This window comes from Silvibacterium bohemicum (assembly GCF_001006305.1).
GTDB lineage: Bacteria > Acidobacteriota > Terriglobia > Terriglobales > Acidobacteriaceae > Silvibacterium > Silvibacterium bohemicum.
The window spans coordinates 725,052-955,737 of the sequence record NZ_LBHJ01000003.1 but is presented as its reverse complement, the minus strand read 5'-3'; the positions used below and the strand labels follow the sequence as shown (position 1 = coordinate 955,737).

Genomic DNA, 230,686 nt, shown 5'->3' with positions numbered 1-230,686 from the left:
TAAGTAAGAACAGCGAGGCCGTTGCGGCAAGAGGCATTAGCCCTGCAACTACAAATGCCGGTCCATAGGAAAAACGATCTACAGTTAGACCTACCGCAAAGGTAAAGGCCGCACCAGCAAGCCCAGCAGCCAATCCGCTGATTCCTGTAACAGTGGCAACGATGTCTTCAGGAAAGAGGTCGGATGGCAAAGTCAGTCCCATCGTAGACCAGCTGGCGTAGCCCCACAGCGCTATGCAGATCATGGCCAGCGCCACATACACATTGTGGACGCGGGCTACTGGGATGCCCAACAAAATGGGCAGGCAGCTCACCGCGCATATCCAAGTGCGGACGCGAATCACAGAAGCTCCGCGCCGGATGCAATAACCAGCGATGAGGCCGCCGGTGAAATTCCCCAGATCCGCGGCAACAAACGGCAGCCACGCGAAGATCGCAATTCGCTTCAGACTGAATCCACGCGCATCGCTTAGATATTGGGGAAGCCAAAAAACGTAGAACCACCAAATGGGATCGGTGAGTGCGCGCCCGAGCACGATGCCCCACACATTTCTGTTCTTCGCCAGATATAGCCATCTGGCGAGTCCTTTGCCTTCGGACGCGGAAGCTATCTCTTGTCCCGCGCGGATGAAAGCGACTTCTTCTTTTTTTACCCGAGGGTGACGGTCCACCGGATGATAGACGCGCAGCCACACCGCCAGCCAGAGGAAGCCGAGCATTCCAGAAAAGACGAACGACCAACGCCAGCCGAATGCCAGTGCGATCCAGGGGATGATGAGAGCAGCTAACGCTCCTCCGACACTTGATCCGCTGTCGAAGATAGCTACGGCGATGCTGCGCTCTTCACCCGGGAACCACTCCGCGACTGCCTTGCTCGCTCCGGGCCAGTTAACTCCTTCTCCGATCCCGAGCATGAAACGAAAGGCCGCAAAGCTGAAGATGGATCCTGCAAACCCGGTGAGAATATTCACCCCCGACCACCACACCACGGCCACTGCAAGGCCGATGCGCGTACCTACGGCGTCGAGGAATATTCCGCCGAGAAGCCATGTAAGCGCATAGGAAATCTGGAATGCGCCAAGAATTTTGGAGAGTGCGGCATGGCTCAAATGAAACTGCTCGGTGAGCATCGGAGCCAGTACCGAGAATGTTTGGCGGCTGATGTAGTTGATGACCGTCGAGAAAAAGAGGGTCCACGCCACCCACCACCGTGTCCGTCCTGACCTCTTACCCTCGCGATATGTGTTGGTCACCGATTGCTCGCCATTCAACGTACCCATCTCATCTAGCCTAGTCTCGCTAATCAGAGTCAGCGTTGCCCTAACCTTGTCGAAGCTTATGTGAACATCTCAGGCGGCGAACGTTTTAAACAAGATCAGTTGAACTCAGCCTTACCTCCCTTCCAGGATTCCATCCAACTCAGACGCCGAGTCAGTATCTAAATAGACCGTCACATCCGGATGAGTGCGGAGGAGCGTTGCGGGGCACGCTGTAGAAATCTGCTCTTCGATGGTTCGCCTGACGATTTTAGCTTTGCGCTTTCCCGGTACAGACGCGATCAGCTTAGGTACGCGAAACAGCGCTGGAATCGTGAGAGTGATGGCTTCTTCCGGAACTTCTTCGACGCTCTTGAACCATCCTTCTGCCATCTGCTGCTGCCGGCATACAGCATCGAGACGGACGACCTTCACATCGAGAGGATCGTTGAAGTCTGCAACCGGCGGGTCGTTGAAGGCCAAATGTCCGTTCTCGCCGATGCCGAGCAGACATAGTTGCGGATCGGCGGAATGGAGCTGTGCGGCATATTCCCGACTTGTCTCTTTGGGATTTGGCGACGATCCGTCGACCTCGAAGAATTCCTTCATCCTCACCTTGCTCGTCAATTTCTCACGCAGGTAGCGGCGGAAAGACGCCGGATGATCCGGAGATATCCCAATGTATTCATCCATATGAAAGCCGCGGACGCGATTCCACGGCAAGTTGTCGATGCTGGTGAGGGATTCAAGCGTATCGAACTGCGATGCTCCAGTGGCAAAGATTACCGCTATGGAATCTCGAGTCTGCTCCAGGTCTTTCATTGCCTTGGCCGCGGCAAGCGCAGCGGCAGCACCAGCCGACGAGCGGTCCGGGTGGATTTCTACTTTCATGTTCCCAACCTGAAGATGTTTTACTTGTGCGGACGCGGTGTTCATCTGACACTCCTTCGGGTAATAAGCAGAATGCTGCGGCGCATGCATCGAACATCACGATCGCTCATGCGCGTGAGAACAGTCGATCAAGAATCAAGCGCAATTTCGGAGTCGAAAGGCGTGAGGGATTTCCGTGGCAACAGAAAGCCTTCGTTGCCACGGATGGCAAGGAACTGAAGATTTCGTTTTGTTATCTTCCTGTTCGGAATAATACAAAAACATAGTTCCAAATCATTCCGCTGTCAAGAAACAAGCGAGGCTCGGCGTTTTGGGATGTAAAGAGAGCGCAAAGAGCTCCGCAGATAGGGCATTTCAGAAGGTCCGGATCTCGACAACGGGTACGAGCAATGACTCGAGCCGCTGGCGGGGGCGGCGAATCAAGGGCCTTGGCCAAAGATGCGGGGATGCAGACGACGGCTAAGTCGTTAGACCAAGGCCACGTCGATATTCTGTGTACGCAGGGCTTCGGCGATTTCGTGCGGCAGATTGCGATCGGTGATGACGTGATGAATCGCGCCAGGCGGCACGATACGAGACAGGCTTCGCCGCCCAAATTTGCTTGAATCGCAAACAGCTATGACTTTTTGGGCGGCCTTTACCATGGCCCGGTTGACACGCGACTCGAGGAAGTTGGGAGTGGTTATGCCTACCTCGAGGTCGAAGCCATCGACGCCGAGGAAGAGGATATCGGCGTGCATTTCTTCGAGATTGTCCTCAGCCAGCGGACCGACCAGCGAAAACGAGTTCTTGCGCAGCGTGCCTCCGACGAGGATCACCTCGAAATCGGTGCCGGCAAGCTCCGCGGCAATGTTCACCGCATTGGTGATAACCGTCAGCCGCGAAAACCGCTTCAGCCCCTGTGCAATCGCGGTCGTCGTCGTTCCGGAGTCCAATATTACGCAGTCGCCTTCTTCCACCATCTTGATGGCAGCGGCCGCGATCCGTTCTTTCTCCACAAAATTATGCTTTTGCTTTTCCTGCAAGGTGGGGTCGACCAGGGCGCTCGAATGAATGCGCAGTGCTCCGCCATGCGAGCGCTGAACGAGCCCTTTCGACTGTAGATAATCGAGATCTTTGCGGATAGTGATCTGGGATATGCTCAGCTCCTGCGAAAGCTCGCCGACCAACACCCTGCCCTGTTTTTGAATGAGCTCGAGGATGTGCTGCCTGCGCTCATCGATCAGCATTTCAGGCCTTTCTTTGGTGTTCGCCGCCCCAACCTTCTTTTTGTTTCGCATTTATCTGCTCGAACCTCGCACGGAAATTCCGTTTCTATGGCGCGCCGTCTTAGCCAGACGCGATCATAAACGAAAGTTCACAGGGATTCCATAGCTTCCGAAATGCTTTAGCTTACGATCGATACCTGCCGGCTACGTCAGCACCGCATTATTGTGAGGCAAAGACGGAGCTTCATAGACGCTCGGCTGTGATCCGCTAGTAAATCTCTATTGGCTGGACGACGCGGCTGATAGCGCCATTCGGGCTTGGAGAGTCAGGCCTCAAAGAGCTGCCCAAGCTGAAGAAGAGACCCAGCACCTGGCCGAAGAGCACATCCACTGCGGGCCGATAGGAGTCCGGAATCTGCCAATGATTCTGCGGCGCCAGCACTTGCGTGCTTTCAAGCTGAGGCAATCCAGACATGCCGCTGCCGATGACCGCCAGGGATGCTCCCACCAATTGCTTGCGTTCGATCTCGCGAAGCAGGTCGATCTCGTATCGCTGCCTTGTGCTTTGCGTGGACAGAAAGCTCACTAAAAGAGTGTCGTGATCGAGGGCCGCCATGGGGCCATGCCTCAAACCGAGCGTGGATTGTGACATGGTCTTTGTCCTTCCCGCTGTGAGCTCCAATAATTTGAGCGCCGACTCCTGAGCGGTTCCAGCCGCCGGCCCGGAGCCAATGAAGCAGGCTCGCCTGTAGCCCTTTGTGGCAAGGTGTTCGGCAAGCTCTGCGGCGAGAGGGAGAAAAGCCTGCGCAGCCTCCGACAAGGATTTGACGATCGGCTCGTACTCCGCCGCGGACCACGCATGCGCGAGCACCTGCCCCGCGATAACCATGTTCGTGAAAGAGCTGGTCATGGCCAGCCCCTGATCGTTGGTTTCTTCGTCGAGCACGATGCCGAAGCAGCCTGCTTTGCCCTTGATGAGCTGGCTCATCTGGCCGGAAGCGTTGCAGGATACGACCAGATGTGAGATCTGCGGATTCTCCGCGAGAGCCCGCTCCAGCACGGCGACACCTTCAGGGCTGTCACCCGAGCGCGAAAAAGAAATCCAGAGATAGGGGCGATCTTCGAGGATGTACTCGGAGAAGTCGATGAGCAGATCTGTGCTTGCGACAGGCACAACTTCGCATTGCCACTTTTGTCGCAGCAAGTGATGCAGGCAGTGTCCTATATAGTCCGATGTTCCGGCTCCAATGAGATAGACGGTCGGCCGATCCTGCGAAGCAGCGGTAAGGCCAACAGCCGACAGAAATGCCTGAATCTCCGGCATCCGCGCTTCGATATGAGCCCAGGTGCTGATCCAGGTTGAGGGTTGCTGCAGGATTTCCGCGGGCGTGTGTGCGATTCCTCGTTCATCTTTTTCCGCCGAAGGTAGGTTAACCAGTGATATGAGAGGGTTCACTCTGTCTAAACTCCTAGTGTCTTGAAGCCGCAATGGGCCGGTTCGCTGCTAATTCTGTATCTCTAAGTAAAATGCTTATCGATGCATTACGGATGCGCCTGATTCGAACGTGCGTACTTCAAAGGGCTTCAGATGGACTGATACCACGCGGTCTGCTTGCCAATCGAGGGCAGGATTTTGAGATGACTCGAAAGGCTGTTCGACTTTGAACGATGTCGGCGCATCTGTGGGCAGCTCGAGCGCGGTCCTCAAATTCAGTTGATAATGCTGCGCAGTGTTCGACGGATTCCGCAGAGTAATGATCCAGCCATTGGGCGACCATGCGGCCCAACCATAAACCTGCAGCTGGCCCGGATCTCCGCCGATCCAATGAGTGTCCTTCAGGATGGATGCCTTCTCGCGCGACCATCGAGCCGCGTCTGCGAGGACGTTCCAATCGGCCGAGGTCAACAGAGACGGAGTGATGTACATCTCCTGCAGTTGGGTACCGCTGCCGAAATACGAATGGACCTCATCGGCAAAGTCATGCCCGGGATCGCTGCCGAGATCCTTCGCCTGCTTGGCGTAGATGATGCCATGCAGCATGAGCGAATTCAGCGGAAAGAGCGGACCGCCGCGAACGATGTTCTTATATGTCTGCTCATCGCGGTAAGTGATCCAGCGCTGCCGTGGTGTTCCGACACCGGCAAAGTCATGGTCTTCGCCTGAACGCCAGATCGAGTCAGCATAAAAAATCCAGAACGGAGACGGATGCGTGCCCGTCGTGAGGTTAATGAAGATGCCCGGCTTTTGTTCTCGAATCTGGTGGATGAGATGGATAGCCGCGTCAAAGTCGCTGTCGAAGGCAGAGCCGGGAAAGACGCGATCCGCGTTGCCTGTGCCGTCGAACTTGAACTGGTTCACGTGGTAGCGAGAGATCATCTCAGAACAAATCTTCGAGAAGCCCTCGAAATACTTGGGGCCGGAGAGCGCAAAGCCGTCGTGAACAATCTCGTAGCCGTGCTCGTGTCCGAATTGAATACGCTCCCGTTTCTGTTCGGCATAACCTCCCCATGGAGAAAGCCATACGCCAATACCCGCATGGATATTGGCTGCGGCTTTATCGGCGGAGCTGAAGCCATCGGGGAAACCTGGGTTGAAGCCCCAGAAGGATTTCGGATTATCCCAGCCGTCATCGAAGAGAAACGAATCGATCTTCACATGCCGCTTCTCGACAAGTTCGGTCCCGAATGCGTGAATGCGATCAAGAACCGCTGCTTCGTCGTAGCGGTTTTCGTAGCCAATGTCGTACCAGGAGTTGTAATGCAGGAACGGTTCGTACGGACGCGGGCGCTCGGCCTCAAGATAAGCGAGAAATGTGCGGCGCATCTGGCCTGGTTGAGCGGTGCCGATGACCGCAGAGTATGTGACCGATTGATTCTTCTGCAAAGGAAGCACCCGGGATATGCCCGCCTGGACATGGCCGGCATCCACCTTGCTCCATGAGAGAGGGTGCTCGAAGCCGAAGAACATTTGCGCATCGACGACCGGGGAGCCCTTTACAGTTCCCTCCACGCGAGCCTGCGGGTCTTGAAAGTCGAGCAGCCTGACCTCGGAGATTCCGAGATCGCGGTCGGTCGCCTGAATGCGTAACCGCTCTCGCAGATAGGCGCCGTCGCGGTGTACCAGCAGGCACCAGTGAAAATTTGCCGCCGTGTGCGGATCGCGCAGATCTGCACATACCTGCTTGTCTCCCGGATGAGCCGGCGCTGTCGACAAAGCCTCCACTGCAAATGGATGAATCCACCGCAGCGTCGACGGATGCAAGATGGAGCCGTCACGAAGAGTGATGGTGAAAAGCTCAGCGATAGCGATTGCGTGCGGAGCGATAAGATCCTGTATCTGAATTTCAGGCTGACCGGGAGATGCGTCGAGATGCACGGCCATCGTCTTGTCCGCGATCGAAATTTGCGCCATCTGCCGTGACGCCGCGCCCTGACTGTGAGCAGGCATTGCAAAGGACAAAAGAGCAGCGGCCACGGAAAGGAATCGCCATTCGACCTTGCGCACGATATTCCTCACCTTGAGCTTGACCCCTGGTTCTCGGTGGTCTCTGCAAGGCCGGCATCCGTTCGGAGAGCTCTACTGTGAATGGCCGGAAAATGATGCCGCCGAAGAAACTCTTCGCGTTCCTCGCGCAGACGAAAAGCTTCTGTGCCGCCCGATCGCTGCGTCGAGAGTGCTCCCGATATATTGGCCGCGCGCGCGCTCTCTTCCAAACTATGCCCCGAGAGCCACGCAGCCAGGAAGCCCGCGTTAAAGCTGTCGCCGGCTCCGATCGTGTCGACCGGCGAAACCGTAATACCGGGAATTTGCACGCGGCTCTTGCCGCTCTGAATGAGTGCTCCCTCGCTGCCGCACTTAACCACAATGGTCGGCACAATCGATGAGAGTTCAGCCAGCGCTTCATCTACGTTGGTGCGACGCGCGATGCGGCAAAGCTCATCTTTGTTCGGCAGCAGAATATCGATGAGCGGCAGTAGCTGGGGAAGCACGCCGTTCCATTTATCTTCGGGATCGTCATTGGTATCAAGCGATAGAGTCAGACCCCTCGACTTCAGCTCGCGGAAGAGTGCGGGCAGATCGGCCTGAAGAGCCCGATGCAGGAAAAGCGAAGAAAGATGGAAATGCCGGGCAGAAGCGAGATAGTCGACGTCCAGGTCAGCCCGCGACATCTCAAACATGGTGCCGGGATAAGTGAGAATGCGGCGCCGGTCCCCATGGTGAAGCAGGATGGTTACACCGGTCTTGGTCGCATCCTGCGCTACCGTAACTTTCGATAGATCCACACCGCTCTCGGCAAGCCGGTGCAGGGCCAGTTGACCGAACTCGTCCTGACCTACGCGAGTGATAAAACCTGTCGAGATCCCCAGCGTCGCGAGATTATGGGCCAGGATGGCGGACGAGCTGCCCAGGGTGACTTCAAACCCCGACGCGAGCAACTCCCGCTCGACAGGGATGTTCTCCGGAAGCCCATAGAGAACGAGATCGAGGTTGAGTTCGCCGGCGATTGTTATGTCAAACGAAACCATATTCCCCCTGCGGCAAAACTCGCCTTTCGCCTTTGATTGTTCATCATCTTGAAAAGCTACAAAATACCGGTGCCGATGTGATCAGGTTGAAGCCTCAAAACAATCATCCTGCGGCTCTTTTCAGGAAACCCGCCACTGCCTTGGAAAATCCAAATAGGTACCAGCTTTGAAATTATGCCTTATGCAGCCATGTTTCGGATAATTATCTTTCATTACCACCAACGATGTAAACCGTAATCTCACGAACCGCGGCCTTCCGATTTGTGTTGTATCATTTCGCCATTTGCGGCGCATGGCCTTCCGCCGTCGCAGGAGAAAATTTGCATAACCTAGACATGAGCGTTTTCAGCTTGGTGGGGCAATCGAGCAGAAGGATTGCGGGGATCCTCCTGGGTGCGCTTGTTTTCTGCTCTTTCGCCTTCGGGGGCGCCTGCTGGGCGCAAGAGGCGACAACGGTGGTCCGGCCTGTGGAGACACAGGAGATTCTCGTGAACCCCGGCATGGGGATTCAGACCTTCCAGCGATACAACGGCGACGCATTGAATTCCGGAGTCAAATGGTCAGAGGAAGGGCCGGTCGACAAACTCCGATCCCCTGCTGAGAGTGTCGATTTCCCGCAATCGTCTGTCGCTTACTGCCGGTGGCACTGGGCGACCCTTGAGCCGGAGCAAGGGAAAATTCGCTGGGAGATCATCGACCTTGCGCTGGCGGAAGCCCGACGTCATGGACAGCGGCTCGCGATTCGCCTGATGCCGTACGATCCCGACCACCCACTTCCCAAGTGGTATCGCGAATCGGGCGCAAGACACGCCAACTCGGCCTCTGCGAAGGATGCGAACATCTGGCAGCCGGACTTCAGTGATCCTCTGTACTTCAAATATTGGAGCGCTCTGGTGACCGAAGCGGGAAGGCGCTACGACGGGCATCCAGACCTGGATAGCGTTGACATCTCGACCGTGGGATATTGGGGCGAAGGATGGAGCGACTATATGCCCGAGTTTCCTGTCCAGAAAAAACTCATCGATGTGTACTTGAAGGCATTTCGCAAGACGCCGTTGCTTATGAACTTCGACCAGCCAGATGCCCTGGTCTATGGCACGTCACACGGTGCAGGCTGGCGTCTCGATTGCCTGGGCGATATGAAGAAGCCCGAGTCGGAGATGCTGGATCAGTATCCCGAAGAGATTGCCGAGACAGGCATTCAAGATGTGTGGAGGACAGCACCGGTTTCTCTTGAAACATGCGGCGTGCCGGAGTCGTGGTTTCGCGCGGGTTGGGGCGTGCGATATATCCTCGGCGAGGCTCTGCGATGGCACGTGAGCACGGTCAACGTGAAATCAAGCGCAATTCCGAAAACATGGAAGACGGAGTTCGACGACTTCCAGCGGAAGATGGGTTATCGCTTTGCACTGAGACGCGCCGAGTGGCAGGATCAGATCCGCGCGGGTGAGGCGCTTCATTTGAAGACATGGTGGGTCAACGAAGGCGTAGCTCCTATTTACAGGCCCTTCGTGCTTGCATTTCGCCTGAGTTCACCGGATCACTTCACAGTGATACGAACAGACGCGGACCTTCGCAAGTGGCTTCCCGGCGACGCTGTCTTCGAAGATCCGGTCTTTGCACCCGGGGATCTTTCGGCTGGAGACTATCAATTGAGCGTCGGAATTCTGGACCCCACCACGCTGCAGCCTGCAGTGAGGCTCGCAATCGAGGGACGTGGCGAAGACGGCTGGTATCCGCTGGGCATGATCCGCGTGAATCAAGGTCCGTGAATATGCGGTTTCGTTCGTGCACGAATGTGTGGGGGGACTAAATATATTCTGGAGTGTGGCGACACGCCTGAGATATCTTGCAATCGTGATCGATTCTCCGATAGCCCTTGATGAGGAATGCGATGAAGACCTTTCTACTGCTGGCATGCATGATGATTGCGAATAGCGTCACCGCAGAAGTCTCGAATCAAGCGATCGCGCGATTTGCGGATCACGAATCCCAGCCCGATACCGATCCAAACTCAGCGTTTTGGCGCGGCGCGCCTGCGGTCACCATGGCAAATGACAACTTTGGAAAGCCGGCGCCAGGTTATGAATCGGAAGTGCGGGCGCAGTGGACCAGCGAGAACCTTTACTTCCTTTTTATCTGCCCTTATCAGGACTTGAATATGAAACCTGATTCCGACACCGTAAACGAAACCTACGGACTTTGGAATTGGGATGTCGCGGAGGTCTTTATAGGCTCGGACTTCAAGGATATTTCGAAATATAAGGAATTCGAGTTATCGCCTCGCGGCGAATGGGTCGATCTCGATATCGACCTCAATACACCTCACCATGAAGACGGCTGGAAATGGAATTCTAACTTCCAGGTGACCGCTCGCATCGATACCACGAAAAAAATCTGGTACGGATTTATGCGCATTCCCTATCGCGCGGTAGATTCGCGAGCTGCAGCGCCGGGCAACGAACTACGAATCAATTTTTTTCGCGGCCAGGGCGCGAATCATCAATTGATCGCGTGGCAGGCGACCCACAAGCCGACCTTCCATGCGCCCGAGGCGTTCGGCAGGTTGAAGCTCGCCGCCGCCGATCCTATCGAGAAAACACACAGCACACCTGTCTCCGGACGTTGAAGCGGGACTCTCACGCTCCCACTCAAACCTGCGTAGCGATTGCGGAGACTTTTCTCTGCTGCCACCGGCCGCTCGTGAAATCGGGAAACTCCATCGGCTCGCTGCCGCGGCTTACCGAAGCGACACTCAGAGGCGCCACCGCAGACCACGCCGCGGCATCGTAAACATCCATGTCGGGTGGAAGTCCTTCCCGCACGCACTGCAGCAAGCGATAGAGCATGATGTAATCCATGCCTCCGTGGCCGCCAACCTTCTTTGCGATCTCCCCTTCGCGCTGCCAGAGAGGATGCGCATACTGCTTCCATGCATCGATCGAGCCCCAGGCTTCATCCTTGTTTTGATTATCGAAGTAGATGCGCGGCGGATAGTCCTGAAAGATTCCCTTCGTGCCGGCGATCAAGTTGATTCGGTCATAGGGATGCGGCGTTGAAACCGTGTGCTTCACCGTGATAGTCAAACCGTTCGCGGTTTTGATCAGCGACGTATTCATATCGCCGGTCACGTAGCGCTCCGATAGTCTCGGATCATTTGGTTGGAGATGCTCTTTGCGATATGCGTCGAGTGATCGCTCCCGGCTGCTCATCGAAACAATGCGGTCAAACCGATCTCCGCGTTGGATGCCCATATAATTCGCTACCGGGCCAAGTCCATGCGATGGATACAAGTTGCCGTCGCGCTGCGTATGCTCCGCGCGCCGCCACAATCCCTCTCCCTCATCCGAGAAGAGAATCGCGCGAAGGTCGTGCAGGTAGGCTCCCTCTCCGTACAACAGGTCGCCGAAGAGGCCAGCATTTGCCATCCGAAGGACGAGCGTCTCGTTGTAGCCATAACAGCAGTTCTCCAGCATCATGCAATGCCTGCGCGTCTCTTCCGAGGTGCGAACGATCTGCCAGCAATCTGCAATCGATGTCACGCCGGGGACCTCGATGGCTACATCCTTGCCATGTTTCATCGCAAAGATCGCCTGTTCGGCGTGCCAGTTCCACGGAGTTGCGACGATCACCAGGTCGATATCGTCGGTCGCCAGCATGTTTTCGAAATCATGGGGTCCATCGGCGTAAAGTCTCGGCTTCTTCTGGCCGGATGCGACCACCATCGCGGAAGCATTCTCCGCCTTACTCTTCACGATGTCGCACACAGCCACCACCTGGCCGTCAGCAGCAAGCAAGTTTCCCAGCAGAGAGGTGCCTCGCCCACCGGTGCCGATCATCGCAATTCGAGGATCTCGTTTTTGGAACGGAACGTCGATCATCGTGTCATGTTCGCTCACGACTTCGGCATGTGCAAGTTGCGAGACACCCGCGCTCATGGCGCCTACCGCTGCTGCCTGAACAAATCTGCGCCGCGTCCATGATCCAGTGGTCGTTCCCTCGAGACTCATTCCTCACCTCTAAATCTGCAAATTCCCTGCTCGGTTTCCGCCTAGCGTAGGGGCGCGGCCTATCAGTGTCAAGATTTTTTCAAAGGAATACAAAACATTTGAATGCCATACGAAGGAAAACGCAGCATCTTCGTGCTACTCTTTCGTTACTTTACGGTGGCTGCCGAAATTCTGGCCGAAACCCGGAAGAGGTTTTCCAAATGCCCCTCACCGCTACTCAAGCCCCATCTATGCGGGGATCGACAATAAACGAGCCTGGCGCAGCGGTAAGCTCGCCGCAAAAGCGCAACATCGCCGTGGACGCCTACCGGGGCTTCGTGATGCTGCTCATGATGGGCGAGGTGCTTCGTTTTTCGGAGATTGCGCAGGCCTATCCCAATAGTTCGTTTTGGCGCATCCTGGCCTACAACCAGTCGCATGTCGAGTGGACCGGCATGAGCCTTCACGACATGATCCAGCCGTCCTTTACGTTTCTGGTCGGCGTCGCGCTGCCCTACTCTGTGCGGAGCCGCCGGCGCAAAGGCGAGAGCATCCGTCATATGGTGGGGCATGCGCTCTGGCGCAGTTTTCTACTCGTGGCGCTGGGTATCTTTCTTCGCTCCACTCATAGCCCGTCGACGGACTTCACCTTTGAAGACACTCTGACGCAGATCGGTCTGGGCTATACCTTCGCGTTTCTGCTAACCCTCTACTCGCCGCGATGGCAGTGGGCCGCATTCGGGTCAGTTCTCTTCGCGTATTGGCTGGCATGGGCGCTCTATCCGGCTCCAGGCTTGAACTTCCCTTATGCTGCGGTCGGCGTTCCGCCCGAGTGGCATCACCACTTACTTACGGGGTTTGCGGCGCATTGGAACAAAAACAGCAATCTCGGGCAGGCCTTCGACCTATGGTTTCTCAACCTCTTCCCGCGGCCTACACCTTTTCTCTTCAATGATGGCGGGTATCTCACGCTGAGCTTTATCCCTACGCTTGGCACAATGCTTCTGGGATTGGCCGCGGGACGATGGCTGCTCGCTTCCGCCCCGAACATTCCGTTTCGTAAGCTTTTGCTTTCAGCGGCCGCATTGATCGGCTGCGGTCTGCTACTTCATTTAAGCGGGCTCTGCCCGATCGTGAAACGCATCTGGACACCCGCATGGACTCTGTTCAGCGGAGGCATGTGCTTCCTGTTCCTGGCTGCGTTTTCCTGGATCATCGATGCTAAGAAGCAAAGCCGCCTGGCGTTTCCACTCGTGGTTGTCGGAATGAACTCCATGGCGGCTTATCTCATCGCGCATCTATTCGAAGACTTTGTCCAAAGCAGTTTTCGCATCAATCTCGGAGCGGCTGCACTGAATATCCTGGGATCTTCCCTGCAACCGCTGCTGCTCGGAACGCTGACTCTCGGTGTTTACTGGCTTATTCTTTTCTGGATGTTCAGGAACAAGGTGTTTCTTCGCATCTAGAAGTCGGACTTGCGAAGCCAGATTTGGATGGCTCGCGCCATGAGTTGATTAAATGCTCGACATCCCGCCGTCGACGAAGAGTTCGACACCCTGGATAAACTTGCTATCCTCCGAAGCCAGGAATGAAGCAGCCTTGGCGACATCCACGGCTTCTCCGATCACCCCTGCCGGGATTTTGGAAACAAGCTCTCCCTTGATCTGCGCGACTACTTCTTTCGGAAGATTAGTTGAGTTCCAGATGGGAGTTTCAATCGGACCGGGGCTGATCACATTGACGCGTATTTTCCGGGGCGCGAGCTCCGCAGTCCAGGTGCGCGCGAAAGAGCGGACTGCAGCCTTGGTGGCGCTATAGACGGTGAAGCCAGGGACACCGGCTTGCGAGGCATTGGAGCCGCAGAGCAGAATGGCACCTCCATTGGACATCAAGGGTAGCGCCTTCTGCACCGTGAACATCAGCCCACGCAAATTGATATTGAAGGTCTGATCGAACTGCTGCTCCGTAACCTGATCGAGGGTTGCCGGGAAGCCAATCCCTGCATTCGCGAAGACGATGTCGACTCGTCCTTTCTCTTTTGCTACCTGCGCATACAGGCGGTCGAGATCGGCGAGATTCGAGACGTCGCCTTGTACGGCGGTCACGTTTTTCCCGATCTTCTTTACAGCTTCGTCTAGTTCCTTCTGACGCCGTCCGGTGATAAAGACGTATGCGCCCTCCGCAACGAAGTCCTCTGCTGTCGCCAATCCAATGCCGCTGTTGCCGCCCGTGATTACGGCGACCTTGTTCGCTAATTTGCCCATGTTCTCCTCGTGTCCTGCCTCTTCAAGAACAACTCGAATGGGAGAATATTCCATCCGATAAGAGGTTGCATGAATCTGAAACGAGGACCTGTTTATACAACCGGATTAGATTCACTTTCCTACAATCGGCGGTGAGAATGCGTCCACTAGAGTGATGATTTTCATATGCGCTTTAAGATCGCTGAGCGTGGCGTTGCTTGTAACGTGAATCATCCTGGGTTCCGCGGGCAGGAGATCGATATAGTTGTCCGAGAAATCGACATCCAGCTGGCCGAACGATAGGTAGGTGCTGCGCGCCAGCACCGGGGAGCTGAGGGTCACATCGAATCCATCGCCAGCCTGTTGAATAGAGGAAGTAATCGAGGCCGCTGGAAGCTGAATCTTCTTCGAGGGCACAAAATAGACGAGGTTCGTCGAGACTTTCTGACCGCCCACAGTTAGATCGGCTTCGCCCACAAGCCTGGACCAATCAGGATTGCCAGCAGATAGCTCCACCATTGGCAATTGTTGATAGATCTTCGAAGCGAGCGGTTCGATTCGGATTGGCTGATTTGTTTCCTTGATGATCTTGCCCGAGAAATCCATGATGCGCAGCCGAAGCGTGCCATCGAGCGGCGCCGTTTTGTCGGAGACGATATAGACCGAGAGCGTGCCTCCATCGAGGTGTGGCGAGACCAGCACTGGCGCGTAGAAACGGCGCGCATAGTATTGAAGAGCCTTCCAGCGGCCGTAATAATCGATGCTCGACCATGAAGCAACGGGCCAGCAATCGTTCAGTTGCCAGAAGAGCGATCCCATCGTCCTTGGGCGGGCACGGCGAAAGGCTTCAGCTCCAACCTTGATGCCTTCTGCCTGCAGAACCTGGCTCGCATAAAGAAAGGAAGCGAAGTTCTTCGGTTCCCCGAAGTACCGGGTCATGTAATCTTCAATGATCTTGTTGCCGCCACCATTCTTCTGGTGAGCCAGCATGACAGGAGTAAAGATGCTGGCGCGATCTTCCGGTGTGGTGAAGGATTCGATTGTCTTCATCTCCGGGAACGATTGGAATCCATACTCCGAGACAAAACGCCACGGCCGCTTTTCGAACTCCTCGAAGTCGGCATTGCCATGCCAGATGCTCCAGTCATGATTGTCGCCGCTCTGATAAGCATCGCTGAGTTCTTCGTAGTCGGCGCTGGGCGTGCTGGGCCAATACGGCGTTTGCGGATCGAGGCGCGCTTCCGTTCTCGCGAGAATGCCGCTGAACTCCGTAAGGTAATCCTCCCAGATTCGTTCGTGAACGGGCGCGGGCAGCTGGCCGTTGCCGTTCCAATCCCGCAACGACTCGGTCTCATTATTGCCATCCCAGAGAACGATGCTGGGATGATTGCGCAGGCGCGTGATCTGGAATTCCGCCTCGCGTTCGATCTCCTGCTTGAACTGGTAGGTGCCCGGCTGCCAGTTATTGCCGAACATCAGATCGTGAAAGACCATCAGTCCCAGTTCGTCGCACAGATCGTAGAACTCCTGCGTCTCGTAGTAACCGCCGCCCCAGAGGCGAACCATGTTCATGTTGGCGTCCCTGGCCGATTGCAGGATGCGCTGATATTTCTCGTTGGTCACGCGGCTGGGAAAGCTGTCGAACGGAATGATGTCTGCACCTTTCGCAAAGATCGGAATTCCATTCACGACAAATTCGAAGGAACGGCCCCACTGATCCAGCTCTCTGCGCAGGACAACCGATCTCAGTCCGGTCTTCACATCTTTCGCATCTACCTCTTGACCATCCTCTTTCACCGATACGTGAAAGCGATAGATGGGCTGCGCTCCGTATCCCGACGGATACCAGAGTTGCGGATGAACGAGCTCAACGGGAATTGAGATGCGATTGGTCCCCGGAGCGAGCGTGATCATGCGTTGCGTGTGCTGATCCTCTTCTTTCAATCCGTAGTCGATACTCACCAGCGCTTTGATTTCTTTCGCGGCAAGGACTTCGGTGTGAATGTCGAGATGCGCTGAGGCCGGCGCGACATCCTCCTGCTGCACAAAGACGTCTTTCACGCGGGCGTCATCCCAGACTTCAAGATAAGCCGGCCGGTACACGCCGCTGGTCGCGAAGCGCGGACCCCAGTCCCATCCGAATTCGTAGACGGCTTTTCGGATATAGCCTTTCGGATCGGTATGCGTTCGAGAGTGCCAGGGATCCTTCTCCGCAACTGCCTCGGCAGCTTTCATCGGCGCCGGGAACACGATGCGCAGCTCATTTGCACCGGCATGAAGCAGAGGCTTTGCATCAATCCTCCATTCGCGGAACATATTGTCTGGTGAGGCGATGCGTTGGCCGTTCAGATAGATGGTGCAGGCCGTATCCAGACCTTCAAAGACGAGATCGATGTGCTCCCGCGACAAGACGTCCTTTGTGGCGTTGATTGAGGATCGATACTCCCATCCTGCTTTTTCTATCCATTGCTGCGTGGCTTCGTTATCTCGATAAAAAGGATCTTGAACCTTGCCGTTTTTCAGCAGGTCCAGGTGAACATCGCCCGGAACTGTTGCCGTCATCCAACCGCCTTCCATGCTGGGAGGATGATCACCCTGGCTTTCGACCATGCCATCACCGGCCAACTGCCGAAAGCTCCAGGACCTTTCGAGCGGTATCCGTTCGCGATGCCGCAGCTCTCCCACTGCACGCGAGCCGGGATGAAGAACGATGAGGGAGAGAAGCAGGGCGCGAACGATCAAAGGCGTGTGCTCATTTCTGGTCTTGGAATTTGATTTGGAGTTATCGAGCGTGCCGGCTAATGCTCAAACTATGCCGCGAAGATCGCTATGACCTTCACGGCGCTGTCGCTTCGAGCGTCAAGGCCGCGTCCTGAAAGTCGCCGCGCATGTCGACATCGATGCCGTGCTGCATCCAGAACGTTCCGCTGGCGACGGCCGGTGTGCCGGCCGAGAGTTTGCCATCGAGTGTCTCGACCTTATACATCGCATCCGGTTTCAATCCGCGCAGAAAGACGCGGGGAAACGGATACAGCATCTCGCTGGAGTGGAGAAAAGCAAATACGACGGCCTTCTGTTGATCCTGAGACACAGATTCGGTGACGGACTGCTCGCTTCCCTTCTGCGGCGAGATCAATCGATACAGCGAACCACGCTGCACGGTCTCGCGAATCTGCTTGTATTGCGCGACCATCTTCTTTGCCGTCGCAAAGTCTTCGGGCTTCCAGTTATTCAGATTGGCGCCGATGCCCAGCGCTCCCTGCATGGAGGAGAGAAAGCGGAATTCGAGAGTAAGCACGCGCTGATTGACCCAGGTCGGCGAGTCGGTGACCCATGCCGTCATCACGCCGGGAGCATAGGCGTACGTGAAACCGTCTTGCATTAGCAGACGATCGAAAGCATCGGTATTGTCAGAGGGCCAGACTTCATCAGTGAAGCGCATGATGCCCAGGTCGACGCGGCTTCCTCCGCCCGAGCAGCTTTCAATCTCGACGTGAGGATGCTTCTCGCGCAATTCGGCAAGGATCGAGTAGAGGTTTCGGGTGTAATCGATGTAGACCTTCTTCTGATCCTCCTGCGCTATCGCAGGCCAACCCGGCTCCGACCAGTTGCGGTTGTAATCCCACTTGAGAAAAGCAATGTCGTTCTCGTTAAGAAGCTTGTCGAGAAACTGGAAGACATAAGCCCGCACATCCGGCCGAGCAAGATTGAGCATAAGCTGGTTGCGCCCTTCCGTACGCGGACGGCCAGTGAAGTTCAACACCCAGTCTGGATGTTTGCGGTAGAGGTCGCTATCCGGGTTGACCATCTCGGGCTCGACCCACAGTCCGAAGTCCATCCCCAGTGAGTGGATCTTGTCGATCAGAGGCTTCAGTCCATGCGGAAACTTAGTTGGATTCACATACCAATCACCGAGGCCGGCGTGATCGGTCGCACGCTGGCCGAACCATCCGTCATCGATGACGAAGCGCTCCACGCCAATGCTTGCCGCCTCCTCGGCAAGCACTTCCTGGCCTGCCTCATCAACGCTGAACGTCGTTGCCTCCCATGAGTTATAGAGAACAGGCCGCAACTTCGGTGTGGGCGCGTGCGGCAGGATGCTTCCGATCTCAAAGCGATGCAGCAGGCGGGACGCGCCTCCGATGCCGTCGTGAGAATATCCAGCGTAGAAGTCGGGCGAGTCGAGATGCTCGCCAGGAGCGAGACGATATCCGAAGTCGAAGCTGTTCGGCCCCGCCGTGACGCGAACCTGCTGGAGCTGATCCTGTTCGATGCTCATCTGCCAGGAGCCGCTCCAGCCGAGGGCTCCGAACCAGACGTCGCCGCTGTCCTGATCGTTTGCGCCGTTACGGTCGATGGCAAACCAGGGATTGTTTTGATCTCCGGTCGATCCCCGGCGGCTCTCGAGGATGGTCTTACCGGGTTGAACCATCTGCTCATGCAGACTCCACTCGCCGGCCCAACGTCCGGTCAGATAACGCAGCCTATAATCGGTGCCGCGCGGCAGATTCCACGTGCCCGATGCGATTTGCTCGATAGTGAAGGGCGCATTGGTCTTGTTGAGCACCTGCGCGGATCTTCTCAGAATGCCGGTCGTGCCATCCGCTTCGTACTGCAGATCAACGTAGACCTCACGCGAGATGTCTTTGAGGCGAAGGGTAAGCCGGTTGCCTTCGATGCTGTGGCTGACGTATTCGAGCACGAGATCACGGTTTCCATCGGGGAACGTGACTTTAAGATCGGGCTCGACGTAGAGGCCGCCACCCCACGCCACAAACTCCTGCTGCGTGGTATTGATCGAAGCGTCGAAGGCTGAGAGGCCGGGATCGGAGTGGGCCGCGGAGAAGGTGTCCGTGGCATTGAGCCGCTTGCCCCAATAGAGCGTTTGTACCTGTTTCTTTTCGTTAATTCCGAGCACGTACGACATATCCGCGGCATCGATGCGGAAGACCTGCGCCTGCTTATCGAAAACAATCGATGCTGCATTTGCCTGCCCCATCGCAGACACAGAAGCCAGGGAGCCCATGAATGCGATGTACAGCAGCATGGCCACACGCTTCGACATTTCAAGCAGAGCTGTGCCGATGTTCTGTCTATGATCGTGTCGCTCCATGTTTGTTTTCGTCTCAAGCATCATTCTTGTCTCCATCTCTGTGCGTGTTGTAGGCATCGTGCGTCTCTCGAGGCACTCCGGCGTTTCGAAACGATCTCGCAGTCAGATGCGCGCTGCGGCCCTCGGCCAGGTGAATCATGATGATGTTCTCTTTGTAGCGAACGCGGCAGCTTCCGCTCTTGTTGCCGATGATCGACGCAGAAACGAGCAGGCCGGAGGACCAGCGCATCTCTATCTGAAAGCCGCCACGGGCGCAGAGTCCGCTCACGCGACCCTCCGGCCATGCCGCAGGCAGAGCGGGCAGGAGATAAACCACATCATCCTGCGACTGCAGCAGCATTTCTGCGATGCCCGCTGCTCCAGCGGTGTTTCCGTCGATTGCAAAGATGTTTTGCTCCGCACCGGCGACCCCACCGCGCGAGTAAGTGAGGAGGTTATCGTCGGTTGCTTTCGCGATGAGCCCGACGACGTGCCGATGCGCTGCCTCACCATCCCATAGGCGCGCATAGTAATTCACAAGGTTGGCGCGGCTCCACTCCGTATCTTCCCAATTAGGCTGCTGAATGCGCCGTTCCAACGTGATGCGCGCCGCCTTGGCCAGAGCAGGAGTCTTCTCTGGAGAGATCTGGTTCTCCGGATAGAGCGCGATGAGGTGCGAGGTATGCCGGTGGTTTGGCTCGGCCTCTTCGAAGTCTTCGAGCCATTCTTGCAGCTGTCCGTATCGGCCGATCTGAAGCGGAGGCAGCTTCTGTTGAGCCAGCCTTATCCTGCTGCCAAAATCGGCATCGATCGAGAGCCGGGTTTGAGACTCCAGGCAGATACGGAAAAGCGCGTAAACGAGCACCCGGTCGCAGGTTGGGCCCATCGATTCGCTGCAGTAATCTCCTGACGGCGTGCGAAAGGCGTTTTCCGGCGAGTCGGATGGGCCGGTGACCAGCCAGCCGTGTTTCGGATGTTCAATCATGTAGGCGAGGAAGAACTCCGCTGCCTCTTTGAAAACCGGATAGGCTCGTTCGCGAAGAAACTGCATATCTCCGGTGAAGCGCACGTGATCCCACATCTGCAGCGCGATCCAGATACCTGAGGTGACGAATAGGCCCCAGCCTAAGCCCCAGCCCGGCGCGGTATAGCCCCAGGGATTCGTGACCACATGACTCACCCAGCCAGGGCAGTTATAGAGCGCTTCTGCGGTGTGCCTGCCGGATCTACTCATTCCTTCGATCAGGCTGAACAGCGGAGTCTGCGACTCCGAGAGATTGCCAACCTCAGCGAGCCAGTAGTTCTGCTCGGTATTGATGTCGAGATGAAAGTCGTCAGTCCAGCCCATGCTCGATGCCAGGCCGTCGTTCCAGATTCCTTGTAACGCGAGCGGAAGCGGCGAGTTGGCCCGCGAGCCTGCGATGGTGAGATACCGGCCATATTGGAAAAAGAGCGCGCATAGAGCAGGGTCATCGGCACCGGCTTCTACTGTTTTGCGCCTTTGGTCGGTCGGCGTCGACGTCTTTGCCTTTGGGTTTCCAAGCTCGATCTGTACTCTTCTGAAGAGAGCCTGATGGTCAGTAACATGCCGATGGCGAAGCTGTGCGTACGTCTTTCCCGACGCGTTCTGTAAAACTTCCCGGCAACGATCTGTGGGTTCGCGTCCGGTATAACTGGTGGCGACAGCGATGAGCAAGGTGATCGAATCGGCATGCGCGACCTGCAGGGAGTCTTGGCCAGCGGATATCTCTCCGCCATCGTTGATGACGCGCGCCAGGCATGCAACTTCTACACCCTGCTTGCCGTCGCTGTGTAGAGATTCGAAGGCGTTCCCTGCAAACGCCAAGATATTCGGAGCGTAGATGAGGGAGCGGCCTGGGATCTTCGGTCCGTCGAACGAGACCTTCATGTTCAACTGTCCCGGCGCTTCCCCCTTGATGTGTACGATCACGACGTCATCCGGGTTCGAGGCGAAGACCTCGCGAGTCAGGCGGCCTGCGTTCGTTAAATACTCCACTTGTGCCACTCCCTCATCGAGGTTCAACGAGCGGCGATACTCCGACGGGTTATCGGAGCGACCGAAGGCCATCACCAGATCGAACAAAGGTAGATTTGTGCCGAAGGACTTGGGATGACTCAGCAGGTGCTGTTCGCAGAGCTTTCTCGCCCCGAGATAGTCGCCGTTGAAGAGCAATTGGCGTATCTGGCTGAGATGCGCCGCTCCTTCCGGGTTGATGTCGGAAGTGCCGGGTGCACCGGACCATGCCGTCGATTCACTCAATGCGAGGCGCTCTCTGGTAACCCCGCCGAAGACCATGGCGCCCAGCCTTCCATTCCCGACGGGAAGAGCCTCCAACCAACGCTTCGCCTCGCTGGGATACCAAAGAATCAGCTCCGAGCTAGCCTCGTTCGTACGATCAGGCCATTCTGTGGACGGCAGCGCGGCAGCGGCAAGACAACTCCCGAAAAATTCGCGTCTGGTATGGATCAAGCGACCTCCGTTGTTGCTCCGCTTCACGCGGAGTCAAGCAGCTATGGGGAAACATTCGGGAGCGTGAACGGAAGCAGGTATCAAAACGTCTAACGGGAGGAGCATTCAGGATTGACTGGCTTAGGTACTCTCGATAGGCTCGGCATACATTGAGTCGATAAAGATGGCTCAGTCTGTAGAGAATCGCCGTAACATGGAATTCGTCGCTGCCAAACCTATGAATAGCACACCAAAAACCGCAGGCATCAAAGAGATCGCCAAGGCGCTCGGCATCTCGATCGGAACTGTGGATCGAGCGTTGCACGACCGCAAAGGAATCAGCCTTAAAACCAAGGCGAAGGTCCAACAGATGGCCGACAAGCTGGGATATCGTCCCAACCTTGCCGCCCAGGCCCTGAAGCTCAATCGCCGAATCGAAATAGCCGTCGTTCTGCCCAAGCAGATCTCTCACTTCTTCGATCCGTTGCGGGAGGGTATTCAATCTGCGGCTTCCTCCTCGGTCGGCCTGAACGTCAAACTTACCTTTCACGAATATCCTCGCCTCGGCTACGGAGATGCGGAGGCGCTTGAAGCGCGCCTGAAGGAGAACAATGATGGCATCGTCTTCACGCCGGGAAACCCGCGCAAGCTCGATTCCATCATTCACCGTTTGACGGAGCGAGGGACGGCGATGTTCTGCGTGGCCAGCGATGCGCCCAGCAGTGCTCGCATCGGCCTGGTATCCACGCATGCGTATTCGAGCGGCGCGCTGGCTGCGGAGCTTCTGGCACTGAAACTCAACCGCAAAGCGCACGTCGCCACCATCACCGGCGAGCTCGCAACGCTCGATCATGCCGAGAAGCTGCGCGGATTCGCGGCCACACTGGCGACTCTTGCCCCTCATCTCAGCCTGCTTCCTGCAATCGAATCTCACGAGCGCCCCAAGGAAGCGTACCGGCAGACGTTGGCCTTGCTTCAGGGAGAGAACAAGCCTCAGGGCCTTTACATCAGCACCGCGAACAGCGTGCCTGTTCTGAAGGCTCTCTCGGAGCAAGGGCTGCTGGGCAAGATTCAAGTGGTGACGACCGACCTCTTTCAGGAGCTGGTGCCGTTGATCGAGAGCGGGCAAATTCTCGCGACTCTTTATCAGCGCCCCTTCACACAAGGAAAGGTCGCCTTTGAAAGCCTCATCACCTATTTGGTTGAAGAGAAGAAGACCCTTCCCATGACGCGCCTCGCACCGCATATTATCTTTCGCAGCAACCTCTCTCTGTTCTCCGACCGCGTTCACGGTCTTGCGGGTTCGGAACCATTCTGAACTTGGGCGGCTAGTCGCCGCCCTGGCTTACAGCCTCGTTCTACCTGCCGTTTTGCGGTACAAAGCGGATCGCACATCCTCCGCCGGCGGCCAGGTGCAAGGTGAGCGTTTCACCCTTGCTCACGCTCTGCTTTCGTATGGTGACATTCTTGGGATGAATGCCGGCGTCCGGTGCATCTTCGTAGATCTCCGCCGTATAGCGGCCGGCGCCAAGGAAGCTGAGCGGCACATGAAGCTCGCGCGGAGTCCAGTTGGTCATGCTGCCCAGATACCATTCGCTCCCGTGACTGCGGGCGATGGTCACGAATTCGCCGGGCTCGCCGTTGAGAACATGCATGCTGTCCCATGACGCGGGAACGTCGCGAATGAACTGGAACGCAGGTTGATTCGCATACGCCTGAGGACTGTCCGACACCATCTGAAACGGAGTCTGGAAGACCACATAGAGGGCGAGCTGCTGCGCCCGCGTACCCATGAGCATCGGGCTCACATCGCGTCCGATGAACTCGTCTTCGGTGACGTTGTTAAAGCCTCCGGGGGTGTAGTCGAGCGGACCAGCCACCATACGCGTGAAGGGAAAGACGGAGCGATCGACCGGGCTATCCCGGCGCGCTACTTTGCTGTTCTCTGCGCCGAGGACGGCTTCGTAGCTAAGCACATTCGGGTAGGTGCGCTCGATGCCCCAAGGCTTGCTCGCGCCATGAAAGTCCACCATCAGATGGTGATCCGCGGCTTCGCGGGCCACATCATAGTAGAACTTGATGCCATCCTGGTCATCACGATTGATGAAGTCGATCTTCACGCCTGCGACGCCCCACTGCTCGAAGACCGGAAAGGCTTCCTTCATCTGCTCCATCACCGGGGTCGAATAGAGCCAGATCCAAACCTTGACATGCTTCGCGGCAGCATAACGGACCAGCTCTGGGACATCGACATTGCCGCGCAGCTTGGTGATGTCGCGACCATCCGCCCACCCGGCATCGAGGAGCATATACGGGAAGCCGGACTCCGCAGCGAAGTCGACGTAATACTCCATGTTCTTGGTGGTGTACGCAGCTTTGCCGTCGGGGCCGACGTCACCTGCCCACCAGTTCCAGGAGGCCTTTCCGGGATGAATCCAGCTCGTGTCCTGAACTCGATTGGCCGGATTCAGATCGGTGATGACCGTAGACTCCATGAGCCTGCCCGGCTCATCGGCCACCAGAAGCACGCGCCACGCGCTGTGATGAGGCAGGGTCGTCTTGAGCGCCAGGTTCTGATCGTCAATTCGCGGAGAGAGCTTCGAAACAAAATAGTGCCCCGCCCAATTTCCGGAGGGGTTCGTCACGTACATCCCAGGATTGCCTTCGAGATCGGCCTCGGTGAGCGTCATCCATGCTGTTCCCGGCGAGTGCATCAGCAGAGGCATACCGATCAGGAAGTTGCTCGACACACCGCCCTGGTTGCTGAACGCAGTAATCGGCAGCTTCACATACTCGCTCTCATAGCTGCTGCGATAGTTGGGAAGAGCCAGTGCCCAGGTGGTTGCGTCGGTGCTGATACGGAACTCCGTATCCTCCTGCTTCAGTCTCACCTCTTTGATCGCGTCCTGCTCGGGCAGAACATAGCGAAAGGCGATGGCGTCGTTGTAGGCGCGGGCTTCGATGATGAGCGTGCGCTTCGGCTCCTTGCTCTCGACAGCGCGCAGCTGCAGGCTGTTGTAGGCATCGCTTACCTTGCTTACCTTTCCGGCGAGCAACGTGTACTCATCGCTTCCCTTTCCCGGCGTGCTCTCGACTATTTGTACGTCCGAACCTAGAGCGGGCTGGCCCTCGAGTTCAAGCGCGAGCGCCGATGGATCGAGCAGCTGCTTGCCGCGAAAGGTCACCGAATAGGTCAGCTTACCTCCTGATCCGGTATTTTCTTTGCCGGCGATGGTTTCGAACTTCACGACGAGGCGTTGATCGGGTGAGCTGAGAGAGACCGGAGCCGATTGGGCGAACGCTCCACTGCAAGCACCGACTGTGAGAGCAACCAAGGTCAGAAATTTGGCCGGAGAACAGCAGGACATAAGAAAACAACCTTTCCTCAGGTAGGCCGTAAACAGCGAATCAAAGAAGAGAATGGAATGACCGATAGATGCCAGATGAGGGTGAGGGCCACGGCATCGCTGCAGCGGCTCTCACCCCAGAAACTACTGGTTGAACTTTGCCATGAACTCGGAGCCCGCGCGGAGCTCAGAGCCCACGGGTTAGAACTCGTACTTCAGCGATAGCTGGAAGAAGCGAGCATCGGGTGTGTTGTTCTGGAAAGTCTTCGGCCCGGTAATCTCTCCACCGTTTGCACTATTGGTGTTCGTGGAGGGATTGGCTAGCGTCGGATGATTCAGAACGTTGAAGGCATCGGCGCGGAACTGGAGGTACTGTTCGCGCCATGTTGCGAAGTTTTTGAAGAGCGACATGTTGATGCCGTAGTAGCCGGGTCCGTAGATCTGGTTCGACTTCCCGCCCAGGTATTGAATCGCAGTCGCGGTATCGGTTACCGGAGTGGTGATCAAGCTGCCGGAGAGAGGATTGGCAAAGGCACAGGGGTTGTACCAGTTCGTCTTGTTCCTCACCTGGGCCGGGCAATCAGTGGCGCTCAATGCAGTGTTCGATGGATCGGGAGTTCCTCCGCTACCGAACGCTGATCCGACGAGGTTGGCTCTTCTGGTGTCGGTCGCGCCTGCCGCGCCGGTGTTATTGGCGTAGACGGTGAAGGGGGTTCCGGTCTGTGCGACCCACGTCAGACTTGACGACCATCCGCCTACTACTTCATCAGCCCAGGCGGAGTGATTCAGATAAGCGCGGCCTCTGCCGAACGGCAGCGCGTAGTTGCCGTTGAGCGTGAAGCGATTGCGAACGTCGTAAGTTGAGTTCGTCAACTCGTCGATGATGGGAATGAGAGCGCGCTGCCGGTCTCCGATGCCGGATGAGAGGCCGCCGGCCGAACCTGTGTCATCGAACGCATGCGCCCAGGTGTAGGTGGTGAGGAAGCTCAACCCATGTGAAGCACGCTTCTCTGCCTTAGCCTGCAGCGAGTTGTATGTGCTCACACCGCCATAGTGGATGGTTCCGATCCCGCCTAGGTCGGGGAAGGGTTGAAATTGCTGCGTGCTCGTTCCAGCAGGATAAAGAGCGCGCACCGCATTGGGATCTATATATGTACCCAGGTGACGCGACTCGTTGCCCACATAGCTGATGGTGGCCGCCAGGTTCGAAGTGATCTGGCGCTGCAGCGACAGGTTGTAGTTCATGGTGTACGGCGTTTTGATCTCGCTGTCGACAGCGTGGAAGCCTGGTGTGTTGACGGCGTTGAGAATTCCGTTGCCGAGATAAGCCGCCAGGCCGCTCTCGAGCGTGACGCCATTCGACGGACAGTTGCCGAGTGAGCATGACTTGGGATTGATGTTGATCTGGCCGCGGAAGGGGAAGTTATCGCCAATGTTGGTGCCGCCGTTGCTTTCCAGTCCTCCGTAGAAGATGCCGTAGCCGGCACGGATCACCGTGAGCGGATCTGCCTGCCAGGCGACACCGATACGCGGAGCAAAGTTGTAGAGCTGACCGCTGGTGAGGCGTTCGTTGCCGACGTACTGGATTCCGATGCCATCCTTCGCCAGAATTCCCGGATATATGCTGCCGAGGTTCAATGTGTTTTCGATTTTCTTCGGGAAGATCACCGTTCCCGTGCCCGTACCGATGCCCAGTGAGCCGGGAAGGAAATTCTCCTGGCTGCCGGAGTTTTCCTTGAAGGGCTCGTAGTAGTCATACCGCACGCCGAGATTAAGAGTGAGCCGGGGTGTGAGCTTCCAGTCATCCTGGAAATAGGCCGCATCGTACCACTGCGCATCGTTGACGTTAGGAGCGCTCGAGATCGCGCCGGTGTTCATCTGATCGGCGAGGAAATCTGCGATGCCCGAGCCAGTTGTCACGCTCACCGCAGGATCGCTGGTGTAGAGGCCGGTGAAGTAGTAATTTCCGAGATTCGAGGGTGCGTACCGGTAAAAGAACCGGATCGCCTGGAAAGAAACTCCGGCTTTCAGCGAATGATTGCCGAGGGTCTTCGATACGTTGTCCAGAATCTGATAGACATTTTGCGATTCGTTGGATGTTCCCTGCGAACCCCAGTTGGCGATGCCATAAACCGCGACCAGAGGGAGGCCGCCCTCGTTGGGTGTGAAGGGAACGCCGCCGAGCCCCAGTGTGGGCGAAAGGTCTGTGTTGGCATTCGGCTGCAAGAAGGAGAACCGGCCAGCGTTGAAGCTGAAGCGGAACTCATTGCTCAGGGTCGGAGTGAAGATATGCGTCTCGCTGCCCACGAAGTTTTGCGCAAGATTGACATCGTTCTCTCCGCCGTAGCCGCTGCCATCCAGGGGATTGCCGAGTGGAAGACCATTCACAGTGATCTGGTGCACATAGCTGTAGCGGGCATAAGCCTGATCTTGTGCGCTGACATTCCAGTCCAGGCGCTGGTCCCATTGGTAGGTATTGTTGTGCGTCGGCGTGTTGACCACGTAGTTGTTGTACGTCTTGCCGTTGTTCGCATTTGCGTTGGGATAAAGCTTCAGGATGTTGAGCGCGATCGGATCGATCTGGTTCTGACAGAAGACGTTGTTCTGGCCGTTGCAGACGAGCTTATTGGCGGCGCCGCCACCCGAATTCGGCTGATAGAGCTGAACGCTCTGGCCGTTGAGGTTCGCATTGAGCAATTCGGAAAAGTTACCCTGCCGCATCAACGCTGTGGGTACGCTGTACGTTCCTGGATTGCTGAAGGCGATACGATTGGCTTCTGTATCTCCGAAGTAGAAGAGCTTGTTCCTGATGATCGGGAAACCAAACGTGGCTCCGAACTGGTTCTCGTGGTACGGCGGAGTGGTAAGCGCATTCCAGTTCCTCGCATCCAGATCGGTGTTGCGAACATATTCCCACACGCTGCCGTGGATCTGGTTGGTGCCGGACTTGATGCTGGCGCTCAACACAGCGCCGGCCGAGTGACCGAATTCCGCGCTGAAGTTGCTCGTCTGCAGGCTGAACTCCGACAACGCATCCGGTGGAGGGCGGAAGATATAGCTGGAACCGTTCAAGAAATCGACCAGGTTCGTATTGTTGTCCACGCCATCCAGGATGAAATTGTTCTGCTCGGCACGCTGTCCGTTGGCAACGAAGTCTCCCGATCCGCTGCCGCGCGTATTGCCGAACGGTGGCGCAACGCCAGCGGTCAGCTGAGCGATGTAAATGAAGTTGCGGCCGTTCAGCGGCGTGTTGTTGATGGTCTCGCTGCTGATGACTTGTGCCACGGAGCTGGTCTGCGACTCGAGCAGCGGCGGAGCGTCGTTCACCGTGACCGTCTCCGACACAGCGCCGGGATTGAGCGATACGACGACGTTTAGTCTCTGCTCGGCATCGAGGTGAAGGTTCTCCTGGACGGTCGTTTCAAATCCCTTCGCCGACGCGCTCAGCTTGTAGTTTCCGATCTTGAGCGGCGAGAAGACGTAGACGCCGCTCCCGTTCGAGATCCCCTGCAGGACCAGTCCGGTATCGATATTTGTCACCGTGACCTGGGCACCCGGTACCACTGCACCGGTACGATCCTGAACGGTGCCGGTAATGGCGCCCTGGTCCACCTGGGCGCCGGCGCGGTTACTGCATAGCGTCAGACTGAACAGGCACAACAGCAACAGCGAATGAAATCCAATTCGAGGAAATAACTTCCGGTACATACTTCTGGTCATCTCGTGCCCTCTCTACCTAACGATCTCTTTTCTTTTTTTCTCACAGTTCTTGGCCTCTCCAGAACAAACATCAACACCACTCGCAACCGGAACCAGCTACCGAAAGCGATAGTGTACGTTACCGGAAGACACCGTATTCCCTCGATAGAAGCACTGTCAATAGGAATTATTTGCGCGTCATTGATGGCGTTTCAAGCAGCATTTATGCGGACCGGCTCGATGTTCATCTTCTTGCGTGTACGTTGCTCTATTTACACGGATCGAGCGTCGAGCATCCTGCCTATTTCCAGATAGTGGGGGCCCCATATGCGGACCGATCATCTGGACGGGGGAAGACGACAGGCCAGCTCACTCCACGGATGCCCATCGCTACGGCCGCGCTTCCGGTCTTATCGTCCTGGGAAAAGCACCCTTGCCTCGATCTCTTCGAGCGTGCGGCCTTTGGTCTCGGGCACATAGGCGTAGACGAAGAGGGCACCGAGCATGCAGATGGCTCCGTAGCCTAGAAACGTACCGGAGCTTCCCAGCGCTTTATCGATCGCCGGGAAGGTATAGGTAAGGATGAATGATGCGACCCATAATGCGCTGACAGACACAGAGACCGCCTGCGAGCGAACCCGGTTGGGGAAGATCTCCGCGATCAAAACCCATGTGACCGGCGCGAGCGTGAGAGCGTAGCAGGCAATCGCTCCCAGGGTCAGAAGCAGGACGGCGCTGCCGTGCCAGTTCGCGCGATAAGCCAGCCCGGACAAGAGATGCGAGACACCTATGCCCAAACATCCGAAGAGCATCATGGGACGGCGGCCCACCCTGTCGACGATCAACATGGCGATGATGGTGAAGATCAGATTGATGGCGCCGGTGATGACGATGTTGAGCAGGATGTCGTTCTCTCCATATCCAGCGCTTCGGTAGACCTCCGCCGCATAGTTGAAGAGGATGTTGATTCCCGTCCATTGCTGGAGCACGGCGAGGGTCACACCGATCAGCAGCACCCGGCGTATTCCCGGCAGCCAGAGATCCTTCCATGATGCCTGGCTCTGCGCCTCGATCAACAAAGTCTTCCTGATATTGGCGACTTCCGCGACTGCATAGAAGTGCCCTCCAACGCGGGTGAGAACCTCGCTCGCCGCATCGTCTTTCCCTTTCGAGAGCAGCCACCGCGGACTCTCAGGGATGAAGAGCGACGAAACCGTGAAGACGATCGCGGGAGCGACAACCGCACAGAACATCCAACGCCAGCCGTATTGCGCGTTCCAGGTATGTAGAAAGTCTAGTGCCGCAATGTGTTCGGGGATGGGCCGCGCGATCTGCCAGTTTGCGATCTGCGCCAGCAGAATGCCGACGACGATTGCGAACTGGTTCAGGCTGACGAGGCGGCCGCGAACCGAAGCCGGACTGATCTCTGCGATGTAAAGCGGGGAGATGTTGGAGCTGAGACCGATGGCAATGCCACCCACGATTCGCCAGAAGACAAATGCGGAGAACGAATATGACCAGCCCGTGAGCCCGGATGAAACGGCGAATAGAACCGCGGAGAGGAACAGGACGCGCCGGCGTCCGAAGCGTTCGCCTGCATATCCAGCCAGGAGTGAGCCGGCGAAGCAGCCAACCAGCGCGCAGCTGTTGGCCCATCCAATCAATTGTGCGGAGGTGAGCTGGAAGTAGGCCTCGTAGAACTGGCGCGCTCCCCCAATGACTACCCAGTCGTAGCCGAACAGCAATCCACCCATCGCCGCGATCAGCGCGATCATCCAGACGTAGGCGGTGTTCTGCGCCTTCGGTGCCGTGCCGTCGCTCGTGGAGGGATAGGAAGTAATGTGCATTCGCCTAGCCTACTGCCGTTTCGATGACTGTCAACAAATCCGCGGCACCGGAATGATTTGCATCGAGATGCCGCACTTCCGTGAGCAAAGCTTCACCCTCCGACGACCGTCCTAGCCCGAGCAGCGCCTGTGCGCGAAGGAACTTCGCGGTGATCTCCTGACGCAAAATGAGATCTTCTTCAAAGAGCAGCATTGTTGGCAGAGACGTTGCGAAGTAATCGATCTTCGGCGTCTCCTGCTCCAGTTCCAGGGAGTAATCGTAGATTTCCTGAAACATCTGCTCTGCTTCTCGAGTTCGTCCAAGCCGGACGAGGGCTTGCGCGCTCCAGTATGTGATGTCCGAGATGGAGCGAACCTGCATCTGCTGAAAGTCGCCGCGATGCTGTGCAGCCCGCTCCCAGTGCCGTGCGGCCTGAACGTCGTCCTGGGCTGCGGCGTACGCAACGCCCAGCCAGTAATCGATCATGCTCAGGTTCATCAGCAGATGCTTCGCCTCACTGATGCTTTCAGGCAGATTCCACGCGGCTCCGAACCTCTGAATCGCGGTCTCAGGTGCTTTTTCCAGCAGCGCCTTTTGGCCGAGCAGCAGGTTCGCTCGCACGTACTGCGAGAGCACCAGCCCCTCCCCGCCCTCCCAGGGTTGAAAGCGGCGCGAAAGCAGAACGGTGATGGCATCCTCGGGTTTTCCGACCTGGTTGTAGAGCGAAGCCAGTTCCACGGAGAGGTCATCGCGCGAAGCCACCAGCTCAAGAACCTGCCTGAGTGCGGCGAGACGATGCTCGGGACTTGCGCCGGTGCGCTTCAATAGCTGGTCGTGCTCGTACACAATGCGGGCATCGTCCGGTGCGAGGGTTCGCGCCTTGGCAAATGCTGCGTGCGCCTTCTTTTCGTCCCGGCGAACGTTGTAATAAGCAAAACCGAGATTGCGCCAGGCTGTAGGCAGATCGGGATCGAGCTCCGTAGCCCTTTCCCACATCGCGATGGCAGCTTCATGGCGGCGTTTGTCGTAGAGCAGGTTGCCGAGATAATACGGTGCGCGAGCATCGGAGGGATTCTGCGCAATCGCGGCTTCAAGAAGAATCAGATCCTCGAGGCGATGGGGAAAGACGTAGGCGGTGTCGGCATCTGCAGCGAGGCGATATGTTTTCGCGCTTTCTGCATCTCGCCCGGATAAGACATAGGCGCGGGCGAGCGCGTACAGCAACATCGCCTTCGATCCATCCTGCTTCTCCGGCACATCCGCTGAGAGAACCGCGATGGCATCGTCCAGAAAATTGCATCGCAGCAGATCGAGTCCAAGATCGAGGCGCTGCTGGCCATCGCGCGGCACCGCGCCATTGGCGAGAAATCTACTCCAGATATCGAGCGGGTCAAGGATGCGGGTCTTCTCGATCGAAGCCGCGGCTTCGGCTTCCCTGCCTGTCCGCGCCAGAATCATCGACTGGAGATTGCGTGCATTCAGATTGTCCGTTTCCGCTCGGAGAGAACGTTCGAGATGATCGAGCGCTTTCGTCCACTGGCGGCGGCTGCAGTCGATCTCGGCCAGACGATGATAGGCTGGTCCGCGCCAGGCGGCGTTCCATGTGGATTTATAGAACGCTTCGTAGGCCTCGGCCGTTCTTCCCTGGTAGTGCAGCGTCAGTCCCCGATTGTAGTGGGGCTCGCCATCGTAGGGATTGGGATTGCGCTCGGTGAGCCTGGCGATGGCAGTCCGAAGGTAGCGTTCGGCTGCGACAAACTCGCCTCTTCTCAGATGCCAGCGTCCCAGCGCATGGTTCGAGCGATAGTCACCAGCATCTCTGCGAACAGCTTCGAGCCAGTACGGCTGCGGATCCCGCGTCGCATGCCGGTATTGCTCCAGATGAAGACCGATGAGGTAGAGCTCATCGCTTGACTGAATCGTCTCGGGCAGCCCGGGTTCGGTGGCAACGTCAGGACTCGGAGCGGCAACTATCTCCGACGGAGCGTAACGGAGGATGACCTCGCCGTCATTCTCTTCGGTGAGCGACAGCTCGAGCTCGTCGCTATCAGCCGGGAACTCTTCATGCAGCGGCGTCTCGGGAGTGAGCGAGCCGCGCCACACTGTTGCTTCCTGACCTTTGAACTTTAGAGTAAGGGCAGCATCAGGAAATTCGCGAGTGACGAGAAGATGCACCGTCACCTTCCCTGCGGATTTCTCAAGACGAACCGCAGCATCGGTGTTTGCAAGATCGGGCACGCCGATCTGCAGGATCGGATACCAGAACTGGCTGAAGGTCTTTGTCTCTCCTGGAGCGAGAAAAGAGAAGTCTGGCTGGTTATCGGTATAGACGCCGGCCATCAGCTCGATGTAAGGCCCATCGGAGTCGGTCAGGCTGCGATCCCATGCGTAGCCAAACTCATGATTTCCCCAGGTCCATTGCTTCTTGCCCGGCGCAATATGATGGTTGGCCACGTGGACCATTCCCGCCTCGGCCGCATGATCGTAGCCGCCTGCGAAATCTTCCTTGGAATTCGCCACCATGTAACTGGTCGGGACAGGTATGTTCGCATACCAACTCAAGTCGTTAGGAGGATACGAGCCATCCGGAACAAAGTGGGTAGGCTTCTCGTCCTCCGGGACGCCATTCAGTGCCCGCTGCCCATAATCGATACCGTAATAAGTTCCCAGGCTGAGAGGAAATTCCGTCACTGCACGCTTGGCATGGTCAGCGACGAAGCGAACATCCTTCGGGAAAAAAGATTGGTAGCGCTCGTGGACGCGCGTCGCAACGTTGGCCCACCAAAGAAAGGTCTGAGTGTCCTGCGTCCGGTTATAGAGGCGGACCTTCAGTTCGAGAGAAGCCTTGCCGGGATGCAGACAGAGACCATGCATTCCCTTCATACGCGCCATCGGGTCGTGGTCACTGCACCAGATCGTCACCGATCCGTCGGGATCCCGTTCGATCGTCGTTTCCACGGGCATGAAGGTCGCCGGGCGATGATGCTGCGGCCAGTTAAACTCGACCCCGCCCGATATCCATGGCCCGGCAAGGCCGACCAGCGCAGGCTTGATCACATTCTGGCGATAGAAGAAGTCGTAGCCATTCCGCTTGTCGTAGCCTACGTGAATCCGTCCGCCGATCTCGGGCAGGATCATTAGCCGGATAAACTCATTTTCGATATGAACAGCCTTCCACTGATGCCGACGGCCTTCTGTATCCACGCGATCGATGACCGGCAGTGGATAGACGCGCCCGCTGCTGCCCTGATAGACCCGCTTTTCCAGAAACATGGGGTTCGGATCCGGGGCCGCCGGCATATAGGTCCGCATCGTCACCGGCTCTTCCCAAGCCTTGACTGAACCGGCCTCCGAATGCGGAGCGGGAGGAAGCTCCAACTTTGGAGTTTCCTCTCCACCGCCGTCGGCGCGGTTGCTGCGATCCGAGTGCTGCTCTGTCATATCCCATTTCCTCGATATCAAGCCGGTGGTTCCGGCACATCGCGATTTTAAACGCGGCGATTAACGTTTACGTTACCGCAAGTGAAACTTTAGGCAGCGAACACGGCATTGTCAAGAATGAATGCATCAGATAGCGAATTGCCATGAAACGGGCACCCGCGCGCGGGTCATTTTGGGCAATTGAGGCAGTGCTTGAATGCGTGGCAATGACAGGACGCAGCGGCTATATCAATCTTCGAAATTGACTTATCGTGTTCGTACACGATGGCCTGAAGCCCTTGGCTATTTCATCGCGTGGGGCTGGGGCTATTTCCCTGCCCCAGCCGCACTCTTAGCCGATGGAACCGACGCTACGATTCTCATGCTCCAAAGAGTTTATTGCTCGCTCCTGCCCGGCCAGAGCGAAAGCTCCGTCTGATGGTTCGCACACGAAACAGTCTGCCTCGATTCCCGTCCTGGTCGCATACTCTCGACGCAATGCCGACACAAATTGCTCTGCGTTCTCGGCTTGAACGATATTGACAGTGCAGCCGCCGAAGCCGCCGCCGGTCATGCGAGCGCCGAAACATTCCGTCTGATCGATTGCGATCTCAACCAACGTATCCACCTCCGGACAACTGGCCGCGAAGTCATCGCGCATGCTGGCGTGCGCCTCGACCATCAGCGAACCGAAGCGGATCATATCCGCCTGTAATAGGGCTTCGCGTGCAGCGATCACGCGGGCATTCTCGGTGAGAATGTGCCGGCAACGGGCAAAGCTCGCGGTCGTCATCTCTTCGCGACATGCTTCGAGGTTCGCCAACGTGGAGTCTCGCAGGAGTTGAATGCCGAGGCGATCACGCAAAACGGCCTGCCCTGCCTCTACCTCGTCTCGACGGTCGCCATACTCTCCAGTCGCCACGGCATGCTTGACCATCGAGTTGCACACCACCACGCGAATGCTTTCCGGCAGCGGCAGCAGATCGAATTGCAGCGATCTGCAATCCAACAGCATTGCCCTGTGCTTGACTGCGCCCGCCACCACAAACGGGTCCATGATGCCGCTCTTGGCGCCGACGTACTCATTCTCCGCGCGCCTGCAGCCCTTAGCCAGTCGCTCCAACGGCAGCGACGCTCCCGCGTGCCCAAGCAACGCCATTGCTGTCGCAACCTCGACTGACGCTGAGGAACTCAGCCCCGCGCCGAGAGGAACATCTCCGGCAAGGCTCATGCTGAAGCCTTCGATAGCCACTCCCTCCAGCAGAAGAGACCACAGCACACCGGCAGGATAATCGCTCCAGTGTCCGCGCGGCTGGCGGCCCAGAGAAGCAATCTCGATCGCGACCTCCTCGTCGAAGTTTGCTGAATAAAAGACTGCACGGCCGTCGGTCCTGGCGCTGATTACACCCGCCGTCTGAAACCCGATGGCCATCGGCATGACGAGTCCGCCCGTGTAGTCGGTATGCTCGCCGATCAGATTGACACGGGCCGGAGCAATGTAGCCCCGGCCCTCCTGTCCAAAACGCTGCGCATGCGAACGCAACGTGTCTTCAAGTACGCGAACCATGCAAACTCCTATTTTTTGGACCAAGCTGTTGTTCTTAACGTGATTGACTGCTCACGACGAGGTTGCCGATATCCGCGCCGTTGTTCGACGAGAAGACCAGTCCCACGTTGAATTTTGCTGCTGCAGAGCATCTCGAAAAATCGATGGGAACCGTAATGTCTCCATGGCCTCCGGGAGCGATATCTCCTGACTTCAGAGGCAGAGCTCCGATCACCTTGGGATGGCATGCGCCGGCTCCCGACGTCTGGGTGAGAGAGAAGGTGTTGATCTTGGGCCGAATTGCGCGCCCTGGTCCGGCATTGCTGAGCGAGATCGTCCAGACACGCAACCCAGCTCCTCCGGATTTGCGGACAATCGCGCCGCTCAGGGCCGCGGACTCGAGGGGAGGAGCGATGGCGATACGATCCAGCGCGGGCGCATAACCGGTATCGTTACCGAACTGAATCGTGTTCGATCCTGCCTGGAGGTTAACGGGGATGACCGTGCTGGTTGGCAAGCTGAAGCTGCTTCCATTCAGGTCAAGCTCGGTGTTGGCGCCGCCATTGACGGACATGAAGAAGGAACGCGGACCACTCGTGAGGTAGTCGACTTCCATCATGTAGGTCCCGGCCGTTGGAACATTGACGTTCGCGAAGGTGACAGTGTTGCCGGCGCCGCCTCCAATGTTCCCTGCCTCTCCAGCGCCTGAACAGTACTCGCAGTAGGGAGGAGTTACCGTTCCCGCCAGCGTCGCGTTCTCCGCTTCATAGGTGGTTGCGTCGGGAAGGCGAGGAGCACCGGAACCGTCGCCGCTGATGACGATGCGATCCATATCCGGCGGATAACTGGTGGGGTTGCCGAATTGAATGCTGTTGATTCCGGCATGCAATGCGACCGGAACGGTTGTGCTCGATGGCAGGAAGAAGCTGCCGCCACCGGTGTTCAGCGTGATCAGCGGACCGCCGTTGACCTTGTAGATCAAAGACCGCGGCCCTTGCGTCATCGAATCGATCTGCATCTGGTACACGCCCGTGCGCTGCACGCTGACGTTGTTAAACGTGACCGTATTATTCGCTCCCAGGGCAAGACCGCCGACCTTCTCTCCTCCCGAGCAGGCGGGGCAGGCCGCGACTACAGCAGTCCCACTCAACGTGGCCGTCTCTGCCTCATAGCTCTGCGACTCCGGAGGGTTGATCGATCCGTTCCCTTCCACCTTCAACAGCTGCACGCCATGGCCGAGGATTGTGGTGCTGAAGCCGCGATCGTAGCTGCCCAGCTCGATGTGGTTCCACAGGTCGCGGACCCGCGGCGCACGAGCAAAGCCCAGGCTGCTCCAGGGAAAAGCGACTCGCGCCGGCAGCGCGTCAAGATTGAAGACCGCGACATAGTAGCTGCCATCGCCAAGATCGGAGACCCAGACCGGAGTGTTGCCTCCCAATGCCTGCTTCGCCGGATGAGCGGATTGATTGACCGCGAGCACCTCGTCGTTGCTTAGAATCTGTTTGCCAAAGGCGTCAAGTGTGGTCAGATCGCCGCCCAGGTACATGGGCGCATTGGCCATCGCCCATAGCGTCGTGATCGATTGGCGCTCCACATCGCTCAGGCCGGAGGTGGTGCTGTTCATTACCTCGAGCGAGTCCAGATCGTTCCATCCCACCGTGAACCCCGCAGCGTTCTGCCATCCCACAAGGTCGTAAAAACGCCACGAGGCCATCGCCCAATCGGTGATGGTGGAGCAGTTGCCTTCACAATCGATGTCGCCGTCGATCCTGCGCGCGTTAGCATACTGTTGCCAGGTGCTGAGGTAGTCCTGATCCAATGCCCAGGAGATGGTGAACCAGATGGGGCGACCGCTTTGTGCGATGGCACTTGCCCACGCGGCAACATCGGCACGGTTGTCGATCGATAGATCGTCGCTGTAGGAGCCCGGCGTTACAGCGTCGAGCTTGATCGCGTCGAATCCCCACGATGCGAACAGGTTCACTACGGAGTTCATGTACTCCTGCGCGCCCGGCTTCGTGAAATCGATCTTGTAGTGATAGGGCGAGGTTCCTGCCGCGCCGAAGGCATTGCCGGCGGTGTATGGAACCTGCAGGATGTCCTGAATGTGGTACGGCGTTCCAAGGATTGGAGAATTGGCAACGACCGCGGGATACTCGACTCCCGGAATCCAGTAGATACCGGCCTTCTGGCCATTGGCGTGGATATGCGCGACGAGCGCGGCGATATCGGGAAAGGTCGTCGTGCTGGGGATGGGCCGTCCATTCGCATCGAAGCTGCCCTGCCAGCCGGAATCGATGTTGATGTAGGTGAAGCCGTGCGGCTGCAGTCCGGATGCGAGCAGCGCATCCGACTGGACGGAGATATTGGCCTGCGTCAGGAAGCTGCTGTCTATGGTCTGCTGGCTGAAGCTCGTCCATCCCAGGTAAGGCGTTTCGGCAATTCCCGGTGTCTGCGCGCTTGCGACGACTGTCGCGAGGCCCAGAAGCGCCATGCCGGAAAGAAGCTTCATGCTGCGGCGCCGATTGGCCCGCGGCTGGGCGAGCGGTGAACACATCTCAGAATCCGGAAGACAAACGACTCTTACTCTCATGACCTCTCCTGGCGACTCGAAACATCGCTGAACGAAATGAACTATTTCCGCTGAAATGTAATTTCGGTGTGTAGGTACACGAAACGACATTCATCAACTTTCGCTGAAAGGAACAGAAGCTCAAATCGTTTACGTTACCGCAAAAGAAGGTTTCACATGAAAATCGAGGTTGTCAAGAACTTTTGCAAAAGCTCAGGAACACTCCGGAATAAGGCTGATAGGCAGATCGACGTTGAGAAAGGTTTGAGGCCAGGTTATTCCAGGGTTCGAAGCGGGATGACGGCACAGGACGCGGAGAAACTCCATTAACGCGGCAAATATCAAATTTTGGCCGATCGAAGCCCTCACGGACCGCTCGCCGGAGATACCGACGGATCCGATTTTTGAATTTTCTCGGACCTTCTATTTTCTTACTTCCGGATGGGCTCTTAGAATGAGCCCCGCGCATGAGTTCAACACGCATTTCTGTTTAATTCATGCACCTTGTACGGGCTCTCGGTCCGCAACCCTCTGCATCATCACTCGCCCCGGCTTCATGGCAAATACCATCAGCGCCGCGACGGCAAAGACGGGCAGCACCAGGATGCTGCCTTCCGGTCCTGCCCCTCCTCCGCTCAGCAGAGGGTTGCCAACAGCATGACTCGACATCAGACCATCCTTGAAGGAAACTCCGCTTCCAATTGTCCCGAACAAAAATATCTGAGTCCAATTCCAGAATGCGTGAAAACCGATTGCCCAGAAGAGTGTGCCGGTGCGATAAAAGCTCCACGACGCTAGCAGCGAGAATACTGCCACCTGGATTAACCCCAGAACGTTCTCACCAGCGTTTGCGCTATGTAATTGGGCAAACCAGAGGGCTGCGATCACGGATGCACCCCAGTAACTGAGTGGCTGGCCTAGCGTGACCACGAGACAACCACGTGTCGTTGTCTCTTCAAAGACGCCTACTAAAAGATTCGCGCACGCCCATAAAGCTCCATAGCGGACAGCTGCTCCGAATCCCAAGAGGAGGCCATCAAAAGAAATGGCATGGAAGGCCTTCAATAGAAGTATCAATGCAGTAAGGCATGCAAAGCCGCAAACAGAACCATAGGCAAGGTTTTTAAGAGCGCGAAATTTGGTCTCTCTCGATCCGGGACCGTAATCAAAACCGTAGGATGTCCATCGGCGCCTTTGCAGCCTCGCGATAAACGCGGTCACCACAAGGGCGCCAACGGCGCGCGGCAGTTCGAGGACAAAGAGGTAATGGGGTGTCAAGCCGCCCATTCCCGACCAGGAATGTATCAGGTGCATGATGGGGGCGAGGTGTACCAAGCCCGAGCAGAGCTTCACCATCCAAGTCACCGCCGCATAGAAGAGGAGCGCTGCCCAGATTCCTCGCAATCCATCTTTGTCGAGAAATAGCTTCTGCAGAGCGTTCCAAGACTTTCCACCCATTCCTGTTTCCTCTATTCTTCGTTTTTGATTTGTTGATACCGAAATATGACGTAGTGATAGGTCCACAATGACCGGCACGCATGAGACAACTGAGCTCGCGCAATATTCCCGCTCAAAAGAAATAATCAGGATATTAAACAGCCGGCGAAGAAAACGTCCGCGACTTGATCGCGTCATGCATCGATTGCTCTGAGATCCAGGCCAGGCAATCGTTCGCCAATGAATTCTACTTATGGATAGCTCTTGGTTTTCGGTAGCCCTGCTCTCAATGCAAAACGGGCGAGATAGTCTTAGACTATGCAGCCGATACCTTTCGATGACTGCGCTTTCTAAGTAGACAGAGAAGCATCGTATCTATCCAACGGCGGTTCCCGCCTAGAACCACTTTTTCATCGCCGGCCAGTTCTCCTCGAGATTGAGCTTTGCATTGCGGCACACGTAGATCGATCCGATCTCGTGCGGCTGTCCCCAGGGGTTGGTTGTGCGCGCAACCTCGGTCACGCTTGTAAATTGCTGTTCGAGCGTTGCTTTGTTTTCGCCGAAGACCACCATCACCGATCCGTCGTGCCCTTGCGGGCCCCAGTACCAGTAATTCTGGTGACCGCTGATCGCCGCGGGAACATCCGGGCGGTAGATATTCACTGCGCTGGCTTCACCATAATTCTCGACGAGAATTCCAGCCTTCGACCGATCTGCCGGTGGAAGCAACAAGTAAGCTTCGGCCAATTTATCGGCCATCTCCCGCCATCCGGTCATGTCCGCCATCAGCTCGGGTAGAGGGGACTTAGCCAGACTGTTGAACTCGCGGGGGCGCAGACCGCTGGGCTCGATATAGCGAACATACTCGGCGGGAGTGAGTACAGGCTGCACGCTCATGATGCCCAAGGCGGCATAGATCAGAAGGAGCGAGGCGTATGCCGGAACGAGGAATCGACGCATGCGCCCGGGTTTCAACCACTGCTCCCACGCGACGCCGCCCGCAGCAAAGAGCATCGGATACACCGGCGCAAGATAGTAGTCATTCGCGTGCATCGCCATCATGCCGAACAGGTATAGGAGATACGCCACGCCGACCCATCGCATCCCGCGGGCACGCTTGCCGGCGAGCAGCCAGACCAGGCCTGCGATCCACAGAAAAGTCGACAGCGGGCCGGTGATGAAGACCTGATTCCATAAGAACAGGCCCGGCCCGTAGACAATATTTTTCCCTTGTGTGGACGCGTTATGCAGCCACACTAGGGTCGGCCAGCCGCGCTGCGCCTGCCACAACAGATTAGGAAGCGCGATGAGCACAATGAGCGCGATGCAGACTCCGAGCCACCGGCCCAGCGTCTTCCTCGCCGGCGTCAGCACCAGAGATATGAGAAGAGCGATGAGAAAGAATACTTCGTTCCACTTGTTTTCGAGGCCAAGACCAGCCATCACTCCGGCGACTGCCCACCATGCTTGCCCCTTCCCATGCACGGCACGCAGTACCGAATATGCGGTCGCCATCCAAAACAGCGGCTCGAGGCTATTCATTGAAAGGAAGCAGTCGATGGCCAGTACGACAGGACAGGCCATGACGCCAATCATGGCGATGATCTGGGCGGCGCGGCGGCCTCCCATTTCGCGTACCAGCAATCCGGTTCCCGCCACCTCCAAGGCTCCGGCCAGAGAGGGCAGAAACCGAAACTGCGCGAGTGAGTGCCATCCGAAGAGGAGTTCCGTGAAGCGGGCCGCTAACGCCACCATGGGAGGCTGATCGACATATCCCCACGCGAGATGCCGTCCGCACATGAGGTAATACAGCTCGTCCCGGAAGAGGCCGTAACCGATATGCTGCGCACGCAAATTTATGACGACGTGCAGCGTGAACGTGAGCAAGCCGAACACGAGCGCCCATTTCGCCGTATCGCCCAGGCTGTCGCTCTCTGGCTTCCATTCGCGCGTTGTCTCGTCAGCGAATTTCGAGACACTCGTTTGTAGGACCACGGTCTAACCCTTCCTTTTTTGCACTGCGCTTTTGGCCTTTCCCAGACGACTCCGGAACTCGGAGCGATCCGGGCGTTGCTTGAGTAGGAGTCGAGAGAAAGCGCGTGCCGCGCACCGCGTTTGCGACGCGGCGCATCTCGATCTCCAGTCGAAACATCTTGTATAAACGCCGGAGCCCGAGCCACATCGCCCCGTTATAGAGAACACCGCGGAGGCGATTTTATTTCGCGGGCAAATACGATGACACAGTCGGCTCGCCGCGTCCCGGCCAGGTTTGCACCGGGGTGGGGGTGATGCTTCAAGGCGGTAAGGGTGCTTCAAGGCGGCGAGGACGATGCTTTCAGGCGAAGCCTCATCCTTTTGTGCCACAATATCGCTATATCTTCCCATGTCGAATTCGAACCTTCCTGAAGTCATTACGCCGTCCCCTGAGATTGAACCCGCATCCGCAACTCCCGTAGCCGACGCCGCACCCTCGTTCATCGCCCCGCAGCCGACGAACGACGACAGCGAGACGGAGAGTTTCGGCTCGGTTTTCGCGCAGTATGAAGCCGAGCATGGTGGCCGGAAGAAGCAAGCGACCGAGGACGGTCCGCGACAGCTTCAAGGCACAGTGGTCGCAGTCACGGCCGAGGCGGCCTATCTGGACATTGGCCTGAAGATCGAAGGCATGCTTCCGTTAACCGGAACGACCGGCGAGCCGCTCAAGGTGGGCGACAAGTTTCCGGTCTCTATCAAGGGCCGCGATCCCGAGACCGGCTACTACACGCTCTCGCGGATGAAGATTGCCCAGCCTACCGACTGGAGTGCTCTCGAGCGCGCCTTCGCCGATCAATCGACAGTGGTGGGCACGGTGACCGGTGTGGTGAAAGGCGGCCTCACCGTCGACATCGGAGTTCGCGCCTTCATGCCGGGCTCACGCAGCGGCGCTCGCGATGCCGCCGAGATGGAGAAGCTGGTCGGCCAGGAGATCGTCTGCCGGATTCTGAAGCTGGATACCGCCGAAGAAGACGTGGTCGTCGACCGCCGCGCGGTCACTGAAGAGGAAGCGCGCGTTGCCAAGGACCGCCGCTATGCGGAAGTTCGTGAGGGGGATGTGGTCAGCGGCGAGGTTCGCAGCCTCACCGATTACGGCGCATTTATCGATCTCGGCGGCGTGGACGGATTGCTTCACGTCAGCGATATCGCCTGGGCTCGTATCACTGCTCCTTCCGACGTGCTCTCCGTGGGCCAGCAGGTTGAAGCCAAAGTCTTAAAAATCGATTCAGAAAAACGCCGCATTTCGCTGGGCATGAAACAGTTGTTGCCTCATCCCTGGGATGGCATCAAGGACAAATACCGCCTCGGCGACAGGGTTCACGGCACGGTCACGCGCACCATGGATTTCGGCGCCTTCGTCGAGCTCGAGCCCGGCATCGAAGGCCTGGTTCACGTCTCGGAGATGTCGTGGATCAAGAAGGTGCGCAAGCCGAGCGACCTGGTCAAGCCCGGAGACACGGTAGAAGTCGTCATCCTGGGCATTCAGGAGGGCGAGAAACGGATGTCGCTGGGCATCAAGCAGGCCCTCGGCGATCCCTGGGCGGACGTGGCACAGCGCTTCCCTGTCGGGTTGCAGATCGAGGGCCCGATCACCAGCATGATGAAGTTCGGCGCCTTTGTGGAGCTGGCCGAGGGTGTGGAAGGCATGATCCACGTCAGCGAGATCGATCCGGACAAGCGCATCAACACGCCGCACGATGTCTTCCGCGTAGGCCAGGTGGTGAAGGCTCAGGTGATCGGCGTTGCCGCCGACAAGCGGCAGATCAAGCTCAGCGTCAAGCAGATGATTCCCACCGGCCTGGACGAATATCTGGCCGAGCACAAGGAAGGCGACCGGGTGACCGGCCGGCTGCTCGATGAGAGCGAGCGGGCACGGGTCGAACTGGGCGAGGGCATCTTCGCGACATGCCGGCTGACCGTAGCACCGGTTACAGAAACCCCGGTTTCGGCTCCGGCGGCAGATCTCTCTTCACTGAGCGCGATGTTGAATGCGCGCTGGAAGACGGGAACGCCGTCCTCCACTCCGAAGACCAAGGCGCCTGCCCCAGCGGCAGTCGAAGCACCGCGGGCCGGACAGATTCGCGGCTTCCGGATCGTTCACCTGGATCCTGCCAAAAAGACGATCGAGCTGGAGCTGGCCTAAACGCCTTCTCTGGGGGTTTGGTTCCCTTCCGCGAAATGCGAATGCCGCCCGGGGGCGGCATTCGCTTGATCCATAAATTCCGCGAGAAGCTACAAGGTGGATTCGATCTCGAAACCCCACGCCTCGAGGAGCGCTTCGGGAATGTACTTGGAATTCCGATTCCGGCGAGCCCACTCGCGCAGGCGGGTGGAACGCACGTACTGATCCGGGGTGAGCTTAAATTCCTTCACCACTTGCTCAAATGAAGTCACAGTAGGAACAACCGGACCGATCGGCTCCGGCTTCCCCCAGTTGGGATTGCCACGACGCTTTGCCATCTGTTTTTATCCTTAGCAATAAGGTGACGTACATAAATCCGGGGATCACCCATACAGGGAATCTCCGGGAAGTCACAAAACTCTACTATTCTAAGGATATTTTATTCGAAAATCAATAGAAAACAGCATCCGACTTGCCGAGATCACTTCCCAGCGTAGCTGATTTCGGCACTCTCTCCAACGCGATTTCAGTCACTGGCCGCGGATTTCCTCGCGCAAGACATTCAGTTTCCAGCGGAAATAAGTCAAAAACAATGGCTTGCTATCAGAGCTTAGCAGTTTTGAGCCGCTCAGCTAAAAGGGACGCTCACTGACGGCTTGCGAGCGATCGCTCCACCTTCGCAGTGGTGGGAGGTCTTCTTCTTTCCATTGCCGGTGCCTTCAGCGGGCACCAGAACTTTCAGGCAACGGCTGCAGAATCTGACCTTGCCGGTTGAAACTAAGTGACTTGCTGGAAGCTGGTTGGGGATGGCATGAGTGGTGGTGATGGAGGGTAGCATGGCATTACTCCTGGGTGAAGTAAACGGCCGGGCTGAAGTTAACAGCCACGGTGCAGCAGACATCCGGTTGGGACTTCGAATGTGGCCAGCAGCCGAGACAGAACACGGAGCTGAGGGAATGGCGAAAGGGGAGGCCCAGTCCATCGAGGAGATCCCCCAATGGTGTTAGCTACTATGACTCCAGAGTTTGATTTCTGTCAACTTCAGCACAACTTTTTTCCCGAAAAGTGAAAACTATTTCGTCTTTAGGTAACGTTGTGTGCCCAGAACGGCCGAATTCAACCTTCAGTTTCCCCAAATTGGTCCGGAGTTCTTAAGTCTCCCCAGGAACACTCCGATAGAGAAGGAGTGCAGTCCCGTCGAGCCGCTTCCTCTCAACCCACGGTCTTGAGCTTCGCGCGGATACTGATCGCTTCGGCCGATGACGCGACGGCGGAGTTTGTCGACCGGAAGCTGCGGGAGTGGGGCTATGCGCCGGACCGGGTAATCGACGGCGCGGAGGCGGTCCGCATCCTGACTGAGGGCGACACGCCTCGAATCGCTTTTCTGGATATGACGTTAACCGGCATCTCCGGCCTCGAGGTAGCTGCGAGGGTTCATCACCGCGAGTTCGAGCGTCCGGTCTGGAAGCTGTTGATGAGTGACGACGTTGACCTCTCGATGATCTCCGACGCCCGCGATGCCGGTGTGGACGATCTGGTCTTGAAGCCGCTGGACCCGGTCGACTTACGCATTCGCTTGACGGTGGCCGAGCGGGTGCAGGCGCTGCTCAATCAGCTCGATTCCGAGGCGCAGGCGGCACGCTTTCATGCCAAGCATGACAAGCTGACCGGGCTGTGGAACCGGGAGTCGCTGCTGCGCATGCTCGCGGCTGAAACCGACCGGGCGCAACGTACAGGGAGTCCGCTGGCCCTGGTGCTGCTGGATCTCGATCACTTCTCCCGCGTAAACCGGGATTACACCTATGAGGTGGGCGACAAGATTCTGCGAGAGTTGGCGCGCCGCCTCCGCCGCTCCCTGCGGAGTTACGATCTCATCGCCCGGTATGGTGAGGACGAATTTCTGATCGCGCTGCCCGGATGCACCTCGGAGCAGGCCTTCGATCTCGTTCGCAGGGTGAAGCGAGCGATCTTCGGCCGGCCCTTCCGGGCGGGTGTCGATCTGCTGACCATGACCGCCAGCACCGGAATCTCGCACAGCACGGGGCGCTCGCGGCTGACGGTGCTGCGGGAGGTGGAAAGCGCGCTGGATGCAGCGAAGCAGGACGGCCGCAACTGCGAGCGGCTGTTCTCGACGACAGAGACGGAGCCGGTGCAGGAGCGCGGCTCTGCTATGCACCTGGTGCAGGACCGGTCTACGAAGGGTTAAAGAATTCTCGTAGAGCACCGGCCCTGATCACGTCGATGCTGACAGATTGCGGATTCGCAAGATTCGTGGCGCTGCGAGCAAACTGCAGGTCCTTCGACTCGCTGCGCTCGCTCAGGATGACAAGTGAATGTTTGGCGATAGTTGGCTTTGTTATCGAAGCCTAATCATCGTCATCGTCCTTATGCGGTGTATGGGGATGCAGAATCATCGCCGGCACCGGCTTCGATCCCATGGCATCTTTCCAGAGGATGACGTTCAGCTTGCGTGGGTCGGCCCGGTCTTCATGGGTGAAGTCCATCTTGCTTGACTCCTTGGCGCCCTCAGCCTTCGCAACGTTCGCGGTGTAAATCAGTTTATTGTCGCGATTGGTGTAGTCGGCGGTGTAGGCGGGCTGATTCCCTTCTCCGGCGAAGAGCGGCGCGATCAGCGGGGCAAAGGCGTCGTTGTTGTTCATCGGAGGAATGCCGAGCAGGTCTTCCATGGTGTGCAGCACGCTGACCGTGGTGTAGAAGTTGTGGTCGACGGTCGGATCGGCGGCCCGTGGAGAATACTTGCTGACCACCAGAGCGATGGAGCGGTGAGCGTCGACGTGGTCCGCGCCGTCCTGGGCGTCGTCTTCAAGGATGAAGAATGCAGTGTCGTCCCAATAGGGGCTGTTCGCGATGGCTTCGACCGCGCGGCCTACGGCGAGGTCGTTGTCCGCGACCGAGGCGCGCGGAGTTGGCGAGCCGGGACGGGTTCCGGCGGTGTGGTCGTTGGGCAAGCGCAGCATGACGAAGGCCGGCATATTGTCGTGCCCCGCTTTGCGTTCCTCGACCCAACTGTTGAAGTGAGTCAGGAATTCGTTGACGCGAAGCTGATCGGGAAAGCTGAGATTGAAGTCTGGATACTGCGGATCGAAGTTGCCTTCGAGCTCAGGCTTGGTCGCGACATTGCGATAGATGAGCGGAATGTTCCAGGGATAAGGGCTCTTACCTCCGCCGTAGTTTGCCGGAACATCCTCGCCCGGCTTGATGTAGGCGGTGGGGCAGAAGTGGGTGGGCTCGGGTGTGCCCTCGAGAGGAGATTTCTCTTTCGGTGCCTCGCCTGAGTCGTCGCAGAACTTGGTGGAGACAAATTCTCCGAAGTGGTAAAGGGTCTTGCCGTTTTTGGCGAGATCGGTCCAGAGATATCCGCTGGCCGGCTCGTTTATATCGGGAATCTTCTCCTGGATCGGGTAGCCGTTCTGCACCACGCCTTCGAAGTCATAAGTGCGCTCGCGGCCGCGGTAGGACTGCTGCCAGTCGCGCTCGGTGTAATCGCTGGTGATGCCGGCGGTCGACCAGACATGCCCGTCGCCGGAGACCTCGCCCGAGTCGTAGAAATTGTCGAGGACGCCGAACTGCAGCGCCAGCTTGTGCAGGTTCGGAGTGACGGCCGCGCCATACATGGTGAGTGAGGAATCGCCGTCGCCGACCTTGTGACTGCCCGCCTCGAGGTCGCCGAAGATCTGATCGTAGGTGCGATTCTCCTTGATGATGTAGATCACATGGTGAATCGGATTACTTCCCGACGGATTGCTGGACGACTCGGCAAAGGGGATGTGCGTCTGCGCCGCCTGCATCAGGTTGCTGGCCATCACCTGCCGGGTCAGCTCGGGTAGATCTTTCTGCGCTTCGTTGCGGTCGATGGTGGCGAGCGATCCATGCAGCAGGGTCGCGATGTAGGTGTGCGGCCGCTGCGTGCGCGCCGGCTGGTTGGCTACGGGATGGGCCGGTTCCGGTTGGGGAGCGACGTTCGGGCCAGTTCCCTGTCCTTTGCCAGTGGCTACATAGAGCTTGTCGCCCTTTACGGTCATCGCCGAGGGATACCACTCGGTGGGGATGAAGCCCACAGCCTGCTCCGGAGCACCAACCTGGCTGGCCGGTTTGGTGCGGAAGACAGCGATGGCGTCCGAACCGGAGTTGGCCGCGTAGAGCGTCTGCCCGTCAGAGGAGACAGCGACTGCGTCCGGCATGGCTCCGAAATAGCGCTGGCCGGGCAGCCGCGAATCATACAAGCGCACCAGCCGCATGTTTTTTCCGCCAAGGCTGACCGCGGCGATGGCATCGCGATTGGCCAGTGCCACGTACAGCGTCTTCTCGTCCGGGCTGAAGGCCATGGCGCAGGGATGCGAGCTGGGCAGGATCTCCGACGACGCAGGCAGCAGCGCCACTTTACCTGTAATCTTCCCTGCGCGCAGATCGAGCTCGGCAACGGCAGACTCATTCCACAGAGCGACAAAGGCGCGGTGTCCGTCTCTGGTTACGGCGATAGCAATGGGGTAGGACGATGGCACGACAGGATGGCTGGCCAGGTCGAAGCGGGTGAGCACCTTGCCGGATGCGGGGTCGACCAGCAGAACATCGTCGGAGAATTCGTCCGCGACCAGCAGCTTCTCCTGCCCGTCATCGCCCTTGAAGACGGCGAGGCCGGTAGGCAGCGGGTTGGCGACCCCGTCGGGTAATGGTTTGCCGACTTCATTCTGGGTGCGGCCTGCAGCGAGATGCTGAAGCGGGACGGGAATCAGACGGCCGGGCTTCAGCGCGCCATCGGTGAGGCTGTAAACGGCAATGGCGTTGCCGGTCTGCGTTGGCGTGCCTCCCTCGGGCGCGGAGAGAGAGTCGAAGCTGACGTAGACGTGCGAGCCGTCGAGCGAAAAGGCTACGCCGGAGTACATGGTCTGCGACGCGCCGACGAGGGTGCGCTGATCGGGAAAGTCCGCCAGCTTGCCGGTGGTCGTGTCGAGGATGGCGATGGACTGCGAGTAGTCGGAGTCCGGTGTTCCGTATCCCGCATTGACCAGCGCCAGATAACGCCCGTCGGGCGACCAGGCTGTGCCCATCGGCAGGCTGTTCAGCCGCGCCGGCGATCCGGGAACCGGCTGCACAATCTGTTTGCTGGTGGGCAGATTGATGGCCTGGCCGGCGTTCTGGGCAGAAAGCGAAAGAGAAAGGACAGCAATTGCGAGGCAAGCGGCCAGGCGCGGCGGCAACAAACGGAGCAAAAGCCGGGCGGGGTGGGAGTGCATACGATTCATGGTCTGCGGAAGAGGTTAACAAACGATGAAGGTGCATCGCACTGGGTGCACTCGATGTTCGCCGGCAGCGCGTGCAACGGCCCTCGCGCCGCCAACATTGTTTTTTCACAGACAGCTGGCCTTTTTAATCTTGCGCTCTCATGACGGACTGCACTAGCGTGTCTTTGCTGAACGTTGGGGGGCGAGCTTGTCCTTCGTCCTTCCCTTACCCCGCCTCACAGAGGAGATCTGCAATGTCCGACAAGGTAAACAAATTCGTCTGGTACGACCTGATGACCAGCGATATCAAGGCGGCGGCGACCTTCTACGGCAAGGTTGCCGGATGGGGCTCGATGGACTCGGGGATGGTCGAGCGTCCCTACCACCTCTTCACCATGGGCGCGACGATGATTGCCGGGCTGATGCCGATTCCTCCCGACGCTGCAGGTGCGTCGCCAGCATGGATGGGCTATCTCGGCGTCGACAATGTGGATGCCTACGCGGCGAAAGTCACGGGAGCGGGCGGGAAGGTTCTTCGCGCTCCGGAAGACATTCCGAATGGAGTGGGGCGGTTTGCCATCGTGGCCGATCCCCACGGGGCCACTTTTGCGCTGTTCGCGGCCAACGCTGGAGACCCTCCGGCAGAAGCGGGAAACGCACCCGGACGTATCGGCTGGCATGAGCTGCATGCCGGCGATCTGGACACCGCCTGGGAGTTTTATTCGGGGCTGTTTGGGTGGGGCAAGACGGAAACGATCGACATGGGGCCGATGGGAAGCTATCAAATCTTTTCGACGGGCGGTAATCCGGTGGGCGGCGTGATGACGAAGATGCCGCAGAGTCCGGCGCCTTTCTGGCTCTACTACTTCAATGTCGACGCCATCGACGCGGCTATCGAGCGCATCAAGGATGCCGGCGGCCAGGTTACGAACGGTCCTCATCAGGTGCCGGGCGGACTCTGGATCGTACAGGCATTGGATCCGCAGGGAGCGTTGTTCGCACTGGTGGCGCCGCAGCGCTGATCGAAGCCGTATCTGCTGGAAACGGTAGCACTTCCGGGTTACATCGACGGCGGAATGCTTTTGATTCCATTGCCATTACAAAAGTCTTACACATGGGGACGGCGCTTCACTGATACGGTCATTTCAGGTATTCACCGTACGGGAGAAGTCTCACCTCATGCCAATCGATTTGCTCGAAGAATCCTCCACAGCCACCACCCCAGCTCCGAAACGGACGGCTGCGGAAACCAAGGCGCAGTTCGCATTGGGGCGGCAGGCGCAAAGTGGACGGATCAGCGTCATCACTACCGTCTTCATGGTGCTCTTTCATATCGGCGCGGTAGCAGCGCTGTTCATGTTCTCGTGGAAGGCCTTGATCTGCACCGTGGTGTTGTGGATCTATGCTTCGAACGTCGGCATCGGCATGTGCTATCACCGGCTGCTGACGCATCGCGGCTACAAGGTTCCCAAGTGGCTGGAGTATTTCATGACCATCGGCGCGACGCTGTCGCTCGAAGGCGGACCGATCTTCTGGGTGGCCACGCATCGCGTCCACCATCAGCTCTCCGATCATGAGGGCGACCCGCACACTCCGAAAGAAGGCGGCTGGTGGGCTCACATGGGCTGGATCATCTGCGGCGTCTCCATGCACGCCGAGACGGCCATGCTCACCCGCTACGCACCGGACCTGGCTCGCGACAAGTTCCACGTTTGGCTGAGCAAGTATCACTGGGTGCCGATGGTGGTTGTCGGCCTGGGCCTGCTGGCGATTGGCGGATGGTCCTGCGTGATGTGGGGCATCTTCCTGCGCGTGACTCTCGGCCTGCACGCCACCTGGCTGGTCAATTCGGCGACGCACATGTGGGGATCGCGCCGCTTCGAGACCAAAGACGACTCGCGCAACAGTTGGTGGGTAGCCATGCTGACCGGCGGCGAGGGATGGCACAACAATCACCACGCGCATCCGGTTTCGGTTCGTCATGGCCTGGCGTGGTACGAGCTCGACCAGAACTATCTCGGCATCCTTCTGCTCAAAAAGCTCGGATTGGCCAAAGATCTGAAGCTGGCGCAATATGACCCGCATGATCCCAAGCCCGCAGGAGTAGCGTAAAAGCAGGGTTTAGGGATCAGGGGGTAGGGTTTAGAAAAAACACCACTCCTAGTGCTGTTTTGCGGCTTCTCATAATTGGATCGCCCGCCCCGGTACACTTTCGGTGCGGGCGTTTTCTTTGCGGCGAACATTTCCCTGCGATAAAAAACGGCGGCTGAAAGCGTCAATGAGAGTCAGCGGACGAAGACGAAACATGGTGCTGTTCATCGTGCTGGGCAGTTGCCTGGTCGGGGTGGCGGTCACCTTAAATGTCGGATGGATCATCCTGAACTGGCGGCGGCTGGTGCCGCTGGTGGTGGGAATTCCCTTCTTCGCGCTGCTCATCGCCGGCGTGGCTTTGAACACTATCTTTCTGGTGCGCGAGGTGCGGCGAAACGAACGGCACGACGCCTTCCTCAACGCCGTCACCCATGAGCTGAAGACGCCAATCGCCTCCATCCAGCTTTATCTCGAGACGCTGGAGCGTCGCGAGCTGCCGCAGGACAAGCGGCTCGAGTTTTACAAGATCATGCGCGAGGACAGTGACCGGCTACTGGCCACCGTCGAGCAGGTTTTGAAGGCCGGCGAAGTTGGACAGAGCTCCCGCAAGCAAGTGCGGATTCCCGTCGACATGCGGCAGCTGGCGGAGCAGTGCGTGGAGATGACCCGTTCCAGAAGTCACCTGGCAGGCGCCGATCAAAAAGCGCCGGGCATCGTCTTCGAATCCATCGAGCCTGAGACGCCGGCTATCGTGCGCGGCAGTCCCGAAGAGCTGCAGACGGTGGTGCTGAACCTGTTGAACAATGCGGTGAAGTACTCACCGAACGAGATGAATATCCGGGTCACGCTGCGCGTCCAGGGCGATGCCTGGGTGATGCTGAGCGTCAGCGATTCCGGCATCGGCATTCCTCCCGCGCATCTGAAAAGGATATTCAAACGCTTCTATCGCGTGCCGACACGCAGCGTACTCAAGACCAAGGGCACGGGGCTGGGACTATTCCTGGTGCGCACGATCGCGCGCCAGCATGGCGGCGATGCCTTCGCAGCCAGTCCCGGCGAGGGTAAGGGCGCGACGTTTAGCGTGCAGCTGCCTCGCCTGCTGACGCCGCGGGACCAGGAGGCATCGTGACCGAAGCGAATCGCATTTTGATCGTCGAAGACGAAGCGCACCTGGCGCAGGGCTTGCTCTTCAACCTGCAGGCGGAGGGCTACGAGGTCGCCATCGATGGCGATGGCGAGGCGGCGCTGGCGAGGCTGGCGCGGGAGACATTCGACGCGGTGTTGCTCGACGTGATGCTGCCCGGGATCAGCGGCTTCGACGTGGTCGCCGAGCTGCGGGCGCGCAAAAGCTTCGTGCCGGTGCTGATGCTGACGGCGCGAGGGCGTCCTGAAGATGTTTTGAAGGGATTCGAGGCGGGCGCGGACGACTATCTGCCCAAGCCCTTCGATCTGTCGATACTTTTGGCTCGATTGAAGGGCCTGCTACGGCGGATGAAGTGGCATCGTCCTCCAGAAGAGAGCCCCGCGCCGCCGGAAGAGCTCTCCAGGTTCACATTCTCGGGGCGCACCATTGATTTCGAAGGTCTGGAACTGACGGCAGGCGGCCGCATGATCCGGCTGACACTGATGGAAGCCGATCTGCTGCGCTACCTGGTACGCAACCAGGGCCGCACTATCTCCCGGAAAGAGCTGCTGGAGCAGGTGTGGCGGCTGCGCGACGACACCGACACGCGCGCCATCGACAACTTCATCGTGCGCCTGCGGCGTTACATCGAAGATGAGCCTTCTCAGCCGCGTTATCTGCAGACGGTGCGCGGGATTGGGTATCGTTTTTTTGCTGACGGAGCCTGAGGGACTGGCCGTCCAGGCAATTGCGCCTTCGGCGCCTGATCCGTAGTTGTAACGGCGAATGTGTATCCACATCTCAGACGCGAGATGTGGAGCACCTGGTGTCTTTGGACGCTGACCGAAGATCTCATATCAATAACAAAGCAATACCTACGCGACATCATTCGAAGCGTAGCGAAGAATATCGACGATGCTGCGACAAACATGGCTGAGATTCTTCCTCCCTTCGGTCGTCAAAATGACATTCGAGCCGGTGGGCACGCCGATGTTTGAGCGGATGGATTCCTGTCCTGTCTCAAATAGCGCGATACACTGAGAACGGACCGACGTTTGTGCGCATTCTTACTCGATACATCCTCAAGGAAGTGCTCTCTCACGCTCTGATTGGCGGGGCGCTTTTTACGTTTGTGCTCTTCATGCGCGACCTGCCCCATCTGCTGGAGCTGGTGGTGCGCAACAGCGCGTCGCTCGGTCTGGTCATCGAGATATTTCTGCTCACCTTGCCGAACATGTTCACGGTCACCATTCCCATGGCCGTGCTGGTCGGCATTCTGCTCGGACTGAGCCGTTTGGCGGCGGACAGCGAGATCACGGCGATGCGCGCCTCGGGCGTGGGCGTGTGGACGTTTGTTGCGGTGGTCGGCCTGGTGTCCATTACCGGATGGGGCGTGGGTTTGGCGAACACCCTTTACTTCGCTCCCAAAGCCTCGGCGACAACCATCAATCTCGAATCCGAGCTGCTGAATGCGCAGGCCTCCTATGAGGTTCAGCCGCGGGTTTTCTACGAGGATTTCAAGAATTACGTACTCTATGTCGAGAATGTGCGTCCGGCCTCGGGTGCAACCAACTGGCGGCAGATCTTTCTAGCCGATCTCTCCGATCCCAATGCGCCCAAGGTCACCACTGGCGCCGTAGCCACGGTCGTCAATCGCAAGGATGAAGGTGCGGTGATGCGCCTGCGCGACGGCACCGAACACCAGATCCAGACCGACGATCCCGACCACTACACCGTCTCCACATTTTCGCAGACCGATCTTCCGCTGCAGCTGACGACGCAGGAGGACACGCACGCTACGCGAAGTGACGCGCCGATTCTGGCCATGTCGAATCGCGAACTGCTTGCCCACTCGCACCTCAAGGGCGGCCAGTGGTATCTGATCGAGCTGCATAAGCGCTTTGCTTATCCGGCGGCGTGCCTGGTGCTCATGCTGGTGGGCGTTCCACTCGGACTTTCCTCGAAGCGGGGAGGCAAGAGCGCAGGATTCGTCCTGACCATTGTCCTGGTCTTCATCTATTACTTTCTCTCCTCGACCGGGACGGCGCTAGCCCGGCAGAACAAGGTATCGGCTGCGGTCGGAGTATGGGCAGCCAATGTGCTCTTCGCGGCCTGCGGCATCTTCCTGCTGCGGCAGATGTCGACGGGCGGAGCGGCTCTCGCGGCATTGACTTCGATCGGAAGCTGGTTCAAGTCATCGGCCAAGAGCGATACCCAGGAAACGGTTCAGCGTCCAGCGGCGATCAAACCCAGGGCGACGCGCGGGCGCTTCCCGCTGATTCTCGACGAATATGTGCTCCGGGAATTTCTGACCACGTTCGCCATGGTACTGGTCACCTTCGTGATGCTGATGCTGGTCTTCACCTTCTTCGAGCTGCTCGGAGACATCATCCGTAACCGCACGGCGCTGGTGACGGTCGGCGAGTACCTGATCAACCTGACGCCTAGCATGATCTACACCATTACGCCGCTGAGTGTGCTGATTGCAGTGCTGGTGGTCTTCGGGTTGTTCAACCGGTCGAGCGAACTGACGGCGATGAAGGCCTCCGGCATTAGTCTTTATCGCATCGTGCTGCCAGTGATGGTGATCGCATGCCTGCTGGCTGTATCGCTCTTCGTCTTCGACGAAGTTTATCTGCCCAAGGCCAACCGGCGGCAGGAGGCCTTGCGCAACGTAATCAAAGGCCGGCCGGCGCAGACCATGGAGCATCCGGGACAGAACTGGATTTTCGGCCAGCAGGAGCCGGGCAAGCCGGGCCGCATCTTCTATTACGAATATTTCGACGCCGACCAGGATTCCTTCGGGAACATCACCATCTTCGAATTCAACCCCGAGACCTTCTCGATCACGCAGCGCATCTACGCTTCGAACGCCCACTGGGAGCCGACGCTGCACAAATGGGCCTTCGAACATGGATGGGTGAGGACCTTCGATGGCGACGAGATCAGCAGCTACAAGCAGTTTGAGCTGAGCACCTTCCCGGAGATCCAGGAGCGGCCGCAATATTTCAAGAAAGAGGTGCGGCTGTCGTCGGAGATGAGCTTCCAGGAGCTCTCCGCGTACATCCGCGACCTGCGCCAGAGCGGTTTCGACACTATGCGGCTGCGCGTGCAGCTGAATCGTAAGCTGGCTTATCCCATCATTACGATGGTGATGGCGGTGCTGGCGGTTCCCTTCGCGTTGTCCATGGGCAAGCGGGGGTCGCTGGCGGGCATCGGCGTTGCGATCGGTGTGGCGATTACGTACTTCGTTGTCGATGGCACATTCGAGGCCATGGGAAATGTGAATCTATTGCCGGCGTTTCTTGCGGCGTGGTCTCCGGACGTGCTGTTTGCGCTGGCCGGTGGCTATTTATTGCTGCGGTCGTCGACGTAGTCCCACATCTCAAACGCGCCCATCGAGTATCCGCGAAGTGTCACAGGCTCGAACGACGGCGTTCTTTAGACGCCCTGGAAGGTTGATTCACGGATGTTTCAGCGACTGAAGCCGCTTCTGCCGTACATGCGACGCTACTCGCGCAGCTACGTGCGGGGCGGCGTGGTTACTGTGCTGTCGAATGCCGTGTGGATTTTCTTTCCCAAGGCGATCGGCAGCGCCATCGACGACCTCAATCATGGCGTGACGCAGCGGAAGATCATGCTTTACGCCGGTCTGCTGTTGGCCATCGCCCTGGCCAAGGGCGTCTTTCTCTTCTTCACGCGCTGGATCTTGATCGGCATCTCCCGCGAGATCGAATTCGACCTGCGCAACGATCTCTTCCTGCAGCTGGAAAAGCAGCCTGCCGTTTATTACCAGCATCGGCGCACCGGCGACATTATGGCGCGCATGACCAACGACCTAAATGCAGTGCGCATGCTGCTGGGGCCGGCGATCATGTACAGCGCCAACACGCTGCTCTTCTCAATGGGCGCGCTTTATTTCCTGCTGCGCATCAGCCCCATGCTGACATTGATCGCTCTGGTTCCGCTGCCGCTGGCCAGCGTCCTGGTTCAGACCATGGGCCGCAAGATCCACGAGCGCTTCGAGCGCATTCAGGCCATGTATTCCGACATCTCGGCGCAGGCGCAGGAGAATTTTTCAGCCGCGCGGCTGGTCCGGGCCTTCGCTCAGGAAGAGGCGCAGAAGGAAGCCTTCGAACAATCGAACCAGGAGTACATCCGGCGCGGGCTGCGCCTTGTTCAGTTGATGGGCATGCTGTGGCCGACGCTCGAATTCATGCTCGGCCTGGCCATGGTCATCGTGCTGCTGGTCGGCGGACATGAAGTTCTCTCGCACCGCATCAGCGTAGGTAACTTCGCCGCATTCGCCACCTACACGCTGATGCTCACCTGGCCCATCATTGCGCTGGGATGGGTGGTGAATCTCTTCGAGCGCGGCACCGCGTCGGTCACCCGCATTCATGAATTGCTGGCTGAAGAGCCGACAATCGACGACCGCGATGCGAATATCGAATTGGCCGGCGACCATGTCATTCGCGGCGAGATCGAGTTTCGTCACCTCACTTTCACTTATGGCGAAGCGTCTTCGCAATCTGTGCTCCGCGATATTTCGCTGACCATTCCCGCCGGATCGAGCCTGGCGCTGGTGGGGCCGACGGGCGCGGGCAAGTCCACGCTGGTGAACCTGATTCCCCGCATCTACGATGCACCGCCCGGCTCCGTTTTCATCGATGGACGCCCGGTGCGTGAGTATCCGCTGGACGTGCTGCGCGAGAGCATCGGATTTGTGCCGCAGGAGACGTTCCTGTTCAGCGAGACCATCCGCGAAAATATCCTGCTGGGCGCGCCGGATGCCTCGCCCGAGCAGATGTTGAGCGCAGCCGAGGCGGCGCATATTCGCAAGGAATTCGAGGAATTCCCGCACGGCTTCGAGACCACGGTCGGCGAACGTGGACTCACCCTCTCCGGCGGCCAGAAGCAGCGGTCGGCATTGGCTCGCGCGCTGGTGCGCGACCCGAAGATTCTGATCCTCGACGATGCCCTGGCCAGCGTGGACACCTACACCGAGGAACGCATCCTCGAAGAGCTTCGCCAGCGGATGCAGGGACGGACGACCATCCTGATTTCGCATCGCGTCTCCACGGTGCGCAACGCCGATCGCATCGCAGTGCTGGCCGGCGGCCGCGTCGCCGAACTGGGAACGCATGAGGAGCTGCTGCTGCGCGGTGGATACTATGCGGGGCTGTATGAGAAACAGCAGCTTGAGGAAGAGCTGGCTGGCGCTCGCTAGCGATTTTCCGCGACGGAGGGAGGGAGGGGCTTCGGCCCATCCACAACGATTAGAAGGTGAGAGGCTTTAGCCTCTGAGGTATAGGCACAGCATACGCAGTCGAGGTCGGTTTCCGCTGCAGAATGTTGGTTTCGGCAAAACGAATCTGCAATGCCGTCTAATCTAGTTGGGCGCAAGCGGATGGCGCTATGGTTTACTTTTAGGTAGCGAGAGCAGTCTGTAGAGAAAAGCAGTTTCGGGAGCAGCGATGAAGCGCATTCTTATTACTCTGGCTCTGGGCCTGGTTACCGCCGCCGGATACGCCCAGTGGTCCAACCCGGTCGACGATGTCCCTGCCTATCATCCGGCTGCGCCCGCCAAAGAAGCCAAGCTGCCTCCGATCCTCGCCGGCGCTGAGCTTACCGGGCCGAACTTCCACTATCCGTGGCAGGTTGAGGTCTATAAAGAAGCGGCGCAGATACCCAAGGTGCTCTATCAGCTTCCCTGCTACTGCCACTGCGACCGCGCGCTCGGCCACACCAGCCTGCACAGCTGCTTCTCCGGGACGCATGGAGCTGAATGCTCCACCTGCGCGAAGGAAGGCGCCTACGCCTACAGGATGACCAAGCTGGGCAAGACGCCAGCGGAGATTCGCGCCGGTATCGAGCACAAGGATTTCGAGCAGATCGATTTGGACGCGTTGGGCTCTAAGAGCAGCGAAAAGGCGGGTAGCTGAAGGGCGGTTGGCTAAAAAACGGGTCGCTGAACCCCGGTTAGCCGAAAACTGGGTGCCCCACATCTCTATTTTGAGATGTGAGATTCCATTGCACTTCGGCAGTTACTTCTCCTCATCACAGGCTATATGCTACGTTAGTCAATTGTGTTCCAGCTCAGACCGGAAAAAGATAAGCTCTATTACGGCGACTGCCACGCTGTCCTACAGCGCTCAGTTCCCGGCAAATCGGACGACCTCGTCTATCTCGATCCCTCCTTGAACTCCCTTCATGACTACGTCGAATTAAAGCGTGCCCTCGAGGAAGTTGGATCGATCTATCTCCATTGCGATTCCACAGAACAAGCGTTTTACGTACATTGCTAGAATTTTGAGAAGAGTTTCGATGCAAGCAAAACAACGCCGAAGCCGCGAAGAGATACTAGAGTCATTCAAGGCCTGTGCCGCTCAGTTTGGCCGAACACCAAGTGAAGAAGCATTTGAAGAACTGACGGGAATCAAGGCTTCAGAAGTTCGTTATTACTGGCCGAAACCCTCCGCTCTAGCTGAAGAAGCTGGCTTACAACCCAACGAATGGCTTGTTGATAAGCTTTCTGACTCAGAAGTTTTTGCAGGCTTCGCGCAAATATGCCTTCATCTCACAAAAATTCCTAGCTCTCCAGAACTTAGAATTGCACAGAGAGAGCTGAAGACCAGAGCAGCATCAGCTTATAAACGATTTCCCGGCGGTAGGGGAGAATTTCGGACACGTTTCCACGCCTGGCTGCAAGACGCGCCGCTGGAACTGCAACCTATACTAAAATTTGATGGCTGGTCTCTGCCAAAACAAAATAGCGGAACTAAACGTAGTGACGCTATAACCGAAATAACTCCACCGCATCCAGGGTTGCGCCCATTCTTACCGGCGGCGCTTCAATACCTGCATGTCCTTGCCCGTGGAGATAGACCTCCCTTCGAGCGGCCAGACGCCGAAATCGCAACCCAATTCGAAAGACGCACTGCCGATGCATTTCGGTGCTTGGGGTTCGAGGTTAAGCCGATGGGACAGGGCACAGGACGAAAGGCGGACTCGTTGGCGGCTGCGCCGCGCGAGCGTTTTGGATTGATCATCGATGCTAAAGTACGTTCGGCCGGCTACGTTTTAGGAACAGAAGATCGGAAATTTCTGGAGTATGCCAATTACCATGGCAGAGAGCTTCAGCGCCAAGGATTGGACAGACTCTATTTCATCGTTGTGGGACCCTCATTTAGGGAAAGCGACCTTAAAAAGCTCACGGAAAATCTCTCGGACTCACCCATCAGAAATATCATTCTCATAACGGCGTCGGCTTTGATGCGCATGGTGGAAGAGAGCATTCAGCACCGGAGCACATTCACACTTCTAGATTTGGAAAAGAAATTCTTCGGAAATAAGATAATTTCCGACTAAAGAATCCTATTGATAGCTACTCTTGCCCATACATCCAGATCCTGACCATCCGACAGATTCTCGATGGAATGCAGCCGGAGTCTCCGCTGCATGAGAATAGAAATGCAAAGGGTGTCATGAGACTGGACACCCGAATCAGGCATGCAGTTCAAAATGACCCGAAACGCGGCGCTCATGAGACTATGGCAACCATGATCCGGCGCACGACCTGCTCTCTTTTCCTGTTTCTCTCCATCGCCTGTTTCTGTTCTGCTCAGAACGCTCCTATCGCTCTCACCGGCACCGTCCTTACTCCTTCCGGAGTCGTCGAAAACGGCACGGTGTTGTTCCAGAACGGCAAGATTGTGGCTGTCGGAGAGAAGATTTCTCTTCCTGCGAATACCCGGACCATCGATACACACGGTATCCTCGTCCCCGGCTTCATCGATCTGCACAATCACCTTACCTGGAACGTCTTTCCGCGCTGGAAGCCCATGGAGGAGTTCGGCAGCCGCTATGACTGGCAGCAGAAATCCATCTACAAGGTATTGATGGATGGGCCGCATCATCAGCTGGTCGCCGAAGGCTACGAGTGCGACATGGAGCGATATGCCGAGGTGAAGGCGGTGAGCGAGGGCGAGACCAGCGTGGTGGGCGGCACGCATCAGGACTGCGGCCCGCGGCTGGCGCGCAACCTGGATTTCGATCCGCGCCTGGGCGGCGCCCCTTCCGCGCCTGTCGTCTACAACGTTTTTCCCTTCCAGATGAGCGAAGAGGAGCTGGCCTCGGCTCGTGGGGCGCTCGATCATGGTGGCGCGCTGCTGATCCACGTTGCCGAGGGCGCGCCGAACGATGCCTCCGCTGCCCGTGAGTTCGCGATGCTCAAGGGGCGCGGGCTGCTGCGCAAGGGTGTGTCTGTGATCCACGGCGTTGCGCTCAAGCCCGATGACCTGCGGGAGATGGCCATTGCAGAAACCGGCCTCATCTGGTCGCCGCGCAGCAATCTCGAGCTTTACGGCGGAACAGCGAATGTAGCGGCTGCGAAGGCTGCTGGTGTCGAAATGGCGATCGCTCCCGACTGGAGCCCAACCGGCAGCGACGGCACGCTGGCCGAGCTGAATTTCGCCGCCACCTGGAACGCCGGACAGACACCGCCCGTCTTCACCGATCGCGAGCTGGTGGAGATGGCGACGCGCAACGCCGCTCGACTTGCCGGCATGGAGCACACTCTCGGCAGCTTGGCTCCGGGATACGCTGCGGACATTCTCGTCCTGCGCCCGCACCAGCAGCCCGCGGGTAAAGATGCTTATTGGAGCGCGGTTCACTCCGACGCGCGCGATGTCGCGCTGGTTACGATCGGCGGCGAGGTGATCTACGGCGATGGGAGCGTGATTTCGGAATTCAAGACGGCGCCGGCGATGGATCACGCCACCGTTTGCGGGACGGTCAAGGAGCTTAGCTTCCGTGCAGGCTCGGAGAAACGCGAGACATTTGAGAGCGTCGAGACCCGGCTCGATCGTGCGCTTAGCGAATGGAGCCGCCATCTGGCTCCGCTTGCCGAGTGCAGCCAGTAGCGGGAACTTGCCCAGCGAGCGGCCATAAATCACGCGAAGCAGCGTAGAATAAGAGAAGTCACAGGTAGAGACCCAGAGCAACGGGACTTCCACGATCAGCACAATGTGGGGGCGTCACGGTTTCGACGGGATCGCTTGCGGCAAAGAGGCATGTCGGGGTCTGAGCACCCGTAATCGCTCGGAAAATCACAAGTGCCGAACCTCAATTCGCACTCGCAGCTTAATTAATTAAGTTGCCGTTCTTCGTGGCTTTGCCTGCGGGCCGCGAAAGGACGTCGCACAGCGGGCTGGCTTTCACGACTGGGTACGGGTCATGAAGGCGAGATCCACGGACTAGCAATGCGCGCATCTTGTCCGTTCTGAGCGCGCAAAGCGAAACTTCCGGAACAGGACTGAGCATGGAGCCTCTCTTTGTTGACAACGATTTCGGACGCGGGTTCGACTCCCGCCGCCTCCACCACACCTAAGTCCTTTATTTCCCATACTTAACAATCTGAACTCAAAATCAGGACCGATTTTGTGACCCTTTTGTGACCGTTTTGTGACCACGACGGCCGTTGGGTAGAAAGACGTCCGAAACTTTGACCGAATTTTCCATCCGGGCAAGACTCCCGCTGCACTTCAAGGAGCCTCCCATGGATTCATTCGTGTTCACCCGCCACGCCTCCGATTGCAAGTACAAACGAGACCGCCTCTATCGCCGTTGCAACTGCCCCAAGTGGGTGGAAGCCCGGTTCAACAGTGAGCGCGTTCGCAAGAGTGCCTCGACCCGTCTCTGGGACGAGGCGGAGCAGTTTCGACAGAAGCTCGAAGAGACTCTGGCCAGCGGACGCCCGCTCTCGAGTCTCGACTCAGACCTCACCCCAACAGCCAGCACCTCTGCTCACATCGAAGCCGAGACATCGCCGGAGATGCTCGGCGCAGCCATCGTCCCTTCCTCTGCTCAGCCAGAGCCAGCCCAATCTCCTCTTGCACTGGATGGGGAGATTATTCCGTCAAGCCGTCAGAGGACCAGAGTCACCATCCAGAAGGCCGTTGAGGTCTACATGGCTGACGCGCGCAGCCGGAACCTTCAGACAGACACCGTCAAGAAGCTCGAGCGACTCTTCGAAAAACAGTTCCTGCCGTGGACCAAGACCGAAGGACTCGTGTATCTCGACGAGCTCGACCACAACGCCCTGCTCACCTACCGCACGACCTGGACCGAGGGTATGGTGGTCAAGGCAAAGAAGCAGGACCGGGTCGTGGGTTTCTTCTGGGAATCTTTCAGGCGCGGCTTCATTACCCAGAACCCGGCGCTCTCGCTCAGCAAGATCCGACCGAAGCATATCCCGACCGACTATTTCCCAAGGGACGAGTTCGACAGGATCATCGATGCCATCGTCCTCTATGGCGATCCTCGTGGCGGGTATCTCAGCGTCGAAGACACTCGGACCCGGCTTCACACTCTGACATTGCTCATGCGCTGGAGTGGGCTTCGCATCCGCGATGCGGTCACGCTCGAGCGACATCGCCTTCAGGGCGACAACCTGCTTCTGTATCAGGCGAAGACCGGACAGAGTGTCTACGTTCCGCTTCCGCCTGAAGTCGTCGAAGCTCTTGTGAATATCCCTGAAGGTCCCGTGCCTAACAAGCGATACTTCTTCTGGAGCGGCAATGGTCTTCCTAAGAGCGCTGTCGCCAACTGGCAACGCAGCTTTCGCCGATTATTCCAGCTGGCCGACATTCGAAAGCTCGACGGCCAGAAAAAGCGCTGCCATCCTCACATGTTTCGCGACACTTTTGCGGTCGAGATGCTCCTCGCGGGTGTGCCGATCGATCAGGTTTCGACGCTCCTTGGGCACTCCTCTGTGAAGGTTACCGAGAGACACTACGCCCCATTCGTAAAGGCAAGGCAGCTGCAGCTTCAGGCCAGTGTGCGCGCCGCATGGAAGGTCGGCGAGACGCCCGGTGAAGGCCCCGACAACAACGCGCCTAGAGCTTCACGTTCTGTGGGCAATGGAAAACGACTGGAGTTGGTTGGCGGAGGCAAACCAACATCCAGGATCGCCTGAGGGCGAACTTCACCCGAGCCGGGGCGATCCCATAGCTACATGGGTCGCTCCGACTAAAAACACCAGAGAGCCCGGATGCGAAAATCATGACATTGGCGGACGCCCGACTCTCCAGTTCCTCCAGTTCAGGAGCTTATGACCAGACTGACTCGTTCGCCCATTCCGAAACTGCTGCTCTTCCTGGCTTTAACCTTCGTGATGGCCGGCGTGTATGAGCTCATCTGGCTAAACCGGCCGGACTACTTCCGACTGCAATCCGGAGTGAATGTCCTGCCTCTTGATCTCGAACGCATCGCACTCGCGTACTCAACGTACTCGGACAAAAAGCCCTTACCCGGATTGACGTTGACCCGGGATCAGCAGGACTCAGCGGAGAAGATTGACAAGGTGTACCAGGAGTTTCAGGCCTTGTCCGTCAAGCTTAAAGGCGACGAGGCCGATCTCTCGAAACGAGAGACATCGCTCAAAACGAACTACACGTCATTTGAACGAGCTCAGTGGCAGCAGTACGAGCTGTTCGTGTCGGATAGGCAGGCCCCAGCGAAGGCAAAGTCTGATGCCATTCGGCAACAAATGAATGCGATCCTGGCAGCCAGCAATGCCAAGACCGAGGATGATCTGCCCTCCGGGCCAGCAGCAGTAGCTCATGCGAATCTGGGCGTCCAACTTGCGAAGTCTGAAGCGGAACGAGCCCGAGCAGAGTACGAAGCTCGTGAGTACGGCTTACAGCACCTCACTGAGTTTCAGAAACAACCCGATCAGCAACATTGGATCGAACAAGAGGCCCAAACAAAGTTACTTCGCGACAAAGTTTACCAGGAGCAACTGGCGACCGATCATGCTCACGCAGAGATCTACGATGCATTCGAAGAGTATCGAACAGCCTTACAAAAACGTCTCGGCTACGGTGATTTTCTTTATTTCAGCGTAGGAGCCGCGACCACGGCGACCTTTGGAGATATCTCGCCCAACTCAACGACTGTTCGTCTGCTCGTATGCCTGCAGGTCTTTTGCAGCATCCTCCTCACGGGTCTGTTGGTGAGTGACCTCGCTCGCGAACCAAAGTGACATCCACTGATTCGCCAGCTTGAAGTTGCGAGCGGGCACCTGTTCCCTTCTCCCGTTACTGTCCGCGTTTGACCGAATCCTGATCCTTCAATAGATATATCCCGCGTGATGTCTCTACGATCGCGGCCGCTTTGCTTTTCCAGCAGAGCCTTGTTCTTTTTTCAACCTCAACTACGCGGGGTCAACGATGAATGTCCAACAAGACCTGCAAGTCAGCACCGAAAGCACCCAGAAATCGGTAGGTTTGCTGGCGCTCGGTTGGCACAAGCTGGCTGGCCAACATGGAGTCCGTCTTCAAGAACTTTGTAACCCAGATTGTTGTAGCGAAGTTGGTTCCAGTAATTGCCGCCTATTTCGTCCTCAAAGCTGCGCTTGATGGAGCCGCTGGTGAAAACCCCCTCGGGTCAATCGTCGCAGCCATCTTTCTGATGACACTGTCAGCGACGATGCAGTTGATGCAAGGCTGGAACTCCGGCGGCGAGTATGCGACGACCGATATGCTCACGTCGCTCTGGAACTACATCGTCGGCCAGATTATGCCTGCGGCGGCCGGGCTCGCCTGCGTCGGGGCCGTCGTCAACTTCATACGACACCGACCATGGACGCGGCTTGTGTTCGCTGCGATCGCGTTCCTAAGCGTGACCGGTCTTCTCAAACTGTTTCAAGCGATGGCTGCGTGAGAGGAATGCGATGAGTCTCGATGGCGCACTTACACACCTCGCGTCGTGGGCGGGAAACACCATGATGCCTACGATGGCTGGCTTGTTCTTCGCCAGCGCGGTCTATCGCTATAGCAAGGGTGGACCCTTTGAGCCGCTACTGTACGGCGGCTTCGCGTCCTTGATGTGTTCAGGCATTCTCCGCGCGCTTGAGGGCTTTGTACAGAACGCAGGGCCGACTAATGCGGATGCGTACTGGACCGCAGTTATGAGCCTCGTCAACTTTGTAGCGAACGTCATTCTCCCTATGTTTGCGCTAACCCAACTAGGAGCGATGGCCATCCACATGGGCGGCGTGGTTTCAGAGATCTACCCAGGCTCGACGTGGATCCGCAAGTTCATCGCAGCAATAGGGGCGTTGATGATCTCCGGGATCGTTCGTCTTGCCGAGTCCATGGTTACAAATGCGCACGGGATCTAAAGGAGGTCATATGAGTCTTGACTTGACGCCAGTACATCGGAACCTTCACACAAAGGTCACCTTCTTAGGGCTCGAATTCGAGGACCTGGTACTTGTTCTTGCCCTCGCAGCGCTGATGAACCTGCTTGCCCATTTTGCGGGGAGTAGCGCGCAAGTATTCGGGATGCCGCTCAACGTTTTCATGGAGTTTGTAGTTCCGTTGCTGGCGGTGCCGTTTTTGATCCTTTTCAAGTATGGCAAACCGAAGGGCTATCTCACGGATCTTGTTCGCTCGATTCTGGCGCCCAAGGCGTGGTGCGCACTTGAGCGAGATTCCCAACTAGTGCAGCCTTACATCGCTGACGAGGAGGAGTGACGAGATGAATGCGTCATTCACGACTCGACACGACGGTTCGGTTGCGATGCATCTTGACACTGAAGCTGCCAAGGCTGTCTTTGCCAGCGTTGTCTTCGCGGCTCAATTCCATGAGGACATTGTCCCTCTGACTGAGATAGCAAGACGTGGTCTCTGTGAGCAGGAATCTCGATTGAACGAAGGAGAAGTGTCATGCCAATGACCTACGCACAACACGACAAAACGTTGAAGGTTCCTGCCATGTGCGAGCTCTTCCCTCTGCGTGACCTCCCGATGGGCGACAACATTATGGTGCGGACGAACGGAGCGTTCGTTGCCGGTTATGAGTTGAAAGGCATCCAGTCCTACTTCGCAACCGACGATGACCGGAATCGTAGCAAGTCTCAACTCGAAGCTCTGTTACGCGGAGTTCCAGATGTCAGCATGCGCATTCAGTTTCGCTATGAAATCTCCGAACATCTCGGCAGCCTGCTTGATAGTTACATCGATCAGGGTCGTGCAGAGCAATCGGAAGTCATGGCTCTTGATGCGCACCGGCTAAATATGTGGCGCGAGAAAGAGGAAGGAGGCTACTACTTCGAGCCGAGGCTCCATGTCTATTACATCTGGGATCCCAGGATCCACGCCAAGCTGTATCACTCGGCGGAGCAGAACCGCAAGCTTGGCGCGTTCACGATGGGACAGAAAAAGGTGATCCAGCGCCTGCGCAAAGAACATGAGACATTTCTGGCCGAGTTTGAATCGTTACTTCGTGGTGTTGAAGGTTCGATGGAGGTGGCGTCTCTTGGTCCGCGCCGACTTTCAACGCAGGAGCTGTTCGAGGCTTTGGAGAGTTCCCAACACCCCACTCGCCGAACCTATCGTAGCTACATCCCGGGCGAAGAGACGTTGGAGTATCGCAGCGCGCGAGAACAGGTGACACAGTCCAGCATCCTTAATGAGACAGAGAGCTACCTCAACATAGACGGATACCTCTATTCAGTCATCAGCCTGAAGGAACTTCCCGACGCCACGTTCCCAGGAATGCTGCAAAAATTCTCCACTCTTGGATTCCCTGTCGTGGTGAGCGGTCAAGTTCTGGTTCCAGATCAAGTGAAAGTTCTGAAGGGATACAAGAAGCGGCTTCAAAAGATGACCGCTGCCCAGAAGGATGCGAACGGAAACTTCAAGATTAATGCGGAGGCTGAAGTAGCGCAGGCCCAGTTGCTGCAGGTACCTGCAACGCAAGGTGTCCGACACAGGCTATCCGCCCAGAGACTGGGTCGGAGAACACATCCTCATCTGGCAAAAGGCCCACGGGCCGGTTCCCAATGGCTTTGCCGTTGCATTCAAGGACGGCAACAAGGCGCACGTTGCCCTCGACAACTTCGAACTCATCTCTCGCCGAGAGCTGATGCGACGCAACACGATTCACAACTACCCGCCGGAGCTGACCGAACTCATCCGACTCGGTGCCTCGCTCAAGCGCCAGATAAGGAAAATCGATGAAGAACAAAATCACAGACCTTCGCAATCATCTCTTTGAGACCATCGAGGCACTCAAGGACCCGGACCACCCAATGGAAGTGCAACGCGCCAAAGCGATCTACGAGACGGCGCAGACGATCATCGAGTCCGGGAAGCTGGAGCTGCAGTTCATCGACCTCGTCGGCAAGGGCGAGAACTCCCCGTTCTTCGAACAGCCGAAGCTGGTGCAGCCCGCTCCGGCACGCAAGGAGATTACGGCCAACGCTTCGAGCTAGCCCAGCAGGATCGAGCGAGCACTCATTCGCAACCACCATCTCTCGCCTAAAGCAGCGGCCAAGTCTGGCCGCTTTGCTTTTTCTGGAATCCTTATGCCAGCCAAACCCTTCGATGCTTCCCAGTTCGTCGCCACTCAATGGAATACTGCCGCAGACAAAGCCACCTTCGGAAATGCAGTTCTCAACTTCATCGAGTCAGAATGGAAGAGAAGCCTTTTCACCAAGAGCTTCTACCAACGCCTCTCCAACTGCTTCGGACACATCGCCCACTACGACATCCACGGTTTCTACGAGACCTGGTTCACGACTGACAGAGACAGGCTCAAATTTCTGAAGCACACACTAGCCTGGCCTTGCTGGGGCGATCCGACATTCACGTACTCCGATGTGGAGCGCGTCATCAAGCAGCAGGTCCGGGCAAGAAACTATCTCGCTCTCTACGAGCTGAGGGCCGCAGAAGAGCTGCGCACCACCGAAATGGCAGTCCTCACGCGGCTTGAGGCCAAGTATCGCGCTCCCGCGAATCCCGGGGCTGACGCCATCGAGGAAGCTGCCTTTGTGACCGAACCTACAGATCCCCAGCCATTGATTGCACCTTTCGAACCCGTTCAAGGGAGCCTTTTCTAAGCATCTCCCTGGAAAGGAAGACCATGCCATACTCCGTCTACTACCGAGGGGAGATCCAGATCACCCCGCCTCTGTCCGAAGAGCACGCCGCAGCCGTTCTCGCCTTTTCAAAGAAGGAGCGCAACGAATTCACTGAGCCCATCTTCGCGAGGGTCGCAGCCAGCGAGGAACCCGATCTGCCAGGATATTCGAACCTGTTTGTCCTCTCCGAGGACAGGTCGACGATCCTGCCTGATGAGGATGAGAGCGACCACGGACTGAGGCTATGGCTCGTCCTGCTCGTCCAGCACTATCTTGAGCCACTCGGTTATGTTCTGAACGGCGAGGTCTCCTGGGACTCATCCGATGTCGATGACCGTGGCTGCATCTTCGTCAAGGACAATGCGGTCGAAGCGGCCGACGACGTCGTTCTCAATCCCGGTCCAAGCTGGTCCAGCGATCACTACGCCGATGAGCGCCTGAAGGAGATCCTTCAAGACCTCGTTGACTCGGCCGATGACACAGGCTGCTCCGCGGACCTGACGGTGGTCTCGCGGAAGTACGTCGGCTACCTCCAGCAAGCCCTTCCCAAGCTCTGACCAGCACAGCAAGCAACTTCTCCAACCATGCATCGCGAATCTGGCGGCAACCGCTCCCTTCGTCGCCCGCAAGGAGACCTATGTCCAGACTCCGCCTCCACCATCACAACGACTGCCCACGCTGCCCGGTCATCGGGGGCGAAGACATGCCCGGCGACGAGTATTTCGAGCTACTCTCGCTGCGCTTTAACATCCGCGTTGCGCACAAGCTCGCCTTGGAGCATGACCTGATCCGTGTCGATCCCCTTGCGCTGGCGCAGTGGCTTGAACACGCCCGCATTCTAGAGAGCCATCTGTGGCACGTGCCGACGAACGCGGGCCACGGCATCATGGTGACGCTACCTGCCGGTTGCGGCAAGCCCCTGATTGATGGGAACCACCGCGCGGCGAGGGCGTTGCGGCTCGGAGAGCCTTTCTTCGTCGCGGAACTCACAGAGAGCGAGACGCTCGATTTGTTGCGCCTCAGTATGAATCCCGCCATCGCCGATCACTTCTGGAATCGCATGCAGGCCTCCAGACCTCATCCAGCCGACCGATAGACCCAAAACGTCAGCCGGATCACACCGCTGCACCCACCCTCAACTCAATCCAAGGAGAAGCCCGTTATGGCTACCGCCCTCAAGACGGAAGTTCTGCTGCGCGAATTCTTTTTCAACGGAGTTCGCATCCCCGATCCCGCGCCCGAGATGAGCGTCGATGAAGTTCGCGACTTCCTCACGCCGAGCTATCCGGAGATCGCAACCGCAACCATGACCGGCCCCGACGCGACCGGCTCCGCCCTCCGTTACACCTTCGACCGCGCCATCGGCACGAAAGGCTGAGGCGTGACGGGGCCAAACGAAGGCACCAACGGAATCACCAGGGAGGAGTTGTTGGCGCTCTTTGCGGCCAAGGCCAATGCTCCTCCCAGTGGCCCGAACGAACTCCTGGTGAGGCATCTGAAATGCAAAGAGTCCCGCAACCTCTCCGAGGCCGTCGCGTCCGCAGCACATCACTACATCAGTCCGGGAGACCCGAGACTGCTGCCACCTTCCGAGTTGCTCCCACCGCTCGCGTAGAGACACTCGCGGGGCAATTCGGCCACGCCCTTCCCACCTTCAATGGTGTTCCGACCTTCTACGCGCACGAAGTCCATTCTGAGCTGCTTTACGATCTGTGTGCCTGCCTTGTGCGCTGCGGAATCGGCCAGCCGTCCCACTGGAGCAACGCGGGAGACAGCGGCAACCGGTTCGTGCAGAACGTCCTACGCGCTGCGATCACCGACGAGCGGATCGATCTGCTCGAACGCAACCTTGAATACCATCTTCAGGTCGGTGATGTTATCGAGCGGTACGGCTATGACCGTGGTCTCGAGTCGCGTGAACTCGCGGTCCTCATCAACTCCGGAAACTGCGGCTATTTCGAGATTGGCGAAGCGATCGAGGCCCTTGAGAAGGAAAAGAGAGGCCTGGGAGCCGCCTTCTACTGGCAGCTCACGAGTGCGCTCTATCGCGTCATGCGCGTCTACAACCACGACGATGCCCTGATGCATGAAGAACAGCTGCACGAATGGGCGGATCAGGAAGATGAGGAAGCCCGAGAGCAATACGAGTTCCCTGAGGTCAAGAAGACTTTGCCGGAGTGCATTCGCAAGACGCTCAAGCATGGAGACCGGAAAATCAAGGACCGCCGCCTCCTTCTCAAGCACATGGATGGGAAGTTCGGAGCATGGATCGCGAGGCTACGCCGGATGCAGACGCTCTCCCGCCTCTACCCGAAGTCGGGCAAGGACCTCTCCGACGGCTACTACGATTCCCTGCCCCTGCCTTCGCTGCTGGTTGTCTTCAAACAACACGATGCCATCGCGGCGTGCTTCGATGAGGAAAGCCAGCACATGCTGGAGACCTCGCCCGAGCCAGCGCTGTCGATCGTGTTCTCACCACACGACGACGCCGAAGTCCGCCAGGCAAAGCGAATCGTAGAACGCTTCATCCTCTTCAACTGCGAGCTATTCCAACTGGTCGAGGACATTCAAAACTGGGGGTCGAACCATGAACGTAGAGACGTCGATCGGGGAGAACTATCACTTCGAGCTGCATGATGCTCTGCTGGTCTACCAGGGACGCGGCACGAGCTTCGTCACCAGGCACGAGGTAACCCTCTCCAAGAGTGCGCCTCCAGTCCTTGGTCCCGCACAGCAGTTGACGGTGAGCTTTATCGATGCCCTTGTCCGGTCCGTGGGCGGCAACGTGAAGGCAGAGATCCTGCCCGACAATGTCCTCGCGAAAGGCGACCGCATGATCGCATGGTGGACGCCCCAGCGCCGCCGGGCGATGTTCTACAAGAACTCCGAAGGCAAGGTAAAGCACCTCAATGGCAAGGTCTTCCCACAACCGCCGCTTGTATGGCATGTCTCGGAGGGGAGCCTGCGAATTCGTGCACTGATCGAGAACAAGCGACCGACTGCCACCTCAAAGCTCGCGGTGGCGCCGTTCTGGAATCTCTCGCATAACGGCTCCGTCTGCACAGGCTCCATGCGCAGGCCGGAGAGCGCATCGGTCGCCGCAATCGCATCGTGGGAACAGGGATTTTATGAATCAAACTTCTCGCACTCGAATGTCGGCCGGCTCACCCGGCACAAGGGCGGTTTCGACGGTCTGTGGAGCGCGCTCGCGAGCAAGCGCGTGACGTTCCCGAAGGACTCGCTCATCGCGCTCCCCGAAACGCTCATTCAATTCATCCAGGGAGGCCGTACATAGGCATGCGCATCGAGCACATCATCCCCGCCGGCTTGCTCGAAAACCGGCGAGTCCGAGTACTGGTCGTTGGTGCCGGGGGCACAGGCAGCGCCATCGCAATGGGGTTGCCCTATCTCGATCAGGCGATGCGTGCGTGGGGACGAAGCCAGGGCCTTGAGGTCGCGATGATGGATGCAGACGTGGTCTCCGAGACCAACTGCATCCGCCAACCGTTCTCCATCTCCGACATCGGCCTCAACAAAGCCACCGTCCTCATCAATCGCATCAACCTGTTCTGGGGAACGGAATGGAAGGCTCTTCCGTTCCACCTCGACAAACGTGCACGGATCAACGATCTCCATCCGGACATCGTCATCGGTTGCGTCGACACCCGTGCTGCACGAGCAACTATCGAGGAGGCACTCCGAGGCTCGCTCAACCGGACCGGCTACTGGCTCGATCTCGGCAACAACGCCGCGAGCGGACAATACATCCTCGGACAGCCCCTCAACGATCGCAACCATCGGAAGGCCGAGCGCTTGCGCACCGTCACCGAACTCTATCCTGAGGTCTCCGATGTGAAGCAGGCAGAAGATCCGCTGCCAAGCTGCTCGGCGATCGAAGCCCTGGACCGGCAGGAACCGTTCATCAACCAAACGCTTGCGATGAGCGCTCTTGCCATGCTCGCTAGGCTGTTCCGCCATGGAAAGCTGAAACACCACGGAGCCTTTTTCAACGCCGTAACCGGGCATATGTCAGCCCTCCCAATAGATCCGGAGTTGTGGAGAAAGACGCGCAGGAGATCGTTGCAACGCTCCCGAGCGTCACTCTAGTAGACAGCTTCTGAGCAATAGTTTCGAGGGGGGGGCAGCGCGCCAAGATGATCGTCAGGAGAAAGCTGACAGCAGGCGTAATCTTATTCGATATGACAGGAGCAATGGCAGAGTTTGGCAACGCTGATTTAGCCCAGGATCGATTGGGCCTGAGTCTACCGGTCGGTCAGAAGATAGCAGCGATCGTGACATTTTCCGGCGCCATCGAACACTATCTTGAGCGGGCTTTGTGGAGGCTTCGGAAGATTGATCCGAAAGGAATCAAGCCGGACACTGACTCAAAAATGATCTCTGATTTGATTGCAATGCTGGAAAGATTCGCAGCAACCTTAGCCCTCGGGGACGAACGGCTTTTGCTTGAAGGATGGTGCGCAGCGGCGCGCTCAGGGTTCACTATCCGGAATAACATCGTGCATGGTCTTCCGGTAAGACTTGGCGAGAAACTCGGCTACATGCGTAATCCAACATGGCATGGTGAGATCCGCAAGCGCGAGTTTGGCGACTTCTGGACGGAAGAAGGCACGCTTGATCTTGTCCGAGAAGCGATGGCGGTATTGCTTCGCATCGCTCATCAACTCGCCGTAGACGATGTTTCGTTGAAAGATATTGCCAGCCCTCTGGCTTTGAAGGCACTTGCAATGGCGCGCTCGGTGCTGCGTGAATTTGCCAGCAAGAACTACAACCCCACCTACGAAAAGTACTGAGCATGAGAGTGCAGCGGACTATGCCCCTTCTGCGCTATTGTGACCTTAGCGGAGGCACCGCCATGAAACATGGGATCGATCCTTCTCTTGCTATCGAAGCCAAGGCAATCACTGCACTCGCCTTCCGCAATGGTCCCATCGAAGACCTTCACGCAGGAAATGCCTGCGCGGTCTGCGCTGGAAAGCCCGAGTTCTCCCATGTCTCGGATGAAGAGATGAAACGGATCATGAAGGCGGCGGTCAATGCTATGTATCGCCTGCTCTGGCAACGAGATCATGATCCCGAGGCGTATCTGAAGTCTCTCGCTCTCGGGGAGCGCTACACCCTCCGGTGGGACGATCCCGAGATTGAGACACCGCGTCCGCGGTAACAGCACCCTTCCCAAACAACCGATCTAACAAAGGAGCCTCCATGTTCCAGGAGCTTGCACCTGTCCTGCGTCATCGCGCCATACTGATGACCATAACCCCCACCAAGGATGATCAGATCCGTGTGAATGTCCTCCCCAGGAAATTGAAGGACGATGAGAACAACGCCCTCACGACACCTCTCACAGTCACAGGAACGGTCGAGGAACTCGACGCGGACCTGGGACGGACGCTGGTCGAGTTCGTCGGTGCCCACCTTCAACTGAAGAACACGCTTGCCCAGGCCAAGGCCGACATGGATGCGGCCGCAAAGACAGCACAGGCAGAGGCCCGCGCCAAGACCAAGACGCCGGTGAACAAGGCGACGAACAGCGTTACCGTCACGAAGCCCTCACAGCAGACGTCCAAACCTCCGGAGCCCGTACAGCCGCCTCGGCCAAAGACTGCAAGCTTGTTTGATATGTCCGTTGCCGAGTCGCAGGCACCAGAGCCGGCAGCCGAAACGAATGTGCCGCAGACGAGCGTCGCCGAAGAGGACGATATCCTCTCCGAGATCAACGAAGACAACCATGAAGGCGAGCAACTCGATCAAGCCGCGTAGGCAAGCTCTCTCGCCGATGGATTGTGGGATGGATGGATCTGGCGAGGTGAGAGGCAAGGCCCTCACCTCGCCGGGCTTTAGGCCTTCTTCTTAGCAGCCCAACGTGCCTTTGCGGCATCCGAGATGGCCTTCCGGCCAGCAGCGGAGAGCGTTCTCTTCTTGGCCGGAACTGACTTCTTGGCTGGAACTGATTTCTTCGCTGATACAGATTTGGCAGCGGTCACAGCCTTCTTTCCAACTCTGGGCTTCCGAGTTGAAGCAGCGGTTTCAGCACGCGCAGAGTTCGTCTCCGGCGAACCTTCCAACAGCTGGTCACGCAATTTTGTAACGCGCTCAATCTCGCTATTAAGACGCTCAATCTCGTTGTTCAACTCAGCTACAGCACCGCTTATGCTCATCCTGCCTCGAATGGGCATGGTCGCTACCGATGGCCACAGGCTGTCACTCGTCGAAGTACAGGAAGACGGCCTGGCCATCGACGGATACCAGAAGGTCTTGCTGCCTCGGGAGTGTATGGGCGATCTACTCTCGCTGTTTGGATCGAGCAAAGATGAAACCGTCGAGTTCAGTGAGTCCGAGAACACGATCTTCTTCCAGATCGGTCACCGCACACTGAGTGTGAGGAAGCTCATCGGCCAGTTCCCGAACTACGACGCGATTATCCCGCGCGAGGCGATGGACTCGATCGTGCTTGGAGCCGCTGACTTCATGGGCTCATTGCAACGAGTGCTGCAGTTCAGCGATGAGAAGTCGAGCGGCATCCGCCTGCATATCGACAAGAACGCTCTGACCGTCAGCGCCTCCGCGCCGGGTAGCGGCGAGTCGCAGGAGGCATTGCAAACCAGCTACACCGGCGACGAGCTGACCATCGGGTTCAACGGGCACTACATCGCCGAGTTCCTTAAGACAATTGGAACCGAAGGTGCGGTGCGGGTAGCGCTGAAGAATGGCTCTTCTGCCGCTGTGATCACACCGGAGTCTTTCAATCCGGAGTATCAGCAGAAGTACGTGGTCATGCCGATGCGAGTCTGAAGGGATGCCTCACGCGCAGCATTGAAGAAGGAACCATCATTTGGCCACGGCAGCCGAATGATGGTTCCTTGCAGCGTGCAGAGGAGATTCGATGAAGATGCAAACACTCCAGTAACCACTACCACCTAAAATCAGGAGATATGAGCAGTACGGAAGGGCTATTGGTCACCAAGAGACGAACTCGCAAAAAGTTGAAACCCGATACGGAGTCGAGCCCCTGGCCCAACGATTTGTCGCGCTCGGTCCTCCTGATACGTTGGAGCACCCTAAAGGATGTCCAGGAAATAGACCTGGCATTGAGGGCCTTCAGAGCCGATTCACAAATTGCCGCCCACGACGCGCGCGACTCCGACGACGTGATCGATACGATCAAGGCCTGGCTGAGCATCGGCAAATCGCAACTGTTGTACATAGGCTCACACGGAAACTCAGAGGGGCTCAAGCCGACAACAAAGACTTACCCTGAGTTGACCTGGAACCGGCTTGCGGGCGCGTTGCGAAAAGCGCCAGAACGTTTGTGGGTTTGCCTTGGGGCGTGCGATTCAGCATCCGCTGCTGCCGCATGGGAGAGGCAAAACGATGATTTTCCCGCGTCCGTGCTGATCGCCTTTCGCTCGAATCGAACAGAGGAAGCCGAAGTCGGAGACTCTTTGCTGAAGCTTCTCGAGCTTTCTGGTTTTTATTCGGCCGGATCGCTTGAGACCAGAGCGGAACTTGAATCTATAACAACGATTGAAGAGGACATCACATCACTTAAACCCCTCAGCGACCGGATCGTCGTATTCAAACGTGCATTAGACTCCGGCAAGTACGAGATTGTTGATGCCTCGCATGAAGAACCGAACGTCGCTGAGGAACAGACTAGTGAAGAAGAATCCTTAGAACTGCTCGATGATTGGATTGAGGATCTTGAAGAAGGGGAACCCGATCCCGATCTTGATTGACTCGGCTGCCCTGTCGTAGGGATGTTCGAGTTACTGGGTCTATTCTTTGCGGAGCAGATTCAAGAACTGAGTCACACAGGTCTCAGCTAAGTCATCATTTGAAATGAAAGAGGGCTCATCCCTCCTCTTGCCAGCCTTCACCCACCCGAGTGCATAGTCCCTGGAGAGAGTTGCCGAATAGACTGCTTCGCCTACCATCTTCGCCGGCTGTATATGGCCGCCCGTGAACTCGCCGGGAAGATACAGTCTGCCTTTGTATTCGCGCACACGTAGTCTTGCGTCTTCAAGCGAGTCCAATCGCGGTTGCTCCCACCCGACAATCACTCCCAGTGAGTGATTCCTCATTACACAACTAAAATTCTCGCGTTGGCTCGCCTCCCAACCGCAACCGACGCCAAACCCGAACGTCGATTCGACCTCATCGCACCGGGTCTTGATGGCTGCGAACAAGGTCTTGGCATTCTCGCGAACCTTATGTGCCCCTTCGCCCCAACCCAACGATGACAGTGCCTGCTCATACTCCATATCCCTCTGGTGCAAGGCAGCCACATCCATCGCCGATGGAATGTGCGAAGCCTGCTCCTGCACGTACTCCGCACTCTCGAAGATCGCCCGCAATGCATTCTCGAATTTCGCGGTCAACGACTTCTTCTCCGCCTTCCGCTCCTCATCGTTTGCGTCTTCGGCCAGTGTGTACGTGATCGGAAATCGCCTGTGCACCTGGTTGAAAGGGATCGTCAGGTTCGTCGGCTCGCCATACAGGTCATTCATCACCGCGAGGATTCGCAGCGGCCCGGGTTTGTGAAGCGCGTAGCCATACTCGATGAGGACATTAGGATTTGAAGTTGGCCTTCCATTATCGCGTTGACCAACAAAGGTGAGGTCCGGAACAAAGATGCTGGCCGAAGCGATCTTCTGCATAATCGTGTCGAAGATCGAGGGCGAGCCTGGAACATTCTTGGTGTCCCTGTCGAGCTCAAGGCCATCCCGGAGTGACTCCTCAAGCTCAATATCCGCCTTAAGTCGGTCAATCGCGGACTGGAGCGCCCTCTCGATGAAGTTGCGACAGTTGATTTTCGGTCTGTCTACCTGCCAAGAATAAAAGATCGTGCCCATTCGTACCGGTCTCCGTATCTCAACAACTTATCGCACTCCCCGCAGGAAAGACACGATGATCGTCGGGCCTTCACTGTGCCTCACAATCGATTCGTGCGGGTCACGGGTCTTGGTATGTGCGGGTTCATCATTCCTTTCCACAAGAGACTTTTTGTTACCTATCGGATCGGTGAGTGCCTTGGCGATCATGCACTCACCGAGATCCGCCGATTTAGATGGCGGAGAAGCCGCCGTCGACATTCAACTCCACCCCATTCACGAAGCTCGAATCGTCGGAAGCAAGAAACACCGCGACCGTCGCGATTTCGTCAGGTCGCCCCATCGTTCCCCGCGGGATCAGCGATTCGAACATCTCCTTCGCCTCCTTAGTGAGAACTGCTTCCTGCATCGGCGTGGCGATCGGCCCCGGACCCAGCACGTTGACCCGGATATTCCTACCCTTCAGTTCGTTGAGCCACGTGCGTGCAAATGAGCGCAACGCTGCCTTGCTCGCCGCATATACGCCGAAACCAGGAAAGCCCTTCACCGAAGCAACTGATCCGGTCATGATGATCGATCCGCCATCGTTGAACAGCGGCAACGCCTTCTGAACCGTAAACAGCGTTCCACGCGTATTCAGGCCGAAGGCCACATCGAAGTGCTGCTCGGTAATCTCGCCCAGTGGTAAGGCCTCGCCCTTGCCAGCGCTCGCGAACAAGATGTCGATCTTGCCCTTTTCTCGCTTGACCGTATCGAACAGACGATCGAGGTCGTCGAGATTGGCCGCGTCACCGCGCACGCCGGTCACGTTCCGGCCAATCAGCTTGACGGCCTCATCGAGCTGCTCCTGCCTCCGACCCGTGATGAAAACGTAGGCACCCTCTTCAACGAACCGCTTGGCGCTGGCCAGTGCCAGGCCGCTCGATCCACCCGTGATGACTGCAACCTTACCTTCAAGCTTTCCCATAATTACTTCCTTTCGGTAGATGTGTAACATTCCGTACAGGAGAGTAGAGTTCTTTCGTGGTGGACGAGAACTGCTCACAAGTCCTAATCTTTTGTCTGTTCGTCCAAAACTGGGGGACTCAATTGGATCCGATAACAGACATCTTCAGAACGATGCACGTAACCGCTTTCGGTCTGCACAGGCTCGAAGCCACAGCACCGTGGGGCGTGAAACAGGAAAATCGGGCCGAAGAAAAGATCACGTCTTCCGGCAAAGAGACTTCCCCGACAGATTTGGCGCACTTCGCCATGCTTTCGCGCGGCAACTGCTGGCTGAGTGTGGAAGGAATTGTGGAGCCGATTCCCCTCACCGGCGGCGATTGCTTTTTGCTGGCTAAGGGGACTTCGATCGTTCTGCGCGACAGCCCGCGTACACGTCCAAAGTGGAGTTTCCGCGAGATTGGAGCCATGGCCAACGGCAATGTCGCTCTTTGTGGAGGTGGTGGCGTACCGACCACAATCGTTTGCGGGTCCCTGAGCTTTGATCGCGCCAGCCTGAAACCGATCACTCAGTTATTGCCGAGCTTCATTTTGATGAAGGCCGATGAAGCACGCACACTTGCTCTTCACAACACCGTGCAGGCGCTGGCGTCAGAGATGGCAGAACAGGCACCCGGATCTGAAGTCGTCGCCACTCGACTGGCCGAGGTCCTGTTTATTCAAGTGCTCCGTGCGCATATCGCGTCGGGACCAGAACGCAAGAAAGGATGGCTTCGTGCGATCTTCGATCCTCAGATGGGCACTGCCCTGAGTGCCATTCACGACAGTGTGAAGACCCCCTGGACGGTGGAATCCCTGGCCGAAGCAGCGGGCATGTCTCGCTCCGCATTCGCTGCGCGTTTCAAAGAGCTACTCGGACAAACACCGCTGGAATACGTGACCGAGTGGCGGATGCAGAAGGCGATGCGGTTACTCGAGCAGCGTGACAAAAAGCTTATAGACGTAGCTCGCTCGGTTGGCTACGAGTCCGACGCCGCGTTTAGTAAGGCGTTCAAGCGAGTGTTGGGGCCAACCCTGGTGGATACCTCAAACGTGGTTTTGAAGGCCACGGTCATGCCGGAATGTCGGAGGATTGTTGAAGCAGGTCTGCTCGACCGCAGTTCGGGAACTTAGGCAGAACGCTAGACGTCAATCTCAATTTGAGAGACTTGTGACTCTGCGAGTTCCAGCACCTGTGCGCATTCATCAATCCGATGGCTACGCATGGTGAAGAGCAGTGCGGTGAGATAAAACAGGACGAGTCCGAAAAGCACAATAATAGTGACCGGTGTTTTTGCTTGCGTTACCTCCGGTGCCTTGAGAAGAGCCCATATCGTGCCAATCGCCAATGGCACTGTGCCGACCTTGTCGACAGGACCTATCAAAAAGCCAATTCGGCTCCGCAACTGGTCGGCATTCAGCTGAATCCGTTTGGACAAAAAGCTGAGTTCATCGGTCGAGAGAGTACGACAAACTGATATTAGCCGCACATCCGCCAATATAGCCGAACTGTTTCGTCTCGTTACATTCTGATCAGCTTCTCGAAAACCTGACCAGGCGTTACGAGCAGCCATGATCCAGAATCCAACTTCCGCGATGGCTAAGGACACGATACTCGTGGGAAAAGCGATATGACGCGAGAGTATGCCGAAGTGAAATGCGAGCGCGGAAGCAAAACACAGAGCAAGGGAGCCAAAGAGGAGTCCGAAAGCCCAAAACTCGACTGAGGTGAGCTGCTGTTTCCAATGCAGGGAACGAAATGGTGTCTTGTTGATTTCATCCAACGCTTTCTTGATTCTTTCCTCGGAAAACCCTTTAGGCACACGTCCCCCTGTGAAATCTAGTAGGAATATCGGTTCGATTTCTAAAAAGTTAAGACACCCCTAAGCATCCTGTATCAACACTATTACTAGCTGGGTGTGCAACTCGAGTTATCCGAAGAGATGAACATCCTTGCAATCGTCCATGCCTCTGAAACCAGCCCCTTCCGTCCTCCCTCGCTCGTTTCGGAGCGCCCTTGGCTGTTCGGTCTGGCAGTATGTCGCTCGCCAACGTGTTCCCATCGCGAGTGGGTCGAAGATCGACGCTGCACTGAGTCTCACTAAAATTGCCGCGATGTCAGGCTTTGAACGCTACTCGTCTTTCGCGGCAACGTTCAAGGCAAGCTGAGGCCTTTCGCCTTCGCATTTCCGCCACTCCTTGGCAAATAACTGCTAATCACGAGTCTGATCAGTCATAAGACGCGCTCTTCTAATACGGCTATTTACTTTCGGTGAGTGACAAATCGCCAACGCGCTCATCGAGGACTAACAGGAAGGTGCCCGCGACCCGCAGGACGCGGAGCCTGGCCAACTCATGCTTCGTGCTGGCGGTTGTGTCCAAATCCGCTCGCATTCCCACGTGGCCTGTCCCATTAGTCTTCCGACTAAAGCTCTTTCAAGGGCGATCCGTCGAGAAGCTTCTGATAGAACGTCAGGAATCCGCCTGCCGTGGCTATATGAGCGGCATAGGAACGAATCGCCTCGAAGGCCGCTCTCAATTCCAACTTTGACACCCGGGCCGTGGATTCACCAAATTTGGAGTGCATCACCTGGTTCCGCATCGGCAAATACACTTTGAACATCCGCTGGAACCACGTTGTGCCCTCCGTAAATGCGAGGGCGTTGGGTGATGTCTTCTTTGCGATGAGGGTCGGGGCGACCGTTGCTCTGACTTTGAAGTTTTGCTTCGCGGTATCGAGAACCATCTCCCCTTCATCGGTCCATTGATAGTCTTTTTCGTTGAGAAAGTTGATCTCTTTCTCGGAGAAGAGTTTCGGGTTCAAGAGAACACCCAACCTCCCCAAAATGGATACATGCGCCATGACCATCGAGTAGATGCTGACAAGCGCCGCGCGAGTAAGCATGCTCCCCTCAGAGTCGCCCTCCGTGCCATGGAGGTTCGCAACATCGAACAACGTATGTGCGTCGGTCCACTCCCCTGTCAACGCTGCAATGAGTTCTTCACGAGTCTTTAGAACGCGGAATCGCAGGGGCAACGGTTCCTGGCCGACGAGATCATCCACCTTCGGGAAATAGGATCCGAGAACCGTCAGGTAGCCGATCAAATAGGGATGAAACTGCTGCCGGACGGTCTCAAGATATTCAAGCACGCCATAGATCGCATCGGCGGCATCTTCGATCCCGACTTCAGGGTAGCGGTCCCAACTGGGATGGATCAGCGCGTCCCGCTTCTCGATCGCATAACGCAACCGGTCCCCAACAGGCTCACTCGCCGGCATCGCAAAATGTCTTTCGAATGCCTTACCCAAGAGCTTCGGCACTATGAGTAGGCGATCGGACAGAGGCTGCTTTTGCTTGTCGACGCTAAGCTCAGCGTCATTCTGAAATTTTGTCTGAACTGCCTTCAGATACTCGATTTCAGGCTCTTTGTAGATACTTTCAGGCGCGGCGTCCGCGATGGCGAGAGCGAGAGTGCAGTAGTAAGACAGATTCGTCTCAAGGCCAGCTACAGCGAAGAGTATGCAAGCCTTCGCCAGAAGATCGGGTCTCCCGGATTCGGGAATCGAGCGCATTGTGTCGAGTATGTTGACGGCATCTCGGAGGTGCATGCCAACGAGATAGACATTTTTCTTGTATGTCTCGCCTGAGATCTCAGCCAGTTTGATGTCTAACGTCTCATCCATTTGTCGTAAATCCAGCCTACATCAGTAAGGATGATGGCTCGGGACAACTGAGCCCCACGCGGGAGTTACTTGCTCGGCACGGTGTGATGCCCACCCAAACGATCCAATGCTGGCGATTTACCATTCAAATATGTCCGAGCGTTCGCCCAACCTCATCTCCGCAGTCGCACCAACCTTGGCAGAACTTAAGAAACTGCCAATCCAGGACCAGGGAGTGCTTCTGCTCAAGCGGCTCGCATTTCATTTTCCACGTGAGCCGTTTTCGCCCTGGAATCTCTCCCGCCAGGATTACAACACAAACGATCCCGGCTGCCTGGCTACCGGCTTTCCTGAAACGGAGATTGCAGAGACCGTCTTGTATCTTCTCGATGCTCCGCTGCGCTCGATCCAGAAGGAGGGATATATCGCCGAGCGGCTGTCACGAGATGGATTCTTCGATATCACCACCGATGGATGGGCCGAAGTCAACCGAGACGTCACCATCTTCGTTCCCAACCGGGAAGTGCTGGCCGCGCTTCGCTTCCTTCACCCCGATCTCCGGGGATACGAGCACTATTTTCGGGAGCAAAAGTTCAAGGAAGCGATCGCGGCGGCATTCAAACGCGTGGAGAATCGGTTCAATGAACTCAGGGATGCCTCTCCATCGCCGGTTGTGAAAAGCAGCAGTGGTGCGACGTTGCCCCACGATCTCTATAAGTCAGGCGATCTCAAGTTTCCGTTTCCGCTGCTGGCCGCTGGCAACCCAAAGAGCCGCGCTGGCTATGAACAGCAGTTGCGAAGTTTCCTGGGAGCCGGGGTAGGCCTATTCCGTAACGCGCTCGCTCACGAGCCGCACAATCTGCCCGACTACGACGAGGTGGAAACGCTTGAGCAGTTATCCGTTGCGAGCCACATGCTCCGTATTATCGATCAATCCGTGTGATCCAGATGGAGGAAGGATGTCATGCCAAAGCTCCATCAGGCCCCACTGAAAGATCGGTTCGAGGTTCCGGCCCAGGAGTGCGATGTCCACGACAAGCGCAACCTCGAGTCGTACAGAACGTTATGGCGCAAGTGGATGTCATGGTACGACCACTCGCCAGATGAGCCGCACAGCATCGAGCAGCAGCTCCATACGATGCTGTTTAATGACCTCACTTATCGGTCGATCGTTGTTGCCCGGTCGGCAGCCGCGCCAGAGGTCAAGGTGTCGGCTCAGGCTTCGACACTCGCCTATCTTCTTGACACCGGGTACGCCACGACGCAAACTCTCGCCGTGATGAAGTTGTTGGACGATCGTCGCGACGTGATCTCCGTGATGAGGCTTCTGAAAGATGTGCAGAAACACCGCTCTGTGATTACGCGTGAGATATATGTCAGCAGCTTCGGCTTTCCCTACGATCCTCAATCCTGGCAAACCGACGGAAGAGGATTAAGCACTGCTGTCGGCGTCTTCGGGCTCGAAGCCCCGGAGCTCACCCACTGGATCCAGTCCCACTACCTTCACGAGACGTTTGACAGGCTAAGTGGGAAACGCCCGGACGAGCGATCAAGAGGTGACGTGATCCCCAACGCCGTGTTCAAGCGGCTCCATGACTGGCTGGAAACCGACTCGATTCGGAAGCTCGAGACACTGCGAAATAACTTTCTTGCACACGCCGCGAACTCTGCCAGCCGGGGCGAAACGAAAAACCAGGGCGTTCGGTTTGTGGAACTGGATGAAGCGCAACGAGCGATCATCCGCGTTGAGCGAGCCATTACCGACTTGATCCTCGCCAGACGGATCGCACGCGAGGTCGTGCCCATGCCCCCACTCGGGATGTTCTCGACTTTGAATCTCGTCTACGCTACGAAAGAGGCTGAGATTCAAATGTACGACCGGTGGGATGAACTCGCCGAAGAGCGCAACGGCTGGAAAAGCGGAGTTCTCGATGAACTCGTCCCGCGGCTGACAAGAGCAGATGAAGACGGTAGTGGACCGTCTTAGTCTCCGGGGAGCCAATCCCTCGCTAGCCCCAAGAGCTGCTCCATCGAGACTCCAGCCTGCAGAACCAACAAATCCCTCTGATTGTCGACGACGTGCTGTGCCACGGGCAGAGTGTCTGTCGGCAAAGGAATCGACGCGTACGGATTATGAGCCACAATCGGCTCGATGCTTGTGAAGGTCCACGGATCGAGCGTAGACCATGCCATCACGGTACTGATGGTCCTGTGACGCGGGCCAGCAGGTGAAACCCACGCTCCGTCCGGAACCCGGCCTGGACGCTCCAGCCCTTGCGCGTTGACACCGATCGCCTCGGGTCCGAACAGCCCATCCATGACCGCAATTCTGTCGATGCGAAATTCGTCAATGACTTGGACCGCAACGACCAGCGGAAGAGGGAGCCTTCCGTAGCGGTCCTTCTTCGCTACTGCGTCTTTGAGGGCCTCGTCGAGCCGGAGTTGCCGCGCCTGCATCGGCATAGCCATAGCCATAGCCAGTGGGCGAACAGAAGGGTCGGTTCGCGCGGCATCCCCTTTCGGCATGGGTTCAAAGATGATTCGCCAGCCATCATGTTCCCATTCATAGACGGGGACGTCTTCATATCTCTCCTCGAGATAGCTCTGCTGTATCGCCTGCCGATCCAGAGTCGCGAGCCAGACTCCCAGCTCCCGACGCAACCGCGCTCCAGCCGGTTGTGTTGCGGGAGCTCCTTCGAGACGCATCCCGAGATAGAAATCTGGCGACGCCAGACCGTTCAACACGTCGTACACCTGATTCATCCGGTTCGTCTCAACCTCCTCCCGGACCGAGTTGCTGACGGCGATTGCCTCGAGGTAGAAGAGCTCCTGCCCTTCCCTGCTCACAAGAAAATCGGGATGCCTCTGCACTCCGGGAACATCAGGATGAAACTCCAACTGAAAGCCACAGCGGAGCAGGAGATGATGCAGGAAGAGTTCAAACATCGCCGACCTGTAGTGCCTTTCAATCGGCGACCTGAATCGTTGCTGGAGGTCCAGTTGCTCATCGAGTGGGACTTCTAAGAACCAGACCTCAAGCAGATCTCGAATCGCGACCACCCCGGGACGTTCACTATCCCGGTAATAGGCATAGATCGACTCGCCATATCTCTTCGGGCGTTGTCCGGCCGGCGTCGTCGACGGTTCGAAGAGAGGCATGCTTCCCTGTTTCCTCCACCTTCCCAGAGATGAACGGCGGACACAACTCAATCATGAGCCACGGATGGATTATAGGTTTCCGTCTGAACCTCCACCGAATTAACCACGAGGAGATCGCCCATGGAGCTTTGTCCGTATTGCGGCGAATGGGCCACGCTCGAGGTGGCCGAAGTCTTTCTCGACACTCGCGAGCTCGTACTCGACGCCTGTTGTGAAGGCAATCTGTCCGGCTGGATCGACTCGGTCGAGTTGTTCACCAGGCGAGAGCGAACCCGGTGGGTGTTCGAACAAACAGGCCTCATCGTAAAAGACATACTCGTTGCAAACGACACGCTGTGTTGGACACTCGACTACGGCCTCGAACTTCGGCCCGTGTCCTTTGCGGAAGCGAAGGAGTTCATTCGTGTCCATCATCGTCATTGCGACCCACCCGTGGGATGGAAGTACGGAGCGGCGCTGTTCAACGGTGGAGAGCTGGTTGGTGTCGTGACCGCAGGCCGGCCAGTGTCCCGCGTGCTCGCGGCGAAGCGATGCATCGAGGTCACGCGAGTATGAGTAAAGGACCTCCGGCCTCACGCCCTCGTAGCGAATGCGTGTTCCATGCTCTACGGATATGCATGCCGCGAGGCGTTCGAACGTGGGTACAGCCGAGTCGTTTCGTACACCATGCGCCATGAGTCCGGCGCATCGTTACGCGCTGCCGGGTTTACCCCGGTGGCGAAATCACGGGGCGGATCATGGAGCCGCCGCGGCCGACCACGGAAGGCCCGAAGAGCTTCAGGCCCCAAGGTTCGCTGGGAGCGCTTGAAGTCGACGGAGCTTCCTTTTCAGCTGCGCTTCTCGTTTGCCTCGGACCAGACGCTCAAGATCGCGGCCTGACATCCCGCCCCCGGCTGCGGTCAAGTCAGTTTCCAGCAAAATTCAACATTCCAACATCGCGGAGCTCCCATGGAAACGCTTGCGCCTGCACTCGCTGTGTCCACGGCGCCCGACATCAATCTCTTCGTGCTCCAGACCGGACGGCTGCCAAAACTTGGCGACACCATTCCGCCCTGGCGATATCGTGGCTGGCTGCTGTACCTGGTGCAGCTTGCAGACTCCCATCCTGGCCTTCCCGGGCGCTGGACCCATCATCTCCGCACGCTTGAGGCAGGCCATCTACTCGATGAGCCCATCCCCCGGATCGAGTTCGATCTTGGAAACCTCGATCGAGGTCGCAGGATGATCGAACAGAGCCTGAAGCTGATCCACCAGCAGGACCATTCATGGAGTTCCTTCAACCGGCTCATCGAGTGGCTGGCCTGGGGCCTTGCGGTCTCAAACCAGATGCCGCATCTCAAAGAGGACATCCAGGAAGCGCTCTATCGCAGCTTCAATCTCGAACCGCTTCTCCTGAATCCGCACGACTACCTCGGATGGATGCTCGCCGAACGCCACAGCAGCGGATGGAACCCGAACGCCTTCTTTCCAACGCCCCATCCCGTCGTCGAGTTCATGGTGCAAATGACTCTCGGCGGGAGCGAACAGGAGAGAGGCCGCGATCCCCGGCTAAGAACAGTGCTCGATCCGTGCGTTGGCACGGGTCGAATGCTCCTTCACGCAAGCAACTATTCCTACTGCCTGTACGGCGCTGACATAGACCCTCTGGTCGTGATGATCACACGCATCAACGGCGCTCTCTATGCGCCCTGGCTCGCATTTCCGCTCCCCGAGAAGATTCTCGGCGTAGCCGTTCCTCCGCCACCGCCCGCACCGCTCCCCGTTCCTAAGGAGTACAAACCGTCCGCCGGGGAGACGTTGTTCCGTTGCGATGACCGCGGCCAAGGGCTTCTCTTCTGAGCCACGGCCAAGTACCAAACCAGACAGACAGGAGGCTTCTATGGGAGTCACCCGTATTCGCCAGGCGATGAACGCCGGAAAGCGCTGGGCAGAGAAGCAACAGAAGGACGGCATCGAGATTGATCCGTCTTCCGCTGAGCAGGCAGCTCAGGAGAAATACTCGCACGCTGGTTTCCAGCACCTCTTCATCACTTCTGCCCTTGAGGTCTTGCTCGACATAGAGACCCAGGCCCCGCAGCAAGCACAGGCAGAGCCACGCTAGAACGCTGGCGGTGGTTGCTCTACCCTGCGTTCTTCTGTCATCCCCAGCCAAGACGTGGAGGGACCATGCTGTTCGACCTCGCGCAGTATCGCAAGCCCTTGCCGGTTGATGTCCAGGTCTTCGCGTCCGGCGCGAATCGAGAATCGGAGATACGCGGCTTCGCACTCCTCGGAATCCCTGTGGGCGTCTCCGCAAGCCACCTCAACGATGCAGCGGTATCGACCCTAATCGAAATGAACCAACCCGTCATGATCGATAGCGGAGCCTTCAGCGAGGTGAGGATCACCGAGAGAGGCCCGGACACCGTAGCGCCCATCGACGAAATCGAGTGGCATCGAAGACTCGATGTCTACATGCGGCTCGCCTCCGCGCTGGGCAGACTCGCCATCGTGGTGGCCCCTGACAAGGTCGGCGACCAACAGGAGACACTTGCGAGGCTGGCGAGGTATCGCAAGGAGCTCGCGATCATCGCATCGAAGGGTGCAACCATCCTCCTGCCACTTCAGGTGGGAGCGATGTCGCACGGTACATTTCTCGACGCGGCAGAGGCCTCCGCTGGGGTCTCCCTGACGCCAGCCATGCCCATGCGCAAGGCGGCGACATCGGACGTTGCATTACTCTCGTTCATCGAAGACGCGAGGCCACGCCACGTCCACCTGCTTGGCATCGGAATCGGCACGAGGCGAGCGGAACGGCTAATCGAGGCTATCCGGTACTTCAGCCCGTCCACCCGAATCACCATGGACTCCAACCGTCTTCGCGCTGTCGTCGGCAATAGGCGGCCACTGACACAGGTCGAGCGGCAGTTGCGCAGAAGCGAACCGGAATGCATCTACAGAGCGGTTGACTCTCCGGTGCTTGCCCTTATGGGCGAGACGCTGGACTACACCGACCTCATTGCAAGCCCTTCGCTCTGGGCGACTACAGAACAACTGCGTGGCATCACGAGAGCCGCGCAGTTGCGCACCGGCGAAACGGCTTTGTTCATCGAGACGCCCGACGACTTCCTGCAGTCGCCATGCCGGAACTCAGACGGTCTCACCTGGATCGAGCACCCCGTCATGGCTTTCGAACTCGACCGCGCCTGGCACCAGTATGTAGACCTCAGGCACTCCAGCAACGTTCGAAGCGCAGCGATTGCCAGTGTTTTCGCGGACTCCCCGATTTGCGGCCAAGCTCTGCCCGTCTTCGTTTCATAGAGACAGTTGCTCCTTTTACGGCCCGCACGTACTCTTATGTTGGAATGCATGTTTTTCGCCAATTCGGTGTGTTAGTCCTTCTGCTGGTGTCATGTCTGGCGCCGGCAATGGCTTGCATGGCTCCCAATGCGGAGATGAACGCCGAAGAGCGCGCTTGCTGCCGCGCGATGCACAACCAGTGCGAGCAGATGGACATGTCGGGATCGCAGGGCTGCTGCCAGAAGACTCCCGCGAGCGTTCATGACAACGCGCTGGATACGAAGGCAGTAGTATTCCACCCAGCCGTGGCTCACGTTATCTGGCTCGCTGCTTTTGAGCTGGTGAATCCTTACGTAACCGTGATCGGATGGGTCGAACACCCCGGCTACTCTCTACCGAAGTCCCCTCCCACAAGCATTTCCATCCTGAGAATCTAACCGCTCCTCCTCCCAAGCACTCTAACCTTTGCCGGTCGCACACTCGTGCGCTCGTATTCCGGCGAACGCTTTGAACTGCCTTTGAGATTGGAGTTTCTGTATGAGCATGGTCACTTTGACCGCCACGCTCGTGCTGACCACCGCGTTTTCTGCTTTCGGGCAGACGCAGGCGGCGAGCACGCCCACGCCTTTGTCCCAGCTTTTAGCTGAGGCAGGGGCAAACAACCCACAGATCACCGCTGCCAATTACGGCGTGCGGGCCGCCAGGCAAATGGCACCACAGGTGACTACGTTGCCTGACCCGAAATTTACGTACCAACAGTTCAGTGTGGGCAGTCCGAAGCCGTTTGCGGGGTACACCAACAGCGACTTTGCCTACATCGGCGTCGGAGCGTCACAGGAGCTTCCCTATCCAGGGAAACTGGGCTTGCGAGGCGCAGTAGCCGAACGCGATGCCGATACGAAACAAGCTGAACTAGAAGTCACGAAGACCGGCATTGCTGATGCGGTGAAGACCGACTACCTTCAACTCGCTTATCTGCAACAGACGCTTGGCATCCTGCGACAGAACGAGACCGTGCTTGACCAACTCATTCAGGACGCAACGGCCCACTATCAAGTCGGCCAGGGAATGCAGCAGGATGTCCTGCAGGCGCAGGTGAACCGGACGAAGATCGTGAAAGAGATCACCATGCACCACCAGCAAATGGGGCAGATACAGGCCCACCTCAAAGGCCTGCTCAGCCGGGACCAGGCATCGCCGGACATCGTTACGGAAGACCTGACCGTTACTCCACTCCAACGAACCTCCGAGGAGCTTCTTGTGATGGTTCGGCAGAACAACCCCCAGATTCAGGTCGATGCGAGCTCCATTCGGAAGCAGGACGCTCAGGTAGCATCCGCTAAGCGCGAGGGCAAGCCGGACTTCGAGGTTGGCTATCTCTACGAGAACACCGACCGCAAGTATCGGGACTATTACATGTTCACCTTCGATGTGCGCTTTCCTCGCAAGAAGCGTGTCGATGCAGAGATCGCAGAGGCCACGGATAAGCGCTCCGAGTCGCAACAGACACTTAATGGACATCTGCAACAGCAACTTGCAGATGTTCAGCAGGAGTATGTCAAAGCGACGAGCGATGAGGAGTTGTTGAAGGAGTACCGGGAGGGTCTGGTCCCCCAGTCCGATGCGGCATACCGGGCAACGTTGAGTGCCTACGCGTCGAACCGTGAGCCGTTTATTCACGTCCTCTCGTACTTCACCGACCTTTTGAGTCTGAAGCTCGAATACGCAGAGACCCTCGTGGATCACGAAGCTGCTTTGGCCCATCTCGAAACTCTGACAGGAGCGACACTGCGATGAACAAATACATCTTGAGGACCTCACTCGTTTGGATCATCGTCCTGGCAGCGATTGCAGGGATATGGGCATACCGCACTCACGCGATCAAACAGCCAACTGCAATGAAGACGCCGCCCTCCGGGGAGATGCAGCCCGTTGCCTCTGGCCCGCCTGCTACTGCGGACGAGCCAAAGCCATCCATGTCGGATATGCCAAATATGAAGATGGATGCTCCGCTGGTTCCCGTACAGCTCACGCCCGAGAGGATGCAGAGTATTGGCGTGCAGACCGGCACGGTCGAATACAAGCAACTGAGCGACGACATCCGAGCGACTGGCACGGTAGACATCAATGAGCGTCTTGTCTCCTATGTACAGGTGCGCTTTCCCGGCTACATCCGCAAGGTGTTTGCCAATGCCACTTATCAATACGTGAGAAAAGGCGAGCCACTCTTCACCATCTACAGCCCTGACCTTGTGGCGACACAACAGGAATATCTGCTTGCGCGGCAGAACCAAAAGACTATGAGCACAAGCACGATCGATGGCGTTGCGGATGGTGCGGCTACGCTTTCGGTCGCGGCAGAACAGCGGCTGCAGCAATGGGACATACCCGAAAGTGAAATCGCAAAGCTCAAGGAAACCGGCAAACCTGTCACCGACCTCACCATCAACTCGCCAGTCGAGGGATACATCACCGAACGAAATGCTCTGCCCAATATGTATGCCGAACCCTCGACCAAGCTCTATACCGTCGCCGATCTGTCGCGTGTGTGGGTTTACGCCCAGGTTTTCCAGGATGACATAGGCCGCATAAAACCTGGAGATATGGCGCAGATCACTGTCGACTCCTATTTGGGTCGCACGTTCTCAGGTCAGATCGAGGAGATCCTGCCACAGGTGGATATGGCGACGCGCACAGTTCGTGTGCGGCTGGCAATGGCAAATCCGGGACTCAAGCTGAAACCGGGCATGTTCGTGAATGTCGATCTAAAAACAAACCTGGGACGTCAGCTCATTGTTCCTGCGTCGGCTGTCTTTCAATCCGGCACGCGGCAACTGGTGTTCCTCAATCACGGAAACGGCAGCCTCGAGCCAAGAGAGATCGCAATCGGTCCCCGCGTTGGGGATGACTTTGTAGTGCTCAAGGGGCTTAAGGCTCACGAATCAATCGTGACATCAGCCAGCTTCCTCATCGACTCAGAAAGTCAGCTCCAGGCTGCGGCGGGTTCCTTCGTACCACCTGCGCCCGGTGCCGGAGGAAGTTCCTCAACAGCGAATGCACCTGCTGCTGCACAGGCAAACATCGACTTCACCACCGATCCCAACCCGCCGCAAAAAGGCAGCAACCTTTTTCGCGTAAAGCTCACAGGCGTAGATGGAAAGCCTGCCATCGGAGCTGACGTTTCCGTCACGTTCTATATGGCGGCTATGCCGGCGATGGGTATGTCAGCGATGAACACAAACACCAAGCTCACCGATAAAGGCAACGGCATGTATGAAGGTAGCGGTTCGCTAAGCACGGGCGGGACATATCAGGTCACCATATCGGCCCAGAAAAACGGTCAGGTGATCGCAACGAAACAATTGCGCGTGAACGCAACAGGAGGCATGTAATGCTTTCCAGAATTATCGACGTTTGCGCCCGCAATCGCTTCATTGTCTTTACCGGAGTATTGCTACTCACACTTGCCGGCATCTGGTCACTGCAGCATGTACCGCTGGACGCACTACCGGACATCTCGGACGTACAGGTGATCGTTCATACGGGCTGGGCAGGTGAGCCGCCCGATGTCATCGAAGACCAGGTGACCTATCCGATCGTCACCAGTCTGCTCGCTGCCCCGCATGTTAAAGCCGTACGCGCGCAGACCATGCTGGGCGACTCCTACGTCTATGTCGTTTTTGAAGACGGTACAGATCTCTATTGGGCACGTTCGCGTGTCGTCGAGTATCTGCAACACATCAGCGGGCGTTTGCCAGAGAATGTGCATCCTTCCATCGGACCCGATGCGACAGGCGCAGGTTGGGTCTATGAGTACGCAATCGTCGATAAAAGCGGTAAACACAGTCTCGCCGACCTGCGCAGTTTGCAGGACTGGCATCTGCGCTATGCCCTCGAAACTGTACCCGGAGTCGCGGAGGTCGCCAGCATCGGCGGCTTCGTCAAGCAGTATCAGGTACAGCTCGATCCAAACAAACTGCTTGCCTATGGCATTCCGCTCTCTACCGTCATCGACAAAGTCAAGATGAGCACGAACGAAGTCGGCGGTCGCGTTCTCAACCTGAGTGGCGCAGACTACATGATTCGCGGCCTCGGCTACCTGCGATCGCTGGATGATCTCGCAACCGTGGCCGTCGGCAGCAAGAATGGAACGCCTATCCTGATACGCGATCTGGGAACGGTGAGCTTCGGCCCGGATATCCGCGAAGGGGTTGCCGAGTGGCATGGAGATGGGGAAACTGTCGGCGGGATCATCGTCATGCGCCAGGGCATGAACGCACTGAACGTCATCAACGGAGTGAAGCAGAAGCTTCGCGAGATTGCACCGTCACTTCCGCCAGGCGTCCAGATCATGACGGGCTACGATCGCTCCGAATTAATCGAGGCTTCGATCAAAACGCTCCAGCGTGATTTGACCGAAGAAGCCATTATCGTCAGCCTCGTCATCATCATCTTCCTGTTTCATTTCCGATCCGCGCTCATCGCAATTATCGCTTTGCCTATCGCGGTGTTGATGTCTTTCATCCCCATGTACTGGCTGGGCGTAAGCTCGAACATCATGTCGCTGGGCGGCATCGCCCTGGCCGTTGGAGTGCTTGTCGATGCGTCGATTGTGATGGTCGAAAACGGCTATCGCCATCTGTCGGAAAGACAGGAAAACGATGCGAGCCCGGTAACGGAGCCGGAGCGGCGCACCATTCTTATCAACTCGGCCAAGCAGGTTGGCCCGGCACTCTTCTTTTCGCTGATTATCATCGTCGTTTCCTTCATGCCGGTCTTCCTTCTCGAAGCGCAGGAAGGACGCATGTTCCGTCCGCTGGCATGGACCAAGACCCTAGCGGTGGGCTCCTCCTCCATCCTTGCTATCACGCTCGTGCCGGTCCTGATGGTGATGCTGATTCGAGGGCGACTCAAGCCGGAGAATGCAAACCCGATCTCACGGGTCACGCAGGCAATCTACCTGCCGATCCTGAAATTCTGCCTCCGACATCGCTGGCTCACGATTGTGGTCAACCTGATCTTTCTGTTGGTCACGTTTCCACTTGCAACCCGTCTGGGCAGCCAGTTCATGCCGGCTCTCTTTGAAGGTTCCACGCTGTATATGCCGACAGCTCTTCCCGGTATCTCCATTGAGCAGGCGAAGGTGCTCCTGCAACAACAGGACCGCGTCCTTCGCGGCTTCCCTGAAGTTGCCAGCGTATTCGGCGCTGTCGGTCGTTCGGACAGCGCTACCGACAATGCGCCACTTGATATGTATGACACGACGATCATGCTCAAACCACGCGAGCAATGGCCCTCTGGGATGACCTACGAAAAGCTCATTCAGCAGATGGATGAGAAGCTCCAGATTCCGGGGCTCTCGAACACCTGGACCAGCCCGGTCGAAAACCGCCTGGACATGGAGTTAACTGGCATCAAGACACCGCTGGGCATGAAGGTGCAAGGACCGAATGTCGATGGCATTCAGCAACTTGCCTCGCAGCTTCAGACCGTTCTGTCTGGACTCCCGCAAGTGCGATCCGTCTTTGCTGAAAAGGTCGCGCAGGGCTTTTATGTCAATGTTGAGGTCAAGAGAGAGGAGGCGGCCCGCTATGGCCTCACGATAGCGGATGTTCAGACAGCGGTTTCATCCGGCATCGGAGGCCAGAATATCGCCGAAAACATCGAGGGCCGCGAACGCTACCCAATCAATGTCCGCTACCAGAGAGACTTCCGTGACAACGTCGATAAGATGCGTGGCGTTCTGATCGCCACTCCATCCGGAGCACAGATTCCGCTGGGGCAAGTAGCGAAGATCTCCTTCACGCACGGTCCAGCCATGATCCGGGACGAAGATGGTGCACTAACCGGATACATCTACATCGATCTCAAGAACTCCGATTACGGAGGCTTCGTCGCACAGGCAAACAAACTCATTCACGACAAACTCGCATTGCCAGCAAATTACACCTTCCAATGGTCAGGAGAATATGAACTCGAACTACGTGCCAAACAAAGACTGCAACTGATTCTTCCGGTGGTCTTCTTCGTGATCTTCCTGTTACTGTACCTGGTCTTTCACTCAGTCGCCGAAGCGCTCGTCCTCATCTTCCCAACCATCTATGCGATGAGTGGCGGATTGCTGCTGCAATGGTTTCTTCACTACAACTTCAGCGTAGCCGTTGCGGTCGGGTACATCGCGCTCTTTGGAATCGCGGTAGAAACCGGGGTGGTCATGGTTGTTTACCTGCATGAGGCTCTCGAACACAAGCTGCAAGCCGGAGGGCCGTTAACCAATGCTGATGTGGAGGCTGCGGCCATTGAAGGCGCTGTTCATCGTTTGCGGCCGAAGCTGATGACAGTCTGCGCCGTTCTGGCCAGTCTGGTCCCGATCCTCTGGGAATCCGGCATCGGCTCGGATGTGATGAAGCCGATCGCCGCACCTATCGTTGGTGGCATGATCACGTCCACCATACACGTCCTGATTTTGGTGCCTGTCTTCTTCGTCATGATGAAGGAACGGGCATTGCGTAAAGGACATCTACAGCCACGGAATCAAGACTCTGGCATCAGCGGATGAGAGGTACCTGCCGTTGTGGGTTCAGCAGCAGCCACAGCTCTCGCCGCGGAGAGCGCGTCGTCCTTCGACTATCAGAATGGGCAACGCCAGAAGGGCTGCTGTTGAATCCACCCAACCAATATGCCAGACCGCATTGATCGCCAGTCCCGCCAGAGTTATCGCCGCGAGATAAGCGCAGGTGGCGGACTGCACAGCATCCGCGGCCAACGCTCTATTGTTCGTCCGTTGCGCGGTTCTACGTTTTGCCCAGGCAAGAATCGGCATCACGATGAGTGCAGCAAACGTGATGGCTATCCCGCTGCAACTCACCTCAGGCCTGACACGGTATAGAAGTGAAAGAACAGTCACGAGTGCGACTACTCCTGCGAGCACAAAGAGCAGGATCCCAGCCAACCGTGCGGCACCGTCTCTTGTGAGTGGGAAGGATGGAAGAATCGCCAGCAGGACAACGGTTGCGGACAGTAGCTCTATAAAGCTGTCAGCGCCAAACGATAGCAGTGCGGGGCTGTGAGCTGAAATAGCTCCGTAAAGCGATACTCCGCACTCTGCCAGCATCCACGCCAGCGTGATGCCCTGAAGCCAAACAACCCCGTGCGCAGAACCAGGATGTGACGAGCAGGCCGCAGGTTCGGCCATGTCACGTCCTTCGGACTGGATGAGCTGTGCCACAGCTAAGTTTACCTGCTCCTATGTTGGGACGGTATTCGTGCTTAGCTGCTCCTGGGCCTGCAACTGCAGAATGCGCCGCTTGATTTCGTCGCGGGTCTGCCGTACCGAGTCGATCCCTTGCCCCGCATTGCTGCTGGGCTTCGCGCTCACGAACTCGATCCGACCTGTGAAATCACCCTCGTGCTTGCCGACTAATTGCCCAACTACAGCATCTGCGGCCTGTCATTGTTTCTCAGTGGCGAAACCCGGGCTGTCATTCATTGGCTCACCGCACGGAGTTTCCGGGTATTCGATTGAAGCCGAATCACAACGGCGAAAGTATTGATCTGGCGCGCAAGTCGAAATGCCCCACACTCCCAACAACAAGCTTTGGGATATCTTTCTGTGTCTCGCAGCGAGAATTGGCGCTATGCCATTCCGGTTAGCGAGCTTGCGTTTTTGCAGGATTGTGCAAACAACTTGCAGTGCTGCATATCGACGCGTCCCGAGCTGCACGGTCTTATGAAACTAAGGGAGTGTTTTCGTGAACAAGCCAGGCCATTTGCAATGAGCGATCACGTAAATGCACCTTCGCGAGCCACCTCACGAACGATCCCAGATGTACCCACAAGGAGGGTAATGCAATGAAACTTACGGGCAAGAAAGCCCTCATCACCGGCGGAAACAGCGGTATCGGACTCGCTACGGCGAAGCTCTTTATTCAAGAAGGAGCCGAGGTCGCCATCACCGGACGAGACGAGAAGACGCTCGCTAGCGCAGTCGCCGAGCTGGGATCTAACGCTAAAGGCTACCGTGTCGATGTCGCCGATGCGGTGGGCCGCAAGGCTTTCTTCGATGAGTTGACAAAGGATTTTGGCGGTCTCGACATAGTCTTCGTGAATGCCGGTCTTTCAGGAGTGACACCTACCGGAGCAACAGACGAAGCAGTATTTGAAGAAATCATCCAGGTCAATCTAAGCGGAGCTTTCTTCACAGTCGACGCTGCAGCTCCGTTGCTCAGGGATGGCGCAGCAATTATCTTCAACGGTTCCGTTCATAGTTACACAGGCCAGCCCGGCAGTGCCGCGTATGCGGCCAGCAAGGGCGGTTTGCGCTCGATGGCCAACGCTATCGCGTCGGATCTCGCCCCACGCGGCATTCGTGTCAATGTGGTCTCTCCGGGGCCGATCAAGACACCAATCTGGCGCCGCGGCCTAAGCTCAGCGCTGTCTGACGAGCAACGAGCTGAGCGTATCAAGCTGATCTCGTCCATGGTCCCGCTGGGCCGCTTTGGCGAGACCGAAGAGATCGCCAAGGCTGTGCTTTTCCTCGCTTCCGATGACTCATCCTATGTCAACGCGATTGAGCTGATGGTCGATGGTGGCATCACGGGAGCGCCACTGGGAGCCGAGCATAATCGTTTTTGAATAAGGGATGCCAGGAATGTTCTTCCCATGCGGTGGATGCAGCGTGGCATGAGAATTTCTAAACCGAGTCCTGTGCGAACCTGCATTGCTATTCCGGCGGGACACTTCCTAAGAACGCCAATCGATGGGCATGATCTCGAACCGCCGATGCCCATCGATTGGTTTGGCTCAATAAATTCATTCCTGCTTTTCCATCAGGACTTGATGAACTGAACGTCCAGATCTACTTGCACTTCTTCCCCAAGCAAAACCCCGCCCGACTCCAGCACGGCGTTAAAAGAAAGACCGAAGTCATTCCGGTTGATTTTGGTCGAAGCTGAAAGCCCGATGCGTATGTTGCCATAGGGGTCTTTACCAGGTGCGCTAGGTCCGTCAACCACAAAGACAACCGACCTGGAGACACCGTGAAGAGTCAGATCACCTGTGATGGAGTATTCTCCCTCCCCCTTCTTCTCTACCTTTGTGGACTTGAAGGTCATCGTCGGGTATTTCTGCACATCAAAGAAATCAGACGATCTGAGATGTTCGTCCCGCTTCGGATCGCCCGTATTGACTGTTGCGATGTCAATCGAAGCGTCGATCTGGCTGAGTGTGGGGTCCGACGTATTCTCGGTCAACGTTCCATCGAGCCCGCTGAAACTACCTCTTACGTTCGAAATCATCATGTGGCGGATCTTAAAATCCGCCTGAGAGTGCGCGGGATCGATCTTCCATACTACGGTGGAGGTTGGGTTCGCTATGGCGGTGGTCATTAATCTCCCTTTCGTCTCGCTGAGTTGGGGTTGGTCCGTTCTGACAGACTCTGGCTTGCCGTGCAGTTGGCGGATACCCTCAGTCTCAGAACAACTCATCTCGACACGAACCTCTATATGCATTGCTGCAAATCTCATGCCAATTTCTCCAGAAGCAGAGTCTCCTGATCGAAGCAATGCCACGATGGCATCAGTTGCTCTCAGCGTTCACCGAAACCACGCGACTCGAAGTCACCCTTTGGTGGCAAGCGTCGAAGCCCCGCCTGAAGCTACAAAGTCCAACTCAAGAGGTCCGTTATGTCCAGCACCCCCGTGCCTTTCGGTCACGGCTACGCAGAGATACCGCTCGGCCGTTCCAAAGGCAAGCCGATCAAGTCCATCCACGTCTACCAGCTGGAAGAAGCGCTCAACATCGACCTTGAATTCGAAGACAAATCCATGATCGAGATGATCTTTCGAATCGGTGTGAGCGCCTCTGTGAAGCTGCTCGAAAACAAAGACGGGGACTACCATGTCCGCCAGAACATCAAACCGAAGCTTCGCCCCACTCGGCGAGAGTAAAGGGCCGGCCCCGGGAGAGTCCGGACTTCCCTTCGCCATCTGGGGTCAACATATAGACCTTTATCGCGCTATAATTGAATCAAGAGGCAATATATTGACTGTTTATCTCAAGACCGTGCAAGAGGTGCAGACAGGAATTGCAGGCCGGTTCAAGAGCCGGCGTCTCGCCATGAACCTGACGCAGAGAGAGCTGTCGGCGCGCTCCGGCGTGACCTTGAGCTCGCTGAAGAGGTTTGAGCGTGAAGGATTGATCTCGCTCGACGCGCTCCTGAACCTGGCCCTGGTGCTGGAATGCCTTGACGATTTCGAAAAGCTGGCCGGGCAAAGCCTGCCAGTCTCACCCGCCCAATCGCTCGACGCTCTGTTGGCCAAACCGGCGATGCGACAGAGAGCAACGGGCAGGAAAGGCAGCCATGGCATATAGCCCTACAGAGTTGCTGAACGTCTATCTGGACGCACGAAACCAACGCCACAAGGTCGGACGCCTCGCCTTTAGAGACAGGCAGGTCCTTTTCGAATATGACCCTTCCTTCCTGGCTTCGGGCATCGAGATCTCGCCCATCAAACTACCGCTCAAGGCTGGGGTGTCTGTTGCCGACACCGCGATCTTCGATGGCCTCTTCGGCGTATTCAACGACAGCCTGCCGGACGGCTGGGGTCGCCTTTTGCTCGACCGCACCGTGGAAAAACATGGCGTCCATCGCGGCCAGCTGAACCCGCTCGACCGGCTGGCCTATGTGGGACGGCACGGCATGGGCGCTCTCAGTTACGAGCCGGAGCTGGGTCAGCAAACTTCCGATGATTCTCCGCTGGCGCTCGACAGGCTCGCTGAGGAATCGGCTGCCGTGCTGGCTGGAGAAAACGAAGAGGTCTTCGAAGAGTTGCTGCGGCTCAATGGCTCTTCCTCTGGCGCCCGGCCCAAGATCGTGGCGCAAGTAAGCGGCGACAAGAGGAAGATCATTCACGGCCGCCAGGAATTGCAGCCCGGCTTCACGCACTGGATGATCAAGTTTCCGTCATCCCAGGATACGCGTGACGTTGGAGCGACCGAATATGCCTACAGCCTGATGGCGAGAGACGCAGGCGTGGAGATGTCGGAGACCCATCTTTTCCGCACGAGGCGAAACAGGTATTTCGGCACGAAACGCTTCGACCGGGACGGCGATGCCCGCATCCACATGCACAGCCTCGGCGGCCTGATTCATGCCGATCATCGCAGCCCCAGCCTCGACTACGACACGGTTCTGCGCGTGACTCTAGCATTAACCCGGAATATCCAGGATGCCGAAAAGGCCTATGCCCTGGCCTGCTTCAACGTTCTTGCCCATAACCGCGACGATCATGTGAAGAATTTCTCGTTCCTTCTTAACGCAAGAAACGAGTGGGTCTTCGCGCCTGCCTATGACCTGGTCTTTTCCTATGGCCCGGGCGGCGAGCAGAGCATGCTTGTCATGGGCGAGGGCAAGAACCCAGGCACAACCCAGCTTCTGGCGTTAGGCAAACAGTACGGGATCAAGAACGCGCCGGAGATCCTGGCGAAGGTGGGCAAGGCCGTGGCCGATTGGCCCCGCTATGCCGACCTTGCCGAGATCTCACGAAAATCCACGAAACAGATTGCAGACAAGATCAAATTGCACTGATCGGCTGCACTCTCCTTCCAGGCTAAAGACGGATCTTGAACCGAAGACATCCCGCCATATGCGGATGTCTTCGGTCGCCTGACGCGCAGCGGAAGCAATCGCTTCGGCTCGGCCTCTCTGGCATTTCCCGCCCATTTCTCCCAAGACTCCCCCAGTCTCCCCTTACATCCCTGTCTCCAAGGACAATCCATGAAACCATCCATGCTTTACGAGGCGCTTCTTGCGCTGATCGGTGAGCGTGTGCCTCTGCACATATGGGGCGCATGCGGCGTTGGCAAGTCGCAGATCGTATCGCAGGTCGCCGGCGCACTCGGTTACGAGTTCCTCGACGTCCGCGCGGTGCAGCTCGACCCGATTGACCTTCGCGGCCTCCCACGAATCGTGGGCGACTCCACGGAATGGGTCCCTCCCAGGTTCCTGCCCACCAGCGGGAGAGGCATCCTTTTCCTCGATGAGTTGACTGCCGCACCCCAGATGACCCAGGCGGGCTGCTATCAGCTTGTCCTCGATCGCAAGCTCGGCGAATACAGACTCCCGGATGACTGGGTTGTCCTTGCGGCCGGCAACCCAGCCTCCGAACGCGGGGTGCATTTCTCCATGCCTCGCCCGCTTCGGAATCGGTTTGTCCATCTCGATCTCGAACCCGATCTTTCCGACTGGTGCAAGTGGGCCGTTCGGAGCGGAGTACGGCCAGAGATCATCGCCTTTCTGCGCTTCAAGCCTGCATTGCTCCACGACGCGGACGCCACCTCGGACCAGAACGCATGGGCGACGCCGCGCTCTTGGGAGATGGCTTCGAATGTCCTCAAGGGACTGACCGCGCGCGGGACGGCGCCGAACTCCGCAATCGAGGCACAGATGCTCGAGGGCACGATTGGCCCCGCTGCGACCGCGGAGCTGGTTGGATTCCTGCGGCTGTTCCGTCAACTGCCCTCAATCGACGAGATCCTGCTCACCCCGGATACCGCGCCTCTCCCTGACGAACCATCGGCACAGATCGCGATTGCCACTGCTCTCGGGCGTGCCATGTCGGACCAGTCGATCACGAAGGGTACGAGATATCTCGACCGTATGCCCACCGAAATGCGCGTGCTCGCCATGCGCGATGCGGCAGCGCGCGACCGTGCCATCACCCACACACCGGAGTTCGTTCGCTTCGGTGTGGAACAAGCGGAGGTCTTCCAATGATTACCCAGAAAGCCATGCTCGCCGCGGTCCATATCAGCATATGGACCGCAACCAAACACGACCGCAAAGTCAGCCGCGACGTCGCCGACCGCAATGGCGCGCGCGAGCGAGCGGGACGTTACAACAAGCAACTCCTCATGGGCGCGGGAAAGCTCGAAGAGCTGCGCACGCTCGCCGGACAGATACGCCAGTACTTCTACAAGATCACGCTGCCGTGGTCGGATGAAGGATTCCGGCTTCTGCCTTCGCACTTCTACTTCGATCTAACCACGCGCATGCGCGAGTTCGAGGCAGGCTTCGTATCCGCCGTCGACCAGTTTCTTGAGGTCTACCCGGACTACATCCGCGAAGCGAAAGCGGAGTTGGGAGGGCTGTTCCGCGAGGAAGATTATCCCTCCGTTGAGAAGCTGCGCGAGAAATTCAGCGTGAAGCTCGAAATCCTGCCTGTTCCTACCGGCGATGACTTCCGCGTGCAGATGTCGGCCGAAGAGCAGACGCGGGTCGCGCGCGAGATCGACGCTAACGTCCGCCAGTCTCTGACCAAGGGAACGGAGGACCTCTGGAAGAGGATGAGGGAGGTGGTCAAGCATATGGTCGACCGTCTAAGCGAGCCGGAGTCCCGGTTCCACGCAACGATGGTGACCAACATCTTCGATCTCGTATCACTCCTGCCGCAACTCAACGTGAACCAGGACCCCGACCTTGAACGGTTCGCTCTCCAGATCCGCGACAGACTGTGCAACTACACGGCGCAGGACCTGAAGAAGGACGACGTGCTGCGGACTGCCACGGTGAGCGAGGCCGCGGGTATCGTTGCAGAGATCGATGAGGTGCTTGAATCGCGGCGTTCACAACCGCCGATTTCACAGCCCATCGTCGAACCTGCCAATGAGTTCTCTCCTCTACCTGAGGTCTCCGACATCCTTGCCCACATGTCGGCCTACATGGAGGTCCCGGCGACGCTATGAGACAGGAGACAGCAGCCGTAAAACGAATCCAGAAGGCGCGCACCACTCTCCTGCTCGACCATCCATTCTTTGGCACGCTGCTGTTCCGGCTCAAGGGACGCGAGACCTCCTCGGTGAAGACAATGGCCACCGACGGGGTCTCGCTGTTCTACAACCCGGAGTTCGTCGCAACACTTTCCGCAGCGGAGCTGAACGGAGTGCTTGCGCACGAGGTTCTGCATCCCGGACTGCAACACCATGTACGCCGGGGAAACCGCAGTGCCAAGCGATGGAACATGGCATGCGACTATGCCATCAATCCTCTGGTGATCGATGCAGGACTGGCGCTGCCAAAGGACGTCCTGATCGACAACCGCTTCCGCGGCATGAGCGCAGAGCGCATCTACAACCTGATCGAGGAAGAGGAGGATGGCGGCGGTCAGCAGCAGGATGACGACCGGAAGAGCGGCTCAGAGAAGGGTCAGGACGGCCGCGGCGGAGATAAGAACGAACCCAGCGCGCCGGAGACACCGGGAGGATTCGGCCAGGTGCTCGATGCTCCAGAGGCAGAGGACGCCGACGGCAAGAATCTAGACGAACAGGCCCGGGATTGGCAGATCGCAGTCGAGCAGGCACAGACCATCTCGAAACTTGCCGGGAAGCTGCCTGCGGGCCTTGAGCGCAGCTTGCAGGGAGCGGAAGAGGCCCGAGTCGATTGGCGGGAGCTGCTGCGGCGTGCATGGTCTGAAACCACTCCATCCGACTACTCGTGGATGAGACCGAATCGACGGCACATCTGGCAAGGGCTGTACCTTCCCGGCGTCCAGCGTGAGGGTGTGGGAGAGGTCGTGATCTTCGTCGATTGCTCCGGCTCGGTGAACTCGAGGCAACTCTCTCTGTTCGAAGCCGAAGTCCGCTCGATCCTCGAAGGACAGCGGCCCGAGCGCGTGTACGTCGTCTACTTCGACACCCAGGTCCACAAGGTCGAAGTCTATGAGGCTGGGCAGCAGATCAGCCTACGTCCGGTGGGCGGGGGAGGAACCGACTTCCGTCCCTGTTTCGATTGGGTCGAGGAGAACCACGTTCAGCCGCAGACCGCGGTGTTTCTGACCGACCTCTACGGTACCCTGCCCGAGCATGCACCCGCTTATCCAGTCATCTGGGCAACCACCGGATCCCAACACGTCAACTTCGGGCAGATCGTTCCCATGCAAGCGGCATAGATTGCGGGCCGTAGAGTCACGGCTCCGGAGCTTCCACAAAGGCTCCGGAGCGCATCCCGAATTTATTAACGGAAAGTAAATAGAAAGACGAAGAAGAGTTATCCGTGCCAGGCTGTCGATGTTTCTGCTGTGCGAAGAAGATAGAGAAAATTATCTAAAGGAGTTAGCACGGTTTTCGCGTTAGAGTAAATGACGCAGTATTTTCCCACGCCGCCAACCATTGAGATCGGGTTCACACCTGTCAGAACACCGACCAGTCGGCGATGCGACGTGAGGGTGTTTTGATTGCTGTTCTTTGATGCCTTGAGCCGCCGAAGACTTGGGCTTATCGTCTAACTGCCCCAAGCAACGGCGATGTCGGATTCTGTCCCCTAGTATCGCTGCTTTGCGAGGATCGATCGATGCATTCCAGACGCTTTTCAGCATTCGGAGTGGTTGTATTCCTGTGCCTCTTGCCTATGACCGGAGTTTCACAGACACCAGCCGCCGTTCCTGCTCCAGATCAGGAAAAGAGCATTCTCTACACGGGCCAACTGGACGGTTTCCTGGGAACTCAGAAGCTCTGCAACGGCTTGACCGATGTTCAGTGCCACGACTACATCGCTCAACGAGCAGACAACCTAAACAGCTTGAAACTGAGTTACCGATCCATTCTGGTTGGGATGGGCGACAATTTCGGACCGGACTTGCTCTGGAATCCATGCAAGCTGGACGCTTGCCCAGGTGGAGCCGCATACCCACCCGACTATCAATATATTCCGGCCAATATGGTTGGGCAGCGGACCGTGCCCAAGCCCGGACAGAACCACGTTGTGCAGCTGATGGGTAAATCCTACGACGCCGTGGTGCCTGGCAAAGAAGACTTCGCTTATGGCGTTCAATACCTGCGCGCCATAGGAGAGGATGCCGGAGTGCCGTTGATTGCCAACAATCTCGTTGTCCAGCCAACGCCTTCGCCCGAGTGCCTCTCCTATCCTGCTGCCACTCCAGCGTTGCCCTTATTGCCCAATCAGGTGTCGACCGCGATCGCGTCGGGATCGAGTGGATCGGCCGGTGGAAGTGGCGCTGGTGGGGGTGGGGCAGGAACCTGCCCAACCCAGCCGGCGGGCCCGAGCTCAACTCTTCTGCCAACTCTCGCGTGGCCCGATTCGAGTTCTATTTATCCGTGGACTGTTTCGATCGCCGTCTCTGTGCCCACTGGCCGGTTTGATCTCGGTAGAGATGCCCTGGTTTGCCCTATCGATCCCAAGTCCACCCCGAAAGATTGCATCCCCTGGAGCCAGGAAAAGGCCTTTACAAACACCAGCGCAGAACACGTCGAACAGACGCAGAAAACAGAACAAGACAGAGTAAATAAATTAAACATGGCTTCGGGTAGCAACGCATCTCCCGAGTCTCCCGCAACAACGGTCGTCCGGTATACGTTGAAGGACCCCAAGTTTATTCCCGTCGCCCCGAACGGCGTGATAGCTGAAGCTGCGGGCTCACCCGCGGCCATGCTGTTCCCGGAAAATTCGGTGAAGATTTGCATCTTTTCCGTCAAAGATCACAAGTATGTGTGCACAGACAGCGGTTCCCCAATCACCGTGCAGCGAACGCTCTTCCCGCACGCATGGATTACAGCCACTAATTCCTCAGGCGGCGATTATGTGGTCTTCTCTGCCCTTGCTCCTGATACTCTCAACGGTCTTTCCACTGCGAACAGACAGTGGTCCTCAAAAAAAATGACTCCTCCGGGACCTCCCATGCAGGTGGCAACCGGAGACCCTGCCCAAGCAGTGACGCAGGCCGTCCATGCCTACAACCAGCTCAACTCCTCCAAGAAGGCGACTGCGGTTGTGCTCGCACAGATGACACCTGGTGAAGCAAAGTCCCTCTCAGACAGTCTCGGTGTGACGTCGTATGCCTATATGACGTCGCATGACCATATAGAGAACGACTCGACGCAGATAAGCGTCATCCTGTCCGCAGCAGATGTCGTTGAATCCACACCTCAGCTCACCCTGTCCACCGCAGGCCGAAACCCTGCTACCCAGGGAAGGTATATCCCCGTGGTTACGCCCGGTCCTATCTTCCAGAAAGAGGACTGCCTTCGCGATTCGGCGGACAGCATTCAGAGTTGTGTCGCGCGACTCAGTCTCACCCAAGACGACTCAAACTTTACGAACACGCCTGCTGCGAAAGAGTATTCGAAGCTCCAATCTGCGACGCTGTCTTCCAACAACACCTTTTGCGACGATCAGCCTCAGCCGACCTGGGAATGCAAGATGCTCGAAGAGATGCGGGAATCTTTATATGACGCTTCCCACTCAATGCATGCTGATATTGCCATTCTTGAAGCAAAGGACTTCGACTATCAGCGGAGCGGGATCACGCCGGACTCTTTCCTCCCACCGGCGTCCCCTACATCGCCAACGTCGGAGCAGGTCATCAAGGCGCTGTGGAATGCGGGCAATCTCACCCGCGTCACATTGCTTGGCTCTACGCTGACAACTATCCTGACTCAGAATCAAACGAACCAGGCACGCACGTACCAGACACTAGCGACCGTCCGGCGAGCCGAGCAATTGAGGATCGTAGGAATCTATCAGCGCGGCAAGACCTTCTATGTGAGGGGAGTTCCGCTCGACCAAGCGAAACTCTACTCCGTTGCCACTTCCGATAACCTTGCCAACACAACCTCGGACTACTCATCGCTATCCTCGCCCGACCAGCATTTCCCCGACGTCTTTTGGCATCACGGTCGCACCATCAACATCGCCGACATTGCCAATGTCACATCTGGACTACCGGGCGTTCCGCGAAAGACGTCTCTTTGGGAGGTGTCGAGTCTTGAAGCCCCGTATCTAGGGCAGGTCAACAAAGCTGACCGGGTGGCAGCAGCACCGCAGATTGCTCCAATCACGGTCACTCACTCGAATCGCAGTCTGTTCTCGAAGCCCGATCCCACGCCTAAAGACGTGCAGCCCGGACCCTCATTGCCAACTCTGAGCTCATTGGCGCAGTTTGAGCCGTTCACACACATCGTCTTACAGCAGGTCGCGGTCGGGTATTCTTTTTCAAAACCGAGCCAGTCCGATCAGAATATCGGCGCCAATCTGGGCGGTGTCTCCAATCCCAACGTCGCCACCGCGCACAGCGATACCTTCACGTCTGTGGCGGACGGCCGCATCGAGCACTACCTGAGACGCGGCCGGTGTGCCTTCTGCTTCTCTGACTTCGGCATCGACGGCCAGTTTAATTTGACCCACACTATCCTTGGGTCGACTACACCCTCCACTGCGGTAACCACCGCGGGCGTCCCCATTTCGAGCACTGCCTCTTCCTTCCCCGCGAACTCTTTTGTCGAGAGCCCATTTTTCGACTTTCAAACGAGTGCAAAGAGCAACTGGAAGCCACTCGTGCTCCGGCCTGGAGTATTCTCCGTCAACGTCGCATCCGCCACACAGTTCCTCGCGAGTGCCCCACCTGCAACTCCGCCGCCTAGCGGAGCTCCGTCTGTCGATTTCGAGCTGACGACCAAGAGAACAGAGACCATTGGCGCGAATGTCGGCACCCGCATGGAGAAGAGCGACTTCAACTATTTTGAAGTGGGATATAGCTGGCAAAAGGTCCATGACGTTCTTTCCGGCATTTCGGCTCCCGGCCAAACGGAGTGTTCGCTGACCCATTCAATGACACTGGCAGATTGTGCCAAGTCCCTGAATCCAACCGGACCGTTGACCGCATCCTACGCAACCTACACTCAGAATGCTGGTGGGTACCTGATGGGCATGGTGACCTATCACTTCCGCAAGCAGCCGTTTCCGGAAGGCTACCCTGTCAATTCCCTGAGGAAGACGCTCTTTCTCTATCAGGGCACGGCATACGGCAATTTCTTCGCATACGAGCGATCTAACCCTTCAAGCCTGCTCACACGTTACGCCTTTCAGTGGAACAACTCGTTCCAGTTCACTCTTCCTGCGAACTTTACATTTGGGCCGAGCTATAACCTGTTCTTCTACCAGGCCAACCAGCACGGCATCGGCTCAAGCCTGCACCGGTCCTCGCTTAGTGTCCAGTTGAACTACTCCTTCGATTGGCACAGCGGGATGTCGTCGGCGAATGCCGCAGTCGGCAAAGTTCAATAAACCTGGGGGCGATGGCGACGCCCCCTTCAATCCAAGACAAATCTGAAACACAGATTGACCGCAACCTGTCTGCGCCCAGTGGACAAGGAGTTCCCATGTCTTTCGTTGCCCAAGACAACACAATATTCGAGCTTGATCGCGAACTCGACTTCCTCCTCGATGAAATCCAGGAGCAGGCCGAGTCTGAAGAGACGGAAGAAGTAAGTCCCGAGTTAATGCAGAGGTTCCAGCAGTTCTGTGACGCCTACAGCGAGAAGGTCGACCGGATCGGCCACTTCCTCAGCGTCATGGAGGCCAGAGCCGCGTATTGCCGTGGACAGGCGAACCGCCTCGCCGACCGCGCCCGGTCCGCAGAGAACAAGATAGATCGCACCAAGGGGATGGTGCTCTATTACCTCAAGAGTAGGAACCTGCGAAAGATCGAAGGAAAGGAATTCACACTGAGGTTGCAGAAGAACAGTCAGGACTCACTGGTTATTCTCGATGAGCCGCAGATTCCTTTGGTGTTCCGGGATGTTGAAGCGAAGATCCCCGGCCAGCTCTGGGAGGCGCTGCTTTCGTATCTGTCGGATGAGACCCGCAGAGAACTCAGTGCCTGCATACGGCAGATGAAGCCGAGCGCTGACGCGATTAAGAGAGCAGCGGCGGACCAGGAAGAGGTACCGGGAGCTGCGGTCCGGCGTGGAGTCCACCTCCGCGTTGCGTGACCCATAACCTTCGGAACCTAGCCACTCCGCAATCGAAGCGGAGATCGAGGTTAGAAAGATGCGAGAACACATTCATATCGTGACGGACGGCTCAGCCATCGGCAATCCCGGACCTGGGGGCTGGGCCGCGGTCCTCTCATGCGGCCAAAAACGATGGCGGATCTCGGGGGCGGTCGAACATACGACAGCCAATGAGATGGAGCTTACAGCCGCTATCCAAGCACTGAAATCCATCGACTTCGGATCGCGGGTGACTCTCTGTTCCGACAGCGAGTATCTGATCCGTGGCATGCGGCATCTGGCGGACCGATGGCTCCGTCAGGGCTGGCGCAACACTCGTGGCCGGCCGTTGCGTGACCAGGCACTTTGGCAGACCCTTCTGATCCTGAGGGCCAACCATTTCGTGGAATGGCGGTGGGTCCGCGGGCACGATGGCCATCCCGGACAGACCGAAGCCGATGCGCTTGCGTACATGGAAGCCCGCCGGACCTGGCTTGCGAGGAGGTTAGTTGCCTGAGTTCATGTAGTCGGAGACTGCGACATTCTTACCATGCTTGTTCGCATTTCGCATTTTGGGTGGCTCTATAGATGACTGCGGAACTCAGCAACCGACGTGATCATTCTTAGGAGGCTCATGAGCAGGCTGGGACAAACCACATCGAGTCCTCCGCGCTGGGGACCGGAGGCGATGTCGCTGGTGGCGCACGCCAAGGTCCTCAGCGGCAACAAGCTCGAGCAGTTGGTCGTGCGCCTGCAGCGCCACTCGGGCCGGCCAAAGCAGGAGTGCTGGCGGTTCGTCATCCAGCATGGCCTGAAGACGAGTGTCGATCATCGGCGATGGACCGAGGAGGAGATCGAGTACGTCCGCGAAGCGCTGGTCAAGCTCACCATCGAGGAGATCGCCAAGAAGCTTAAGCGGACGCCCAGGGCCGTTCGCAGCATGCTCGTGCGAAATGGTCTCGGCATTCGTGAGATTCGATGCGACAGGTTTTCACTGGAAAGTCTCGCCCATGCGCTCCGCGTACGAACGGACGAAGTGCGCAGTTGGATCGATCAGGGCTGGCTGCAGGCGACGATCTCGCTCGAAGGCAAGCGACGCTCCTACATCATCACGCCGGAAGCCTTGGCAGCCATGTACAAGAACCATCTTCCGAAGATCCTCGAACGCGGTGCACGAAGCCAGAGCCTCTTTGAGGCTTACCTCCAATACTGCTACTCGCCGAAGCACACCGTTGGCGAACAGTTGCTCGATGTGCGGCGGGACAAACGCGAGCGCGCCGCGTTCGCATCCCTCAATGAAGACGACCAGGACATCGATGAGGATGATGGCGACGAAGTGTAGATGCGTTCTAGTCAGCTATTGTGGCGGGGACAAGAAGAACTTCACCTTGTACTTTTCGCCGATAGTAAGAATCTTCTCGGCCGCGTTCTCGAGTGTGAGGCCGTCTGCAAGTTCACCGAAAAACTTCTCCATTCCTGCGGGGAAGAATGCAGCGGCAATGCGGCCAGAATCTTTCCCTGAGTTTCGAAATGTATGGAGTGTTCCCTTTGGCAGAAAGGCGATCTCACCTGTCTTCAACGGGAGCCAGCTATCGTGTGACAGAACTTCAAACTCGCCTGCCAGCACCGTGAGCGTCTCATCTTCGTTCTGATGAATATGCGGGGGAGGTCCCCCACCAGGAGGGGTCGTTTCAATGATGATCGAAGTCGCATTGTTTGTTGCTTCACCGGTGAGGACGACTTCGACAAGCTCCCCAAGCAGGTGGTACGACTCTATCGGCTGTAGTACGAAGGCATTCATATGGCGTTCTCACAAAAGTTGTGGAGTAAAACTCCGGGATGAAGGGTCGGTCGAAGAAAGCAACACAACCGAAGCAAGAGCGTCTAGTGCCAGATCCTCACGCCGAATACGAATGAACTTGTACCGACAGCCTCCCCGTTGTTCGACCTGTATTTCGCAGAGCCGCCAAATGCGCCTTCGTAGGTGTAGCCAACATAAGGTGCAAACTTCCGGTTGATCTCGTAACGCAGACGCAGGCCGCTGTCGAGGTCGCTAAAGCCGGAACCGATCTCACGCTCAGGATCATCCTTGCTGTAGAAATTGAGTTCAACTTGTGGCTCAAGAACCGTACGCTGCGTGAAACGAAGAGAGTAGGCGCCATTGATCCTTCCCGCCACTCGGCCATCGTTGCGAATGTAAAGAGTCGGTGCGAACTCGAAGGAGTAAGGAGCCAGCCCCTCAATGCCTACCGCTGACCATACGCGAGCTGGCCCCGAGTCCAGGTCAGCACGCACGCCTACCTGGGCGTCGAAATATTTCATCCGAGGAATAGGTCGATCGTAGAGCAACTCCTGATCGCCATCACTGACTGACGAATGATCCACAAAGCCCTCGGATTTGATCCACAGCCGGTTCCAATCGGTACCGATCCAACCCTCGCCATCCCAGCGGAATCGCGTGTTTGAGCCGCCACTGCGACCTTCGAACTGATCCAGGAGAACGTGTGAGAATGTTCGATTGTCCATCACTGGCGGGTCCCAACGTGAACGATCTGATCCCGGAGGGTTGGCGGGCATCTGCCCAAGTGCAAGTTGAGTCGACACCGCAACACATAGAAGTGCGGCAAACAGCAGAAGCCTCTGACACGAGGGGTTTTCGAGTCGCCCGATGGGGCGAAGGAATACTCGCAACGACGACCTCATTGCACGATCACCGTTCGAAACATCCCGGCTTCCATGTGGTACATGAGGTGGCAGTGATAAGCCCAATGACCACGCGTATCCGCAGTAACAACATAGCTCACCCGCTCCGCTGGTTTCACGATGAGTGTGTGCTTGTACGGGTTGAACTCACCATGACCATTCTCAAGCTCGCTCCAGAGTCCATGGAGGTGAATCGGATGCTCCATCATGGTGTCATTGATGAGAATGATCCGAACGCGTTCTCCGTAGGCCAATGTGATCGGAGGCGCCTCAGAGAACTTCTTTCCATCGAAGCCCCAGATGAAGCGTTCCATGTTCCCGGTCAAGTGCAGCTCGATTTCACGAGAAGGGGCGCGCCGATCGACTCCGCTGTAACGAGCACGAAGGTCAGCATAGGTAAGAACGCGGCGCCCATTGTTTTGAAGACCGTCGCCCGGGTCTTCAGGCCGGCTTGAGGTCATGGACGCAACCGTGGCCACTTCAGGGCCGACGTGGAGAATTTTTGCCGGATGGTCCGCAGGCATCATCTGTTTGCCTTCGGCTGAGGCTATGGGCAACACGCCAGGACCAGGCTGTGGCAAGGGAAAGCTCGACTCGAAGGATGACACCGAAGCCGCCTCTCCGACTCCCATTGAAATCGATGTATCCGAGTGCACACTCATGTTGGACATCGAACCCTGATTCCCTTTCATAGAGCCACTGCTCGACTTATCCATCGCTGGCATTTCCATACTCGTCATATCCATGCCGGGCATGTCCATGTTGGCGCTCATCTTCATGCCCGTCATCTTCATGCCCATGTCCGACATCGTTCGCATCGGGCGCGGGTCCATCGGTGGGATATCAGGAAGCAAGCCAAGTTTCGGTGTCAGGATGGCGCGAGCAAATCCGGTGCGATCTTCCGCCTGGGCGAAGATTGTGTACGCTTCGTCCTTTGGTTCAACGATAACGTCATAGGTTTCGGCAGTTCCGATGCGGAACTCGTCGACAGTGACTGGCTCGATCGCATTGCCGTCCGCTGCCACTACCATCATCTTCAGACCGGGGATACGTACATCGAAGAACGTCATCGCGGAGCCGTTGATAAAGCGCAGCCTCACTTTCTGTCCCGGCGCGAACATTGCAGACCAAGGGCTGGATGGAGGCGCACCATTCAGCAAGTAGGAATATGCGCTACCGGACACATCGGCAATGTCCGAGGGGCTCATATTCATCTTTGCCCACACCATGTGCTGCGCCAGGGCCTTGGAGAATCCATCGGCGTGCGCATCGCGGGAGAACTGTTTCAGACTCGGACGATGGTAGTTGTAATAGTCACTGTCTCCCTTGAGATTGCTCAGAATGGAGTTTGGATCGAGATCGGTCCAATCCGACAACAGGATCGCGTAGTCGTGTTCGGGAGCTTCCGCCTCGGAGAGCAGAGGATCAATGATGATCGCACCGCTTAGCCCGGTTTGCTCCTGAAATCCGCTATGGCTGTGATACCAGTAGGTACCATTCTGCTTCACCGTGAATTCGTAGGTGAACTTCTGCCCCGGTCCAATGCCCTCGAAGCTCAAGCCGGGAACTCCATCCATCTCAGAGGGAATACGCATTCCATGCCAGTGGATGGAGGTGAATGTCTTGAGCCTGTTCGTCACTGACAACGTGACCGTGTCGCCTTCTCTCCAGCGAAGAGTAGGGCCTGGGACTGAACCGTTCACTGCGACTGCCGTGCGAACTTTCCCCGTGAAGTTCACCGGGAGTGTGTCGATCACGAGATCGAACTGGTTTCCCTTCAATTCGGTTGGTGGATGCAATACGGTAGCGGCCTTAGCCAAGCCTGCATTCCAAGTCACAAGACCAGCAGCGATCATCCCTTGCAGGAAGCGGCGGCGGTCTAAGATAAATTGCTTGTGCGCCTCAGGCTTGATGGTCATGTCCGCTCTCGGATGACCTTCGATGGGATGTGAGACGAATGGGTCGCGGTGCATCTTTCCTGGCTATCGATGGAACAATGCGAGATGAATTGTGATTGGAGACACATCAAATCCATCCTCGCTCACCGAGACAGTGCGGGACTGGAGATAACCGAAACTTTGCAGAAACGGGTTAGACATTTGCAGGATTGATCCTGCGCTGATGGGAAGTCCCAAACTAAAGCGAGTCTACGAAGACGGGGAGATCCGCTCTGACGGTCTCGAGCTGCTCGCGACTGCAGGAGAAGACCTGGCGGTACGCGCGACTCGCAATTCTCAGGTTCCAGAGATGAGCTTCCATCGCTGTCACCGATGCATTCCGAGGATAGAACTCGCTACCGGCTTCTAAGATCAGCAGAGCCCTCCAGGGAGAGACGGGATAGTAGCCTTCGAAGGCCACGGGAGCTTCATGGTCATTGAATTTCGCAGCTATGTTGATCATGGGTTGATCGCTTGTGAGGAACGGCACATCTGTTTCGTTCTCGATCAGCAGGATCGACATACGTGGATGAGCGTTGAAAAGGCTGTAACCAAGATTCAGGGCGAGCATGTGCGAGATGATATTAGCAGTTCGTTCAAATCTCGACCGCTCTTCGATGGGCATCAGCATCTCAATACGCCGACGATGGTTGGTACGGGTGTATTGGACGGCAAGACCGCGATAGAAAGCCACTCCATCGTTGTCGTTTGAAAGGAAGCGAAGATCACCGCCGCGAAGACTCTCAAGGTAAGGTTGAAACGACTGCTCAATCTTCGCGTGAAAGTTCTCGTTCGCCTCGGCAATGTCCTTGTCGATTGCCGCCAGTATTCCGGAATGGCTCGATGACTCCTTTTGGTAATGCGCCTTCGCTGCATGCGGCGTCATGAACTGTTGTAGCAGCTGCAAGTGCATCGACTTAAGCCGCTCAGGCGAATCGTTGATAACCGTTTCGTGGATGAAGGCCACATCGGACGGTTGCAATTCTCTCAGCCGATAAAAGTGGTTCTCTGCTCCTACATTTCTGACGTTCGGCTGAAAGACCCTGCCCGACTGCAGGCAGCAAACCTTATCATCCACCGCCCATGCGTCGAGATAGAACCTTGGGACGAAATGGTGCAGCTTCTTGGCTACCGCGCTCATGCATAAAGTCTACTCGGCGCTGTGTTGAGAACGAGGCTGCGAAACACTATGAGGCGTAGTCCAGCACCGGCTCAAGCCCAAAGCTGGCGTATTTATTGTCAGTTATCGGGACAGCCTTTAGAATTGCGGCCTATGGGACATTAGCTGGAAAGGTGGACTGAATGTCGCGCAAGCAAGTCGGCCTAACCCTCGCTGCAGTGGTCGTACTTGCAGCTCTCGTCTTCTTCCTTCCAAGACTCTTCACAAGGCACGCGGATCTCCGCACGCGGCTCGCCTCTGCGCTCAACCTTCCAAAGGAGCGCGCTGCGGACTTCTTCATCAATCTTCCGCCGGCTGCATCGCGTTACCCCGGTACGATCCTCGCAACAGAACAACTCTTTATCCTCAACCCCGCGGACGCGAACGACCCAGACCTCCATACTGGAGATAGCTTTCAACTTACTGCGAATGACGAGGTAGCTGGCAATGCGCTCGGCTCGCTTGGCGTGCCCTGGTTGAATGAAGCAGCCTCCAGCAAGCAGGAGGTTGGACTCGAATTAGAGGTGAGCGACGGCAAGATCCTCGAGATGGACGTGCCCGCCCTTAAAAAGAAGCTCCTGGCCTCTCAAGAAGCACAAAGCGCGGCGAATAAAGGAACGGATCCCATTGTCATTACGAGATCCTACGTTGGAAAGATCACCTATGTCCTGAAACGCAAAGGAAGCGACCAGGGTTCTCTTTGGCAGAAAGCTCCAAAATCGAATCAAGACTCGGAACACTTCCGGATCGATGCGAGCAGGACGCAGGAGGGTGAGATTCGTGTCGAGATGCTTGACCCCGTGATCTTCGCATTCGAGGCCAGCAGCGCGCACTTCATCCTCACTCACTTGGGAGTCGAGCCCACAGACGTCAACCTCACACCGATTCGGCCGCACACTCAAACCGTTTCCAGTACGAGTCCGGCCCCGGCAAAACCGGGAACCAACTGGACACTCGTGACCATCGCGTCCGGCCACTATCCGAAGTTAGTGACACTCCGTCAGGACTGGAACGCGGACTCAGCTCGGTTGGTCGATAGCGCGCTCTCTCAGTACGGTCCGGTGGCGACGATGGACCTCATCAGCACGGAGCAGCAACCGCTGACCGAACAGGGCGTAAAAGGCTTCGTCGCCCAGGTAACGAGTGCCGTCCAGGCCAACCACAGCAAGTTCCTGGTCGCCTACTACGTTGGCCATTCGATGACATGGCCCAGTGGCGATATCGCGCTCATCCTCGGTTCCGCAACGGAGATCCCTAGGAATCTATCAACGCGCTCCCCAGAGCTGCTCGACCGGTCGGTGGGGAGCAACATCGGCGATCTCGCCCGCTTGGCGAATGCGCTGGACGCAAATCTGGAGACGCTCCCACAGGGCTTTCTTCCTCTACGCGAACTCTACGCAGAACTGACTCAGGCTCACGTCCCCTTCGCTCTCATCGTTGATGGGTGCCTTCGCATGGATGAGTTCGAACGGATGCGTTCGGAGCTTGGAATCGTCTCCGACAAGGGCCTGAATGTCTTCTTCTTTGCTGGATCCAACGGAGACCCCGGATCGGCCCTTTCCCGTCTTGGAGACCTACAGGAACACGTCGCAGACTCGCAACCATATCTCCACTCAACAAATCTGGTGTTGCTTGCTGCCAAACCCGGCACGTACGCCATGAGTCGGCCCAATCCGGACAACACATGGAGCGAGGTTGGACCATTGGCAGCTCGGCTTACGAATCTCTATCGGGCATCCCGTTTCGATGCTGACCGGCCGACGCTGGGGGACCTCATCGGCAGGATCACTGACTTCAATGGCGTAGGAGAGATCTCTGCGACCGGCTCGATCAGTTGGAGCGACGCGGCCCAGTTGAAACAACTCACGCAGACCGTGCCGTATCCAGGAAGCTGACCACATCCTTCGGCAAGAATCATCTTCGGACTACGTATTCAGAGCCTCGCGCAAATCAATCGGTGTTACTTCTTCGCCCCGCTGCCACGCATCAGGCCCTACTGGCCCAGTCGGAGCGATGTGATAGACACGCCGAGCCTGGTTCTCTTCCCACAGCTTCGCTGCTCCATACAAACTGGCAAGGCTGGCGATTTGCTTACCATCCTCCACCACAAAATAGTTACTCATACTCACTCCTCAATTCTTTGAGATCGCTCCTAGAACATTCTAAGAGTTGGCAGGGGGCATTCCTTGCCAGCTCTCTCGTTGCTCGGTTTCTTTGCTGGCAACGGCTCTCCGGCTAAACTGTCTATATGGCTGATCGAATACTCCTGGCGAAGCGCATCAACAATGGTCAATCTGAGGTGTGGTTCAGCACCGAACCCAAGAGCCTTCGCGTCGTCTCCACCAATGTCATCGTCTATCCAGTTCGCACCCTGTGTACTCCGGAAGAATCGAAAGCGTTTCATGAGGCCCTTGCCAATGGGGAAGCTCCGGTGCCGGCATCCATCCTCGACAAACTGATCGAGGATTTAGGGCTTAAGGCTTAGTCGCAGGTCAAGGAGACACATGATGCTCGCATCTAGCGTCGGGCCTGCACCGTTGCCTCGTGAACCAGCGGAGTCATTATTCTTTCTTCACCGCTCTGAGTCTTCTCGCGGCCAAACGCTGACAGATCGAGCGCGAGTTCTCTGAGGATCGGAAACTTGTCTGCATGGCTCGCCATTAGCACGTTGACGAAGTCTTCCTGGTTGGGCTGACCTAGGGCGAGGCGATAGAGGAGGCGTTGCTCCTGCAGTGCCTTGAATCTTGCCTCATCTCGGCTGTGGGGCATCCTGAATATGTAGCGAGTGACGCCTGTCTCCGGCAAAACCCACCAAGGGCTAAGGCCACTGAGATCGGACTTCTCTAAGTTCCCGGCCCTCTCAATCTCCGGCCAGACAGAACCTCCGTGCAGGTCTTTCTTGAGTAGTTCCGTCCCCAGAGACTTCGCAAGGCTGCGCCGAATGAGCTGGCCACCGTATCGCTGGATGCGTCCCTCCCGTTGTTCGAGATCAAGAGGGCTTGAACAAAGATCCCAGTGAGCGACACGCCCGCACCATACGTGAAAATCCAGGCCTTCCTGTCCAACGGAGGTCGTTGCCAACACATGCGGCCAGAATGGAGTATTGAAAGCCTTACGGAGTTCGTCGGAGCGAACGGGACGGGTCACACCTGTACCCGCCTTCGAATCGAGTTCATGGTCGGTTCCACCGAAAGGCACCGCGGCGTGACAGCGGACTCGTATGCGCTGCTCGGATTTGCTACCAATCGGATGGAATGAGAACGAACCGGTGGTAACCCCGAGTATTGAACACAAGTCTTCCGCAAGTTCTGCTCCATCCTCTGATCCGCTCTGCCGGGCAAGCCAAAAATGCTCATCAAGCAACGCTTCAAGATTTCCGGACAGGGCGGCCTGTTGCAACGTCAGTGCCGGTGTTCGCCCCTTAAGACGAGCAAAGAAGACCGGATTGTCCAGGTAGGTACGCAAACCATGCCAACATAGCCGCAATAGGTCGTGGAACCCTTCCGGAGCCAGTGCCTGAGCATAGTGGCGCCGAAGTGCGCGTCCAGCAACCACCCCCGGCGAAGACAGCGCGATAGTAGCCAGATCACGCAATTCACTCGAGCTGATCGAGGTCACGGTGGAGGCTTTGTGCCACTGTTGGACACATCCGAGGAGCCGGACGTCATCAGCCGCAACCTGTTTCCATGCGGAAGAGCTCATCGCGCTGAAGCCCGCCCGGAGGTCAAGCGCAGAGATGATCTTCCAGATTGGTCGCCTCCGCTTTCGCTCCTTGGCGGTTGCCTTGTCAATCTGAACGCCAAGTTTATCGAGCGCTGACAGAAGTTGCGCCATGACCGAAGCGCGGACACTCCGAAGGTTTCCGCCTCGTGCCTTCATCGGATCCACTGCTCCGATAAGGAACGGAGAAGGATGGAAAAGGGCAAGAATCGGCATTCTTCCCTTTCCAGCCTGCAGACGGCGTTGCCGCCACGCGAGTTCGTAGCCCCTTTTCTTCGGCAAGTAGGAGGCTTCGACCTCCAGGCTCAGCAACGCGGCGATACTCTGAGGCGTTGCCTTGAAGCGACTAAAAAGCAACAGCTTTTCTGGCGTCTCTCCGGCCCAATCTCCCGAGAGCGACCACCATGGCAGAGAAGGTGCCGTCCAAGGAAGAGCCAGGCTGTCGGACTTTAGGACTCTTTGCAGCGCGCGGAGCTTTGGGTGTGGCCAATGCGCCGCCGGTTTCAGCTTCTTACGGTCTTCCAATGTCAGCTTCGTCAGCTTGCTGTCGTTGAGTGATATCCGTTGTTTCCAGGCCTGGTAGCGCTTTCCAAGCGCCTGCATCGGCAATGGCACCGAGAGCCAGTAAGGAAGTGCCTCGCTTCTATGCTGCTTCTTGAACGAGTTCACCAGATGACGGTAGACACGAACATCCTCCGCAGACAACTCGCAAGCAAGCGGCACAGTATGGCTGCCGTCAGACACATCTCTGCCCTCACGTTCCGTCCTGGACATCAGCGGACCAAGCAGGCCTTGCAGGGTTGTGCGCTGAGCCGACGCAGAGACTCTGTGTGCGTCGAACTCTGAGGACTCGCTTGGGATCCTCGCCATGGCGCGAATGCTGTCACCGAAATCCGAGAAGGCGCTCATCGCGCGTTGACGAATCACCTTGCCATGATCTCCGCCAAGAAACTCGATGAGCTCAAAGAGTTCCCTGTGGTGATCTGCGCCGGCAGCTTGTTCCCACCGCCCCGCGTACAGTTTGTAGGGCGTCGCGGAGAGAAGCAGCACTGCAGGCGGATTGGCTCCGCAGAGCAGTTGCGACATGAGCTTATCCTGCAGTCCATTGGGAGTGAGAAGCTCTCGATACCTCTGGAACTCATCGAAGATCACGAGATCCGGCGGGCTGAATATCAACTGCGCGTGCGCGAGAGCACGGCGCAAGCGTCCGATGATCCTGCCCTTCGTCTCGGTCTTCGCAGCTTCAACGATTTTCGCGTATGGATCACCCTTGAATTCCTGGCTGACCGCCGATCGGAAGGCGCGAAGGAATCGCTCTTCAGGCTTATATCTCGCGTGCCGGTAGGCCTCCACAAGTTGTTCCCAGTTCTTCCTTGCTGTGCCCCGAAGCAGATCCTCCGGCAAACTCCGTATCAGTTGCGGGTAAGTCCATCCCAGGAGCGCCCGAAGGAATGCTCGCTCCTCCTTTCGCCCGCCGTGCAGCCGGGCTTGATCACCGGGGAAGGAGGTGGCCGGCGTGAGCGCATAGAGTCTGACCTTGGCCTTCGGGCGAGCTGTTTCGAAGGGAATCAGGCCGAGGCGATCGATATTCGAAAGCGCATTCTTCCGCTCCTCCCTGGGGAGGAAATCAACAAGCCTGCCGCGATTCTGGTTACCAACACGCTGGCCATTGGTCACGTAATAAACAAGCAGAGGCCGGCTCTGGCGTTTGCAAAGACGCGCTACGATGTCGCGTGCAACAACCGTTTTGCCCAAGCCAACCTCGTCGGCAACCAGGAAGCGGCGCGGCCCAGCAACGTCCTCCAGGGTCCGGCAAGCGACTTCGACCGTTGCTTGTTGAAAGCGCTTCAGGCTTGCGCTCATGCGGGTTTCACCATGGCGCTCGTCACTTCTCCAGAAGCTCCGTTGTCAGTGTGTTCCAGATAGACCTGAGTTCCTGAAGGCGCTCCATCTCGTGCTGCTGTTCCGTATACGATCCATCCAGAATCAGATCGAGATAATCCTGGACACGCATGTTTGCGCGCTCGAACGCGGCAGGATCCCGTGCCCAGCAGGCAAGCATACTTTCGATTGTCAGCGAGTCGAGGTCTTTGTTCAGGGAGCCTGTGGCCTGCTGAGAGTTGACCGGGGCATCCCACGCTGGCGCCTCGCCCTCAACGGAGCCACCGTCGATCAGCGAACGCCACCACGCAAGAAATGCCTTTGGTCCCAGGTACCGCGCTAGAGCCGCCCGGTCACGATTTGCATCCAGGGGTGGCGTCACCGGGAACCGTTGCATCCAGCAACACTCGCTGCCTTCGAGCGACAACCGCAACTGGACCAATTCTGTCTGTAACGCCAGCGGAAATGTCCCGAGTTCGAGCATCGTCGATGCCTGCATCCAGGGGACAAGCGATCCTGTGGCCATGCCGACGTGCAGTGCGATCTCATGATCTAACGGATGGGGAGCGTGATCTACTTCGAGCCTAAAAGTATCCCCGTCGCGCAGCAGCGTAGCAGTCCGGCAGGACCATGCCACTGAGTTACGGGCCTCTTCCAGACGTTTCCGGACCTGATCTTCAATAAAGCCTTCCTTTACCAACTGCTCCAGCGGACACGGGAGGCCACGGCCCAGCAGATCCTTTAGGCCTTCCCAGTATCCTAAGTCGGCCTCTATTTCCGCGATAATTTCTACGTTTCGACCTTCCCAAGCCCTGGTCGTTGCGTTGGGGCTGCCGATCCACAGAAACACCTTCCTGGCAGTCCGAGCGGCAAGGATCTTCGCGTGAAGCCCGAGTATCGGAGCCTCCTCCGCTCCGATCTCCACCTCGTCACCAGTCTCGTCCTCATCCTCCTCGGTCCAGTCGTTCATCGGCTTCTGAAAAGAGAGAAGATTACTGGCGAAGGCCTCCAACGGTTTTCCCGGTTGGGCCGCAAGCCTGAGAAGCTCTGTCTGAGTTGAGAAGAGAGTTCGCGGTGTCTGACCACCGCCCCACGTTCCAATTGTCTTCAGGAAGACGCCGTGCAGAAATGGACTGACAATGGCAACTTCAGTTACACCTTCTGGGGCGACTGGAAGTGGATCGTTCCCCTGGCCACCGGTAAGACGAATCCTCTTGATTTTGAGCCCTGCTGGAACGTTCCAGGTCACGTCTTTCAGTTCGCGTACCAGCCTGATTCGATCTGATTCAGCCAGTTGTGCCGAACTTGCAAGCTTGTCAAAAACATCGACCAGACCGTCGATCCGAACTCCTCCTTGAATCGCCACGCCACCAGTGAGCAGCAGCCCCAGGTCTCGATTCGCGGCAACAGTCAGATTTCGGCTACCGAGCCATAAGCGCCAGCGCACTTCTCCTTGCTGATTGGAAAAGCGGACGAACGCCATCTTTGGATGCCAGCTATGGGTATTTTGGTCGAATGGAACCTCGATCAGGAACTGATCGAAGATCGCCGTCACGTCTGATCGCTTATTCGCGCTACTGAGCCTTCCCTGCTGCAGGACAATCCGCACCTTCCCTCGAAGGTCCGTGACTGCCTCGGCGAGATCAGCCTGGCTTCCTGAGCCTCGATCGTCGTCCCGTTCGGCCATCGATAGCAGAGCGGCAGCGATCGACGTTACATCCGCAGAGTAGGTGGCGAGAAGTGCGGTTTCGACGATCCAACCGGGATCGGGCCTGAGTCCTTCGAGGTACGACTGTGGCGACCACTCCTTTCCAGTTTTCATTCGGCCCCATTTAGGTCGTTAAGCAGGCGATGCACATTGTGCCATCGATAGTGCAGGGGTTTCGCCCCAGGATGCTTCTCATTCTCCCAGACACGCCGCAGTTCCCTGCCTTTCAGACTTTGAGACAGGCGCGCTCGTTGGCCCTTGCGACGGCATTCGGCCCTTCGATAACAATCGAGAAGGTCCCTAACTGGTCCGTTTTTCCTGTGAATCCAGTCCTGGGTTTCTGTGAGAACTGCAGAGAACGGCTCCGACAGATCGATCCCATCCATTTGGAGCCCCAACAGGTTGAGCTTAGAAGCTTCCTCTGCATGTTCCGCCAATATCAATGGGAGCTTATCCCGATGGAGGCGTGAAGTCTGGATACTGTCGTTGCACTCCCGGATCTCTTCGACCAACGCCGCATAGACTCCGCGGCCGATCACTGCGAGTGCTGCGGCTTGGCCTGCGCGCAAAAGGGCATCCCTATCCCTCCCGGCATATTTCAAGATCTCACTGTCCCAACAGTGCTCAACGTCGGGAACGGCATTCAAGAGCGCGAGCTTTGCCAACAGCGAGGGCTCGCCTGGGTGGTGTACAGACCTGACATCGCTGAGCCTCTTGCGGAGATACTTTTTCTCGTCCAATAAAAGGACAAAGGTGAGTTCGCCATCTCCTACAAAGTCATCCGGGGCGTCAGGCATTAGTTTGTCGAACGGGAGATAGCTGGGGTTGAGCGGCACACCATCGTCATCCAATGTTGTCCGGGTCGCTGAGCTGAGGGTGGCGTGAATACGCGATCTCGTGGGCAGATGCTCGCCGTCCCGCGTCGGGCCCAGCAGTCCCCACGCTCCGAGAGCGGTCCAGTAGATCAGTGATGGTGGCTGATTGCTCTTCTCAGGAAAACGACGTGCTCCTATAACGCCATCCTCTCCAGCGTCCAGTAGCCGGCCTGCGAGCCGCACCTCAGCGCGTTCAACTGAACGCTGTACTGACCTGACTTTTGTCTCTCTCTGCAGTGCCTCGTACATCCATGGAACGAAGAGCACGTAGCGCAGGCGAGTATGCAGCACTGAGGTTCCTGGGAAGAAGCGGTCTGCATAGCGCTGATGGATGAGTAGAAAGCCGATCTCGTCCCGAACACCTTCGGAGTGCCCATCGAGTTGCGCCTCAGCGCGGCCGATCGCATCCCTGGACATGAACGTCCAGCCGAAACTCGATAAGTTCTTGAAGTCCCCTAACATCCCCGTCCTCTGTGTCCGGGGCTGAACCTGATCACAACGTTGCGATGTAATCGGCGCTTCCGGTCAGGATGACGAAAACATTCAGCATGAATATCGTTCCCTCGACCGCATACTTGATATGTCAAAGACACTCCCATTTTCAAAATGTATCTCATGGATGATAAGTGAGGTTCTATTAATGATCGCCGGCGACACACACCCTGAACTATCGATGCTAGCAGGCGGATGGATCTTCTGACCGCGTCGTTGCGAGCGAGATTCGTTCCGAGAAAAACGTTTATGAGGAGTCATAGTTTACGATTCGTCATGCGATTCTTCTACTTGGCACGATGCGTCTTTACAGAGACAGCTCTCCGAGAGCTTGATGCGCCCTCAGCAAGGCAGTTGCTGCCAGTGGGGGGATATTCATTCCCTCGATTCGAACTGTCTGTACATCCACGATGCCGATGAACGCCAGAATCTGGCGCAGGTAAGGCTCGACAAAATCCCAGGAACGCCATGGACCTTCTGTAAAGACTCCGCCCGAAGCCAGAACGAGAATTGCCTTTTTGTTCTTTGCTAAACCGAGTACACCGCTGTCGGAATACTGAAAGGTCCTGCCGGGCCGAACAACCAGGTCGATCCAGGCTTTCAGAGCAGACGGAATGCCGAAGTTCCACATTGGAGTAGCCATTACCAGAAGATCGGATTCCAGAAGCTCATTCGTCAGTTGATCGGACTGATGGGCCGACGCTTTTAGGCTTTCCTCCTCCACAGGGTCTCTCGTTGAAATGGCCCGGAGGGTGGTCCCGTCCAGATGTGGCAGGTGCTCGGCTGCGAGGTCGTGACGTAGGATCTTTGCACCGGGATAAAGGTCCGCGAGCCTTTCCGCGATCTTATTGGAGACAGCTCGACTCGCCGAGTCTTTTCCTCTGGGGCTGACTTCAATCATGAGTATGTTCTTCATAGCGACTCCCTTTGGCGCGAGCGTGGCGTCAGCGCACTCCACGCTGCGTGCGAGTCCATATAGTCTCTCCAATGCGCGATCTTCCGGTTCTCGAGATGGATGATGGAGCAGAACCGGTTGTCGTACTTCGTGCCGGTCGCGAGGACTGTTCCGTGGACTTCGTATTCGATGACAACGACATAACCCGTGTCTGCTGTGTGGACAACGAGGTTGTCTGCGGACTGCAAGTTGATGATCTCAACGTAACCGTTGAACGCATCCATCAAAGCGGCTCGTCCCCGAATCACACGAGGCCAGCCGAGATCGTAGAGGACCTCGTAGATGGTGTCGTCGGTGACGATGTCAAAGAAGTGTTCGCCGTCAACGAGGTTTCCGAGAGCACGTCGAACCAGGTTGAAGTATGGGTCTGCTGCCTTGTAGGCAGCGTATTTAGTCTTGGGCATTCCGTGTTTCTCCACTCGCTTCATGATGTTCAACGAGGGTGACTATAAAAGAGTAAGCTACTCTCAAACAAGAAGGCACACTGACGTCAGTAGCTAACACCGAGGTTAGTCATGAAGAAACCGGGCAGAACCATCTCTCTGGACCCCGCAGCCGTCTGCAAAAGCTCAGACCCGATGGCGGTCAGGGAGTTGTTGACGAAGATTGGTGATAAGTGGAGCATCTTTTTGATTCTTTCGCTCGACCTGCTCGGAGGACGTGCACGATTCTCTGAACTCGAACGTGCGGTCCCAGGTATTTCGCAGCGGATGCTATCGATGACCCTCAAGAATCTTGAACGGGACGGGTTGGTGATACGCGAACTCTTCCCCGAAGTACCGCCTCGCGTTGAGTATGAAATTACAGACCTTGGAAAGAGCCTCCTTCAGCCTACGCAGGGATTGGTCGATTGGGCTAAGGCAAATTGGGAGCGGGTCAGAAAGGCGCAGGCCAAGTACGATTCCGAATGATCTTCATAGGCTGTATCGCTCGATTGTCAGATCGCTAACGACAAGTCGGCGTGTGGGAAGTAATGATGAACCGTTCATGAGCGCTTTGGCGATCTAGCGTATATCCAGAATCGTTACTGCTGAGGAGCGTACGCAACTGTTCATGTACGACGAACAGACTCTTCCGAAGACGAGTGCGGTCAGGCAGGCTGACCGCACATGACAAAGTCAGCGGAAACGATCGGGCTCAAGAAGTCAACTTGACCATTCGAGGTTATGGGTCAAATGATTGAAATCGCCGCATCTCACTGGAGATGGATTGCTCTTGCCATCATCGTCCTGGTTACCGTTGCGGTGACGACTAGGCCCGCTTTCAAACAGCAATCGAACATGGTCGTCGTCCGGCTGCCTGGGCATCGGTGGTTTGGCGATCCGCAGGCAGCGCAGGTATACGCGTCCGAAGACCTTCCCTATGCATGGCTGAGCACTGCCGTATATGGATCTCCAACCAGCACAAAGCCAGACGAGAAAGCCAAGTTCACAGCAGGAAAGGCTGCCCTGGGCGACCAATGGTCCATGTGGGCCGATTTTCCCAACGCAGACCTTCAGGCCAAGATGAACCAAGTTCACTTGCGGGCGCAGGCCTGGGAGAAACCATCAGATCATCTGATCGTCGTCGCGTTCGGCGGGACAGTTGCCTCAAATCTGAACGATTGGAAGGCGAATACCCATTGGGCCCACCCTTTCCTGAGGGACGAGTACACTGTGGCCGGAGATGAGTTCGCACGCGCCTTCGCCGAAGAGCTTGCTCGCAGGATGCAGGAGTCTGATCCCGAGAACCGCAGGCTGGTCCATCTCCGGTCGACTGGCCATTCTCTCGGCGCGGGTCTGGCGGAGAAATTCGCTTACTCCCTGCCAGCCGCCGAGTATCAAATCCCGCGCGTCGAGAAGGTATTCGCCTTCGATCCCTCTCCGGTCACGACCTTCCTGAATACCAAGGGGAGCGTGCGAAAGGAGAACAAGGACGGGCTGGAGATCGATAGGATTTTCGAGCGAGGAGAAATCCTGGCCATCCTACGTGCGGTAACTGCGGTCTTCCACGCGCCATCGACGGTGAATCCCAAGGTAACTCAGGTACGATACAACCTGTTTGGCAACGATCGCTTCGGCCTGACAAATCCGGTAGCGAGCCACGCGATCGATAAGCTCGCGGAGCGCCTTCAATTGGTTGCGGCTGGCAAGCCGCCTTCTAAGTAACCCGACGAGCAACCGATTAGCGCACGACTACATATCTGAGCGGAGAGGCCGCAATGGCGAGACCGGCAGTGCGCATCCGATGCCTTCAGCCACGCACGTATTCAGCGGAACCAGGACAATGGTCGTCCCCTACGGCCGGGAGCCCTGAATGATGATGCCGACGAAACGTCGCGCCTTTTCCGGCCAATCGTCCGTGCTGCCCGCGCTGGAGACCCCATAGATCGCACGCAACATGTCCATTGGATCGACATCTGACCGAAGGTCCCCGCTGGCGACGGCGCGCCTCGCCAGCGTATTGGCAGCTTCCTCCATGACGCGGGTGCTCTGTTGATAGACCTGTGAAGGACCGCCGACCATTGCGTCTAATGCCGGAGCAATGATCTTTTTCGCGGCGATATAGTCAATGAAGACCAGCATCCACGCCCGAAGCGCCTCAATAGGCGGCAGTTCGGCGGAGAACTTTCTCTGTGCCTCAGCCAGTTTCTCGATTTCGCCGATATAGACAGCGGCCAGCAAGTCATCGCGTGTAGGAAAGTGACGGTAAAGTGTCCCGGGGCCTATCCTGGCCCTCCTGGCGATCTCGTCCATGGTGGTCTCCGCTCCCCGTCGCGTGAAGATCTGCCTCGCGACTTCGAGAATCCGCTCGCGGTTGCGTTGCGCGTCGGCTCGGGGCTTGCGGGTTGTTTTCTTGTCGGCGGACGTTTTCATCGGATGTTTTTGAAACCGGAGAGGCCCTCCGGTAATCTTATATCCATAACGGAGACTTACTCTCTTTTATTCCGGGCCAAGGCCCGTGTCAAAGATCAGGATCGGAGCGTGCAACATGGCAGTGAAATTTGGAGCAGAGTCAACGACAGAAGAGGTCCTTGCAGGGGTCGATCTGAAGGGTAAACGGATTCTTGTAACCGGCGTATCCGCGGGTCTGGGCGTAGAGACCGCACGTACTCTGGTGGCGCATGGCGCCGATGTTGTGGGCGCGGCGCGCGATCTGGAGAAAGCACGACGGGCGACAGCGGCGGTCAGCAATGCCGCGGCGGAAACCGGCGCGAGTTTCGAGCTGCTCGAACTCGATCTGGCCAGCCTGAAGAGCATACGCGCCGCGGCGGACAAGCTGATTGCCGATGGCCGCTTATTCGATATCATCATCGCGAACGCCGGCGTTATGGCGACTCCGTTGGGCAAGACGGAGGATGGTTTCGAGACGCAATTCGGGACCAATCATCTGGGCCACTTCGTGTTTGTGAACCGCATCGCGAAGCTGATCAAGGATGGTGGACGTTTGGTCAACCTCTCTTCCTCGGGGCACCGTTTCAGCAATGTGGACCTCAATGATCCCAACTTTGAGACGACGCCATATGAGCCGTTCGTATCTTACGGCCGTTCAAAGACTGCAAACATCCTATTCGCAGTCGAGTTCGACCGCCGTCATAGAGCCCGTGGCGTGCGAGCTACCGCCGTTCATCCTGGTGGAATCATGACTGAACTGGGTCGCCACATGGATCCGGGCAGCCTGGAACAGATGGTCAAACAGATCAATGAACAGGCCGCAGCAGCAGGTAAAGGAGCGTTCGAGTTCAAGACAATACCCCAGGGAGCCGCGACCTCAGTTTGGGCAGCAGTAGTTGCGCCCGCCGAAGAGGTGGGAGGACGGTATTGCGAGAACTGCCACGTGAGTGACGTCGTCGCTGATGACGCCCCGCTGGGGATGCTTGACGAAGGAGTGCGTGGCTACGCTCTCGATCCACAGAACGCTGTTGCGCTCTGGAAGAAAAGCGAAGAACTGGTCGGCGAAACGTTTGAGTAAGCAGGTGCCTTAGACGCACACTGGCTGTTCACCGGCTCAAGCCAAGAGGCCGTGAGCAGCCAGTGTCAATGATTGAATTGGCGATTTGACGTCAATCGAGCATCCCTGAGGCGAAGCACGTTTTCTGCTAACTATCGTGCTGGCAGAAGAGCATTTGCAAAATCTGATTCAGGAATTCGCCTTTGCATCAAGCGATTCTTCGGAAGTTGAAGGGACGGGAAAGAAGCCACATCGCGGCAGAGTGGCATCGCCGGTGAAATGGTGGAAGACGATGTCTTTCTGGATGCTGACCTCTGGTTCCTCGTTTTCGAAGATGATGAGTTGTTGTTCAGCCACGCGGCTTGCAAGATCTCGATAGAATTCGTCCTTTACCTGCAACTGCGCCTCACCTGACAACGCGTCGATACCCGACGTGCCGGCATCTTTATCGCGGAACGTGACCAGCGGGGAATCGAGCACAACCAAGCCAGGGTGCGGAAGATTGTTTGCGGCGCAATATCTCATGAGGGAGATAGTGAACGCTGCATGTGTTAATGCTCGCGAGCCCTTGCCCTGTTCTCGCCGGCGGCGGGTACCAAGGGTGAAGTCTTCTGACTTCGTATCGAACGTAATGGCACCTTCGTACGGGTACTTCCAGGCTTTCAACAGAGCTTCAAACTCAGAAGTAAAGCCCACCAGACTTGCGAACGGAAGGTCAGTCGGAACCCTCCGCGCCGCGCCGATTGAACTCAAGGCGCTTTGTATCGTGTCATATCGAGCGGTCAGGTCATTTATCCGGGAATATGTCGAAAGTTTCTGCCGCACTTCGAAGCGAAGATCGGCGTAGGCCTCGTAATCTCTTTCGGAAGCTTTCAGTGCGACTTGCGTGACTTGGTCGATCTCCTCGGTAAGCCCAGAGACTCGTGTGCGTCTGTCGCTTATGACGGCTCTAAGTTCCGCCGCCTCAGCGGAGAGGCTATCGATCGTTGTGAACAGCTCCTTCCGGAGCAGCTCTATTTTGTTCTTCTCGGCTGAACAGGAGTCGCGGACTTTCAAAACATCGACGCTCAGCGTTTGCTCGTTCTCGTGAGAGTGCGTGATTTGAGGCGCCCCGCAAAGCGGACAGATTTCGCTGCTCAAGGCAGGAAAAAGCGTTCCAGCTTCCCATAGTGCATCGAGGCGGGAGATGTCTGACTGATAATGACTGTCCAACAGGCGAAACCTTGCGACGAGAGCGGCAACTTCGTCGAGTCTTGCCCGCGCCGAATTGTGCTCGATGATGAGGGTGCGCCTTGCGTCAACCTGTACTTGCAAGGCTTGCCTCTGCTCCCGCAAACTCGCCTCGGTAGAAACCAACGTCTGCGTCAGTCGTTCGAGCTGGTCGTTGAGATCGGCTGGGGAAGCCGGTTTGTCACCAAGTTCCTCGTTGTACGCTTTCGACAACTTGTCCAGCAGTTCGAGTTGACCTTCCAATTCAGCCTTCGCTACAGCCTTCTTCTTCTGCTCCACAAGCGCAGAATCGTCCTGACCGGTAAGCACCAGCTTGAACGTGTTGGTTTCTGCGGTCAGTTGCGTAGCCTCCCCGCCATGAATGGGAGACGTGACTTTGATGATGTCTTGCTCATCGACCATGATGAGTCTTGCTAGATTCCGGAAGCTGAGGTCTTGGAGTGCGTTATCCGCGTTTTTGCGAACTCGCTTACCGTCGAGACCCGCTAGGCGCAGGAGAAAAGTGCTGATGTTGTTCGGATCGTTCCGGTTGAGACGTTCGCCGAGAATCGTTACGTCTGAGCTAGGGTCATCAAGGTTGTACAGCTCGAACGACCCACCTTGCAGAGCCCTGCGGATCATAAACCTACCGTCGGCTCCTTCGAGTTCCAACTCCGCCAAGGTATAAGGCCGAGCCTCTGGAATCATGTCTAGGCTAGCAGCGCCAAACATGAAGTCGATCGCGTGGAAGAGGAAAGATTTGCCCGAATTGGATGCCCCTGATATGACGTTGAGTCCCGGGCCGAACGTGATTCGGGCAACCGGCATCGAAGGTCCGGTCATTTGGAGAGCGCGTATTTGGAACCCGGTCATAGTACTTCCCCGACCGCTTCTAGCGATTGGAACTCAGTTGTCCACTGATCAAAATGCGCGTTTACGAAATCCTTCAACTCACCTTCACTCATCGTAGTGAAGGTGAGCGATAACCAATCGGCACGGTCGCGCAAAGCCCGCATGTAGTCCGAAGACAATCCGTCCAGAAAAGCTTGGGCCGCGTCCATGGCCCGATATTCGATTCCCTTACTGGTGGCAAAGCGTTCTATCAAGTTTCGGCTCAAGAGAAGAAAAAGGCCACTCTCTATTAGTGTGTGGCGAACAAGAAGCTCTCCATTTCGATGTGGCGTGCTCGGGTGCAGGCTCGAAGGGCCATCCGCATCGGCAGAATGGACGAGAAGGTAGTCGTAGGCTACGAGGCGCTGCAAGTCAGCCGACGCCGGATAGCCAGAAGCGAGAATCGCCAGTGCTCGCAAGCCACACTCCAATGCGCTGTTGAAGGGGCTAGCTGTCGACATCTTCCCCATCTTTCTCCACTACCCAGGTCAGCCGATCAACGTTAGCTAGCTGATGGCAGATTCCGTGCAAATCTGTAATCTCCGTTTTTCCCATGAGGGGTGAACTCGTGATTGAGAGATCAGCAGCGCGATTGGTGGTGGCGATCAGGCGAGTCAAACCACAGGCGTGTACACCCTCACAGGTATCCGCGACGCCCGTGTATATCTGTTCTTGAAGATTCTCGAATTCTCCACTGGGCAGGTTGTCGCGAGAGAAGTTGCGCAGCGCCTCGGCAGAGTAAAACGATTCTCGAGACCGGTTGAAGTGTTTCTGCAGCGAGACCGGAAGATCTTGGCTAATAGTGATTTGCCTGCCCTTGTTGTCGCTGTACGCTTCGAAAAGCTGCTGAACATAGCGGGTCTCATCGGCCGTTGGAATCCCTGGAGGTGGATCAACCGGAGATCGCGCTGGAAGCCCCAGACCGAAGCGAGCAACGAAGTGCGGCGTCTTCTTATGCTGGTCGATCAGGTCGAGTACCGGAAGGTAACCGAAGATGCCGAAATCGATCTTCTCGATGTGCTCTCGTAGCTCTGCAGTGAGCGGTACTGGGACACTCTTGATATCGTCCTTGCACTTATCATCCCAAATCTTCAATAACTCGGCCTTCAGCGTCGCCGGTCTCCGGAAATATGAGGCGAGCTTGGTTCCGACGTTTCTGGGGGCGACAAACCTATACTTGCGCGGAACGGTGTACTCGCCGATGAAGCTGTAGTGGCAAATCTTTCCCAACTCCAGCCAGATGTCTGTGGGAGTGAGCGGTTTGTCGTAATGCTTGCACTGGTAGTTGTCCCAAACGGCTCCTCCTTCAACGGGGAAAGCGACGATGTCACACCCCTTGTCGCCCGCTCCACTCGCCCGTTCTACCTTCGCATAGTCTGTCAGGCTCGCAGCCCACTCGTCCGTAAAGTGTTCCCACTGCTCCTCCGAGAAGAGTGCGACCCTCTCGATCGGCGGGATTGCGGGCCCGCTCGCGACAACATGAGGATCTAGCTTGCCCAGGGCCGGGTGAGCGGTGATGGGCGCAGTCGACGGTGGGCCTGCCATTGGTTCTCTCTCTGGTTGCAGATGGAAAGTCTACCAATGTTACAGCTGCACCATGTTCGGAGCAATCGCGGAGGGTCTCCGAGCTCAAAAGCCGTCTGAAACGTTGGGTTACGTCGCTCATTCACAAGCAGTCGATAACGGTATGTCCGCCTCTCGGAAGCAATCCGCCAGGGCGTTTTCAATTGACGAGAACAGGTCAATGGACTCATCGAACTTAGCGGGGCGATCGATTACTTCCGCAACGCGCGTTTACAGGGACTGATTCGACGATTCCCGGATCAACCAGCGCCTGGGCTGTTCGTTAGTCCACACGTAAGCATCGAGCGGAAAGTTTGGGCCATATGAGCCAGTTCAGTTCAGGCTGAGGAAGGCAGATGCCTTTCTGCGGATTCGGTCGAGTGCTTTCGAGACCGGGCTGTGGTTGGCGTACCCAAGCGTGGCGGCGATGTCTGCCAGCTTGGTTGTTCCGCTCCGAAGTGCCACCACGATGTGACGTTCTTTCGCGTCGAGCAAGGAGGTGAAGTCCTGCCACAGAAGGCCATCCGTGTACTCGCTTCGGGCGCTGTGCACCGGCAGCGTGTCCGTCAATTCGACAAAGGACACTCTGACCTTCGACCGCTTGGAATAAAGCTTCCGCTCAAAGTCCTCACGGGCGTAGGACCAGATGGGCGAGAAGTCGTCTGCTACCCTGTTCGATCGCACAGCATCAATCAACTGCCGCAATTGGCCTTGACGGTCTGCCGCCTCCACCACGAGGTCCGTGACATCGCCAGCTTCCTCTTCGCCAATCCATAATGTTCCGCCCCTTCGGGGACGGTCGATGGCCACTTCCCCAAAGTCTTCCTTCCGAGCCTTTGCGAGGAGCATCTTTTGGCGGGCGTTGTCCGGCTCACACCGCTCGAAGTCCCGCATGAGATCTTCTAGGACCATCAGCACGTAGGGGAGCCAGAAATCCAAACTGTGAGAGAGCAATTTCAAGGGTTCGGTAGCGCTGAAGGCTTGCAGGCTGGAGCCTGAGTCGACGTGACTCCAGATGTGCGCTGCGAACGCCTCGCTCAAGCGATGCTCGAAGTCGGAAGGCATCAACTTCTCATTCCACCAGGCCGCATGACCAGGCCAGAGTGGTCGCTTGACGGATGGCAGCCCGAACCGGTCCACCACCTTTTTGGGCAACAAGTGAAAGAGTGGGGCGTAGGCGTCATACTTGCTTGGAGTTTCTGGGATGAGATACGCGTTGGTATTCGGCAGCGCGTTGATCCAACGAGCCAGTTCTGGAGTTTCATCGGCTCGGCGGGCGTTCTCGAAAGCTTCCTTGCGGTACTGCGCGGCCTCCCACAGGAAATTCCAGCTTGCCATGGTTCCGATGGTTTCGAGACGTGTGCTCTCAGATGTCGGGACAAAGACGATTTCTGGCAGCTCGGGCTCCTTCGCCACAGGGACGAAGTCGTAGAAGAATGCAGACGACAAGGTCGATAGTTGGGGAAAACGTTCAGGCGCCAGCTCCTCGCCGGTCGCTAAGTGGGATTGGATGAATTCCTGCTCATCAAACTGTTCCAAAGCTCAAGGCCCTCTACCCCTCTAACGACAGTTTGCCCTCGGATTGTTCCAACCCCTAGAAAATTTCCGCTCCACTCGACTGGTTAGTGTCGGTTGTGGAACGACTGACCTACTGGCATCATGGCGACAAGCGCGTTTATGAGGAGTAGTCCTCTAAGTATCTCAACCTAAAGCTTTAAGCTTTAGAGCGAGGCTCGGTATTCATCCTTACGTCTTCTTAGTTCCGCGACGTATGAAGCGCCTTCTGGGGTTTTGAGGAAGGCGACCTGTGTTTTCCAGTTTTGTGCCCTCAACTCGTCGTTGTCCCAAACTAAACCAGCAACTAGCGACAACAGGGAGTCAAACTGCTCAGGCTTCATCCGATCTTCAAGATGAGCACGGTTCTGTCTGCACCATGCGATCGCCGTCTCCATCAAGAAATTGAGCCTAACCGGATGTGGTGGATGTCTGAGCCTGTAGACACTCTCGGCATTAAGCCGAGGTACCGGATGCAAAATAAAATATGAGCCAATCGCTGCGACGATGCAAGCAAATAGCAATCCGTCCTGATCATCGAGTGAAGCGGAGTCCATATGAAGAAGAGCGATGCTTGAAGGTCTCTTCGATCCCCTGATCCAGTTTTGCATTACGTGATAGATAGCATACGAGTCTGCATCGGCTTCCAGAATCTGATCGTCGAAATTTCCAGTTCGACCGCCTAGCGAAAATTCATGAATAAGCCCCGACTCCGTGACCTCGGAAAGAGGATGGCCGTGAACGATATGTGTGTATTCGTGGGACACAACGAAGAAGAGCAATATCTCCAGCATCACGGATCCAAGCGCTTCGGAAACTTCTTGCGTTGGTTCGAGCCCTAAAGCGTGTAGCAAGTCGAGGGAGTTGCACAGACGAGCGCAAAGCTGCCCGGCCACTTCAATTAGAGGAATTGTTATGCCGATAAAAGAATAGCCATCGTGCCGAAACGCTATGGCGTTCGCTTCCGTGGACTTGATGTAATCGACATGAAAGGGCGGGTGGTCACGATGCTCTGGTACCGGCTGTTCACTTGCTAGAGAGAGGTTTAATACAACCTGAAGTCCCAGCAAGAGTTCTTTCAGAGAACCGGAGTCAAGTAGGTCTAGATCATGTTTTCCTGGGTATTTCTTACGGTCCTTCTCATTTTGCGAGCGAAGATAGCGATCAAAGGCGGTTTCAGGAGGAATTGTCACGATTACAGTATCTCGCGTGACATCGGTACCGTGAAGTCGGCATGGCCGAAGTATTCCGCCATGCTCAGGGCATTGGCGATTTGTCAACAACGGAAGCTCGAGTCGAATCGAATCGCAGAAATCTCATCTGCGATCCCGTAATTATTTGCACACAGTTGAAACGATATTCTGATTAAAGAAAATTTCTTCTTTGAGGTACTGGATCTTGTCTCGCATCGGCTTCATCACTCTTTACGCTACTGGTCACCTGAACCCATCTATTGTCCTTGCGCGAGCACTCCAGCAACAGGGCCACGAAGTGACCTTCTTCAACATCCTCGATACTCAGGAAACGATCAGCACGGCAGGCCTGCGTTTTATTCCATTCGCCGAAGCGGAATACCCGGTCGGCGCCCTCAAGCCAACGATGAAGAAAATCGCTGAGCTCTCTGGTCCCGCTGCCTTCGCGTACTACGTCGAGCGCATGGTTCTGTTCTTCGGCACATCGTTTCGGGACCTGCCCAAACTCATCTCCCGCGAGAAAGTCGATCTTCTTGTCATTGATCAGGTGCAATACGGCGGAGCGACCATTGCGGAACACCTGGGCATTCCGTTTATCTCGCTTGCCAATGCGCTCCTCGTCAATCGCGAAGACGTAATTCCGCCACCCGTCATGCTCTGGCCTTTCGATCCGACTCACGAGGGCATCGAACGCAACCGTAAGGGCTGGGCAGGGGTTGACCAGGCCTATGCCATGCTCCTCCCGGTGGTCAACGAACAGCGGCGCTCGTGGAACCTTCCCGAATATAAGAATCTCGTTGAAGATTCCTTCTCGCCGCTCGCACAGATTTGTCAGGAGCCCCCACTCTTCGAGTTTCCTCGTCCGCATGCACCGGCAACGCTTCACCTGGTTGGTCATCTTCAGGACGAGCAGCTTGCTCGAGAAGTGCCTTTCCCCTGGGAATGGCTCGATGGTCGGCTCCTCATCTATGCCTCCTGCGGCACTCTCCAGAACCGCCTGGAGCATGTCTTCCGTGCCATCATCGAAGCCTGCGCTCCACTCAATGCCCAGACCGTCATCGCTCTCGGCAAAGATGCTCTCTCTCCTGACGACTTCGGCCAAGTCCCGGCCAACATTGTGCTGGTGCCTTATGCGCCGCAGGCAGAGCTTCTCCGGCGAGCCGGTCTCTGCATCCATCATGCAGGGCTCAATACCACCCTGGACTGTCTCGAAAATGGCATCCCTATGGTTGCAGTTCCAATCGCCAGCGAGCAGCCCGGTATCGCGATGCGCATCGCCCACCTCGGAGCCGGGACAGTTGTGCCGCTCGCCGAAGTGACTGCCGCAAGCATCGGCGCAGCGGTCCAGACAGTACTTACTCATGACAGCTATCGCGAATCCGCCCGAACAGCGGCTCGCGAGATCGCGAAACTCAATCCCACCAAAGAAGCCGTCCGCATTGTCGAGCAAGTTCTTGCATTGACTTTAGCCAACGTCTGACAATGCGATCACGGGAGAGGAAGTGTCCCCCTCCTCTCCCGTGATCGCAAGGCAGCAAGTATCGCTGACGACTAGATCACAGTTTTGCTGAAGATTCTGTATTGAACCCTTCCGTCGACATCAGGCTCTCGAGCACTTTTTGGATGTGAAGGATGAATTTCAATCAGCCAGATTCCTGATTGAGTGTTGCTCGGATTCGATACCGCGGGCGGGAGCAACGAGGAGTGACCAACATTTCCTCTCTACCAATCCCCTACCCACTTGGGCGGGTAGCCAATCAGAGTGAGGAGTGATTCACATCAGACGGAGTTTCACTTCCGGGTTCTAAGGAAACGGAAGTCTTCGAAGCGGAGGCACGTGCGCGGCAGTACTGTCGGGGAGAGCAACCCATCTCTCTCTTGAACGCGAACCCGAACGCGCTTTCGGATTCGTATCCAAGCGTAAGAGCAATGGACGAGACCGCGTCCGACGAGTTCACCAGTCTGTCGGCCGCAAGAATCATTCGCCAGCGGATCAGGTACTCCATGACAGAAGTCCCCACTTGCTCCTTGAAGCGTAGCGCAAAGGTCGACCGCGACATGCCGGCACGCTCGGCGAGTTGCTGAACGGTCCAACGATGTCCTGGACGCTCATGCATTGCTGCTATGGCAGCGCTCAATTGTTTGTTGGCAAGTGCGAAGAGCCAACCGACCCCGTCCGTCCTCTTGCCTACCATGTGGAGCCGGAGAACTTCGATCAACATCATCTGCGCAAGGTACTCGCCCTGAAGCACCCAGCCTGGTTGTGGATTGCGGATGACGGCCATCATGCGTTCCAGATACCACTGCAGCGCAACGCGGGCTTCAGGATCGCGGATGTGAATAAGAGTCGGAAGTACCTCGAACAAGATATTTGCGTGCTCTCCGGCGAAGGTGAAGATCGCGCTGAGCCCGAGGCAGGCCCCGCCGCCCTGCCACGTAAGAATCCCGCCGCTCACTTTCTCGGCCATCAACGAGAGGAAATCGACCGGAGCGACTGCCAGATCGCTTGCAGCGCGAAATGCTGGCCCATGAGGCAAAACCGCAAACTCACCTGCTTGCAGCAGAACGGGCTCGTCGACACCATTGACGGACAGCCAGCAGTGGCCGGAGACGAGAGCGAGACAGAAGAAGCCGTTACTCTGTGGGAACTGAAACGACCAATCCCCGCCTGCATCGATTCCGCTGGATTGGTAGCCGCGCGGCTTGAGCAGCGAAAGCACGTCCGAAAGCGGATCATCCGTGATTCCGGACGATCTCGATATAAATGCGTCTTCCATCGCATAGATTCTATCGCTGATCTTCCTTAGGCTGCTGAATAGGGAGACGGGAATATGCGTGTTTTTGTGACCGGGGCTACGGGATTCATCGGGTTTGCGATCGTCAAGGAACTCATCGGCGCAGGCCATCAGGTCACGGGGCTTGCTCGCTCCGAGGCTTCAGGGAGGAAGCTTCTTAAAGCCGGTGCGCAGGTGCAGCTGGGCACGGTTGACGACCTGGAGGGACTACGACGGGGCGCATCTGCCGCGGACGGTGCTATCCATACGGCGTTCTATCACCAAATCGCGCACGTTCCGATTGGTACTCGTCTCCGCGTCTTTCTCGGTGGCGCCCCCAGCGGGATTGTCCAAAGGTTTATGGGCGCCGCCGCCGCGACGGACCGCCGTGCGATTGAGACGATAGCAGCGGCTCTGGGAAAGGGCAGCCCGCTGGTGGCGACCTTTGGGACGTTGGGCATGAAGCCGAAAGTGCTCGCAACCGAGGACGAGACGTATGATCACTCTCCGAAAGCCTTCGGAGGTATCCGGGGTAAAAATGAGGACGTGCTGAAGCAGTGGGCTGCGCGTGGACTTCGTACGTCTGCCATCCGGCTGCCGCCGATTGTTCACGGGCCTACGGCTTACGGGCTTGCATCGTTGCTGATCCCGATGGCAAAGAAGAAGAAGGAGTCCGCGTACGTGGGGGATGGCACGAACCGATGGCCTTCGGTGCACTATCTGGACGCAGCCCATCTGTTTCGGCTCGCGTTTGAGAAGGGACCTGCTGGGGGAACCTATCATGGTGTCGACGAGGAAGGCATTCCGTTCCGCGAGATCGCGGAGGTGATCGGGCGGCGGCTGAACGTTCCGGTCGTGAGCAAACCGGCTGAGGAGGCGAAGAAGCAGTTCGGATTCCTCGGGCCGGCGGTGCCGATCGACAATCCCACGTCGAGTAAGCTCACCCGGGAGCGCTTGGGCTGGAGCCCGACCCACATGAGACTTCTGGCTGATCTTGAACAGACGGAATTCTTCTCAAAGCTGTGAGCCACCGCACGGTAAGGATCGATATGACGGAATCTAGAGTTCGCAATCTGTTGGTCTATGGCGCTACCGGAAAAGCGGGCCATCTCGTGGTTGAGCGCGCCAACGCGCAAGGCTGGGCCGTGACAGCCTTCGTCCGCAACCCAGCCAAAGTGCCTGAAGCGCTACGTTCGAAGGTGACTATCTTCAAGGGCGACCTCTGTGACGCGGCGTCCATCTCAGCGGCCGTCCGGACTTGTCGACCGCACGCAATCGTCGATGCTTCGAGCGCACTTCCGTTTGGCCATGCCAAAGGGCAGCCACGCAACAATGCGGATCGCGGCGTTATCACCCGCGCAACGGTGGAGGCACTGGAGGCCGATGGGCGACTGAATGATTGCGTCCTACTGATCATCGGCGGCCAGCTCCTGCCTGAGCCCGGAGGAACGATCAACAGTTTGCCGATAGCGATCATGGCCTGGCTTCTGCGGACGTTCGTTGCGCGGAGGGGATGGCGTGAGATGGAGCAAGTGGTGCGCTGGTGTTTCGAGGAGACACCCCCTGCTTTCCGCTTCGTCTATGCGCGCCTGGGCCAAATGGTAGAAGCGCCGTCGCGCGGTTTACTCCGTCCCGAAAGTACGCTGAACAACATTCAGCGCGGCAGCGTGTCCTACATTGACGTTGCAGAGGCGCTGACGCAACTCGCGAGTGACCAGACGCGGATGTGGGAGCGCAAGCCGCTCTACTTCAACTACGCTCGTGGCGATTCGTAGTTATACAGCGCCGTCGCCGACATAGAGCGTGGGAGGTTTTTTCTTCAAAGCTTCACTAACGGGCAGGCTGGTCGGCCAGCCGATGCATGCACCATTAAGTCCCCGCAATCTCCCCAAACAAAGCTGCGGCGGCATCCAGATTCGCCTCCAGCTGCCCAGCCGCATCCATTCCAAGGGCCCTTGCCACCTTGCGGTTCAACTCTTCCCTCACCTCGACACAGGCGGTCTTCACCGCCTCACCGCGTTCGGTCATCCGCACAACCTTCGCCCGCGTATCGGTTGGGTCCGGAACCTGCTCCAGGTACCCCTGCCGCTCCATCAATCGGACCAGTTGACTCATCGCCTGCTTGCTCACGCCAGCCCGCTGGGCCAAAACAGTCGACCGCGTCCCGCCTTCATCCATCAGCCACAGCAGGCTCGCCGAGGCAAACGGAAAATCATCATATCCACGCTGCGCCAACCGCGCAGTCACGGCAGCCGCGTGCGCTCGTGATGCCACCATCAAGCCTCGTGCGACGTTATGCAGACCTTTTTTCATTTTTAGTAAATATTCTTGACCATATTGCATCCGGCATAGTGAACTCTGAATCAGATGGTCAAGTGTATTGACTATCCGGCACGCCACGCTTGCCGCCCTCGAAAGGAATCATATGCCTACGCTGCTCAACATCCAATCCAGCCCTCGTGGTCTCAACTCCATCTCGCGTTCGCTCAGCCATGACTTTGTCGCAGCATGGCGGATAGAGCACCCTGACGGCAAGGTAGTGCTGCGCGACCTCGCAGAAAATAACCTGCCCTACGTCGGCATTCCATGGATCACCGGCATCTTCCTGACCACTGACCAGCACACACCCGAGATGCAACGAGCTTTAGCAGTCTCTGACGAACTGATCGCCGAGCTCCTCTCCGCGGACGAGATTCTCATCGGAACGCCGATGTACAACTTCACCGTCCCCGCCAATCTGAAGGCATGGATCGACCTCATCGTACGCCCCCGCGTCACTCACTCCGGGCCGCCCGATCGCAAAGGTCTGGTCACCGGCAAAACCTGCAAGATCATCATCGCCTCAGGCGGCACCTATGACGAAGGCCTGCCTTCTGCCGCATCCGACTATGAGTCCGGCTACCTCAAGCGTGTCCTCGCCTTTATCGGCATCACCGGCGTCGAAGTCATCCTTGTCGGCGGCACGGCTGCCGTCGCCTTTGGTTCGACCACGACCGAAGAATTCACCGCGCAGTTTCGTCCCGCCGTCCTCGCAGCCGCCCGCTGACCCAAGAAGACCGGAAAGGCCGCGCTCTCTGCACCAGATAGCGTGGCGCGCAAACGCACTCACTGACGACACGCCGACATCTTGGGACTAATCCGATCTCGACGAGTGCATCGGGATTTCGCATCAATCCAGAATCATTCCTGACGCTAAGTGGAAACTACCTCGCCACAAGTAGCTTATCGTGGAACCTGCCTCCCAGAACTTTCGTATTGGTGGGAAAGCGTACTCATCACAGCAAGTTTGGAAGGTATCCAAAGAATGCCTCATGCTCTCCGGTTGCTCGTCTGCTCAGTTCTCCTTTGTATAGGCTCTGCTGAGGCGCAGCACAACCCTGCACCCACATCTATAAGCGTCCCTCTTTCCTATCAGGAGCCCGCATTGGGGACTGCGAGGTTGGCATTGGATTATGCTGCTCCCTTCGATCCTGCCAAACCGACAGTGCTCGTGATCGCCGATGGACAGCAGTTCTACGTCCGTACAGGGGCGATGAAGGAACTCAGAGAAAGCACCTTCGGAGACGCCGTGAACGTGGTCGGCATCATCACACGAGGTACAACCCCGGCCTTTATCGACGCCACGCTCAGCAGTGACGGCAAACCAGATTGGCCGAAAGCGTGGAAGGTGTTCAACAGCGGCGAGTGGGTCCGTGACATTGAATCTGTTCGCAGAGCCCTTGTTGGAGAACAAGGCCGAGTCTATCTCTATGGGCGCTCCGGGGGAGCCTACCTCGTTCACCAGTACCTCTCACAGCATTCGGACCACGTAGAGCGCGTCTTCACGCAATCGGCTGTAAATCCATACCTGAACGCCGAGCTTGGTATCTCGCTGGACACCTTCTGGAGCGATCTCGGCAGGCAAGACACCACGCTTCAAGAGCAGTTGCAGTCCGCGCTAAAGGCCCACCCGGAAGAGCGCATCGGAATTCTGATGACGCTCCAACGACAGCATTTTTTCGTATCGGCGGACAAGATCGCCGCTGCACGTGCCGACCTGATCCATGCTCTCGCGGCGGGAAACATGGGAGCGTACCGAACGGCTCGCAAGGATTATCAGGTCGATGATATGGCCGCGATGTACGCATCCAAAGACATCATTCCGCAGGATGTCCGTGTCTTGGAGTTGATCGCCCCTAGTGGCGCATTCGACCATCTTGGGGACGGAGGGCTCTATCCTTTGGCAGAGACACAAGCGTTCGAGATCAAGCCACTCCTCGACATGCTGCACGCTGGGAAGGTCTCCCTGCCACCCTTCGACTTTGCTGCCCTACACCGTTGCCCGGCGGACGTGTTTGTGCTGGCGGGGCGCTATGACGAAGCTGTGGACTATCGCACAGAGATTGCGCTGGCCAGCGCATATCCCCACCACTTCCTGTTCATCGCAGATGACAACCATGTCTTTAGCGCTCTGACAGCCAATGGAGCATCTATGAGCCTCATCAGCACCTTCTTTGCCCAGGGAGCACAGTCACAGGCTTTCGCAAATGCCGTGCGTGACTCACAACTATACCGCTGGGTCGAAAAGTAGTGAGGCGAGCTGATTAGTACCGGGATGTCGGCTTGTATTTGCAGTTCGTAATCTCACCTGGTGATATCAGGCCAATGCGCTTATTGAATCCTCAACAAGAGAGAAACACATCCGCACAGAGTGTGTCTCAGGAGCCATAACACGTACTCAGCCAATGCTGAGCCGCTCGTTTCTTTTCTGGATCGCTTCTTCGGTTCTGGGCAGAAACATCTCCAGGCCGAACTCGACTGCCTGTGTCTGAATCGCTTCCACGATGGGCCGGAAACTTTTGTCGTACGCCTGGAACGCTGCGTTGAAGTCTCCTTGGTGTTTACCAAGCGCATCGGCCAGGGCTGCAGCGCCGAGAATTGCCACGGAGCCACCCATACCCGCCGCCGGGGATGGGCAGTAGCCGGCATCGCCCACCAGAGCGATTCGCCCCTTCGACCAGGAGCTCATCCGAACCTGGCTAAGCTTATCGAAGTAGAAGTCTTCACAGCGGCTCATCTCATCGAGCAGTTCGCGCGTTCTCCAGCTCCCAGCTCCAAATGCCCCGTCTTCAAAGTTCTCGCGGATCATGCGCTTCTGCCCGTCCGTATTCCGGCGGTCGTAGTCGATCTCCTTGTCGGAAGAAAAGCAGAATGCGATATCCGTCTTACCGTTGTAGGCGTTGAGCATGATGGCCTTGCCGGCAACGTTGAGCATCTGTGACGTGTCTTCTTCGATCAGCAGCTTATGGACGATGGTGAGGGAGAAGTAGCACTGGAGAAATATCAAAAAAGAAGACTCTTCGCCGAAGCACAGTCTCCTCACAGCCGAGTGGGTCCCATCGCAGCCGAGCACAAGTGAAAAGGATCGCTGTCTTCCGCTCGCAAAGGTGACGGCCACCTCGTCTGTGGTTTCCTCCAGGCCCGAAATGCTATCTGCAAAGACAAACTCTACGTGGTCGCTGACTTCACCGAAGAGCATGTCGAGGAGTACGTCCCTCTCGATTTCATATTCCTCTTCCGGCGCCTCTTCTGCCTGCGAAAGAGCAAGCGGTAAAGGCGATCCGTGGACATCAAGGAAGGTCATGGGTCTGAGTGGCAAGCTCTCCGACTTGATGCGTTCCAGCAGATTCATACTCCTGACAACGTCGATGACCCCGTCTCGTATGTTGACCGGGGTTCCACCCTTCCTCAGTCCCTTCGCGATCTCGACGACGGTCACGGAGTAGCCGAGCTTGTTCATCCACCATGCCGCAGCCAGTCCGGCAAAGCTGGCTCCTGAGATAAGAACGCTCGGAGTTGAATTCGTTGAGACTGTTCGGTTGCGCTGAATGGGTTTGTCCATGTGTGCCCTCTAAAATTATACTAAGTATAAATATAGATGCTGTAAACTAATCGGGGTTGCAAAATGGCTTCGGTGCTCAATCGACAGACGCGGAAACGCCTCGCCACACGGCAGCGCATATCTGACGTTGCCACCCGCCTCTTCATCGAGCGCGGCTTCGACAAGGTGAAGGTGGAGGAGATTGCGGAAGCCGCTGATGTCTCGCGGATGACCGTCTTCAATCACTTCCCGCGCAAGGAGGACATGTTCTTCGACCTGGACGAGGAAGGTCGCGAAGAGTTGCTGGCCAGCCTGCAGAAAAGAAAGCCGGGAACGCCTCCCGTGGAAGCCCTGCGACTGTTCGCCCATTGGGCTGTCGCCAATCAGCGTCCTTACGTTCGCTTCTTTGAAGAAGGCAGCGACAAGTTCATGGCTACGATTCAGGAAAGTGAAGCACTCAAAGCCCGCGCCCGAGCGATCCGCGACGAGTTGACGGATAATCTGACCGTCGCACTCGCCAAATCGATGAAGCGCCGGTTGCCCGATCCTGTCGCCTGTCTTGCAGCATCATTGCTGGTCGCAACCTGGGGCGTAGCTCTCGTCGAAGCGCATCGAGTATTTCAGCAACATCACGACGTGGAGAAGGCAAATACAGTCTTCCTCGCCCTCATTGACCGGGGAACGAAAGGAGTGCGTTCTGCCTTGGAAGGAACACCATACTTCTAAAACGGCCGTGCACAGAAAGTCACCTCCCGCTGCAGCTTCCCAGGTCAATCATTCGCAGGAACAGAGCGTAAATCAGGAGATCAGATCGGATATGAGTAGGACGAGTGCCATCCACGGAAAGAAGATCGCCATCATCGGCGGAGGACCAGGGGGGCTCACGCTTGCTCGATTGCTGCAGCAAAGCGGTGCTCAGGTGTCAGTGTACGAGCGTGACCAGAGCCGCGATGCGCGGGTCCAGGGCAGCGCATTGGATCTCCACGAAGACTCCGGACTGGCGGCGCTCGAAGCCGCTGGCCTGACAGAAGCGTTCTGGGCCAATCATCGACCGGACCTCGACAACCTTCGCCTCACCGATGCCTATGGGGAGGTTCTTCACGATCATCCCCGCCAGGTGTCCGGCCCGGGGCAACGTCCTGAGATCGAACGTGGTCCATTGCGCGATCTTCTGCTGGACTCGCTTCGGCCTGGCACCGTGCAGTGGGACTGCAAGCTGGAGTCTTCAGCGCTTCAGGGCGAGCAGGTCTTGTTACGGTTTGCAAACGGGCAAACCGCAGTGGCTGACATCGCCATCGGCTGCGACGGCGCCAACTCTCGCTTGCGTGAGTTGGTCACTTCGATTCGCCCGCAGTATGTCGGAGTTTCGCTTGTAGAAGGCCTCGTCCCTGCGGCAAAGCAAGCTATACCTGAGTTGTGGGATCTTCTCGGAGGCTCGGCGTTGATCGCTTTGGGAGGCGAACGGACGATCGGCATGGGAACGAAGCCAGATGGAAGTGTGCTGTTCTACGCGGGATTGAAGACCGATGATCCCGCGGCAAGGCAGAACATTGAAGAAGCAATCGGTCCAGACCAGCGAGTGATATGGTTCCACGCCAATTTCAAAGGGTGGAGTGACCTATGGGAACCGCTCTTCAGGGAGGCCGTCTCGATGGTCTGGCGTCCATTACTTGTTTGCCCGATGGATCAGCATTGGACGCCGAAGCCAAACGTTACGCTGATTGGAGATGCAGCGCACGTCATGCCGCCCTATGCGGGCGAAGGCGTGAATATGGCGATGCTTGATGCTCTGGTCCTGTCAAAGTTTCTCCTCAGCGAAGACACGCCTGGGGACGCAATCGCCGCGTTCGAGGCGGAGATGTTCTCCCGCATGCGATCCATGACGGCGGACACAATGGTGAACACGGAGATGTTTTATGCTTCGGATGCCTGCGAGCGCGTTGTGGCTCTGTTTCGTAGCTTCGGTGGAAGAGAGGCGGTTCCGCCAGCCGGCAAGGCTTAATGCAAGGTCATCAGAAGTCGCCTTGTCGTCAACGATCCGACCCACTGGCTGACTACGAGCAGCACCGTAACAGGTTCCCTCCCCTTCCTGCAGCTCTCCATTCCGCTGCCTGCGGCCCTACTCACTCAAAAGAGATGGTTGGTAGAAATTTGAGACCCAAGAATTGGTCTCCTTCCCGAATGAGACTGATCCCAGAGATCGCATCTTTGTCCCAAATGCAGCCGCTGGCGCAGCCCCAGGCACCGTACCAAAACAGGTCGTCGTAGTCGTCGTGTTCCGCAAAGAAAGGAGCGATGATCACGCCCTGATATTCGGCTGCTACTTTTGCCCAGTCGATGGCGATCCATGTTTCGCCTTTAAGCTTGAGGCCATACACCTTCGTGAAGGCCGACAACTGCTCTCTGGTGTTCATGAAAAGCAGGTTGTGTTTACCTGCCAGCTTGACCTCATAGAGGTTCCGATCGAGTAGATCGCCCGGGTGCTTACTCTTCCAGTCATTGGGTCCGACAACAGATACCCAAAATCCGGTGGGCCTGTCGGAAGGCTTCATCACCGGGAGTTGTACTGTCGAGTTGATCTCAACGATCTTGCCGGTTGAGTAGTGATGGAGGAGCATAATCAATTCTTGCATCATGGCGTCTGCGTGTTCAAGAGTGGCTGGTATCATCTGGCCTTCGTCTCGCCGCACCTTAATCCACTGCCGAGTGTGCAGGCAGCCTTCCATAAGGAACTGTTCGATTGCTAACTTGGAAAAGTGAACCCGTCCTTGAAGTGAAAGCCACCCCGCCAGATGGAAAGCTTGTTGCGATCGCGAAAGTACAGTACTCCATACTCGCTGAATCGAGATCCGCCACATAGCCTCCGTTGCTCTTGCCTCAGTCCCGATAAGTCATCTTGTCGGAAGTAGATGGTGAACCCTCAATGAAACATCAACCCAACGAAATCAGAAGCCTGGTTGACTGACGTGTAGTGTGAACACCTAACTCGAATGCTAGGTATTGACCAGCAAATAGGAAGGGTGATTTCGACCCGTGGGCGGATAAAATTCTTCGTGCGTGAAAGAAAATCCAAGCTTCCGAAGAAGACTTGCTGATCCCAGGTTTTACGGGTGATGCCCTGCGAACAGACTTTTGGCTGCCATATGCTCGAAGGCATACGCGACAACAGCGAGGGCCGCCTCCAGAGCAATGCCCTGCCCCCAATAGCTAGGACGCAAATGCACTCCTAATTCAAAAACATCCTCACCAGTTCGGTAAGGCCGCAGCCCAGCACATCCTGCAAGCTCGTTGTCTTGGAGGAAGAACACCGGCCAGTATTGAACTTTATGGGCGTTCATCGTATCTATTTCACGCCTGAGCCGCGCATGAACCTCGGCAGTTGTGAACGGGCCTCCGATCAAAGCGGATACCTCGGTAGAGCCCCAAAGCGTGAGAGCCAACGCGTCATCTCCCTCCTCCCAGGTACTGAATCCAAGCCGATCCGTCATAAGGAAATATTTCCGAGACGAGCTCATTCATCACACCTTTCACCTCCGCTAAAAAATACTACGTGAGCGGATGCAGACGCGTAGCATCCTTCGACAGTGCAGTCTATGGCCTCAGTTCCCGCACGCCATTCTCACGCGCAACCAGCGCCAGCGTAGCCATACCGAGGAACAACCCGTGCTCCACAACACCTACAATGTTGCGGAGCTCCATCGCTGTCCTCTCAGGCTCCTCAATCACCCCACAATGACAGTCCAGGATTACATTGCCTTCATCGGTGATCCACGGCCCCGTGCCATTGAGCGCCGCACGCAGCACAGGATTTAGTCCCCGATCCTTTAGCTGACGCGTTACCAGCGGTAGAGCCAGATGGATCACCTCCACCGGCAGGGGAAACTTGCCCAGCTTTTGAACTACCTTAGTCTCATCGGCTACGACGATGAACTGCCGCGCCGCCGAAGCCACAATCTTCTCGCGCAAATGCGCTCCGTGGCCGCCTTTGATCAGGGCAAGTCTCGGCGCGATCTCGTCCGCGCCATCCACGTTTACGTCCAGCACTGGGGTGTCATTGAAGTTGGTAAGCGGAATTCCCAACTCCTTAGCGAGCGTCGCGCTTGCGTCGCTGGTCGCAATAGCCTCGATGCGCAACCCGCTCTGCACTGCCTTGCCCAACTCATGGATGAACAGAGTCGTCGTTGTTCCAGTTCCCAACCCTACCTTCATGCCGTCGGAGATAAACTCCACTGCCCGCTTTGCCGCAAGTAGCTTTGCATCATCCTGCGTCATACCTGTCATCGTATTGCTCCTGATTCCTGCATGTGACCACTTCTCAGGGCGTCGATGTGGGAAGGGACACATCACCCAATAAGAGAGAACCCTCGACGCACCTTCATCGGCCGTGCTGCGTATCTTTCACGATCAAAGTGAATTCGTCTGTATCGATGTTGAACAAATAACCATAGATGCCGACTGTCCTCGGTACTCCAGCAGATGCGCGGAGCAGATCGACGTCTTGCTGAAGCGACGATCTGAAGTGGGAGATTGCCAGGCTGTCCCTTTCGTATACCTCTGAAAGATCCGTCCCTTGCTCAGCCTGAAAGGCCTCGATGAGGCCATCCGCAGTGAAACTGCTTGTCCCGCAGAACGTATGATGGGCAACGACAATGTTCTGGACGCCGAAGAGGTGTTGCCCAATGGTGATGGAACGAAGTGCATCGATAGCGCGTCCACCCGCTACGACAATTGGAAAGATGGTTGTCGTAGATCCAACTTTGTTGCCGCGTTCGTCAAACACCAACTCGCCGGGATACACCTCGTCCGGCCAAATCTTAGCCAGCGCAAATGGTATTTGTACTGCACGCGGGTCATAGCAATAAATCACAATCGTTCGAAGCGGAATCGCATTCTTGAACGCGACCCTCATGTTGAGTTCGTTGTATCCCGGACTCTGCGAGTACACGAATGCATCGAAATCATCTGCTTTCCTACTGTCTTCTGTGCTGATCATTTTGTACTTCTCCTCTACATTTATTCGAGATCCACGACGATGCATCATCAACGTACGTCTGTGGCGTTCGTTGCGATGTCTGGCCTTGTGTCGCCTCCAGCTATGTTCGGATGACAATCTGTCTTGGCATTTCTCACCGATATGCCGGTTGGCCCACCGCAAAGATGCGAGGTGCTCGCAAACTCCCCTTTGCGATTCAGAAACTTGTTTGTTGCGGAATAGCCGATGGTCATTGCGAGGACCAACAGCGCACCGGGAATTACCGGCGGGCTTGGGACCGGTATGTCGAAGTATCGGCACCCTGCTCCGACAATGAAACTGACGACAACTCCAATCATGAGTTTCACGATTCTTCACTCCAGAGGCTTCGAAGAAGCCGGGTTATCGGTTTATTCACCGCAGTGCTCTCCCTGTCACGGGATTTCGCTCAACTTCTTGGCGGCGAGTTCCGCGCGCAGACGAGAGTTTTCGGTCTCTAAGGCGCTGACACGTTCTTCAATTGCATGCACAGCTGCATGAATCTCCTCGGCGGTATAGCGCGGAACGATGTGCTGTTGACAGTTCCAGTCAAATGCCTCCACATGGATCACATAGACTCTTTCGATGACCGCCTTATAGCCAGGTACCTTCACTCTGTCCAGCCAGGCTGCGGCGTCCTTCCCTTCGAATACATCTGCCCGTCCCAGGACTTTGAGACGCGCCTGCCGCGGATAGTCGACGAAGATCATTGCGACCCTGTTATCCGTAAGCAGGTTCCCGGTCGTGATGTACTGTTTGTTCCCTGAGAAATCGGCAAAGGCCAGAGTGTGGTCGTCAACGACCTTGAGAAAGCCTGGTGGCCCGCCCCGGTGCTGTACGTACGGCCAACCTGAGGAACTCGTGGACGCCCAGTAAAAACTATCGCGTTCGGCGAGGAACTCTGTTTCAAACTGTGTGAAATCCTCGCGGGTCGCACTGGAACCAACCATCCTTTCGTATTGGCGCCGGCTGCCGTAACGCTCCTGAAGTTTCTTGACAACAGGTGTGAAAAGGAGTGAACCGAGCTTCATATGCCCTCACGTTAATCAAACGTGTGGACGGCACACAGTGTGCCGTCCACACGCATGGGCAATCAACCACGCTTTGCGAAGAACTCTAGGATGCGCGTTGCAATCTCCTCCCCATGAGTCTCGAGTGCGAAATGTCCCGTTTCGAGTATGTGCGTTTCAACCTTCGGGAGATCACGCTTATAGGGAGCCGCACCCTCGGGCGGGAAGATGAAATCATTCTTACCCCACGTAATCAGCGTCGGCGGTTGATACTTGCGGAAGAACTCCTGGAACTGAGGATAGAGCGGCACATTCGTCCGATAGTCGTACAACATGTCCAACTGGATATCGGCGTTACCAGGACGATCCATCCCGGCCTGATCGAGGGTATAAGTGGTCGGATCGACCAGAGTCTTGTCAGAAACCCCATTTTCGTACTGCCATTTGGTCGCATCGGGCTTAGTCAAACGCTCCAGCGCCGCACGATTTTCGGCTGTTGCCTCTCCCCAGTACTTCTTGATCGGATCCCAGAACTCGCGAAGCCCCTCTTCGTAGGCGTTACCGTTCTGGACGATTAGACCTGAGACCTTCTCGGGGTGACGAATCGCCAAACGGTATCCGATCGGCGCACCGTAATCCATCACGTACATCGTGTATTTCGTGAGGCCGAGCTGGTTGGTGAGTTCCTCGACAAGATTTGTCATGTTTTCGAACGTGTACGAGAAGCTCTTGCGATCAGGCATGCTGCTGAATCCATAGCCCGGGTAGTCGGGAGCAATGATGCGGAAAGGCCCAGCCAGCCGAGGAATCAGATTACGGAACATATTCGATGAAGTCGGGAATCCATGCAGCAGGAGAAGAACGGGTGCGTCTTTCGGACCCGCCTCACGATAGAAGATATCCAGATTGTTGATCTTTGCAGTTGAGTAGTGAACCGGGTAGTCCTTGGTGGTAGTTTCGGTTGCCGTTGGCATGTTCGAGTCTCCTTCAAAGGTTCTTGTGATTGGTTTGGGCTGTCAGCGACGACTGCCGATGAGATACAAGGGTGCGCATTAGCTATGCGGCAAAGTCGAATGCTCCGCCGCTGTCGGTTCTGCATTCGTCAACCGTCTACCCACCAGAACTTCGGACCAACCCATGAGGCGTGGAACTCAAATATCATCGAAGAGGCGCATTTGGGGTTGATCCTGTGGGCTTCGCTCACCGCTCAATCATCTCTGGCTGTGTACCAGTCTTCAAGGGTCTGATAGTGCAATGTTGCTGAACGTAGTGCATTGTTGCTACTAGGAATGGGGGGTTACCGCAGGATGGCTAAACAACATGACTCATCAAGGAGTTCCGTAGAGCCGACCAACGGGCAAGTGGCCTCACCAAGTTCGTTGCCGCAGGCAGAGAGCAAGCGCTTGTTCGTCCGTGCCGGGAGCGAACACATCCCTCTCTTCAAAGAGCGTCCGGTACTGGACAGCCGCCAATCGCCCTGGTACAGACTGATCCTGGAGAAGCATCACCATGAGGGATGCGAGATTCCCATTCACGATCACGAGACCCTATGTCTGCATTTGCAAACCAAGGGACAGGTAGACATGGAGTGGTCTTGTTCTGGGAGGTCCGGACGAGAGCGTTCAGTCCCTGGAAGCATGATGCTGTTGCCCGCGGGTACTCGGGACACTGTCATTTGGCATGGATCGACTCAGCGGGTCGTGGCTGCCATAGAACCCGCTTTGCTCAACGATGCAGCGAGAGAGCTCGGAGTGAAAGGCTTCTGCGATTTCAACCTCCGCTGGGCCTTTCGAGATGAGCAGCTCGGGCTCTTACTGAACGAGATGAACCGCGAGATGAGGACCGGGTGGTTGATGGGTGCCTTATATGGTGACCTCCTGAGTATGACGTTGTCGGTAGCGCTGGTCCGCAAATACGGAGAAGTGTCTAACTTCATTCCACAACTGAAGGGAGGATTGTCTCGCGCGCACGTGAAGCGAGTTCTGGAATATATGGAGGAAAATCTCCATCGAGAAATTCGACTCGAAGAACTGGCACAACTCAATTCCCTAAGCCGGTATCACTTCGCCAGGTCGTTCCGGGATTCGCTGGGTGAGACCCCATACCAATACATTCTGAAGATGAGAGTTCAGCGTGCGAAACGGCTCCTCCTTGAACCGGGTTCCACGGTTGCGAAGGTCGCTACAACCACCGGGTTTTCCGATTCGAGCCAATTTGTACGCATGTTCCGTAAGATCACGGGAGTTAGTCCTCATGCATGGCGAAAAGGTGCATAAGGAATTGTGCCCATACGATCGATTTGGATGCACTCGGAGTTTGTCAGGTATTGGTTGAATCTACGATTGGCGCTTTGACGCCAGAATGTTCCGGTTCCAACACGACCTCGATGAGTAGATTGCCGATTTTGCAGTCACTGAGATTACGAAGCCGCCAGGTCAGGCAAGTTACTCAAGCCCCTCTATTGGGAGTTCCATCCGGCGTCTATGTCGCGAAAAGCATTGTTGGGTTGGTCAGAGAAGCCTGCAGTGGTTAAAGCCATGAGGTGCCTTGGACCCAAACGGTGAACTGTTGCCACACCGCCAATGAAGGAACCAACAGCATTGCAGCAACCATTAAGATGATGAGCAGTGATCCCCAGAGGGTACTCCGATGAAGTCTCTTCACGGATATCAGGTCGTAGCCCACGATAAGGGCAGGAAAAGCAAGAAAAAGGGCACCCTGAGCTGGAGCGCTCGCCATAAATGCAAACGGCCACCGATTAATTGCTGGACCTAAGATGGCTATCGTTGAGAAGAGCATCAGGCGTTTATGTGCCACTCTATCCCCCCTTTTTAAGAGACCCCAGGCCACGAAGACTGAAAAAAATGCTAATTCGAGAAGGTCGCCGGCCAGCATCTCGCCTTGAGGAACTCGCGGAACTCCTCGACGGTGGATGGAATCGAGGATTGTCCAGGTGCCTATGATAACCATTAAAGGGGCCAACACCAGACCCAGAATGCCGAGCTGCATGTGCCACTGCACACGATTGACAGAGACCAGCACTGTCTGAACGACAAGCAGTAATATCCAGCTTACGAAAAGTGCTCCGTGCACGTGCACCAAAGCATTCGGCAGTTTGGCCAAAAACATTCCGGGCAGGAAGTAACTCTGTCCAAACCCGATGACGACTGTTGCGAGGATCAGCGCCACCATGGAGAGAAAGAAGACATCTTCCCCTCTTAACCGTCTAAGCCGGATCGTTGAGGTCGCCATCGAGCGCTGCTCCTGTGGTCTGAATGCAGACAGGCTACCACATGAGTTCAGGAGCACCGGCACCGGGTGATTCACCTGTAGGAGTGGCCGGCTTTCCTATCAATGGCTGATTGATGTGGAATCTACAGAGATTTGAACGGACAGAATTGTGATAGACCAAGTCACTCATTGAGCCCAACAAAGCTATCGATCACTTCTTCAATGCTGTTTATCAGTACTCACCTTTCTTCCAGTCGCCCAGGAGCAGATAGCCTCGCTCGTTGAGTGTCAGCGATCAAGTCCCTTTGTCGAGACTTCAGCCCCAGATGGTACATGGAACTGTTCTACGGAGATGCGCTCATACCGCACTTCCAGCACGGTCAGGGTTTCAGTTCCGCCCGGCGCACGAAGAGACACTTCATCGTTTTCCGCCGCTCTCATTAATGCGCGCCCCAGGGGTGAGGCCCAACTGATGTGGTTGCGGTCGAGATCGACTTCATCGGTGCCGACGATGCTCACCACTCGCTCTGCCCCCGCAGCATTCGCATAGCGCACGGTGGCTCCAAAGAACGCCCTTGTCGCCCGTTGCCCCGTTCTCCGAGCTTCCGGATCTACCACCTCCGCGGCTTCGATTCGTTTTGTCAGGAAGCGAACCCGTCCATCGATCTGCCGCAGTCGTCGCTTGCTGTACTGATAGTCGGCGTTTTCACTGCGATCGCCATTGCCCGCAGCCCACGCCACCACCTCCACCACGGCCGGGCGATCCTTGGTGAGCAAGAAATGGCGCTCCTCTTTCAGGCGCTCGATCCCGCCTGGAGTGATGTAGTTTTTGTCGTGGTTCGCTGCGGGCTCCTCTACTTTCGGTCTTCTCGTAAACCCTTTTCGCATCCTGCGGCCCTCTCTTAGCGCGATTTGAGCTATCGGCGTCTATCTATACGAATCCGAGCATGACTTCCAATTAGTAGAGGGAAGTCGGCTTATCGGCAGTGGCAATCATTTCTGCTGCGAACCGCATTTTCCGAGACTTATTTAGAGTCATCCTCTATTGTGCGTCGTCCAGCTTTCCTTCTGCTCGTCCGTAGTCCAACTGGGACAAAAACAAGGTCCCCAATCCATAGGCAGCGCTAATGGCCACCAGCCCCATATCGTGCGCATACAAGGCGCTTTTCATAAGCTCCACGACGCCGTAAGAACACAGTAGCGCCGAGAGCGCATAGGGATGTCTCAATACCGCTCCGCAGAACCGGGCCATACTAAAACGCGACGCCTTTAGGTATTGACCGAACCGACGCAGTTCATTTTGAAAACCTACGACGGCTGCACCAGGGATGTAGCCAAGAGGTGTCCTCACGCGGTTCCAGTCGATGTGTCCCACGTGGAAGCCGCTTGCTGACAGCAGTAGACTTCCAAGAATTATTCCCGCAGCATTGATTCTGGGCGCGGCAATAGGATGGCGAGATTTCTGCCGAAGCGCATAGTCCGAAGCGATCCACAGGAAGCCAACTGCCGTTTCAAGGTTTGGGTGGAGACCTCTCCTTAAAAGGAGACCAGTATTCCCAGCCATCAAGGTGATAGCAGTAACGGAGGGAGCAAGACGGATGAGACGGCTTCGAACAGAAACAAACAGGCAGTAGACCTCGATCAGGCGACTCATTTGATTGTAGGTGAGAGCACACCTTCTGAATGACCTCGTGCTTGGGCTATTCGTTTGGCATGAATCCCCAATCGCTCACTGGCTCGAGGTTACGACTGCGAAGTCAGCTTGTGGGAAGTAATGGTCCACCCTCAATGAGCGCTTCGGCTATTTCTCATCAACTAAGAAGCATCACCACTGTCCAGATCGCGACGATCAATCCGGAGCCAACCCTCCGAACCTCTAGAGCGCTACACGTTGCAAGTTCAGCCTCCGCAGCAACTGTGCGTTCGCAGCTACGATGATGGTGGAGAGACTCATCGCAATTGCGCCGACGCTCATGGGCAGATCGAATCCCCAATGAACGAAGAGTCCGGCTGCAACCGGGATGGCAACAAGGTTGTAGGCAGTTGCCCAAACCAGATTTTGGATCATCTTTCGGTAGGTAGCACGAGATAATTCGATCGCCCCTACAACGTCTCGTGGGTCGTTGCGCACCAGCACAATCCCGGCCGACTCGATGGCCACGTCGGTTCCCGCGCCAATCGCGATTCCGACATCCGCGGTCGCCAATGCCGGCGCATCGTTGACACCGTCACCAACCATTGCGACTTTCTTACCGTCACCCTGAAAATGCTTGACTGCCGCAGCCTTGTCAGCAGGTAGAACCTCCGCTGCGACTTCATCGATACCAATCCGGTTTGCGACCGAATCGGCCACCGCCTTGGAATCTCCGGTTATCATTGCAACGCGTATGCCAAGTCGATGAAGCTCTTCAATGGCCTCTTTGGATTCAGGGCGAATCTCATCCTCGACGGCGAAAGCGCCCATTAGTTTCCCGTCGGCGACAACATGGAGAACCGTCTTTCCCTCGGATGCCCACTGAGCCGTCAATCGTTCAACTTCTGCGGGTACGGTCACTTGACCCTCCACTAACAGACGCGGTCCGCCGATTGAGACTCTTTTGCCGCTTATCTCTGCCTCTGCCCCTCGACCAGCCAGTGATTTGAAGTCGGCGGCCTGAACCGTGGCCAGATTGCGACGCTTCGCTTCAGCAATAATTGCTTTCCCGAGCGGATGTTCTGAATTTGCTTCAACAGCGGCAGCGTAGGCGAGCAACTCACTCTCGCTGCCGCCGGGCACGGTTACAACGCCCGACAATGCCGGCAAGCCGCGTGTAAGCGTTCCCGTCTTATCGAAGATCACCGTGTCCAGATTCCGAGCACGTTCGAGGGCGAGCCTGTCTTTGACCAGAAGACCATTTTGAGCCCCTATCGACGTCGAAATTGCAATGACAAGCGGAATCGCTAACCCCAGAGCGTGTGGGCAAGCAATGATGAGCACAGTTGCCGTTCTGATCAGGGCGTGTTCCTTGTCTCCTGCAAGCCACCAGTAGACAAAGGTTATCGCCCCCGACGCGACTGCCACGTAGAAAAGAACTGCAGCTGCACGATCGGCGAGAGCTTGCGAGCGAGATCCAGAAGCCTGCGCCGTGGCGACGAGCTGCATGATGCCGGACAGAGCGGTCTGCTCTCCGACTGCCGTGATGCGGACCCGAAGACTCCCACCACTGGCTACAGTTCCCGCGATGACCTTGGCGCCCGAAGCCTTCGGGACCGTTCTCGACTCTCCGGTAATCATCGACTCGTCAACATCAGCGGCTCCATCCACGACTATGCCATCCGCCGCAACTCGTGCTCCGGGCCGGACAAGGATAATGTCCCCTACCTGCAACGCAGAGAGCGGAACGGTTTGCGTCTGGTCTCCTGTGACCCGTTCGGCGGTGTCTGGCAGCAGTGCAGCGAGTGCGTTGAGCGCGCCACTAGCCTGAGAGATGGCTCGCATCTCAAGCCAGTGCCCAAGGATCATGATCGTAATGAGAGATGCCAGTTCCCACCACACCTCGACTTCGAAGAAGCCAAGAGTAGCGGCAAGAGATGTTCCGAACGAGACCAGGATCGCCAGGCTGATGAGGGTCATCATGCCGGGCTTCCGGTCGGCAAGCTCTCTCCATGCCCCACGAACGAACACCAGGCCGCCATAAACAAAGACGGCCGTTCCAAGGATGGCGGGAATGAATTTCGAACCAGGGAAAGAAGGTACCGTGTACCCAAGCCAATGCTGGACGTCCGCTGACCAGACAACTACTGGAATAGTGAGGGCCAGGCTCAACCAGAACTTGTCGCGAAACATTGCCACGGAGTGCCCGGCATGCCGGTCGTGGTTTCCATGGGCCTTTGACATGTCGTGCCCGGCATGCGGATCCATGCCTTGCCCGTGAGGTTCATGCGTCATTGAGTCCATCTAAACTCCTAGCTGCTCGCGTCAGTGCAGAATTAAAATTATCTACCAATCCTCGTCAACTGATCATTTGAGGGACTTCGACATACAGACGTAATGACGTACTAATCGGAAATTAGCAATTTCAACCTTTGACCTGTGGAGGAGAGTGCACAGCGGTTGACTAACCCGGAATACAGGACGAATTCCCAGAGAGCACACGCGACGATAACTCAGAGGCAAAGTTGAAAAACTCTCGGCACACGTCAATATGACATAGCTGTGCTATAGTTTTGCCCTACTGTCCGGGTCCAGCTATTCATTCTGCAAATTCCGAGAGGTACGGAATGAACAAAGCCTTTTGTCTGTTGTGCTTGTTTTGCCTTGGCGTCCTCCCTATAGCACTTGCACCATCAATAAACCCACCGGTGCATGCTCAGAGTACGTGTACGGCTGACCCCGCTTGGCTGCCGACAACGCCGCTCGCCTCCTTCGACAATCCACCGCCTCACCCTCAACCGGATTGTCCCTTCTATCAAGCTGCTTGGCAGAATTTTCTCTTTGCGACACAACCCGATCCGTCCGGTCAGCCCCGATTCCTAGCGTCCTACAAGACGATCCAAGACCTCTTCGGATCTTCAGCTGCGCCGCAATTCGCCAAGGCGACGATTAAGATGCTGTCCCTTGCGCCAAGAACCATTCAGTTTCCGAACGAGAAACCTCAAGCGAAGGATGGAGCGCCCGTCATCGACGCGGGAGTCCAACAAGCCGGCTCATTGCGAGGTCTCCTGATCGATCAGCGTGGCAATCCGATCTACTACGCGATTCACGTCAATGATGTCTACGCCAACTTCATCAAGAGCAGTGGGCTAAATACTGCGACTGCTCTCAAGAACGCTGATCCCGACAAGATTCAGTTCCTGCGCGGTGCCGTCGAACTCAAGTCGGCGTGGCAAATTGTCGACGCCGGCTCTCCGCCGAAGAATTATTTTACGGTTCAAGCGGTTGTGCCAAATCTACATGTTCAAAACGGAGACATAGTCCCCGACGGAACGACCCGGCAAGTTACGGTCGCTCTGATTGCGATACACGTCGTTTTTGTTCTCGACCAACACCCGGAGTTCGTCTGGTCCACATTTGAACATCTCAGTGACAACGGCCAAGGCATTCGAGACAATGCACCCGCCGCCGCGGCAAACCCCGATTCTCTAACGCCAACAACCGTCGTGTCCACGACCCCGTGGACGCTATTCAAGGCGGGAACCATCGCGTCTGCCGCAAATCAACCGAACTCTGCTCAAGACCGAATGATGAGTTTCGATGAGAAAACACAGACATTCACAAAGGGCGGGACAGTACTTCAAAGCTCGGTTTATCGTGCTTATCCTGCCTCCAAAGGCGATACGACCGTCGAAGATGACGACGTGACTGGAGTTAACGGCTCTATGCGTCAACTCTTCTCTGCACATCAAGAAAACGTTGCGGATAAGCGCCGCAACTATCAGTTGGTCGGGGCCATCTGGCTTGATAATCCGGCGCGCGATTTCAAATCAAACCAATTCTTCCAGAATCAACCTGGGCAAACGACCGACACGCCTGGCGCAATGGTGGCTGGCGAAGACCGGCTCTCCAGCACCGCAATGGAATCCTTCACACAAGTCGGAGACCAGCCGAACTGTTTCAGCTGCCACAACACGAGACGCGTCACCGATGACACCTCTGGCAAGCCGATCATCGCTGCCAAAAGGTTGAATGTGAGTCACGTGCTATCTAAATTTCTGTCAACACTACCCAATCCTGCACCCTAACTAAGAGAGAAGGAACACTATGGGATTTGACCGCGTTAAGACCATTCTCGATACGGCAATACAAACCTGGCAAACCACAGCTGGAAACGACAATCCCGCCGACCTCTCAGGTCACGGTCCATCGTTCTCTTGGTCAACTAAGGCAAATCTACTGGCCGCTGTAGGACACGGAAAGCGTCTCATTCAACCCGAAGTCATCGGCAATCATCGGGGTGCTGAAGCAAACCTCATCATCGATTTACGAACGGGGATCAACGGCCCAGCATCTCGTATGCCGCAAGGCGGTCCGTACATTCCGGATCCCCAGATCCAGGAGATACAAGATTGGATTGACGGGGGCTGTCTAGATTAGACCTCTCACTGGATCGTTCAAAGGAGTTGTACTTTGCTACTTCTTTGTTGCGACAAACCGAGTCATTCATCGAGCCCAGCATAGCGTTCGATCACTTCCGCAATGCGCGTTTGTAGGGATCAACCAGACGCACTGGGCGAACTACAGAACACGGTGCGGCGAATGGCTGCCTATGTTCCTCCCGTAACCGTAAGCGTTGAGCCGAGCCCCAAAGCCAAACTTCATAACCATTGGAGATCTGAATGCGAATCGTCACGGTAGTCAACAAGTGGTGGGAGTGCGAACCGGCGATTGCCGCGATGCTCAACAGCAATGCATGGCCTTCCGGGGACACGGTCTGGCCGAAGGTATTGCACTCGCCGCTACAGCGTCCGTCGGGAAAGACGGACCCCTGGCTCAAGCCTCGCGCAGTATTCCAGTACAACAACTTTGAACTGGAAATATGGTGCGTATCGGACTTGCTCAATGACGTTTCAGGGGCGTGCCAATCCAGCAGCAGTGTAAAAAGCATTCGGCTGCCTCGAATCTTCGGGACCGGTCCGGCACCGGATTTAGTGGTTGCAGTCGGTACGGCAAGCTCGGCAACAGTAACCCCGAATCGCAATGGCGGTGTGGCTATCGGGACATCGGTTTTTCTGCATGACGCTCACCCAGACGGCCAGAATCCATCGAGCACCTGGAAAGGGCCAACCGATCAGCTCATCACGAGCTCGATTTCGCCCACACTGTTCGGACAGCTTGCGTCCTTTGACGCTGGTTCTGCACTGCTCCATTTTTTGCCGGTGAAGCGAAATCCATCTGATTCCCCCGTTGTGACTGCAGGGATCACCGATGTCGCACTCGGGACACTGAATGTAACGAACTACGGTGATTACAAGTTCAAAGATCCGGAGACGGTTGCAGCATTCACGGCTGCTGGCCTTCCAGTCCACCCAGCGTCTGTGGAGACGACGCATGGCCTCATCCGCCTTGCGTATCCAGATGCTCCCTTCCTCTTCGTGTCCACAATCACCGACCGGTTCACCTATTTCGACGGCGACGTCTCTGGTGTCCCAATGAACGACGCGCAGAACACACCTGCCGCTTATAACGCGGGCATCACGCTGCGTTGGATGTTTGCAAATCTTGATACGGCTCTCTCTGCGAAGCCAACGGATCCTTGCGTCCCGCCTTCGCAGTGATTTCAAGACTAGAGTTTCGCCCATCACCTTCTTTGTCTCTCGATGGGCAAGCCGCCTTTCCTGCCGTCAAGCCGCAATCTGGTGTTCGAAGATGCGTTTCGCGCGATCGTCGAGAATTGCGTCCAACTGGGCGGGCGTCGCCTTGGCCGGAGATAACCAGGTGTTCAGGTTTTTCTCCTCGAGAACGATTACGCAGCGCTGGTGTCCCGTGGCCGCGATCTCTGCCGGCGGCTCGTCCGTAACGGCCGCAAACGAGAGCAGGTCGGGCTGGTCAGGACCTTTCCACTGGTCCCAGATGCAGGCAACCAGCATGTCCTCGCTTGGGTGTGGGGCGAATTGCAGGATGAGGTTTTCTGGCTTCTCTTCCGGGAGCAGGTCACGATGCTCGTAAAGGTGCCTTGGCACATTCTCAAAGAATCCGCTGATCACCATCACCGCGTGACGGCGGCCGTACACATTCTTCCAGAACCCAGTCAGGTTATCCCTTCGCGCGTTGTATGTGCCTGGGAAACGAGAGTCGTAATTTGCGGGCTTGTCTCCAAGCCTGCAAGCGTACCGCATCGGAACGATTATGGTTTCGCCTTCCTTCTGAACCAGGACCGGGGCATACGACAACGGAAAGATTCGTTCATCGTCCTCAACTGGTTCAGTGCGGCGAAGATCCGTGAGACGGTCCAGCAGGGTCTGAATCTTCTTCGTCGCGATGCGGACGTCTTCGCGCGCTTTCTTGGTCTCTCTGACTCTGAGAGACTCCTCTGCCCCTCCCAATCGCCGGCGCTGGGTGAAGATCTCATTCTCCCACTCTGCTCTGCGGTTAGCGACGTACTGGTCGATGTACTCCTTCGTCCTGAGTTCGGTCTCGGTGGAGGGGTGAGCGAAGTTCCGCTCAAGACCTCGTGCAACCCGGACATCTTCCCCGGCAGCCCGGCGCCGGAAAATCTCCTCATACATCTGCCACGCCACTCTCGCGCCATAACGTTTCGAGAGTTGGCTTAGGTTTTGGCGCACTCGGGCCGAATAGCACATTTTAGGATTCTAGTCGTTTCTCCGCCGGGAGGCCTTTCTAATGCTTTGGTACCGGCCTCGGCCCCTGTTTCGTCTCGATGCCCTCGCCCACATAACCGCCATATTGGAAAGGACAATGTTCAAGATCGATGAGGGGTTGACATCAATCGCCGGTCATCGCCGCGCTGCGGGCTTCTTTGCGGCGGCTTTCTGCTCGATTGCAGCCTCGAGCTTCGCTGCGAACGCGGGGTAGTGCAGGCCGATTGCTATGCAGAATTTGCGGGTCTCGATCGTGTCGATCCGGCGCTCACCACGCTCGCACTTGCTGACGTAGGTCTGCGTTTCCTTCAACTTCTTCGCCAGGCCAATCTGAGTCAATCCCGCCGCTTCCCGCTCCTCCCGAAGGAGGTCGAGAAACACGCCGTACTCGCGGCTATAGATTGACTTGCTCTTGGCCATGAACGTCTACTGACGTTCACGCTAAAAACTATCTTGGAATAGTCCAAAACAGACTATTCCCGAGGCGGCAGTCGGGCTTGAGTCGTGATGAGCTGATCCGAACCTTAAACGGTCACGATCGATGGACTTCACGACGAATTGGAGCAGCCGAAACGTTCGGCTGCGAGTGAGTCTCTTCACTACAGAACCACTCTTTCCAAAGTTGATCAGTGCGAGTGGACAGTTTGACACGAGCGAATCAGTGGTCGACACACTCAAGCGCCGCTCAGTCTTACCCGCAACCAGGACGGTATCGGATTTACCGGAGCCACAGATTCCCTGCCCGGCTCTGTCCATCTTCTCATGCGATGTAACTTATTGAAAGGAGGCCTATTAGACAACCGCTTCGAAATGCATCCGGAGAGTGGTTCCTGTCAATGGGTGCCGAAGTCGTTGTATGGGGTTCCGAGGACGATCGCGCAGTAGATCTCAAGGAGAGCCTGCCGATTCTGATCCGGCTCCTCCACGAAGCGGTACTCCATTGCCCTGATCCTGCCTTTGGCATCTCGGAATGCCTGCTCGAATGCCGGGTCCAGCATCAAGCCGTCGCGGCTATCGTTCCCTGCCTTGTAAGAAGCCTTCGTTCGTCCGGTTGCTTCTCGTGCCAGCTGAAAGGCAAACGCGGCTTGGCGGTGGGTAGCCCCTGGACGGCAATGGCGGCCGTAGCGAGACCGCAGGCTGTTGGACCGTCCAACGTAGAGGTGTCTTCCTGTTTCAGAGAACAGGTAGATCCCTGAGAGTGGCATGCTCCGCGCAAGTTCTCCATAGCCCACAGGCGGGCATTGAATGAGTTGTTCAAGCTTAGGAGCCAGAGTATCGACGAGCGCTCCAAATCTGACATCCATTACCTGCCTCCAAATTGACCACGAATCCCAATTAGCTGCCAATAGGAGGATACAGCCTCGGAGATACGACTCCGCCACGTTAAGGGTTGGTTGGAGTGGAGTGGACTGCTGGTCCCACGCATGGTGCGAGTCTATTTGAGAATAGTCCATTTTCGACTATTCTATGCACTGCACGACCTTGTGCTGCACGGAGCCCTGTTCTGAGGGGATCGGGGAAACCTGCACTGTTGTCCTGTAGTCTTTTTTGTCCCGGTCGAAGTGTGTGCTCCAACTCCACCGTCACAGTGCGGACTTTGGGGGGAGTTCGGGTGGGCAGTCCCCTGCCGAACTCTCACCTTTCGATGGCTCCGCCACTCGGGATGCCCCTTGCCCATGCCGCTGACAATGCACGTTCGAGCATCATCCCAAGCGCTGAATCGCTTTATCCATGATCGTAGATAAATTGTGGATGAATGCGCTGTTTGTAGGTATCGCGATTTAGCTTAAATTGACTGCATTCTTGGTTCAATGCGACCGCTGCGATGTCTATAATGACCATCAAAGGCCCGTCTATAGAGACCATAAAGAGCCGGTAGACACCAGGCCAAGCCATCCCCTCGCAAAAGAACGGGTTTCTTTCCCATGTTTGGAAGACTATGAACTCTATTCACTCAATACTCCTGGTAGACGATGAACCCGTCGTAGCCGACGGATTGCAGCGCACTCTCCGTAATTTTGGGTTCGAAGTGCAGCTGGCAGACAATGCGGAGACTGCACGGCAGATGGTGGAGAATTCGAAGTTTGACCTGATTCTGGTCGACTTTGACCTCGGACCGAAGAACGATCCAAAGCTGAGTGTCAGCGGCACTGGCCTGGTGTTCGAATTGCGGGCAGCCAAGGTAGGTCTGCCAATTCTGATGTACACGGTGCTCGAGGGAGAATGGTATGAGCTTGCATCTCTCCACGCCGGCGCCGATGGCTACATCCTCAAGAGCACATCTATTCAACTCCTGATCTCTCGTCTCCATGCCCATATTCGGCGATATGAGCGGGACACCGGCAAGAGGCGGAGCACCACACACCGTCTCGGCGTAGGCCGCTTCGTACTGGACAGGAACCACCAGGTTCTGGCCGACAACGAGAAGTCGATGGCGGTTACCCAGAAAGAGGCCAGGATTCTCGAGATCCTTGCTACCAATCCGGCTCGAGTGGTCACCTCGCAGGAGCTTCTTGATGGCGCCTGGGGACGTCGAGACCTCGACAAGACCCTCGATTCCCTCCGCGGAGTGATCAAGCGGTTCCGCAAGAAGCTGGACGACAAGGGATTTGATGACCTGATTCAAAACGTCCGAGGCCAGGGTTTTCGGCTACAGGTTCCGCCGCTGGGAACGACTGACTCGGCTTCTGCGTTCCACGACTAGAGGTCAACAAACACACCGTAGCGCCATCTGCCGCTCTGCCAAGATCAGCGTGCCGGGTCGGCCAGAACTTGAAGACATTCAATAAGAAGGATACGAAGTGCATGAGTGCCTCGTACTCCTTCTCCCACCAGGAAGACCCTGCAGTACGGCCACGCATTCGCATAGCCGCATAGAGCTTCCACCTCCCCTGACAAGCTGTGAGGCTGCCCAATTCATCTTGGGCGAAGCCGCCTCAAACGCGCCATCTTCAAGGTCCATCGGGCCTTGGAGAAATGGCCTTTTGCGACCAATAGCGCCGGAGGGAGATAGCACTCCGACGCGACTAGAGCATGGTAAAGGAGAAAGTTGTGGGCCTTCTGAAGGTAACGAAGATCGAGAAGTCTCATAATCACGAGGAGATATTCCTCGATCACTACGACTGGCTCCTGAGGAGTGCACGAGACCTGTGTCACGGCTCGCGAGAAGAAGCCGAAGATCTCGTGCAGGACCTATATGTAGGCTTTGTCCAGTCGAAATCCACCGTCCAGGTGGACGACGCCGACCGCCTCCGCGGCTACCTCTATAAGGCCCTGAAGAATCTGTTTATCAGGAAGAATCGCCGCAATCGGGATACCGCGGCAGGTCTCGAGATCAGCGACTTCGACTCTATTCAGATCGCTCTCTCTTCTGTGGACGGAAACCAACTACTGCTGGTACGGAGCCGCTTGGCCGAGATCTGCGAGTACGCCTGCACGAGGCGGATGACCCATAAAGCAGCCAGTGTTCTTATCCTACGCTTCTTCTTTGGCTACTATCCCAGTGAGATCGCCAAGTTACTCAGAACCGGCCGGGCCACCGTCGACAAGCTCACGCATACGGCGCGTCTCGAAGCCAAGGCTTATCTCACCCAACCTCATACTCTGCAGTTCCCGCATCACCAGCAACATCGAGGGGCAGCTCCAATCATCTCGATATTGCCGCAGGCACGAGCTCCAATTGCGATTGAACGGTACGCCAACCTGCCAGACGATCCCACCGAACTCAAGGCGGAGTTGCGAAAGCGCATACTTTCCAGGGCTCTGGGAGACCATCTCCCACGGGAAGTGATCGAGACTCGATACTCCGAAGAATCCGAGCAGACATTGAGCACGAACGAACTGGCACACCTTGTAAGCTGCCGACTCTGCCTCGACACCGCAAACGACATTCTTGGGATTCCAAGCCTCGATATGCACTTCTCCTCCGACGACAACGAGCCAGACGATCAAGATCCACCGAGCAAGGGGCGGCGCAGAGAGAAAACCCTCCAACGCTTGCGGCGCAAGCAGCGTGAGGCATTCGAGCACCGTCCGGCACAGTTGCAGGTTGCGGTCAACGGACAGGTGCTGGGAACGACGGCCATCACCGGCGAGTTCAATGAATTCCACCTCAACAACCTGGACATGATCTCTCGCCCCGAGTTCGTTGAGGTCGTAAGCGAGCAAGGAATCACACTTGCCTCTCTGGACCTGCTTCAGGTCGACAGGAACGGCATCCCGTTGCAACGGACACACGTCATGTTGAGCGATGGCCGAGAACTGACGATCGACATTACCTGGTCGGGCAACGGACCCGGCGTCAACATCTCCTACCGCGACCTGCCTGTCGAAGATTCGGCTCCAGACTCCACCGTCGACGGTCCGACTCTCTCAAGCTTAGAGATCCGCGCGCTGTCGGAGGCTCCGACAAACCACCCGCCAGCGAGTCTCTGGAAGAAGTTCACTTCCCTGCTTACCGGACACTGGATGATGCCGGTTCCTATCGCAGTCGGACTTGGCACTCTCGTTCTGAGCGCTGGGATGTATTTCCGCTTCTCGCAGAAGACGAATCTCACCGCACCGATCACTGCAACGGCCCTGCTCTCCGATTCGACCAAAGCCGAAGAGGCAGCGATTCCGGAGCATGGCGCGATGCACCGCACGTTTGCATTTGAAGTTCGATCAGACCAGGGAAAGATCCTTGAAAGCGGAACGATCGACAGCCTTCGCGGGAGTTCGCCGCGAAGACGCGCTCTCCGCCTTCTCGATCGACGAGGCAAGGTCCTAGCCGGGCATTGGGTCAGCGAGACAGGAAAGGTAACGGATCGCGCCTTCGAACACAACCGCCAGTCGAACATAAAGGATCCTGGTGACCAGATCCCGATTCCCTGGATTCATCTGCCTGAGGCAGATGACTTCGCAACCTTGTCAGGAGGCGACAAGAACCTCAGCGCGAAGATGGTGGGCAATGTGTACGAGGTCAATATGTCTCAGGTAACGCAGGGCGATCAACCCAGTGTTATCGCAGCGAGTCTGACGTTGACCAAGGACACGAAAAGACCCGTTATAGAGGTCCTTCAGATCTTGGACCACCACAGTATTCGCCAATACAAATTCGAGGAGCTGACGTATGAGTACCTGCCCGCGAGTCCACAGCTTGAGAGTGACTTTGCCCCGCCATCCGGCGACACGTCTGGAGAGAAGGCTGAAGGAGGAGATGCCACTGAGAATTCAGACTCGCATGCAACCCTGGAAGCATTGACACTGCTCAGCAACCTCGGACCCGATGTGGAGCGGATTGTCAACGTGGAGAGAACGCTGAATGGCAGAACATCCATTGACGGTGTCTTCCAGACAACAGCACAGAAGGCAGAAGTAGCCAGGGTACTCGCGCCACTTCGACGCAACCACAACATCGTCTTAGACCTCCATGCCTCTGACGAACCGATCTCCAAGCCAGACTCGCATCCGAACCTCCAGCTGCAGTCTCTCGACGAGATTTCTGTTGAGAGCCAGCGGGTCCCGTTGGATGCTCAGCTTCGTTCCTCGCTCTCGACTGCGGGGGCCGCCGACTCTGATGTTGACGCCCGCGTCCACGCTATTGCCAGCAGCGCATTAGAGCACTGCTCTCTGCTGAGCCGAGAGGCGTGGAGTATCCGCCAGATCGCGACGGACGACTTCACTCCCAGCGAACTGCAACAGATGACGCCCGAAGATCAGATGCTCTGGCTCACGTTGCTCGACAAACACGTCCGTGCTTTCGACGGTGAACGCACAGAACTAGAAAGAACACTGCATGCGCTGCTCGAACAGGAGCGCACGTATGTGTCTGCAACTCCTGTCAAACCACCGAACACGATTACATCGATCTCCGAACTTCGTGACGCGGCTCAAACTCTGAATCAGGACAGTGAGCGCCTGCAAAGTCTTCTAACGGACGGGCTCACCTTGTCTCCAACCAGTCTTCCCACCAGCACCAACCCGGTAGTGATCGCGCAGCTGATGTCCAAGTTGAGAGTTCAGGAGAGCAAGCTCCATGAGATTGTCGAGCGCCTCCAGTCCTCAGGACAGCGCTGACGCAAGCAGAAAAAAGTGACTGAACAATTCCAGCCTTACTTGGCTTTGATAAAGCCCCAGGAGACCTATGCCCACCACACAAATCACTAGTCGCGCGATTGTCATATGTCTGCTAGCGGCCGTCTGTACTTTGGCCATCCGGCAGAGTCATGCTCAGTCAAGTTCGGCCAGCTTATCCGTGACAGTAGCCGATACATCGGGCGCAGCTATGTCCAAAGCAGGCATAGCACTGAGGAATACAGACACGAATCAGCAACAAAGCGTCAGTAGCGGAAACGCTGGGAACGCAGTTTTCCCATTCGTAAAACCGGGCCACTATGCGCTGACGGTGTCTAAACCGCAGTTCGCAGACATAACTGTAGATAACATTGTGCTAAATGTCGGAGACGACAAGCATCTGAAACTGATCCTGAAGGTGGGTCCCTCAACCGAAACTATAGAAGTCGACGGAAGCGGCACGACGATCAATACTACCGACGCCTCGGTAAGCACCGTCATTGATAGCAGGTTCGTAAGCAACATTCCCCTCAATGGCCGCACCTTTCAGAGCCTAATCTTGTCAACTCCTGGAGCCATTACAAACTCGCCACAGGTCAACTCCGGACAGTTGGGAACCACCGGGGAGTTTAGCATCAACGGGCAACGGACCGAATCGAACTATTACACCGTAGATGGTGCAAGTGCCAATACTGGAGCCCCTTTGGGACCCAACCAGGCATCAGTCGGTGGTTCACTGCCAACCTCTACGGCCCTAGGAACGACACAGGGGCTTGTTTCAGTGGACGCCTTGCAAGAGTTCCGCGTCGAGAGTTCTACTTATTCGGCAGAATTTGGACGTAGTCCCGGAGGTCAGTTTTCCTTCGTTACGCGATCGGGAACAAACGATTGGCACGGGGCGGTCTTTGATTACTTCCGGAACGATGCACTCGATGCAAACAGTTGGTTCAACAACAATACAGTTCCAGTCACCAAGAAAACTGCGGAGCGACAAAATGATTTTGGCGGAACTCTTGGTGGCCCTATCCGAATTCCCCACGTGTATAACGGAGCAGATCGAAGCTTCTTTTTCTTTTCATACGAGGGACTTCGGCTCGTCCAACCATCGCCGGTCTCCGTAAATGCCGTGCCTGACGTTGCACTGCGTGAGTCAACTTCTGGCGCCCTACAACAGGCTTTGAATGCATTTCCGCTGCCGACCATAGGCTACCCGGACCTCACCAGCGGAATGGGCCAGTTTGTCGGTGCTTGGTCCAATCCGAGCCAACTCGATGCAACGAGCGCCCGCCTAGACCACAATGTCAGCCAAAAAATTCACCTATTCTTCCGGTTTAGTAATACTCCTTCTTACACGAAGGCGCGGGGTACCTCTACAGACTCCTCAACCCCATCCGTCATCCTTAACTCGACGTACCTGTCTCGCACTTATACTTTTGGCGCGACGGTCTCTTTCACACCAAACATTACCAACGACCTCCGCCTAAGCTTGAGCACGAACGGAACATCTTATCAGTATTCGGACGATAATTTTGGAGGTGCTATTCCCGTCGACCTCTTCGCCCTTCAAGGAATTCCTAGTGCCAACTCGGAGGTATCACTTTCGCCGGGCTTCGGTGGCTATTACCCGGCAATTTCGGAAAGTGGGACGGTTCGCGGGCAACAGAAGCAGTGGAACATAGTCGATACGATCGCTCTACGGCAAGGTGCACATGCGTTCAAACTTGGTATCGATTGGCGTAAGCTAACCCCGACCATACCGGTACAGATCGCTAATGCGTCATATAACTATTTCAGCGAAGCGACAACAGCAGCCAATAACGTCGATCTTGGCTCGGGAACTTCCACTGCCGCCAATGATCCTATATATGCTAACTTCTCAGCTTTTGCACAAGACGAATGGAAGGTTTCATCCCGTATCAACGTATCAATGGGCGTCCGGTGGGATATTAACCCAGCGCCGAGTGTCTCTCATGGCCCGACGCCCTACACGGTGGTAGGTCTCAATAACATTGCAACTATGACACTCGCTCCGCAAGGTACGTCACTGTGGAGGACGGATTGGTTTGGAATTGCTCCTCGTTTGGGTGTCGCCTACGTGGCCCACAACAGCCCTAATTGGGAGACGGTTTTTCGTAGTGGCGCCGGCATTTACTTTGACACGGGGCAACAGACCGGATCGCAGGGATTTCAGGGGCCAGGGTTTTCGGCGAACAATTACTTTGGTACGGACTACGGAACGTCGGCAAGCTTTCCGGTCGCTCCTAACGTCGTGGCGCCATCCATCACCAATCCTCCCAGCGCTCCATATGCTTATATTTTTACTTATTCGCCCCGCTTGCAGTTGCCTTATACATTGCAGTGGAATGCGAGCCTGGAGCAGGCTCTCGGTCACTCACAATCAGTCACGCTATCCTATGTCGGCGCAAATGGAAGAAAGCTTCTGCGGGAACAGTTCTCCGACATTTCCTCTATCAATCCTAATTTTGGCTACCTCTATGTGTTCACAAATGGCTTGACCTCAACCTACAACGCGCTGCAATTCAAATATCAAAGACAGGTCACACGTGGTCTCCAGGTTCTAGCGTCATACACGTGGTCTCACGCTTTGGACTACGGATCGCAAGATGACGCCTTCCCATATAAGTACGGCAATTCCGACCTTGACGTTCGGAACAACGCAACCTCCGCGGTATCCTACGACCTTCCCCATACTAGAGGCGCTTCCTGGCTGCGCACTCTCAGTTCAGACTGGGGTCTCGACGGAAGATTTACCGCTCGAACGGCTTTTCCAATCACGCTAAACGGGAGTTCCTATGTTGATCCGGCGACCCATGCGACGGAATATGGAGGATTAAATCTTTTGGGTGGCGTGCCGTTATATCTGAGCGGGTCAGTATACCCCGGTGGGCGCCGTATTAATCCAGATGCATTCACGATGCCGACAAGCGGCCAAGCGGGCAACGCACCTCGCAATTTTGTAAGAGGATTTGGAGCTGCCCAGGGCGATATTGCGATCCGACGCTCCTTCCCGATCCATGACAGACTGCGCGGACAGTTCCGAGCGGAAGCTTTCAATATCTCCAATCATCCTAACTTCGGCTTCATCGGCGCTACATGTGGCGGTACGGTAGGGGGCACCTGCACGAACGTCCAATTTGGCCTAGCGACAGAGATCCTCGCGCAGAGCCTCGGAAACCTGAGTCCGCTGTATCAAATGGGCGGCCCCCGTTCGCTCCAATTGAATTTGAAGTTCACCTGGTAAGAATTCTTCGGTAACCGATAGAGGAGTATCTATGAGCAGGATTCGCAATTGCATCCTGGGTATGTGCATGTTTCTTGTTGGAGGATCGAGTGGTACCGTATGGGCTCAAATCTCCAACGTGTCACCGAGCGATTGCATCAGCGTTAGATACATAACTGGGCTATGGCTGAGCGCAACCGGCAAGAGAGTAGCCTATCTTGTGAAATCACCCAACATCGAACACAATCGCAACGACTATAAACTATTTGTGCGCGATCTCACGAGCAGCTCTTCGCCAGAAGGAAAGCTCGTGTTGACTAGCGCATCCCTGTCAGACGTTCACTGGCTGAATGATGACCGCCGTGTCGCATTACTCATGGGTGATGAGAGCGGTAATAGCACGCAGCTAGTAATAGTAGATACCTCAACAGAAAAGCTGCAGCGGCTTTCTAGCACCCAGAACCAGATCGAGTCCTATAGCATCGACTCTGAGGGAGACACTATAGCCTATACGATCGTAGATACGGGGACCTCGGCGAAGAGAACGCCGGGAACAAGTACCGACGATATTGCCAGCGGCTATCGCATTGCGTCGGGACCAGACATGACTGATGCTACTGTGGCTAGATCCATTTTTTTCCGTCGTCGCAAAGGCGATGGGGGGTGGTCTTTACCACATCAGGTAACGATCGAAAATCCGTTCACTCATGTCAAGACAACACATCTGCCGTTTGCACGATCGCTCAGTTTGTCACCAAATGGGAAACGACTCCTGTTCAATTACTTTTCCGACAGCGTCCCCGACAGTTGGAGACAAGACACGGTAATGAAGTCTTTTCTTAATTCCGATCAGTTCGACATCATGGTTCTCTACGACATAGACACCGCGGCGACATCCTTGGCCATCAACTCGCTATACCCTGCGAGTACGCCGCTATGGTCCAACAACAGTCGCTCGTTTCTTGTAAACTCGCCGTCCCCAATTGGAAGCCGTTGGCAAGAGCAGGACATTCGTGCTCATAGAACCTCGGGGGCAGACGCAAACCTCTTTGCTGTTGACGTGGAGTCAGGGGAGGTGGAGGAGGTCTTCGAGAACGTCCCATTTCATCACGAAGGGCCTCTGGCATGGCGACCAGACGGGGACGTTGTCCTTCGAAGCGGATTTGCTGCGATCGTAAGGCTCCGCCGCGCCGGCGACTCCTGGCACGAAGTCGATCGAATTGACCTGGCTCACTCAGACCTAGATCGACTCTCCCTCCTCTCTTCAGATGGCACAACAATTATGGGAACGCGCGAGACGATCACCACGCCACCTGAACTGGTCGAGTATTCGATGGACCAGAGGAAACTCCAGATCCTCACAAACCTAAACCCGGAACTCAGCAAGGAACAGCTAGCCTCAGTGGAAACTATGCGCTGGACAACCAGAGGCGGACTGGAGGTGACAGGCTATTTGTTCCTTCCTCCGCACTACGATCCTGCAAAGCGGTATCCGCTTGTGATTCAAACGAAGGGAAATTCAGGCTGGTTTGCCTGTGACTCAGGAGAGAGTCACGATCCCTCCTTCGCTCCTCAACCGATCGCTGCAGCGGGAATGATGTATCTCGTCCGCGGACAGTCTATCGATTGGAAGTTTCAGGATGACCTCAACAATCGTCCCGAAGGCTACCCAGGCGGCATCGGCGAGGCTGTTCAACAGATGGACATTTGGGACAGTGCCGTAGACATGCTCGACAAGACTGGAAGAATCGATCCGTCCAAAGTGGGGATTATAGGTTTCAGCAGAACAGGATGGGAGGTGGAATTCGATCTCGTCCACGCTCATACTCGCTATGCCGCTGCAACCGTTGCCGACAACGTGCAGTATAGTCTGAGCGACTATTGGTTATATCCGTGGCTGGACGGGGACTATGAGCGCATGTATGGAGGTCCGCCTTACGGGTCCACTTTGGGGAACTGGGAGAAGTACTCCATCTCATTCAATCTTGAAAGTATCCATACGCCTCTTCTCTTGGAAATGATGGGATACGGAGCTCACGAGGACCTCCCATTCAAATGGCCAGGAAGTATTCCTCGAAACCTAGCCAATCGGTTCGAGATCACTAAAGGTTTGTCCCGTCTAAAAAAGCCATTCGAGATGTATTACTATCCCGACGAACAGCACCAACCGGACCACCCCAAGGCTCGCGTCGCCAGTCTCCAACGAAATCTCGATTGGTATCGGTTCTGGCTCCAAGGATATGAAGACCCCCAGCCTGCAAAGAGAGATCAATATGAAGGATGGGAACACCTCAGACAACTTCGGGATACAGATGCAACAGCGGCGACGAAACAGCAGCGATTGGAAAGCCACCCTAACCCTATCTGAATAGCTCTTCTCGCCCTCGAGCACACGACACTTTGAGCCTTCGAAACCGACGCCAAGGATAGAAGCACGGTAGACAGATGTGACTCCGTCTACCGTGGCTGGAAGAGCTCCGCAATGGTTCTATTAGAGAGCGGCAGACTAAACTACTCGTCCGCCTCATATGCGCCAGTGGTGGATTTGTCGCCCGCACCGACATTGTCCAGGATCATCAGACGTTTGCCGTGCGGGTGGTTTCCGGTCGATTGGATTGCCTTGTTGGCGTTCACAGTGCTAAGGACATGCGCTTTTGTGTATAGCATGATTTGTTCCTCTCTTTACTGCAATTTCCGTGAGAGCATTGCTAAGTGCTAACACTGCTCACCCGGATCTCTCTCGCCCTTTCTTCCGTGGGCGGAACCTATTTGGGTATGTTGCTGATCGAAAGCAGAAGTCCGTTAGTACGCCGCTTGTGCCCTAAGGCCCTGGAGCCATACTTCCGCCTCAATCGCTCTTGTGACATGGCATACCCACTTCGTTTCGCCTGTAAGCGCTGCGCGAAACGCTGACAGCAACTTAGCCTGATGTACGATGCCGTATTGCGAAATCAGTGGGTCGCTAAGGAGTTTCTCTATTCTCTGCCTTCCTTCTCGGAGATGAATGATCGGAGCCTGCGAGACGAACGCCTTCCGCTTCCGCTCCAGCACCTCTGCCGGCACAATACCTTCAAGTGCCCGGCGCATGAGGAGCCGACGACGACCGGGCTGTACAAGTTGCTCTCGCGGGACACGGTGTAAGAAATCAACGAGGTCACGATCTAGATAAGGAAATCGATATTCGTAGCAACCCTTAAGGCCCGGGGAGCCATTTGGAAGAGTCTCAAGAATCGACCACCATGTGCGATCGTTGGCAACTGAACTGGGCTTGGCGCCAATAAGTTTTTTGGCTCCCCCAATCAGACCGAGGCTAGAACCTTTAACTTTAGGCAGTTCTACACTCAGCCAAGGGGGAATTTGTTCATCGTCAAGACTAGGCTTCCGATAGAGATCGATCGTAGATCTGAAGGTATTCCACAGCATCGGAATAAGAGGTTGGCGCCCGGGTAAGCACCATGAAAATGTTCGAGCGATTAACTTGGGCAGTTGACATTCGCGGAGATAGTTTGCCAATTCAGGCATTCCGGTCGGAACTCCGCCCAGCAACTCATCTCCCCCTATTCCCGAGAGGATGACACGATAGCGTCCGTCCCCTACGATCCGTTCAAACAGATTTGCAATGTCGACATAACTTCGGTCTCCACAGAAATAAGGATAGGCTCTGTTATCCAAGGAGACGGGTTCGTAACGAGGAGCCCGCGAAGACACATCGACGTGAAATCCATCCTTCTGACGATATCTTTCCACTGCTTGGAAATAAGGGCGATCATCCCAATCTGCTTCGGTATCGTCATAGTACGAGACCGTATCTATTTGGTTTGCTAAATTGGACATGTGATCGGACATACACACGATGGATGAAGAATCCATCCCGCCACTAAGCTCGGCCAGGATGACCTCCACAGGTATCGTGCTACGCCTAATTGCGCGTCCAAAGAGTTGGAGAAAGTGTTCATCATACTCAACATCAGTACGATAGTGAATCTGCGAGCATGTTCCACTATTCCAGTGGGGCTCCGTTGTCATCTTTCCTTTTTTTAGTTCGACATAGTGCGCGGGGGGAACAGCCTGGATTCCCTTATAAGGAGTCAAATCACCTACAGGCTGACAGGAAAGAAGACAACCAAGGTATTCCTTGTTCAGCTCAAGCTGATTTTGTTGTTGGCAGAACGTCTCTAGATAGGTGGACCAGAGAACTACATCGCCGATCCTCCTGTAAAACAGAGTTCTTGATCCTGCGTGATCGCGGGCCATATAGAGGACTTGACTCTGTGCGCTCCATACGGCAACAGCCCATTCGCCAATGAAATGCGAAAAGCATTCCTTGCCCCACTGTTCAAACGCGCTTAGTACTAACGATGAGTCTGAAGTCTCGACGGGGCTAATTCCTAGTGCATTGGCTAACTCTTCGAAATTATCCAGCCTGCCGTCTAGCGTGACCATATTCCCGCGTGCATCAAGATACGGTTGGTGTCCAAGATGCGATCTGCCATGAGTGTGGAAAGCCTGATAGGCCATCCCCACAGAGTCTTTTGCAGCGATGAAAGTCCCATCAGCCCCATACCTAGCAGTAGTATGAGCGAGACTACCCAAAGCTTCCCTATTAGCCTTGGGGTCCTCCAAGCCGCAGATGCCATAAATGACACTCATTAAGGATCCTCCCGATGTCCGATTCCTCGTTCAACACCGTTGCAGTTCACGGTAAAGTTCGGACACATAGGACTTGTCATTTACTACAAGGCCATCCATCTCTACCCATGCATGAAATTTGGGTGGGACGATCTGTCCCCCGATCACAAGCTCCGCAGCTAAACCGTAGCGACGCAGCAGCATCGTCAGCGCGACAGAACGCTGCAAACATTTCACCTCTTTGAAATACAGGACACACGCAACGTCTATTGCACGACACACAAGCTGAACCGAATAACGCTTTGTGTTGTGTTCTGCAGTAGGAATTCCTTCAAGAACAGATTGAAGTGGCTTTTCCCGATGCCTCTGCAAATACCACTCTGTCTTGAGAAGACACCCTGATGCACTGGAGATGAGTCTTACAGGACAATGTTCCTCATGGGTGGCCACTCCGAGTTCGCCGCAAAGAAATGCAATCCTATGGACGAGAGCGTCAATCCGCACTGCCAATGGCATCGTCGGAGAATGTCCTCGTTGAGGGTTGTAGTCGAGCAATATTGGTGAGATCTGGGCAACACGATTCTGCAACTGAGCGGTCATCTTCCTCGCATGAGCTGGATTGCAGCGAGTGTCTTTGTCGCCAGTAACAAAGAGAAGGGAGGGGTAGTTCCGGCCTTCCTCGACGTGATGATAGGGGGAATAGTTATATAGCGCCTCGAAATCATCCGGGTCGTCAGATGTCCCGTACTCCTGCGCCCATACATGAGCTCGGTCAAAGCGGTGGTAGCGAACCATGTCTAACAATGGGGCAACACATAGGCCAGCTCCAAAGAGGTCCGGCCTCTGTGTGATCGCGGCACCCACGAGGAGACCGGAGTTCGATCCCCCAAAGATTGCCAGTTTCGCCGGCTTCGTGATGCCTTCTTCGCAGATCCATTTCGCGGCCGCAATGAAGTCATCGATGGCCACCTGACGGCTTCTGCGACGCGCTGCTTCATGCCAGTCCGTTCCGTGCTCCCCTCCGCCTCGGATCTCCGGCAATGCAAAGACGAATCCACGTTCCAACATAATCGATATAAACGCCGAAAACTGAGGGGTGAGGGTCACACCGAACCCTCCGTATGCTGTCATCACCACCGGGCGATCCTTCAGACTCAAAGTGGAGCTACTGACCAGCAAGATCGCAATAGAAGTGCCATCCTCGGCTGTGTACATACTCTTCTGATAAGCGATAGGGAAGTTCAGGGCAGCGACACTATTCTGGCTCCAAACCGCACGCTCCCGGGTATCGACACTGAAGGAATACAAAGTCGGGGGTTTCGTAAAGGATTCGCGAGAGAGAAAGAGTTCCTCAGCCTCCGATGAATATGTTGGCAGAATGTCCCAAGTACACCCTTTCTCCAAGGGGATCTCTCCCAAATACTCTCCATCGAACGACCAGATTCGCACAGCAGCTTCAGCACCTACTAGATAGTTGATATAAATTCGATCGTGAATGACCGTCAGCCGAGTGATTGGAACTTTCCACTCCGGAACAACGACGCGAATCTGATGGCAGTCGATAGGATCCAACTCAACGATCTGCCCCTTGGGCGCTCGATCATATGAGACCACTAGCAGCTTGTCACGATTGATAAATGGATTGAACGGCGCGGGCACATTTTGAGCAATCCGATTCCACGAGCCATGACAATCTTGATGTCCAACGTGAAGATCGACCAGATATTGGTCGCCACGTTTCTGGTACAGCACCGCGGAGAGCATTTTATCGCCAGCGTTGAAAACAAGTTTGCTAGCGTAAGAGCGAGGGAAGCTCAGAAGCACTTCGTCGTCTGCTATATCTGTTCCGAAACGGTGGAATCTGACTTGATGGTTGCTCAAGGGATTCATTGGGTCGTTACCGAGGAAATCGTGGCAATAGTAAAACCCGTCAGCCGCATGGCGGAACGCGAATCCTCGAGACAGACCAGTTGGGAGGTGGTCCGTGAGAGTCCTCCTTGAATTGGTCTCAACGACGTGGATTGCCTTGCTATGCTCGCCGCCTTGCTTAAGCTCATAGGCGACCATATTCCCATCCTTCGAAATCCGATAGATTCCAACTGATGCGTATATTCCTAAGATTCGTGGATCTACCAACACGTGCTCCGCCCGGGCATGAGAATCCATGACGTAAATTGACGCTTGTTGCTCTCCAACCCTGCGCTTGCGGTAGAAGTAACGCCCCTGAACTTTTCCGATCTGATCAGTGGCGTCGACATCCAGAAATTCCCGCACTCGCGAACGGAGTGGATCTAGACTGCCAAGCCTTTGAAAGTAGTCCTTGAAGCGTTTGCCCTGATCCGCAAGCCACTCTTCAGTTTCGGGACAGTTCCGGCCCTCTAGCCAACGATAGGGATCTGCCACAAGCTTCCCATGGATTGTCTCTACTACTCCGTTAGGTGCATTTACACAGACTGCCATTCAACCCCCGTCTGGCCATTACTGGCCGCAAGCCTGTCCATGTGACGGGCAAGGCTCCGAGCATAGCTTTGAAACTCTGCCTCTTGTCTCCGAGTTGAGTGCAGCCAGTCACCACGGCCATGAAGATAGGACAAGACAGAAATCAACGGGGCATATTCGAGGGCTCTACCGATCTGTTCCTCTGTCAAGACATCGCGCCAGCAGCTACAGTAGGCGGACGTCAGACTTGCACGCCAGAGAGTCGGGTCGTTCGTCTTCCTTGCCGTATGTACACATAGCTGTTCTAGAGTCACAAAGGGATTGCCGACATAGGCTTCACACCAGTCAGTGAAGACGCATCCAATACCATCCCCAAGAATGCTTCCCGGGCTAATATCGCTATGCATCACGGAGTCAGGAATGGCCAGGGTATCCATTGCTCCGCATGATTCGTGTAGCAGACGTCCGATCTCGCGGAGCCGCCCCCGTGAAAGCACGGGAACCCTAGTGCTAGTCTGTGTCCGCATAGCCTCTTCAAGGAAGTCGATCAGCTCGTCGATGTGTGAGATCAGTGCCGACAGGCGATGATCGATGAACCGCGACGCGAGCAGATCATGAGTCCTGCCAACGAGTTTCTTCTGAAGATGTGCCAACCTGATAGCGGCCATTTCAAAGTCAACTAGTGAATCCGATGAGTGCAGGGAGGAGCCAAATTCTTCCATGATCCACGCGTTCCAGTCACCCCGCATACCGATAATCTTCGGTAAGTACTCGGGACATTGATCGACGAGATAAGAAGTAGTGACGAACTCATGCGCATTAGGCTCTCCGACCGCCTTCAGCCAATATGCTGATATGGAGGAACGAGAACCAAATCGAACGAGGGCGAACGCACCGCTCGCATTGAACTGTCGAACATCTGTGAAATTAAGGGCCTGATCTTCAGCGCAATCTCGGACCCATTGCTCTGCTTTCTTGATCCAGCCGAAGCGGGAGAAGGGCCCGCGACTCTCACAGTTGCCGTCCAGCATGGCGTTAACTGTCGCAAGCACGTCTGACGGTAGGACTTCTTCGGAGATTTGAGCGATGGGAACGGGGCGAAGCTCCCCGCATGGAGAAGGCCATGGATTTAGAATCTCCAACACAGCACAGTAGGGGGGCTCATCGTGTCCGTGAAGCCAGTCAATGACAACGGTCCGGAGTGCCCATATTTCATAAACGGCCTCTGTAATCTGTTCCGCCGTGCGCGTGTATCGAGGGATGTCAATATGTGGCAGCCGAGGTCTGCCCTTCCCCTCTTCCAGCAATGCCAAGTTCAGCCTTGGCACTACTAGCAACAGTCGATAAGCTGCGTGATCTTCGTTTGGCTGGCCGGAAGTCATCGCCCCTCCTGAGGTCGCAGCGTGGTAGGTACGTCGGTTAGCAGCGACCGTGACGCGAGGTCTAAGAAGAACTCATTGATATCGCGCTCAACTGTTGCTACGTCCTCGCCTGTCTGCTCGACGAGGTGGTGGACTATTTCCTCTCTCGCCATACCCAGTTCGAGTCGTCGCCAGATGTAACCTCCCATCGCATCGAGAGACGTAATCTGATTTCGTGCGCTGTTGAGAACAACTGCCCCATCTTGATCCACGATGGAGCGAAGTTGCGGAGCAGGTCGCCCCATATCGTCACCTCACAGGGAAAGGTTTAGTTCTAGTCTTCAGACTGAACGAGTTTGCGCGCCCGACGAGTAGACCAAGCACATACCGAATGGCAAGGGTGAACGAGCCCTCAGACCGACGGCATCCGTTTGACGAAACTGGGTGCACCTGATGTTCAAGAAACTCAGCAGGGGTCGACCCAACTGTGAGGAAGAGTCTGACACTGTCATGATCGCGAGAGCAATCGAAAGCATGTCGGACACTGCGACAAAGTGTCGCTCACACTGTTCGCCTTTTCGGGAGCGGCGTTATCGTGGCCTAGGTGCTAAAAGAGTTCATCGCTGCCGGCAGCCAGGCGGATATCAAGCTTCGCCTTCTCGCGTTCCTTGCGTCCCCACGCAGAGGGCGTCTCACCCGTGTGCTTTTCGAAGAAGTGATGAAAGTCTCGTGGCTCGTCGTAACCAAGCATGCTGGCGACCACGCTGATCTTTGGAGGTGGCATCCAGCGCAGAAGTGTCTGCGCGAATGCGAGCCGCGCATCGACCTGGCATTGGAACATGCTCTTCCCGAACTCTTCAATGAAGGCCCGCTCGAGAGTTCTCATCTCAACCCCGAGCTCCCTCGCAATCGGTCGGAAGTGGAGCTTCACATGGCCGTGGTAGAGAAGTATGAAGTGCTGCATAACGCGCGCAGGATATCTCATGAGTTCCTGGTGAAACTCATCCTCGGGCGTCGCCCTCCAGAGTCTTATCTTTGCGATCACTTCTCCCTCGACGGCCGAGAGTGTTTTGGGGACAGAGCTTCTCACGAGTCATTCCTTTGGACGCAGAACCTGCAGGTGCTTCAGGACTCAAGCAAAACTACAAAGATTGCAGCGTCCTCGATGGTCGTCTGTTCGCTTGTTGCCTTGGCTCTCAAAGGCGCAACGCGATCGGGCCTGGCTGTCTTCCGTGTTGCTGGTATAGCAATGCGCCTTTGCGAACAGAGATCTAACCGGTGGCGAAACCGGCAAGGGACTTCTCGGAGAAATAGTTACTCAGGAAATCAGATGGAGATGTCTTGGTGTGTGATTCAGGAAACTATCGCGGGACCGGATGGTCGCATAATGACTGGAAACACGTGTAGCTCTCATGGGCACGTTTCCTCGTTAGGCTTTTGGAATTGTCACTGCAATGTCACGACTAGCGGGCACATGACGATAGCTTGTATTCACGCCATTGTGCGTCACTCCAATGAGAAGACTACGGCTCGCATCTGCTGTCAAGACTGCAGCCCCTTGTGTCGCCTGAGAAACCTTCAGGTCACAAAAGCCATTCTCCCGCGGAGAGTTTCCATGCGAATTCCAATAACTGAAAAAAGCAGAAATAGGCAAAGGATATGCAGAACCAGGGTGCAAACCTGCCAGTTACTGAGCTTCACGCCCTTAGAACCCGAGTCTCATCCTCGTAAACCATTGAAGTATGTCTTCAAAAGGGCTAATGCATGAAGCGGACAAACGCACGGCTATGGCTATTTCAGAAGTTACGCCCATATACAAAACGCATTGTGCTCGGCCTCGGGCTTGCGGCCTGTTCAGGGGCGGTAGCCACGATCGATCCGCTGTTGATGCGCCAGTTAATCGACGTGGCATTACCTCGCAGGGACGTCAGGCAGACTACCTTTGCAGTTATCTCCATCGCACTATGTTTTGTCGGCAGGTCTGTTTTCGGTGGCCTCTCCGGGCTCGCAAGTTATCGCGTCACGCAGTGGCTCGGCCAGGACCTACGTAGTGAGTTACTCGTGCACATGACTAACCTCTCCGCGGACTGGCACGAGAAGACGATGCTCGGAGAAAAGTTGAGCCGCATCGACCAGGACGTAGAGCAGATATCTCAGTACGGCGCCGACGTCGGGAATACGATCTTCAGATCCTTCGTCTTCTTCGTGGTGAACGTGGCGATCATGATGGCATTGAACTGGCGCATGACGATTGCCGTACTTCCGCTTCTGCCATTGTTCTTATGGGTTCGACTTCGGTTTCGAGAGAAGATCCAATCCAGAGCCGATCATGCCCAGGTAAAAGTCGGAAAGGCAACCGGGGACCTCGCCGAACATCTGAATGCAGTCCCGCAGATCCAAATCCTCGGTGCCGAAGAGGCCCGAATCGCACGCACCGTTCGCGCGTGGCTTGACCAGGTTGGCGCACAGTGGAAGCAACGCCGGACAGAAATAGCATTCAGCGTTTCCGTCACAAGCGTCCTTGCTGTCGGCATCCTGCTCGTACTCGGCCTTGGCGCGCATGAGTACTTCATCGGCGCTCTGAGCGTTGGTGGGCTGGTTGCGTTCTATGCGTATGTCACCCGCATCTTCGAACCAGTATCGTCGGCGATGGAACTCTATTCAAGAACACAGAGGATGCTTGCCAGCGCGCGGCGCGTACACGAAGTGCTCGACACCGAACCGAGCGTAGCCGACGTGGGCACGATCCAGAACATCCCGGCTCCCCTCGTCGAAGGAGTTGTATGCGAGGCGATATCGTTTGGCTATCGACCGGAGCGCCCGGTACTGCGAGACGTCTCCCTGCGGCTCCAGAAGGCAGAGCGGGTTGCGCTGGTTGGCAGCAGCGGATCGGGAAAGTCGACGCTCTCCCGTCTCTTTGCGCGAATGGCTGATCCTACGACAGGACGGATTCTCCTTGAGGGAAAGCCCCTCCACGAATACAGCCTTCGAGCGCTGCGAAAGAGCGTCTGCTACGTGCCGCAACAGCCGCTGCTGTTTTCCGGGACGATACGGGAGAACCTCCGATACGCCAATGCCGATGCGACGGAGGCGGAGATGGAACGGGTCATCGAAGCGGCTCAGCTCTCCCAACTTCTCAGGCGGTTGCCTTTGGGGCTGGAGACGGTACTTGGTCAGGACGCGGCTGGAATCTCAGGAGGCGAAAAGCAGCGACTGGCTGTCGCACGGTCTCTCTTACGACGACCGTCCGTTCTGATACTCGATGAATCGACCTCAGCACTGGATCTGCCAACCGAGTATGCGCTCTTCAAAGCGCTGGCAAGTTTCCAGGACAACATGGCGATGATCCTGATATCCCACCGGCTTCGATCGCTCACATGGGTCGATCGCCTCATCGTGCTGGACGCAGGCTCAATCGTCGCCGAAGGGACGCATGCGCAACTCGTGTGTGATTGCTCTGTGTACCAGGCCCTCTACGAACGAGATCAGCCTGAAGCGTCAAGGTCGATGATGGACAAGCCCATCGGGGCCATGTCGGCCGTTACGGCGGTACAAGCTTGAACCTCATTGGCAATTCGCAGAGCTGTTGGAGGCGCCACCCGAAGGCCGTTCGGTGGGACCGAAAGAATCGAGTATCTTCGACAGCGCATCCGGCGCATGTTCCACGATGCTGATTGTGTGCTTTGGACGACCATCGAGATCCCGCACGAGAAAGACCTTCATCTTCGTGGGGATGATGTGACCGCCTCTATGTCGCAGCCGCTTGAAGACGACATAGTTGTCAATGGCTCCCGCAGCCAACTTCAGGAAAAGCGATCGACCTTCAGAGATATCTTCCGGGTGGACGTGCCGCGAGAATGGCAGCTCTCTCAACTCCTCCGCTGTGTACCCAAGGAGTTCCTGGAGGGCTTCATTCGATCCAATGGGGCGCCCTGAGGGGTCCACGAGAGCCACACCCACGGGCACATGCTGCAACAGGGTCCGGAAGGCGGCTTCGCTTCCCTCAACGCGTTTCGCGGCCTCGTCAAGTTCTACGAGGTTCTTCGCGACACACCCAATCGAAATGGGTTCCCCGGTGTGGGGATCGTTGACCATGTAGACGCTGGACGATACCGGGATCAGTGCGTCGGATTGGAGATGCTTCAACTGCATCTGCACAGTCACGCCGGCATCTGCGGGCCGCAGCGATCTAAAGATATCGGAAAGCCTACCGTGAGACTCGGCCGTGAAGAAGTCCAGCAGGTACTTCCCATCGATATCATCGTCGTGCCGCAACCCGATCATCGCTCGACCCGGATCGTTAACGAACAGCACACGCAGATCGAGATCTGCGACGCACATGAAGTCTGAGGAACCCTGGATCAGATATTCGAGATTGCGAAGTTCGAGTTGGTCGGAGTAGTTTTCTTCGGCGACGGTAATACATGCGATGAACCCGTCTGGATTTCCAGAGCCATCGTAGATGGGCGCGGCTGAGATTCTTGCATAGAACTCGGTCCCGTCCCGTCGGACCCGGACGGTCTCCACTCCGACCACCGTACGGTCAGATCTCAGGTCGTCCAGGAGCTCATTGAAGCTCTTTCTTTGATGTTCAGGGAGAGGCAGCTTTGAACCCAGAATTCCGTCATCGTTCCATCCATAGATCTTTCGAAACGCTGGGTTGCAATAACGTACCGTCCGATCGAAGTTGAGCAGAGCGATGCCGACTGGAGCCTGATCCAGAATCGTTCGAAGCAAGGCGTTATCGATTTCCAAGTATGCCTCCATCAGGGTATGGCAATGGACGGCCCTCTCTTTGGAGTGTGTCCATTTAGTGATCCTGGGGCCCGATTCGTTACAAGAACTCTGTTGCCGGGGAATCCACTCAGACCTGTCGCGCCAAACCGTTCTGCATCTGGAGTGCCCAGTACTCGAGTCGACGCTCAGACTTTGCCGACGAAATCCCCGGAGAATTGCAAAAACCCACCGGAGTGTTCCGAACGGAAGTGTTGCGTCACGCATCTCTGGTTTGTGAAAGATACTACAGCTCTCAATAGCATTAACGTCTTCAATAAACATTTCCCTTCACTTCGTGTAGATAAGCAATACCGTTTTGGATTTTGTCGCACTCTCCGACTTAATTTCGGTTTGCCCAAGGGACCGGTCACGCTACGATCCACGTGAGCCGCAGTCCGTTCCAGATCATCAAAGGAAAGCGCTCGCCCTGAGTCTCTGGTCCTAATGTGAGATCGATGGGATCATGAGTCATAGCCGTACCCATGCTGCTTATGTTGAGAAACAGCAGAACTCGGGCCTTAGTATTTGCGACGGCGGCGATAGGTACAATAACCACTTGCCTATTTCTACAAAAATCTAGCCCAAAGCTCTCTCCCGGGAGCCTCCTCGCCCGGGCGAACGAGTTGTCCTGGAACAACAATTGGATCGAAGCAGCTCCGCTTTATGCGCAGGCGGAGACATTGTTCGAACGCTCGAACCGTCCGTCGCAGGCCCTTTACGCTCACGTCAGCCAGTTCATACCACGAGCTGAGGCAGAACCCCTCCCAGCTCTGCTTGTTGAGCTGGAACGGGATCTGAAGCTGCCGGCCGCCCGGGAGCCGGAGACCCGGCTTCGGATTCTTGTCATTCGGGGAATGATCGAGACCAACTACGATTCCGCGATGGCCGCCAAGACCTGGGGAGAAGTCCAGACACTGGCCGAGCGGCGCGGCGAGTTCGAGTTGATGGCCCGGGCGATGGGCGAGCAAGGCATAGCGGATTTTCTGCTGGGCGATTTCTCCAATGCGAAGAAGCTGGTGACCCGCGCCTGGCTCACGGCGAAGACACTCCATGACCAGGCGGCCTATGTTCGATACGCCAGCCTCTATGGGGCGGGCCTCGTAGAACTGCAACGCTATGACGAAGCCCTCCAATGGCTGGACCAGGCGATCGACACTGCGAACAAAGACCGCGGCCTTGCCTATCCGTCGATTGCGATCAATACGAAGATCGATGCGTTGCGGGGCCTCCATCGTTATCCGGAAGCGCTCGCTCTTGCCGACGCCGCAATCAGCCGCTTACCCTCGGCACACCTCGATGCCCACCTGTTTCAGATCGAGACCGCGAAGGGATCGGTCTATCAGGACATGGGCGACTGGGATCGAGCGACTTCTGAACTTGTAGTTGCCCTCGGTTACGCGCGCCACCTTCAATATTGGCGAGGGATCAGCCAGACGGGCGGCCTGCTTGCGATAGCCTATGAACGCCAGAACGACCTTCCTGCTGCACTCGCCAGCATCGACGAGGCGATCGACGCGAATACGAAGGTTCCGCAGGAGCTCTACTTTTCCCCTCGCAATCTGGCGATAAAGGCAGAGATTCTTGCCCGGATGGGGCGTGATTGGGAATCGCACGCGCTCTATGAGAAGAGCATGACTCTTGTCGACTCATTCCTCGCAACTGCACCGACGCCTAACGTCGAGCGTGCCTTGATCGAGGAGATGAGCCAGGTCTACTCCAGTTACTACAACGTCCTCTGCAACGAAGGGGATCTGGACGCCGGCCTCAAGACGATTGAACAGGAGCGCGGTCGGATCGAGGTGCAGGCGCTCGAACATCATGAACTGGTTGCTCCCCACGAACCAACCGGCCAGGAAATGAAAATCATGCAGATCAATCTTGAATTGATCAAAACGGACAGCGACGCAACGCGGCAGCGTCTGGCACAGTCCCTCTATCAGGAGGAGCTTCAGTTGGACGATTCCAGCCTGGCTGGCGCGACCGCAAGGCGCCCGATGGCCGTCCGAGACATACAGCGCCATCTCGGGCCGGATGAGCTCCTTCTCGAATATGTTCTCGATGACTCCCAGTCGTCTGTTCTTGCAATCACATCTCGCAGCTTGACCCGGTATGCGCTGCCTTCACGGAAGGTGCTCGCATCCTTGATTGCTCAGTACCGGAGATCCATCCACAGTCGAAAGAGCGATCCCGAGCTTGCCGGGATGCTCTTCACCGGCCTGCTCGGTCCGGTCAAGGAGTACGCGGAACATCGATCCGTGATTGTCGTCCCTGACGGTGTGATCAATCTGGTCCCGTTCGCGGCGCTGATGGACGAACGAACGTATCTCGTTGAAAGCCACAACTTCAGCGTAAGCCCATCCGCTACGGTTCTATGCCTTCTTCGCGATCGCGAACCGTCGACGCTCGCGGATCGATATCAATACGTCGGAGTCGCGGCATGGACCGGGGAGAACGAACAAGGTCCAAGAGTAACCGGTCTGCTTAGGGCAATCTCGCTTCCCCAGATGAGGCAACTGCAACCTCTGCCGCAGACCAAGAAAGAGGTGGAAACAATCGCCGGTGATTTTCCGGCGCCCAGGACGCTTCTTCTGGGACCTGCCGCAACAGAGTCGACATTCAAGGCTCTTCCTTTAGACCAGTATCGCGTGCTCCATCTCGCGTTACATGGTTATGCCGACGTCGAGTATCCGGACCGGTCGGCGCTCGTCTTCGCACCGCAGAAGGATGGGCACGATGATGGCCTTCTCGAAGTCAGAGAGGTGCGCAATCTTCATCTCAAAGCGCGGCTGGTGACACTATCCGCCTGCAACACGGGCGTTGGCCCGGTCGGGGAGGTCGATGTAGCGGATCTCGGCCACGCTTTCATTGAGGCCGGTGCAGAAACTGTAGTTTCAGCGCTCTGGGAGCTGGACGACCAGAGTACGACACAACTGATGACATCGTTTTATAAGAACCTGGCCAGCCATCAAACCAAGACCGAAGCGCTCAAGCAAGCGCAGGTTCAAATGATGCAGTCTGGTCTCGCGCCTTACTACTGGGCAAGCTTTGAAATTGTCGGAGACCCCGCGGGAGTACTTTGAGTGCAGACGAACAAATCCGTTGACAGTGGTAGATCCAAAAGCCTGTTGAATGCAAGACAACGAGAGCAGATGCTCGACAAAGTCACCGGCATCATCGGCAAGCATTTCTACAACACCCAACTGGCCTGGGTTCATTGGCCAGGAGCGATAGCGAAGCACCGAGAGCGCATCGTGAACGCCGGTTCGGACGAGCAGTTCGAAGTGGCAATGCTTGCGCTGCTTGCCGAACTGCAGCGATCGCACGTCGGCTTCTTCCATGAAAGCCTCTCCCGATCGAGCAGCAAGATGGCCCTTTGCGCCACCTATCTGGTATCGAAACCCTTGAGGGAGGAGCGTTGGACGTTCCAGGATGTTCACGCCGGCGGGCCTGCCGCACTTGCAGGTATTAGGCCAGGAGATGTCCTCTTAGCTGTCGACGGGCGCCCGTTTCGCCCACCAGAGCATCCACTCTTCGCAGTTAAATCCAATGCGAAGATCACTGTGCTGGCCAAAGGACTTCGCGAGGAGATAAAGGACGTAGTCATACCGGCTCCCAAGCGGATACGGGGCCAACTTCCTCAGGTAGTGCCGACCTCTCTCGTGTCCTACAAAAGGCTGCCGGGCGATATAGGGTATGTGCGGATCGCGATGTACCCGGGACAAATAGGCGTTGAAATCGCCAATGAGATCTCTCTCGCTATCCAAAACGTGGGACAGGCCTCACGCCTCATTCTCGATCTCCGGGGAAACACCGGCGGTGGCATAGGAGTGTTACGGGCAATGAGCCTGCTGACTCCTTCAAGGCTTCAGGTCGGGCGCTATGCGGGCGGCGGCATGACGCCCGTGAACGGTGCAAAGGGCTATCACTTTGTGTTCGACAGAATTCCTTCGCAAAAACTTGGTCTCATTCCATTGGCTCTGAAAGCTCAGGCAATGATGTCCCTCCGCAAGGCCGTCGGTCTCAACACCCCGATCCTCATAGCTACCGAAGGTCTGGACGCAATGCCCTTCCACGGCCGAATCGTCATCCTTGTGAACCGGCACACCGCAAGCGCCAATGAGATGCTCGTCGCGTTCGCACGCGAACATCAATTGGCGACGATCGTCGGAGAGGCTACGCCGGGGCGGGTTCTTGGAGGAAACAAGTTCGCTCTCTTCAGCGGGTATTGGCTTGTGCTGCCGGTGGGTTCATACCAGACCGCGGAAGGCGACGGTATCGAGGGCCTTCCGATCGAGCCCGATGTGCTGGTGCCCTTCGAACCAGAGCAAGCAAGAGCAGGGTTGGATACACAACTCGATCGTGCGATCGAAGTGGTATCTGCAATGTAGAGGACACACGTATGTCGCGCTCTCGAACACCATTGTTCTTGCCGGTCGATTACGTCGACGGGAGACTCAACTCAACAGCGCTCCGCTCTGCTGGGCAGTGCGGCGGTGTCTTCTGACGATTCATCCCGGGCCACAAAACGATGAGTTTCGTCTGATACTGATTTCACGCTCGAACAAGCGCATTCTCGTTGAGCGACAATCGCCCCTGCACTCCGGCTCGGCCTTCTCGCTGCCACGCTTATCCATCCCCAAATGGACACGATCGGCGCCGCACATCCAACGCGCGATCAGTCAGCGTTGGAACTTACAGTCTGTGGTCTTGGAAACTCTCGGAGAGTGGTCTCTCAGTGGGCGCATCGCGATAGTGGAAGCAACCAATGACCAATCCATCACCGCACTTCCAGGCAGGTTCGCATGGCTTCCTCTGGAAGAGATCGCCGACATTGAGATTGAAGACGCGGAGAGTTCGGTTCGAGTAATGCTTCAGGACCTTCTGGAAGGCAGGACTGACGATCAAGCGCCGTTTCTGCAGCTCGGGTGGACCGAGGATCTGTTGCGGTGGATCGGCAGAGAGCTTCCTTACGACCGGATCGATATTGGCGATGAGATCGAACAGGTCAATGCGTCTTCCAGCCATACACTCTTAAAGATCCGCCCCAGGCACGGTCCTCCGTTATGGTTCAAGGCAGTCGCAGAATCACCCCACGAATCAACAGGCAACGAATACGTGGCCGTGACCATGCTGAGCAACCTGCTTCCCACGTTTCTACCAACGCTGTTAGGCGTCCGGACGGACTGGAATGGATGGTTGATGCGTGACGGGGGAGCGTCGGTCGAAGAATCAGGCCACCTCGAAGCCGAGACCGCGGAGACGATTGGGAAGAGGCTCGCCGAGATGCAACAGGCAAGCATTCCCCATCTGGATTCGTTGCTCGGGCATGGGTTCACTGACCAGCGCATCCCAGCTCTTCGGGATACTATGCTCTCGATGATGCCGTACCTCGAAGAGGCAGTGCTTTCGCAGAGGTCGGACGCCATTCCCGCAATCGAGATTGGACGACTGAAAGAGATCGCCGAGATATTCGAGGAGGCTTGCTTTGACCTTGAAGAGATCGGCATCCCGGACACGGTGGTTCACAACGATCTCAATGGCGGCAACATCCTGGTTGCGGGCGACGCTTGCGTGTTCACTGACTGGGCCCAGGCTGGCGTGGGCAACCCGTTAGTCGCTCTTGACCAATTGCAGATTTATCTTGCTCAGGGCAAAACCTTTGCACCATGGTGTTCGCGCATTCTCCACGCCTACCGTGAACAGTGGAGATGCGACATCTCCGAGGCTCAGATCGATCTAGGCCTTCGGTCTGTCAGGCTGGTATCGATCGCGACGCACCTAACGAGCCGCTGGCAATGGCTCGAGTCCAGATACCACTACAACCCTGGACTGAAAAGCTACATTCGAAGCCTCGTACGCCAGATGGATAAGACCGCTCAATCGCGCCAATGTGTGGGTGTTCAAAAGTGACATGTGGAGTGTCGAGCGTATGACAGGACCGCCAGGAAGGCTGTTCATCAACTCGTTGTCGGTAGCGACACAACAAACCTCGCTCCGTTAGGTTCGACGTTGTTTGCGCTTACCTTGCCCGAGTGTATTTCAGCCACCTTCCGCACCATCGCCAACCCCAATCCAAGAGAACCCACCTTGGAGATGCGGATATGGCCTTCACCTTTAAAAGCGAAGTTGAAGACACGTTCAAGCTCCTGAACAGGAACCCCAGTACCCGTGTCCTCGACAACGATGTCAACCGTCTGCTCGGATCGGCGCGCACTCACGGTGACCAACCCGCCCTCTGGGGTAAAGCGGATCGCGTTGGATAGAAGATTCTCAACGGCACGCTTTACGAGACTCTTCTCCATGCGGACGGAACCTATGTCATCGGGTACTTGCAGGTCGAGTTCAATCCCCCTGCTTGAGGCCTCGTACTGAAAGTCCTCGAAAGTCGATTCCAGCAAGGGCTTGAGAGGCATGTCCTTGAAGCATCTTTCGATACCGCTCTCGAGAATGGCGAGCTGACTAATCGAGCCAACGATCTCCGCCAGCTCGGTGATGTCGCGATGAACCAGCTCGAGCGTCTCTTCCTTTTCATCCGGATTCATAGCGGCGTCGTACTGGATCGTCTCGACGCGACGCAGCATGCGGGCCAGGGGCGTGGCCAGGTCGTGGCTGAGGTAGGCGACCCATTCCAGATGCATCTTTTCGCGGCTCGCCAGGTTCGCCCGGACAGCGTCCAGGTCGCTGATCTTGCTTTTGAGACTCTCGGCGAGATCGCTGCCAGCCGCAAGCGGGCTCGGTCCTGGCCCTGTGTTGACGGGCTCTTGTGCGAGATTGCCGACAGCTCGATGGAAAGCCCATCCCAGCAGAGCTGCGGCAAGCAACGCAATCCCTGCTGTCCAACGTTGTTCGCTGAAATACTTGAAACAGACAACGCTCTCCAGTCCTCCAAAGAGAAACAGGGCGGCTACTGCAATCCAGGTAAAGCGCGATGATGAAGGAAGAGCCATCTATTGGTCAGACATATTCGTGCGACGGTCAATCGCGTCTGTAACACAAGTAGTCAAGGAGCTTCCAAGGAAGCCCATCCGGCCAGTCATTTGAGTTAAGCCTTCTCCGAGCGAATGCCTGAAGAGGTCAACCGCGCGCAGCGGATTAGATTGACCGATCAGATCCTTGCAGGAGCAAATGCTCCAGAAGGGGTTGCAAGTCTCTTGATTCCAAGAGACTCACACCGACAGCAGACTCTGAGAAGCGAACTGTTGCAGTTACTCTCTTGAGGCATATCGTTCCTGGCGATTCCATGGTGTTCTCGCAAACAGTTCACCTGGAGAGCACTCAGAATCGGCCCTTGCTGCGGGCTCTGATCGATGACCCCTCGGCTCTATTAGATCATGCGGTCTTGAAAAATGTGAAGTGCGACTTCCTATTTTGTAACCTTCTAATGGGTATATTGGGAACCGCAACTTCGCAAGACTGAAAGGGTGACGACCCTAAGATACCGATTCTCCAAGCGGATAGCCGAACTACGACGATTCTCCGGAATGAAGCAGGCAACTTTCGCGGACGCGATTGGCTTGACGCTCAAGCAGGCCGGGGAAATTGAGAGGGGAAACTCTTTTCCGAAGCCAGAGAAGCTCGAGATCATAGCCAAAGCCCTCAACGTCCCTCTCAAGGAGCTCTTTGACTTCGGCAAGACCCGTTATTTCCCACCCCCTCCTGTGATGCCCTCCACGGAGGCGCGGCGAACGCCGAAGAATCGTACAAGAGCCAGAGCAGCAGCTGAGTAGACTTCGATTCAATCGTTCGACCGCTCGGTCTGGATCATGTACAGAATTTTGCGCGCCGAAGCGTAACTACCGAATGACGACGGGATAGTAGTATGGCGCTCCGTCACCCACACGAGTTGTGCCAAGGTAATGGTTGCCGGGAGTAAGGTGTCCAAGGTCAAGCCTCACCCTGAGCTCGGTGTGCGAACCCTCGACCGTCGCCTGCGCGGAGTCCGAAGCCTCGATAAGGCTTTCGCTCTGATCCCGTGACACAGTGACGCGATAACTGCCGGCAGGACTGTAATAGGGGAGGACAAGCCGCAGCTCGATCACCCGTCGCGGCAGAGGAATTGGAGCGGGGGCATCGCTCTTGGCCCCGTCTCGCGCCAGGCCGTCCGAGCTCAAATCAACAGAAACAGGGACCGCCACCCCGGCCTGAGCAGTCTCGACCGGTTGCCTCCTGTCGTGCGTTCGAGAAACCCCTACCAGCACGGCAACTATTGTGACCGCGGCCGCAACTCCGGCATACCACCACCATCGAGGAGTTCGTTGCGCGGAACGTGTGGCCGCTTGCCGAATCCGCTCCTCACGAAGCCGGCGGAGCTCCATCAGATCGCGGGTACACTCGGCACAGCGAAAGACGTGCAAATATTTCGGGTCTTCGAGATCTAGCCGTCCAGGTGTTTCGACGAAGGTGATGAGCGTTGCACGGTCAAAACATCCCACCCGGTCTGGGTTGGGATAGTGTTCGAGCACGTGCTCCTGGAGTCTTTCAAACAGGAGAGTATCGTTCTCATCATCCCTCACGAAGTTTTGAAGCTCGCCCACGGAATCCCTTCCAGTTTCTCTCATTTTCTACAAAGGATTTTCATCCGGATCGACCTCGAATGCCTAACTTTTTTCGGATGCGGTTCAGCTCACGTTGGCAACTCATTCGAATCGCATCTTTCGACTTCTCCAGCTCGGCGGCAACGTCTTCCCATCGGTTCCGGGAGCCGTAGCGCAGAAGCAGCGCCCGGCGCAGTGCTGGCGGAGTGTCTTGAAGCAGCGTGTTCAGATCCAGCTTGGCTTCGACGGCAGGCACCGCCGGCGCCGACGGTGGAGACAGAACTTCAATATCAGTGGTAGTTCCGCGAAAGATGAATCGGCTCTCCGAGCGCGACCAGCGCCTGACGGCATTTCGATAGTGCCTTGAGAGCAACTGTCGAGCTTCGTCGACATCGGCGGCCGACATTGCTTCGAGCCCTTCTTTGGTCTCTTCGATTGCTTGCTCCATCAGCTCGTGAGCCAGAGAAGCGTCACCTAACCGGACCGCTGCTAGCTGCTGCGCATCTGGCCACTCCGCCCGCACAGCAGCGCGCAGTATTGGAGCGATCCAATGTCCTTGTGGAGTAAATCCGATGACCCAGCAAAGATCAGAAGGGGAAGGTGATCTCATAAGTCGGCCCACAACAAAATTGCGTTGCGGGACAAACCAGATCGAGCTATGGCGTACCCGCAGTATCGAAGAACGTACTTCAAGTTAGACGCGATTTCCACAAAGAAGACACTTTTTCCTCACCGATGTGTTCGTTTTTGTTATTCCCGATGGCTATAGGAGTAGAGGGATTTTCATGGAACGTCGTCGACCACAAACAGAGGAGGCTGAGCATGATGACACGGAGCAGGGGAATCATTACCGCACCACCGTCTAATCCGGAAAGTGACTCGTGTTCAAGCCCAACAAGGGACCAGGTGCAATGTGAAGGCCCCCGCTGCGCTCACTGCGGTGCGAACATGGGTGCCTACCGTGCGGAGAGGCTTCACGCGGGCGAGATCGCGCTGAATATCGTATGCAGTTCCCTGTTGGTCTTGATCTTCGTGTCTGCCACTTACTTTTTCAATTCATGGTCTGAGCATGAGTTTCAGCATTTGTTCGAGCCTCACTGGGTATGGCATGAGCCTCTCGATAACTGGAACATATGACGCATCGACCATGACGATGACCGGCAGCATCGTGATAGGAAGTAGTCCATCTTCTATCATGCGTATCTCTGCAGGTTTCTATAACGTTCCTGCCCTCGCAGGGCCTTGGAAGGATAGCGGAAAGCCACATGGGAGGCTTTCCGCTTTTGCTTTTCCTGATAAGGCCCTCCTCACGAGTTCCCCGAGGGAAAATTATCTCTTCTGGAATGAATAGGATGTGGCCGTTTTCCGGGTTAGCCGAATTTTCACAGCGTTGACAAGGGGCTTCGAGCGAGAAAGACTTGCAACACGACGGCGAATAAAAAGCGAATACGCCAGCTTTGAACTTCGGCCTGAGTGGTGACCCGGAATGCAATCAGCAGCTCTTCTTCGTGCTCAATTGGAAGTCTCGCTCGCCGAACGCGCCCCGAGCGCCTTCACGCTTAAGGTGAGGCAGGCGCCTGAACTGCTTCCGACAGGAACCCCAGGACTCGATGTTCTTCTCGGTGGTGGCATTCCACGGGGCGGCATCACCGAAATTACAGGGACCTCAACCACCGGGAGAACTTCCCTGGCTCTCTCTATCCTCGCCCGCGCCACCGGCCAGGGTGCGGTGTGCGCCTGGGTCGATGTTCAGGACGCGCTCGACCCTGAGACGGCTTCAGCCTATGGCGTTCAGCTCGAACGGTTGTTGTGGCTCCGCGCCGGTCGCCGGTCAATCGGGATGCAGCAGCCACCCCCAGCATCACCTGCTGGATCGCACAACGAGAAGACTCGATCTCATCCATACAACGCCCATGAGGCGACGCAACACACGGGCGGCGGGCATCCCCGGCATGAACATCGCTCCATGGGCCATGCGGTCACGCAGTTGTTCCACTCACCAGGTGGCACACTTCAGGCGAAGCGAAGTGGCTCGACTGAGCGACTCATTGAGCTTGCTGCGATCGGGCCTCGCTGCGCAGAGCCACAACCCCACAGGAGAAAGCTGGAACAGATCTCTGCCGACCGCCTGCCTCCGCGCCGAGGCCAGACGGTTCTCGACGGAAGAGCGAATCACCGCATAGAGGAGCTCATTCCGGAGCAGCGTCAGTTTTTCTCCTCTGGAAGACCTGACGGTAAAGCTGCGCAAAGAGGCAACCCAAAATCGCCACTCGGCCAGGCATTGAGCGCCACCGATCTTCTTCTGCAGACAGGCGGCTTCCGGGCCATTGTGCTCGATATGGGAGATGTACGTGCAGACCATGTCATGCGCACGCCGACTTCCTACTGGTATCGCTTTCGTCTGCTGGCAGAGCAGACCCAGCTTGCCCTGATCCTGCTTACCAGCAATCCATGCGCCAAGAGCTGTGCGTCGCTGGTCTTGCGCTGTTACCGCAACGATGAGAACTCGCCATGGAGAGGCGACAGAGAAAAGGCCCTCTTTACGACTTTGCGCTATGCCGTCGCGGTCGAACGCAGGCGAAACGAGGAGATTGGTCCGCTGCATAAGAAGCCGGTTGCACGCACGACGACCGAATGGCAAGCCAGAGCTCCATGGGCGAGGTAGTGACCGATGTATGCATGCCTCTATATTCCGAGCTTCCCAGCACAGGCCGTGCTCCGCCTGCAGCCGGATCTGCGCCGGCAGCCTGTCGTCATCCTTGATGGAGAAGCTCCGCGCGAGACGGTGTTGTCCACGAATATGTTGGCGAGACGATTAGGTTTGATGAGCGGAATGACCCGCCTTCAGACCGAATCGTTTCCTCAAGTCCATTCGCTTCGCCGGTCGCAGACTCAGGAAAGCGTGACCAAGGGAGCTCTGCTGGAATGCGCCGCAAGCTTTTCACCCTTGGTTGAAGCGGTTCAGACTATCTTTTCCAATGAGCCAGGGCAAGCAGTCGTCCTCGATATTCGAGGCACGGATGGATTGTTCGGCAGCCCCGAGGCACTGGCCCTGAAGCTCCGCAAACGTGCCGGGGCTTACGGACTTCTCGCGAATGTCGCCACGTCTGTGAACTTCCACGCGGCAACCTGTATCGCCCGTGGCGTGTTGGGCGTGAACTCGATCAGGGCAGGCGATGAAGCGGCCGCACTGGCTTCCCTGCCGCTCGATGTTCTCGACCTCTCGCCTGAAATGGCGGACACATTTCGTTCGTGGGGGATCAGAAACTGCGGCATGCTCGCAAAGCTGCCTGAACGGGACCTGGTAGCTCGGGTCGGCTTCGAGGGACAACATCTCCGTGCCCTCGCTCGCGGCGAACATCCGCACCACTTTGTTCCGATCGAACCCGATTTCAGATCGCAACTGATCGAGACGATTGAGCTTGAACATCCAGTTGAATTGCTCGAGCCGTTGCTGTTCCTCTACGCGCGCTTACTCGATCAACTCCTGGTTCGTGTCCAGACAAGATCCCTTGCCATTGCGTCGATCGAGGTACAGCTTCGCCTTGATGGGCATGCCAATGACGCGCAACTCCATCACACCCGCACGATTCGACCGGCATTACCAAGTGAGGATTCCCGCCGGCTGCTCAAGTTGGTGCAGCTCGATATGGAGGCGCACCCACCGCTGGCTGCCGTTCTCGCGATCGAGATGCGCATTGAAGCAGCGAAGCCACACACAGCGCAGCATGGACTGTTTCTTCCTCAGGGGCCGGAGCCGGACAGCCTTGAAGTGACCCTTGCTCGCCTGAAGAAGCTTTTGGGAGAAGACCGAGTGGGAGCAGCTCAACTGCTCGATACACGGCGGGATGAGGGATTCGTGATGAGAAGGTTTGCTCCGCCGCCGCAACGGAATGGACTCATTCCTGAAGTTGCAGCAAATCTGCCCGCTGCCTTTCGTGTCTGCCGTCCGCCACTGGCGATTGGCACAACACTGCACGGCAATCAGCCTGTTGCGGTCTCGATCGACAGAGAGTCGTTTGACGTAGTCACGCGCGCTGGTCCATGGCGCAGAAGCGGGGAGTGGTGGTCGCAAGCGAACTGGTGCCGCGAGGAATGGGACGTACTGCTGTCCGATAAGGCAACGCAGAAAGTCTGCCGCATCGCACATGATCCAAGCTCGCACTGCTGGTACCTGGTTGGGACGTATGACTGATGCAATACGTCGAATTACATGCCCGGTCCGCCTTCTCGTTTCTCGAAGGCGCTTCCCTGCCCGAAACACTGATGGCGCGCGCCGCCGAGTTGCAGATGCCGGCAATGGCATTGCTCGACCGCAACGGTCTCTATGGCGCTCCTCGATTCCATACGACAGCAAGAAAGCTCGGAGTCCGAGCGCATGTCGGCGCGGAGATCGCGGTCGCCGACGCCGGCCAAAGGCTTCGTCCTCCGAATTACCTGCCTCATCAGTCCCTGCCTGAACCGGTTCGACTTTCGGTACTCGCAGAATCCCGCACCGGCTATCAGAATCTCTGCCGCCTGATCACTCGCTACAAGCTGCGCGCCGGAAAGAAGGCGGAAGGCGCGGCCCTGTTCTCCGACGTCGAGGAGCATCACGAAGGTCTCATCTGCCTGACCGGCGGCGATGAGGGTCCATTGGCCGCAGCTCTTGCTCGCGGTGGCGCGGAAGGAGGCAGAAAAGAAGTCGAGCGCCTCGTTTCGATCTTTGGCCCGGAGAACGTCTACGTCGAAGTTCAACGCCACTTTGATCGCGAAGAAGAGTGGCGCAATCGTGCGGCGATCGATATCGCCCGGTCGCTGAAGCTCCCTCTCCTCGCTACCAACGGCGTCAGCCATGCGACGGCCTACGAACGCGAAGTGCTGGACGTTCTGACCGCGATCCGGCACAAGACCACGCTCGATGAAGCCGGCCGCCTTCTCACCGTCAACGCCGAGCGTCATCTCCGTCCCTCGCGTGAGATGGCACGGCTCTTTTACGACCATCCGGAAGCGGTCGAGCACACGAGTGTCTTGTCCTCTCGCTTGAAGTTCGCGATGGATGATCTCGGATACGAATTTCCGCGTTATCCCGTGCCCGACGGCCAGACGATGGATTCGTTTCTGCGCAAGCGCACCGAAGAAGGATTGCGAGCGCGCTACCTGCCGAAGAAAGACCCCGCACTCTTTGCGAGAGCGCAAGCGCAGGCGGAACGTGAACTCCGGCTCATTGAGCAGCTTGGGTTAGCGGGCTACTTTCTCATCGTCTGGGACGTCGTCGAGTTCTGCAGGAAGAACGGGATCCTCGTCCAGGGTCGCGGCTCGGCTGCGAACAGTGTTGTCTGCTATGCACTCGGCATTACCGCTGTCGATCCGGTCGGGATGAACCTGCTCTTCGAGAGGTTCCTCTCCGAAGAGAGAGGTGAATGGCCCGACATCGATCTTGACCTTCCCTCAGGCGAAAAGCGTGAGCTTGCCATTCAATACGTCTACCGCCGCTACGGAGAGCTTGGCGCGGCGATGTGCGCCAACGTGATCACGTACCGCGGGAAATCGGCCGCTCGTGAAACCGGCAAAGTGTTTGGTCTCGACAAGGAGACGATCAACCAGATTGCCGGGAACGTCAGCAAGTTTGAGTTCAAACGGCCGGACGACACCCTCGAAAATAGCTTCCGTGCTGGCGGAGCAAACCTTCAACATCGTCGAATCCGCAAATGCCTGGAGCTTGCCTATCGCCTCCAGGACATCCCTCGCCATCTGGGCCAACACTCCGGCGGCATGGTCATCTGCCAGGGCCACCTTGATTCACTAGTTCCACTTGAACACGCCTCCATGCCGGGCCGTGTCGTCACGCAGTGGGACAAAGAAGATATCTCCGACATGAAGATGATCAAGGTCGATTTTCTCGGCCTTGGCATGATGGCCACCATGTCGGATTGCCGCGAACTCGTGCCGAGGTATTACGGCGAGTCACTCGATTATGGCCAGCTTCCGCAGGATGCAGCTGTCTATCGCATGCTGCAGAACGCCGACACCATAGGGCTCTTTCAAGTCGAGAGCCCGGCGCAGATGTCAGCGCTGGTGAGGAACTTTCCTGAGGTCTTTTACGACCTTGTCGTGCAGGTCGCCATCATTCGCCCTGGACCCATCGTCGGGAAGATGGCGAATCCATACATGCTGCGGCGACGCGGGAAACAGCAGATCACTTACCCGCACCCGCTGCTCATTCCTGTCCTTGAACGCACGCTGGGTGTTCCGCTTTTCCAGGAACAGCTCATCCGCATCGCCATGGTCATCGCGGATTTCTCGGGCGGCGAAGCCGAAGAGTTGCGTCGCGCCATGGGCATGCGCCGGTCGAAAGACAAGATGCAGCAGCTGGAAGCAAAGCTGACCGCAGGCATGACAAGGAAAGGTGTCGATCCCGCGGCGCAGAAGTTGATCATCCAGGCCATCAGTTCCTTTGCCTTGTACGGATTCCCCGAGAGCCACGCGGCAAGCTTCGCTCTTTTGGCCTACGCCAGCGCTTACCTCAAGCACCGCTACCTGGCTGCGTTCCTCTGCGCATTGCTGAATAACCAGCCGATGGGGTTCTACCATCCGGCAACGCTGGTGAAAGATGCCCAGCGCCATGGTTTGAAGATGCGTCACATCGACGTTCAGCACTCCGACTGGAAATGCACTCTCGAGCGCCTTCCTGAACAAGAGGCCTCGCGGTTCAAGGATCCTTTCGCTGTGCGCCTCGGCCTTGTGTACGCGCGCGGTATCCGGCGGCAGGCGGGCGAAGCGATCGTCCGTGCACGTTCAGTAGGTCCCTTCACCTCGGTCTACGATCTCGCTCGACGTGTGCCCCAATTGCGTCGGCAGGAACTTGTCACTCTCGCTCAGATAGGGGCACTCAACTCTCTCGGGGAAAACATCCATCGTCGCGATGCGCTCTGGCAGGCAGAGTATGCGGGACGTCCATCCGGCGAACTGTTCAAAGACATACCGGAAGAGCAGGAGCATTGGAAATCGACGCCGCTGTTCCAAATGACGACCAAGGAACGGCTCGCGGCCGACTACCAGGGGACCGGCCTGACTGTAGGCCCGCATCCGATGAGCTACCATCGTGACCGTCTCGCGCGTACGGGCACCGTCTCAGCCTCGGCATTGAAACGCCTGCCGAACGGGCAACGCGCTCGTATCGCGGGTTTCGTTATCTCGCGTCAGATGCCGGGAACGGCAAAGGGCTTCTTCTTTCTCAGTATCGAGGATGAAACCGGCGTATCCCGAGCCATCATCGATCCTGAAATGTTTGATAAGCACCGTGCGCTACTGAGCCAGGGAAGATTTCTGCAGGTCGAAGGCTTGCTACAGAACATGGACAATGACATCTCTCTCAAGGCCTTCGATGTGATGCCGCTTGCGATCGACGACATGGAGTACGGTCGCACGACTTCCACTGGGGTCCTTGGGGCGGCTTGATAGACCAGGAGTCGGCACTTACCCAGCAACCCTCTTGTCGGTATCCTCTTGGCGACGCAGCCAGATTACGAGTCCTGCATTCACCAGAGCAAAGACCAGCGGCCCATAGGTTTTTGAAGGATCGTGAGCAAGGAACCCAATCCAGCTATCGAACAGTTGTACGATCGACATGGCCGCTCCCAGAAAGAGGATGGCGACACGGGATCTTGCTCCTAGAGCTACGAGCACGACAAGCAGGAGCGCGATGCTTCTGGACGCGGCATAACGAGCAAAGCTATCCGCACCACCTGCTCCGAAAAGCCCGGCAAGCGAATAGCCGGCGCTCACTCCCGCGCTCAGCAATGTCATCAAGGCGCAGCTCCAAAATGCCTTCATGGATACCTTTCCTTTGCTCATTCAGCAGTAAAGTGCAGCCGTTTCACTCGCGACATCAGGTTCACCGACTTGCCGAGACAAACTGTCACGGCGACGGCGGGAGCCTCTAAAATGAGGCTCCCCTTTAGTTGTAAGCCAGGAGAATGCGGGATATCGATGCCCGACTCTGCATATCTCTAGCCTAAAATTGCAATTGGGAGCACATATTAGACGCGAACCCCTCAATGGGCACTTCGGTTGCGTGGATGCCTTGCCCACAGATCCCTCAACCGGCCATCGCCACCTGTTCAGCAAACCGGATCACGAGGTGGTGGTTTACCCTGAGATCTAGGGGACGAATATTGGGGGACAAAACAGTCACCCAACATGTATGTGTCGATTGAGCAAGTCCCCCCCGGGGACGGATAGCTCCCAAAAATCCGGGGTGCAAGGCGAAATCCAGTTCCTATGAGAGATTATCGAGGCAAACTTGACTACGACCGGGAGCGGATGAAAGAGCTCCTGTTTGAGTTGGCCCCGAAGCAGGGTGGGCACTCAACGAAGCTGGATGGGGTGAAACTCTTCCGGTTTGATCAAGGGCTTCCGCACGGACCGCTGGACTATCGGCCACGCGTCTGTTTCCTCGCGAGCGGCAAGAGGAAAGGCTACCTTCATGGCAAGCATCTCTCATGGGAGTCAGGGCAATTTCTTGTCCTGGCGTCTCCGACGCCGCTGGAGGCGACGACCGAACTCGACGACTCCGGGGAGCCAGTGGTAGGAGGCTGTATAGAAATTAACACTGCTGTCCTCGCCGAACTTGCGCATCAAGCGAATGTGCCCGTAGAGGAGGTGAGGGAGAATGGCTCCACGGATTTTTGCCCAGCTCCCCTCGACCCAGACTTGAGCGACGCCTTTGTTCGTCTGCTTTCCAGTCTGCGTTCAAAGGCCGACTCTGCGGTCCTCGGCACCTCTATCACCAGAGAGATTGTGTACAGGATTCTGAAAGGCCCTCAAAGGCGTGCGCTCTACACCATGCTCAATGGCAGTCAACGCTGGAAACAGGTCTATGCCGCAGTGGATTGGATTCACGGTCATTATTCGACTCCGTTGAACATCCCCGAAATCGCGGATAGAGTCTGCATGAGCATCTCGGCATTTCACCACTCCTTCAAGGAGGTGATTGGGCAATCTCCCCAGCGATATATGAAAGCCGTGCGTCTGCAGCGGGCCTATCTGTACCTCAGGTATGACGGGCTAACGGCCTCGCTTGCGGCATCAAAAGTTGGCTACGAAAGCCCATCGCAGTTCAGCCGGGATTTCAAACAGTTTTTCGGCCAAAATCTTGCGCAGATAGGGTGGCCTCACGATAACGGTATCAGCGCACTTGACTCTCTTCTGGAGAGCGCCGAAATGGGAGTCGGGTTAGGTGAAGACGCTGCCGCGCGAGTTTCACCAGTCCTCCGTGAACTCGAAGAATCCGCGAAGCCGAGTCTCTGATTCGGAGCTCATCGCAAACAATATTTGCCCTGGTACTTAGAACAACTGCGAAGATCCGTCGTCCTCCGGCCGCTGCGACTCGCTTCTATTGGGTCGCACGCGAAGTTTGGGAATGATCCTAAGCGTTCGCGCTGCGTCGCGCGAGCACTCGCTTCGCTGAATCAGCCAAAGTCACCACGGCCGCGGCCATCATGATGCAGTCCTTCACGATCAGGCGCCCCGCAATCGATAAGTAGGGGAAACCATGTGTGGCCGCCCCGAGCGGTTGGACCCACGCCTCGGGTGTGGTCACGAGAAACGAGAGCGTAGTGAATGACATGCAGACCAAGAGAAGGCTACCGATAGCAGATATTCTCGGAGCCACCGGAGCCAGGACGATGAGAATGGCAATCGTGATGATGGCAACTCCGAGGGCATAGGAGACTGGGTAGGTACGATTGCTCTCCTCCCATTGATGGTTCGCATCGCTGACCTTACCCTCCGGGCTGGTATGGGTCCTGTACTCCGGGGCCGGATGCGTATACAGAAATGACATGAAAGGGCTGTTTGCAATGAGTGGGACAATCCCATCCGCTTCGTAATCGGTAACCTTCAGTCCACCGATCCATACGAGGACGATGAATAGGGCGATGCGAAGCAAGCGCACCCCCCAAATATCGAGACCTGCAGCAAATTGAAAAAACCGCTCCATAATTCTCCCGGACAATCAAGCGTGGCTTCCGCGGAAGATGTGCGGCGCGCTAACTCGAGTCCTTCTGATGGGACATGATTCTTGGCGGCGAAGGCAATGCCAACTTCTGCATTTAACATGCCTGCTTCTGCAATTCAGCTGCCGGTAACATCACGAACTCAATGCACCTCAACCACAGGATCAACTTTGCAGAAATAGGCAAGAGATTTGTAGAAGAACACATGGACGCTTGGGTCCACATGCGGTTTCCTAAGTACTGAATAGGAGGGGTGAGTCTACTTTGCTACGGCCACGCTCGGCAAGGTAGATGCAAGACGCCCGATGTTGAATTGACCCCACATCAACCACGAAGTTCGTAAATTTCCGGAAGCTTAAACGAAGAGGTTACTGCACCGATGAGACCAATCGTAGAAACGGATGTTCCGAGATCAATTACACCCGAGATGAAAGCACTGTCGCGTCGACAGATGCTAATTGGGGGCGCTGTCACGATGGCCGGAATGAGTTTGTCCCCGGTCGCCTCGGCTCTGTCAACCTTCGCATCGGATTCCACAAACCTAAAGGGGAAAAACATGTCTCACCATCTTGACTCACCACTCGCTCGGCAGGACGTTCGTCTTGATATCACCGATCTCTACGTATTCCGCGGCGAAGTCGGCACCGCATTTGTGATCGATGTTTGCCACTCTCTCGGCCAGCCTAAAGTTCCCGGTTACCACCCGGAAGGCATGTACGAATTCAAGGTTGATCTCAACGGCGATGCTGTTGAAGAGGTGACCTACCGCCTCAACTTTGAGGAGCGCGACGCGCAGGGAAAACAGAAATACACCGTGCGGCGTATTCGTGGGAAAGAGGCTGTCGACCCGCACGCGAAGGGCACGGTCATCGCTCAGGGTATCACAGAAGAAACCGTCACCTCGCCATCCGGTGTGCGTGTCTGGGCTGGCCCCGCTGGCGACCCCTTCTGGATTGAGCCAACGGTGCTGCACGCGGTGGGTCATGCATTCGAGGACGGCACGAAGCTCGATCTGGGCGATTGGAATGACAGCAAGGCAGTAAATCTGTTCGCTGGCAAGACGGTGTATTCGATTGTTCTGGAGCTGCCGGATGCCGAGTTGCTCAACGGCGCTGGCGACAATCGGAAGATCGGTGTGTGGGCTGTGGCTTCACTCGCCACAGATGCAGGCGGATGGCGTACGATCAACCGCTTTGGTCTTCCAATGATCTGGCCGCTTTTCACGCAGTACAATGAGGATCTCGGCAATCGTCTCAATGGCGGGCGTCCGGCCGACGACTTCGCAACCTGGGGAGATGCTCTGGCCAAGAAGATGGCAGCCGTGGTCGCCGCTTACGGAACGTCTGAAGATCCGCAGGCGTATGGAGAGAAGATCGCGCACCGGATGTTCCCCAACATTATGCCGTACCATGTCGGCACATCAGCATCGTACGGGTTCCTCGAGTGGAATGGCCGCACGATGACTGATAACGCACCCGATGTCATGTTCTCCATCGCGGCGAACACTCCCATTCAGCTTGGAATCGGTAAGGAATCGGTCACTTCTAAACCTCGAAAGAACTTCCCCTACGTTCCCCTCGCAGTGTAGGAATCGGCCGGCTGGGCTGAGGTAGAGCCCAGCCGGTCATCTTAAGTCTGATAAGCGCCAGCCAACTACGGGCGACGTCGACCACCCAAAAAATTCAGCAATCAGAGGGATCAAAGGAATCACATCGGCGAGTAACACGAATTCCAATTTGATGTTATTTCCCACCCTTGCTACCGATGTCTGTCAGGACACCAACGGCCCAGACTGATACGGCAAAAACGGAAATCGTTTTGTCGCGTTAGCCGACCACAGGCAACGTCGACTACCCCAACAAGTCAGCAATCAAAGGATGAGAACGACCATGTCGGTCAGTAACACGAAATTGTATTTGATGTTATTTATCGCTATGCTGCCGATGTTGGTCAGGACAGCAGCGGGCCAAACCGATACGGCGAAAGTCGTCGGAACCGTTCTCGACACAACAGGATTGCCCCTGCCCGGTGCGCAGGTTCAACTAGGTTCCACATCCGGAGTGCTCCTGTCTGCCATCAGCGGGAGCGACGGCCGAGTCTCCTTCACATTGCCCTCCTGGGGTTTGTACACAGCGCAAGTGAAAGCAACAGGATTTGCTGTTCTCACTCGTCGTCTTGATCTGAACAACTCCACTCGAATAGTGCTTCTGCGTCTGGAGAGCATGGCTTCGGTCTCCGCGGATGTGATCGTCTCGACCGATGTGGGTGAGATCTCCCTGTACTCTCCTGACCCGTCGCAAAAAGTGATGGTGCGCGAAGAACTGCTGGACGCAAATCCTGGAAGACCCGGAGCGCCCGTGTCCATTCCCGGCATGCCCATCGAAACAGCTTCTGGCGGCATCAAGGCTCCGCAATACTTCGTACCTGGCGTGGCGGGCGATCATGGTGAGCCCATTGCTCAATACATCGCGGTGGGCAACTACCTCGCGTCGAACAACCTCTCCGCCAACGCGCACGGCAACGGCTATGCCGACCCCAATGTCTATGTCTCCGCTGCGTTGGGCAGCGTGGGAACTGACGGCGGCGCCTTCAATGTACTCGAAGGCAATCATGCATTGAACCTGGCTGCGACGTATAGCCTCCGGCCGCAAGTGAGGCGCTTCATTACTCTCACCGGCGACTACAGGGACATCGATTTATCTGCCGGATTCTCCCCGTCCGATCCTGAAAAGAAGGAATGGATCGCGCTCGAAGCCAACTATGGGAATGGCCTGACACGTACCCTGGAACATCGCCAGCAGTACAAGTGGAATGCGATGCGCGTCTTCGATCCCGGCAACCACGAGATCACCTTGCTCAGTATTGGCTACTACGGCCACTCTCATGAAGGAAATCTCATTCCTGTCGGGTATGGACTGCAACTGAACGACACCATTGATCCGCGTCAGCAGGATCAGACGCACACGGGGATTCTGGCTGCGAATGATGTCTGGAAGGTGGATACGAAGGATGAGTTGTCCTCCTCTGGTTATTTCCGGACATACAATCTGGCGCTCTTCTCCAACTTCGGTGAAGGTCTGATCCGGCAGAGCGAATTTCGCACGGTCGAAGGCGCTGAAATACGCGAATCACATCGATTCACGCCCTGGCTGGAGGCCATGGGTGGTCTTGATTACAACGAAGACGACATTCATCGTGACAATCTGGATCACTATCTTTCCGGCAATCCACAAGTCTTCGGCTCATACCTCAAGGTATTAGCCAACAACATCACCATCCGCGAAGTATCCCCCTTTGTGGCTGTACATGGGGACCTTGGCACTCATCTTCACTTCTATGCGGGCCTGCGCCATGCGCAGATAGAACTCGATAACACAGACATGCTGAAGCCCGCGCAATCATTTGACCAGTGGAAAGGATTCGAGAACCCGAAGGCTACATTGACGTGGACTCCGGGAAGCGGTCCAGTGCGCTGGTTGCCTTCTGCGTCGTTCAGCATTGGGCAGGCTTTCTTTACCCAGGATCCTCGCATCAGTGTGGCGACGAATTCCCCAGCCGGATCGGCGATCCTCGCCTCTCCATTCGAGCGTTCGCATTCGGAGCAGTTGGTACTCGAAAAGGAATTCAACAGAAACGATGTTCGCGTGACCTTGGGGCGCACCACGACAACTGCCACACTTGCCAAGATTGATCCGGACAATGGCCTGGCCGACGATGAGGGCCCCGGCACGCTCAAATACCTCACGGCCAGCGTGCGCCACCAGTTTAGTTTTGGCATGGTACAGGCGATCTTCTCGAAGGCTGACGCGCGTGATGACGACACCGGCCTTCCAACCCCGGAAGCTCCGCGTACCATCTTCGACGTTCTCTCTACCCTCGATCGGCTGCCACTCGGCCTGCATGGTCGTGCCGAATACGAATATGTCGGGCACAAACTGCTGGACGTAGGAAATCCGGATCACCCGCAGCAATACGAGGCCATTCCAGTTGGCGAAACTCGCATCGCTCTGGTACGGCCTTTCATGGAAGGTCGGTTGCAACTGGGACTGGATGGAATGATCGCTCGTGGCTACACAGGACAGACGACTGAGACGTTTGCCCCAGGCTGGGAGGTCGGAAACCCTCCACCTGTGTGTGCTCCAGGAGTCGATGGCGTATCCAACAACTTCGATTGCGGGACGGTTGAACGAGCAGTAGGCATACGCATGGTGTCATGGGTCGGCGGTTCCATCTCATGGCGGTTTAATTCTGGCAGGTAATCTTCAACAGGAGTTCAAATGTTCAGTTCGCTGAATGCTGTATCAAAAAATATCCGGACCAGGATACTCATCATGTACGTCGGCCTGCTGCTCTTCAATGCAGGAGCATGGTTGTGGGCGATCGTTTCATTCCGCCACTATCCGCTTCTGCTTGGAACGGCATTTCTCGCCTACAGCTTTGGCCTGCGACATGCCGTGGACGCAGATCACATTGCGGCAATCGACAACGTGACGCGCAAGTTTATGCAGGAGGGCAAGCGTCCTGTCGCCGTTGGGCTCATGTTTTCGCTTGGGCATTCGACCATTGTCGTCATTGGATCCATCGCGATTGCGTCGGCTGCCTCGGTGCTTCGACATCGCATCGATGTTTTTCGGGAGATTGGTGGATTGATCGGCACGCTGGTATCGACCGCCTTTCTCTTCGGTATCGCATTTGTGAATCTGGCGGTTCTACGGTCGGTCTATCGCGTCTTTGTCAGCGTCCGCAATGGAGCACCATACATCGAAGAAGATCTGAATCTGCTCCTTGCAGGCCGTGGGCTCCTGGCCCGAATCTTTCGACCGATGTTCGCGATGATTCAACATAGCTGGCATATGTATCCGCTCGGCCTTTTATTTGGGCTGGGGTTCGATACCGCGACAGAGATCGGGCTCTTGAGCATATCGGCAACCGAAGTCTCAAAGGGGCTCTCGATCTGGACCACTTTGGTCTTCCCCGCTCTGTTCGCAGCCGGCATGTCCCTCGTGGATGCGACGGATAACGTCCTCATGCTGGGAGCCTATGGATGGGCATTCGTGAAACCGATTCGGAAGCTCTACTACAACATGACCATTACGCTTGTCTCAGTGATCGTCGCTGTGGTGGTAGGCGGGATCGAGACGTTGGGACTGATCGAAGCGAGATTTCACCTCAACGGAGTGTTCTGGGACGTTGTGCGGAAACTCAATGGGAACTTCGGAACGCTTGGGTACTTCATCATCAGCTTTTTTGCATGCAGCTGGATACTATCCATCGCCTTCTATAAATGGCAGCGGCTCGATGATCTCCAGGTTCTGGACGATCTCGAAATACAAGCATGAACTACTTGTTCGGCTTGAGTTCAGCTCCGGAGTTGGTCAATACCAGCTTCCCTAATTCGACACCGCGCGTTGCAAGCATGCGATCAGACATCTCTCGAATCGTTTTGCTCCGACCTTTCATGATGATGACTTCTAGACAGTAGTGGTGGTCCAGGTGAACGTGAGTTGCTGCGATCACCATAGTCTCAGCGTGGTGCTGCATCTCGGTCAGCTTTTGCGCAAGGTTGGGTACGTGATGGTCATAGACCAGTGTGAGGGTTCCGACTACCGGCTTATTGGAGTCGACCGCGTCGGCGAGCAATGCGTCTCTGATCAGATCTCGCAAGGCTTCGGATCGATTGTTGTAACCCCTTCGAGCGATCAGTTGATCGAATCCTGCCAACAGGTCTTCTTCGAGTGATATGCCTGTTCTCTTCAGCTCTGCCATTGTGTACGCCTCAACTTGATTCTATGAAGTACCGGGTGGAGGAGATAATCTCGAAGTCTCGTAACTCTTTCGAAACGGGTTCGCCAACGTAGTAACGCCAAATCCGCGGGCGTACGAGATTTTCGCGCCAATCGATCTACGGGTTGCTCACAACATCTTTCTCTCAACTGCGAAGCCATGCGCCCGGACCACTGCTCGCACGAGCATTTCGCCATCGGGGTCGCTGAGAGGATCCAACGGTACGAACACAGTCGTTCCCTCCCTGCGTGCGCATGTATTGCATACCGCCAATACTCGCATCATCCAGATGGCGGTGCTTACGTCGCCGAAGCTCAGGCCCAGCCAACCTTCGTACGGCTGGTCCAAAGAAGAAAGCCCGGTTTTTTCAAGGATTGAACCGGCAATTTTGCCGGAGAGAAGCTTCTGGTTGTCTGGCTGAACATCCCGATCGAACAGCGCAATCTGTATCAGTGGCGACTCCGACTCCATCGCCGAAAATAAGCTCTCGACGGCCTTGTGCTGTTCGGGTGAGGTGTGATCAACCCAGTAGTGAGAGGTCTTGGCAATAACCGTAACGACGTTCTTGATCTCCTTCGCAATTCTGTAATGGGGTCCCGCGGGAAGCTCGAGCCATAGGCCGTCAACGCGAGCAGAGACATTTTCCATCACAATAGCTCGAACAAGCCATCCTGCCATTACGGTACTTGAGCAGGACACTCTGATCCATCCGGGGTTGGGAGATAGCTCTGCAGCCAGTCCGGTAACCATACCGACCCCTCGGCAAATCTCCTGCACAACCTCTGAATAACGTTCAGGCTCCGCGTTGATCTCTTCTAACCGGGCTGGTACAAGAAGCGTGCCTTTATGAGGAGGGCCGCCGGCCATCGCCAGGTGACAAAACGATCCCCAAATCTGGTCCCATGCCACTTTCCCATCGGCCCCGAATTTCAAGCCCGCTGTTCCCATCAAGAGCGGCAGAACACTCTCGCAGCTTTCTTGGTACGGTTCAGGAAGCATCGTTTTGAGCCTGAGCTCCAGATGGTCAACGCTTGGATGATCGATTGAAAGAGTCTTCATTTTCTACTCAAGCATATCGTAACCATGGGCCTGAAACCTTGATGCAGAGCTGCGATTCCAACTGGTCAGAAGGATTCGGGCGGCCTCGCGCAAGGCGCTGGGTGCGCACTGTTCTGCGTTCCCGCCTCGGGGTAGTGACCACCGACACAACCGGATAAAAATGCAGGAACGAGCAAGATAATTACAGAGATGGGCATGGCATCTCACTCCCCCGTTCGTGTTTCATAAACCGATAGACATTCATGTGCCATCTCTAAACTGTTGACCACTGCAAGATATCTAAATAGGGAGGAGGTTCGACCCCAAATGGCATCCTCTTCTGACAGCAGAGCTTCTCACGTCATCATCACTAAGGTCGAGCCGCCAAACGATGGTCAAGGTGATTTTGAGTACGTCTCAAGAGCTGATCGCGAACGTGCGCTGATTCAGCGTGTTGGACTCGGAGATCCAGCAGCATTCGAACTGCTCATAGGGCCTTACCGAAAACGGCTTCAAAGTACCATCTCCAGAATCGTCAGAAATAGTCACGATGCAGAGGATGTCGCCCAGCAATGCCTCCTGCAAGTCTTCACAAAGTTGGATCAGTTTCGAGGACACTCGCAATTCTCCACGTGGATGACTCGCATTGCGATCAATGAGAGTCTGGGCCATCTGCGCAAGAAGCGTGTGGTCTTACTATCCATCGATATCGCACCGGGCGCAGACGACCAAGTGTTCTTGATGAACATCCCGGACACCAACCTCACACCCGAGGAAAGTTACAGCGCTGTCGAAGTAGCCGAGTGTATCAAGTTGCAGATTGACGGACTTCCCTGTGCGATGAAGTCCGCGTTCGAGCTGCTTTATATGGAAGATCTCACGATGGAGCAGACTGCAGGCATCTTGGGAATCACGACTGCGGCAGCAAAGTCTCGTGCGTTGAGAGCTCGCCGTCACCTCAGAGAGAGGCTTGACCGTTCACTCCTTAAGGAAGGGCCACGACAGAAATACTGTTAGGGCAAAGCCGTCTCTCGAGCGACGCAACAGATTCCAACGGAGAAGGCACTCTTTTCTACATCCTTCAGTGATTCTGCAGCCAACTCGCCCATGATTTGACCGTGTGTCCATGATCGGCCCGTTTGCTTCTTCAAGAAGCCCTGAACGACATCCGAGAATCTCTCTCTCGCGCGATCGGCCCCCAGCATAGCGTGATTCTCGCGAGGCTCGATTTCAAAGCAAATGTTCGTCCAGCGCCCCTTGCTTCCTGGGTCGCACAGCCAACAACGCGAAGAGTTTCTAACTGCAAACCGGCCCGCTAGAAAATCAACAACGTTGCACGGATCGCTTTCGCTCCTATTGCCTACGTCGCCGCGTAATCGAACACTCTCCGGCCTCCTGGAGAGGAAGCTGCACCTCTTTTTCTGAATCAAGTTTGAACCTGTCCATGGATGAATAGAATGTGCATGAAGAGAAACCACAGGTAATCACCTCTTTCTGCTTATCCCTTGCCTATTCCTGCATCGATTTCGAATGGACAGAAATCCCTTGTTCGCGCAGGCACGGAGACGCTTCGCAAGACGCCGCTGCAACCCGATTTAATCAAGATCATCGTCACCTCCAGTAGCCGCATCGCATCACAATTTGATGCGATGTTTTCGGATGGGACGGCATGCAACACGTCCAGAAATTTACGGGAGAGTTATTTGAGATGCCAAAACATCAAGTCTTGCCTTGGATCTTCGGCTGTGAGTTCATTTCTTCCGATTACTTGTTCATTTCTGCAAATCACCGCGCCCGGATATTCAGTGCGCCCAATGGAGAGCTAGACTTTGCGTGAAGACCATATGAATGAATCTGCCGAAACACTTGAATCCAGCCGACAGCGGATGAAGATACTGATTACGGAACTCACCCACGGACAGGGCCTGTCGCCCACGATCCTCGAAGGGGTGAAGCTCGCCCGTGCGGATAAGGACCTCCCTAGACACCCTGTTCTTTACGAGCCGAGCATCTACATCCTGGCGAGTGGCAGGAAAGTGGGCTTCGTCGCGGATCGCACGTTCGTCTACGATCCCAACCATTACCTTGTTCTCACCGTCCCGCTTCCGTTTGATGTGGAGTCTGAGTTGGAGCAGGATGCCCCGTTGCTCGGTATTTCGGTACGACTCGATATGGCCGTAGTGGTAGAACTGGCGAGCAAGATGGGGCTGCGTCCCAGCGTCGGCGAAATCGATCACAACAGTTCGGTGCATCCGTCTCCTCTTACTGCTCTGATGTGCGACGCTGCGGTTCGTCTGTTGAGGACCCTGCGGTCGCCGAGCGATGCGGCGATCCTCGGCCCTGGAATTGTGCGAGAAATCGTCTTCCATGCACTCTCAGGACCGCATGGGCACGCTCTGGTGGCGATGGCCAACAAAGGCGGCGGAGCGTCGAAGATTCAGGCTGCTCTTGAATGGATCCACCGCGAATATGCAGAACCATTGAACGCACCCAAGATGGCTGAGGCCATGGGAATGAGCGTCTCGTCCTTCCACCACTCCTTCAAGGAGATAACTGGATCGTCCCCGTTGCAATACCTGAAGGCAGTGAGACTGCATAAAGCCAGGTTGCACATCAAATATGACGGTCTCGGGGCCGCTGTAGCAGCAGCGAAGGTCGGCTATGAAAGCCCATCCCAGTTCAGCAGAGACTTCAAGCGTTTCTTTGGGCATCCGCCGACGCGGGAATCCGTGCGCAGGGAGGCGCTGATTGGGGTCGACGGAGCGGAAGATGAATTCAAGTCATCCAGCCCGCGGTTCGAAAGAAGCTTCCCCGGCCTGACCTGAGACGCTTCCAGGGCAATTCATGATTGCGTCTGGACGGTACCCGATGCGTTTCCTGTTTGTCTGATTTCTATATAAAGCTTGCTGGTTCCTGTAGGGATCGAGGGAGAGCACATGTCCCCGAGATCGAGGAGATTACACTTTATATACAGATCAAATGAGCGACTCGACATGCGAACTCGAAGCAAGCCAACAGCGACTAAAGCTACTCCTTAAGGAACTGGCTGTAGATCAAGGGCTTTGCCCCACGGTTCTCGACGGAGTGAGACTGGCTCGGACGGATCGAGCCCTTCCGAGAAGCCCTGTGCTCTATGAGCCTAGCGTGTATATCGTGGCGAGTGGAAGGAAGATTGGGTTTGTTGAGGAACGCAGGTTCGTATACGATCCCAGCACCTACCTTATGCTTGCTGTCCCTCTCCCATTCGAGGTAACCACAGAAGTCGGAGAGACGGAACCGATGCTCGGCGTCTCGGTACGTATCGACATGTCGATCGTCACCGAGTTAGCGAGCAAGATGGATCTAGCCCCAGTCGGCGGGGATATCGATCAGATTGCCACCGTGCAGCCATGCCCGCTGGACGTACGCATGAGTGAGGCAGCAGTTCGTCTGGTGGCAAGTCTGCGTTCTCCGAACGATGCGGCGATTCTCGGCCCCGGAATTATCCGGGAGATTATCTACCATGGGTTATCGGGCCCTCACGGACAGGTCTTGGTGGAAATGCTGAGTAAAGGCAGTGCAGCGTCCAAGATTCGGGCGGCTTTGGAGTGGATTCATAATGAGTACGCGAAGCCATTGAGCGTTCCCACGATGGCCGACACATTCGGAATGAGCATCTCGGCCTTCCATCACTCGTTCAAGCAGGTTGCCGGGGCGTCGCCCCTGCAGTACCTCAAGTCAGTGAGATTGCATAAGGCCAGGCTTTTCATTAAGTATGACGGCCTCGGTGCCGCAGTGACGGCGGCGAAGGTCGGGTATGAAAGCCCGTCTCAGTTCAGCCGGGATTTCAAACGTTTTTTTGGGCATCCTCCGAACCGGGAAGTTGTCCGTATGAAAGCATTGGTCGGAGCGGATGGCCCGGAGGAAGTGTTCGCTTCGTCTAGCCCCCAATATGACGGCCGAGCCTGAGTCCGAGAAGTGGGTCAGTCTTGATGCAGGTCATCTGATCGCTGCCCACTGCTTGTCGTTGTGAGAGAAGGTTCACGAAAACACTCTCCATCATCCGTTGATGGAAACCCTCACGCAGACTTCCCCAGCAGTTTCGAATCGTTCAAGCTGCGGAGCGGTTTTGATTCGGTTCGGCCATTCTGACTGCCGACGGAAGACCCTGTGCGACGATATCGCACAGGGTGGATTCAAGAACAGCAGCTCGGTCTCGCCGTCTCCTCCGAGTGGAGTTGCTGCCCGACCGGAGCCTGTTGACCGAGAGCGCCCCAGCCGGCAATCCGACGGTCAATGGATGACCTCGGTCTTCTACCCTCAGGCGAGGACGGTCTAACTATTTAGGTTCGCTGGGAACCGGCACTTGGAAACCATTAAGGATGGCTGAGGTCCAGAGATAGAGACCCGCCAACTGCATCATGTTTACGAGACCCTCAAAGCCGAAGGCGCCTTCGGCTTCTCGGTACAACTCATCATCAACACGATAGGAACTGCAAAGCTCTTTCACGAAGCGATGCGCAATCAACTCCGCGAGCGACAGGTCTGGAGGAAGTGTATTGCTCGCAAGAGCGTCCACAGCATCCTTTGAGATCCCCGTACTTAGCGCTACGGCCGAGTGTGCGTACACTTCGTATTTGGAGTTCCAAACCGCACCAACCGTCACAATCACAACTTCCCGAACCCGTTTTTCGAGCTTCGTGTGTTTCCATTCCGCATCGACCAGATTGAGATAGGCTTGACTGATTTCCGGGGCGAACAGGAAACAATTGAAAGGGCCAACCAGTGAACCATTCTCAGCCTTGGCGATGAAACCTGCCTGATTCGCCCACGGCACCAATGTTGTATCGATATAGCTGTACAACTGTCTCTGCGCTGCGGACAAGTTATCTGGTCTCAGAAGCGGCAGGCGACCGCCGAGATTTTCTGTTGAATCGGACATACTAATTCCCTTTCTGAATTCGGCGTGAGTTCAACACACCTCATGATCGTGAGACATGCTGTTGGGCTATGAAGTAAAGGGAGGACCGCCGTTAGACAAGTCCTCCCGCAACATCGTTCACTGGAGAAGTGAACCGCAGAGCACCAGCTTCGGGCAGGTTTCTCTGCTCTTGAAACACAACCTAGTTACCTACGAACTCTCGAAGGGTTGCAACAAGGGCCTCGGGAGCTTCCAGGGGAACAAGGTGCCCGGAGCCTTTGATGGTCGTTACCCGCGCGTGCTGATGGTGTGGGACCGTAAGACGGTTCTGCACGGGCGCACTCCACTCAGGGTCGTATTCCGCAGTGATGATGAGTGTTTCAGTCTTGATGGGTGAGGCTCGACTGATCCAGTCCTCCTGCGTGCCGTGCAACAGCCAGGCTGCCCATGCGTCCGGGTTTACCTGCATCACCGCCTCAACAGTCCGATCAAAAATTGCCTGAGGAAGCTTGGCATGGCTGTGAGACAGCACGAACTTCTCACAGTTTTCCTTATTGCGCTCCATGTGAACCAGGCCGTCGATCATTTCCTGCGAAATGGGTTCAACCCCCAGGGGTGTGGGCGTGAGCAGCACAAGCTTCTCGGGGCCCTTGATGCCGTACTCCTCCGCCTTGCTCGCAACGATTGCGGCGACTTTTCCCGTCATCGAGTGACCCACCAGGACGTACCGGTCGAGATTCAGGCCCTTGATCGTCTGCACATAGTGATCCACCATCTCAGCGACTGTATAGCCTGTTATCTTGTTTGCGTCGCCGAACCCGGGGGTATCTACCGCGATCGTTCGGAACCCATCTGCAAGTAGTGCACTTGCCTCTGTCCATTCTCGACGTGATCCACCGAACGAGTGGCCACACACGAATGCGGGCCTACAATTAGCATCGGCCTCATTCAGCGGTTTCGTATCTGTGACTGGCAACATTTCCAGATCTCCCTCTATGGCGTGGATTGGAGTTCCACTCCCACGCTATTTATAGGCCGCACGCGAGTAGACCACCATGCCGGATTCTGCCTTTCTCTCGCCCGAATCTGCTTATTTGATAGCGGCACCATGCCATGCTCACAGTCGCACTGGATTCAACCTAAGCGCGTCGAAAGTGTGAGAGCTGACTCACACAGACATCAATCGGCATAACGCTTCGCGTGGCCAGGACGAGTCATGTACAGGTAGAGACATGGCAAGAGGAATGTAATGAGGGCATCGACGAACGCCATGCCATACCCTAAGACAAAAATGTGACTCATGAGAACGCCAATCATGTAGGTTGCAATGAAGGCCGCTCCGAATCTTGCCGTTCGGGGAATGAGAAAGAGGATTGGGCCGATCGTTTCAAACAGCCCCGCGCCAATACGAAAGACGGGCTGAGAGATGATCCCATGGACCGCATCTGACATCGTCGTGAAGAGGGCAATCGAAAACGGTACGCCGGGAAATTTGAAGAAGAACGCACCGTAGAACAAATTCAGACAGACGAGCACCTTGATAACTATCAATACAATCTTTCTCAACATTCCAATCCTCTCAATGTCGCCATTTTGGGCGTCCCCTGTTGTCGAATGCAAGAAACGGCCTATCTCCAAAGCGCCTTAGAGATTGACCATCTTTAATCCGGCCTCATCGTACCGCCTGCCTTCGATCTCCGTGGCGGAGAGGGCCTCTCCGATCTTTTGAAGGTCATCAGAGCTCAACTCGACATCGACGGATCCGATATTTTCCTCCAGGCGCGACAGTTTTCGGGTCCCAGGTATCGGTACTATCCAGGGCTTTTGAGCCAGGAGCCAGGCAAGGGCGAGTTGTGCAGGCGTCACGTTCCTCGCTTTGGCGATTTCTTCGAGAGAAGAAAGGAGACTTTGGTTTTTTACGAGGGCTTCCTTCTGAAAGCGAGGGTGGTGGTTCCTGAGATCCGTGGAATCGAAGGATGTATCGGCCTTAATGGCTCCGGTGAGGAAACCCCGCCCTAGTGGGCTATATGGCACAAACCCTATCCCGAGTTCTTCAAGAACGGGCAGGATGTCGGTTTCAGGATCTCTCGTCCAGAGAGAGTACTCCGTCTCAACAGCAGTCACTGGTTGTACAGCATGTGCCCTTCGAATCGTATCGGCGCCGGCCTCCGACAGGCCGAAGTGAAGCACTTTACCCTCCTGGATAAGTTCTTTCACTGTGCCAGCAACTTCCTCAATGGGTACCGCAGGATCTACCCGATGTTGATAGAGCAGATCGATTGCATCTATCTTCAGACGCTTCAGCGAGGCCTCGGCAACTTCCCGTATGTGCTTCGGATGACTGTCGATCCCAACCGGGCGAGCGCCGCCGTTGGGATCAAGCTTATAGCCGAACTTGGTGGCAATCACAACCTGATCTCGCAAGGGAGACAGCGCGTCGCCAACCAGCTCTTCGTTAGTGAGCGGGCCATAGACTTCTGCGGTGTCGAAGAAAGTGATACCAAGATCGACCGCTTTCCGGAGGAGCGTGATCATGTCTTCGCGGCTTCCGGCCGGGCCATAAGCCCAACTCATACCCATGCACCCAAAGCCAAGCGCCGAAACCTCGAGGCCACTCTTACCGAGAACTCGCTTCTTCACAGAGAGAATCCTTTCTTGTCCGCTAATAGAAAGCGGCTTGAGACATGTTGTGCATTCGCTGCGAAGCCTATCGGCTTCGCAGCAAGCGCAGTTTCGAATTCTTCCCTGGCCACGCCTGCACTGGTCCGCGTCTCTGGCCGCCCATCCTTTTCGGTGGGACTATGACCAAAGAATCGCTTGAAATCGCGGCTAAACTGTGACGGGCTTTCATATCCAACTCTTGCCGCAGCCACCGAGACGGTCAGGCGATCGTACTTGATATGAAGACGTGCCTTCTGCAGACGGACTGACTTCATGTACTGCAATGGAGACTGACCTGTTATCTGCTTGAAGGAGTGATGGAAGGCAGAGACACTCATGCCGACTTCGTTCGCGATTTCGGGTACTTTCAGAGGCCGCGAGTAGTTGTGGTGGATCCAGTCAATAGCGCCGTAGATTTTTCCCATGTAGTGCGTTCGATCGAGCATTGCACACAGAACACTCCCATGAGGCCCTTTCAACACTCGATAGATCAGCTCCCGGATTGCGCCGGAACCAAGAATCATGGCGTCGGTGGTGGATTGCAGACTATGGAGTAAGCGAAGCAGCGCTTCACTCATATCGAAGTCAAGCGGCGTAGGAGCGGCGACTACCGGTGAACTGGATACTGGCACATGGACTTGAAGTTCCAGCTTGTGTGCCAGTTCCAGGAGAACCGACATGTCGGCCCTGACCGATACGGCCAGAAGAGGATCACCATTCGGTCCGCTCTCCGTCTCTACTTCAAACGGTGTCGCGACTGCGAAAACCAAATAATGATTGGGATTTACGACAAACTGTGTTTCGCCGAAGCAGCCTCTCTTGCGACCGCTGACCACGATATAAATACTCGGCTCGTAGATGATGAGACTGCGCGGCGCCCCTCCATTGGAGCGGGCCAGCTTCACACCACTCAGAACCGTCGGATGAAGTCCGTCTTCCGTCACCAGATTCAGCAGCAGTTGCCTCAGCCTATCGAGATTTGCATTGAGCCTATAGTCGTGTTCGGTCATAGATTCTCTAACGTCCTTGTTCCACTTCTACGAATGGGCTTTGCTGAACGGCAGAAAATGACATTGTGTTGATCCGCCCTAGAGATAGGACCCGATTGATACGTCGCTCCACCCCTCCATCTCTTGCGAGTCGGGACCACTTTTGGCAACGGGCTTCCGCTCCGTTTTTAACGAGAAGAAGATCGACCGGCAGCTCTGGCAAATAGACCAGCGCCCCAGCAGCTTTCTGTGGATCTCCGGATTGCCTTCCATTCCGTGTCCCCAGGTAATCGCGCGCCTTACCTGGTTCCCGACGCCAGCATCGCTCCACGGTAGAGTCCCAGGAGAACGCGGGAACGGACATCGATTCTGGTAACGGACATGGCAATAGGGAGGAGATCTCCTACTGCTATCAGAACTTAGGCAACGGAGTGCCGTCCATGCACTCCATTGCAAATCTCTTGCCCGTTTCTGCAAATCTGATCGCCGAAGCACCACTGGCCTTCCTGGCTAGCCTCAATATGGCAATAGAAAGCAGCGGACTTCATTGTCCCGAGATTCAATATCAAAAGGGGGCGTACCAAATGAGAAATGATCCTAGCCGAAGAAGGTTCCTGGTCCGTGCTGCCACGCTTACTGGGGGATTGCTGCTATCAGATCTCCAGACCAGGCTTCTGGCGCAAGAGTTATCAGGACTTGATGTCGCATCGGCCGGAGCGATCGGGCCGATGCTCGACGGCGTCCTCAAAGTCGCTGCGGCTAAGACTCTGAAGCTCGATTTGCATACGCACGCACAGGGAGCCGACGCTGTAGCAAAGTTGATCGTGGAAGGAAGCCTTCGGGCAGATGTATTTATTCCGGTGACTTCCAGTCCGATGTTCACGGTGATGCATGCGGGCTTCGCCGGTACCGCGTTTCCTATCGCTCGAACGGAGCTGGTTCTTGTGTATAGCCCCAAGAGCCGGTTTGCTTCCCAGTTCGAGGCTGCGGCAAACGGAAAAGCGAACTGGTGGGAGGTTTTGCAGCAACCCGGATTTCGCATCGGCCGGGGAAATCCCGCCGCCGATCCCGGAGCCAGAGCCATCATCTTCGCGATCATGCTTGCAGCCCGGAAATACAACCAAGCAAATCTCGTCGAGAAAGTTCTTGGCACACCACTGAATCAGGAGCAGATGGTCTCAAACGTCCAGGAACGCCTGCAGAGCGGCGAGTTGGATGCGAGCGCATCCTACAAGATCGGAATAGAGCATTCTCATCTTCCATATATTGCCCTGCCGGAAGACATCAACTTGAGCCGCGACGATGTTCACACCCGTCAACCTGAGATCAGCGTGACGGTTGGAGAACACATCTTCTATCCCGAGCCACTCATCTTCTATGCAGCGCCGCTCAAGAATTCGGCCAATGCAGCCGGTGCAGCATCTTTTGTCCAGTGGCTTCAAGGACCGGAGGCTCAGACACTGTTTCGCAAGCATCAGTTCGATTTGCCGGGTAATGCTCCTGCGCTTCGTGCATGAAAAGAGCCGTCAGCTTTCACAGGCTGACGGCTCTCTGGTTTGAGATAGCAACATTCTTCTGAGGCTGATGCCAAATTAGAAGGCAATCTGGAGCGACGTGGCAATCGTTCGCGGGGCTCCCAGATGTGCGGTGTTACTGCTCGCATTCGTTCCGGTAATATCGCCAGCGGAGATGGTGGAGTAGTAGTGGGAGTTCCCGATGTTCTGGCTACCGAACCTCAGGGTCGCCAACTTGGTGAAGAGAATATGTGAGTAGCGGAAACCCACATCAAACGTATTGAAGCCGTTGGTGAAGTGCAGGTTCTCGTCATCCTGGATGCGGCGCCCCGTAAACTGCCAGTCACCGGTCACAGTGAGGTTGGCGATGCCGGGGATGCGGTACTCGCTGTAGAGATTGGAGTGATACGGAGGGATGCCAACGAATCTCTTTCCATCCGTAGCCGCAACGCCGGTATCGTTAAGGCGCGCGTTTAGAGCAGTGAAGCCTCCGTCAATGAGCAGCCGGTGGAAGAGCGTGCCCTGACCGGATATCTCCGCTCCATAATTCACCTGTTGCCCGACGATTTCAAAGATGGTCTTGCCCGTGTTCCCGAAGGCAACGGTATTGGCGAAGGGCCGTTCGAGGCGGAAGAGAGCTGTCGTGATGTTGAGCGGACGTCCATCAGTTTTGAAGCCAAGCTCCCACTCCTTGCTTCGATAGGGCGCGAGGGACTGATTGGCGTTGACCGTGCCTCCGGGTGCGATGTCTCCCTGCTGCAGGCTGCTCGCGTAGGTTGCGTAGGCAGTCATCGAGCTCTCGGGCTTGTACATCACGCTGACGGACGGGCTGATGCCGTTCTTGTTCGAGCCGCCAGTGCGGCTCGGAGATCCATTGACCAGACTGTTGTTATCCACTCCGATCCAGTCCTGGCTGGCGGCGAGGCGGACAGCGAATCGTTTCGGAAAGCTGATGAGATCGCCGAGATTGAAGCCCTGCTGATGGACGATAGAGGACTGATAGATATTTACATTCTTCGGCAGACCTACGGCTGGCGGCGCGAAGATCACGGGATTACTTATATTGGCAGTGCCTAGGAACACGTTTCCAGCCGGAGGCGAAGTGTAGCTGTACTGGTTGAAACGATACCCTTCGCTGCCGATGACAATATCCTGCTTGATTCCCCATCTTTCAAGAGTGCCAGTGATGTAGCCGAGATCGCTTTCGATACCGAAGCGCGGCGCGAAACCGGTCGCGAGAGAAGAACTGTAGTTGCCGCTGTTGCTGGTCAGCATATTGACAGGGGTATCGATGAAGCGGTCCAGTCGTTGTGCAAGACCGCCGGCCATGGCGTGCCAGTTGGACGAAAAATCGTGCAGGAGGCGGACGCTCGTGCTCTGGGTGGTCAGGTTTACGCCAGCATAGGACTGCCCGTAGCCGACGCGGGTTGGGTCGGGAGCTGTGGGCAGAATGATCGAGGGTGAGGGATCTTGCGTTGTTCCAGCAATGCTCTTGTTGGGACCATAGGTAAACCAGCCAGGATAGCCACGCTGCACGATGTCGTAGACACTGTAGTGGGTGTCGATCGTGGTTCTGTTGGTGGGCCTGAGGTCGAAGGCAAACTCTGCGAGTCGACGACGGAGATTGCTGCCTTCAACCCACTGCGCGCCATCGCCGAATAGAAGATTCGTCCGATAGCCAAAGATCTTGTGCGGGCCGAGACGGCCGCCGGCATCTCCGTAGATCGTTCCGACGGTGCTGCTGTCCTGCTCAAGATACAGATTCGCCGTGCGCTCCTCGGTGGGCCTTTTCAAGACAAAGTCAAACATGCCTGACGGATTGGCAGGGCCGTACATCGAGGCTCCAAGACCATTTTCCACCTGTAACTCCTGGTACTGCTCCATGGCATTTGCCCCTGTAATGGCGATCGCCATGCCATCCATGCGGGTATTCTGCGCGATACTGCCCTGCACCCCGCGAGTCGCGGGGCGAAGGATCTCGGGTCCTTGCTGTTCGGTAAACGACACCAGCGGGAGAAACTTCATGGCATCGCGAAAACTCTTTACCTGGGTATTGGCGATCAGATCGGCCGAAAGAACTGTAATCGTGAATGGCTGGTCAACAATCGGTGCTGTCCCCATGACGCCTTGATCGACATTGGCGACGTAATATCCCTGCGCGGGTGTTCCCGAAATACCTGCATTGACGGTCACAGATGTGTTCGCTCTGGCTACAGTGAAAGAAAGATCCTGAAGCAGGCTCTGCCCATTCGCAATGTTCAAGGAGGGTATAACGACGTTTGCGAAGCCAGTCTTCTCGGCCTGCAATCTGTAGGCCCCCGGCGTGACCGACTCGAAAGTATAGTGGCCAGATTGATCGCTGGTCGTGCGCAATGTTGAAGCAGTCTGCACATTTGTAAGCGTTACGATTGCATCTGCCACCAGCGACTGGTCGGGATCCCTGACCGTACCGCTCAGTTGGACTGACTGTGCGATCGCTTGCAACGATCCCAAAAGGAGGAAGGAGCAGATCAGCCCGCTGAAACTTGCGAAAGCGCTAATGCGCAGACGAACAACAGAAGAAATAAACATCGCGCTCCTTGAAGGCGGTACTCTTTCGCCCTCGACGTATCAATCAAGGGCCAAATGAAGAGGCATTTGACGGAACATAGTTCCAACGGTCAGAGGGCACAAGCTGTCACGTAGTCGCCGCGATTCATGTGCCTTGAGGAAGTAGCTCTATAACGACTTTATATGTTTAAAATCGTTACCTGACGAACCCGCATCCTGAAATGCAGAAACGGGCAAGAGAATTAGAGGACTAGACATGGTTGGCTAGTGGCTGTCGATGAGGGTTGCGAATAACATAGAGACGATAAGTTCTCGTCGAAAGTATGGAAGCGCGCGGAACTGACAAAGTCATCTATTCGACGCGCGGATGCGCACCATTCTCTAAGCATCGCGTTGCATGGCACCTGAAGCTGAAGACACATTCTCTGACGAAAGGGCTAAATATATTTCATGGCTAAACTCGATTCAGTCTTTACTCCGCGCGAAGCTGCCCGACTCCTCGGCATCAGTTACCCGGCGATCAAGCAATGGATTCTGGATGGAAAGCTGGCAACGACAACGACCCCTGGAGGCCATCACCGAATCAGGGAGTCGGCACTCAAACCCTTTCTGGAGAAAGACCGCAAAAAGCCAATTGCTGAATCACGCGAACGATATCGCAAGGTAAGTGGACGGAATCAGATTCCGGGAAAAGTTGTCAGCATCCGTGTCGAGGGATTTCTTGCCGAGGTCGTAATCGCCGCAGTCGACTCACACATCACGGCGATCATAACGGCCAGCGCAGTTCGGGAGCTAGGCTTGAAGAAAGGCGATCATGTGGGAGCGCTCATTAAATCCACCGATGTCATGATCGAACGTCTTGACGAAGCTCACTGAGCACAGATGAATTCGAGCGTTAGCTCTGCAGCTCCGGACAAAAGCATAAAAGTTCATCGGGAGAAGTCTGCCCCCTAAACCCGCGACAACTAACCCGGACAGGCTCCGCCTGCTCCCGCTCAGACTGACTTTGAGGACACAAACTCAATCATGGGCAATAGACTATTCCCCCGACTAATTGTTTCCGACGAGTCTGCTCTTGCGGTTAGGGTTCTCTTCGCACTCTTCATTTCTGTAGCATCACCTCAATGGGTGGAAGCGCAGGATACTACTCATCATCCGCGGTCAGATACATCGACCATTATCTCGGACCCGCCTGAGACATCCTCTCCGGTGGTTCTGCACGCCATCACGGATCCGAACAGCGGGAAGTCTGCTTTCCAGTTTCAGGGACGTGAGACGCCGCCGGTAATTCATGTTCTCCCGGGGACAGTCCTTCATCTCAGTTACATCAACTCAATGTCGGCTCATTCGGGAGAACGCTGCATCGACGGGCCATGCATGAACATGAGCAATCTTCACTTTCATGGCCTCCATGTTTCGCCGGATTCGCCGCAGGACGATGTGATCTCGATGATGGCAAACCCAGGAACGACCTTGCACTACGCCGTCACCGTTCCATTGGATCAACCACCAGGTTTGTACTGGTACCACACCCATCCTCACGGAGAGAGCTATCAACAGAGCCTTGATGGCATGTCCGGCGCGATCGTTGTGGATGGAATCCAGCGATACGCACCCGAAGTTCGACACCTGCGGCAACGCATCTTGATCTTGCGGGATCGTGTAGCCGGGGAACATGACCCGAACGCGCCTGCAATAAGGAAAGCGGTTGGTGCCTCATCAGCAGGTTGTGGCGCAGCGTCCGGCGTGCCACAGCGAGTGTTTACGGTTAACGGATCGCTTCGTCCTCGCATTCCGATTGCTTCAGGCGGTCGCCAGTTTTGGCGCATCGTCAATGCATCTCCGGACCTGTATGCAGACCTTGAAGTCGATGGTGAAAGACTTGAGATTATCGCGCGCGATGGAATGCCACTGACGTTTCACGATCCACATCGACAGACGGAACTCGTGGACCACGTCCTTGTACCCCCCGCAGGACGCGTTGAAGCGATAGTTGCCGGGCCAGTCGGTGGTGCGAAAGTATCTCTTCGGAGCCGCTGCTTCGATACCGGACCCGATGGAGATCCGAACCCGGCCATGGTGATCGCCGACCTGGTGAGCCTCCCATCACGCCCCACAGTTTCATCGGAACGGGTGGGTCGCCTCGCGCCAGTCTACAAGCCCATCCCCCATGCAACGCTGAGCGATGTTGAGAGCCGTGCGCCTGACTATACCGTCAAGTTCACAGAAGACAAGCATGGCTTTTACATCAATGGCAAGAAGTACGGCCCTGAAGATCCGCCTATGACAACTGCCACTGTCGGTTCTTTCTTCCATTGGCGGGTCGTGAATGATACCCGAGAGGTGCATCCGTTCCATATCCATCAGGTGCATTTTCTCGTCTATGCACAAAACGGGAAACCCGAGGCTCAACCGGAATGGCTGGATACAGTCAATGTCCCTGGTGGAAACAGCATCGACCTCGTCATGGACTTCACGGACCCTATCATTCGTGGCGTGTCACTGTTCCATTGCCACTTATTGAGCCATGAAGACAAAGGGATGATGGCGAAGATACTCTTCAAGTGATCTAGCAAAGGGGTGCCGATGCTTGGGCGCCTCACAGGTGTGAGGCCCATGCCGAAGGGCAACCTTTCAGCATGGGCCACTTCCCTACTTTGGAATGATTGTGGTGCGGGTCTGTGGAGCTTTGCGGATTGTCGATAGCGGGAGCTTGATATGCGCTTCAGCGAGGTTATCCGGGAGGCGAGCGATCCACTCGTTCACCGATACATCGTAGAAGTGCGCAGCCTTCAGAATCTCAAGGAAGATCAGATCTTCCGTACCGGTGTTCTCGATATAGTGAGTCGCCATAATCGGCACGTAGCCCACGTCGTTGGCATTGAAATTCATCGTCCGCGCTCGACCTCCGGTAGTGGAGATCGTCATACGTCCGTTGCCCTGCATATAGTATTGCCATTCACTGGAATGTGGATGCCAGTGCATCTCGCGAATCGCGCCGGGCTTCAGAGTTACCTGAGCGGCGCAAAGCCCTGTAGCGACCGGGAATTTGTCGACATCTATGACCTTAACGCTGCCCCCGGCATTGTCTGGGGCCGAACGCTGTTCGCTAAGTTTGTATGTATATTTGTTCTTTGTTTCGAGGCGATCTCCTAAAGCTCGTTTCTCTGCCTCAAGAGATCCGGGAACGGAGGACGGGAAAATGTAGAGCTGACTCTGCGGAAGTTTGTTGAAGTCGTCCCGAGACCAGCCCATATTCTTCTGAATGATCTCTGGCGGCGTGTGGACCAGTGTTTCCGAAATCAGGAAAGTGTCGTTCTCGGAGAATTTACCGTCATCGAACACCAAAAGAAACTCTGTTCCCTGCCCGCCCATGGCCTGGATCGAATGGGGGAAACCGGCGGGGAAATACCACAAGTCTCCGGGGCCGACATCATCGATGTACATCTTTCCGTCTGGTTGCATTACCGTGATCCGCGAGGTACCGGTGAGGACGATGGCCCATTCGTTTGAAGTATGCCAGTGCAACTCACGGATAGAGCCTGCCGTCAGTCGCATATTTACGCCGGCGATATCTCTGCTGGTAGGAAACTCTCTCTCCGTGACCTGATGCGTCCAGCCACCATCCTGCACTCTGCGTGAGGTGAGATCAAAAGAGAACCAGGTTACCCCTGGATCGCCATGATCTGTAAAGGGCGGAAGATTGGAGTCTGGGTTCTCTTGCATCAGCAGCTCGTTCTTGGGACCTGGATTGCTTGCGCTGTCGTCGCTGCGCGCAGCAAGCAAGGTCTGTTGTGTCTGGGCGCCTGCTGACAGTGTTGCAAGGCTGGCGCCGACAAGAGCTGCAGTCCCGACAAATTTTCTGCGAGAGACACCTGCTGATGATTCCTGAGATTGTTCGTTACCCTCTTCACGAACTTCTTCTATTTCATTGCTCATCGTCGCATCCTCCATAGATTTGGTCCTACGGCCGGTTAAGAATTGCTGACTTCGGTTGGTTTACTCGAAAATAGGCCGACTAGCCCCTCGAGCAACGTGGGATGGGTGACAATGGCGTCGCGAACCGCGGTGTAGGGGAGCTTCCCGAGCATTGCCATCTGGACGGCTCCCATAATTTCGCCGGCCCCCACCCCAAAAACTGTGAAACCCAGAATCTGATCATCATCTGAGACCAGCGCCTTCATGGATCCGCGAGTCTCGGACAGCGTGCGCGCGCGCAGATCCGCTATCATCGGCAGCTTAAAGAGACGGTAACTGACTCCGGCGACCTTGGCCTCCTGCTCGTTCAGGCCGATACGGGCGAGTTCCGGATCGGTAAACAGAGCATAGGGAACCTGTCGCCCCGTCGTTGTGCGGGACTTACCGGCAAGATTGTCGCGGATCACCCTGAAATCGTCGAAGGATATGTGTGTGAACTGTGGACTTCCTGCCACCTCCCCAATCGCCCAGACTCCTGGTGCAGTCGTTTGGAGGTGCTCATTCACCTTGACATATCCACTGGGAGTGAGCTCGACGCCCGCCGCGTCAAGATTGAGCTCGGCGGTATTTGGTGTTCTTCCCAGAGCTACCAGCAAGTGAGTTCCGACGATCGTTTCTTTCCGTCCATCCCAACCGATAAAGACACCGACGCTGTCTCCGTTAATTCCGGAGACTGACATCACCTCGCAGCCCAGGAGAACTTCTGCCCCTTCGTCTCGGAGGAGAGACTCAATTGCCTGCGACATATCCTCGTCTTCTCTTGGCAGGAGACGAGGCGCATGTTCGATGATGGTCACCTTGCTCCCGAATCGGAGGGCAGCCTGAGCAAGCTCAAGCCCCACGTAGCCTCCCCCAAGAACAAGAAGCCTTTCCGGGATGACTCCCGAATCGAGAGCTTCGACGTGCGTCCAGGGCTGAACATGAGACATCCCGGGTATATCGCCCAAGGTGGCATGGGTACCCGTTCCGATCACGACATCCTTTCCACGGAGTCTGCGCCTTCCACCTTCGTTCATTGTCACTTCAACGGTCTTCTGAGCTACAAATCGTCCGGTCCCCATAATCAACTCAGCACCGCTTCCGGCGTAGTTCTTGAGGTGAAGATCGATAAGCCCATCAACCATCTTCCTCTTGCGATCACGGACGGCGGAACCGTCGATAGAGTATCCATGGATACATATGCCGAATTCTGCTCCACGGCTCACCAGGGACGCGACCTTCGCGCTGTGAATCACATTCTTGCTTGGGAGACAAGCAATGTTCGGACAGGAGCCTCCAATGTATTTGCGCTCGACGACCGCAACTTTCTTGCCTTCCTTGGCTAAGGTCCAGGAGAGATACTTGCCTCCTTCGCCGCTGCCGAGTATGACCAGGTCGTACTCTTCGATGTCTTGATTCTGCGAGAATTGCTCGTCCTTCACGTCATCCTCTCCACCCTGCTCCTTGCCCTCTCTCGCCCGGAAAAGTCACATTGCACCAAACGAATGAAGAAGAGCATCTGCGTGTCCCCAGTCCTTATAGAAAACATTCCGCGCCATCCCCGGCGCGGAATGTTTTCGCAACTGACGATCTAGTTGGAGCCCTTACGAGATGTCTCGTACAGGAACCAGATTCTGCGTTCGGTCTGATCGATCCAGTTCTCAAGCAGGCTTGCCGTCGCCACATCGTGGTACTCGTCGCAGGTATTGTGCATCTGGCGCATCTCGGCGAGAAGTTGGCGATTGTCTTCAAGCAACTCTGCCAACATATCCAGAGGTTCCACGTATGTTGCGTCATTGTCTGCGATGCGCCGCACGCGGGCGATGTGACCGATGGAGCGAATCGTCGTTCCGCCCACTTTCCGCGCTCGTTCGGCGATATCGTCTGTCATGGCGAAAATCTGATCGCCGTGATCATCAAGCAGCAGGTGATAGTCCCGAAAATGCGGGCCACTCATGTGCCAGTGGAAGTTCTTCGTCTTCACATACAACACGAAAACGTCTGCAAGGAGAGCTTCGAGGGCAGCGCTGATGTCTTTGGTCGCTTCTGGCGACAGGTCAGTCGTGCTGCCAGCTCGATGCTGCAACGGAGATTGCTTTTGAGTAGTCATGGGATCCTCGTTTGTGACGCTCACCATAGTGCGTATTGCGGTGAGGATTGGTTTTGGTATCGAGACGGCCCAGCCAGGCCGTCAAAGAGTTGCCAATGGATGCCTCCGCGTTCAGTGCCCGACTCTCGATAGCTCGTCTGGATCGTATCGAGCGCCGTGGACGCCGGCTTTGGCAGCTTCTTCATCGATCTCGGCCAGATCCCCCGAAGTCAGTTCCAACTCCGCTCCGCCGATGTTCTCTTCCAGGCGGTTCAAGTGTCGGGTGCCTGGGATGGGAACGATCCAAGGCTTTTGGGCAAGCAGCCAGGCGAGCACCAACTGCGCTGGTGTCGTCTTCTTTCGCGACGCGATGCGGGTGATCGCCTCCACGAGAGCCTGATTCTTCGCCAACGCCTCAGGGGTAAACCTCGGCTGTGTGCTGCGGAAGTCCGTCGGGTCGAACGATGTGCTCGCCTTGAGATTTCCTGTGAGGAAGCCCCTTCCCAAAGGACTGTAGGCGACAAAACCTATGCCAAGCTCCTCAAGTGTCGGCAGAACATCTGTCTCGGGATCCCGTGTCCAGAGAGAGTATTCGGTCTGGACTGCGGTAACGGGCTGAACGGCATGTGCCCGTCGGATGGTCTCTCCTTTCACTTCGGACAACCCAAAATGTTTAACCTTGCCTTCCTGAATGAGGTCACGTACCGCCCCGGCCACGTCCTCGACCGGCACACTCGGATCAGCGCGATGCTGATAGAAAAGGTCGATCGCATCGACCTTGAGCCGTTTCAATGATGCTTCGGCCACCTTCTTGATGTGCTCTGGCTTGCTGTTGAGGCCAACGGGCCAAGCTCCTCCATTCGGATCAAGCTCGAAGCCGAACTTCGTAGCGATGACGACCTTGTCTTTGAGCGGCGAGAGAGCTTCGCCTACCAGCTCCTCATTGGTCAAAGGCCCGTACACTTCAGCGGTGTCGAAGAATGTGATCCCACGATCTACGGCTGCGTGAAGCAACCCAATCATGTCTTCTTTCGAAGCTGTAGTCGGCCCGTAGGCCCAGCTCATGCCCATACAGCCGAAACCCAAGGCTGATACCTCGAGCCCATTCCTGCCAAGTATTCTCTTTTCCATTTTGGTGATCCTTTCTGACTGTGCCGCGTTTTGTTTCTGTTCTGGTGGACGCATTATTTGTCGAGCATCGACATATCCAAGTCGTTGTAGCGATTCCCAGCGACTCCGAAAGAGGTAATCAGACCGTCAAGCTTGGCCGCATCATCTGATCGCAGCTCGAGCGTGGCCGCGGAGAGGTTCTCCTCGAGATACTTTCTTTGCTTTGTGCCTGGAATCGGCACTACGTCGTTCCCGGCTTTTAGAACCCAGGCGAGCGCCACCTGTGCAGGTGTTGCATGAAGCGAAGCAGCCACTTCCTCGACCGCTTTCGCGATTCGTATATTGGCCTCAAAGTTTGCGCCTTCGAAGCGTGGATCACCGTGCGCCCGAAAATCACCGGGAGTGTAGCCGCTCGAACTCTTGGCGGTGCCGGTGAGAAAGCCTCTCCCGAGAGGGCTGAACGGGACCAGGCCAATCTTGAGTTCCCGTAGCAGAGGAAGAATCTTTGCCTCAAGACCCCTCTCCCAAATGGAGTATTCGCTCTCAAGCGCAGACACCGGCTGAACAGCGTGCGCGCGTTGGATCGTCTCAGCCCCCGCTTCAGAGAGTCCGAAGTAGAGAACCTTACCTTCTCCGATCAAGTCCTTTACCGTACCTGCAACGTCTTCAATCGGAATATTGGGGTCCACGCGATGTTGATAGAGGAGATCAATGTGGTCCGTGCGTAGACGCTTCAAAGAAGCGTCTACGACTGCTCGGATATGCTCCGGCCGGCTGTCGGTTCCCACACGTTTGTTGTCTCGAATCAGGAAGCCGAACTTTGTGGCAAGTTGCACCTTGTCGCGAAAGCCAGAGAGAGCCGCGCCTAGCAGCTCTTCGTTCTTGTATGGGCCATAAGCCTCTGCAGTGTCGAAGAAAGTGCAACCGAGGTCGATGGCTCGATGGATCACCGCTGTCGATTCGGTGTCGTCTCCAGTCCCGTAGGCCCAACTCATGCCCATGCAGCCGAGACCGATCATCGAGACTTCTAATCCTTGAGCTCCGAGTTTTCGTCTTGAAAGCATCTATCCTCCAGGTTTGATTAGGTTGGAATTGCCGAACGATCGTCACCGCCACGTCGAACGACGTCATAACGGACCCAGAGAATGTCGTGATTGCGTCTTTCCACGAACTTCAGCTTGAGCATCGTTGCGTTGCCTTGAACGTGCAGCACATCGCGGGACGAGGGAGCAATATTGCTTGACGCGATGGCTGGCACAATCAGCAGACTCACTTCATCCACCCAACCAGCCTGCATGGCAGATTGGTTGACCTGGCTGTCCCCTTTAAGAAGGAGGGTGTGGATGCCGAAATGAGTAGATAGCTCACTTAGGGCTGCCTCGATATCAACGTCTTTGTGCCCGGAGACCACATAGGATATTCCGAGTCGGTGAAGTAGCTCCAGATAGTCCTGAGAAACCTGCTCAGACAGCAGGCAAATGAGGTGATCGCCAGCGAGTTCATTCGTGATCCAGTTTCGGACTCCATTTGGATCAACCGAAATCGCATACGATTCCGTCTGCCTGGCAACAAACACGGATTGAGGTCCAGCCGGAACACCGCGCTCAGTGTCACCAACGAAGGGCCCTGAAGCAGCGGAATACTTCCGCATGATGGCTTCGCTCCCCAGCCATGCATTGCCTCCAAAATGTCTATGGATTGCCTCATACTCTCGACAAGCGGTCACAAATTCGAGAGCAGGCTCATCGATTCGTCCATCGACCGTAGTAAGTATGTGACTGATTACGTGCGGCCTCATGAGACTCTCCGACCCCTGTGATCCAAGCTTTTTGGCAATGCTCTGGACGGCCCTTTAAGGGTGAGTGTAGTGACAGGAAAACGGTCATAACGCTTGCCAAGAGAACATTTGCAGAAAGCAGCACGAGATTTGCAGAATTGCGCAAATGCGCGGTGCGGCTAGAACGGATGGCGGGAACTAGATTATCTGCAATTGAAGAGTGTGACGTCAGGAGCGTGTGAGATTGTTCACGTGGCCATCGAGGGAACTCAATTTGAGTGCAATCGGGGTAGTTCCAGAGCCTACTGGATACCGATGCGTCTTCTGAGCATACTCAACCTCTCAAAGCCATGACCGGCGGGAAACTAACGGCGCCATGATGTCACTGTATTTCAGCGAAGTTACAGATGGCATGAAGGTGAGTCGAATATTGCCACGCTAAACCAATGGCGGGAGATATTTTGTAGAAACGAGCAAGATATTTGCAGTATGGAGCATGGACGAAATGACACCCTCCGCGATCTCCTATTGGGGGAGTATCTTCGCACATTGGGATGACAACTATGCCTGCAGAATTCACCACTGACTTCGGTCGCGGAGTGCCCCTCGAAAATATCCTGGAAGGTCAGCCCGTCGCTGGGAACATGGGCGGCCAGGAGATTGTGGTAGTCAAGAATGGCTCGAATCTCTTTGCGGTGGACGGCCTTTGCTCGCACTATCACTCCCCTTTGAAGAATGGGATTGTTGTCAATGACACCATCCGGTGTCCGTTACATCACGCTTGCTTTGATCTCAAGACTGGCGAGGCTATCGCAGCTCCTGCCCTAGACACTCTCAAATGCTGGAGAACAGAGGTAGTTGGTGATCTGGTCTTCGTCCGCGAGGTTCTCAAAGCTCCGGTGCTATCGCGAACCCTTCCACAAGTACCGAAGTCGGTCGTCATCATAGGCGGAGGAGCCGCAGGGCTGGCAGCTGCGGAGATGTTACGCCGCGAAGGATATGGCGGCCCTCTCACGATGCTCAGCGCCGATGATGACGCTCCGTACGACCGGCCTAACCTTTCGAAGGATTACCTCGCCGGTGCAACACCTCCGGAATGGATGCCCCTGCGCGTGCCAGACTATTACGCAACGCACAAGATCGACCTGGTGCTGCAGACCCGTGTCACCTCGATCGACCGGGAACAGAAACGGCTTCAGCTGGAGAATGGAAAGTTCCACCCATACGACGCGCTGCTGATCGCCACCGGAGCGCGCCCGGTCCCGCTCACAATTGAAGGAGTAGACCCTGCCAACATCTATTACCTGCGGTCATTTCACGACGCGAGGAGACTGGCAGCTGCTACAGCAACCGCAAAACGGGTAGTCGTGGTCGGTGCAAGTTTTATCGGCCTAGAGACAGCAGCCTCTCTTCGTACCCGTGGAGTCGATGTTCATGTAGTTGCTCCCGATTCTGAACCTTTGGCGAAGGTCTTAGGGACGGAGGTTGGCCGATTCATACGTGAGCTCCACGAGTCTCACGGAGTGCATTTTCATCTCGGTCGC

184 protein-coding genes, 1 other RNA gene and 1 pseudogene (2 of these 186 only partly in view) are annotated in these 230,686 nt (G+C 56.3%); 97 read left to right on the top strand and 89 right to left on the bottom strand.

From position 1 onward, the window contains the following. The 6 genes from XX99_RS09525 to XX99_RS09500 form a co-directional block, all read right to left on the bottom strand. Nucleotides 1-1,279 carry the 5' portion of an MFS transporter gene (locus XX99_RS09525; RefSeq protein ID WP_050059103.1) on the bottom strand. It extends 20 nt beyond the left edge of the window, so only the first 1,279 of its 1,299 coding nucleotides appear in the window; it begins with the start codon at nt 1,277-1,279; its stop codon lies beyond the left edge, outside the window. A 111-nt stretch (nt 1,280-1,390) separates the two neighbouring features. After that, the gene (locus XX99_RS09520) at nt 1,391-2,191 is read right to left on the bottom strand and encodes a glucosamine-6-phosphate deaminase (RefSeq protein WP_050059102.1); all 801 of its coding nucleotides are present in this window, start codon (nt 2,189-2,191) and stop codon (nt 1,391-1,393) included. 422 nt (nt 2,192-2,613) lie between these two features. Next, nucleotides 2,614-3,426, bottom strand: a complete 813-nt coding sequence (gene agaR, locus XX99_RS09515) for a transcriptional repressor AgaR (protein ID WP_197081862.1) — start codon at nt 3,424-3,426, stop codon at nt 2,614-2,616. A gap of 196 nt (nt 3,427-3,622) precedes the next feature. Continuing rightward, on the bottom strand, nt 3,623-4,810 hold the full coding sequence (locus XX99_RS09510) for an SIS domain-containing protein (protein WP_050059101.1): 1,188 nt from the start codon (nt 4,808-4,810) through the stop codon (nt 3,623-3,625). A 75-nt stretch (nt 4,811-4,885) separates the two neighbouring features. Continuing rightward, nucleotides 4,886-6,859: an enterotoxin gene (locus tag XX99_RS09505; protein WP_156185893.1), complete on the bottom strand. Its 1,974-nt coding sequence runs from the start codon at nt 6,857-6,859 to the stop codon at nt 4,886-4,888. 8 nt (nt 6,860-6,867) lie between these two features. Further along, nucleotides 6,868-7,881, bottom strand: a complete 1,014-nt coding sequence (locus tag XX99_RS09500; RefSeq protein WP_082125415.1) for a carbohydrate kinase family protein — start codon at nt 7,879-7,881, stop codon at nt 6,868-6,870. A gap of 455 nt (nt 7,882-8,336) precedes the next feature. Between XX99_RS09500 and XX99_RS09495 the strand changes: the two genes are divergently transcribed. Together XX99_RS09495 and XX99_RS09490 are read left to right on the top strand one after the other, a co-directional pair. After that, nucleotides 8,337-9,653, top strand: a complete 1,317-nt coding sequence (locus XX99_RS09495) for a DUF4832 domain-containing protein (protein WP_231581221.1) — start codon at nt 8,337-8,339, stop codon at nt 9,651-9,653. 122 nt (nt 9,654-9,775) lie between these two features. Further along, nucleotides 9,776-10,510, top strand: a complete 735-nt coding sequence (locus XX99_RS09490) for a carbohydrate-binding family 9-like protein (RefSeq protein WP_197081861.1) — start codon at nt 9,776-9,778, stop codon at nt 10,508-10,510. Nucleotides 10,511-10,532: 22 nt separating this feature from the next. Here XX99_RS09490 and XX99_RS09485 read toward each other — a convergent pair whose 3' ends face one another. Next, the gene (locus tag XX99_RS09485) at nt 10,533-11,891 is read right to left on the bottom strand and encodes a Gfo/Idh/MocA family protein (protein WP_050059099.1); all 1,359 of its coding nucleotides are present in this window, start codon (nt 11,889-11,891) and stop codon (nt 10,533-10,535) included. Between the two features lie 200 nt (nt 11,892-12,091). Between XX99_RS09485 and XX99_RS09480 the strand changes: the two genes are divergently transcribed. Further along, complete coding sequence (locus XX99_RS09480) at nt 12,092-13,336, top strand: acyltransferase family protein (protein WP_231581220.1); 1,245 nt, start codon at nt 12,092-12,094, stop codon at nt 13,334-13,336. 48 nt (nt 13,337-13,384) lie between these two features. On the opposite strand, the gene XX99_RS09475 is transcribed toward XX99_RS09480, so the two are convergent. The 4 genes from XX99_RS09475 to XX99_RS09460 all read right to left on the bottom strand — a co-directional run bounded on the left by XX99_RS09475 (nt 13,385) and on the right by XX99_RS09460 (nt 21,696). Beyond that, nucleotides 13,385-14,134 (bottom strand): SDR family NAD(P)-dependent oxidoreductase, encoded by a 750-nt coding sequence (locus XX99_RS09475; RefSeq protein WP_050059098.1) that lies wholly within the window; start codon nt 14,132-14,134, stop codon nt 13,385-13,387. A gap of 111 nt (nt 14,135-14,245) precedes the next feature. Then, nucleotides 14,246-16,855 carry a beta-mannosidase gene (locus tag XX99_RS09470; protein WP_050059097.1) on the bottom strand — a complete coding sequence of 870 codons (2,610 nt, stop codon included), beginning with the start codon at nt 16,853-16,855 and terminating at the stop codon, nt 14,246-14,248. 94 nt (nt 16,856-16,949) lie between these two features. Beyond that, the gene (locus tag XX99_RS09465) at nt 16,950-19,250 is read right to left on the bottom strand and encodes an alpha-galactosidase (RefSeq protein ID WP_311732224.1); all 2,301 of its coding nucleotides are present in this window, start codon (nt 19,248-19,250) and stop codon (nt 16,950-16,952) included. Beyond that, nucleotides 19,240-21,696, bottom strand: coding sequence for a glycoside hydrolase family 95 protein (locus XX99_RS09460; RefSeq protein ID WP_231581219.1), 2,457 nt, complete (start codon nt 21,694-21,696; stop codon nt 19,240-19,242). Before XX99_RS09460 ends, XX99_RS09465 begins: the two co-directional genes overlap by 11 nt. A 163-nt stretch (nt 21,697-21,859) precedes the next feature. Between XX99_RS09460 and XX99_RS09455 the strand changes: the two genes are divergently transcribed. Further along, nucleotides 21,860-22,993 carry a LacI family DNA-binding transcriptional regulator gene (locus tag XX99_RS09455; RefSeq protein ID WP_231581218.1) on the top strand — a complete coding sequence of 378 codons (1,134 nt, stop codon included), beginning with the start codon at nt 21,860-21,862 and terminating at the stop codon, nt 22,991-22,993. Between the two features lie 40 nt (nt 22,994-23,033). Here XX99_RS09455 and XX99_RS09450 read toward each other — a convergent pair whose 3' ends face one another. From XX99_RS09450 to XX99_RS09415, 8 genes are all read right to left on the bottom strand, one after another. Beyond that, on the bottom strand, nt 23,034-25,043 hold the full coding sequence (locus XX99_RS09450; protein WP_050059096.1) for a glycoside hydrolase family 97 protein: 2,010 nt from the start codon (nt 25,041-25,043) through the stop codon (nt 23,034-23,036). Between the two features lie 180 nt (nt 25,044-25,223). Beyond that, nucleotides 25,224-28,742 (bottom strand): TonB-dependent receptor, encoded by a 3,519-nt coding sequence (locus tag XX99_RS09445; protein ID WP_082125413.1) that lies wholly within the window; start codon nt 28,740-28,742, stop codon nt 25,224-25,226. A gap of 389 nt (nt 28,743-29,131) precedes the next feature. Continuing rightward, nucleotides 29,132-30,568 carry a sugar porter family MFS transporter gene (locus XX99_RS09440; protein ID WP_050059094.1) on the bottom strand — a complete coding sequence of 479 codons (1,437 nt, stop codon included), beginning with the start codon at nt 30,566-30,568 and terminating at the stop codon, nt 29,132-29,134. Nucleotides 30,569-30,572: 4 nt separating this feature from the next. After that, complete coding sequence (locus XX99_RS09435; RefSeq protein ID WP_050059093.1) at nt 30,573-33,989, bottom strand: DUF5107 domain-containing protein; 3,417 nt, start codon at nt 33,987-33,989, stop codon at nt 30,573-30,575. A gap of 331 nt (nt 33,990-34,320) precedes the next feature. Further along, nucleotides 34,321-35,535, bottom strand: a complete 1,215-nt coding sequence (gene galK, locus XX99_RS09430) for a galactokinase (protein ID WP_050059092.1) — start codon at nt 35,533-35,535, stop codon at nt 34,321-34,323. A gap of 34 nt (nt 35,536-35,569) precedes the next feature. Further along, on the bottom strand, nt 35,570-38,026 hold the full coding sequence (locus XX99_RS09425) for an alpha-galactosidase D (RefSeq protein WP_231581217.1): 2,457 nt from the start codon (nt 38,024-38,026) through the stop codon (nt 35,570-35,572). Nucleotides 38,027-38,581: 555 nt separating this feature from the next. Next, nucleotides 38,582-39,721 carry a CPBP family intramembrane glutamic endopeptidase gene (locus XX99_RS09420; RefSeq protein WP_082125411.1) on the bottom strand — a complete coding sequence of 380 codons (1,140 nt, stop codon included), beginning with the start codon at nt 39,719-39,721 and terminating at the stop codon, nt 38,582-38,584. 198 nt (nt 39,722-39,919) lie between these two features. Continuing rightward, on the bottom strand, nt 39,920-41,518 hold the full coding sequence (locus XX99_RS09415; protein ID WP_050059089.1) for an ArnT family glycosyltransferase: 1,599 nt from the start codon (nt 41,516-41,518) through the stop codon (nt 39,920-39,922). A gap of 388 nt (nt 41,519-41,906) precedes the next feature. On the opposite strand from XX99_RS09415, the gene XX99_RS09410 reads away from it, so the two are divergent. Next, the gene (locus tag XX99_RS09410; RefSeq protein WP_082125465.1) at nt 41,907-43,700 is read left to right on the top strand and encodes a S1 RNA-binding domain-containing protein; all 1,794 of its coding nucleotides are present in this window, start codon (nt 41,907-41,909) and stop codon (nt 43,698-43,700) included. Between the two features lie 89 nt (nt 43,701-43,789). Here XX99_RS09410 and XX99_RS09405 read toward each other — a convergent pair whose 3' ends face one another. Then, entirely contained in the window at nt 43,790-44,017 is a 228-nt protein-coding gene (locus XX99_RS09405; protein WP_050059088.1) for a hypothetical protein, read from the bottom strand. A gap of 848 nt (nt 44,018-44,865) precedes the next feature. On the opposite strand from XX99_RS09405, the gene XX99_RS09395 reads away from it, so the two are divergent. After that, on the top strand, nt 44,866-45,885 hold the full coding sequence (locus XX99_RS09395) for a GGDEF domain-containing protein (protein WP_184084781.1): 1,020 nt from the start codon (nt 44,866-44,868) through the stop codon (nt 45,883-45,885). 160 nt (nt 45,886-46,045) lie between these two features. Here the strand turns inward: XX99_RS09395 and XX99_RS09390 are convergent, their stop codons facing one another. After that, complete coding sequence (locus XX99_RS09390) at nt 46,046-48,943, bottom strand: bifunctional YncE family protein/alkaline phosphatase family protein (protein WP_231581216.1); 2,898 nt, start codon at nt 48,941-48,943, stop codon at nt 46,046-46,048. Nucleotides 48,944-49,176: 233 nt separating this feature from the next. Between XX99_RS09390 and XX99_RS09385 the strand changes: the two genes are divergently transcribed. The 27 genes from XX99_RS09385 (at nt 49,177) to XX99_RS09250 (ending at nt 73,848) form a co-directional block, all read left to right on the top strand. Next, nucleotides 49,177-49,944: a VOC family protein gene (locus XX99_RS09385; protein ID WP_050059084.1), complete on the top strand. Its 768-nt coding sequence runs from the start codon at nt 49,177-49,179 to the stop codon at nt 49,942-49,944. Between the two features lie 157 nt (nt 49,945-50,101). Next, nucleotides 50,102-51,034 (top strand): acyl-CoA desaturase, encoded by a 933-nt coding sequence (locus XX99_RS09380; protein WP_082125409.1) that lies wholly within the window; start codon nt 50,102-50,104, stop codon nt 51,032-51,034. A 193-nt stretch (nt 51,035-51,227) separates the two neighbouring features. Beyond that, on the top strand, nt 51,228-52,142 hold the full coding sequence (locus XX99_RS09375) for a sensor histidine kinase (RefSeq protein ID WP_231581215.1): 915 nt from the start codon (nt 51,228-51,230) through the stop codon (nt 52,140-52,142). After that, entirely contained in the window at nt 52,139-52,864 is a 726-nt protein-coding gene (locus XX99_RS09370; RefSeq protein WP_050059082.1) for a response regulator transcription factor, read from the top strand. The genes XX99_RS09375 and XX99_RS09370 overlap by 4 nt, the downstream gene beginning before the upstream one ends. Before the next feature lie 329 nt (nt 52,865-53,193). Continuing rightward, on the top strand, nt 53,194-55,512 hold the full coding sequence (lptG, locus tag XX99_RS09365) for an LPS export ABC transporter permease LptG (protein WP_050059081.1): 2,319 nt from the start codon (nt 53,194-53,196) through the stop codon (nt 55,510-55,512). Between the two features lie 93 nt (nt 55,513-55,605). After that, complete coding sequence (locus XX99_RS09360; RefSeq protein ID WP_050059080.1) at nt 55,606-57,366, top strand: ABC transporter ATP-binding protein; 1,761 nt, start codon at nt 55,606-55,608, stop codon at nt 57,364-57,366. Between the two features lie 247 nt (nt 57,367-57,613). Then, on the top strand, nt 57,614-58,081 hold the full coding sequence (locus XX99_RS09355) for a CYCXC family (seleno)protein (protein ID WP_050059079.1): 468 nt from the start codon (nt 57,614-57,616) through the stop codon (nt 58,079-58,081). Nucleotides 58,082-58,463: 382 nt separating this feature from the next. Continuing rightward, the gene (locus XX99_RS09350) at nt 58,464-59,507 is read left to right on the top strand and encodes a hypothetical protein (protein ID WP_050059078.1); all 1,044 of its coding nucleotides are present in this window, start codon (nt 58,464-58,466) and stop codon (nt 59,505-59,507) included. A 182-nt stretch (nt 59,508-59,689) separates the two neighbouring features. Next, nucleotides 59,690-61,060 (top strand): amidohydrolase family protein, encoded by a 1,371-nt coding sequence (locus XX99_RS09345; RefSeq protein ID WP_050059077.1) that lies wholly within the window; start codon nt 59,690-59,692, stop codon nt 61,058-61,060. A 107-nt stretch (nt 61,061-61,167) separates the two neighbouring features. Beyond that, nucleotides 61,168-61,520: a transfer-messenger RNA gene (gene ssrA / locus XX99_RS26690) on the top strand. Between the two features lie 175 nt (nt 61,521-61,695). Further along, on the top strand, nt 61,696-63,114 hold the full coding sequence (locus tag XX99_RS09340; protein WP_156185892.1) for a tyrosine-type recombinase/integrase: 1,419 nt from the start codon (nt 61,696-61,698) through the stop codon (nt 63,112-63,114). Nucleotides 63,115-63,249: 135 nt separating this feature from the next. Then, on the top strand, nt 63,250-64,182 hold the full coding sequence (locus XX99_RS09335; RefSeq protein ID WP_050059075.1) for a potassium channel family protein: 933 nt from the start codon (nt 63,250-63,252) through the stop codon (nt 64,180-64,182). A gap of 281 nt (nt 64,183-64,463) precedes the next feature. Next, on the top strand, nt 64,464-64,862 hold the full coding sequence (locus XX99_RS09330) for a hypothetical protein (RefSeq protein WP_050059074.1): 399 nt from the start codon (nt 64,464-64,466) through the stop codon (nt 64,860-64,862). 10 nt (nt 64,863-64,872) lie between these two features. Continuing rightward, on the top strand, nt 64,873-65,322 hold the full coding sequence (locus tag XX99_RS09325; protein WP_050059073.1) for a hypothetical protein: 450 nt from the start codon (nt 64,873-64,875) through the stop codon (nt 65,320-65,322). A 10-nt stretch (nt 65,323-65,332) separates the two neighbouring features. Next, nucleotides 65,333-65,677 carry a hypothetical protein gene (locus XX99_RS09320; RefSeq protein WP_050059072.1) on the top strand — a complete coding sequence of 115 codons (345 nt, stop codon included), beginning with the start codon at nt 65,333-65,335 and terminating at the stop codon, nt 65,675-65,677. A gap of 1,228 nt (nt 65,678-66,905) precedes the next feature. After that, nucleotides 66,906-67,202, top strand: a complete 297-nt coding sequence (locus tag XX99_RS28635; protein WP_197081860.1) for an HNH endonuclease signature motif containing protein — start codon at nt 66,906-66,908, stop codon at nt 67,200-67,202. Continuing rightward, entirely contained in the window at nt 67,162-67,419 is a 258-nt protein-coding gene (locus XX99_RS09305; protein WP_050059069.1) for a hypothetical protein, read from the top strand. The genes XX99_RS28635 and XX99_RS09305 overlap by 41 nt, the downstream gene beginning before the upstream one ends. Nucleotides 67,420-67,512: 93 nt before the next feature. After that, nucleotides 67,513-68,046: a hypothetical protein gene (locus tag XX99_RS09300; protein ID WP_050059068.1), complete on the top strand. Its 534-nt coding sequence runs from the start codon at nt 67,513-67,515 to the stop codon at nt 68,044-68,046. A gap of 23 nt (nt 68,047-68,069) precedes the next feature. After that, entirely contained in the window at nt 68,070-68,624 is a 555-nt protein-coding gene (locus XX99_RS09295; protein WP_050059067.1) for a hypothetical protein, read from the top strand. Between the two features lie 80 nt (nt 68,625-68,704). Next, nucleotides 68,705-69,163: a hypothetical protein gene (locus XX99_RS09290; RefSeq protein ID WP_156185891.1), complete on the top strand. Its 459-nt coding sequence runs from the start codon at nt 68,705-68,707 to the stop codon at nt 69,161-69,163. Nucleotides 69,164-69,229: 66 nt separating this feature from the next. Then, on the top strand, nt 69,230-69,445 hold the full coding sequence (locus tag XX99_RS09285; RefSeq protein ID WP_050059065.1) for a PRTRC system protein C: 216 nt from the start codon (nt 69,230-69,232) through the stop codon (nt 69,443-69,445). Between the two features lie 122 nt (nt 69,446-69,567). Next, on the top strand, nt 69,568-70,704 hold the full coding sequence (locus tag XX99_RS09275) for a hypothetical protein (protein ID WP_156185890.1): 1,137 nt from the start codon (nt 69,568-69,570) through the stop codon (nt 70,702-70,704). Next, nucleotides 70,655-71,362 (top strand): PRTRC system protein B, encoded by a 708-nt coding sequence (locus XX99_RS09270; protein WP_050059062.1) that lies wholly within the window; start codon nt 70,655-70,657, stop codon nt 71,360-71,362. The genes XX99_RS09275 and XX99_RS09270 overlap by 50 nt, the downstream gene beginning before the upstream one ends. 2 nt (nt 71,363-71,364) lie before the next feature. Further along, nucleotides 71,365-72,174 carry a PRTRC system ThiF family protein gene (locus XX99_RS09265; RefSeq protein ID WP_050059061.1) on the top strand — a complete coding sequence of 270 codons (810 nt, stop codon included), beginning with the start codon at nt 71,365-71,367 and terminating at the stop codon, nt 72,172-72,174. 104 nt (nt 72,175-72,278) lie between these two features. Next, a complete protein-coding gene (locus XX99_RS09260) occupies nt 72,279-72,878 on the top strand; it encodes a hypothetical protein (RefSeq protein ID WP_184084784.1) in 600 nt (199 codons plus the stop codon). Nucleotides 72,879-72,940: 62 nt separating this feature from the next. Further along, a complete protein-coding gene (locus XX99_RS09255) occupies nt 72,941-73,249 on the top strand; it encodes a hypothetical protein (RefSeq protein ID WP_050059059.1) in 309 nt (102 codons plus the stop codon). Nucleotides 73,250-73,290: 41 nt separating this feature from the next. Next, nucleotides 73,291-73,848, top strand: coding sequence for a PRTRC system protein E (locus tag XX99_RS09250; RefSeq protein WP_050059058.1), 558 nt, complete (start codon nt 73,291-73,293; stop codon nt 73,846-73,848). Between the two features lie 77 nt (nt 73,849-73,925). Here the strand turns inward: XX99_RS09250 and XX99_RS27695 are convergent, their stop codons facing one another. Further along, a complete protein-coding gene (locus XX99_RS27695; RefSeq protein WP_184084787.1) occupies nt 73,926-74,219 on the bottom strand; it encodes a hypothetical protein in 294 nt (97 codons plus the stop codon). A 43-nt stretch (nt 74,220-74,262) separates the two neighbouring features. Here XX99_RS27695 and XX99_RS09245 point away from each other — a divergent pair, with 43 nt between their 5' ends. Further along, on the top strand, nt 74,263-74,880 hold the full coding sequence (locus XX99_RS09245) for a DNA polymerase III subunit beta (RefSeq protein WP_184084790.1): 618 nt from the start codon (nt 74,263-74,265) through the stop codon (nt 74,878-74,880). Between the two features lie 140 nt (nt 74,881-75,020). After that, entirely contained in the window at nt 75,021-75,824 is an 804-nt protein-coding gene (locus XX99_RS09240) for a hypothetical protein (protein WP_050059056.1), read from the top strand. 39 nt (nt 75,825-75,863) lie between these two features. Here XX99_RS09240 and XX99_RS09235 read toward each other — a convergent pair whose 3' ends face one another. Together XX99_RS09235 and XX99_RS09230 are read right to left on the bottom strand one after the other, a co-directional pair. Next, nucleotides 75,864-76,940 (bottom strand): hypothetical protein, encoded by a 1,077-nt coding sequence (locus tag XX99_RS09235; protein WP_050059055.1) that lies wholly within the window; start codon nt 76,938-76,940, stop codon nt 75,864-75,866. 211 nt (nt 76,941-77,151) lie between these two features. Further along, on the bottom strand, nt 77,152-77,886 hold the full coding sequence (locus XX99_RS09230; protein WP_050059054.1) for an SDR family NAD(P)-dependent oxidoreductase: 735 nt from the start codon (nt 77,884-77,886) through the stop codon (nt 77,152-77,154). A gap of 56 nt (nt 77,887-77,942) precedes the next feature. Between XX99_RS09230 and XX99_RS09225 the strand changes: the two genes are divergently transcribed. Beyond that, nucleotides 77,943-79,037 (top strand): AraC family transcriptional regulator, encoded by a 1,095-nt coding sequence (locus XX99_RS09225; protein WP_231581213.1) that lies wholly within the window; start codon nt 77,943-77,945, stop codon nt 79,035-79,037. An 8-nt stretch (nt 79,038-79,045) separates the two neighbouring features. On the opposite strand, the gene XX99_RS09220 is transcribed toward XX99_RS09225, so the two are convergent. Further along, nucleotides 79,046-79,726, bottom strand: a complete 681-nt coding sequence (locus XX99_RS09220; protein WP_156185888.1) for a hypothetical protein — start codon at nt 79,724-79,726, stop codon at nt 79,046-79,048. Nucleotides 79,727-79,868: 142 nt separating this feature from the next. Here XX99_RS09220 and XX99_RS28630 point away from each other — a divergent pair, with 142 nt between their 5' ends. After that, nucleotides 79,869-80,072 carry a helix-turn-helix domain-containing protein gene (locus XX99_RS28630; protein WP_184084793.1) on the top strand — a complete coding sequence of 68 codons (204 nt, stop codon included), beginning with the start codon at nt 79,869-79,871 and terminating at the stop codon, nt 80,070-80,072. Between the two features lie 256 nt (nt 80,073-80,328). Here XX99_RS28630 and XX99_RS09215 read toward each other — a convergent pair whose 3' ends face one another. After that, entirely contained in the window at nt 80,329-81,213 is an 885-nt protein-coding gene (locus tag XX99_RS09215) for a hypothetical protein (protein WP_184084796.1), read from the bottom strand. Nucleotides 81,214-81,718: 505 nt separating this feature from the next. On the opposite strand from XX99_RS09215, the gene XX99_RS09210 reads away from it, so the two are divergent. Both XX99_RS09210 and XX99_RS09205 read left to right on the top strand, forming a co-directional pair. Further along, the gene (locus XX99_RS09210) at nt 81,719-82,510 is read left to right on the top strand and encodes a TIGR02391 family protein (RefSeq protein ID WP_050059051.1); all 792 of its coding nucleotides are present in this window, start codon (nt 81,719-81,721) and stop codon (nt 82,508-82,510) included. Between the two features lie 21 nt (nt 82,511-82,531). Further along, nucleotides 82,532-83,554: a hypothetical protein gene (locus tag XX99_RS09205; protein WP_050059050.1), complete on the top strand. Its 1,023-nt coding sequence runs from the start codon at nt 82,532-82,534 to the stop codon at nt 83,552-83,554. Here the strand turns inward: XX99_RS09205 and XX99_RS09200 are convergent. Next, nucleotides 83,551-84,726: a hypothetical protein gene (locus XX99_RS09200; RefSeq protein WP_050059049.1), complete on the bottom strand. Its 1,176-nt coding sequence runs from the start codon at nt 84,724-84,726 to the stop codon at nt 83,551-83,553. The genes XX99_RS09205 and XX99_RS09200 overlap by 4 nt on opposite strands. A gap of 120 nt (nt 84,727-84,846) precedes the next feature. On the opposite strand from XX99_RS09200, the pseudogene XX99_RS28490 reads away from it, so the two are divergent. From XX99_RS28490 to XX99_RS09160, 8 genes and pseudogenes are all read left to right on the top strand, one after another. Then, nucleotides 84,847-85,605: pseudogene (locus tag XX99_RS28490) on the top strand (XF1762 family protein). 69 nt (nt 85,606-85,674) lie between these two features. Further along, nucleotides 85,675-86,565: an N-6 DNA methylase gene (locus XX99_RS09190; RefSeq protein ID WP_050059048.1), complete on the top strand. Its 891-nt coding sequence runs from the start codon at nt 85,675-85,677 to the stop codon at nt 86,563-86,565. Nucleotides 86,566-86,605: 40 nt separating this feature from the next. After that, nucleotides 86,606-86,827, top strand: coding sequence for a hypothetical protein (locus tag XX99_RS09185; RefSeq protein WP_050059047.1), 222 nt, complete (start codon nt 86,606-86,608; stop codon nt 86,825-86,827). A gap of 65 nt (nt 86,828-86,892) precedes the next feature. Continuing rightward, a complete protein-coding gene (locus XX99_RS09180) occupies nt 86,893-88,026 on the top strand; it encodes a hypothetical protein (protein ID WP_050059046.1) in 1,134 nt (377 codons plus the stop codon). A 116-nt stretch (nt 88,027-88,142) separates the two neighbouring features. Further along, complete coding sequence (locus XX99_RS09175; protein WP_050059045.1) at nt 88,143-88,442, top strand: hypothetical protein; 300 nt, start codon at nt 88,143-88,145, stop codon at nt 88,440-88,442. A gap of 100 nt (nt 88,443-88,542) precedes the next feature. Beyond that, on the top strand, nt 88,543-89,802 hold the full coding sequence (locus XX99_RS09170; RefSeq protein ID WP_050059044.1) for a TolC family protein: 1,260 nt from the start codon (nt 88,543-88,545) through the stop codon (nt 89,800-89,802). Further along, on the top strand, nt 89,799-91,397 hold the full coding sequence (locus tag XX99_RS09165) for an efflux RND transporter periplasmic adaptor subunit (protein ID WP_050059043.1): 1,599 nt from the start codon (nt 89,799-89,801) through the stop codon (nt 91,395-91,397). Before XX99_RS09170 ends, XX99_RS09165 begins: the two co-directional genes overlap by 4 nt. Further along, nucleotides 91,397-94,564, top strand: a complete 3,168-nt coding sequence (locus XX99_RS09160) for an efflux RND transporter permease subunit (protein WP_050059042.1) — start codon at nt 91,397-91,399, stop codon at nt 94,562-94,564. The genes XX99_RS09165 and XX99_RS09160 overlap by 1 nt, the downstream gene beginning before the upstream one ends. A 21-nt stretch (nt 94,565-94,585) precedes the next feature. Here the strand turns inward: XX99_RS09160 and XX99_RS09155 are convergent, their stop codons facing one another. Beyond that, complete coding sequence (locus tag XX99_RS09155; RefSeq protein WP_231581212.1) at nt 94,586-95,233, bottom strand: cation transporter; 648 nt, start codon at nt 95,231-95,233, stop codon at nt 94,586-94,588. Between the two features lie 18 nt (nt 95,234-95,251). Then, nucleotides 95,252-95,383 (bottom strand): hypothetical protein, encoded by a 132-nt coding sequence (locus XX99_RS28335; RefSeq protein WP_260315323.1) that lies wholly within the window; start codon nt 95,381-95,383, stop codon nt 95,252-95,254. A gap of 473 nt (nt 95,384-95,856) precedes the next feature. On the opposite strand from XX99_RS28335, the gene XX99_RS09150 reads away from it, so the two are divergent. Then, nucleotides 95,857-96,639: an SDR family oxidoreductase gene (locus tag XX99_RS09150; protein ID WP_050059041.1), complete on the top strand. Its 783-nt coding sequence runs from the start codon at nt 95,857-95,859 to the stop codon at nt 96,637-96,639. Nucleotides 96,640-96,833: 194 nt separating this feature from the next. Here XX99_RS09150 and XX99_RS09145 read toward each other — a convergent pair whose 3' ends face one another. Beyond that, nucleotides 96,834-97,529, bottom strand: coding sequence for a YceI family protein (locus XX99_RS09145; RefSeq protein WP_231581211.1), 696 nt, complete (start codon nt 97,527-97,529; stop codon nt 96,834-96,836). A 159-nt stretch (nt 97,530-97,688) separates the two neighbouring features. On the opposite strand from XX99_RS09145, the gene XX99_RS09140 reads away from it, so the two are divergent. The 10 genes from XX99_RS09140 (at nt 97,689) to XX99_RS09095 (ending at nt 109,129) form a co-directional block, all read left to right on the top strand. After that, nucleotides 97,689-97,952, top strand: coding sequence for a hypothetical protein (locus tag XX99_RS09140; protein WP_050059040.1), 264 nt, complete (start codon nt 97,689-97,691; stop codon nt 97,950-97,952). A gap of 94 nt (nt 97,953-98,046) precedes the next feature. Beyond that, complete coding sequence (locus XX99_RS09135) at nt 98,047-98,376, top strand: helix-turn-helix domain-containing protein (protein ID WP_050059039.1); 330 nt, start codon at nt 98,047-98,049, stop codon at nt 98,374-98,376. Next, nucleotides 98,366-99,592 (top strand): type II toxin-antitoxin system HipA family toxin, encoded by a 1,227-nt coding sequence (locus tag XX99_RS09130; RefSeq protein ID WP_050059038.1) that lies wholly within the window; start codon nt 98,366-98,368, stop codon nt 99,590-99,592. The genes XX99_RS09135 and XX99_RS09130 overlap by 11 nt, the downstream gene beginning before the upstream one ends. A 189-nt stretch (nt 99,593-99,781) precedes the next feature. Next, nucleotides 99,782-100,780, top strand: a complete 999-nt coding sequence (locus XX99_RS09125) for an AAA family ATPase (RefSeq protein WP_050059037.1) — start codon at nt 99,782-99,784, stop codon at nt 100,778-100,780. Continuing rightward, nucleotides 100,777-101,748: a hypothetical protein gene (locus tag XX99_RS09120; protein ID WP_050059036.1), complete on the top strand. Its 972-nt coding sequence runs from the start codon at nt 100,777-100,779 to the stop codon at nt 101,746-101,748. The genes XX99_RS09125 and XX99_RS09120 overlap by 4 nt, the downstream gene beginning before the upstream one ends. Then, the gene (locus tag XX99_RS09115; RefSeq protein ID WP_050059035.1) at nt 101,745-102,950 is read left to right on the top strand and encodes a vWA domain-containing protein; all 1,206 of its coding nucleotides are present in this window, start codon (nt 101,745-101,747) and stop codon (nt 102,948-102,950) included. The genes XX99_RS09120 and XX99_RS09115 overlap by 4 nt, the downstream gene beginning before the upstream one ends. A 401-nt stretch (nt 102,951-103,351) precedes the next feature. Then, a complete protein-coding gene (locus XX99_RS09110; protein ID WP_156185884.1) occupies nt 103,352-107,080 on the top strand; it encodes a hypothetical protein in 3,729 nt (1,242 codons plus the stop codon). A 95-nt stretch (nt 107,081-107,175) separates the two neighbouring features. Then, entirely contained in the window at nt 107,176-107,787 is a 612-nt protein-coding gene (locus tag XX99_RS09105) for a siphovirus Gp157 family protein (protein ID WP_050059033.1), read from the top strand. Between the two features lie 58 nt (nt 107,788-107,845). After that, on the top strand, nt 107,846-108,304 hold the full coding sequence (locus XX99_RS09100; RefSeq protein ID WP_050059032.1) for a ribonuclease H family protein: 459 nt from the start codon (nt 107,846-107,848) through the stop codon (nt 108,302-108,304). Nucleotides 108,305-108,421: 117 nt separating this feature from the next. Then, nucleotides 108,422-109,129 (top strand): hypothetical protein, encoded by a 708-nt coding sequence (locus XX99_RS09095; protein WP_156185883.1) that lies wholly within the window; start codon nt 108,422-108,424, stop codon nt 109,127-109,129. Nucleotides 109,130-109,144: 15 nt separating this feature from the next. Here the strand turns inward: XX99_RS09095 and XX99_RS09090 are convergent, their stop codons facing one another. The 4 genes from XX99_RS09090 to XX99_RS09075 form a co-directional block, all read right to left on the bottom strand. Then, nucleotides 109,145-109,588 carry a cupin domain-containing protein gene (locus XX99_RS09090; RefSeq protein ID WP_050059030.1) on the bottom strand — a complete coding sequence of 148 codons (444 nt, stop codon included), beginning with the start codon at nt 109,586-109,588 and terminating at the stop codon, nt 109,145-109,147. Nucleotides 109,589-109,671: 83 nt separating this feature from the next. Next, nucleotides 109,672-110,313: a copper resistance protein B gene (locus XX99_RS09085; RefSeq protein ID WP_231581210.1), complete on the bottom strand. Its 642-nt coding sequence runs from the start codon at nt 110,311-110,313 to the stop codon at nt 109,672-109,674. A 173-nt stretch (nt 110,314-110,486) separates the two neighbouring features. Next, nucleotides 110,487-112,409, bottom strand: a complete 1,923-nt coding sequence (locus tag XX99_RS09080) for a copper resistance system multicopper oxidase (RefSeq protein ID WP_050059356.1) — start codon at nt 112,407-112,409, stop codon at nt 110,487-110,489. A 217-nt stretch (nt 112,410-112,626) separates the two neighbouring features. Beyond that, complete coding sequence (locus XX99_RS09075; protein WP_050059028.1) at nt 112,627-113,568, bottom strand: DUF4238 domain-containing protein; 942 nt, start codon at nt 113,566-113,568, stop codon at nt 112,627-112,629. Nucleotides 113,569-113,729: 161 nt separating this feature from the next. On the opposite strand from XX99_RS09075, the gene XX99_RS09070 reads away from it, so the two are divergent. Beyond that, nucleotides 113,730-115,481 (top strand): hypothetical protein, encoded by a 1,752-nt coding sequence (locus tag XX99_RS09070; RefSeq protein WP_050059027.1) that lies wholly within the window; start codon nt 113,730-113,732, stop codon nt 115,479-115,481. 30 nt (nt 115,482-115,511) lie between these two features. Here XX99_RS09070 and XX99_RS09065 read toward each other — a convergent pair whose 3' ends face one another. Beyond that, nucleotides 115,512-115,709, bottom strand: coding sequence for a hypothetical protein (locus XX99_RS09065; protein ID WP_050059026.1), 198 nt, complete (start codon nt 115,707-115,709; stop codon nt 115,512-115,514). A gap of 125 nt (nt 115,710-115,834) precedes the next feature. On the opposite strand from XX99_RS09065, the gene XX99_RS09060 reads away from it, so the two are divergent. Further along, nucleotides 115,835-116,071 carry a hypothetical protein gene (locus tag XX99_RS09060; RefSeq protein WP_050059025.1) on the top strand — a complete coding sequence of 79 codons (237 nt, stop codon included), beginning with the start codon at nt 115,835-115,837 and terminating at the stop codon, nt 116,069-116,071. Between the two features lie 32 nt (nt 116,072-116,103). Here XX99_RS09060 and XX99_RS09055 read toward each other — a convergent pair whose 3' ends face one another. From XX99_RS09055 to XX99_RS09035, 5 genes are all read right to left on the bottom strand, one after another. Further along, on the bottom strand, nt 116,104-119,169 hold the full coding sequence (locus tag XX99_RS09055; protein WP_050059024.1) for a DEAD/DEAH box-containing ATP-dependent helicase: 3,066 nt from the start codon (nt 119,167-119,169) through the stop codon (nt 116,104-116,106). Between the two features lie 22 nt (nt 119,170-119,191). Further along, a complete protein-coding gene (locus tag XX99_RS09050) occupies nt 119,192-120,742 on the bottom strand; it encodes a phospholipase D family protein (protein ID WP_156185882.1) in 1,551 nt (516 codons plus the stop codon). A 263-nt stretch (nt 120,743-121,005) separates the two neighbouring features. Beyond that, a complete protein-coding gene (locus tag XX99_RS09045) occupies nt 121,006-122,187 on the bottom strand; it encodes a DUF6361 family protein (RefSeq protein WP_156185881.1) in 1,182 nt (393 codons plus the stop codon). 382 nt (nt 122,188-122,569) lie between these two features. Beyond that, nucleotides 122,570-123,163, bottom strand: coding sequence for an FMN-dependent NADH-azoreductase (locus XX99_RS09040; protein WP_197081859.1), 594 nt, complete (start codon nt 123,161-123,163; stop codon nt 122,570-122,572). A gap of 11 nt (nt 123,164-123,174) precedes the next feature. Further along, nucleotides 123,175-123,621: a nuclear transport factor 2 family protein gene (locus XX99_RS09035; protein WP_050059020.1), complete on the bottom strand. Its 447-nt coding sequence runs from the start codon at nt 123,619-123,621 to the stop codon at nt 123,175-123,177. Nucleotides 123,622-123,732: 111 nt separating this feature from the next. On the opposite strand from XX99_RS09035, the gene XX99_RS09030 reads away from it, so the two are divergent. Both XX99_RS09030 and XX99_RS09025 read left to right on the top strand, forming a co-directional pair. Then, nucleotides 123,733-124,128, top strand: coding sequence for a winged helix-turn-helix transcriptional regulator (locus tag XX99_RS09030; RefSeq protein ID WP_082125399.1), 396 nt, complete (start codon nt 123,733-123,735; stop codon nt 124,126-124,128). Nucleotides 124,129-124,392: 264 nt separating this feature from the next. Next, complete coding sequence (locus tag XX99_RS09025) at nt 124,393-125,364, top strand: alpha/beta hydrolase family protein (RefSeq protein WP_050059019.1); 972 nt, start codon at nt 124,393-124,395, stop codon at nt 125,362-125,364. A gap of 129 nt (nt 125,365-125,493) precedes the next feature. Here XX99_RS09025 and XX99_RS09020 read toward each other — a convergent pair whose 3' ends face one another. Further along, entirely contained in the window at nt 125,494-126,072 is a 579-nt protein-coding gene (locus XX99_RS09020) for a TetR/AcrR family transcriptional regulator (protein WP_050059018.1), read from the bottom strand. 115 nt (nt 126,073-126,187) lie between these two features. Here XX99_RS09020 and XX99_RS09015 point away from each other — a divergent pair, with 115 nt between their 5' ends. Beyond that, nucleotides 126,188-127,168, top strand: a complete 981-nt coding sequence (locus XX99_RS09015) for an SDR family NAD(P)-dependent oxidoreductase (protein ID WP_050059017.1) — start codon at nt 126,188-126,190, stop codon at nt 127,166-127,168. Between the two features lie 168 nt (nt 127,169-127,336). On the opposite strand, the gene XX99_RS09010 is transcribed toward XX99_RS09015, so the two are convergent. The 5 genes from XX99_RS09010 to XX99_RS08990 form a co-directional block, all read right to left on the bottom strand. Then, nucleotides 127,337-129,229 carry an AAA family ATPase gene (locus tag XX99_RS09010; RefSeq protein ID WP_050059016.1) on the bottom strand — a complete coding sequence of 631 codons (1,893 nt, stop codon included), beginning with the start codon at nt 129,227-129,229 and terminating at the stop codon, nt 127,337-127,339. Then, on the bottom strand, nt 129,226-129,708 hold the full coding sequence (locus XX99_RS09005) for an ABC-three component system middle component 2 (protein ID WP_082125464.1): 483 nt from the start codon (nt 129,706-129,708) through the stop codon (nt 129,226-129,228). The genes XX99_RS09010 and XX99_RS09005 overlap by 4 nt, the downstream gene beginning before the upstream one ends. Beyond that, entirely contained in the window at nt 129,695-130,792 is a 1,098-nt protein-coding gene (locus XX99_RS09000) for an ABC-three component system protein (protein WP_050059014.1), read from the bottom strand. The genes XX99_RS09005 and XX99_RS09000 overlap by 14 nt, the downstream gene beginning before the upstream one ends. A 351-nt stretch (nt 130,793-131,143) precedes the next feature. After that, nucleotides 131,144-132,349 (bottom strand): hypothetical protein, encoded by a 1,206-nt coding sequence (locus tag XX99_RS08995; protein ID WP_050059013.1) that lies wholly within the window; start codon nt 132,347-132,349, stop codon nt 131,144-131,146. Nucleotides 132,350-132,531: 182 nt separating this feature from the next. Further along, complete coding sequence (locus tag XX99_RS08990; protein WP_156185880.1) at nt 132,532-133,557, bottom strand: hypothetical protein; 1,026 nt, start codon at nt 133,555-133,557, stop codon at nt 132,532-132,534. A gap of 205 nt (nt 133,558-133,762) precedes the next feature. Here XX99_RS08990 and XX99_RS08980 point away from each other — a divergent pair, with 205 nt between their 5' ends. Then, the gene (locus XX99_RS08980; RefSeq protein ID WP_050059010.1) at nt 133,763-135,037 is read left to right on the top strand and encodes a glycosyltransferase; all 1,275 of its coding nucleotides are present in this window, start codon (nt 133,763-133,765) and stop codon (nt 135,035-135,037) included. A gap of 277 nt (nt 135,038-135,314) precedes the next feature. On the opposite strand, the gene XX99_RS08975 is transcribed toward XX99_RS08980, so the two are convergent. Next, a complete protein-coding gene (locus XX99_RS08975; RefSeq protein WP_050059009.1) occupies nt 135,315-136,334 on the bottom strand; it encodes an AraC family transcriptional regulator in 1,020 nt (339 codons plus the stop codon). 54 nt (nt 136,335-136,388) lie between these two features. On the opposite strand from XX99_RS08975, the gene XX99_RS08970 reads away from it, so the two are divergent. Next, on the top strand, nt 136,389-137,357 hold the full coding sequence (locus XX99_RS08970; protein WP_050059008.1) for an SDR family oxidoreductase: 969 nt from the start codon (nt 136,389-136,391) through the stop codon (nt 137,355-137,357). A 23-nt stretch (nt 137,358-137,380) separates the two neighbouring features. Beyond that, nucleotides 137,381-138,106 carry an NAD(P)-dependent oxidoreductase gene (locus XX99_RS08965; protein WP_156185879.1) on the top strand — a complete coding sequence of 242 codons (726 nt, stop codon included), beginning with the start codon at nt 137,381-137,383 and terminating at the stop codon, nt 138,104-138,106. 94 nt (nt 138,107-138,200) lie between these two features. Here XX99_RS08965 and XX99_RS08960 read toward each other — a convergent pair whose 3' ends face one another. Then, nucleotides 138,201-138,644 (bottom strand): MarR family winged helix-turn-helix transcriptional regulator, encoded by a 444-nt coding sequence (locus tag XX99_RS08960; protein WP_050059354.1) that lies wholly within the window; start codon nt 138,642-138,644, stop codon nt 138,201-138,203. Between the two features lie 112 nt (nt 138,645-138,756). Between XX99_RS08960 and XX99_RS08955 the strand changes: the two genes are divergently transcribed. Together XX99_RS08955 and XX99_RS08950 are read left to right on the top strand one after the other, a co-directional pair. Beyond that, a complete protein-coding gene (locus XX99_RS08955; RefSeq protein ID WP_050059006.1) occupies nt 138,757-139,377 on the top strand; it encodes an FMN-dependent NADH-azoreductase in 621 nt (206 codons plus the stop codon). 378 nt (nt 139,378-139,755) lie between these two features. After that, nucleotides 139,756-140,901, top strand: coding sequence for an alpha/beta fold hydrolase (locus tag XX99_RS08950; RefSeq protein ID WP_184084798.1), 1,146 nt, complete (start codon nt 139,756-139,758; stop codon nt 140,899-140,901). A 147-nt stretch (nt 140,902-141,048) separates the two neighbouring features. On the opposite strand, the gene XX99_RS08945 is transcribed toward XX99_RS08950, so the two are convergent. Beyond that, nucleotides 141,049-142,212, bottom strand: a complete 1,164-nt coding sequence (locus XX99_RS08945) for an FAD-dependent monooxygenase (protein WP_050059004.1) — start codon at nt 142,210-142,212, stop codon at nt 141,049-141,051. A 63-nt stretch (nt 142,213-142,275) separates the two neighbouring features. On the opposite strand from XX99_RS08945, the gene XX99_RS08940 reads away from it, so the two are divergent. Further along, the gene (locus tag XX99_RS08940; protein WP_050059003.1) at nt 142,276-142,917 is read left to right on the top strand and encodes a TetR/AcrR family transcriptional regulator; all 642 of its coding nucleotides are present in this window, start codon (nt 142,276-142,278) and stop codon (nt 142,915-142,917) included. Nucleotides 142,918-143,008: 91 nt separating this feature from the next. After that, nucleotides 143,009-144,193, top strand: coding sequence for an FAD-dependent oxidoreductase (locus XX99_RS08935; protein ID WP_050059002.1), 1,185 nt, complete (start codon nt 143,009-143,011; stop codon nt 144,191-144,193). A gap of 121 nt (nt 144,194-144,314) precedes the next feature. Here the strand turns inward: XX99_RS08935 and XX99_RS08930 are convergent, their stop codons facing one another. From XX99_RS08930 to XX99_RS08905, 7 genes are all read right to left on the bottom strand, one after another. Beyond that, nucleotides 144,315-145,049, bottom strand: coding sequence for a hypothetical protein (locus XX99_RS08930; protein ID WP_050059001.1), 735 nt, complete (start codon nt 145,047-145,049; stop codon nt 144,315-144,317). A 246-nt stretch (nt 145,050-145,295) separates the two neighbouring features. Next, nucleotides 145,296-145,679 (bottom strand): GNAT family N-acetyltransferase, encoded by a 384-nt coding sequence (locus XX99_RS08925; protein WP_197081857.1) that lies wholly within the window; start codon nt 145,677-145,679, stop codon nt 145,296-145,298. A gap of 103 nt (nt 145,680-145,782) precedes the next feature. After that, nucleotides 145,783-146,472 (bottom strand): ribose-5-phosphate isomerase RpiA, encoded by a 690-nt coding sequence (gene rpiA / locus XX99_RS08920; RefSeq protein WP_231581209.1) that lies wholly within the window; start codon nt 146,470-146,472, stop codon nt 145,783-145,785. A gap of 94 nt (nt 146,473-146,566) precedes the next feature. Then, the gene (locus XX99_RS08915; protein WP_050059000.1) at nt 146,567-147,184 is read right to left on the bottom strand and encodes a carbonic anhydrase; all 618 of its coding nucleotides are present in this window, start codon (nt 147,182-147,184) and stop codon (nt 146,567-146,569) included. 47 nt (nt 147,185-147,231) lie between these two features. Further along, nucleotides 147,232-147,522: a XapX domain-containing protein gene (locus XX99_RS28625; RefSeq protein WP_156185925.1), complete on the bottom strand. Its 291-nt coding sequence runs from the start codon at nt 147,520-147,522 to the stop codon at nt 147,232-147,234. A 75-nt stretch (nt 147,523-147,597) separates the two neighbouring features. Further along, nucleotides 147,598-148,233 carry a pyridoxamine 5'-phosphate oxidase family protein gene (locus tag XX99_RS08910; RefSeq protein ID WP_050058999.1) on the bottom strand — a complete coding sequence of 212 codons (636 nt, stop codon included), beginning with the start codon at nt 148,231-148,233 and terminating at the stop codon, nt 147,598-147,600. 62 nt (nt 148,234-148,295) lie between these two features. Next, entirely contained in the window at nt 148,296-149,186 is an 891-nt protein-coding gene (locus XX99_RS08905; RefSeq protein ID WP_050058998.1) for an alpha/beta fold hydrolase, read from the bottom strand. Between the two features lie 726 nt (nt 149,187-149,912). On the opposite strand from XX99_RS08905, the gene XX99_RS27690 reads away from it, so the two are divergent. Next, complete coding sequence (locus XX99_RS27690; protein ID WP_184084802.1) at nt 149,913-150,488, top strand: helix-turn-helix domain-containing protein; 576 nt, start codon at nt 149,913-149,915, stop codon at nt 150,486-150,488. A gap of 253 nt (nt 150,489-150,741) precedes the next feature. Here the strand turns inward: XX99_RS27690 and XX99_RS08895 are convergent, their stop codons facing one another. From XX99_RS08895 to XX99_RS08880, 4 genes are all read right to left on the bottom strand, one after another. Further along, on the bottom strand, nt 150,742-151,464 hold the full coding sequence (locus XX99_RS08895; RefSeq protein ID WP_050058996.1) for a hypothetical protein: 723 nt from the start codon (nt 151,462-151,464) through the stop codon (nt 150,742-150,744). Nucleotides 151,465-151,731: 267 nt separating this feature from the next. Beyond that, nucleotides 151,732-152,331 (bottom strand): transcription elongation factor GreB, encoded by a 600-nt coding sequence (greB, locus tag XX99_RS08890; RefSeq protein ID WP_050058995.1) that lies wholly within the window; start codon nt 152,329-152,331, stop codon nt 151,732-151,734. 154 nt (nt 152,332-152,485) lie between these two features. Next, complete coding sequence (locus XX99_RS08885; RefSeq protein WP_050058994.1) at nt 152,486-153,097, bottom strand: hypothetical protein; 612 nt, start codon at nt 153,095-153,097, stop codon at nt 152,486-152,488. A gap of 222 nt (nt 153,098-153,319) precedes the next feature. Next, nucleotides 153,320-155,371 (bottom strand): heavy metal translocating P-type ATPase, encoded by a 2,052-nt coding sequence (locus XX99_RS08880; protein WP_050058993.1) that lies wholly within the window; start codon nt 155,369-155,371, stop codon nt 153,320-153,322. Between the two features lie 332 nt (nt 155,372-155,703). On the opposite strand from XX99_RS08880, the gene XX99_RS08875 reads away from it, so the two are divergent. The 3 genes from XX99_RS08875 (at nt 155,704) to XX99_RS08865 (ending at nt 158,697) form a co-directional block, all read left to right on the top strand. Then, a complete protein-coding gene (locus XX99_RS08875) occupies nt 155,704-157,164 on the top strand; it encodes a hypothetical protein (RefSeq protein ID WP_156185878.1) in 1,461 nt (486 codons plus the stop codon). A gap of 19 nt (nt 157,165-157,183) precedes the next feature. Beyond that, nucleotides 157,184-157,516, top strand: coding sequence for a hypothetical protein (locus XX99_RS08870; protein ID WP_050058991.1), 333 nt, complete (start codon nt 157,184-157,186; stop codon nt 157,514-157,516). A 242-nt stretch (nt 157,517-157,758) separates the two neighbouring features. Further along, the gene (locus XX99_RS08865) at nt 157,759-158,697 is read left to right on the top strand and encodes a hypothetical protein (RefSeq protein WP_050058990.1); all 939 of its coding nucleotides are present in this window, start codon (nt 157,759-157,761) and stop codon (nt 158,695-158,697) included. 66 nt (nt 158,698-158,763) lie between these two features. On the opposite strand, the gene XX99_RS08860 is transcribed toward XX99_RS08865, so the two are convergent. The 3 genes from XX99_RS08860 to XX99_RS08850 all read right to left on the bottom strand — a co-directional run bounded on the left by XX99_RS08860 (nt 158,764) and on the right by XX99_RS08850 (nt 161,045). Next, nucleotides 158,764-159,648, bottom strand: coding sequence for an SOS response-associated peptidase family protein (locus XX99_RS08860; protein ID WP_184084805.1), 885 nt, complete (start codon nt 159,646-159,648; stop codon nt 158,764-158,766). Nucleotides 159,649-159,876: 228 nt separating this feature from the next. Continuing rightward, complete coding sequence (locus XX99_RS08855; RefSeq protein ID WP_050058988.1) at nt 159,877-160,161, bottom strand: helix-turn-helix domain-containing protein; 285 nt, start codon at nt 160,159-160,161, stop codon at nt 159,877-159,879. A 413-nt stretch (nt 160,162-160,574) separates the two neighbouring features. Next, a complete protein-coding gene (locus XX99_RS08850; protein ID WP_050058987.1) occupies nt 160,575-161,045 on the bottom strand; it encodes a GIY-YIG nuclease family protein in 471 nt (156 codons plus the stop codon). A gap of 635 nt (nt 161,046-161,680) precedes the next feature. On the opposite strand from XX99_RS08850, the gene XX99_RS08845 reads away from it, so the two are divergent. The 4 genes from XX99_RS08845 (at nt 161,681) to XX99_RS08830 (ending at nt 171,404) form a co-directional block, all read left to right on the top strand. Continuing rightward, the gene (locus XX99_RS08845) at nt 161,681-162,445 is read left to right on the top strand and encodes a response regulator transcription factor (RefSeq protein WP_050058986.1); all 765 of its coding nucleotides are present in this window, start codon (nt 161,681-161,683) and stop codon (nt 162,443-162,445) included. Nucleotides 162,446-162,792: 347 nt separating this feature from the next. Continuing rightward, the gene (locus XX99_RS08840; RefSeq protein ID WP_184084808.1) at nt 162,793-165,798 is read left to right on the top strand and encodes an RNA polymerase sigma factor; all 3,006 of its coding nucleotides are present in this window, start codon (nt 162,793-162,795) and stop codon (nt 165,796-165,798) included. Nucleotides 165,799-165,865: 67 nt separating this feature from the next. Further along, a complete protein-coding gene (locus tag XX99_RS08835; RefSeq protein ID WP_050058984.1) occupies nt 165,866-169,057 on the top strand; it encodes a TonB-dependent receptor in 3,192 nt (1,063 codons plus the stop codon). Nucleotides 169,058-169,256: 199 nt separating this feature from the next. Beyond that, entirely contained in the window at nt 169,257-171,404 is a 2,148-nt protein-coding gene (locus XX99_RS08830) for a hypothetical protein (protein ID WP_156185877.1), read from the top strand. 143 nt (nt 171,405-171,547) lie between these two features. On the opposite strand, the gene XX99_RS27175 is transcribed toward XX99_RS08830, so the two are convergent. The 6 genes from XX99_RS27175 to XX99_RS08805 form a co-directional block, all read right to left on the bottom strand. After that, complete coding sequence (locus XX99_RS27175; RefSeq protein WP_156185876.1) at nt 171,548-171,703, bottom strand: hypothetical protein; 156 nt, start codon at nt 171,701-171,703, stop codon at nt 171,548-171,550. A gap of 135 nt (nt 171,704-171,838) precedes the next feature. Next, the gene (locus XX99_RS08825; RefSeq protein WP_050058982.1) at nt 171,839-173,686 is read right to left on the bottom strand and encodes an asparagine synthetase B family protein; all 1,848 of its coding nucleotides are present in this window, start codon (nt 173,684-173,686) and stop codon (nt 171,839-171,841) included. A 30-nt stretch (nt 173,687-173,716) separates the two neighbouring features. Then, the gene (locus XX99_RS08820) at nt 173,717-176,125 is read right to left on the bottom strand and encodes a lasso peptide biosynthesis B2 protein (protein WP_082125395.1); all 2,409 of its coding nucleotides are present in this window, start codon (nt 176,123-176,125) and stop codon (nt 173,717-173,719) included. Then, nucleotides 176,110-177,486 (bottom strand): hypothetical protein, encoded by a 1,377-nt coding sequence (locus tag XX99_RS08815; RefSeq protein ID WP_050058980.1) that lies wholly within the window; start codon nt 177,484-177,486, stop codon nt 176,110-176,112. Before XX99_RS08815 ends, XX99_RS08820 begins: the two co-directional genes overlap by 16 nt. Further along, nucleotides 177,483-177,770 carry a PqqD family protein gene (locus XX99_RS28620; protein ID WP_050058979.1) on the bottom strand — a complete coding sequence of 96 codons (288 nt, stop codon included), beginning with the start codon at nt 177,768-177,770 and terminating at the stop codon, nt 177,483-177,485. Before XX99_RS28620 ends, XX99_RS08815 begins: the two co-directional genes overlap by 4 nt. 302 nt (nt 177,771-178,072) lie before the next feature. Next, nucleotides 178,073-178,429 carry a helix-turn-helix domain-containing protein gene (locus tag XX99_RS08805; RefSeq protein WP_260315341.1) on the bottom strand — a complete coding sequence of 119 codons (357 nt, stop codon included), beginning with the start codon at nt 178,427-178,429 and terminating at the stop codon, nt 178,073-178,075. A gap of 800 nt (nt 178,430-179,229) precedes the next feature. On the opposite strand from XX99_RS08805, the gene XX99_RS08800 reads away from it, so the two are divergent. Further along, complete coding sequence (locus tag XX99_RS08800; protein WP_050058977.1) at nt 179,230-181,026, top strand: ABC transporter ATP-binding protein; 1,797 nt, start codon at nt 179,230-179,232, stop codon at nt 181,024-181,026. 3 nt (nt 181,027-181,029) lie between these two features. Here XX99_RS08800 and XX99_RS08795 read toward each other — a convergent pair whose 3' ends face one another. Beyond that, nucleotides 181,030-182,220, bottom strand: coding sequence for a PAS domain-containing protein (locus XX99_RS08795; RefSeq protein ID WP_184084814.1), 1,191 nt, complete (start codon nt 182,218-182,220; stop codon nt 181,030-181,032). 644 nt (nt 182,221-182,864) lie between these two features. Here XX99_RS08795 and XX99_RS08785 point away from each other — a divergent pair. From XX99_RS08785 to XX99_RS08775, 3 genes are all read left to right on the top strand, one after another. Further along, nucleotides 182,865-185,321, top strand: a complete 2,457-nt coding sequence (locus XX99_RS08785) for a CHAT domain-containing protein (protein WP_050058974.1) — start codon at nt 182,865-182,867, stop codon at nt 185,319-185,321. A 69-nt stretch (nt 185,322-185,390) separates the two neighbouring features. Beyond that, the gene (locus XX99_RS08780) at nt 185,391-186,629 is read left to right on the top strand and encodes a S41 family peptidase (RefSeq protein WP_156185874.1); all 1,239 of its coding nucleotides are present in this window, start codon (nt 185,391-185,393) and stop codon (nt 186,627-186,629) included. A gap of 313 nt (nt 186,630-186,942) precedes the next feature. Then, on the top strand, nt 186,943-188,151 hold the full coding sequence (locus tag XX99_RS08775; protein WP_184084817.1) for a phosphotransferase: 1,209 nt from the start codon (nt 186,943-186,945) through the stop codon (nt 188,149-188,151). Between the two features lie 47 nt (nt 188,152-188,198). On the opposite strand, the gene XX99_RS08770 is transcribed toward XX99_RS08775, so the two are convergent. Then, entirely contained in the window at nt 188,199-189,188 is a 990-nt protein-coding gene (locus XX99_RS08770; RefSeq protein WP_050058971.1) for a sensor histidine kinase, read from the bottom strand. A gap of 474 nt (nt 189,189-189,662) precedes the next feature. Here XX99_RS08770 and XX99_RS08765 point away from each other — a divergent pair, with 474 nt between their 5' ends. Further along, complete coding sequence (locus XX99_RS08765; RefSeq protein ID WP_269430960.1) at nt 189,663-189,968, top strand: helix-turn-helix domain-containing protein; 306 nt, start codon at nt 189,663-189,665, stop codon at nt 189,966-189,968. Between the two features lie 66 nt (nt 189,969-190,034). Here XX99_RS08765 and XX99_RS08760 read toward each other — a convergent pair whose 3' ends face one another. Beyond that, a complete protein-coding gene (locus XX99_RS08760; protein WP_156185872.1) occupies nt 190,035-190,775 on the bottom strand; it encodes a hypothetical protein in 741 nt (246 codons plus the stop codon). Nucleotides 190,776-190,815: 40 nt separating this feature from the next. Further along, on the bottom strand, nt 190,816-191,385 hold the full coding sequence (locus XX99_RS08755; RefSeq protein ID WP_156185871.1) for a sigma-70 RNA polymerase sigma factor region 4 domain-containing protein: 570 nt from the start codon (nt 191,383-191,385) through the stop codon (nt 190,816-190,818). Nucleotides 191,386-192,261: 876 nt separating this feature from the next. Between XX99_RS08755 and XX99_RS08750 the strand changes: the two genes are divergently transcribed. From XX99_RS08750 to XX99_RS08740, 3 genes are read left to right on the top strand one after another with little or no spacing between them, the layout of a single operon-like run. Continuing rightward, the gene (locus tag XX99_RS08750) at nt 192,262-193,440 is read left to right on the top strand and encodes an ATPase domain-containing protein (RefSeq protein WP_050058967.1); all 1,179 of its coding nucleotides are present in this window, start codon (nt 192,262-192,264) and stop codon (nt 193,438-193,440) included. A 6-nt stretch (nt 193,441-193,446) separates the two neighbouring features. Then, complete coding sequence (locus tag XX99_RS08745; RefSeq protein ID WP_050058966.1) at nt 193,447-194,970, top strand: DNA polymerase Y family protein; 1,524 nt, start codon at nt 193,447-193,449, stop codon at nt 194,968-194,970. Beyond that, the gene (locus tag XX99_RS08740; RefSeq protein ID WP_231581208.1) at nt 194,970-198,215 is read left to right on the top strand and encodes a DNA polymerase III subunit alpha; all 3,246 of its coding nucleotides are present in this window, start codon (nt 194,970-194,972) and stop codon (nt 198,213-198,215) included. The genes XX99_RS08745 and XX99_RS08740 overlap by 1 nt, the downstream gene beginning before the upstream one ends. Nucleotides 198,216-198,233: 18 nt before the next feature. On the opposite strand, the gene XX99_RS28025 is transcribed toward XX99_RS08740, so the two are convergent. Beyond that, nucleotides 198,234-198,590 (bottom strand): hypothetical protein, encoded by a 357-nt coding sequence (locus tag XX99_RS28025; RefSeq protein ID WP_231581207.1) that lies wholly within the window; start codon nt 198,588-198,590, stop codon nt 198,234-198,236. A 447-nt stretch (nt 198,591-199,037) separates the two neighbouring features. On the opposite strand from XX99_RS28025, the gene XX99_RS08735 reads away from it, so the two are divergent. After that, nucleotides 199,038-200,066, top strand: coding sequence for an AraC family transcriptional regulator (locus XX99_RS08735; protein WP_050058965.1), 1,029 nt, complete (start codon nt 199,038-199,040; stop codon nt 200,064-200,066). Between the two features lie 118 nt (nt 200,067-200,184). Here the strand turns inward: XX99_RS08735 and XX99_RS08730 are convergent, their stop codons facing one another. Further along, nucleotides 200,185-200,757 (bottom strand): DUF417 family protein, encoded by a 573-nt coding sequence (locus XX99_RS08730; protein WP_050058964.1) that lies wholly within the window; start codon nt 200,755-200,757, stop codon nt 200,185-200,187. 572 nt (nt 200,758-201,329) lie between these two features. Here XX99_RS08730 and XX99_RS08720 point away from each other — a divergent pair. From XX99_RS08720 to XX99_RS08710, 3 genes are all read left to right on the top strand, one after another. Beyond that, nucleotides 201,330-202,361, top strand: coding sequence for a DUF4331 family protein (locus XX99_RS08720; protein WP_050058962.1), 1,032 nt, complete (start codon nt 201,330-201,332; stop codon nt 202,359-202,361). 331 nt (nt 202,362-202,692) lie between these two features. Beyond that, entirely contained in the window at nt 202,693-205,032 is a 2,340-nt protein-coding gene (locus XX99_RS08715) for a TonB-dependent receptor (RefSeq protein ID WP_184084820.1), read from the top strand. An 18-nt stretch (nt 205,033-205,050) separates the two neighbouring features. Then, nucleotides 205,051-206,112, top strand: a complete 1,062-nt coding sequence (locus tag XX99_RS08710) for a HoxN/HupN/NixA family nickel/cobalt transporter (protein WP_050058960.1) — start codon at nt 205,051-205,053, stop codon at nt 206,110-206,112. Between the two features lies 1 nt (nt 206,113). On the opposite strand, the gene nikR is transcribed toward XX99_RS08710, so the two are convergent. Together nikR and XX99_RS08700 are read right to left on the bottom strand one after the other, a co-directional pair. Next, entirely contained in the window at nt 206,114-206,539 is a 426-nt protein-coding gene (gene nikR, locus XX99_RS08705; RefSeq protein WP_050058959.1) for a nickel-responsive transcriptional regulator NikR, read from the bottom strand. A 147-nt stretch (nt 206,540-206,686) separates the two neighbouring features. Continuing rightward, entirely contained in the window at nt 206,687-207,616 is a 930-nt protein-coding gene (locus XX99_RS08700; protein ID WP_050058958.1) for a hypothetical protein, read from the bottom strand. 306 nt (nt 207,617-207,922) lie between these two features. On the opposite strand from XX99_RS08700, the gene XX99_RS08695 reads away from it, so the two are divergent. The 3 genes from XX99_RS08695 to XX99_RS08680 all read left to right on the top strand — a co-directional run bounded on the left by XX99_RS08695 (nt 207,923) and on the right by XX99_RS08680 (nt 211,543). Beyond that, the gene (locus tag XX99_RS08695) at nt 207,923-208,612 is read left to right on the top strand and encodes an RNA polymerase sigma factor (protein WP_050058957.1); all 690 of its coding nucleotides are present in this window, start codon (nt 207,923-207,925) and stop codon (nt 208,610-208,612) included. A gap of 827 nt (nt 208,613-209,439) precedes the next feature. Continuing rightward, nucleotides 209,440-210,420: an AraC family transcriptional regulator gene (locus XX99_RS08685; protein WP_050058955.1), complete on the top strand. Its 981-nt coding sequence runs from the start codon at nt 209,440-209,442 to the stop codon at nt 210,418-210,420. A 154-nt stretch (nt 210,421-210,574) separates the two neighbouring features. Continuing rightward, the gene (locus XX99_RS08680) at nt 210,575-211,543 is read left to right on the top strand and encodes an AraC family transcriptional regulator (RefSeq protein ID WP_050058954.1); all 969 of its coding nucleotides are present in this window, start codon (nt 210,575-210,577) and stop codon (nt 211,541-211,543) included. Nucleotides 211,544-211,913: 370 nt separating this feature from the next. Here XX99_RS08680 and XX99_RS08675 read toward each other — a convergent pair whose 3' ends face one another. From XX99_RS08675 to XX99_RS08655, 5 genes are all read right to left on the bottom strand, one after another. Then, nucleotides 211,914-212,516 (bottom strand): carboxymuconolactone decarboxylase family protein, encoded by a 603-nt coding sequence (locus tag XX99_RS08675; protein ID WP_050058953.1) that lies wholly within the window; start codon nt 212,514-212,516, stop codon nt 211,914-211,916. A gap of 181 nt (nt 212,517-212,697) precedes the next feature. Further along, the gene (locus XX99_RS08670; RefSeq protein ID WP_050058952.1) at nt 212,698-213,474 is read right to left on the bottom strand and encodes an alpha/beta fold hydrolase; all 777 of its coding nucleotides are present in this window, start codon (nt 213,472-213,474) and stop codon (nt 212,698-212,700) included. A gap of 200 nt (nt 213,475-213,674) precedes the next feature. Then, nucleotides 213,675-214,115 carry a hypothetical protein gene (locus tag XX99_RS08665; RefSeq protein ID WP_050058951.1) on the bottom strand — a complete coding sequence of 147 codons (441 nt, stop codon included), beginning with the start codon at nt 214,113-214,115 and terminating at the stop codon, nt 213,675-213,677. 24 nt (nt 214,116-214,139) lie between these two features. Beyond that, on the bottom strand, nt 214,140-215,135 hold the full coding sequence (locus XX99_RS08660) for an aldo/keto reductase (RefSeq protein WP_050058950.1): 996 nt from the start codon (nt 215,133-215,135) through the stop codon (nt 214,140-214,142). Beyond that, nucleotides 215,132-216,166, bottom strand: a complete 1,035-nt coding sequence (locus XX99_RS08655) for an AraC family transcriptional regulator (RefSeq protein WP_050058949.1) — start codon at nt 216,164-216,166, stop codon at nt 215,132-215,134. The genes XX99_RS08660 and XX99_RS08655 overlap by 4 nt, the downstream gene beginning before the upstream one ends. Before the next feature lie 419 nt (nt 216,167-216,585). On the opposite strand from XX99_RS08655, the gene XX99_RS08650 reads away from it, so the two are divergent. After that, on the top strand, nt 216,586-217,662 hold the full coding sequence (locus tag XX99_RS08650) for a substrate-binding domain-containing protein (RefSeq protein WP_050058948.1): 1,077 nt from the start codon (nt 216,586-216,588) through the stop codon (nt 217,660-217,662). A 75-nt stretch (nt 217,663-217,737) separates the two neighbouring features. Here the strand turns inward: XX99_RS08650 and XX99_RS08645 are convergent, their stop codons facing one another. Further along, nucleotides 217,738-220,230, bottom strand: a complete 2,493-nt coding sequence (locus tag XX99_RS08645) for a TonB-dependent receptor (protein ID WP_050058947.1) — start codon at nt 220,228-220,230, stop codon at nt 217,738-217,740. A gap of 429 nt (nt 220,231-220,659) precedes the next feature. Between XX99_RS08645 and XX99_RS08640 the strand changes: the two genes are divergently transcribed. Continuing rightward, nucleotides 220,660-221,085 (top strand): helix-turn-helix transcriptional regulator, encoded by a 426-nt coding sequence (locus XX99_RS08640; protein WP_050058946.1) that lies wholly within the window; start codon nt 220,660-220,662, stop codon nt 221,083-221,085. A 501-nt stretch (nt 221,086-221,586) separates the two neighbouring features. After that, complete coding sequence (locus XX99_RS08635; protein WP_184084826.1) at nt 221,587-222,777, top strand: multicopper oxidase family protein; 1,191 nt, start codon at nt 221,587-221,589, stop codon at nt 222,775-222,777. An 84-nt stretch (nt 222,778-222,861) separates the two neighbouring features. Here the strand turns inward: XX99_RS08635 and XX99_RS08630 are convergent, their stop codons facing one another. The 6 genes from XX99_RS08630 to XX99_RS08605 form a co-directional block, all read right to left on the bottom strand. Then, nucleotides 222,862-224,148, bottom strand: a complete 1,287-nt coding sequence (locus XX99_RS08630; protein ID WP_050058944.1) for a cupin domain-containing protein — start codon at nt 224,146-224,148, stop codon at nt 222,862-222,864. A 35-nt stretch (nt 224,149-224,183) separates the two neighbouring features. After that, nucleotides 224,184-225,608: a dihydrolipoyl dehydrogenase family protein gene (locus XX99_RS08625; RefSeq protein ID WP_050058943.1), complete on the bottom strand. Its 1,425-nt coding sequence runs from the start codon at nt 225,606-225,608 to the stop codon at nt 224,184-224,186. Nucleotides 225,609-225,757: 149 nt separating this feature from the next. Further along, the gene (locus XX99_RS08620; protein WP_050059352.1) at nt 225,758-226,276 is read right to left on the bottom strand and encodes a Dps family protein; all 519 of its coding nucleotides are present in this window, start codon (nt 226,274-226,276) and stop codon (nt 225,758-225,760) included. A gap of 111 nt (nt 226,277-226,387) precedes the next feature. Further along, nucleotides 226,388-227,386, bottom strand: a complete 999-nt coding sequence (locus XX99_RS08615) for an aldo/keto reductase (RefSeq protein ID WP_050058942.1) — start codon at nt 227,384-227,386, stop codon at nt 226,388-226,390. 53 nt (nt 227,387-227,439) lie between these two features. Next, nucleotides 227,440-228,429, bottom strand: coding sequence for an aldo/keto reductase (locus XX99_RS08610; protein WP_050058941.1), 990 nt, complete (start codon nt 228,427-228,429; stop codon nt 227,440-227,442). Between the two features lie 17 nt (nt 228,430-228,446). Then, nucleotides 228,447-229,016: a dihydrofolate reductase family protein gene (locus XX99_RS08605; protein ID WP_184084829.1), complete on the bottom strand. Its 570-nt coding sequence runs from the start codon at nt 229,014-229,016 to the stop codon at nt 228,447-228,449. Between the two features lie 689 nt (nt 229,017-229,705). Here XX99_RS08605 and XX99_RS08600 point away from each other — a divergent pair. Next, nucleotides 229,706-230,686 carry the 5' portion of an FAD-dependent oxidoreductase gene (locus tag XX99_RS08600; protein ID WP_197081856.1) on the top strand. The gene runs 552 nt beyond the window's last position, so the window shows 981 of its 1,533 coding nt (coding positions 1-981); its start codon is at nt 229,706-229,708; its stop codon lies beyond the right edge, outside the window.

Bases quoted from the DNA above. Each gene is read 5' to 3' on its own strand.
- XX99_RS09520 (WP_050059102.1), bottom strand. From the start codon at position 2,191: ATGAACACCGCGTCCGCACAAGTAAAACATCTTCAGGTTGGGAACATG.
- agaR (WP_197081862.1), bottom strand. From the start codon at position 3,426: ATGCGAAACAAAAAGAAGGTTGGGGCGGCGAACACCAAAGAAAGGCCT.
- XX99_RS09500 (WP_082125415.1), bottom strand. From the start codon at position 7,881: ATGGTTTCGTTTGACATAACAATCGCCGGCGAACTCAACCTCGATCTC.
- XX99_RS09490 (WP_197081861.1), top strand. From the start codon at position 9,776: ATGAAGACCTTTCTACTGCTGGCATGCATGATGATTGCGAATAGCGTC.
- XX99_RS09485 (WP_050059099.1), bottom strand. From the start codon at position 11,891: ATGAGTCTCGAGGGAACGACCACTGGATCATGGACGCGGCGCAGATTT.
- XX99_RS09480 (WP_231581220.1), top strand. From the start codon at position 12,092: ATGCCCCTCACCGCTACTCAAGCCCCATCTATGCGGGGATCGACAATA.
- XX99_RS09475 (WP_050059098.1), bottom strand. From the start codon at position 14,134: ATGGGCAAATTAGCGAACAAGGTCGCCGTAATCACGGGCGGCAACAGC.
- XX99_RS09465 (WP_311732224.1), bottom strand. From the start codon at position 19,250: ATGATGCTTGAGACGAAAACAAACATGGAGCGACACGATCATAGACAG.
- XX99_RS09455 (WP_231581218.1), top strand. From the start codon at position 21,860: ATGGCTCAGTCTGTAGAGAATCGCCGTAACATGGAATTCGTCGCTGCC.
- XX99_RS09450 (WP_050059096.1), bottom strand. From the start codon at position 25,043: ATGTCCTGCTGTTCTCCGGCCAAATTTCTGACCTTGGTTGCTCTCACA.
- XX99_RS09445 (WP_082125413.1), bottom strand. From the start codon at position 28,742: ATGACCAGAAGTATGTACCGGAAGTTATTTCCTCGAATTGGATTTCAT.
- XX99_RS09440 (WP_050059094.1), bottom strand. From the start codon at position 30,568: ATGCACATTACTTCCTATCCCTCCACGAGCGACGGCACGGCACCGAAG.
- XX99_RS09435 (WP_050059093.1), bottom strand. From the start codon at position 33,989: ATGACAGAGCAGCACTCGGATCGCAGCAACCGCGCCGACGGCGGTGGA.
- galK (WP_050059092.1), bottom strand. From the start codon at position 35,535: ATGGTTCGCGTACTTGAAGACACGTTGCGTTCGCATGCGCAGCGTTTT.
- XX99_RS09425 (WP_231581217.1), bottom strand. From the start codon at position 38,026: ATGAAGCTTCTTTCCGGCATGGCGCTTCTGGGCCTCGCGACAGTCGTC.
- XX99_RS09420 (WP_082125411.1), bottom strand. From the start codon at position 39,721: ATGACGCGATCAAGTCGCGGACGTTTTCTTCGCCGGCTGTTTAATATC.
- XX99_RS09410 (WP_082125465.1), top strand. From the start codon at position 41,907: ATGTCGAATTCGAACCTTCCTGAAGTCATTACGCCGTCCCCTGAGATT.
- XX99_RS09405 (WP_050059088.1), bottom strand. From the start codon at position 44,017: ATGGCAAAGCGTCGTGGCAATCCCAACTGGGGGAAGCCGGAGCCGATC.
- XX99_RS09390 (WP_231581216.1), bottom strand. From the start codon at position 48,943: ATGAATCGTATGCACTCCCACCCCGCCCGGCTTTTGCTCCGTTTGTTG.
- XX99_RS09385 (WP_050059084.1), top strand. From the start codon at position 49,177: ATGTCCGACAAGGTAAACAAATTCGTCTGGTACGACCTGATGACCAGC.
- XX99_RS09380 (WP_082125409.1), top strand. From the start codon at position 50,102: ATGCCAATCGATTTGCTCGAAGAATCCTCCACAGCCACCACCCCAGCT.
- XX99_RS09375 (WP_231581215.1), top strand. From the start codon at position 51,228: ATGGTGCTGTTCATCGTGCTGGGCAGTTGCCTGGTCGGGGTGGCGGTC.
- XX99_RS09360 (WP_050059080.1), top strand. From the start codon at position 55,606: ATGTTTCAGCGACTGAAGCCGCTTCTGCCGTACATGCGACGCTACTCG.
- XX99_RS09355 (WP_050059079.1), top strand. From the start codon at position 57,614: ATGAAGCGCATTCTTATTACTCTGGCTCTGGGCCTGGTTACCGCCGCC.
- XX99_RS09350 (WP_050059078.1), top strand. From the start codon at position 58,464: ATGCAAGCAAAACAACGCCGAAGCCGCGAAGAGATACTAGAGTCATTC.
- XX99_RS09345 (WP_050059077.1), top strand. From the start codon at position 59,690: ATGGCAACCATGATCCGGCGCACGACCTGCTCTCTTTTCCTGTTTCTC.
- XX99_RS09340 (WP_156185892.1), top strand. From the start codon at position 61,696: ATGGATTCATTCGTGTTCACCCGCCACGCCTCCGATTGCAAGTACAAA.
- XX99_RS09335 (WP_050059075.1), top strand. From the start codon at position 63,250: ATGACCAGACTGACTCGTTCGCCCATTCCGAAACTGCTGCTCTTCCTG.
- XX99_RS09330 (WP_050059074.1), top strand. From the start codon at position 64,464: ATGGAGTCCGTCTTCAAGAACTTTGTAACCCAGATTGTTGTAGCGAAG.
- XX99_RS09325 (WP_050059073.1), top strand. From the start codon at position 64,873: ATGAGTCTCGATGGCGCACTTACACACCTCGCGTCGTGGGCGGGAAAC.
- XX99_RS09320 (WP_050059072.1), top strand. From the start codon at position 65,333: ATGAGTCTTGACTTGACGCCAGTACATCGGAACCTTCACACAAAGGTC.
- XX99_RS09305 (WP_050059069.1), top strand. From the start codon at position 67,162: ATGAAGAACAAAATCACAGACCTTCGCAATCATCTCTTTGAGACCATC.
- XX99_RS09300 (WP_050059068.1), top strand. From the start codon at position 67,513: ATGCCAGCCAAACCCTTCGATGCTTCCCAGTTCGTCGCCACTCAATGG.
- XX99_RS09295 (WP_050059067.1), top strand. From the start codon at position 68,070: ATGCCATACTCCGTCTACTACCGAGGGGAGATCCAGATCACCCCGCCT.
- XX99_RS09290 (WP_156185891.1), top strand. From the start codon at position 68,705: ATGTCCAGACTCCGCCTCCACCATCACAACGACTGCCCACGCTGCCCG.
- XX99_RS09285 (WP_050059065.1), top strand. From the start codon at position 69,230: ATGGCTACCGCCCTCAAGACGGAAGTTCTGCTGCGCGAATTCTTTTTC.
- XX99_RS09275 (WP_156185890.1), top strand. From the start codon at position 69,568: ATGCAAAGAGTCCCGCAACCTCTCCGAGGCCGTCGCGTCCGCAGCACA.
- XX99_RS09270 (WP_050059062.1), top strand. From the start codon at position 70,655: ATGAACGTAGAGACGTCGATCGGGGAGAACTATCACTTCGAGCTGCAT.
- XX99_RS09265 (WP_050059061.1), top strand. From the start codon at position 71,365: ATGCGCATCGAGCACATCATCCCCGCCGGCTTGCTCGAAAACCGGCGA.
- XX99_RS09260 (WP_184084784.1), top strand. From the start codon at position 72,279: ATGGCAGAGTTTGGCAACGCTGATTTAGCCCAGGATCGATTGGGCCTG.
- XX99_RS09255 (WP_050059059.1), top strand. From the start codon at position 72,941: ATGAAACATGGGATCGATCCTTCTCTTGCTATCGAAGCCAAGGCAATC.
- XX99_RS09250 (WP_050059058.1), top strand. From the start codon at position 73,291: ATGTTCCAGGAGCTTGCACCTGTCCTGCGTCATCGCGCCATACTGATG.
- XX99_RS09245 (WP_184084790.1), top strand. From the start codon at position 74,263: ATGGTCGCTACCGATGGCCACAGGCTGTCACTCGTCGAAGTACAGGAA.
- XX99_RS09240 (WP_050059056.1), top strand. From the start codon at position 75,021: ATGAGCAGTACGGAAGGGCTATTGGTCACCAAGAGACGAACTCGCAAA.
- XX99_RS09235 (WP_050059055.1), bottom strand. From the start codon at position 76,940: ATGGGCACGATCTTTTATTCTTGGCAGGTAGACAGACCGAAAATCAAC.
- XX99_RS09230 (WP_050059054.1), bottom strand. From the start codon at position 77,886: ATGGGAAAGCTTGAAGGTAAGGTTGCAGTCATCACGGGTGGATCGAGC.
- XX99_RS28630 (WP_184084793.1), top strand. From the start codon at position 79,869: ATGCCTCTGAAACCAGCCCCTTCCGTCCTCCCTCGCTCGTTTCGGAGC.
- XX99_RS09210 (WP_050059051.1), top strand. From the start codon at position 81,719: ATGTCCGAGCGTTCGCCCAACCTCATCTCCGCAGTCGCACCAACCTTG.
- XX99_RS09205 (WP_050059050.1), top strand. From the start codon at position 82,532: ATGCCAAAGCTCCATCAGGCCCCACTGAAAGATCGGTTCGAGGTTCCG.
- XX99_RS09200 (WP_050059049.1), bottom strand. From the start codon at position 84,726: ATGCCTCTCTTCGAACCGTCGACGACGCCGGCCGGACAACGCCCGAAG.
- XX99_RS09190 (WP_050059048.1), top strand. From the start codon at position 85,675: ATGGAAACGCTTGCGCCTGCACTCGCTGTGTCCACGGCGCCCGACATC.
- XX99_RS09185 (WP_050059047.1), top strand. From the start codon at position 86,606: ATGGGAGTCACCCGTATTCGCCAGGCGATGAACGCCGGAAAGCGCTGG.
- XX99_RS09180 (WP_050059046.1), top strand. From the start codon at position 86,893: ATGCTGTTCGACCTCGCGCAGTATCGCAAGCCCTTGCCGGTTGATGTC.
- XX99_RS09175 (WP_050059045.1), top strand. From the start codon at position 88,143: ATGGCTCCCAATGCGGAGATGAACGCCGAAGAGCGCGCTTGCTGCCGC.
- XX99_RS09170 (WP_050059044.1), top strand. From the start codon at position 88,543: ATGAGCATGGTCACTTTGACCGCCACGCTCGTGCTGACCACCGCGTTT.
- XX99_RS09165 (WP_050059043.1), top strand. From the start codon at position 89,799: ATGAACAAATACATCTTGAGGACCTCACTCGTTTGGATCATCGTCCTG.
- XX99_RS09160 (WP_050059042.1), top strand. From the start codon at position 91,397: ATGCTTTCCAGAATTATCGACGTTTGCGCCCGCAATCGCTTCATTGTC.
- XX99_RS09150 (WP_050059041.1), top strand. From the start codon at position 95,857: ATGAAACTTACGGGCAAGAAAGCCCTCATCACCGGCGGAAACAGCGGT.
- XX99_RS09145 (WP_231581211.1), bottom strand. From the start codon at position 97,529: ATGAGATTTGCAGCAATGCATATAGAGGTTCGTGTCGAGATGAGTTGT.
- XX99_RS09140 (WP_050059040.1), top strand. From the start codon at position 97,689: ATGTCCAGCACCCCCGTGCCTTTCGGTCACGGCTACGCAGAGATACCG.
- XX99_RS09130 (WP_050059038.1), top strand. From the start codon at position 98,366: ATGGCATATAGCCCTACAGAGTTGCTGAACGTCTATCTGGACGCACGA.
- XX99_RS09125 (WP_050059037.1), top strand. From the start codon at position 99,782: ATGAAACCATCCATGCTTTACGAGGCGCTTCTTGCGCTGATCGGTGAG.
- XX99_RS09120 (WP_050059036.1), top strand. From the start codon at position 100,777: ATGATTACCCAGAAAGCCATGCTCGCCGCGGTCCATATCAGCATATGG.
- XX99_RS09115 (WP_050059035.1), top strand. From the start codon at position 101,745: ATGAGACAGGAGACAGCAGCCGTAAAACGAATCCAGAAGGCGCGCACC.
- XX99_RS09110 (WP_156185884.1), top strand. From the start codon at position 103,352: ATGCATTCCAGACGCTTTTCAGCATTCGGAGTGGTTGTATTCCTGTGC.
- XX99_RS09105 (WP_050059033.1), top strand. From the start codon at position 107,176: ATGTCTTTCGTTGCCCAAGACAACACAATATTCGAGCTTGATCGCGAA.
- XX99_RS09100 (WP_050059032.1), top strand. From the start codon at position 107,846: ATGCGAGAACACATTCATATCGTGACGGACGGCTCAGCCATCGGCAAT.
- XX99_RS09095 (WP_156185883.1), top strand. From the start codon at position 108,422: ATGAGCAGGCTGGGACAAACCACATCGAGTCCTCCGCGCTGGGGACCG.
- XX99_RS09090 (WP_050059030.1), bottom strand. From the start codon at position 109,588: ATGAATGCCTTCGTACTACAGCCGATAGAGTCGTACCACCTGCTTGGG.
- XX99_RS09085 (WP_231581210.1), bottom strand. From the start codon at position 110,313: ATGGACAATCGAACATTCTCACACGTTCTCCTGGATCAGTTCGAAGGT.
- XX99_RS09080 (WP_050059356.1), bottom strand. From the start codon at position 112,409: ATGACCATCAAGCCTGAGGCGCACAAGCAATTTATCTTAGACCGCCGC.
- XX99_RS09075 (WP_050059028.1), bottom strand. From the start codon at position 113,568: ATGAGCGCGGTAGCCAAGAAGCTGCACCATTTCGTCCCAAGGTTCTAT.
- XX99_RS09070 (WP_050059027.1), top strand. From the start codon at position 113,730: ATGTCGCGCAAGCAAGTCGGCCTAACCCTCGCTGCAGTGGTCGTACTT.
- XX99_RS09065 (WP_050059026.1), bottom strand. From the start codon at position 115,709: ATGAGTAACTATTTTGTGGTGGAGGATGGTAAGCAAATCGCCAGCCTT.
- XX99_RS09060 (WP_050059025.1), top strand. From the start codon at position 115,835: ATGGCTGATCGAATACTCCTGGCGAAGCGCATCAACAATGGTCAATCT.
- XX99_RS09055 (WP_050059024.1), bottom strand. From the start codon at position 119,169: ATGAGCGCAAGCCTGAAGCGCTTTCAACAAGCAACGGTCGAAGTCGCT.
- XX99_RS09045 (WP_156185881.1), bottom strand. From the start codon at position 122,187: ATGTCCAGGGATGCGATCGGCCGCGCTGAGGCGCAACTCGATGGGCAC.
- XX99_RS09040 (WP_197081859.1), bottom strand. From the start codon at position 123,163: ATGATTGAAGTCAGCCCCAGAGGAAAAGACTCGGCGAGTCGAGCTGTC.
- XX99_RS09035 (WP_050059020.1), bottom strand. From the start codon at position 123,621: ATGCCCAAGACTAAATACGCTGCCTACAAGGCAGCAGACCCATACTTC.
- XX99_RS09030 (WP_082125399.1), top strand. From the start codon at position 123,733: ATGAAGAAACCGGGCAGAACCATCTCTCTGGACCCCGCAGCCGTCTGC.
- XX99_RS09025 (WP_050059019.1), top strand. From the start codon at position 124,393: ATGATTGAAATCGCCGCATCTCACTGGAGATGGATTGCTCTTGCCATC.
- XX99_RS09020 (WP_050059018.1), bottom strand. From the start codon at position 126,072: ATGAAAACGTCCGCCGACAAGAAAACAACCCGCAAGCCCCGAGCCGAC.
- XX99_RS09015 (WP_050059017.1), top strand. From the start codon at position 126,188: ATGGCAGTGAAATTTGGAGCAGAGTCAACGACAGAAGAGGTCCTTGCA.
- XX99_RS09010 (WP_050059016.1), bottom strand. From the start codon at position 129,229: ATGACCGGGTTCCAAATACGCGCTCTCCAAATGACCGGACCTTCGATG.
- XX99_RS09005 (WP_082125464.1), bottom strand. From the start codon at position 129,708: ATGTCGACAGCTAGCCCCTTCAACAGCGCATTGGAGTGTGGCTTGCGA.
- XX99_RS09000 (WP_050059014.1), bottom strand. From the start codon at position 130,792: ATGGCAGGCCCACCGTCGACTGCGCCCATCACCGCTCACCCGGCCCTG.
- XX99_RS08975 (WP_050059009.1), bottom strand. From the start codon at position 136,334: ATGGAAGACGCATTTATATCGAGATCGTCCGGAATCACGGATGATCCG.
- XX99_RS08970 (WP_050059008.1), top strand. From the start codon at position 136,389: ATGCGTGTTTTTGTGACCGGGGCTACGGGATTCATCGGGTTTGCGATC.
- XX99_RS08965 (WP_156185879.1), top strand. From the start codon at position 137,381: ATGACGGAATCTAGAGTTCGCAATCTGTTGGTCTATGGCGCTACCGGA.
- XX99_RS08960 (WP_050059354.1), bottom strand. From the start codon at position 138,644: ATGAAAAAAGGTCTGCATAACGTCGCACGAGGCTTGATGGTGGCATCA.
- XX99_RS08955 (WP_050059006.1), top strand. From the start codon at position 138,757: ATGCCTACGCTGCTCAACATCCAATCCAGCCCTCGTGGTCTCAACTCC.
- XX99_RS08945 (WP_050059004.1), bottom strand. From the start codon at position 142,212: ATGGACAAACCCATTCAGCGCAACCGAACAGTCTCAACGAATTCAACT.
- XX99_RS08940 (WP_050059003.1), top strand. From the start codon at position 142,276: ATGGCTTCGGTGCTCAATCGACAGACGCGGAAACGCCTCGCCACACGG.
- XX99_RS08935 (WP_050059002.1), top strand. From the start codon at position 143,009: ATGAGTAGGACGAGTGCCATCCACGGAAAGAAGATCGCCATCATCGGC.
- XX99_RS08930 (WP_050059001.1), bottom strand. From the start codon at position 145,049: ATGTGGCGGATCTCGATTCAGCGAGTATGGAGTACTGTACTTTCGCGA.
- XX99_RS08925 (WP_197081857.1), bottom strand. From the start codon at position 145,679: ATGACGGATCGGCTTGGATTCAGTACCTGGGAGGAGGGAGATGACGCG.
- rpiA (WP_231581209.1), bottom strand. From the start codon at position 146,472: ATGACAGGTATGACGCAGGATGATGCAAAGCTACTTGCGGCAAAGCGG.
- XX99_RS08915 (WP_050059000.1), bottom strand. From the start codon at position 147,184: ATGATCAGCACAGAAGACAGTAGGAAAGCAGATGATTTCGATGCATTC.
- XX99_RS28625 (WP_156185925.1), bottom strand. From the start codon at position 147,522: ATGATTGGAGTTGTCGTCAGTTTCATTGTCGGAGCAGGGTGCCGATAC.
- XX99_RS08910 (WP_050058999.1), bottom strand. From the start codon at position 148,233: ATGAAGCTCGGTTCACTCCTTTTCACACCTGTTGTCAAGAAACTTCAG.
- XX99_RS08905 (WP_050058998.1), bottom strand. From the start codon at position 149,186: ATGCCAACGGCAACCGAAACTACCACCAAGGACTACCCGGTTCACTAC.
- XX99_RS08895 (WP_050058996.1), bottom strand. From the start codon at position 151,464: ATGGCGACCTCAACGATCCGGCTTAGACGGTTAAGAGGGGAAGATGTC.
- greB (WP_050058995.1), bottom strand. From the start codon at position 152,331: ATGCGAAAAGGGTTTACGAGAAGACCGAAAGTAGAGGAGCCCGCAGCG.
- XX99_RS08885 (WP_050058994.1), bottom strand. From the start codon at position 153,097: ATGAGTCGCCTGATCGAGGTCTACTGCCTGTTTGTTTCTGTTCGAAGC.
- XX99_RS08880 (WP_050058993.1), bottom strand. From the start codon at position 155,371: ATGACGCATGAACCTCACGGGCAAGGCATGGATCCGCATGCCGGGCAC.
- XX99_RS08875 (WP_156185878.1), top strand. From the start codon at position 155,704: ATGAACAAAGCCTTTTGTCTGTTGTGCTTGTTTTGCCTTGGCGTCCTC.
- XX99_RS08870 (WP_050058991.1), top strand. From the start codon at position 157,184: ATGGGATTTGACCGCGTTAAGACCATTCTCGATACGGCAATACAAACC.
- XX99_RS08865 (WP_050058990.1), top strand. From the start codon at position 157,759: ATGCGAATCGTCACGGTAGTCAACAAGTGGTGGGAGTGCGAACCGGCG.
- XX99_RS08860 (WP_184084805.1), bottom strand. From the start codon at position 159,648: ATGTATGAGGAGATTTTCCGGCGCCGGGCTGCCGGGGAAGATGTCCGG.
- XX99_RS08855 (WP_050058988.1), bottom strand. From the start codon at position 160,161: ATGGCCAAGAGCAAGTCAATCTATAGCCGCGAGTACGGCGTGTTTCTC.
- XX99_RS08850 (WP_050058987.1), bottom strand. From the start codon at position 161,045: ATGGATGTCAGATTTGGAGCGCTCGTCGATACTCTGGCTCCTAAGCTT.
- XX99_RS08845 (WP_050058986.1), top strand. From the start codon at position 161,681: ATGAACTCTATTCACTCAATACTCCTGGTAGACGATGAACCCGTCGTA.
- XX99_RS08835 (WP_050058984.1), top strand. From the start codon at position 165,866: ATGCCCACCACACAAATCACTAGTCGCGCGATTGTCATATGTCTGCTA.
- XX99_RS27175 (WP_156185876.1), bottom strand. From the start codon at position 171,703: ATGCTATACACAAAAGCGCATGTCCTTAGCACTGTGAACGCCAACAAG.
- XX99_RS08825 (WP_050058982.1), bottom strand. From the start codon at position 173,686: ATGAGTGTCATTTATGGCATCTGCGGCTTGGAGGACCCCAAGGCTAAT.
- XX99_RS08820 (WP_082125395.1), bottom strand. From the start codon at position 176,125: ATGGCAGTCTGTGTAAATGCACCTAACGGAGTAGTAGAGACAATCCAT.
- XX99_RS08815 (WP_050058980.1), bottom strand. From the start codon at position 177,486: ATGACTTCCGGCCAGCCAAACGAAGATCACGCAGCTTATCGACTGTTG.
- XX99_RS28620 (WP_050058979.1), bottom strand. From the start codon at position 177,770: ATGGGGCGACCTGCTCCGCAACTTCGCTCCATCGTGGATCAAGATGGG.
- XX99_RS08805 (WP_260315341.1), bottom strand. From the start codon at position 178,429: ATGCAGCACTTCATACTTCTCTACCACGGCCATGTGAAGCTCCACTTC.
- XX99_RS08800 (WP_050058977.1), top strand. From the start codon at position 179,230: ATGAAGCGGACAAACGCACGGCTATGGCTATTTCAGAAGTTACGCCCA.
- XX99_RS08780 (WP_156185874.1), top strand. From the start codon at position 185,391: ATGCTCGACAAAGTCACCGGCATCATCGGCAAGCATTTCTACAACACC.
- XX99_RS08770 (WP_050058971.1), bottom strand. From the start codon at position 189,188: ATGGCTCTTCCTTCATCATCGCGCTTTACCTGGATTGCAGTAGCCGCC.
- XX99_RS08755 (WP_156185871.1), bottom strand. From the start codon at position 191,385: ATGAGATCACCTTCCCCTTCTGATCTTTGCTGGGTCATCGGATTTACT.
- XX99_RS08750 (WP_050058967.1), top strand. From the start codon at position 192,262: ATGCAATCAGCAGCTCTTCTTCGTGCTCAATTGGAAGTCTCGCTCGCC.
- XX99_RS08745 (WP_050058966.1), top strand. From the start codon at position 193,447: ATGTATGCATGCCTCTATATTCCGAGCTTCCCAGCACAGGCCGTGCTC.
- XX99_RS08740 (WP_231581208.1), top strand. From the start codon at position 194,970: ATGCAATACGTCGAATTACATGCCCGGTCCGCCTTCTCGTTTCTCGAA.
- XX99_RS28025 (WP_231581207.1), bottom strand. From the start codon at position 198,590: ATGAAGGCATTTTGGAGCTGCGCCTTGATGACATTGCTGAGCGCGGGA.
- XX99_RS08735 (WP_050058965.1), top strand. From the start codon at position 199,038: ATGAGAGATTATCGAGGCAAACTTGACTACGACCGGGAGCGGATGAAA.
- XX99_RS08730 (WP_050058964.1), bottom strand. From the start codon at position 200,757: ATGGAGCGGTTTTTTCAATTTGCTGCAGGTCTCGATATTTGGGGGGTG.
- XX99_RS08720 (WP_050058962.1), top strand. From the start codon at position 201,330: ATGTCTCACCATCTTGACTCACCACTCGCTCGGCAGGACGTTCGTCTT.
- XX99_RS08715 (WP_184084820.1), top strand. From the start codon at position 202,693: ATGTTATTTATCGCTATGCTGCCGATGTTGGTCAGGACAGCAGCGGGC.
- XX99_RS08710 (WP_050058960.1), top strand. From the start codon at position 205,051: ATGTTCAGTTCGCTGAATGCTGTATCAAAAAATATCCGGACCAGGATA.
- nikR (WP_050058959.1), bottom strand. From the start codon at position 206,539: ATGGCAGAGCTGAAGAGAACAGGCATATCACTCGAAGAAGACCTGTTG.
- XX99_RS08700 (WP_050058958.1), bottom strand. From the start codon at position 207,616: ATGAAGACTCTTTCAATCGATCATCCAAGCGTTGACCATCTGGAGCTC.
- XX99_RS08695 (WP_050058957.1), top strand. From the start codon at position 207,923: ATGGCATCCTCTTCTGACAGCAGAGCTTCTCACGTCATCATCACTAAG.
- XX99_RS08685 (WP_050058955.1), top strand. From the start codon at position 209,440: ATGAATGAATCTGCCGAAACACTTGAATCCAGCCGACAGCGGATGAAG.
- XX99_RS08680 (WP_050058954.1), top strand. From the start codon at position 210,575: ATGAGCGACTCGACATGCGAACTCGAAGCAAGCCAACAGCGACTAAAG.
- XX99_RS08675 (WP_050058953.1), bottom strand. From the start codon at position 212,516: ATGTCCGATTCAACAGAAAATCTCGGCGGTCGCCTGCCGCTTCTGAGA.
- XX99_RS08670 (WP_050058952.1), bottom strand. From the start codon at position 213,474: ATGTTGCCAGTCACAGATACGAAACCGCTGAATGAGGCCGATGCTAAT.
- XX99_RS08655 (WP_050058949.1), bottom strand. From the start codon at position 216,166: ATGACCGAACACGACTATAGGCTCAATGCAAATCTCGATAGGCTGAGG.
- XX99_RS08650 (WP_050058948.1), top strand. From the start codon at position 216,586: ATGCACTCCATTGCAAATCTCTTGCCCGTTTCTGCAAATCTGATCGCC.
- XX99_RS08645 (WP_050058947.1), bottom strand. From the start codon at position 220,230: ATGTTTATTTCTTCTGTTGTTCGTCTGCGCATTAGCGCTTTCGCAAGT.
- XX99_RS08640 (WP_050058946.1), top strand. From the start codon at position 220,660: ATGGCTAAACTCGATTCAGTCTTTACTCCGCGCGAAGCTGCCCGACTC.
- XX99_RS08635 (WP_184084826.1), top strand. From the start codon at position 221,587: ATGAACATGAGCAATCTTCACTTTCATGGCCTCCATGTTTCGCCGGAT.
- XX99_RS08630 (WP_050058944.1), bottom strand. From the start codon at position 224,148: ATGAGCAATGAAATAGAAGAAGTTCGTGAAGAGGGTAACGAACAATCT.
- XX99_RS08620 (WP_050059352.1), bottom strand. From the start codon at position 226,276: ATGACTACTCAAAAGCAATCTCCGTTGCAGCATCGAGCTGGCAGCACG.
- XX99_RS08615 (WP_050058942.1), bottom strand. From the start codon at position 227,386: ATGGAAAAGAGAATACTTGGCAGGAATGGGCTCGAGGTATCAGCCTTG.
- XX99_RS08610 (WP_050058941.1), bottom strand. From the start codon at position 228,429: ATGCTTTCAAGACGAAAACTCGGAGCTCAAGGATTAGAAGTCTCGATG.
- XX99_RS08605 (WP_184084829.1), bottom strand. From the start codon at position 229,016: ATGCGGAAGTATTCCGCTGCTTCAGGGCCCTTCGTTGGTGACACTGAG.